The following is a 230686-nucleotide window of genomic DNA, read 5'->3' on the forward strand; positions in this document are numbered from 1 at the left end:
AAGGAAAAATATAGACTTGTCACGCCGGACAATATCTTTTAATTGCTGGAACGAGGTGCCTTCGTCTTTAAGTTTACGGATCAGGGTCCGTCTGGTCATATGCAGTTTATCTGCACATTGTTCAATGGTGCCGGTACCGTCCAGCATGGCTTTCCCCAGCATTAACTTTAGTTCAGTGGCCAGACTGTAATCGGCTTTATATTGCCGGAACAGCTCTAAGGGGCAGCGGGACATAAAGGCTTTCAGTGATGATTCACTTTGTTTCACCGGCCTTTCAAGGTAATGAGCAGGAAAAACCAGAGCCAGTTCTTTATGATTGAACTTGTGAACGCCGGGGAACAAATAATGATATTCACCAATATGGTTGGGAGGCGGATAAGGAAACCGTGTTTCAGTAAGCGGCAGAATATCTGAAATCAACCAGGATGCATACCGGTGCCATGCAAGCAAACACATCTCCGCAAACAGGTGTTGATAGTCTTTTTCCGGCGCCTCCTCGTTAACCTTTAATACAGCCTGATCTTTCACAATCTCCAGTGTGACGAAATCATGAAGGGTCACCAGATTATAAAACTTAGCCCCTGTACTCAGCGCTTTGTGCAGAACTGGTTGATGCACAGACACTTTGCCCATCATGGCATATGTGCCCCGTCTGAGCGGCCTGTAGCTCAAACCCATGGTCTCATCGTCGATTGCATCCCAGACAGCCGTTTGAAAGTCAGCGAGCTTTTCAGTGGGAACACGTTCTGTGGGATTATGAATCACATCTTCATGTAAACCGGCATCGGCGAGCATATCTGTAACGGGTAAACCGTGCCTTACTGCCACATCATACAATGATGAAATGTAGTGATTTGCACCGGTGCCGTAGTGAGCTCCGGGTTTAATCTGATTTAACATACACCACCGCCAGACCAGTGAAACCTAGATGATGGCACTGGAGTCAAGACCAGAGCCTGCGTAAAGTTCATGTTAACCTAATCAAAGTAAGCATCAATAGTTACCCGCCAGCGCGATGTGGTTACCAGTCCGCTGACCCCGTCTGTCTCGCCGGGCAACATCTCAGGAGCCATGTTAATCTGCGTTGCCACTGCGTATTCAGGCACACCCAGCCGTAACAATGAAGTCACAATAATATCTGCTCTGTCCTGTGCAATCTGTTCTTTCTCCCGAAACTCATGACCGGAAACCGTGATCCCGCGTGTATCAGCAAAACCGGTGATAACCACCCGCGATGGCATAGCCTGCAATATCCAGTAGGCAGCTTGGTCTAGCTGATAGTCACCAAACTGATAGGTCAGAAATGACTTGTTATAGTCGAAGAAAACGTGAAACTGTTTGTCTTCAAACGGGCCTTTGAGGGGCGCTCTGTCTACGCTGAGAGGCTTTACAATGTTTGCCGGACGCACGAAGGGATTACCCGGATAACGTTCCGCCGGTAACCGGTATTGAGGGCAAGGCTCAGAAAGAACAGACACCCGCACGGGGTTTAACACCTTCCCGCCACAGGCATCCGCATTATCCGTTATTTGTCCCTGCACCAGCACGGCGTAATTCCAGTCCGGTTTTACCGGCGAAGCGCTGATATCAAACCGGATCCCTGATTCAGGTGAGTCCGCCAGCCAGCAGCCGGACTTCTTACCGGCTCTTGCATCCCGATACACAGGACAACTGACAAACTCAACGATATCCGTCGCAGCCTGAACAACAGAAACCGTCATCAGAGCCAACAAACCGGATACGGCTATCTGAATCTTTCTCATAGCGAATTCATCAGGTTTATTAAGTCCTGACGCTCCTGTTCAGTGAAGTTTATCTGGTACCGGCGATCGTAGTAATCGACGAGGTCGCCCATGGTTTTTGCAGAACCGTTTGAAAAATAAGGCGCTCTGGCCGCCAGCCCACGCATAGACTGCAGAGTGATTTTACCCGTATCAGCACAACGCCCTGTTACGAGTCCGAAACCCGGATCCTGGGTCAGAAATGATCTGCCATAGTGGGGATGAGGTTCACCCTTGCAGGTAATGCGGAACAACGGCAATTCAGGCGCTGGTTCAGCAAAGGGTTTGGTGGTGGTGCCAATATCCACCTGACCCGGTGCCACGTCATTGCCCATCTGACTCATGTTGTGACAGAACACACAGCTGTTCAGCACCGGATTTCCAAACCCCATGGGTGAGTTAATACCGGCACTGTCACTGATTAAAAACATTTTTTCACGAAACAGCCGCGCGCCTCTGGCGATGGATGCCCGCTTGTCAGCCTGTTCCGGCGTGACACCGGTGCTTTTCTGATCTTCCCAGGGCTCAAACTCACTCCATACTGCCCGACCGATACTGCCCAGTTGTCCCGGCTTTGAGTCACGAAGAAGTTCAGGGCCACCAAATGCACCGTCATCCAGCTTTCCGGCATCCTTATCTTCTGCCTGAGCGGCATAAATGCTGAGTATGAACCCCTCAATTTTTTCCACCTGCTCATCCGTCAGTGCAGATAACATTTCCAGATGGGTACCCGATGCATCCTGCATCTGCGCTTTTAAATTCACACTGCGGTTATCTGACATGATGTTGCCGGATAAGAACTCACCACTAATTTCATCCCTCGGCAGCGCCACGCCCTGCTTGGGATCGTAGGCAAAACCGACGGCAGTAAGATACTTCAGATTCGCCACCGGACGGGGCCTGCGGTAAACAGAAATGGAGGGTTCAGCAGCATCGGGGCCGTATTTCTGCGAGCTGTTACAGCCCCAGGGATCCCGCACAACCTCAATGTCGAAATCCGGAGTGACTTCTTTGCCATAGCGGGGCGCCGGCGGCCAGGGCATCTGGATCCTGAAAAGCCCTCTTTCCAGCAACAGAGAGTGAGAAGCTTTCTCTTTTTGCGGCATATCCGGGCAATTAGAGCCATCCCATGCAGCAAAGATAGGGTCGCGGCCCTGCGTACCGCTCCAGACATCCTGTATGGTTTTCACCGACAGGCTCATACCGTCTGACGGTTGATGACAACTGATGCAGGCACGTCCGTTTTCACTGAGTGCCTGAAAAAAAGGATGCCCGCTCATTTCAACAGGCTGACCTTCTGCCAGCACTTTCACCTTACCACTGGCATTGCTGTGAGTTTGTGATTGTTTAAACGTGCCGCTTTCACCAGGCTTGATCCATCCTTCGGGGTAAGTCACTTCTGCCGCGACAGTCGATACAGATAACATGGTCAGAAGCGACGCTTGCATCAGGGCATTCAAACAGAAAACTTTCATTGATGATCTCCGTTTTTGGTCATTGACTGACAGGCCAGCTGATTCTCCGCGCACCAACGTGGCAGAGGCAGCACAACTGCATCTGTAAATGCAGTTTCCGGCGAACGGGCGGGCGATTGCCATTTTCCGCTTTCAAGCCGGTTTTCGAGTGTTTCCACACTCGATAGCAATTCTTCCGGCGTAAACGTGCAGTGGCCCGCTCTTTCCACCCAAAGCGCGGAAGATAATCCGGGATCTGACTGACTTTTGAGAAGTTGCAGATAGTTTGTTTGCAGTGACGGCGATGTCATACCATCGCCCGTAGTATGCATGGCAAGCATTGGTTTGGTGATGGCGCCGTCAGGCGTAAAGTTAGCAGCCATATAAGAAACAGCACCGGGCACTGAAGCAATCCGTTGTGCCTTTTCAAGTGTGTGCAGATCATCACTCAGCGACAAACCAGCTTTCTGGTATACCGCTTCCACCAATGATTTTCTGCCACTGGCATCGAGTAAAGTGCGGTAATCCACGCCGGTGTTGGAAGAAAATGAACCGCCGGCCCGGCGTTCCTGATCACCACGGGGTAAAAACAACCCCATTTTTACTGCCGCCATCATATGCTGTGCAATGGCATCCGGTGTTTCAGGTGCTTCAGAACCGGGAATGGTCCAGTCAGGTAATCCGCCAAGCACACCGGCAAGCACTGCGCGGGCCTGCCAGCGGGGATCCTGTTGATTATCTTCCATTGAGGTGATTAGTCGTTCAACGGTTTCGCGGTCGTCCCCTCTGCCTGTCAGCGGAATATCTTCACCGGGAAACAACAGGCGGGTGAACACAAACGCCCCGTCCAGCGCTGTATCCATCATAGGCAACGCACCGTAGCTGGATGCGCACAAGCTGATGGTTCCATCGACCTGGTCAGCGTGCCGTTGGGCAATGGCTGAGGTGATCAAGCCCCCCATTGATGATCCCCAGGCAATAATGCGTACGGGCGCACCAGCGTCATTCCGGAATTGCTGAAGGGCAAGCAACTGGCTGGGAATAGCCTTTTCGACACTCCATCCCGCTTCGGGGTATTGCGATGCGGCAAGCGCATAACCGTTCGCCAGCAGAAATGCTTCTGACTGTTTTGGCGCCACATCTGGCAATCTCGCTTTGCGACCATAGCCATGTCCGTAAAGCAATAACGTTCCATTCCAGTTATGAGGCACCTTCGCCTGCCACAAAGCGCCGTCTTCCAGCGTTCCACTGAATGTTCGCTCTGATTTTACCGGCGCGGATACGCATCCGACTGCGCCCACGCCAGCCAGCAGCGTAAGCAGGCAGTACAGAACTGATGGCTTAGCGATATTTTTCATAAATGCTTCCGCTGAACCTGCCAGTCCATGTCAATACACAACACGCAATCTTCGCCTGCAAACCACTGTTTAGCAGACTCGTCGCCTTTAAGTAGCCAGTCGAGCCAGGCGATGGCGACTTTACTGTAGGAGCCACCGTCAGGCACGCCAAAGGTACCGCCGTGTCCTACGCCATTTTCAGCGAAAAAGACGGGAACATGCTCTAAACGGTTAAAATCATCCAGAGCATTAAAATAGGCCACGTCATCCGGTCCGCCGTTCACATAGGCGATGGGCGTGTGCACTTTCTCCAGCATGGACTTTTGTACTCTAAGCGCAGTACTCTGCACTTTGAGCGGCTCATTAATGACACCGCTGTTAAACAGGATCACGCCATCAAGTCGCGCATCCGTTGCCACTTCCAGCGCCTGGAGTCCACCGCAACTATGCCCCATGACCACTACCTTTGACGGGTCGAAGCGCTGATAAAATTCGTCATTCTTATCTGCAGCAAATCCTTCCGCCAGATTAAGACTGTTGATGATCTGCTCGACGGTGGTTTTATCTGCAGAGCCCACCGGGGTTGAGCGAGCTTCAGGCTCATGCTTCGCGTTGGCTTTTGCCCTCGCCTCTTCCAGAAAAGTGGGCCGCTCTTCTCTCGCCGGACCTGCTGCGATAACAAAATAGCCATGGGAAGCTACTTCTTTCAAGAAGCGGGCATAACGCAGGCCATTGTCACGACAGCCGCCATTTGCCCAGAGCATTACTGGCACAGATTGCTGTGGCCAGGATTTCGGGTAATACAGGGTGGTGTCAGGCATGTCATCACGAACTGCAGCAACAGCCGGTTGCGAGCCGGAGCCGCCGGCCGGCGAGACAACACCGGCGGTGGCAAAAGTGGTAATCCCAGACAGACAAAGTAACGTTAACGCATTCACTATTTTGCTCATGGTTGCCCCTTAAAAGTTATAACGCACTTTTACACCCACCTGACGGGGTGCACCCAGGTTGTAAACGCCCACGCCGTCGGTATCACCGGTGGCACGGCTTATGTACGTTTCGTCAGTAAGATTCTGCACGTACAGATCAGCCCGCCAGCCCGAATCGCTCTCGTACGCCACGTTCGCTTCCCAAATTGTCCGGGACGGGGTCAACTGATGGTCGAGATGGAAAAATGAGGTGTAGAACTCAGACTGATAGCTCATTCTCAGCGATGGCAGAATAACGCCGGACTCCGTCTCCCATCCCAGATACTCAAGGCCCCAGCTCAATGAACGTTCAGGCAGGAAATCAATGCTCTCTCCACTGAGGTTTAGCGACAAATCGGTGGCAGGATTCTCACCGTCGTAAGCACCGGCAGGTAGTACATACTCAAGATCGCCGTACTCACCTTTGTTGAAAGCCATAGAAATATCCCAGCGGATATCTGCATGAATGCCGGACAACTGCGCTTCAATACCCGCAATCGTTGAACCATCAACATTGCGCGTTACTGATTCCTGCGGGCTGTCGGGTGGCGCGAAAGTACGCTGAAAATTGTCGTAATCCATGTGAAAAACAGATACCGACAGTTGGGTCTGGTCATCGAAAACTCCACCTTTCCAGCCAATCTCTTTGTTCAGTACATACTCTGAATCGTAATCGGGTCCAAATGGTGACGTACCGCCGGGCTTATACCCTCTGCCAATGGTGCCGTAAAGCATACTGTCGTCAGACAGATGCCAGTTAGCAACCACTCTTCCGGTGAGCGCACTGAAATCAAACAACTGATTTTGCGGGAACGGGCGGCCTGATGTTGCGTTATAAGAACCAGCGCCCGGAGTAATATAAGAGTCTCCGGCAAAACCTACTTCATCGCGGTTGTAACGCAGGCCGAATTTTACTTCCACATCAGGGGTAAACTGGTAAGCAACCTCACCAAAAACAGCTTTGTTTTTACGCACGTTGTGCAGATACATAAACAATCTGGTGTGGGACTCTAAATCCAGTGACGTACCGGGGTAGCTTTCATTGTTGTAACGCAGCAGATTCAGATTATTTTTCTGATCATAATCGATAATGCTCAGGCCGGTAGTCCACTGAAATGGTCCTTCCCCGGTTGAGACAAGGGTCATTTCACCGGTCCAGTATTCATCAAATATTCGGAAATCACGGCCGGTCTGCGGTTCGTCCGTTATTGTAAGGTACGAGCCATAATCACCGTCAGTGCGGATATCCTGAGTACTGTCAAAATAAGAGAAGTTAGTCAGTAATTTTACGCCTTCAGAAAACTGCCAGTCAGTGGTAAATGTGGTGCGGTTGTAACGCACACTGCGATGGCCATCCAAATCGTAATTCAAATCCCACACACCAGTTTCAGGCAGGCGGGTATTTCCTTTTTCAGGAAAACGTTGGGTCGCCACGCCATCAGATTCATTACGGCTTTCCTCATATATCAACCGCATTTCAAGATTATCATCCGGTGAATACAGCAACTGATACCGGCCCATAGATCGGTCGAGATTACCGGGTTGGTCTTTTACCAGTGAAGCATCAGTATCAGGATCAGGTCCGTGATTAGTAAAGAAGCTGTTGCGGCTTTCAACGTTACCGGAGATCCGCATTGCCAGACTATCAGACAATGGGAAAGTCAAACCGCCACTGTATTTAGTCAGGTTGTAGCTGCCTTTCTCAGCCGCCGCAAAACCTTCTGTTTCACCCAGAACCGGCTTTTTAGAATTGATAAAGATTGCGCCGCCACTGGCGTTCTGGCCTGAATAAGTCCCCTGTGGACCGCGTAAAACTTCAATACTGCCTAAATCAAAAAAGGCATCGCCATAAACAAACTCCCGGGCCACATAAGCACCGTCAAGATGCACAGCTACACCGTTTGTCTGATTCGGTGCGCTTTCAGAAATACCCACGCCACGAATGTTGATGTATTTGGTATTGCCGTTGTCGGTAAACACCAGGTTTGGAACCTGCGCCTGCAACCGCTCCATATCAGTAATGTTTTTATTTTCCAGCGCTTCACCGGAAAACCCGATGACAGACATAGGCATATCGGATTCACTGACGGAACGACGCTCAGCCGTGATGAGTACCTTCTCTATATCTTCATCCCGACTTTTTCGTTTTTCATCATTATTTTCCTGTGCGTAAACAGAAAAGCTGGTAGTCAGTGCGGCTAACACTGCGAGTGCATGTTTCGTTCTGAAAAATTGCGCCGTTTTGCAGGTCATTTTGGTTTGTCCTTTCCACAATTTGTAAAATAAACGAAATAGATGTTAATGAAATGTTCAAGATTCATTAATGGCAGAAAGTGACTAAATTTTTGATAAATAGTGTCAGCATGGATTTATTGCATACTGACACACGTTACGAAGCTAGTTGCCCGCGACCGGCAGCATCAGCACTGCTGTACCTGATGACGGGTTGGTTAATCTGATTGTTTGCGCATGACCAGCATCATCCCGCAGTCTTTCACGATAATCCGATCCCGTGAAGGTTACCTGGATTTTATGATTTGCGGCAAAAACCCAGGAAGTCGGCATCATCGCGAACGTCAGCTCCACTGGCTTATTGGCGGTCAGTAACTGCTGATCTTCCTTGTACCAGCGATGCCAGGGCGTGCCCTCCGGCATCAGCCACGGAGCGCTGTCTGTCTTGCGCATAGAGGCTTTCAGCCGGCCTTCTGTGATAACGGTAACAGACCCGTCAGGCGCAACATCCTCAAGATAAGCAAACAAGTTTGCATCCTTCTGGTTAGTCGAGAGATTCACTGTAACCTTGGGATGGCCAGTGACTTCTATGGCATGATCAAGTGGCTCAGACGTAATATGAATTCCCTCCTCATGGGTACTGCAGGGCTGGGAACGGGAACTGATTTTTTCACCGGGACAATTTTGTTCAAACTTCACATCAAAATGCTGATCCAAAGTGCCTCCAGCCTGACTCTCAGTTTTCAAACCAGAATCTGTCATGGCAAAAGCTTTAAAGTCGACGCCTTCCACCGGCCAGGTTGATGATGATGCCCAGTGACCATTTTCACTCCCCTCCATCACAAAATAGTGGAGAGGCGGCTCCTGATTTAGTCCGGTTTCCAAACCTTTTAAGTGGGTATCGAAAAAACGGTGGATCTCATCCAGCAGGGGAAAATCATCGTTCCGGCAGTGTTGCCACGGACCAACGATGGCTCTTGACCCCGGCACATTCAGCAGGGTAATCAGGCCCTGATCCCGCAGTTCATCAAACCAGCCGCCCATGATATAAAGCGGTATCCCTGAACGGGCTACCTGGTCTTTGTAATCGGCCACACTGCCCTCAGACCAGAAACGACTTCCCACGGTTTTTGACCAGCTGTCGCGAAATGGCAATTCAGACCACATCTGAAGTAACGGCGTTGCCAGTTGATGCTCTTCTGCTGCTTGCCGCTGCAGTTTCTTGTCTTCATCACCGTCAACAGGTGGAATAGCCATGTCATCTTCGATTGTTCTGGCGGGTCCGGTACCCCACTGTGCGAAGATTGCGCCTCGCCGGAATGCATCAAATTTATGCCATGAGAAGCAGCCGGCAAAAACGGCTTTCAAAGCAGGCGGTTGAACAGACATCGCATGCATAGCCGCATCTCCGGTGTTAGAACATCCGTAAACGCCCACATTGCCGTCAGACCAGGGTTGCTCTGCCAGCCATTGCGTCATTTCATACGCATCAAACGCCTCATTACGGTCGTGATAGCCACGCATCACCCCAAAGGATTGTCCGTTACCGCGTCGGGCCACCTGAACCACTACGTAACCATGTTTTGCCAATGTAGGAATGGCATGCAGCGCACTGATGAAGCCGCCGGTTCCGTCGCGGGCTTCCCTGGATATGGACAGCGTGTGGTGCCAGATAACCGGGAATTTTCCGTCAACCGGTTTACCGTTTTTCGCCGGTCTGACTACCGATATTGCCAGCTTCACACCATCCCGCATGGTCACATAAGATGAAGCCTCGGAGGTTTCTTCATAGGCCGGTGCCGGTTGATAATCGGCAAACCCGCTGGCTACGCTCAGTGTTGAGAACGCGATAAGTACCGGCGCTAAAATGTTAAGCCAGTTTTTACTCAAGTAATTCATGCTTATTCTCCTTTACCAGCAAAAGCGTCAGCTGCCAGATCCGCCATCTTGTTTTTCAACATTTTTGCATCGCTTTCTAACACCCAGCGTTCCCGCACCATGGCATCAAGGTAGTCGCCATACGCCTTAAGATACTTGTCTTTATTGCCATACATGGCGAGTAATTGCTGTGATGAAAAATTCTTTCTGAGCATGGCCGGACGGCCGTTTCGCTGACATTGAGGTTCTGCGTCTGTGGTATAGCTCGCCAGAGGAACAGCGAACTCTGCTACCGGCATTCCGCCCAACGGATTTTGATGATGATCCCGAAGCACCTTTCCGTTTTCATTTAACACCAGTTCCTGAGCGTGGGGCGGCAACTGGTCATTCACAATCCATTCACGGAGATTAGACAGCGCAGAACGGGCATAGGGGCCTTGAGGAATATCGCTGAGCGGGTACTGGCATTCAGCCAGTGCATCAGCTTCTTTTGGGTATCCTTTACGGTATAGCTGAATGAGCTGACTACGGTTAAACCGGTCACCTCCCTGATCCATTAATAATTGATCGCCATGAATGACTGCGCCCATTTCATATAACCGGTGAGCCCCCGGATTATTGTTGCTGTCAGCAACCTGCGGGCCATCCCCTGCCGCAACTTCGAATTCGGTGAGAAACTCGATAACCGGAACGTTAACCGGGCGTAGGTCCCGAACCGGATTGTCCATCCCATCCTTTTCTACATCTGAGTTAAGGGGTAAAACGCCGAGACCGTTCCAACGTGAAGAGATCCCTACCAGATAACCATCAAATAGTGGTTTATCCGCGCTGATAGCAAATTTTTCATGAAATCCGTAATTAACATAGGTACGCCAGAAACTGCCTGTAAATGACCATCCTCCGGCAATAGCGACTTCCGGCAACGCATCGTTAAACGGGTTTGCGTCGTGAGCAGTACGGAAATAGTGAACCGCGTCAGAAATGACCTGATAACGGATCCCGTCATCTTCTGGCCACTGTAATGCTTTATACCGCTCAGGGTCATACCATTTGGCGATATCGCTTTGCGCCGTAGGGAACTCACCTTGTGCAGTCAGTTCCCGTTGACGGGGATCGTTACCGCTGCCCACTGACACATATGCATCGCCACTGTCGATAATGAAGTGCTGCATAGCCACCCAGTGAGACGTATTTCCTTTAGACGGATGCTCGGGCTCTACGTGCAATACGCCTGAAAAAGTCGCCATATCCTCAGGCCGGCGGACAACAACACGGGTCACATAGGGCAAGTCTTTATTATGAACAACCAGGCTGCCATCTTTGTAATCAAAGGAACTGGCTGTGCCGCTGACAAAATACTCTTCTTCTACATAGCCATATTCAGCCAGGTTGACAGATACCGGCGAGCCTTTTACCTCCGCGGCATTATAAATTTCGCGCTTACCGGCCGGGATTTTCTTAACCTGCTCAATGTCTGCTACGGCCTCTTTCCCGCCAGCCAGTAGCAAAAACGCGCAAAACCATGCAATACGTGAATAAGTCATATTCATTCCTTGTTGATATAAGATGAAAGACAGGATGAAAAAACAGAGAGAAATCGTTGATATCCCTCCTGCCCTAGCAGGAACGGATGAGGCCCGTTCTTTTTCCGTCCGGATAGCTGCTTAGCACGTAACCCTGTCAAATCACTTGTTGGATGATTGCTAAGCGGTACAACAACCTCTTTATCTGCGGTAAGCGATTTGAACCGGTTTAAAGAGGAGAGGAAAACATCAAGAGGCGTGCCCGGGGCCGTAAAACCAGTGCCACCGAAAAAGCCGGCAAGATACGTTTTGTTGCTGTCAGTAACCGGTAAGATTGCTGAGAGCGTGCCGGCAGTATGTCCGGGCGTCAGGTAGAACAGGATGTCTCCGGCAATAGTGTAAAGCGAACTACCATCGCTGATTACACGATTTTTTTCTGGCACGGTTTGACCCGCAACCGGTACTTTTATCCGCACTCCGTCGATGATCACGTGCTCTTGATCCGGATACCGTTCTTTCAAAGTCCGGGTTACATCCATTAACTGCCAGTCTGCTTCACTGGCCATTACCTCAGCGTTGAATAATCGTTGTAGCAATGCAGCGCCACCAAAGTGATCACCGTGACCATGCATTATGACAACATGAGAAATTTTTGAAGGCTCCAGACCCAGCGATACAAGACCATCGATGATGTATTTCCGGGCTTCCTTTTCCGTTTCCATGGCATCGAAAATGATAATCTGCTCATTATTCAACAAGGCCCAACTGTTCCAACGCTCATAACCCAGGAAAATAAGATTATCGAACACGTAAAATGCATTTGCGGGCAGTTCCGGTTGAAACTGTCTTTCACCCGTTTTGCAATATTTATGGTAGAGCGGTACTAAATCATCCCCAGCGGCCCGCTCCGCTTCTGTCTGCCACCAGTCCTGTGTAGCCATAACCGGCAAACTGCAGAAGATAGTTAGTGCCGGCAGAAGCCGGCACCACTTACGCTTTTTCAGCGTTTTCATCAGAAGCTCTTAGACAGCGAGAGTGAGATGAGTCGTCCGACCGGGCTGCCTACCTGCGGGTCGAAACCACCACCACCATTATTTGACGGGGCGATATCGGCATAAGGCGGATCTTCATCGGTGATATTGTTGATAAAGAGTCCCACTTTGAGATCTTCGCCAATGCCGCTCAGTCCGCCACTGAAGATGTAAGACGCAGCAAAATCCAGCGTGGTCAGTGAGCTGATCTCCTCACCGGTAAGAGTATTGTTGTAACTGTTCGTGTAGTTTGCGAACAGGGTTAAATCCCAGTAATCCCGCTGCCAGTTAATGCTGCCACGCATACGCAGACTGACCGGATAATCCAGATTGTTTACCTGATCAATAGATTCAGCCGTAGCAGTTTGCGCAACACGGTAGTAATCAAACCAGGTACCCAGCAAGCCAAATTTAAAATCACCGCTGTCAGTTTCCATGGGTACCGACATGGAGAAATCCAGCCCCCGGGCTTCAGTGCTTCCCAGATTATTATTCCGGCCATCCACGAACACCATGGTATTTTCGGCTTCAGCAACACTGCCACTTCGCACATTGATACCACCAGCAAGGAGCTCAGCGGTTCTTGCCTGTGCTGCAGCGCCCCGCAGAATGATGGAAGAAAACACATCTTCCTGACGCAGAATATTCAGATTCGATAACTGCCCGCCAATTTGTCCTTCATAAGTGACATCGAACAGGTTAATTGAAAAACGGGCACCTTTGTAACTTGATGGCGTGTAATCAACACCCACTGACCAGGTTTCTGCTGTTTCCGGCACCAGTTCGTCGTTCCCCCCTGAGAGCGTGGCCCCCCGGATAGTCTGATTGATCGTCGGATCAAAGTAGTTCTGGATATAAAGATTACTGCCGCCAGCGCTGACTAACTGTGTTAATAGCGGAGCACGGAATGATTCGCCATAGCTTGCATGTATTGCCACATCTTCCACCGGCTGCCAGTCGATACCAATCTTGGGGTTTTCAGTTCTGCCAACATCACTGTAATCATCAATACGACCAGCGATGTCCAGCACCAGGCTGTAAATTCCGGGCACTGCATTATCATCACCGATAATTGGAATATATAACTCTGCAAAACCTGATGTGATGTCACGGCTTCTGGGGTCAAAATTGTATTCACGGGCGCCGTCAGCACCACGGACCTGACCAGTCCATAGTTCCATTTCGTAGTAGCCCAGGCCAGCTGCCAGCTTCACGTCTCCACCTGGCAGCGACATGAGCGGACCGTCTACCTTCATACCAAAATCTTTCACTTTGGTTTGTGCAACGGTGTCGATAGCGTAGTTAAAAATGCTGTCGATGACTGCCTGATTGTTTTCAGATGTGCCAAATGGATTGAATGCTGTCGAAGGATCCGGGCTGGCCAGGGCCGCCTGGAGAGCACCACTATTTACATTACCGCCACGATTAAACGCCTGATCATCATTCTGCCCCATGGTGGCATGTACATTGAGCAACCAGTCTGCCGGTAAGGTGATGTCGAGACCGGCCGTCAGTTGCCAGGTTTGCGTATCAAATGTCGTGACCGCCGGAGAGCCATAAGCCTCAGCAAAACTATAATCGATACTTTCACAACCTGTACCTGCAGGCAGGCCCAGACTGCCTGAACAAGGCTCAAGCGTTATCCCCGCAGGAGAAACAAAGTATGCATTTGTTTCCGGTACCGAAATTCGCGCATCGTAAGGTTCGGAGTAGCGTTTGCCATCACGTTGATAAACCAGTGCATCAACGAACATCGTAACGCGATCACTAAGATCCTGATTCAGCGTCATAACGGCACTATGGATGGTTTGCTCGGGCATTAAATCCGTTGTTGAAGATAAGTTATCACAGGTATTCTGTGTCCCCTCTACCAGATTGTCAGCCGTCGCACCGCCCTGAGGAATAGCATAACTGTTTCCGTTGAGGTAGATGTTACCCGGATTACAGCTGGTAACCCGATAATCAGCACCGCCCATGCCGGTTAAGTCAGCACGGTAATAATCACGGTCGCCGCCAAAAATATTGCTGCGATAAGAGCGCTGCGCAGATACGGTTACCTGCCCGGTATTCCAGGCCTTACCGGTGATCAGACTCAGTTGGTGTTCATCGTAGTCAGCTCCCACACCATACTGCCCCTCAACCTGCACACCTTCAAACCCACGACGTAATATCAGGTTAGCCACACCAGCAACCGCATCTGAGCCGTAAACGGCCGAAGCACCATCTGCAATAACTTCTATACGCTTTAAACCAATGGTCGGAATTGACGAAGGATCAACGGTGGCACCGAGGGTGCCCTGGGGCACAGCACGTCGCCCATTGATTAGAGTGAGTGTGGCGTAAGGGCCAATACCACGAATGTTGATGGCATTCCCGTACACGATATTACCTGCACCACCGCTACCGCTGCGGGATGTATCATTGACCCCCAAACTGAATATCTGCGGCGTTTCACGCAGCAGGTTCATGGTATTGATGGTAGCAGAACGATCGATATCATCACGCCCGACTTCGATAAGTGAAGAACCTACCGGTGCAGCACCGCGGATACTGGTTCCGGTAGATGTCACGACAATGACTTCGGGTTCTTCTTCGGCTGCATTGCTTTGAGCAGCTTGTTCTGATGTGGCCTGAACATTCTCCTGTGCGAATGCAGATGCACAACTTAGTGATCCCATTAACGCGATCATTGAAGAATACGTGGCTAAACGGTTAACAAACATTGACTTGCCTCCTGACAAATTGAGCATCGCCTAGTGCTAATTTGCGATTGGTCAACGGGTTCACCGCATGCGGAATCTTAAAATTAACATTATCTGATTCACGAATGGATACCGGCACGACCGCTGCGACCGCAATCTCTTTGTCTAGTAAACGGCAATTTAGTTTGAAAAGTCAACCATTATGTTAAATATTTTAAAACATTTTTGTAACCCAGCTATAACACCTCGTACATTCTGTCGAGTAATGCTTTCAGTAAACTAAGCTCACTGGGGCTCAGTTGCTTCAGTGCTGCCGATTCAGTTTTCGCCATAATTTCATACAGTTCATTTAGAAAAACCTGACCTTCATCCGTCACAAACAATGCATGTCTTCTACGGTCAGTTTTGGATTTTTCCCGTTTCGCCAAGCCCCGCTTCTCAAGCTCATCAATCACCTGAACAAATGTAGATTTATCGAGACCTACAGCTGCTGAAAGCTCATTTTGAGATATACCCGGATTGGATGAAATTAAAGACAATGAACTGAACAATCCGGAACGTAACTTATATTTCCGGGTAGCTGCAGCAAAGTCTTTTGACAGCAGGTTCTGAACACGCCGTAACCGGAAGCCAATGAACTCTCCCAACCGCCCCATTTCTATTTCTTTCTGATTGACCACGCTTTCTTTTCCCTCTAACTTATTGAAGAACAATTTATTAACATAATAGTTGATAAACCAAACTATTTAATTTATAAATTATCCAACTGGCGTAACTTTGATACTGTCGATGTTAGCATTTTTTATTCTCCGGAGAACCAACCGATGAAGTCAGCGCAGGAAAGGCATGCAGGGCCAAGGGTACTCTCCCCCGTCAGCTCCGTGATAGAAAAGATATTTGTACTGACAGGCTCAACCGGCCTCATTGTTATGATGTTTGCAGATACCATTGCTGTGGCAGGGCGACATATTGGTTTGCCCTTTTTAGGTGCCATTGAAATTGTACAGGCAGCCATTGTATTAATGGCAACCGGTGCGCTTGTCATGGCCACCATGAATAACGAACACGCCACTATCAAAATTCTGACCAGCAGACTGTCTTCGCCTGGTCAGCAACTTGCTGCACGTTTTTCCGCTCTGGTTTGTTTCTTATTTCTGGCGCTACTGGCCGTTGCCGGATTATGGATAGCCATTGAAACAATAGGCGAGTCTGAACGTTCAGAACTGTTGCATATTCCTTATTTCTGGTTACGTCTTATTGGCTTTACCGGCATTTGTGTAGCTTCAGCCTGTTTTCTGAAACAAGTCTTTAAAGGTCGCCATCATGAGTCCTGAGTTAACAGGTCTCCTTGGCCTGATATGTCTGTTCGTCGCCCTGACGGTGGGGATCCCCATTGGGGTGAGTCTGGGTATTGTCGGCTTTGGCGGATTGATGCTGTTACTGTCACCTGAAGCGGCAGTCATTAAAACTGGTGTCATTTTCTTCGAAGTCATATCTAAATACGAACTCGGCGTTCTCCCCCTGTTTCTGCTGCTGGCACATTTGTGTTTCAGCGCCGGAGCAAGCAGGGATTTCTTCGATGTCGCCGCAAGATTCATGGGGCACAGACGGGGTGGACTGGCTGTCGCATCCATTGCTGGCTGCGCCGGTTTCGGAGCGGTCAGCGGTTCAAGCCTGGCAACGGTTGCTACCGTTGGTTCAGCAGCCATGCCCGAAATGCGAAAAGCCGGATACCAGAATCAGCTTGCCACCGGTTCACTGGCTGCCGGCGGCACACTGGGCGCGCTGATCCCGCCATCAGGCGCCCTGATCGTGTTTGGCATTATTGCCGAGCAATCCATCGGCACTCTGTTCGCCGCTGCGATTATTCCGGGCATCACCCAGGCTATATTTTACATCGCAACGGTCATGATCCTTTGCACCCTGAATCCGTCATTGGGTCCACGAAGCCCAAGAGTGAGCTGGCCACACAGAATTGCTGGTCTGAAAAAAATCAGTGATATCGCTGTGCTCATCCTGTTTGTTATCGGCGGCATGATGATAGGTTTATTCACGCCATCGGAAGCCGCCTCGGTGGGCGTGGCGCTCACACTGGTGATGTGTTACTTCCGGGGCGTGCTGTCTCTGAGCCTGTTCAAAGAAGCCCTGCGTAAAACACTACTGACCTCGGGGATGATTTATCTCATTATCATTGGTGCGATTATTTTTGGCACGTTTATCAGTGTAACGGGCCTCGCCACCATGCTTGCCGAAGTCATCCGTTCAGTGGATGCCAGTCCGGTTGTCGCCATTATAGTCATGGCAATCATCCTGCTGGCTCTGGGGTCCTTTCTGGATGGTCTGGCGTTAATGCTCCTGACCACGCCTATATTTTTACCCATTATTCTTGAACTGGGTTACAGCCCCATCTGGTTTGGTATTTTCCTGGTCAGGGCGATGGAAACCGGTTTTATATTACCGCCACTGGGCCTGAACGCCTATGTGTTACAGGGGATAGTGAAAGATATCCCGATAACCACCATTTTCCGCGGTATCGTACCTTTTCTGGTTGCTGACGTCTGCCACCTCAGCCTGATCATCGCGTTGCCCGCACTGGCACTGTGGCTTCCATCGGTCACGGGGGTCTGAACATGAAGTACCTCCTTGTTTTCGTTTTGCTGCCACTTTGTTTTGCCTGCTCTGATGCACACAAGACTGATGTTCGCACACTGACTTACGCCAGCCCGTATCCTCCCGGTCACCCGTTCAGTCAGGCCGATATTGCATGGATGGAAAGCATTGAAGAAGCCTCGGAAGGAAGAATTGTTTTTGATGCCTTCTGGTCAGGTTCTTTGTTGTCGTCAGATATGAGCATGCTGGAGATCAGGCATGGCGTAGCGGATATCGGCCTGATTACACCGATTTATGCCAGAGGCGGTACCCATGTGCTGCGCACTCAGGCCGGCTTCTACGGCGGGATCAACAGCATAGATGACCAGGTCGCACTGTTTAAATGCCTGGCAGCGTCATTTCCGTCTTTCAGACATGAACTTGAAGGGTTAAAAGTGCTGGCGATTCAGGGGGGTAACTTTCCTGCTGTGATAACCAGGCACACACCGCTGAACAGTCTTGAAGACTTTAAGGGATTACGTCTGCGGGTTCAAAGTGAAGCGGTAGCCTTACTAAAAGAGCTTGGCGCTGATCCGGTCAATATGCCGATGGGAGAAGTTTACCCGGCACTGGCCAAAGGCATCATCGACGGCGTTGTAGCACCTGCTGACACCATCCATAGCATGCATTTTTCTGAAGTGGCAGAGCACATCACACTGGTGAAGTTTAGCCGGGGCGCTTATCCCGCCAGAGCCATGTCTGAAAAAGTCTGGCAAAGCCTGCCCGCAGACATACAGCGCATATTTGATGACGCGCAGGCTACGTGGGAGCAAAACCTGAAAGAACGCCTGCAGGAAGCGGAAAAGCGGGGACTGGATTTCGGGCGTGAAAACCAGATGACCTTCCACTCGTTCAGCCAGCAACAGCAATTCGACCAGCTATACAACCAGATGGCCCGGAAGGAGGCCGCTGGACTGAATGAATTTAATGTCGATGGTGAAGCCATTTTTCAAAAGGCTCAGGACCTTATTCAGGCCGAGTCGCCAATTCAATGTAATTCAGGAGCACCGCAATGACGTTACCTTTAAGAGATATAAAAATTGCTGATTTTTCCTGGGTGGGCGCTGGCCCGAGAGCCACGAAAGATCTGGCTGACCTGGGCGCGGAAGTGATCAAAATTGAGTCACGAAAAAGACTCGATTTAGGACGGATGAGCCCCCCGTTTGCCGGCGGCAAAAGAGATATCGATGCCTCGGCCTTCTTTGCCATTACCAATACCAGTAAACAGAGTGTTGCCATTAATCTTGCCGAACCGGCCGGGGTAGACTTGGCCAAAAAGCTGGTAGCCCGTGCCGACGTGGTTGTTGAAAATTTCAGTGCCGGATTCATGGAGCGGATTGGCCTGTCCTTTGAAGAACTTAAAGCTATTAAGCCGGATATTATTTTAATCAGCGTCAGTGTTGCCGGGCGTACCGGCCCGCTGGGTAAGATAAGAGGATACGGTAATTCTGCAGCGGCACTTTCAGGGCTGGCAAGTATGTCGGGCTGGCCAGACCGCGATCCACACATGCCTCCTTTTGCCTACGGTGATGTAGTTGCCCCGATGTTCGCAACCGTAGCGACACTGGCAGCACTGGAACACAAACGTAAAACCGGACGCGGTCAGCACATTGATATCAGTCAGGTTGAGCCGCTAATCCATACTCTGGCAGACAGCTTCGCCGCCATTCAAAAAGGTGAACCGGTAAAGCAGGCCAATGCTTCATCGTCAGCACTGCTTCAGGATGTATTTGCCTGTCGCGGCAAAGATCAATATGTGGCGGTTACCCTTTCTACGCAACAGCAACTGCTTGCTGCTGCAGGTCTGCTGGATATTGCGCAGACGAAAGACGTGTCCCCCGAAACAGTGAAAGACGCGCTGTCCTGCTACTGTCAAACCGCTGACAAACATGCCGTGGCTAAACGTTTAAAACAGGCAGGAATTGCCGCAGAAGCCGTTGCGGACGGCCGCGATGTCTATACCGACGAGGCCTTACAACACGGACACTACCGCTGGATCACACACAGCAAACTTGGATTATGTGATATGCCCGCGCCGCCTTTGCGCTTCTCTGTGTCCTCTGACTGCGTAACCGCTCCACCCTGCCTGGGTGAACATTTGCAGGACGTGTTTGTTTCCATGCTGGGAGAAGACCCGGCGCATATCAGTAAGCTGGTTGATGCCGGCATACTGGCATAAGGAGTGTGTCATGTTATCTCATGTCAAAATCATTGATCTTACTTCTCACCTTGGTGCTTTCAGTGGTCGCATGCTGGCGGAACTGGGCGCTACAGTGATTAAAGCGGAACCTGAGTCCGGCGATCCGCTCAGAGAAAATCCGGAGGCATTCACTGCATGGAATCACGGTAAACGCTCGGTTGTTGCCCCGCCTTACACATCTGCATTTTCTGCACTGATGGCAGAGGCTGACATTGTTATCCGTACCACAGGCATTCCCCATCGGTATTTGCAGGACCTCAGGCCGAATATCATTGATGTGGTTATCAGTGGGTTTATGCCCGGTAGCGAAACCCTCTCAGAGCCGGTTTCAGATTTCACACTGATGGCCCGTAGCGGCCTGATGACCATTGTCGGCGATCCGGACCGCCCGCCCCTGACATTGCCCGGCGAGCAGGCATATGCACTGGGCGCGATTCAGGCGGTAACCGGCGCACTGACAGCGTTGCATGAACGGGCTCTGACCGGCAAAGGTCAGTTAGTCGAAGTATCGGCTTTTCAGTCAGCCGTGTTGGCCAACTATCGTGAACCACTCACCTGGGCGTGGACCGGAAAAACAGGTAACCGCACCGGTAACCTTCTGGTTCGGGGTAAATCCGGTGTCAGGCAGGTATGGGCGTGTAAAGACGGCTTCGTTACCTGGGCACTGGTAGATAATCCGGCAATGATGAAAAGCTTTATCCGCGTCATGGGCGAGCATGCCGGCGAGCTGTCTGAAATCCGCTGGGAAGAGATTCTGGTTGCCGACATGCCACAGGCACAACTGGAAAACTGGGAAGCCCACATTGCCGGCTTTTTTATGCAGCATGATAAAGCTACGCTGGCCGCCTGGTCTGCTGAAAACGGGCTTGGTCTGTCGCAAATCGATACGCCCGATGACTGCTTAACCAGTAGTCAGCATGCCGCCCGCGAACTCTGGGTTGATATTAACGATGTTAAATACCCGGGGCCCCTCTGGGCGTCATCGGAAAGCACAACGCCACCGGTAAGACGGGCTCCCGCACTGGACGAAGGTCGTCAGGCGTTTCTGGGAGGCCGCATATGACCACGCCATTGAACGGCATTCGTGTAGTGGACTTCAGTAAATTCCTGCCCGGACCGTATTGCACCTGGATGCTGGCGGATCTTGGCGCAGAGGTCATCCGGATCGAAAATCCCCGGGAAGTAGCGAAACAAAAGAAGGTATTTGGCTGGGATAAATTAACTGATGATGAAAATGCTCAGTTAAGAGCTAAAGACATCCTCACCCGAGGCAAGCAGTCTGTTCTGCTGAATCCAGGTACCGCTTCAGCGAAAGAGGCCATCTTCAAATTAATTAAACAAGCGGACGTACTGGTCGAGGATTACCGTCCGGGTGTGATGGAATCCATGGGTTATGGCTACGATGCGCTAAAAGCCATTAACCCGAAACTCATATACTGCTCTGTCACCTTATGCGGACAAACCGGGCCTTATGCGAATAAGCCCGGGCATGATCCCATTGCCCTAGCCACAGCCGGTGCACTTTCAAGAATGGGCGGAAACGCAACAGCACCGGATTTTCCCGGCGTACCTGTGGCAGATCTGCTCAGCGGTTCCAACGCAGTCATTGGCGTACTGGCAGCATTGCTGGCAAGGCAGACTACCGGAAAAGGCCAGCAGGTAGATATTGCCATGAGCGACGCGTCTTTAGCGCTCATCATCAATGTGCTCTCCCGCGCGCCGGATCTGAACACCCTGCCCGCCAAAGGCATGCACCGGGCAGACAGCGGCATCTGGCGGACGGCAGATGATAAGTGGCTTGTCACGACCGACATGGAACCCCGCTACTGGAAACAATTCTGCGAAGCTATTGGCTTACAGGCTCTGGCAGATGAACAAATGAATAAAGCACGGTGGCCTGACATGAAAGCCGAAATTGCCAGCGTGATGGCCACCAGGACTCAGGCGCAGTGGTGCCGCATTTTCGAACAGGCCGGCACCCAGTTTTCGCCGGTACTGACCATCCCTGAAGCACTTGAAAATGAACACAACCTCGCAAGGGAAATGATTATCAACCAGTCAGCACCCGACGGTACGCCGGTTATTCACATAGGTGCGCCGGTAAAGCTGTCTGATACGCCGGCAAAGCCGGGCTTTCCCGGCCGCACTGCCGGTTCAGACACGCAACAGATTTTGAGGTCGCTGGGCTACAGCAAAAGCGACACCGACCAGATTATAAAGGAACAATTATGACAACCAGCACTGCACTGAAAGCGCGTCCTCTGGAAGGCTTACGCGTAATTGATTTAACCCGCGCTCTGGCAGGTCCGTACGCTACGCTACTGCTTGCAGGACTTGGCGCAGAAGTGATCAAAATTGAAGATCCCAAACATGGCGACCTCGCCCGTGAGAATAGCCCCTATGTGGGGAAGAACGGCGTTGTCATTGAAAAGCATCACGATGATGATGTATCGGTATCTCACCTTACCCGAGCACGGGGTAAATACGGCATTTCGCTGGATTTAAAGAAACCCGGTGCACAGGATGTATTTCTGGATCTGGTGAAAACCGCCGATATCGTGGTCGAGAACTTCACCTCCGGCACGGCAGACCGTCTTGGCGTTGGCTACGAAGCCTCTAAAGCAGTAAATCCCGGGGTGATTTACTGCTCGCTGAGCGGGTTTGGCGCCACCACCAAAGAGGGCGGTAAGGCCATGGATATTATTATTCAGGCCTTAAGTGGCGCTATGTACGCCAGTGGTGCTGTGAACGAACCGCCGGTACGCATTGGTATTCCCATTGCCGATATGCTGGCACCGGTGTTCTCGGTTATAGGTATTCTTTCAGCCCTTGAGCAACGACATAAAACCGGTGAAGGTCAACACATCGATGTATCTATGCTGGGTGCCCTTACCTCGTTTGTTGCCATTGAAAACTGGGCAGCCATGGAAGCGGCGGGCATGCAGGCCCGCACCGGCCTCACCGTTCAGCGACTGTCACCTTTTGGAGTATTTGAATGTGAGGATGGCTATATTGCACTGGTAGCCGTGCATGAAAAGCTGGCCCGCGGACTGTTCCGTGCCATGGAAAATGAAAAGCTGGGTGAAGACCCCCGCTACTGTAACCGTGATGCCAGAGTGGCCAATGCCAATACACTGGAAGCACTTATTACCGCATGGACATCACAATTGCCGGTAAGTGAAGTGGTCAGCAGGCTTGAGGCGCAGGGCGTGCCAGTTGCACCGGTACGCCATCCGGAAGAAGCCATGAATGATCCTCGTGTTGCTTCGCGCAACGAGACCAATCCTGTTGCCCACCCCAAATACGGCACGGTAGATAATTTCCACACCGCCGGTATTCCTATTCTGTTCTCCGGTGCCAGCACAGGCTTTGATGATGTGTTGCCGGTGCATATTGGTGAGCACAATGAAAAAGTACTGTCTGAAATGCTGGGCTATTCGCAGGAGCAAATGCAGTCTCTGATGGAAACAGGAGTGATTTAATGGCTAATTTGCAGGGCTTCCCGTTTGCCATCACTCCGGCATACGCCAGTGATGTTGCAAAACGCTATGTCAGCGAAGGCAGGAAGGTTATACGCGTGCTGGGTAGTGATGCTCCCTACGAACTGATCCGCGCTGCGGGCTTATGTCCGGTACGATTAGTTTCAGATGATAATTTGCCAACCCCCGATGCCGATGCACTGGTGGGCACGGCGAACATGTCGCAAAGTGGCCGGTCGTTATTGCAGCAAATATTTGATGACAAAGATGCCCTGCCGCTGCTGCTCACCCACAGCGATTATGAGACACCGCAGCTGTTTGCCACCTTGCGTCAGCTTTTTAACGATGAAGAGCTGCCGGCAAGACACATCCATTTCTATGATCATCTTCATCAGATGCGCGAAAGCTCTGCGAGATATAACCTCACGCGGGCTGCACAGCTACACACCTGGCTTGCAGATATGTCGGCAATTTCAGGTAACAAAGCTTCCGCAGAAGAGCTGACATTTGATATTGAGATTCAGGAGCGGCAGCGAACGCTGCTCGGTGAGCTGTTAAAAAAGCGCAACGATTTTAAACCCCGGATCAGTGGAAGCCAGTTCCACCATTGTGTTGCAGCCACCATGGTTTATACACCGCACGAGTGGTGTGAACGGGCGGCGTCATTACTGGCAGAGATTGAATCAGGCCGTGCAGCAGAACTGTCGGATAAAACTAAAAAGCGCATCATTATCGCCGGTTTACCCCAACTCAATGACCGGTGCTACCGCGAACTTGAAGCGACCGGCATTCATATTGTCGGAGACTGGCAGGATTGGGGCGACAAACGTGTTGCCGGACCAGTGGTGTCGGATGACTGGCAAAATGTGATTGCAGACCCCGCACGGGCCTGCCCGGACTATCTTATTCCTGCCCTCACCCGGGCGCAGTATATTGCCGGCCAGATTTCTGCGGTGAAAGCCAGAGGTGTGATTTATCTCACAGCGAAAGGTGATGAAGCATCCCAATGGGATGCCGGATTTATCAGCGGTTACTTATCTCAACACGGCATTGATACCGGTATCTGGGAGACTGGCAGCCCCTTTCCTGGCACTCTTGTATTATTTGCCGGTAAACATCAAAGCCGGGCAGTGTCAGCCGGGGAGGTTGCGACAAAAGCAATGTCCTCCCCCAGGAAACCCCGCCCTAAACCTGAACGAAGTAAAAAAGCACTGGCATCAGTGGCTGATTTTGGCACGTATCAGCGGGAATGGTTTCAGTCTGTCAGATCAAGCGCTGAAGAGGGTGCACAATTTGGCGTGGTGAATGCGAATTCTCCTCAGGAAATGCTCAGAGCCATGGGTTTGCCGTTTGTGGTGAATCAGTGGTGGGCGTCCATCGTGGCAGCCAAGCAACAGTCGAAACGGTACACATCTTTACTGAAAGCGAATAAGTATCCCGGCAATGTGGAAGCCTACAGTGCGCAGGGTATTGCCGCGTACTTTGACAAAGACCCGGAGCAGGCTCCCTGGGGAGGTCTGCCACAACCACAGTTTCTGCAGACTGTTCTTGGCAGTGACGCCACACCCAGAATTTTTGATCACTGGGCACGGGAGACCGGCGCCAATCTGTTTATGTTTGAGCGCACGGTGGAATGCCGGAATGACTTATATGAAGACTGGTGGAATAAGCTCCCGAATGACTGGAAAACGGAACTGGAACCGGAAAGGGTCGCGTTGCTGACGTCTGAGCTGAAAGACGCTATCGCGGCTCTGGAAGCGCATACCGGTGAGACCTTCGACATGCAGGCGTTTACCCGCATTATGACGCTGGTTAACGAACAGGAAGAGTACTACCGCAAAACCCGAGATCTGCTTGCCAGTACCTGTCCTGTGCCGGTAAGTGTGGTTGATACGATGCCCGCAACCATGGTGCCCCAGTGGCACCGGGGCACAGAATGGGCCCGTGATGCCGCCAAAGCATTTTACGAAGAAGTGAAAGCAAAAGTGGAACAGGGAGAATCTGTTTGCAGTAATGAAAAACTGCGGCTTATGTGGGTAGGCAGAGGCTTGTGGAGCAATATGCAGTTCTATCAGCGCTGGCAGGAAAGTCATGGTGCCGTGTTTGTATGGAGCATGTATCTTGCGCTGGCGGCAGACGGATATATTCGCGAGTTCTCCGGTGAAGATGATGCGCTGGAAGCACTGGCCGCCCGGTTTGTGACCATGGGCGACGAACTGAGAATGCCCACCTGGGCCGGCGCCTGGCACGTAAAAGAAGCCCGCACTCACCACATTAACGGTGCGGTGGCGTTATCTGATGCCGATCCTTTCGTATTGCGCGCGCTTCGCAAAGCCGGGATCCCGGTATTATCGTTGCCGCTGGATAACTTCGACAGCAATCACGGCCCAGATAGTTTTGACGATGAGATCAGTGCCTTTCTGGCCTCACTCTGAACCTGTTTTAATCAGGAGCAAAAAAACAGCGGCATCTGCCGCTGTTTCTTTCTAATCAGTCTCTCGCTCTCGCCCCTTCTTTTGTTGGTGCCGGCGGCGTCATCAATACCGGATTGTCTGCATAGAACGTCATGTCCTCAGCATTCGGCCAGGGCACGGTTTGGGAAATACTGTCCCCACTGCCCCACATCACCACGTCCGGCGAATCCGGAGTGAAAGGTGTCCAGCTTTTTCCATCAGGCAAGGCTGGCGTACCGGTGCGTGCAAATGAAACGATAGCCTGCTGCATGGCGTTGCTCAGCTCACGGTCGAAAGCCGTATAGGTGCGGGTTGCCCGGTAGATATTCAGGGCATCCAGCGTACCCAGCCAGTAAGGCACATCAGCGGTGTGATACACACCGGCCATCTTCGGGTCGTGATCGGCAAAGGTGATGCCTGCGGTATACGGATGCACGTGTGCAAACACATAAGGGAATACCGGCGATGTCAGATTTTCCGTTTGTGCCTGTGACCAACGCCACATACTCAACCCCAGCGTGCTATCTCTGGCCATATCTTTACCGGCACGAATTGCCTCAGCATCCGTGTTGACTGTAAAGCGGCTAAGCAATTCATCCGCCTTACCGGGATAAAGCTGATTCACCAGCGCGGCCAATTCAGCTTTCGATTTCACGCTGCCCAGCGGACTGAAACCTTCATCGCGGGTAAATCCAATCATTGCGGGTATATCGCTGCCTGCTTTATCTGCAAATAACATTGCAGGCTGGGCAGGCAGCACATAGCCGTCGACAACCGGCCCGGCCTTGAAGCTGCCGGAACATCCCAACTGACAATCCCGCTGTGCTTTTAATATCTGATCCGCAGAGATGTGCCTCAGTGCATTGATGTTTTCGGCTTTGAAATATGACTGAATGGCCACCCCGGTTTGCTCAGCGTCCCGGCGGGACGTCATGGGAAACATAAACGCCGAACCGCTCATCCCCACTACTTTGCTGATTAAACCTTTGCCAAGAGGGCTCACCTGCAGATAAGACACAGACGCTGAACCGGCGGACTGACCGGCAATAGTCACGTTCTCCGGATCACCACCAAACTGTCGGATATTCTGTTTTACCCAGCGCAGTGCAGCAAGCTGATCCATCAAACCGTAATTGCCCGATGCGCCGTCAGGCGACTGTGCGGTTAACTCAGGATGCGCCATAAATCCTAAGATCCCCAAGCGATAGGCAATACTGATGGTGATCACGCCTTTTTCTGCCAGCGGCTCGCCGCCATAAATGGCCATGGAAGGCGAACCGATGGTAAAGCCTCCGCCGTGGATCCATACCACCACAGGCAAACCGTCGCCGGCCTTCGCCGCTTCAGGCGCCCAGATATTCATGTACAAACAATCTTCACTGGTGGCTTCGTGGCTGAAGTAGTGATTAATATTGCTGTTACGCAACGGCTGAATGCACTGGGGTGCCATACGGTCGGCATGAAACAATCCCTGCCAGTTGACCGGCTGCGGTGCTTTCCAGCGCAGTTCTCTGAGCGGTGCCTGCGCGTAAGGCACACCAAACCAGGCCTGTATGCCTGAGGGCAGTACTTTACCCTGCAGTTTTCCGCTTTGCGTTGTAATGATGTCTGTGGCCTTTTGTACAGCAGGCACTTCTGCCAATGCTGCACCGCTTACCATGACAGCGGCCAGCGCCAGCCGCCCCACCCGGGAGAGAGCCCGGCCGGCGATCTGTGTTAACGGGAGAATTAAAAACATACCCTACTGCCCCAGATGCTTATCGAAGAAATCTGCAGCTATGCCATACCCTTCCTGAGATTCAGGAAAATCCGGATTGGTCATAAAACCGTGGTACAAACCATCATAAATAAGCAAATCGCTTTCTACACCGGTAGCGAGTAATTTGCGGTGGCTGTATGCCGCGCCGCTCATAAGAAAATCCCGGGTACCGGTAAAAAACAGTACCGGCGGAAATTGAGCCAGCTTAGTTGCGTCGTTCAGCGGGGCTGCAATGAATTGCGTGGTATCCACACCATCAAAGTAAGACATTCCGCTACGTGGGGCAGGCGCAGTAACCGGCTTCATATCCGCTTCGATATTGGTAATGCTCAGCTTACCGGTAAACACCGAATCGCCCGACGGCGTCATGCCTAATCCGGCGCAATACACGCCCAATGCGCCAGGAACAGCCCGTCCGGCGTCAATTAACATAGCTGTGGTTTGCGACACTAGCATGCCACCGGCAGAACATCCCACCATACCAATATTCTCAGGCGGCACTTCTTTGGACACCACATCCCAGACTTTCAGTAAGTCTTCACTGGCAGCAGGAAAACGGTGTTCCGGACCCTGCCGGTACAGAATAGATATCACCTTCACTTTCATTTGTGCCGCAACAGGAATACTGATCAGTAAACCGTTGGCTCTCACGCCGGTGCGAAAGCCTCCGCCCGGTCCGTTCAGAATAAGCCGGTTTGCATTCTTCTCAGACACGCCACCTTTCGGCGTAATAATAGCGGCAGAAATACCGTTAATGGTGGTTTCCTCAATGTCTACGGGAAACACCGACTTCATATGATCCACATAGGGTTGCAGATTGTTGTTGTACACTTTCCGGATTTCTTTGATATCGGTGATATCAGACGGCAGCGGCATGGGAGCCCCCGGCCCTTCGGTTGCGCCGCTGCGTTTCAGTACAGCCTGGCCACCTTCACTTAAGGCATCAGGTAGCGGAACAGAAGCGTTATGGATAGTAATAGTGCCTGATGTATCTAATTGCGTTGTCATCTCTGCGGCTTTTGCAGGTACTACGGTAGACAGAGCAAGCAGTACAGCTAAATGACGAATAACAGAAACTTTCATTTCGTTCTCCTTGTTATGAAAAAACACTACCGGAGAAGACACCGCTTCTGCCGGTAGTGGCACATCTGCGAGAACAACAATCCCAACCTCGCATAAAACAAAACCTGAAAAGCAAAAAGGCAGCGCTGATTAAACGCTGCCTTTTTCAGGGTCAGAAAGACATGGTGGCACCGACAAAGTAAGAACGGCCAACGATGTCGTAGCTCTCGTTATCAGTGATACCGGGCGTTCCGGCCACCACCAGCGGATCTTTATCGAACAGATTGCTGATACCGCCACGCAGATTGATACTGTCGGTGAGACGATAGCGTCCTACCAAATCAAACTTGTTGTAGCTTGGTACACCCGGTACCGTACTGGCGGTATTCGTCAGCGTGCTGCGGTCATCCATGCTGTCGGTGAATCGCCAGCGCAGAGTCAGGCTCATGGCATCTTTTTCATAACCGAAGCTGCTTTGCGCCCGCAGTTTAGGACGTGGTGTTGTCATAAACCCGATGGTACCCGCTTCATCCACACCTTCATCGCCCGGCAATGTCACCACTTCATAGGAATTCACATAGGTGATAACCGAGTGCACAGAGAAGTCACCGGCACCGGTAGACAATTTATAGTTCACCTGGAAGTCCATACCGTCAGTTGCCAGCTGACCAAGATTGAAGTAAGGCGTTCGTACCAGTTCCAGATAGCCGTCCTGATCCCGCGACAGCAACTGACAGTAAGCATTGTCTGTGGAATAAGTCGGGTTTGAGCCATCCAGGTTGTGGCATTTATTGATAGCTGTGAGCCCCGGTACTGCAGAAATCACATCTTCAATTTCGATGGAGTAATAGTCTGCGGACAGCACTAGTGTCTGATTTGAACCAAACTCTGTATTCCATACCGCGCCCAGGGTGTAGGTATCAGCGGTTTCCGGTTGCAGTTCAATGTTGCCCGAGCTCAACGTTGCCGTGGCTGTAGTCGGAAACAGATAGTTGTCTACGGTTTCAACCGGGATCCCCATGGCAACACACAGACCACGAAGCTCGCCGCTACTGTCTGCTGCGCGCGCAGCGGTGCGCACATCGCAAGGCTCACCACCGGAAGGTGGGTTACCAAACGTGACCTGGCTGCCGGTGGCGGCACTGAAAAGTTCGTTGATATTCGGCGCACGGATAGCACGCTGATAACCACCACGTACCATAATTTCATCCGTGGCATGCCACAGACCATCCAGCTTGTAGGCATTAACGGTACCTGAGTACTCGTAGTCAGACATACGGTAGGCCGTACCGATTTCAAACGAGTCTGTTACCGGAATGATAAACTCTGCTGCCAGCTCGGTCACATCGGAAGAACCGGCAGATGGCTGTGCCGCGATGACCGCCTGTACATCCTGTTCGGCCAGTGCCTTATCAGGACTGAAATAATACTCATCGTTGCGGTAGTTCGCCGATGCCGAGAACATCACGTCGCCGGCAGGCAGTTCAAATAAGCTACCCTGTATCACAACGTCAAAGGCGGTACGCTGTAATTCTTCAGTGCTGTGAGTATCACCACTAATGTATGACTGACAAGCGTCCGACATACTCAGCACATTTGCCAGGCCGAAGGGGTTATACCCACCGGCACAAATACTGTCGCCACCGTCAGCAGCGTTAAACAGGGTTTGTACACGGGAAAGAAACACGGCATTGTGCTGTACCTGGTTGTGACGGGAGTTATCCCATGACACCCAGGCATCAAACGTCCAGTCGCGGAATCCGGTATCCCCTTCAAGGCCCACAATGTATTGTTGAGTCACGTAGTTTTCATCCCAGCTTTTTGCCGGTGTCATCACGTAACGGGCATTGTAAGAAAACGGTGCCGCCGGGTCGGCACGGGATGCCAGTAACGTGGATAAATCGTCAGGAATAAACGGGTTAGTGACAGGAATCGTTGGCGTACCGAATTGGGTCAGTGTGCCACCTGAGTTGGTCACTGCCGTATGGTCAGTAAACAATGCCTGCGCATAACCGGTAACGGCAGGAGAAAACTCGTAATCGAAGCGGGCAAACAAGTTTTTACGATCGGTTTGCGGGCGCAACATGCCCTGAATTTGTACCGGCATACGCACGTTGCCATTGACAATGCGGTAGTCGCTCTCGTCGCTGCCCATGTAATTCACAGCGCCGGTCTTACTGAACAGCGAACCGTCATCATTAAAACCCAGGTTATTGTTATTAGGCACAGAACCATAGCCGTATCCGGCAAACATGGCATCCACCACGGCCTGGTCAGGCAGATTGGTGGCAGAAGGGACAAAGGTACCTGTGCCGATATATGAAGAAGGGATCCCCAGCTGGAAGAAATCAAAGCGATCTTTGCCGTACAGTGCATCCTGACGGGCAGAGCTGACAGAGATAAACAGGCTGCTCTTCTCTGTGACTGCACCGGCAGTTACCGAGGCATTGTAACTGGCATAGTCATTTTCCATGGAGTTGCCGTACTGCACATCCACGTTCAAGCCTTCAACACCCCGTTGCGTGACAAAATTCACAACACCTGAAACCGCGTCAGAACCGTACACCGCCGAAGCACCACCGGTGATCACTTCCACATCGCGCACAACAGAAGTTGGTAACACGTTGGTATCTACCACACCGGACGAGCTTGAAATAGGCAAACGGCGTCCATCCAGCAGAATAAGGTTACGGGTTGCGCCCAGACCACGTAAGTCCAGCAGCGCACGGCCGCCGGTCCCCTGGCCACCTGACGAATCGCGGGTGAACTGGGGCATTTCATTCATGGTGGCTTCAACATTCACCTGACCGGTATCTTCAATAAATTGCTCACCCACCGTCATAATCGGGCTTGGCGCACTTTCATCCCGGCGGGCTATACGGGAGCCGGTTACAACAATTTGTTCTACATCGGCAGATTGTTCTGCCTCATTGTCCTGTGCAGTAGCAACAGCGGGGCACATGGCCAGCATTACGGCTGATGCCAGAAATTTGCGGTTAAACCGGGTGACAGGCTGTTTTGTGTTATTTGTTTTTTTCACGGGTCTCTCTCCTGTTAAGAGATTGAGTGTTAACAGTAATGCGTGTGCAACGACCTGTTGACGACGACGAAGTAATTATTCAGGTGCTGTTACAAATTTAAAATTACCAATAGATAACCAAGGCATAACATTTTGTTAACCTTGTAAAGAACTTTCAGTTAATTCAAAACGTTGAGATCAGTGAAATAGCAGTTCAAAGACAGTGACAAAGAAAAACAGGAAGGTCAGAATGAGGAAATAAATGCTTATAAATCATAATCAAAAAACACCATATCATTCTCAAACTTAGACTTATGGCTAACAGCCCACGGTTCAGCCGCTCCCGGGCAATTAACCCATTGTTATAGTCATCACAACTTTAGATAATTTACAGAAGCCCGCAAAACGTAATTTAATAACAAAATCATAACAAGTTCAGTTTGTAACCAGCGTTACAGGATTGGTGAAACAATGACATCGAAGTTGGCATTAATGGGCGCACACATCAGCCGCTCAAAAATGGGAAAGTTGCAGGCGTATCTGGCGCAGCAAAATGGTCTCAGTATTGATTACGGTTTAATTGATGGCGAAATATTGCCTGATTTTAATCCTGAGGACTGTGTAAAACGTCTGATCGCTGAAGGCTACCACGGCATCAATGTGACCCACCCTTATAAGCAATCAGTGTATCCACTAGTAAAAAGCCCGCTGGCGGAGGGTCATGAAAAAATTGGCTCTTACAACACCCTGAGGTTCACAGAAGATGGCATCCTGGGGGCCAACACCGACTACAGCGGATTTAAGCAAGGCTATCTGTACCGCCGTGGCGACAAATCTCCGGGCAAAGTACTGGTTTGCGGTGCAGGCGGGGTGGGCAGAGCCATTATGTTTGCGCTTGCAGAACTTGGGGCAGATCATCTTTATATCAGTGATATTAATACCGTAGCCGCGCAGGCCATGGCTGATTTGCTGGTTAAGCACGGACATTCCGCCAGTGCGGTAACGCCGGATGAAGTTAAGGTGTTACAGAACAAGGTAGATGGTCTGGTGAACTGCACGGCGCTGGGCATGTACGGTAAGCCCGGTACACCGTTTGATTTAACCGCCCTGTCCTGCCCTGAATGGGCCTTTGATGCCGTGTATGTGCCATTGAAAACAGACTTCATCAAGGCGTGTGAAACCGCAGGCTTACAGTGTGTATCCGGTTTCGATTTATGGATTTTTCAGGGGATTGATGCGTACAACCTGTTCTTCGATGCCAGCGTAGCCGCCACACCAGCCCTCATTGACGAAGCATTAAGCTGGCTGGATTAGATTACCCCTGTCAGTCCCTTTCAAGCCGGTCTCTGCGCCGGCTTATTAATGAAGCGCTCATCCCCCTCTTCAAGCGTGCATCTTCCGTCTGTCCCGGTAAACCTGCCTTCTGACTGCTTTGTGTTCACAGGATGATTGCATGGCATGGTTGCCGCCTTTACACTCAATGACACTTTGCCTGAAAATTTACAAGGATTAACAATGACGGACTCTACCCGCAGACAATTTATGACCACCGCCGGCGCACTGGCTGCCGCCGCGGCCCTGCCCGCTTCTGCGCAGGCTGCATCATCAGACTGCTCACTGGATGCGCCTGTACTTCACATGGTGTATTTCTGGCTGGCAAATCCTGACTCAGCGGAAGATAAAGCGAAACTGATTAAAGGTCTGAAATCTCTTCAGGCAATTCCTCAGGTTCAGGCGCTGCACGTAGGTGTACCGGCCTCTACTCTGAAGCGGGATGTTATCGACAATAGTTTTCACGTGTCTGAATTGATGATGTTCAACTCTGTGGAAGATCAGGACGCGTATCAAACCCATCCTGTGCATCTGAAGTTCGTAGAAGAATGTGAGCACCTGTGGGAACGTGTTGTGGTGCGTGACTCCCTGTCAGCCTGATTTAAGCCGGTACGCAGCCGGCATCACTCATGCTGACGCTACCGCAGCATCCACTGCCAGGCGGTAACCCGCAGCCCCGAAACCGGCAATCACTCCGGTAGCCACATCAGATAAATAAGTGTGGTGACGGAAAGGTTCTCTGGCGTGGATATTAGTGAGGTGCACTTCGGTGAAGGGCACTTCGCAGCTCAGCAACGCATCCCGCAGCGCAATACTGGTATGCCCTAACGCTCCCGGGTTAATTATAATTCGCTGATATTGTTGTCTGGCAGCGTGAATAGTATCTATCAGTTTACCTTCACAATTCGACTGAAAATGTGACAGTGCCACGCCTTTCTCTTCTGCGTAAACAGTCAGCTCCGACACAATATCCTGCAGTGTGGCATTGCCATATTTTTCCGGCTCCCGCATACCTAACATATTCAGGTTGGGGCCGTTAAGCAGCAATATTTTCATAAGTTTCTCCTGTAGAAGACGCCGGAACACGAGTGCTCCGGCAACAGAAATGTCCGGTTTCGTCAGTTTGCGAAATCGCTGTCTTTGATCAGCAGTGTCAGCAACCCGGCCAGCACAACAGGAATAGTGAACACAATAAAGGTGGTAGAAAGTCCGGCACCGGATTGCAATAAGTAACCACCGGCGAAGGGCCCGATCACCGCACCGGCGCGCCCTGCCCCTACAGCCCAGCCCACACCGGTGGCCCGGATCTCAGTGGGATAGAGTCTGGCCGACGTTGGCCAGAAGCCGTTGAAGCCACCATTCAGTGTGACCCCGAGGATATAAGCAGTGAGCAGAATCATTGATACGCCCATAGAGACATTGCCGAATACCATCAGGGTGACGGCAGCCAGCACGAAGAATGTGAATATCATTTTCTGTAAGCCGAACCGTACGGAAATCCAGCCGAGCAAAATGCTGCCGGTGAAGGATCCCAGATTATAAGCGGCTCCGGCAAAAATACCCTGTTCCAGCGGCAAACCGGCATCCACGGCAATTTTAGGGATCCAGCTGATAATGAAATACAGTGTGAAGAAACCGAAGAACACGCCACCCCACAGCAATAAAGTGGGTCTGGCCCGCCCGTCAGTAAACAGCTTTTTCACCGATGTGCGTGCACTGTCTGCCGGCGCAGCAGGCAAAGTGACAAGGGGAGCCGCCTTGAGTTTCACCAGAATACGGTTGATGTTATCAAGCGCATTGCCCGGCTGACGTTTAAGCAGAAATTCCGGCGACTCAGGCATAAAGAAATACACCACCGGCACCATCAGCAAAGTGACAACACCCGAAATTTCAAACATTACCCGCCAGCCAAATTCAGGGATCAACCAGGCTGAGGCGAATCCTGTTGCCACCGCACCAATGGGATAGCCCGCCTGCAGAAAGGATACACAAAGATTCCGCCGTTCACGGGTGGCAAATTCACTGGTCATGGTAGCCATACTTGCCAGTATCGCGCCTACTCCAAGCCCGGTCACTACTCTGGCTGCCACCAGCTGGTGCAAAGACTGTGACCAGCCGGAAAACAACATGCCGGCACCAATAGTGGTCACGGCAAACAGAATCATCTTACGCCGGCCAATTACATCAGCATAAGGGGCAATGAATAAACATCCGAGGGTCATACCAATAAGGGCGGCACTGAACACGGCACCAAGTACAGCGGGCTCAATACTCCACTCCTGTGCCAGCACCGGCGCGGTGTAAGACATTAACACCACGTCCATGCCATCAATCATATTCAGGGTAAAACAAATCATGACAACAAGAATTTGAAGAGGCGCCATTTTGTTATTTTCGAGCACGCCGCGAAGATGCGTCACACTTTGCTCATAATCATTCGTAACTACAGACATAAGGACCGATTCCCAAATGTTTATTTTTGATTAATATTTCGTTAAACCGTGTTGATATCCTAAGTATTCAGCTCAGAGTTACAATTACTCTGACGTCGGTACACTATAACTTTAAGTTAACAGGCTGGTGTGGATCTCCGCGAGCTTGCTCTGCGCCGTCTCAAAACAATTGCGTAAGTGGTTAGACATAGACACTTCATTATGGCGAACAAAGTATATGGATTGCCTGACATCACCCAAGGGCACAGATACCAGGCCGGGATACCGTCCCGGAATAGCGGTATATTCCAGCGCAACGGTTAATCCCAGACGCTGCTCAGCCATGGCACAGGCATCGTCCGCATAGCGCACCATCACCGCGGTCTGTGGCTCTTTGCCAATTTCTTCAAAGCCATCGCGGATTGCCTGACCTAACAGGGTTTCAGGGAAATAATTGACGATGGGATGGCCGGCGATATCTTCAAATGTAAGCTGTTCGCGGGATGCCAGCGGATGATCTTCCGGCAGCACCACCTGCAGACGCAGATGGGTGGAAGGGTCGGCCTGAACCAGCGGATGGCTGACTTCCCCGAGAGCGATAGCAAAGTCAATGCGCCGCTGACTTACATATTCAGCCATGGCCTCGTTGGGCAGGGTCTCCAGTTTAAGCATGACATCCGGCATGACTTTTTTAATTTCAGCAAACAGCCAGGGGGCGACCACATTGGACAGGCTGGGCGTGCAGCCTATGTGAAATTGCAGATTATCCCCGCGGATAATACGTCCGATGGTATCCTCCAGCCCTTCAATACGCTGGTAGATTGGTTCGACTTCACGAAACAGTTCCAGCCCTTCCGGTGTGGGGATCAATCGCCCTTTACTTCGCTCGAACAGGGCTATGCCCATCTTGTATTCCATGTACTTAAGCAACCGGCTGATACCGGGTTGAGACACATTCAATATTTCCGCAGCACCGCTGATTGTCTTGGCAATCATCACAGCTCTGAATACTTCTAACTGACGAAAATTCAAATTCACTTCGTCACTCCTTACAGGTTACTTAAGCGACACAGATTAACATGAAGTTATACGGTACGGACAAGCAGATCTTTTACAAGCGCGAAAACCATTTTTAACATGAATGCTGAAAAATTGTCTCTGTCTATGAAGTGCCGGATTATTTATGAAACACTCTATCGCCTCAGTATGCCTGTCAGGTAACCTGAAACAGAAAATTGAAGCTGCTGCCGCTGCCGGATTCCGCGGCATCGAAATTTTTGAAAACGATTTGCTGCTGTACGATGCTTCTCCGGCCGTTGTCCGGCGAATAGCAGAAGACAACAATATCGATATTATTGCGCTGCAGCCTTTCAGGGATTTTGAGTGCATGCCCCGCCAGAACATGAAGAAAAACTACGACCGGGCGGAAAGAAAATTCGATACCATGGCAGAGTTAAACACCGACACGTTGCTGATTTGCTCAAACGTGTCGCCGGCCTGTGTTGATAACCCTGCACTGGCCGCAGAACAATTTAACCGTCTGGCCAACAGTGCCGCTTCCCGTGGCATCAGATTAGGCTACGAAGCGTTGGCCTGGGGCCGTTACACCGCCGATTTCACCGCGGCCTGGGATATTGTGAAACAGGCTGATCACCCTAACCTGGGCATTATTCTCGACAGTTTTCATATTTTTGCGCGGGGTCGTGACCTGTCTGCCATCGCAGAAATCCCCGGCGATAAAATCACGCTTGTGCAAATTGCCGATGCGCCCTGGCTCAAACTGGATGTACTGCAATGGAGCCGGCACTTCCGTTGCTTCCCGGGACAAGGCCAGTTTCCGGTGGTGGAGTTTATGCAGGAAGTGGCTAAGACCGGCTACGACGGCTATGTTTCTCATGAAATTTTTAACGATGAATTCCGCTCTACGCCCACCCAGGACACGGCGCTCGACGGCAAGCGTTCTTTGCTCTGGCTGGAAAATGAAATGGCCGGACGGGCACCGGATATCGTAGCGCCGGAGATAGCCGAAAAGGCCATCGCGCCACCTCAGGCTTCAGTGACTGATGTGGAGTTCATTGAATTTGCCACTGCCGGCAGTGCGCGGGACACCTTTTTAGAGTTGATCAGCGCGCTGGGTTTCCAGCAAACCCACCAGCATAAAAGCAAGGATGTTGCCCTGTTCCGCTGCCAGAATGTGAACTTCATCCTGAATCAGGAGCCGGACAGCTTTGCCCAGAACCACTTTCTGGTTCACGGCACTTCTGTGTGCGCCGTGGGATACCGCACAGACAATGCGCAGAATATGGTGTCACGGGCCAGCTACTTTAAATACCCCCGTTTTGAAACCGAAGCACGGCCGCAGGAAATGCAGATCCCGGGCATCCGGGGCATGAACGGCGAGCTGGTGTACTTTGTGGAATCCCCCGACAAACACCGCCGTTTCTACGACGTTGATTTTATGCCGCTGGAAACCAGCGCCCCGCCCTGCCAGGCCCCTATGCGGGTTGACCATATCACCAGTGGTATTTCTGAGTCAGAATTTTTATCTACATCGCTGTTTTACCGCGTACTGTTTGGCCTGAATGTTGATCAACCACAGGATCTTATCGACCCCTACGGCCTGATTGTCAGCCGCACAGCGACCAGCCAGAATAAGAAGATCCGCCTGCCCTTTAATATGTCGCGCAGCGGTAACTCTTCAACAGAACAATTCCGCCGCAGACACGGCGGCTCCGGCGTGCAGCACATCGCTATTCATTGTGATGACATACTCAGTTACACAGAGCATGTGGATCAGAAGTACATTCTGGATATTCCGGAAAACTACTACGATGATCTTGAGGCACGTTTCGACTTAACGCCGGAACTGTCACAAAAAATGCGTCAGTACAATTTGCTGTATGACGAAAGTCCCACAGGTTATTTCCTGCATTGCTACACCATTGACGTTAACGGATTATTTTTTGAAATTGTCCAGCGTCATCAGTATGGCAACTATGGCGAAGCCAATGCCCATGTGCGTATTGCCGCCCAGACCCGTGCCAGAATGAAACAGGCCGCACCGGAATGAGTAACGCATAACAGCTGTAAAGGGGCTGCCATCAGGCGACCCCTTTTTCATTTAACATAGCCATATTTCCGCACCTGAACTTGCTGACGCAATTTGCTGTAACATAGCGTTTATGACTTTCAAACCGGAAACCAGCTCCCCATGAAAACTGCTTTTCTCTTTTTAATCTTTTGTTTGTTCAGCCGGATGATTTGCGCCGGCGAATTCAGCGCCGCGAATATAGAAACCACCACGCCTTATCGCGCACCGGTAATGATTCAGGGGCCGATGCCCATTGAAGCTGAATATTTTGCCAGTCTTCTCACCGGCGTCACCATTGAGAAATCAGGCACCACCACCTTCTATAAAGGTTTACTGAATAACTACCCTGTTGTGGTCGCACAAACCGGCAAAGGTCTTGAGAATACCGCTGCGGCCACAGCGGTAGGCATCACCCGGTATCATCCTGTAGCCATTATTAATCAGGGCACTTCAGGCGGTCACGATCCGGCTTTGCAGGTCGGGGATATTGTGCTCGGCAAACGTGCACTGAACGCAGGGAATTTTAAAACCCCTTTCAGGGAAAAGGGTGAAGGCTCAGCGCCATTAAGCTGGAAGCCTATGGACCTACTGGCCTCGTCAGGCAGTGCCGGTGAAGGGGAGTCAGCAAAGAAATCAGAGAGGATCCGCTATTATGTGGGTGACAGTAAACTGCTGGCATCCGCCCATGCAGTAAGCGGTCAATACAAACGGGGAAAAGTGACGGAAGGCACTATCGCCAGCGCAAATTTCTGGAATAACGAGTTAGACAGAATTGCCTGGCTCCATGAAAATTTCGGTACCAGTACAGAGGAAATGGAAACCGTCGCAGCGGCACAGATTGCTCACGCGTATGATGTACCGTTTCTGGGAGTGCGGGTGTTATCAAACAACCTGACTAACGGCGGACACTACGATCCGTCAACGGCTAAGGACTGTCAGCAGTTTGTCCGTGACCTCGTTACCCATTACATCGCATCATTAGAGGCGAAATAAGCAGACTGTTTCTGAGCCGCAGGTTGTTGCGGCTCTTTTCAGTAATGCCGGATTATTTAAAAATCGATATCACTGCGCGAGGGCAACGCATCAAACGCACCGTACTTTGATACCGCATGGGCGCCGCAGCGGGTAGCAAAACGCAGAGAAGACATAATGCTTTCAAAGTTGCCTGCCCAGGCCACAAAAGACGCTTTATCCTGCACTTCTTCTGCTAACGTGAATAAGAACCCGCCCACAAAGGCATCACCGGCTGCTGTGGTATCTACTGCACTGACAGGTGGCGTAGGATAAATACCGTTGGTGTCGTGACTGTAAAAAGCCACCGGATTTGCCCCATCCGTAACCAATACCAGCGACACACCGCTGTCCATCCAGCTCTGAATCTGCCCGTCGATATTCGACTCGCCATACAGTTCAATGAGTTCCTCTTTACTGGCTTTTATCACATCCACCTGTTTAGCCGTTTCATCAATAAAATACGGTGCCAGGGAAGGCTCAGCCCAGAATGCAGGACGTAAATTAATATCCAGACACAGAATGCTGCCTGCCGCTTTGAATCCGTCAATGGCAGACAAGGTAACCTGGCGTAAATCCGGCGTGCTCACTGAACCCGAGCAGAAACTGACAATGCGGGGTTTCTCAAATAATGCAGGTACCAGATCCGCTTCTGAGATATCAGTATGGGCTGCATTGTCGATATAAAAATCGAAAGATCTTTCACCGTCGGCATCAAGGCCGACAAAAGCCAGAGCGGTTTTTCCTTTTTCAGAATACGTGGTAAAAGCGGTATTCACCTCCAGGGCTTCCAGTGTACGGTGCAGGTAATGACCAAACTGATCTTTCCCCAGCTTACCGAACAGATAGCTTTCGCCACCCAGTTTGGCAACTGCAACAGCCACATTCGCAGGTGCGCCACCGGCAAATTTTCTGAAGCTTTCCGTTGCGTCTGTAATTCCGGGCTGTCCCTTGTCAGACAGCATGTCGATTAAGGCTTCTCCCATGCATAACACTTGCATTTGCATTCTCCTCACTGATTGTGCAACAGATAAACCGGCTTACTGAAAAAGCAAACCTGCGAGATTGATATCAAAGCGCAGCCCCAGCACCACGGCATCACTTAAGTCTTCCTGTCTGGCTTTGTCGCCAAACTGATCGGGATTAACGATGTAATGGATGTTGGGCTGAATGCGGATGTTGTCGTTCACATGAATGCCGTAACTCAGCTCCATCATCGCCTGCATACTGGCGGGACGGCCTGAACCTTCGTTAAGGTTGCGCAAAATAAACTGGTCTTCAATGGCGTCATGGCTGTAATGTTGCTCTGTATACACAAAGGCGACCGTATCTTTATCGCGGCCCGGGAATGTCCCCCGCTTCACAAAACCGGCCTTAAAATAAAAATCTTCAATCAATTCACCGGAGGTGCCGGTCAGCACAGCACCAAACAAGGTGACGCTGCGCTGCGAGTTCAGATCGGGTCTCAACACGGTTTGTTCAAATCTTGCAAATACACCGGAACGACCATTGCGGGTGGCGTAATCATTTCCGCTCAATGCGGCATAATCACCGTTCTCGTCTTTTGACGGGTCGGTATAATCAGCACCGTCATACCAGCCACCCACTTCATAGCGGCGCGGATAGTCATCATTGTCCCATGTAGTCTGATACCCCAGCGTGACAGGTACCACCACCCCGGTAGAATCTTCAACTCCCCAGTCCAGGCCATGATCGTCTGACGCCTGGTGAGGAGTATTTTCTTCGTAAACACCGGCATGGAAATAGGTTTTGTCGTTCAGCCAGAATTTAGCATGACCGCCCCAGCTGGACACCGGCCACCAGGTAAAGTTACTGGTACGAAACACGAATGTGGGATTGCCGCACGCAGAGTTGGTCTGAAAATACTGACACAGTTCGGAACCCAGAAAACTGATGTTGGCGACAGTGCGGCCGGCTTCAACCTGAAGTTGCCCGTCAAGAAAGTGTTTTTCTACGGTAAAACGGGCCAGACGGCTGTTCTGTCCGCCATAAATTTCCTGCACCGATGTACTGTTACCAATGTATTTTGGTGCAAGGTTTTGTCCGTGACGGTTTGTCACTGCCACATGGATTGTGGTGTCTTTCCAGTCAGATGCCTTCTCCATGTCGAAATCTGCCCCCACAAAAAGCTGTCCTGCATAGGCGCTGCCCCGCTGTTCCCCGCCATTCACATTCGCAGCCGCTTCGCCGGTATAGCTGGCCTGAAAATTAACGTACTCAGGCATTTCCTGTGCATTTACCTGCCAGGAGGCAAGAAGCAGAGCAAGGGTTGCACCACAGGTTGAACCGGCCTGAGACACCTTTGTCATCAGCGGTTTACGGGAGGAAATTTCGGATATCAATGAAGGAAAAAAACGCATGCAGCATCCCCTGGCAAAGTGTGATTTCAATCCACAACACGATCACACCGTGTTAACAGTGACTTCAAGGAGACGCAATTTAATGCAGCCGAACCATTAAATCAACTATATTTATTTAATAATTATTGACGAATTGTTAAAGACTGTACTGCGCGAGTAAGGGCAAATTGGCGCTGCCAAAGGACTGGGCATCCGCCCCGACCGAGCCTCCGCGTAAGGTTAACGAAGATAATCCCCGGAAGTCAGCAGACTGTAACAGGTGCCCGCAGCGACTGAGCAATTCTGCTTTGATATTGTCCGGCAGAGCGCCTTCAATAATCACCGCATCAAGGTCAAGGAAGGCATGGGCACTCATGGCACTGTGCACAATGCCGGTAGCCACAGAGTCCAGCCATTCGCTGATCCCGGGCACATCTTCAGGCCATACTTGTTGCCTTCCATGCAGGAATGCCGTGTCCTGCCCCGCCTCTTTCAGGGTTTTCTCCAGCAAGTATATTGATGCCACATCAAGAAGCTGGCCGCCGGCAAGACTGCCGGGATAAGGCAGAGAGCCCACCGCACCGGCATTACCGTGACGACCGGTATGTAACTGCCGGTTCAGTACCATACCGCCACCGATGAAGGTGCCGACAAAGCAATACAGGTAATCATTGAGATCCCGGTGTTCGCCAAACCAGAGTTCGGCAGCACAGGCTGCGGTGTCATCGTTGCACAGATAAACTGGCAAATCGGTGATCTTCTGAATGGCAGCAGGAACATCAAAGTCCTGCCATTCTGACAATGCCTCTTCCGGCGCGCCGGCCTGCTCGCTCCAGCGCCAGATTTCAAATGGCATAGCAACACCCACCCCGCTCACACGCAGTTTTTCCCCGTCACCTAAGGTAGATAACATGGCCCGTATCCCCTTTTCTGCGAAGCGGATCATGGCATCCACGGCCGGATAGTCCCACTGCTCCCGAAGTGACGAACGTACTCTGCCGCAAAAATCGATAAGGGTGATCTGAATACTCCGGCGACCAATTTTGATACCGACCCCGAAAGCCCCGTCAGCCTTAAGGGAGAAGGGTACAGTAGGTTGTCCGCGCTTGCCTCTTTGGGGTTCTCCCCGCAACAAAAGCCCGTCTTCTTCCAGTTTATTGATTATCACAGTGGCGGCCTGGGCTGACAGGCCTGTTTCATTGGCAATACGGGCTTTGGGCAATTCCTGATGCTGACGGATCAGCGTCAGAATGCGACGTTCGTTCAGTGCCCGCAGACCAGACTGGCCTTTCAGCGGGGTGCTTTTTTGCCAGAATCCATGGGGTTCAACTTGCTGGCCGGAAGAATTTGCAGGCATATGAGACATCTTATTTTCATTAAATCAACAACGTATAGTAGTCCTTCCATTCCCTGCTGCCTAGTCCCCTGGCAAAATGCCTCCTGAAAGTCATTCCAAAGAAAGAAAAACAATTAAATAAATTATGTTGATTTATTGACACATAAAATTTTTGTTGTTTAAATCGCTTAACTAATTGTTTACATGCTGAGGAATGACCGTGCAAAAACGCGCGCCACTGGTTTCTAAAGAAACGCTTGTCCCATTCATTTTGCTCACCATCTGCTTTGCAGCCTGGGGCGTTGCCGCCAACATGACGGACCCGCTGGTAAAGGTATTCAGTAAAATATTTACCATGTCGTCATTACAGTCTGCACTGGTGCAGTTCGCCTATTACGGCGCTTACTTTTGTCTGGCAATTCCCGCAGCATTCATTAACAAACGATTTTCCTACAAAACAGGTGTGTTAACAGGCCTTGGCTGTGCTGCCACCGGTGCGTTCCTGTTCTACCCCGCCAGCCAGACCATGACTTACGGCTTCTTTCTGGCGGCTCTGTTTGTTCTTGCCGGCGGTCTGTCGATTCTGGAAACCTCTGCCAACCCTTATGTTATGGCCATGGGATGCGAAAAAAGCGCTACCCGCCGCTTAAACCTTGCCCAGGCGTTTAACCCCGTTGGCACAAACTTAGGGGTTTTCCTGGCAGCAACTCTTATCTTACCCAACCTTAATCAGGCTTCAGCGGAAGAGCGGGCGGCTATGTCGGTTGCAGAATTAAAATCGGTGATTGGCGCTGAGCTCGACGCCGTTATGTTGCCATACGTAGGCATGGCCTGCGTGCTGGTGCTGGTATGGATTGCCATTGCATGTATCAAAACACCGGTGAACGAGTCCACAGAATCCCGCAGTGAAAATGTGCAGCTGGGCGCATCACTGAAACGTTTGCTGGGTAACCGTCACTATCGTTTAGGTGTACTGGCTCAGTTCTTTAATGTCGGTGCGCAAACCTGCGTCTGGACTTTCACAATCCAGTACGCCATGAAAGCCGTGGGCGGTAATGAAGTAGATGGCGGACAAATTCTGCAGTACAGCATGATTGTGTTTCTGATTTCCCGTTTTGTGATGACCTGGCTGATGCAGTTCCTCTACCCTGCCCGCCTGCTGATGATCATGTCACTAGTCGCCGCAGGCCTGTGTATCATCATGACTCAGTCACCTGATTTCATCGGCGTCATTTCACTGGTATCAATCTCTGCCTGTTTATCTTTGATGTTCCCGACAATTTACGGCATCGCACTGGACGGACTGGGCGAAGACACCAAACTGGGCGCGGCTGGCCTGGTCATGGCTATCCTCGGCGGTGCAATTCTGCCGCTGTTCCAGGCCGCACTTATTGATTCATCCGGCATCGTTGTGTCATATATCGTTCCTGCTATCTGCTTCCTGTTGGTCGCCGGCTACGGATTGTTCGATATCAAGTCTCACCCTACACGGGTTGCCCATTCTGACGGTTCTGAAAAAGTCGCGTCAGAAGACCAGTTAATGGCGAAGTAACGGGCTCAGGTGATTGATAAAAGTATGTAGAAAGGCGACGGTTGTCGCCTTTTTTGCGGGCGATTTTCGATAGATAATGGATGTGTGGACTCTTTTTCACATGATGTACTACACTGTAATACAGTATCTTCGGAGTTAACTTATGAGTATTACGAGTGTCCGTCTCAATGACGATATAGAGAAACCACTGGATTCTCTTGCGAAAAAGCTGGATCGAAGTAAGAGCTACCTTATCAATCAGGCGGTGAGAGAGTTCATTGCCAGGCAAGCTGTTGATGACGCCCGATGGGAAGAAACTCTGGAAGCAATAGAGTCGGTCAACAGGGGGGAGCTGATTGATGATTCAGAAGTAAATGCATGGCTCAACAGCTGGGGGTCAGACAAACTGAAGAAAACGCCTTCAATATGAAACTTCAGTATACGCCGCAAGCGGTGGATGATTTGAAACGTTTACACGACTTTGTTGTATTAAAAAGCCCGTTAGCTGCAAGAAAAATTGCAATTGAAATTCAGGACGCAGCGGACCGGCTAAAGCACTTTCCGGAAATAGGCTTACCGGTTCTGGCAAGCCCTACGCCAGAATGTTTCAGAGATCTCTATATTGGCAATTACACGATTCGCTACCAAATAAAATCGTCCGGACTCATCTACATTCTGCGGATCTGGCATAACAAAGAAACCGAAAAAGATTCATAAGTAAGAAAGCGGACTGATGTTCTTCTTGTCCGCATCCCAACTACTTATGGCTTCATGTGCCGGCATCACATCAACCGGTTAACCCCTGACAACAGCGCTTTAATCGCGGCCGTGATGATATTGCTGTCGCTGGCACAGCCGAAGGTGGAATCAGCCCCTTCCAATTTTACTTCGATGTAGCACACGGCTTTTACGCCTGCGCCCTCACCCACTGCGTGCTCGTGGTAGTCTGCCACTTCTACTTTTTTATTCAGGAAAGTGCTGAGGGCATTGGCCGCCGCTTCAACCGGACCGTTACCGGTGCCCTCTATAGTGTAAACTTCGTTATTCAGGGCAAATTGAATACTCACCGATTGCTCCCCGCTTGCCACCGACGTAATGGTGCTGCCGGTATAGGCGAAAGGCGTTGTGACATCGAAATATTCCTGCTCAAAGACTTCTTTCATCCGTTTTGCCGACATTTCTTTACCGGTGCTGTCGTTTTCACGCTGCACGGTGCGGCTGAATTCGATTTGCAGTTTTCGCGGCAGTTGCAGATTCGCTTCCTGTTCCAGCAAGAAGGCCACGCCTCCTTTACCGGACTGGCTGTTTACGCGGACAACCGCTTCAAATCCGCGCCCCACATCTGCCGGATCGATGGGTAAATAAGGCACACGCCAGCGGCCGTCTTTATTCTGTACCGCCATCCCTTTTTTTATAGCGTCCTGATGTGAACCGGAAAAAGCGGTGTAAACCAGTTCGCCGGCATAAGGATGACGGGGATGCACAGGCAACTGATTACACTCTTCCACCAGCTTGCGAACCTGATCGATATCAGAGAAATCCAGTTCCGGTGACACGCCCTGGGAATACATGTTCATTGCCAGAGTCACAATATCCACATTGCCGGTGCGTTCGCCATTGCCGAACAGGCAGCCTTCGATACGGTCAGCTCCCGCCATTAATGCCAGTTCAGCTGCAGCCACAGCAGTCCCCCGATCGTTATGCGGGTGCACACTTAACACAATACAATCCCGCTGATTCAGGTTGCGGTGCATCCACTCAATCTGGTCGGCATAGGTATTCGGCGTATTCATTTCCACCGTCGCCGGTAAATTAATAATGATTTTGTTCTCAATGGTCGGCTGCCAGATATTCACCACCTCATCCACGACCTCTTTAACAAAGTCGATTTCGGTACTGGAAAACACCTCAGGAGAATACTGATAAGTCCAGTTTACTTCCGGTGCGCCGGCGGTGAGTTCCTTCACCCAGCGGGTACCGGTCAGAGCGATATCTTTCACCCCTGCTTTATCAGTGTTGTACACAATCTCACGAAAATCCGGCGCAAGGGGATTGTACATGTGCAAAATAGCATGGCGGGCGCCCCGTAAGCTTTCAACAGTACGCTCAATCAATTCATAGCGGGCCTGAGTCAGCACTTCTATGGTGACGTCATCTGGAATATGGTTGCCTTCAATCAGTTGCCTGACGAATTGAAAGTCGATATCTGATGCCGATGGAAAACCCACTTCGATTTGTTTAAAACCAATAGACACCAATTTTTTGAAGAAACGCAATTTGGTTTCAATCGACATCGGGTCGATAAGCGCCTGATTCCCATCGCGGAGGTCTGTACTCATCCAGACAGGTGCCTGTGTAATGGCTTTATTTGGCCACTGACGTTCAGGTAAAGATACGCCAATGAATCGCTGATATTTGGTGTGAGGATGAGTAAGCATGAAACGAAGACTCCGGGATGAATAACGGTTCACGTAGTGTACGCGATATCTGTTGGCAGAGGATTGCTATCACTTGCTTACTTCATACCACTAAAGCAATAATATAGCTCAAATTATAATTTCAATAACTTTTAATGCCAGGCAGGAGAGAGAAAGTGGAATTAGACAAGACTGACAGACAAATACTGGAAACGTTGCAAAAACACGGTCGTATCTCAAATCAGGAACTGGCTGAAGCCGTTAACCTTTCTCCTTCCCCCTGCCTGAGGCGGGTAAAGCAACTGGAAGACAGCGGCTTTATTGACGGCTATGTAGCGCTGGTTAATGCACGAAAATTGGGACTGACCCTGGTGTCGTTCATTCAGATCGTCATGGACAAGCACACCCCTGAGCGATTCGAGAAGTTCGATAATGCTATTGCCACCTTTCCTGAAGTACTCGAAAGCCATTTGATCACCGGTCAGTCTGCAGATTATCTGTTAAAAGTCATCGTAAAAGACATGGATGACTTCCAGCAGTTCCTGCTTAATAAACTCACCCGAGTTGAAGGTGTCAGCGGCGTGCATTCCTCTTTTGTGCTGAAATCCCCCAGGAAAAGTACAGCTGTGCCAGTGTAAGGGTGACTTTATCGTTTGAGCTGCCCTGGCGGTCAAAAGGCCGTTACCTATTCACTGATCCCGTAAACAAAAACGGCGCAGATTTCACACCTGCGCCGTTTTCAGTTATCGCCTTTTATCGCTTTAATTAAAAGCGGTAGCTCACGCTGAAGGTGGCGTTACGGGGTAAAATGTAACGGCCGTTAGGTGAAGACGGGTTGCGCGGGTCGCCCTCTGTAAGCCCCTCTTCGTCGGTGAGGTTTTGCACGTTCAGTTGCAGCTCCAGATCTTCAGACAGGAACACATTCCAGCCTAAATCAATTTGCTCATAACCTTCCAGCACAACGGTGTTACCGTTATCACCGAAGCGGTCATCAACAGCAAAGATAGTTGCGTAAACCGTGGATTCAACATCACCCAGCATGAAGTCGTAGCTTGGAGTCAAACGCACCTGCCAGCCCGGCTGACGTTGCGCTTCGTTACCCTGATTTGTCGGGCTCGCTGTGATTTCGGTTTCCTGCACAGTAGCATTAACTGTTACAGAGAAGCCGTTGTCAGCATAGTAAGCAACGTCTAATTCAACACCGTAAGCTTCGTTGGTCAGCACTTCTGCCGGCGCGCCGGGACGTGCAACAAAGGTATCCCCTTCAACTTCGTTGAAGAAACCTGTGGCATACAAGCTGAAGCTCTGGCTGGCCATTTTGTAACCCAGCTCATACTGAGTAACTTGCTGGATCAGATCTTCGCCTGATGTGTACGCGCCATAGTTATCACGAAAATCATCGAAGTAAGGCATTTTGAAGCCTTCACTTGCACGGAAGAATACGCCTTTGTTCTTTTCAAACTGCCAGTTTGCACCCGCAGTCCATGCGATATCACTTTTGCTGTAATCAACCGCTTTGCTGACAACGCCGGTCAGGCCTTCATCAACGGTGTACTGCACTTCGTGTTTTTCACTGCGCACACCCACATCAACGGTTAAGTCTTCTGTCAGTTTGTAATCTACTGCCGCGTAGAATGCATCGGATGAGCCGTCACCTGTTGCATTGATATCATAGTTCCAGCTACAGCTGTCGGCGTTGTCGTTACAATCGATACCGGTGAGCATTTCACCGCCATTACCCACTACGTAGTAAGACTGATTACCGATAGACCACCAGTCGTCAGAAGAGAATGAACTGGTGAAGTAACCGAAAGTAAATTTACCCTGGTCGAAAGCCTTACCAAACGTCAGATCGTTAGACAGACCTTCAATCTCTTTCAATACAACCCAGCTACCGAACATTTGTACATCAGTATCGCCTGCGTACTCTGTGCCGGTTACCACACCGGTTGCCGACTCACCGTTATCAGCAACAGTAGCCAGCTTCACTGCGCCACCTTCAGGCACCAGGCCGTACGTGTTTGCATCGCCTTTGGTGTAGCCGAATTTGTCAGCCAGGGTCCAGCCGTTGCCTAAATCCAGTTGCAGATTACCGCCGGTAACTGAGCCTTTCCAGCCACGACCTTTACCCAGGTCGACATTCATGACTTCGCCATCTGCGCCCACCTGAATTTGAGACTGACGGTTCAGCGTACCTAATTGTACGTAAGAGTTATCCACGCCCTGCGCATTCAAAGCACTTGGCAGATACCAGATACCGTGATCATCGGTCACGCGGGTAAACACTGAAAACTTACCGTTATCCAGTTCTTTTGTGATATTCAGGGTAAATTGCTTGCCGTCTTCAGTGTCGAAACCCGTGTCACGGATCCCCGGCGAGGTATACACATAGCCGCCCGCCATGAAATAAAGATCTTCAGCCAGTTCACCACTTACCAGGCCGTCTACACGCTTCAGGTTGTAATCTGAACCTGTGTATTTGATAAGACCTTCGGTTTCTTCTGAGCCTTCTTTCAGTAAGAAGTTAGATGTCAGGCCGGGCTGACCGTTTGACAACACCGAGTTAGGACCACCACGCAACGCATCCATAAACGAAATGGTTTCATCCATTCTAAAAAGCGAGGAGTTCTCAAGGAAACTCAATGTTGGCGGTGTAAAAACAGGCACACCTTGCAATTGAAGGGTAACGAATGGGGCATCACCACCTCCCGGAAATCCCCGGACGAAAATGTTCGCACCAGACTGACCGCCTGATGATTCCGCCCAAACACCCGGTACGGCTTTGAAAATATCAGCTGTACTCTTAGGGGCAAGTCGTTTGATATATTCTTCAGACATATTGGTGATTGCAAAACTGGTGTCTACTTTACGGGTAGGGGTGCCGCCGGGGACACCTGTTACAACAATACGTTCTACTTCGCTGTTACCGGTGTTTGTGTTTTCTGTCTCTTGCTGGGCAAACGCGGCTGAGGTAAAGCCGAGTGCGCCAACAACTGCTAAAAACAAAGGAGATAGAGAGGTTTTCATGCTCAGTGTCCTGTTAATTATCGTTATACGTACAGGGCGAATTTCGACACCCTGCCATCTTTCGGGAACAAAAATACGAAAAAATGCAATCGATTGCAAAGATAATTTTCAATAGTTGCGCATTTTTTTATCATTGCATTTACAAGAATCACATTTTGAGCGGTCTCCGGGGGTTTGCTGTGAGGTAGGCAATTTGCGTAAAAAAGGCTATAGTCCGGCCCATGTCCACCTGTTGTTAGTCGTGTTTTGAAATCTGAGCGTAACCTTACATTGTCTGATCTGGCCCGTATTGCAGGGGTTTCCACCTCCACCGCGTCGCGGGCACTGAACGATAACCCGGTGATTAAACAATCCACCCGGGAGCGCATTCAGGCGCTGGCAAAAGAGCATAATTTCAGCATCAACGCTGCCGCCAGCCGGTTACGCACCCAACGCACCAATGTGGTTGCCGTTATTCTCAACCTCATAGAACACACAGAACAAAGCATCAATGACCCTTTCCTGCTCAAGGTTGTGGGCGATCTGAATCAGGCTTTGAATGACAAAGGCTACGAGTTACTGTTATCGAACTCATTCATGGCGACAGACGACTGGTATAACTACTTTATCAACAGCCGCCGGGCTGACGGCCTGATTGTGGTAGGCCAGGGGAAAAGCGAACAGAAAGCCATAGATGCCGCTAAAGCCGGTGCGCCGCTGGTAGTCTGGGGCGACCCCAACAGCCAGTCAGGCTATCCCATCATTGGCAGTAATAACCGCCTGGGCGGTAAGTTAGCCACGCAGCATCTTATTGAAAGTGGTCACAAGCGCCTCGTGTTTTTAGGCGATACCGGTCACGCAGAGATGGGCGAACGCTACGCGGGTTATGTTGAAGCTCACAACGAAGCCGGTCTGGAGCACGATACAGCACTTATCTTTCCCATCGATCTCACCAGTCAGGCTGCCTACAACAAAATCAATGAAACCATCTTACAGCATGGCCTTAATTTTGACGGCATTGTGGCGTGTAGTGACATGGTTGCCCTTGGTGCACTCAAAGCACTGAAAGAGCGCTATATCGCTATCCCGGGCGAAGTAGGCATTGTTGGTTTTGATGATATTGCCATGGCAGAACTGCTTCATCCGGCGCTGACGACCATCCGCCAGAACACCCGTGAAGCCGCCAGTGTGATGGTGACACAACTGCTAAATCAGCTTAACGGTAAGCCGGCTTTTTCAGAAGTTATCGATATTGAACTGATTGTTCGCAAGTCCGCATCATAAATTCTCTTTTTAATTTAACCTTTTAGCGCTGTACACCTGCATCCCGGCTGACTGAACTTTGGTTTAATATTGCCTTCAGCGCAAATGCAAACGATTGCAAACAAAAAATTCACAAGCTAGACTATAATCGGTTTTATTAACGAGAATTAAGCAAATGCCACGCCTGCTAACGATAACCGCTATTGCAGCAAGTTACTTTGTCTTCGCTATTCTGCTTAACAGCGTGGGTACTGTGATCTTGCAATCTATCAATACCTTCGGGATTTCCAAGCCTGAAGCAGCGACCCTGGAAGGGTTTAAAGATTTAACCATCGCATTTGTTTCCTTCCTTGTGGCTTCATTTATTCCCCGGATTGGTTACAAACTGGCAATGATGGCCGGATTGTTACTGGTGTCTGTTGCCTGCCTGCTGACCCCGGTCACCGGTGAATTTATTGCTGTCAAACTGCTGTTTGCCAGTATCGGCGCAGCGTTTGCACTGGTAAAAGTGTCGGTTTACGCCCTGGTAGGTTTGCTCTCTCACGATACCCGCTCCCACTCTTCTCTGCTGAATACTATCGAAGGCATATTTATGGTGGGCGTGCTGAGCGGATACTGGATTTTCAGTGCCTTTGTTGATCCGCTTACCCCCTCATCCGCAAGCTGGATGGAAGTTTACTACTGGCTGACCGGGTTACTTGTCATCACATTTTTACTGGTGCTGTTTTCGCCCCTGCCGGCGCCGGATGCCGCTCATAAAGAGCAATCTGCAGCGGCGGCTTTCACCGGTATGATTAAACTTGCCTGGCAGCCCCTGGTTATCATTTTCGTATTTTCGATTTTCCTGTATGTATTGATTGAACAGGGGATCGGCAGCTGGTTACCTACCTTCAACAATGAAGTGCTGCACCTTCCTGTAGATATCAGCGTGCAGATCACCAGCTTATTCGCTTTGTCTATTGCACTGGGCCGACTGTTAGCAGGCCAGGCGCTGCGTTTCATCAACTGGTTTCCCTTTTTACTTGGCTGTGCGGTATTGATGGCAGGTCTGATTTTGATCACATTGCCGCTGGCTCAGGGTCATCAGAATGATGCAGTTTCATCACTGTTCGATGCGCCGGTTGCCGCTTTCATGCTTCCTCTCATCGGCTTACTGATGGCCCCCCTCTACCCCATTTTAAATTCAGTGATGCTGAGCGCGTTGGACACCCATAAACAAGCCGCCATGACCGGCCTTATTGTTGTCTTTTCTGCACTGGGCGGTACAACCGGCTCTCTGATCACCGGCTATCTGTTTGAACATGCCGGCGGTCAGCAGGCGTTCTATATGCTGCTTGTGCCTATTGCCGGCATCATTGCTTCAATTTTTCTGTTTCGTCAGATCTCATCAAAAGATCAGACGGCCATCGCGTCGTGTTAAAGGATACCTATGGAAGTTTCAGCGTATCTTGCAAAAAGCCACCAGCTTTTCTCAAGTCAATTATTTCATCGTGTGCAAATGGCAGGACTGTTTGCTGACAGCAAAACCTTTGCCGATGCAGTGCCCAAACAATCTGTAGAGGCTGTGCTGGCAGCATTTGATGCACAGCAGCCGGCAGATGATGACGCGCTGCGTGCATTTATAGATGCACATTTTGATTTACCGGAGCAGGCAAAAGAACCGGATGTTCAGTCGGATGATGTAAATACCTACATTGAAAAGCTGTGGCCACAGCTTACAAGACCCGGTGGCGGGGTAACGGAAGGCTCTTTGCTGCCCCTTCCCTGCCCGTACCTGGTCCCGGGAGGCCGCTTCCGTGAAATCTATTATTGGGACAGTTACTTTACTGCATTGGGACTGATGGAATCCGGCCATGTGGAACTGGTGCGTAATATGGTGAATAACTTTATCGCCTTGCAGCAAAACGTGGGATTAATCCCCAACGGCAGCCGCACCTATTACAACAGCCGCTCTCAACCGCCAGTGCTGGCTCTGATGGTCAGGCAGCTGGCAGGAGTAGCCGGTGACGATGCCGATTTGAATGCATTTTATTTGCAGGCATTGAAACGGGAACACGCTTTCTGGATGAACGGGTACGAGGACATCAGCGACGCTACCACTGCCATCCAGCGGGTGGTTCGCATGCCTGACGGCGAATTGCTGAACCGTTTCTGGGACGACAGTGCCACGCCCCGGCCGGAATCCTACCGTGAAGATGTTGAAGCGGCAGCCAATATGGACGATGAAGAAGCCTGCGCATTCTATCGTAATATCCGCGCAGCCTGTGAGTCGGGCTGGGATTTCAGTTCCCGCTGGCTGGCCGATCCACAGCACCTGCTCACCATTCAGACCACCGACATTGTGCCGGTAGATTTGAATTGTCTGATGGTCATCCTCGAACAGAGCATTGCCTCACTCAGCCGGCAGGTTAACGGCGGGCAATGTCAGGAAGCGCAGTTATGGGAAGAGGTTGCAGAGGCACGGGCAACGGCGGTCAACAAGTATTGCTGGCAGCAGGACGCCGGTGTGTATGTTGATTTCAATCACAAACTCAGTGTGCAATCAACGGTGCACGCTTTATCAACCGTTTTACCTTTGTTTGCCGGTATTGCAGACAAATATCAGGCGGCTGCAGTAGCCGGTGCACTGGAGACGCGGTTTCTTAGAAATGGCGGACTGGTCACCTCTTTATGTGAAACCCGTCAGCAGTGGGATGCACCGAACGGCTGGGCGCCACTGCAGTGGTTTGCGGTACAGGGATTACAGTCATATGAACATGATAAGTTAGCCGCTGAAGTGATGTCCCGCTGGTTAAATACGGTGGATACCTATTACAAAGCCAACCATACGCTGATGGAGAAATACAATGTGGAAGACATTGCCACCTCTGCCAGCGGCGGCGAATACGAAGTACAACATGGCTTCGGCTGGACCAATGGTGTAACGCAGGTTTTTGCCAAAGCGCTGCGCACCGGCACGCCTGCCAGCTCTGCTTTGTAAAAGCATTTGCATTACCCCGCATTGCCCGTTAAGGTTGCCACAACAATCAACGGGCAATGCTTCAGTGTTAACGTGATCCCTCATTAGTTAGCGTCTCTGAAGCCGGACCATGTGTCTGTCCCCTGCTCCTGTCATACTTTTCACTATTACACCCTCACAGGGTGATTCCGGAGTTTTTATGAAAGTACAATCTGTTGCCGCTCTGGCTGCACTGGGATTTATATTATCGGCCCCTGTAAATGCTGCATCATCATTGCAGGATTTAAAGAAGGCGCTTACTAAGACGGAAACTACAGAATCCGCAACGGCCAGCGCATCTGAATCAGTAGATTTATCAGGTTTAATCAGCTCAGTCAGCAGCAATTTAGGTGTAACTGAAGCGCAATCGGAAGGCGGACTGGCTTCTCTGTTTAATTATGTGAAAGGGAACCTTTCTGGTACGGATTACAGTGAACTTGCCGGCAACATTCCCGGCCTGGAAGGCTTATTATCCAGCGTACCGGAAACATCCGGTTCTTCATCTTCAAAGTCTGATGCCTTGTCCGGCTTGCTGAATAAGGCGTCTGAATACAGCAGTACGGCGAAATCTATCAACGATCTGAAGCAGCAGTTTGAAGCACTGGGCCTGACGCCGGAAATGATCAGCAGCTTTGTCTCTCAGGCCAGCAGCTATTTCAAGAGTGAAAATAACACCGAAACCCAGTCTATTTTCCAATCAGGACTGGATAATTTGCTCTCCGCCCTTTAGGGTAAAACCTCTCATTCATGCAGAGCAGACCGGCAACATCATGGTTGCGGTTCTGCCTGCCGGCTTCTCATTTAATAGTTAATCATGCATTCACAGAACCGGATCTCTTCTTTCAGCCGTAAACCCCTGTGGCTTCGTCTCTCCGTTTACTTTCTGTTAATTTATCTCATTTACGCGCTGCTGGCGGGCGTTGTATTACCTGCGGTACTGAAGGCCACCGTGCCGGATAAACTCACTGACATGCTGGGGCGGGAAGTCACCGTTAAAGACATCTCAGTGAACCCGTTTTTATTGCGGGCTGAAGTCAGTGACTTCAGCATAAAAGAAGCTGAGCGCAACGAAAACTTCTTTGCCTTTCAGGCGCTGACCGTCGATCTGGGTTTCTGGCAAACGCTGACCAGCTTTACGCCCACTGTTGAAAATATTGCCTTGCATGCACCCTATGTGCAATTGCATCGCTTAACTGGCGGAGAAAATACACGGCTGAACGTCTCTGACATCATGGACACGCTGGCAAAGAATGCGCAACCGGAAGAGCCTGAAACCGCCCCGGAGGAACAGGCTGGTATTCCACACATCAGGCTGAATCATTTTACACTGCAAAATGGCCACATTTTACTTAGCGACGCAGTCACCGGTGCCCGGCTGGATTACCCTGAGCTGGATATCACGCTTACCGGACTGGACACGCTGGCCACTATCACTGAACAGTCCGGCAAATCAGCAGACAGCCCCGAAGCAAAAAGCAGCGAAACCGGAAGCAGTGAAACTGACAACGCTTACGCCTTTCAGCTAAACACGGCAGAGGGCGGCAAAGTCAATCTTAAGGGTGACTTTCAGCTTTCACCGCTGGTGTTTAACAGTGATATCCGTTTGTCGGACATTGCACTGGCCCCCCTGTGGCCACTTTCGAACGACATAATAGATGTTGAACTGACAGACGGCCGTGTTGACCTGGCGCTGGCGTTTTCCTTATTTGAGGACAACGCGTCACTGAATGTGACCGTGAAAGACGGCAGCTTCGGATTACACTCTCTTACCCTTGCCCGTCAGGACGAGCCGAAGATTACCGTACCGGCACTTGCCGTTGACGGCATAGAGGCAAGCCTTGCGGATAAATCTATCAGCGTTGATAAGATTGCTGTAGCAGACATGCAGGTAAATGCCCTGTTCGACGATGATGGCCTGGATTTACAGCGCTATCTTTTACCAAATACGGCGCCTTCTACGGGTAGCACACCGCCGGCAACGTCAACGCAGGCATCCGGCTCCGCCGGCAGTAGCTCTGCCCACACGCCGGCCAGCGAGGAAGAATCAGGCTGGCATGTTGTATTAAATGCCTTTGAATTTACCGGCGGTGAAGTCGCACTGAACGAGAAAGCCATTGCTGACAATATGTTCTGGCGGATTTTCAATATAAACCTGACAACAGGTCCGGTTGATAGTCAATTTACCTCACCGGTTCATTACAACTTAGCGTTGTCCACCAGCGGCAACCCAGAGGGTTTTGCTACTGAAGCCACCGGCACGTTACGATCTGAAGGCGACATCGATGTGACGGCACAGCAGGTAAAAGGTGCACTGACGCTGGAAGATTTTCTTCTTTCGCCGCTGCAACAATATATCTCAACTTATGCGAATGTGGTAATGGAAAGCGGACGCCTCAGCACGCAGTCCAGTTTCACTGCTGACGCATCAGGCACAGCAGACGTAAACGCTTCTGTCAGTCTTGCTGACCTTGCCATTCTGGACAACCAAAAGAAAGCACCATTGCTTAAATGGCAGGCCCTTGATGTCGCCAATCTTGCGTTCAATACAACGGCGAATACATTGAGCATTGATAATGTGATGCTGCGTGAGCCGTTTGCAAAGCTGGTTATTGACGAAAACAAACACACCAATATCAGCGATATTATTGTGAGCCGCCCTCCGGCTACAGAAGACTCCGGCGCTGTAAGCGTACAGGCTGCGCAGGAAGAGTCTGCGCAGGTAGAGGGTGCAGAAAATGAGGAAAGCGATACGCCGGAGAAGACAGCAGATGAAAAATCACAGCTGGCTATAACGGTTAATCAGATCAGCATTAAGAACGGTAACGCTTACTTTGCCGATAACTCACTGACGCCCCGCTTTGCTTCAGGAATAGAATCGTTAAACGGTACTGTCAGCCAGCTGGACTCTATATCAGGGAAAGCGGCTGCCGTAGATATAGCGGGCAAAATCGATAACTATGCGCCGGTATCCCTCAAAGGCAATATAGACCCGTTCAGCGACGCCCTGAATCTTGATTTAATGTTCTCGGTAAGCGGTGCTGAGCTGACTTCGGTGAACCCTTATTCCGGCACCTACATGGGCTATTACATTGATAAAGGGCTGCTGTCGCTGGATGTACAATATAAGCTTCAGGGTGATGCGCTGGAAGGCGATAACCACGTAGTCATCGACCAGCTCACTCTTGGTCAGAAAAGTGACTCTGAGCAAGCCTTAAGTCTTCCTCTCGGGCTGGCCGTCGCGCTGTTACAGGATCGCAACGGTGTGATTGATTTAGGCCTGGAAGTCTCCGGTGATGTTGACAGCCCGGACTTCAGCTTTGGCTCGATTATCCTGAACGCCATTGGCAACCTCATCACCAAAGCCGTTACCGCGCCCTTCTCTTTCCTTGCCAGCTTAGTGGGCAGTGACGATACCCTTAACGAGGTGACTTTTGCTGCCGGTATCAGCGAGCTTGATGATGAAGCCACAGCCACGTTAACTACTCTGGCAAAAGCGCTGAAAAAGCGTCCCGGCCTGCGACTGAATATAGAAGGGACAGTGAATGCGGTAACCGACGCTGGTGTTCTGGCAGAAAAAACCTTACAGGACAGACTGCTGACGTTGTCCGGTGCCCGCGCACTGCCAGCGAACCTGACGGCCAGCAGTTATCCCGTCGAAGGCCCGCTATCTGATGCACTCAAACAGGCGTTTACGGAGACGTTGGGGATCTCTGTGGAAGAAGAACGGGCTAAAATCATCGCTCAGCTTACGCCGTCAACGAACGAAAAAGGTGACTCTGAGCAAACGAAGCAGACACCTCCGGAAATCGACGAAACACGGGTTCAACGGGCATTGCATATTGCCATGTACAACTCTTTGCGCAGCAATATCGACATTCCCCCGGGCCAGTTGGCAGCACTGGCAGACAGGCGCGCAAAAGCAGTAAAACGTTACCTGAGTAACGATGCCGCCATAGATGCCAACCGCCTGTTCCAGTTAAACAGCCGGCACCATCTGCAGGAAGATGTGAGTGGCGCAACGCTTACGCTGGAAGCGGATTAAAGGCGTCGCACTAATGCATGCCCGGGCCTCCCGTCGCTTTGTACACGCTAAGCTGGCTTAAGGTCACATTCAACTGAGATTGAATGTGACCAACCTTCGCATCTAACCATTGTTGTTGCGCCATCAGAACAGGCAATTCACTGGTCAGGCCGGCTTCAGCGTCTGTTTCTGTCAGCGCAAGTCTTTGGGTTATGTTAGACAGTGCTTGCTGACTTTGCTGCAGTTGTCTTCCGGCGCTGTTAGCCTGCTCAATGGCACTGTCTACTTCTGTCCATGCCGATAACACTTGCTGTTGGTATTGCACAATGGTTTGCTGTTGCGTAATTGATTTGATCTCAACCTGACGATGAAGCTGGTTCCGGTTGAACAGCGGTAAGTAAAAGCCCGGGCCAATTTGCCAGGTTCGCGAGGACCAGTCGGATACCGCACTGCTGCTTAGCGCTTCAATGCCCACATTACCTGTTAACTGGAATTGTGGGTACAGCGCCGCTTCTGCAATACCAATTTCTGCGGTCGCCGCTCTTACTTTGGCTTCTGCGGCGCGAATGTCCGGGCGCTGGCTTAATACTCCGGAAGGTACGTTGAGCGTAGAGAGCACATATTCATGAAACGCATCGTGTGGCGCTTCCAATAAAGATGTCAAAGCACCCGGTTGTACGCCCACCAGCAGCGAAAGCTGATTGGCTAACACGTGTACTTCACTGCGCTGACCGTCCAGCGTACCGTTTAATTGATGAGTTTGTGCTTCTAACGCTAAACGTTCTGATTCATCGCCCAGCCCTGCAGCAATCAGGGCCTCCTGTATAGATAATTGAGTATGCAGGTTTGCCAGTTTTTGCTGTTGTAATGCCAGTACTGCTTGCTGTGCGCGGTATTGTACATACCGGCGCATTAATTCTGTCGTTAACGACAAACGTAAATCAGCCTGCTCACTTTCTGCCAGTGTCTGCTGAGCATCTGCGGCATCAATTTGATTAGCTACTTTTCCCCACAGGTCAGGTTCCCAACTGGCATCAAAGCCCGTTGAGTAAACGGTAAAAGGTGATGCCAAAGCATCTATCAGGGCATCCTGTTGCTCACCAGAGGACGACAACTTTATAAACCGGGTCATACTGCCGTCTTCACTCAACCGCTGCCTTTTCACACTGCCTGAAAAGCCAGCCTCAGGCTCGCCACCGCTTCCGGCTACCTGCCGGTAAACTCGACTGCTGGCAAAATTCAGCGCAGCCACCTGTAAGCTCTGGTTATGCTTTTCTAACATGCTGTGAAGCGTCATCAGCGTCTTATCGTCTTTTAGCCAACGCGACACCGTGTGGTTTTGTGTTTGACCATCAATGCCGTGCAAAGACGGCCAGGTCAACGGTACTGCCACCTCAGGTTTTTCATATTCAGGACCCAATTTTGTGCATCCCGACATGGCCAGTGCAGTGATGAGCGTAAAAGAAATAAGCGAAACTTTCATATGATGGATGTCCTTATGAAGTCCTGTGTCTGAAAAGCCAGCTGGCTACCGGCAGAGTAATGGTGGCGATAATAATCAGCGGGATCATCTCCTGATAAACGTCAGCAAACGTTGCCCCTTCAAGATAAACACGCCTGACAATATTGACCGAAAAACGCAGTGGATTAACGTAGGTAATATCCTGCATTAATTCAGGCATGTTGGTCAGCGGCGTGGCAAAACCCGACAACAGCATGAGCGGCATGAGTAAAACAAAGGTATACAGCATGGCTTGCTGCATATTCAGAGAAACAGCAGAGATAGACAGACCGATCCCCACACTTGCCAGCGTAAATAAAAATAACCCTGTATAGAGCGTCGGTAACGCCCCCTGAAAGGGGATCTCAAACCAGTACCGGCTGATAAGCAGCACCAGCGAAGATTGAATAAGCCCTATACACACCGACGGCAGCGCCTTGCTGATTAAGATTTGCGAAGGCAGGCTGGGTGTCACAAGTAACTGGTCAAATGTGCCCTGCTCACGCTCTCTGGCAACGGAAAGTGCTGTAAGCATCATTGTTTGAATCATGCTCAGCGCGGCAATCATTCCCGGTAAAATAAGCCAGCGCGTTTCCATATTCGGGTTAAACCAGGCGCGGGTTTTCACCTGCACAGGAAGCTGCCTCCCAAGATCCTTTTCCGCATTGTAAGACATGGTAATGGCGTTAAAGCTGCCAAGGGCCGCGTTAGCTGTCGCTGAATTCCGGCCGTCGACAATAAGCTGTATCTGGCTACTTTCCCCGCGGGATAATTTGTCTTCAAAGTCAGCGGGAAAATACACCACCATCAGCGCTTTTTGATTACCGACAATGTCAGCAATTTCCGTACTTCCCGACAGCGTGGCCACCTGGTTAAAAAGACCGGCACCCTGCAGTTTCTGCAGGACCTCATGGCTGGCCTGACTGTCACTTTGATCGAGCACGGCATAAGGCACCTCTTTCAAGTCAAATGTGGCGGCATAGCCAAACAGCAGTGTTTGCATAATGATTGGCATGATCAAAATGACACGGCTTGAGGGATCTTTTAAAACAGAAAGAAATTCTTTCTGACACAAATTGAAGATAAGAAAAAAATAGCGACGGACACTTCCCATAGTTTAATCCAGTGTCTTTTTAGTGAGAAAACGGGCAAGACTGAGTAACAACACGGCGTAAACTGTGAGCAGCCCCAAATCTTTAAGAATTACGGGCCAGAAATTACCGGCCAGAAACACCGTTCGCAGCAGTTCGATAAAGTACGTGGCAGGAAGCAAACTACCAATAACATGAACGCCGGCGGGTAAATTACCTAAATCGAAAATAAAGCCGGAAAGCATCATCGCAGGCAGGAAGCTGGCCAGGATAGCAATCTGGCTTGCCAGAAACTGGTTGCGCGTCAGTGCCGAAATAAGTAGCCCGATTGCTAATGCCACCAGCATGTATATCACTGACCCCAATACCAATACCCAAAACGCGCCCTGAATGGGCACATGGAAAAGAAAAGTCGACGCCAGCACACACAACACCAGGCCTATGATGCCGACACCAAAATAGGGAATTATTTTAGCCAGAATGATTTCAGCAGGCCGGACCGGGGTAACAAAAAGTGCTTCCAGTGTGCCCCGCTCCCACTCCCGGGCCATGACGAGCGCGGTGAGAAACGTGCCCACCAATGTCATGATAAGTACGATAAGCCCGGGCACAATAAACCATGTGCTGGTGTTGGCATCGTTAAACCAAAGCCTTGGAACAACAGTCACGCCTCCGGATTGATGCGCGTTTGCACCAAAGCGGTCTTGCTGCTTTGACGCCCACACACCGGTGAGCGTTGAGAAATAGCTACTTATCGAAGAGGCCCGCGTTGCATCGCTACCCAGCACGATAAGCTGAATGTCTGCATTTCCAGTTTTTAATTTGCTGGCGAAAGTGTCATCGAGAATGGCAATGGCTTCGACGTCCCGCGCGCGCAACGCCTTTTCAGCCTGTTGCAACGAAGTCATCTCACTGGGTACGAAATAAGGCGACAGCCTTAGCGTTGAAACGAAATCATTAGTCTCTGGCGCAGGCCGGGTAGTCACCACCGCTAAACGAATATCTTTCACATCCAGCGTAACGCCAAAGCCAAAGATAAAAATGAGTGCGATGGGTAAGCCAATACCAATCAGTAGATTACTTTTATCACGTAGTAATTGCCGGGTTTCCTTTTTTACCAATGCCCGCAAGCGGACCGCAAAGGCGCGAACAGGACGGGACTTAGTTGACATCAGCGGCCTCCCTGTCTCGTTTTTGTCGACTTTGCGCAATGATACTGATGAATGTCTCTTCCATACTCATTGCCGAATCGCCGTCTATGCCAGCGCGTATCTCCTCAGGCGAGCCCATGGCAAGCTTTTTACCTGCATCCTGAATCAAAATCTTGTCGCAGTATTCAGCTTCTTCCATAAAGTGGGTGGTAATGATGATGGCCGTGCCGGTTTTTGACAGTGCCGTGATACGTCGCCAAAAAGCCCGCCGGGCTAACGGGTCCGCCCCGCTGGTTGGCTCATCGAGAAACAATATATCGGGCTGGTGCATAAGGCTGGCCGCCATGGCTAACCGCTGTTTGTAGCCTCCGGGTAATGATGCACTTTTTTGCTGTACGTGAGAGGCTAAATCAAATTGAGAAATCACCCGGTCAATGGCTTGTTTTCGCTGCTTTCCCCACAGCCCGTATGCACCAGCGAAAAAGCGCAGGTTTTCATACACGGTTAAATTGCCATACAACGCGAATTTCTGTGACACATAACCAATGCGGGAACGTGCGCCAGCGGCGGCGGTTCGTAAGTTTTTCCCGGCTACGTCCAGCGTGCCTGATGTGGCGGGTAACAATCCGCAGAGCATCCGGAAAGTCGTTGTTTTCCCCGCACCGTTTGGTCCTAATAAGCCAAAGATATCACCGGGATAAACTTCAAAAGACGTTTTGGCAACTGCCGTAAAGTCACCAAACTGTTTAACCAGCTCATTAACAGACACGACAGGCTTATCGTGTCGCTGAGATTGCCCGGTATGTTGGTTTTGCTGCGCCAATGAGGATACATCTACTGCGGCGGGTTTGATATGGGTCTTCAAATGCATCATAAACGCATCTTCCAGGCGGGGAGGCACAGATTCAGACTGCGCGGCCTTTACCTGATGCGCGATGGCTTTCATATCTTTGCCTTGATGTAACACGCAGCGTACCCGCCCCCCTTGAGGGACCGCATCGATTACGTCCTCTTCGTTATCAAGCAGTGCACTTTGTAAATCCCGCGGCTTTTGGCTTGATGAAGGAGTTACCACGAAACACCGCCCCGCTGCGTCCTGCTTTAATTTCTCAGGGGTACCTTTCGCGAGAATAGTCCCTTCATTGAGCAAGTACACCTGATGGCACCGTTCTGCTTCATCTAAGTAAGAGGTACTGACCATCACGGTGAGCGACTCATCTTCCACCAGTTGGCTGATAATTTTCCACAATTCTTGCCGTGACAGAGGGTCAACGCCAACAGTGGGCTCGTCAAGCAGTAGAAGTGCAGGCGAGCGCACCAGCGTGCAGGCCAGACCGAGCTTTTGTTTCATGCCGCCCGACAAGTTTCCCGCCGGTCTTGAGGTAAAAGCAGAGAGATTCGTCATAGTCAGCAGGCGCTCATACCGCGCCTCACGGGTTACTTTATCCACGCCGTGTAAGTCTGCGTACAAATCCAGATTTTCCTGTACGCTTAAATCTTCATACAAACCGAATCGCTGGGGCATGTAGCTAATTAAATTTTGTACCTGCTGTGCGTCTGTCGTCGTGTTATAGCCAAGTACACGTAAGCTGCCATCAGAAGGAACCATCAACCCTGCGACCAGGCGCAGCAGCGTGGTTTTTCCTGCACCATCGGGCCCCACCAGAGCGGTGAGTTCCCCTTTCTTTGCTTCGAAATCTATCTGTTTGAGGGCTACGGTTTGCTGACCGTCTCCGTTGAATTGTTTAACCAGCGCGCTGGCACTCACCACCGGTTCACTCATGATTAGCGTCCGTTGTTAACGAGCATCACAGTGGCAGGCATCCCCAACTTAAGGGTATTGTCAGCATCATCAACCCTGACCCGAACCTCATAAACCAGTGAGGTGCGCAAATCCTCTGTTTGCACATTTTTCGGCGTAAATTCAGCGACAGAAGAAATAAAGCTGATAGTGCCTTTAATAGTTTTATTCAACCCGTCAACATGAACATCAACGGCTTCACCTACCCTGGTGGTCGCCAGTTGGGTTTCATTAATATAAACCCGTATCCACTTGGGTGACGTTAACGCCAACGTGATAACAGGACGCTGAGGGGTGGCGAGGTCGCCGGGCTCCATCAGTCTTGCCCGCACTTCACCATCACTGGGGGCGAGTAACACAGTGCGGCTAACCTGTTCAGCCAGTAAGGCTCTTTGTGAAGCCAGCACTTGTAACTGTGCTCTGGCCTGATCGATGTCTTCTTTTCTCGGTCCCTCTTCAACCAGTGCTAAACTGGCCTTCGCCTGTGCAAGTGCTGCCTGCAGGGCAACTACCTGATCCCTCGCCTCATCAATATCCTGTTGGCTTACGCCTTTACCCTGTGTTTTGCTGTCAACTGATTGCAGTCTTTTAAGCCGGGCGGATGCAATATCCACATTCGCTTGTTGCTGCGCCACCACCGCTTTTGCCTGTGCAATCTCCTGGGGTCTTGAACCCGCCTGCAACTTTGCCACTAACGCTTCCTGGGCGGCAATTTGCGCATTGGCCTGCGCCAGCTCAAGGTTTGCTACGGTATCATCGAGCCGGGCAATAATCTGACCTGCTTTAACCACATCCCCTTCTTCCACATTCACAGCTGTTACCCGCTCGGACTGAGTGAACGATAAAGACACCTGGCGGATATCGACATTCCCGAACAGTTTTGTTTGTTCAGCCCCGCGTTCAGGCCAAAACGTATAGACGGAAGCTGCCGCCGCTACCGCGACGACAATGAGTACAGCGAGCTTTTTATTCATAGAAGAATTCACTTGTGTAAGCATCAACGCATAACACAATATGAAATTCAAATTTGAATTTCAACTAGTTCAGCGGTAAAGTGCCTGATAATTTACATAAGCGACCTGGTGATGAAATAAATGCAAAACCGAAAGGGCCGTGCCGATGGTGAAGAAACGAAAAAGCGCATCTTCGCTGCTGCCGCCGAATTATTCGCTCAACGGGGTTATCACAACACGTCAGCCAAGGATATTTGCAGTGCAGCAGGCGTGAATGCCGCTGCAATCAATTATCATTTTAATGGTAAAGATGGTCTGTATGAGCAGGTATTTTCTGCGGCGATAGAACACTTCCTGCACCTGGATTTTTTGCGGGCATTAGATGAAAGTCACGCAACAGCGCAAGACAAGCTGGACGAACTCATTGAGCATGTGGTGGCCAATATACTGGAAGAGCGAAGCTGGCACGGAAAAGTGTGGGCGCGGGAAATTGTCACGCCATCGCCGATGATTAATACGGTGTTAGTAAACGAAGCTCACACAAGGGCGAGTATCATCAAGAAGATGGTGATGGAGGCCAGCGATTTTAACGCTACCGACGATGACGTTACTCCTGTCTACGCCTTATTCACATTATTGGCGCCTTGCATGATGCTGATGATAGTTAACCCGGAGCTGCCTACTCCGATCCAGCCCATTTTTTCACGGCCGCAAAGCGAACTTGTCGCTTACATTAAAAGCCTGGTGAGAAATCAGTATCCTGCTAAATAGCACACAGGCCCGCCGGGGTTGGCCACATCAATCGTGGCCACCACAGCAGCTGTCGTTATGCTCAGCCCAGTTTTTCAGTTTAGTAGTTTTACCGATCCCCGGGTTGAAGCTATTGGTCGGGTCGAGCTTGCGATAGAACGACTTCAGCGCATCTTTGGCAAAATACTCATGTCCCACGTTATGCTCTGCGGGGTACTCAGCATTCCGCGCATCGAAGGTTTGCAGTATTTTGTTTTTCAGCACTTTCGCATCCGCGCCTTTCTTCAACACGTAGTTCTGGTGCATTACGTGGCAGAACAGGTGGCCATAGTAGAGTTTGGTATCAACCTGCTCATCGATTTCTGCCGGCAGCTCTTCAAACCAGTCAGGATCGTTACGGCGTAATGCCACATCGATAGTCATCATCGCCCCCACATTTTTACTGTTCATAATGTGGTAGCGGCCGATAGCACCACCGGCAACAAACCGGTGCAGTATCGCTTTATCTGCTTCATCTTCCGTACATTCGAAGTAGCTGCCTTCATGGGTTTTAAAGAAATTATCCAGATACGCACGGGCTTCATCTACACCGTCGTTACTCATTTCTAAAATCCAGTGATGCTGGTACTTATCACGATACACTTCCATGCGGGCCGGTAAATGGCCGGGGAACAGATAACTTAAGTACTGCATGGTGCGGTCTGACATTTTGTTTGGCAAAAAGCCCAGCTTGTCAGTGAAGGCATCAAACTTACGTTTAAAGGCAAACAGCTTAGGGATGAATTTCGCCCCCAGCTTGCTGATGACGATAAACATATCTTTACCGTACTTCTTCGATACGTCGTAGCAGTCGCGGTGCAGATATTCACCGGAGTCCGGTAAGTTTTTAAAGGTAGAAAGAATGTCCCGGCGAATTTGGGTGAACATAGCGGCATCATTAGAGCCCACATAGAACACCTGCTTTTTGTCCGGAATCGGAAAGGTATCAAGGCGTACAGCGAATACCGCCAGTTTACCCGCACAGCCACTGGCTTCATGTAAGCGGCGGCCGTCATTATTAAAACGTGAAGGCGTGTCAGAATCGACATCCCGCACACGCTCATCGTATTCGTTATCTGATGCTCTCAGTTCAGGGAAAGCCACGTCGTCTGCTGCGTAGTTCTGCTGTTGCAGATTGGTCAGGATTTCTTCCGGAGAGTCACCCAGGTGAATGCCCAGATTATTCACCAGCGACAGCTTGCCACTCTCATCAATTTGGGCAAACAGTGACATTTCTGTGTACGCCGGGCCACGTTTAACCAGCGCACCGCCGGAGTTATTGCAAATCCCGCCGACAATAGATGCGCCGATACAGGATGAGCCAATCACTGAGTGAGGCTCACGGCCATATGGCGCGAGTTTCTCTTCCAGACCAAACAGTGTGCTGCCCGCCAGACCGACAATTTGCTTACCTTCGTCAATCAGCTGTATATCATCAATACGCATGGTGCTGATGATCACCAGCGGACGGTCGTAATCTTTACCATCCGGCGTTGAACCGCCGGTTAAACCGGTGTTGGCTGCCTGCATGATAACGGCCACATCCGCTTCCACACATAACGTCAGTACCCGCCAGATTTCCACTAATGTTGCCGGGCGGACCACGGCCAGTGCTTCACCGGAACCGAAACGGAATCCTTTACAATAAGGCTGCTTCTTTTCTTTATCGGTAAGTAAGTGGGCTTGTCCAACGACGTCGCCTAACGAGGAAATCAAAGACTGTGTATCGGTTTGTCCGCTCATAGGTCTCTCTGGCAGGTTGTACTGACGAAATTTCAGGCCACGCACTATACACTAAATTAAGAAGCGTGCGAACCCGTTGACGCCCTCGCAGGCTTTCTGCGGGCTGGCCTGCGGCGGGATGGCGAAGCCTTTGTCTGCGGCTTTTTATCTCCTGCATTTGCCTCTTTTTGCTGTTTAGGCTTCTTCGGCTTCTTAGGTTTTTTGGGCGCTGACAGGGTAGTCTCTGCTAACTTAAGATCCGGCTCAAATCCGCTTAATGTTTCCCGTGGCAGCAACTTCTGGATAAGGGTTTCAATATCCTTAAGTTGTTGTAATTCATCAGCACTAACCAGTGACCATGCCTGACCGCTGGCACCGGCACGACCTGTCCGGCCAATACGGTGCACATAATCTGCTGCGGTATTGGGTAAATCCAGGTTCACCACCACCGGTAACTGGGCAATATCGATTCCACGTGCAGCGATATCTGTTGCCACCAGCACATTAACCGTACCGTCTTTAAACTCGCTTAGTGCACGGGTACGGGCGCCCTGGCTTTTGTTACCGTGAATGGCAGCGCTGGGAATACCGGAATTGGTCAGTCGGGTAGCAATCCGGTTAGCACCATGCTTGGTACGGGAAAATACCAGTGTCTGGCGCCATTTCTGCTGCTTAATCAACGCTGTCAGCGCACCAACCTTCTTCGATTTATCCACATTGACCAGGATCTGCTGAACCTCTTCTACTGTGGTGTTCGGTGGCGCAACGGAAATCTTAACCGCTGATTGAGTAATCGATTCTGCCAGGGCTGTTACGGTAGGTGAAAAGGTAGCAGAGAAAAGCAGATTCTGACGTTTAGCCGGCAACAGCTTCAGCACACGTTTGATGTCGTGAATAAACCCCATATCCAGCATGCGGTCGGCTTCATCAAGCACAAGTACTTCAAGCTGATCAAATTTCACCGCGTTTTGCTGGTACAAATCTAACAGACGTCCCGGCGTGGCCACCAGAATATCAGTACCGCCACGCAAGCGTTTCATTTGCGGGTTGATACCGACTCCGCCAAATACCACGGTGGTTTTTAAATTCAAAAATTCATTGAAGCCACGGATATTGTCTTCTACCTGTGCGGCTAATTCCCGCGTAGGTGTCAGAATCAACGCTCTGACATTGTTACCCCGTGGCTTTTGTCCTGAAGACAGTTTTTCCATTATCGGCAGAGCAAAGCCTGCTGTTTTACCTGTACCGGTTTGCGCGGCAGCCAGTACATCTTTACCGGACAGAATGACCGGAATAGCCTGACTTTGAATAGGAGACGGAGACGCAAACCCAAGTGCGGAAACCGCTTTTAATAACGGTGCACTTAAGCCCAGTTCAGAAAACTGCATGAAAACCTCAAAGAATGGAAAAAATGACTTACAGAAAAAACGGGCGCTACCAGTGAGCGCCCGTTATAAATAGGATAAGCGTTTGCTTACAGTACTACTACGTCAGCAGCCTGTGGGCCTTTGTTGCCTTGTTCGATAGTGAACTGAACGTTTTGACCTTCGCTTAAAGAACGGAAACCGTCAGATTTGATCGCACGGAAGTGTACGAAAACGTCTTTGCCGCCTTCCTGAGAAATAAAACCGAAACCTTTAGCTTCGTCGAACCATTTTACTGTACCAGTTACCTGAGACATAAATTACTCCAAAAAATAATAAGTTAAATTAAATACGCCTATTTACGTATGAGGTCTTTCAGGTTTGGAACAGGCGTAGATCAGTAGTTTTCCGGAAGTAATTCTGTGAAGACTTACAAAGAATATAAAGAAATAGCATTAACAAGTTTGAATAGGACCTTCAAAAGGCGCGGCGATGTTACCAGTTGTTTATCAGAATAGCCAGCTTATTTTTTAACCGGTTTTCAATGACAGAATTTTAATCTTTACCGGCCCGTTATTTTCTATATTTATGATTATAAAATCGCCATGCAGGAAATTGCACGAGCAACACCAATGCGCTTTATAAATCCGTGACTATACTCTGAATAGACCAAGCATATAAAAGTCACGCCATCCGGGGTTAATGTTTGAAAAGCCTTCGCACAGAAATTGCGGCAATAACGCTTATTTCTATTACCGTCATCAGCGCGCTGGTGATGTGGGTGTCGTTGCGTGTTTACGAAGGTCTTTATGAAGAGTTCGTCTCTCAGGAGCTGCAGGCTTTGTCTGAGAACCTCGCCAACGATCTGCTGCCACACATGGCCGCAGATGATGAGTTCCCGCTCATCAGTGTACTTTTGCGTTTAGATGAATATGACAATGTAGAATTTGCCCGCGTCTATAACACCCAAAACGAGATAGTTAGTGCTTACATCGGCTCTGCACTTGTTAAACACAGGCAGCATTCAGGAAATGAAAGCTCTACCGAAGATGTGAGGCTACACGAACTGGACTACGGACTGCATATTGAAGACAGCCATATCCGCGTAGTTAAAATAATTGGTGACCCGGCCCTGCCTCAGGGCAAACTGGTCATTTCCTATCTTATTGAGCAGTCACTTGCAGACAGCCAGAGAAAGTTCATCGTTGCCATAGTGCCCTTTGTTATTTTCATTCTGCTTACCGCTGTTTTTCTTGTACTGGAGTTACAACGCCGCTCCCTGCAACCATTGTTTAAACTCATTGAGAAAATGCGCCGCGTAGAAGAAACCAAAGATTACGCCATAGAAGTAAGCATTGAAGGTAAGTCGGAAATCAAAGCCCTCACCCACGGCTTTAACAGCATGATGTCAGACATCAACAAACAAACCGAACTTAACCGGCAGAAAAATAAACTACTCACCCGTCAGCAGGAGCAAATGGAAAAGCTGGCGAACTTCGACCCCCTTACCGGATTGCTGAACCGGCAGTTTTTAATGAAGTGCCTGAACATCGAGCTGGCCAGAGCCAAGCGGGAAGAAAAAGATGTCGCTCTGCTGTTTCTTGATCTCGACGGGTTCAAAATGGTGAACGATTCCTTCGGTCATGACGTGGGTGACAAATTGCTTTGTAAAATTGCTGATGTGATCAGTGACAGCCTGAGGCTGGATGATATTGTCGGCCGGCATGGCGGCGACGAATTTGTCATCATTCTTGGGGAATGCAGTTCGGTGGAACAGGTTGAAGAAGTAGCGGCACGGCTGGTTGAGGCTATTGGCAGTGATCAACTGGTGGATCAATGGAAACTGGAAACAGGCGCAAGCATCGGTATTGCGCTGGCAAAGGACTGCGACTTCAGCCTGACCACCTTAATGAGCAATGCGGATATTGCCATGTATCATTCCAAGCGAAACGGTCGGGGTCAGTTCACCCTGTTCACCCGCATGATGCAGGACGACAACCACCGTATGATCCGCATCTCTACCAGTATTCACACGGCGATTGAGAACAATGAATTCTTCCTTGTCTATCAACCTAAAGTGGACCAGAGCAGTAAGGTGGTGGGTTTTGAAGCACTGATCCGCTGGTATAACCCCACCTTGGCATGGTGTCACCGGCGGAATTTATCCCCATCGCTGAGCAGAGCAATAAAATATCAGTCATCACACTCTGGGTCATGGCGCAGGTATGCAAGGACGTAAAACACATTCTCAGACAATACGGAGAAACCACAACGATTTCCCTGAACCTGTCAGCCAATGATTTAAAGGACGAAACGGTCACAGCTTTTGTTCTGGAAAAAATACGAGAGCTTGGCGGACTGGCCGGTGCCATTGAGTTCGAAATTACGGAATCTGCCTACCTCAAAAGTTTTCAGGCGGGGAATGCGTTTTTTGACGATCTTCGCGCACTGGGATGCAAAATAGCACTTGATGACTTCGGTACAGGGTATTCCTCTTTAAGCTACCTCACCGAATTCAGCATTGATACGCTGAAAATCGACCGTCAGTTTGTCAGTCAGATTGGTGTATCACAACGTTCAGAACTTATCACCGTCACTATTCTTGAGATGGCACGCCACCTGAAACTGAAAGTGTGCGCCGAAGGCGTTGAAACCCTGGACCAGGCAACGTTTCTGATAGATCACGGGTGTCACCTTTTACAAGGCTATTATTACGGCCGGCCAGAGCCGATTTGTGAAAATGATGAAGAGGACGGGTTAATTCCCGCCCTCGAAAGCCAGCATAGTATGTAGCAAACCCACTTTTCAGCCCGAGGTGTACAGCACTGTCAGTGTTTCCGGCAGCGTCACATCTGCAGGGAGATAGCCCACACTGCCCTGATTTTCCAGCAAATATTCCATCATGGCATCCACAGACTGCACCTGAACCGGTGCCTTATTTCTGCCGCTGAACCGCATTTGCGCCCAGTAAGACTGAATACGGGACTCTGTCAGGCCCACTATCCGTGCATTGAAGATAAGCCTGGTTTGCGCGCCGGGGACAAGTGTTACCGGTTCAAGCCCGGACGAAGCTCCGCCCATAAACAGATTGCGCACTTCATGCTTTTGCATGGTGCCTGCCGGCTCTGCAAGATTTGCTACCACAATAATCTCATCACTGGCTTTTGCAGGCTGTGACGACATTAACAGCGCAAGGGTGAGAGTAAGATTCATCAACTTCATCAGAATACCCACTCCAGTCCGAACTGGTACAACACGGCCTGACGGTCAAAGTTTTCGGAGCCCGCTTTTAACTTGAACAAAGAGGTTTTGCCGGGCTCACCGTCTAAAAACGTTACTTCCGCTTTCAGTGCCATGCCCGGGCGGAAGTCCCATCGCCCGGCCAGAGTGACAGAATCCAGCACATCGGTGGGAAATCTGGCCTGCAATTGCTCCACGCCGTAGTAGAGCATATCAAGCTGAGGATCCAGACCAACGGGGATAGTGTTGTTCAGTTCCCCGAGGATCTGATTGGATTTGGCGTAGGTCACAAGTAACTGGTAATCACCGAAATAGCGTCCCAGCGTGACATAATAGTTTTCAATACCGGCCAGAATATTAATGGTGGATTCCACGTCTACATATTCTGCAGACATAAACCAGTCCAGGCTGTCGTAGCTTATTCCTACGAGGTAGGCATCCACCCGTCCCGTTAATGAAAAATAATCAGCTAAATCATCAAATCCGGCGGCTTTCAGTCCGCCGGTCAGCTCTCCCAGACCGTCAATGTCAGCTTCCACGTCGGCAGAAATAAACGTGGCACCGCGCAGTTGCCAGCCCCGGTAACTGATTTCGGCGATGCCGCCGTACATCTCCTTCACCTCAAGGTGAAAGCTCTCACCGCTGGCTTCAATGTCATCCGAAAAAGAGCCGTAATATCCTTCCAGTCCAAAATAGACATCGTCAATGTTGAACTGATAGCGGGCGTTCCCTCCTTCGTAGCGGGGAAAGAACAGATAGCTGCCGTACAACTGTCGGGGAGGAGATATCCATGGGTAGGCGTATCCCACGTCAAAAACGTCAGAATACTGGAGATACGGTGTACGCAACCGGCCTGCCTTAAATTGCCAGTTTGCGTTGGGTTCATAGCTTAAGTAGAGCCATTCCAGCCCGGAGCCGCGACTTTCATCACTGTGCAGAAGCACCTGTCCGGAGACCGATACCGTGCCGGTCAGGGCATAATCAGCCTGTAAGCCCAGCAATGACTTCTCTGAGAAACTGACTTTATTCTCATAGCCTTCAAAGTAAGCCTGATCAGTATCCAGATACCCCGCCACCACGCGGGCGAACCCTGAAAATTCCACGGGGAAGTCGTCACTGGCATTATTGCAGGGTGAGAACAACAATGCGGCAGTGAAGACACCTGTTAAACCTGACTGTTTCAACCTGTGAGATCACTTTATCCAAACTCATACCTGTTTTGAGTATTGTTCAAAGTGTCATTTTTGCCAGCCGGTTTATGCAAATTTTTGCAACTGCTCAGTGTAAACGCTGATGTCCCCGAACATTTTCTCTACCCATTGCAGATTGTGGTAAGTATCAAGATAACGCTCACCACTGTCACACATCAACGTAACGATAGACCCCTGCTCTCCCCGGGATTGCATTCCTGCAGCCACCTGCAATGCGCCCCACAAATTAGTACCGGTAGAGGCGCCGGCGCGGATCCCGGCAATATCTGCCAGCCAGTGAATGGTGGCAATACTGGCTTTGTCTTCCACCTTCAGCATTTTGTCGATGACATCCGGCTGAAAGGACGCTTCTACTTTGGGCCTTCCTATACCTTCAACGGCACTCCCCCGCTGACTGGTTAACGTGCGGTCTCCTGACTGATAGCTGTCGTAAAACACAGAATGCTCAGGATCCACAACAACCAGCTCTGTCGCCAGCCCCTTGTAACGGATATAACGGCCAATCGTCGCTGAGGTACCGCCCGTACCGGCGCTCATGACCACGGTGTGGGGCACACTGTGAGGTTCAGCGGACATCTGACCAAAAATACTTTCAGCAATGTTGTTATTACCCCGCCAGTCAGTGGCCCGCTCAGCGAACATGAACTGATCCATAAAATAGCCGTTACACTCCTGCGCCAGCCGGACGGCTTCATCGTGCATATGGGTGGGACATTCCACAAAATGGCAGCGTCCACCGAAACGGGTGATCAGGTTAATTTTGCTTTGTGCCGTGCTGCGGGGCATCACTGCAATAAACGGAATACCCAGCATACGGGCAAAATACGCTTCAGACACAGCTGTGCTGCCGGAGGATGCTTCAACGATAGTCGTGTTTTCACCAATTTTGCCGTTGCACAGGGCATAGAGAAATAAGGAACGGGCCAGACGATGCTTTAAGCTGCCGGTGGGATGGGTACTCTCATCTTTCAGATAGATATCAATACCCTTCAGATTGAGTCCTTCAAGCTTAATAAGGTGCGTATCAGCGGAGCGCTGAAAATCCGCATTAATTTTTCTGATCGCCTCTGCAACCCAGTTTTTCATAGTGAGGTCCGTTTGTGTTTGTATGAAGTCAGTATAAAAGCATCAGCAGGGAATCTTCCCGCATTTTTTGGCTGCAGGCCCGGTGCAAGAGAAAAATAATTGCAGACCATGAACTTAAAAGAGAATAAAAATGCAAAGAGACACGCTTACCGCTGAGCCAGACATTAAATATCATTAAACCATACCGCAGACTTGTTCTGTACTGTCTGATATCCGCTATGCTACCTGCCCGTAAAAGAGGAGCTTGTATGACACCGGCAGAATTGTCCCGCGTAGTAGAAATGGCCTGGGAAGACAGAACACCGTTTGAAGCAATAGAGAAACTCTACGGACTCAATGAGTCTGCAGTAATAAAGCTCATGCGAAAGGAGATGAAACCGTCATCCTTTCGCATGTGGCGGAAACGTATGCATGGAAGACAAACTAAACATCTGAAGTTACGTCATTCCGGCATTGAGCGCGCCTATTGCCCGACACAGTACAAACGCTGACGGCTCTCAAAGCGTTACGGGCTTTAAACAGGTTGCCGCCTGAGCGCAGGAAGCCCTTTTCTCCGCTTCGTTGTAGCCAGCTTACAACTCTTTTATTTTGATATTCCGGAAAGCAACCGGTGAGGTCCATTCCTGCAGCACGATGTGCCCTTTGGTAGCCTTGCCGAAATCAGCAAAGCTTTTAAAATTGGACTGAGATACCCAGTCTTTCCACTCTTGACTACCAAGGTCAACTTTCGCGGTTAAATTGCCATTCAGGTAAAAGGCCACTTCACCGTTATTTTGCCTGATAACCGACTGATTCCACTGCCCCTGCTCATGCACTGAAGTTTGTGTAAGCTGTGCGGAATAACCGTACAGGCAACCCGGATTTTTCGCCGGCTTTTTATTATCGATATGTTCAGGACCCAGAAGCTGATATTCAGGTCCGGTTTGCCAGGCAAGCTGATTTTCCGGGTTTTCCTGCACATTAATAAATACACCGCTGTTACCATCTACGGTTGTTTTCCATTCGAAAGCCAGTTCATAGTTTTCAAATTCAGCATCTGATGTCAGGTCGCCATGCTGAACACCGCTGGTACGCAGATCGACAGTGATAGTGCCGTCCTGCACTATCCATGAAGGCTTAGCATCAGGATGTTGAAATAAGTGCCATCCATCCAGTGTCTTGCCGTCAAACAGCAACTTCCAGCCCTCTTTGACTTCAGTTGCGGTCAGCACATTTTGCTGAGATGAAGATGTTGCAGCCATCGAACCGGCACTAAAGGCTGACAATGCACACACTGCCAGCAGCAATTTTTTATGTTGATTGATTTTCACAGACCATCCTTAACAATATTCCCGGGGTTTACAGATAAGTGTGTCCCTAATCTGCTGAATGACACATTACAGTAACATCTTTGTTACTTCCATCGGCTCCCGGCCTTTTTCTTCCGGTGTCATACTCAGTGCGGCAGACTTCCGCACATGCCTGGCATAATCGGCTCTTCCTATTTACTTTCCTTTGTCCCCGGGCGTATAAATGGCAGTACATAAAGTGTTCAAACAAAAGGATTATTGTGATGAAGAATGCCTGTTGCCTGTGCTTTGCATTCCTGTTTATCAGTTTGCTGAGTTACGCCGGAGAAGCCGGTGTACCGGAAGTTTTCAGAGGCCATGCGCAAGACAACAAGCTTTATCTGCAATATGATGATCTGGATACGTTCTTAAAAACATTTGTTTCTGTGACCGGCTGGTCTGAAAGGCAAAAAGCGGAGAACATAGATTCCAGAGTGGGTACGCGCCTGAAAGTGCGCATTAATCCGTTGACGGTACTGGAGGGTAATAAATTCTACTTTACCGCCTTTGACAATGAACAGGTGGTTTCCACATTGGCAGATATGCAGGCCAGTCTGATGTCCCTGCCCGATGAGATTCCTTTGCCTCTTCTCAGTACAGATGAGCAACTGGCATACTGGCTGAATCTCTATAACTTCACCATGCTCAATGAGATTGCTAAACGCTATCCGGTCTACAGCATGAGTCGCTACCTCGATCCCGAAGAAGACAAGTATTTCCTTGATGACAAAGTCATGACAGTAGCAGGGATCCCTCTCAGCCTGAATGACATTAAAGATAAAATCCTGAAGGAAAAATATGACAGCAATCCGCTTATCCTTTATGGCCTGTTTCAGGGCAATATTGGCGGCCCCGGCATCCAGAAACGGGCATTTCGTAGTCGCGGAATATGGCGGACGCTGAAAAAGTCTGCCACTGAATTTATTAATTCAAATCGTGGCACCTACTACGACGGCAAGGTTTCAGTGTTCTATGAGCGCAACCTGAACTGGTTTCATAACGATGAGGCGGCATTGAAAGCGCATATCCTGACGTATCTCGGCGGTGAAATGACTGAGGAGATCGATAAGGCAAAATCGCTGGATTTCGCCATGAAAGACTGGCAACTGGCAAGTGTAATGGGTGACCAGCGTAGTTACGGCGGGTCTGGTGCGACCAACAGTGCAGCTATGTTAGATTCAGTTGTAGTGAGCGGCAGCGCATTAGTTCCCACTCATATGATGGAGGAATGGGTTTCTAAGACACCAACGAGCACCCGTTTATCGCCGTCTCAACTGGCAGTACTTGATGATCTACGTACCCGGTTCGCTGTGGCCCGGGGCTCGGTATCTGTCACCGATCTCAGCGAAGAAGAGGCGAAGTCAGACAAAGAACAGTAGCCGCTGGTAAAAGTAACTCCGGACCAGACAAAAAAGGGCGATGTTTTCACATCGCCCTTCCGTTTTATGCTTTTTTAACGTTTTATGCGTCCAGGATAATCCGCAGCATGCGACGCAGCGGTTCAGCCGCGCCCCACAATAACTGATCACCGACAGTGAAGGCAGAAATGTATTCCGGCCCCATTGTCAGTTTACGGATACGACCGACAGGAATCGATAAAGTACCGGTTACTTTTGCCGGCGTCAGTTCCTGCATGGTGATCTCACGGTCATTCGGGATCACTTTCACCCAGTCATTGTGCTTCGCCAGTAAACCTTCGATTTCTTCAACACTCAGGTCTTTTTTCAGCTTCAGAGTAATAGCCTGGCTGTGACAGCGCATTGCACCAACACGAACACATAATCCGTCTACCGGTACCGGTGAGTCCTGAGTACCCAGGATCTTGTTCGCTTCAGCCTGCGCTTTCCATTCTTCACGGCTTTGACCTGACGGCAGTTGTGTATCGATATACGGGATAAGGCTGCCGGCCAGTGGCACACCGAACTGATCTGTCGGGTTTTCATCAGAGCGGATAAATTCAGCAACCTGACGGTCGATGTCGAGAATAGCTGTCGACGGGTCGTCTACCAACGCTTTCACATCACCGTACACTGCGCCCATCTGACTGAGCAATTCACGCATGTGCTTTGCACCGGAACCGGAGGCTGCCTGATAAGTCATAGGCGATGCCCACTCAACCAGATCTGCTTCAAACAAACCACCCAGCGCCATCAGCATGAGCGATACTGTACAGTTACCACCTACATAGGTTTTTACGCCGCCCTGCAGACCTTTATCAATTTCACCACGGTTTACCGGATCTAAAATGATCACAGCATCATCTTTCATCCGCAGAGCTGAGGCAGCATCGATCCAGTAGCCATTCCAGCCGCTTTCGCGCAGTGCCGGATAGACTTCTTTAGTGTAATCACCACCCTGACAGGTAATAATAATATCCTGCTTTGCCAGTGCTTCGATGTCATTGGCATCTTCCAGTACACCGCAATCTTTACCGGCGAAATCCGGCGCAGGTAACCCTTTTTGAGAGGTCGTGAAAAAGGTTGGCTCAATGAATGAGAAATCGTTTTCTTCCTGCATTCTTTGCATTAATACAGAGCCGACCATACCGCGCCAGCCAACTAAACCAACTTTATTTTGAGACATTCTCTGAACCCTTCTTGTGTCCTTCCCGGCGCCTGTCTGACGGCAAAACCTCTTGCGGGCTCTTTATCTTTTGCCGTTGTTCACCGGAAACCTGTTGTAAAGGCCGCAGTCTATAAAGAAAGTCACGGCTTTGCCAGCAGCATTTGTTATCAGCAATAGCTGTTTTTCATACAAGACGGGTAATTTCCGTTGAACAGTCAGTATTGCGCGATGTTGCGATTGCGCTGTGTCGTTGATTCCGATAGGGTAGAAATTAGCCAGAAGAATAATAAGCTATTGATTTAGATTAACTTACCTGCCCTCTCCGGCCACTAAGATAATAAAAGAGCCCGCTTTTATCAGCAGGAACGGGACATATACAAGGATGCAGAATCATGCAAACAGTCAGACAACCTTCTCTGCTCCAGGTCGGATTACTCGCCGGCGTAATTATTCTGATGATAATTGTTATGACCCAATATACTCCGCTTCCTATTCAGCTGGCGCTTCTGGGCGCCTGGTTTGCCACCCTCGGGCTGGGGAAATGGCTCGGTCGCAGTTATGAATCCATGCAAAACGGACTGCTTACCGGCATCTCTCAGGGTATGGAAGCCATTCTCGTACTCATCGCAGTGGGTGCACTGATTGGCAGCTGGATGGCCGGCGGCATTGTGCCTTCTATTATTTATTACGGCCTGTCTGTGATGACACCTCAGATATTCCTGTTCGCCGCATTTTTTATCTGTGCGGTAACTTCCCTGGCGACCGGTACATCCTTCGGTACTATCGGTACCGCAGGCATCGCCATGATGGGGATTGGTGAAGGCTTTGGTCTGCCCGCCCCTCTTGTCGCCGGTGCTGCCATCTCAGGGGCTTATGTGGGAGATAAATTATCCCCGCTGTCTGACACCACCGTGATGACGGCCTCATTGTGCAGAGTCGATCTCATCGAACATATTAAATCCATGCTTTATATCAGTGTACCCGCCATAGTGATTGCCAGTGCCCTGTTTTTGTTCACCGGCATTCTCACAGGCCATCAGGGAAGTACCGGACGGGCAACAGAAGTTATGGCTGTTATAGATGCCTGGTTTACGGTCAGTCCGTTTATGATCTTGCCCGCACTGGCGGTCATCACCCTGCTCATTCTTCGTCAGCCGGCGGTTCCGGTTATCTTCTTTGGTGCTTTACTTGGGGTTGTCTGGGCCGTCTTATTTCAGCAGCAGGATGTCATACCGGCATTGGAAACGCTGTATGACGGTAGCCACATCGAATCTGATGACAATGTTATCGCCGTGCTGCTGAACCGCGGCGGTATGATGTCTATGCTGCCAAATATTCTGCTTATCATTCTGGCTCTGGGCATCGGCGGCCTGATGGAAGCCACCGGTGTACTGGCTACCATCACCACCTCACTGCAACGCTGGGCTGATAACGTAACAAAACTGGGTTTATCCACACTACTGGCAGGGATCATTGGCAATATATTGGGTGGCGCGGCCTATGTATCACTGATTACCGCCAGCACGATTACCGGTAAAAACTATGATGCGACGGGTACGGACCGGCGGGTACTGTCCCGTAATGCAGAATCCGGCGGAACGGTGGTGACACCGATGATTCCGTGGTCAGACGGAGGGGTATTCATGGCTACTACCCTGGGTGTGACCACAGCAGCTTACCTGCCATATTTATGGTATCACCTGCTGGTACTTGGTATTGCTGTTCTCTACAGTTTTACCGGCTGGTTTCATTTCAACAACGCCATCCGGCCCGCAAAAACCTTTACTAACGAACAAAAAACAACCGAATCGTAGTCGCAAAAATCGCAGGTTCACGCTCCTTATCTGAATATTTCCACTATTTAACTATTGTTGCGCGATTGTTAAATCCACAACAAAATCAGGGACTATTGGTAAGGGTAAAAGGAAAAAACTACGACTTTGGTCATGCGTCCATAAGACCTTAGGAGCGATCAGGTCGGATATTGACTCATATTGTCTTAAATTGATATGGATCAACCCCGCCCCAAATGAAAACAAAATGTTAACAGCGATCACAAGACGTTTTCACGCCTGCCGGAAATCTGTTCTTAGTCTCTTTTACTTCACTTGAGTCCCCGGTGATTTTTCTCTACTCTCTGACGCCCGAAGACTAATTTCCTGTTGAAAAGTCGTTTCGAGACAATTCAGCATGACCGGTACACACGAGGACAGATAGTCAGCATGATTACCTCATTGCTCACCAACAATGCTTATGCGGTTTCCTTAAACCGTATGGCAATTGACAGCACCACGCGTGTTGGGGTGGTGCTTTGGCTGGCGACCCTCGTACTGGTATTCAACGTGTCTTTAATTATCAGCGGTATCATGGCGGACTCATCGGAGTTTGTCGGTGCCCTGCATGACAACCTTGTTGTCGAACCTCATTCCCTGGCAGTGATGCACGAAGCATTATCTGTGTTCTTCTTTTCAGCAGTCCTGCTCATCTGTTTATTGGGTATTCAGCTACAGCCCGCCCCGTTAGCGCGCGCCGGTGTTGCTGCCTCCCCGAAACCAGTTTTAATCGTTAACGACGATTACCGACAGCCGTTTGTACAACAATCCGGCAGTCGCGCACCACCTTCTGACAAGTGATTTTCTGTTGATTACAGACGTGCCTCAGGTACGTCTGTAATCAAGAGCGCGTCGCGGGTCACTCCTCTGCTGGTTCACGCCGTGTTCACTTGTTCGAAAACCTTCGATAGTCACTATCGGAATATTACGCGTGTCGTCTCTGACGGCAATAACGTTGAACCCGGGTTATAGGAAAATGCTTTTGTCTATTCGTAACCTTTCTAAATTAGCTTTTGCGTCAATCGTGCTGTTACTGGCCGGTTGTAGCGGTGGCGTACTTGATCCGAAAGGACAGGTAGGTATTGAAGAAAAGAACCTGATCATTCTGTGTACGATTCTGATGCTTATCGTTGTTATTCCGGTGATTGTACTGACGCTGTATTTCGCCTGGAAATACCGCGCGAGCCGCGACTTTGAAGTCTACACACCGAAATGGGCTCACTCTACCAAGATTGAAGCCACGGTTTGGTCTATTCCAATTCTGATCATCATTGCACTGGGCATCATTACGTGGCAATCAACCCACGCATTAGACCCTTATGCACCGCTTGAAGATAAAGGCGAGCACATGACTGTTGAAGTGGTTTCACTCAACTGGAAATGGCTGTTCATTTATCCTGAGCAAGGCATTGCAACGGTTAACGAACTGGTGATTCCGGCTGACAAGCCAGTTTCATTCAAAATCACTTCTGAAGGCACAATGAACTCGTTCTTCATTCCTCAGTTGGGTAGCCAAATCTACTCAATGGCAGGCATGGAAACTCAGTTACACCTGATTGCTGATGAGCCGGGTACCTACAAAGGTATTTCTGCGAACTACAGCGGTGCGGGTTTCACTGGTATGAAGTTCGACACCATTGCTACGCCAACTGAAGCCGACTTTGATGCCTGGGTTCAGAAAGTAAAATCAGAAGGCGGTTCCCTGACTTCTGAGAACTTTAAGCAATTAGCTGAAGATAGTGAAAACCACCCTGTCACTTATTACAGCACGGTCAGCGACGGTCTGTTCCACGAAATCATCATGAAGTACATGAAAGATCATGGCTCTATGGATTTCTATGGTAAGCCAGCTAATGCTGCTACAGGCGTAAAAGCCGAGGCGATGCAGCACAAAGGCCATCACATGGGGGTTGAAGAGTAAGTATGTCTTTTTTAGGTAAATTATCTATTGAGGCTGTACCGTACCACGAGCCAATCGTAATGGTTACGCTTGCGGTAGTTGCAGTACTTGGTCTGGTGATCGCAGGTCTGATCACCAAATACAAAGCATGGGGCCCGCTGTGGCGTGACTGGATCACGTCCATCGACCACAAACGCCTGGGTATCATGTATATCCTGCTTGCACTTATCATGCTTATGCGTGGCTTTGCCGACGCTATCATGATGCGTACGCAGCTCGCTGCGGCAACAAACGGCGCAGAAGGCTATCTGCCGCCGGAACACTACGACCAAATCTTCACCGCGCACGGTGTTATCATGATCATCTTTATGGCAATGCCATTTATGGTGGGCCTGATGAACATCATCGTTCCGCTGCAGATTGGTGCTCGTGACGTTGCCTTCCCGTTCCTGAACAACCTGAGCTTCTGGCTGACCGCTGGTGGTGCAATTCTTATCAACCTGTCTTTAGGTGTAGGTGAGTTTGCGAAAACCGGTTGGGTTGCTTATCCGCCACTGGCGGGTCTGGAGTACTCTCCGGGTGTCGGGGTTGATTACTACATATGGGCCTTGCAGATATCCGGGCTCGGGACGCTCTTGACCGGGGTTAACTTCCTGGTAACTGTATTCAAGATGCGTGCGCCGGGCATGAAACTGATGCAAATGCCTATCTTCACCTGGACTTGTACCTGGGGTAACATCCTGATTGCTGCGTCATTCCCTATTCTGACTGCAGTACTGGCGATGCTTACGCTTGACCGTTATCTTGATTTCCACTTCTTCACCAATGATTTAGGTGGAAACTCGATGATGTACATCAACCTGTTCTGGGCGTGGGGTCACCCTGAAGTATACATTCTGGTTCTGCCAGCATTCGGTATCTTCTCGGAAATCATTTCTACCTTCACTGCGAAGCGTCTGTTTGGCTATAAGTCAATGGTGTACGCGTCGGGTGCAATTGCAATCCTGGGCTTCATTGTTTGGTTACACCACTTCTTCACAATGGGTTCCAGCGCAAACGTTAACGCCTTCTTCGGTATCATGACGATGGTTATCGCCGTACCGACCGGGGTTAAACTGTTTAACTGGCTGTTCACTATGTACCGTGGCCGTCTGACTATCACAACACCTGTGCTGTGGACGTTAGGCTTCATGGTTACTTTCACCATTGGTGGTATGACAGGCGTACTGCTTGCTATCCCGGGTGCTGACTACGTACTGCACAACAGCTTGTTCCTGATTGCTCACTTCCATAACACTATCATCGGTGGTGCGGTATTCGGTTACCTGGCAGGTTTTGCTTACTGGTTCCCGAAAGCGATGGGCTTCAAACTGGATGAGAAAACCGGTAAAGCGGCATTCTGGTGCTGGCAGATTGGTTTCATGGTTGCGTTCATGCCATTGTACGTTCTGGGCTTCTTAGGAATGACCCGTCGTCTGAACCACACTGACAATCCAGACTGGAACATCTGGCTGTACATTGCTGCGGGTGGTGCATTCATCATCGCTGCAGGTATCTTCTTCCAGTTGCTGCAACTGTTCATCAGCTTTAAGAACAAAGAAGCACTTAAAGATACTACGGGTGATCCGTGGAATGGTCACACGCTGGAGTGGTCAACTGCGTCTCCGCCTCAGTACTACAACTTCGCTGTTATTCCTCACATCAAAGACATTGATGCATGGACTGACATGAAAGAGCGTGGCGAAGCGTATCAGAAGCCTGAGAAATATGCCCCGATTCACATGCCTAAGAACACCTCTGCTGGTTTCTTCATGAGCATGAGCTTCACGGTAATGTGTTTTGCACTTATCTGGCACATCTGGTGGCTGGCCGCTGTTGGTTTCATCGCCGGTATCGCAGTATTCATCAAGCGCTGTTACACCAGCGACGTAGATTACTACGTACAGGTTGATGAAGTAGAGAAAATCGAAGCAGAGCATTTATCTGCTAATGCTAAAGGAGTGAACGCATGAGCTCAGTAGCTACTGATATGCATCACGATCACGACCACGAGCATCACGAGAGTAATAGCGTTTTCGGCTTCTGGGTTTACCTGATGACCGACTGTCTGTTATTTGCCTCGTTCTTCGCAACCTACGCAGTGTTGTTCATGAACACTGCCGGTGGCGTGTCTGGTAAAGACATCTTTGAACTGGACTTCGTTGCAGTTGAAACCGCGGCACTACTGTTAAGTAGTATCACCTTCGGCTTCGCAATGATTGCAGCGCACAAGCAAAACAAAGGCGGCACACTGTTATGGTTGGCTGTGACGTGGGTTTTTGGTGCCGTGTTCATCGGTATGGAAATCTATGAATTCCATCACCTGATCGTTCACGGTAACGGCCCTGATACCAGTGCCTTCCTCACCGCGTTCTTCTCGCTGGTAGGACTGCACGGTCTGCACGTAACTTCAGGTCTGATTTGGATGACCATCATGATCATCGAAGTGATGCGTCGTGGTCTGAAAGATCAAACTGTTACGCGCTTGAGCTGCTTAAGCCTGTTCTGGCACTTCCTGGACATCGTCTGGATTTGCGTATTCACCGTTGTTTATCTAATGGGAGCACTGTAATGAGTCAGCACGATTCTCACGCTGTTAGCCATGCAAACGACCATGGTGATGTGAAATCCTATGTGATTGGGTTTGTACTGTCGGTCATCCTGACAGTCATCCCTTTCTGGATGGTTATGGAAGGCGACTTCTCTAAAGGCACCACTATCTGGAGTATCGTTACGTTAGGTCTGGTACAGATTTGGGTTCACCTCAAATACTTCCTGCACCTGAACTTCGTTACCGAAGATGGCCGTGCAAGCACGTTCTCGTTCCTGTTCAGTGCCCTGATTATCTTCATGGTAGTCGGTCTGTCTGTCTGGATCATTTACGAGTCTAACGCGATGATGATGTACTAGCCTCCCGGCTGGTACATTTTCTGAGCGTACGCGAGGTAAACTGGAAATATGAAACCTGTATTTCGTCGATATTTAACCGTGACTAAGCCCGGCATTATTATGGGCAACCTGATCTCTGTCGCCGGTGGTTTTCTGCTGGCATCACGGGGGGACGTTGACTTTATGCTGATGGCGGCAACGCTGATTGGCTTATCACTGGTTGTTGCATCCGGATGTGCAATTAATAACTGCATTGACAGGGATATTGATGCCAAGATGCAACGTACCCGCTCCCGGGTTACCGTGACCGGGGAAATGTCGCTGAAAGCCGCATTCTGGCATGGCATTGTGCTGGGTGTGATGGGTTTTACCCTGCTAGTGGCGTACACCAACGCCACTGCGGTGTTTTTCGCTGCACTGGGTTATGTGGTGTATGTAGGCGTTTATAGCCTGTATATGAAACGTAACTCTGTGTACGGCACACTGGTTGGTAGCTTGTCTGGTGCGGTTCCCCCGGTTGTGGGTTACTGTGCGGTAAGCGGCCAGTTCGATGCTGCCGCTGCCATTCTGCTGGTGATGTTTAGTTTGTGGCAAATGCCCCACTCTTACGCCATCGCTATTTTCCGTTTCAAAGATTATGAAGCGGCGAATATTCCGGTACTGCCGGTTGCAGAAGGTATCGAAAAGGCCAAACTGCATATCGTGCTTTACATTGCGGTATACGCGATTGTGACCATGATGCTGTCGATTGCAGGATACACAGGTATTGGTTTCCTGGCCGTCGCCTGTACCACCAGCTTCTGGTGGCTGCTGATGGCACTGCGCGGCTATCGCCCTGATATCGACATGACACGCTGGGCGCGTCAGGTGTTCGGCTTCTCCATACTGAACATCACGATCCTCAGTATTGCCATGGCGGTAGACTACCACGATGTAGCACCTAAACTGTTCGCCTTAGCGCTATAGACTAGTAAATACGAAAAAGGGCCGCTCAATTGAGCGGCCCTTTTGTTTTGGTAATTCACTAATCGCTATATCTCATCGATAAACATCATAGCGCCGTTACCGTTATCACAGGCTTACTGCCATCTGGCCCTGATACCGTGAAGCAGTAGGTGCCGGCTTCAGCGTTGATCATCAGGTTGTTATTACTGACCCCCAGCACTTTGGGAACATCTACCATCACTTCGTTTGAGGCTTCGCCATCTGGATTACCGAAGTTCACCGTGCTCCAGTCCTCCGAGGCGACCTTAAACTCCGTTGCACCACCGCTAAGCACGATATCCGCCGTATAGGTGCCATCGCCCTGCCACGTCAGTGTGTTGTCTGTACCCCATGAATTCATGCCGCCACGAATAAATACTGGTGTTGCCCCAAAGAATTGCTCTTCGAAAACACCAATGGTAGGTATTTCACCATTTCGCGCTGACAGCACAAACACGTAGCTGTTGCTCGCTTCAATGGTCAGCACCAGGTTTTCGTTAGTCGCGGCAAGGAACTGGGTTGCACCCACGTTAACGGCAGTATCTGACTCGTTATTTGTCATTCCGCCCAGGTTAACCGTAGACCAGTCTTCCGACGCAATCTTGAACTGATAAGTGCCCGGCTCCAACGTAGTAGCAAAGGCGTATACCTTATCGCCCTGGTAGCTAAAGGCATCGTCCGTTCCCCAGCCATTCATATCGCCACGCAGATAAACGGTGGTGGGTGCAAATGGCTCGTCATAGTTAACTGTCAGGATTGGGGCGCTGGTATCTGAAGCATCCACACGGAATTCATACAGTGCCGTTTCTGCTGGCGTAAAGCTCAAATTGGTATTACTGACGCCCAGTACCATGTCGTTACCCAGGGTAACAATACCGTCAGAACCGTCTGCCGCTCCCAGGTTGACGGTAGCCCAGTCTTCCGACGCCATCTTAAACCCATACGTGGTGCCGGCGTTAAGTGTTGCCGTCACGGTGTACACGCCGTCGCCCTGATAGGTAAATGGTGTATCCGTGCCCCAGCCGTTCATGTCACCGCGCAGATAAGCAACGGTATCACCAAACGGCACAACATCCGGCGCACCGGCTGTGGCGTAAGCCGACAAGCCATAGCCTTGCGCGCCCATTTGCGGTTTTACGAATACTGCAGTGGTCAGTGCGGGCACGGTAAAGGTACCGTTGCCTTCGTCATCGCCGGTCCCTTCCGTGAACATGGCCGTACGTACCGTATTGTCTACTGAGTTGATCAGCACGTTGTGTAATTCAAAACCGGTTGCCGTAGCGACAGTAATGGATTTTTCTTCGTAGCCGGTGTTTACCACCACCATAATGGCATCGACGGCGGGATCGATGTCCGCCAGTGGTGTTTCACTCGTTTCGTTATACCCATCATCAATGCTCATAGCCACCAGCCCCACTTGCTGACGGGCACCGATGTTATGGAAACCCACGCGCTGAATGATGTCGTCCATGGTGGTCAGGCGGAATAACTTGCTGCCAGAGCGGATCATCAGGTATTCATCGAACACCGTGGAAGCAAATTCAATTTCGCCCATGCTGGCAGCACGCTCGGCATCATAGATAAATGCACTCATTTCATCCCAGCGCGCGGAATTATCTACTGCCAGCGGCAGGCCAATATTCCAGTTATTGGTATTGAAGGTGAAGTCCACATAGTTGAACCAGTCCCCGGCATCGTAACTGTTGCGATCCATCGACTTAGAACGCAGGAAGTCGCCGCCCATTTGGAGGAACGGAATACCCTGAGACATCAGCGGCAGAGTGATACCGATATTCTGTGCACGAACACGTTCTTCGAGGGTGAGATCCATGGGCAATGAGTAGTTAAACTGATCCCACAGGGTTTCGTTGTCGTGTTTGGATACATAATTGATCACATCGGCAGGATCCTGTGCGTAACCACCCAGACTACTGGTTGTGGTCGCAGAGCCGCCGGAGGTTTCCAGCACATAGTCGGTGAGTGTACCGGCCATGCCCATTTTCAGGCGATCCTGCGCACTCAGCGCTTCATCACTTTCAGGGTTAAACAGATGACCGTAACGAATAGCATCACGAATGCGGTCGTTATAGGTACCGATTTGGGTGCCGCCCATATTGATCTGGTTGGCCTGCTCGTAACCTCTGTCTTCCTTCAGCCACCCTTCACCGTAGAAATAGTTATCTTCGTCAATGGCCTGAACGGCATCGCGCAGACGCACCATGGTATCGACCGTGGCCTGACTCATGATGTCAAAGCGGAAGGAATCAAACTTATACTGCTCAGTCCACAACAGCAGCGAATCCAGCATCAGTTTTTCCATCATCGCCTGTCGGGGTTCGGTATCTTCACAGCAGGTTTCCTGCACCATCGCGCCGGTTTCTACGTCGTAACGGTGATAATAGCCCGGTACCACTTTATCCAGCACTGAACGCGGATACACGCCTGAAGCATTGGTGTGGTTGTACACCACATCCAGCACAACCCGCAGACCGATTTCATGCAAGGCCATATTCATTGCGCGCATTTCAACGATACGCTGAACACCCTCGGCATCAGAGGCATAGCTGCCTTCCGGCACATTGAAGTGATACGGATCGTAACCCCAGTTGAAAGAATCATAGCCACGCATTTGATCTACAAGCGCCTGGGCTTTACCGCCTTCAGAGGCCGGATCGTAGCTTTCCAGCAGATCTTTGATAACCGTGCCTTCCGGTTCCTCATCGCAGATTGCGGCATTACGATTCAGACGACACAAATCACCTACGGTATCGTTGATATTCACTACATTTGCAGGATTTTCGTCCACGCTGGCAATGTCGTTAGCAGGTAGCATATGGAAGTGGGTCAGACCGGCATCTGCCAGCTTTTGCAGGTGTGCAACCGGTGCGGTGCCTTCTTCCGTGAACGCCAGATATTTACCCCGGTTTGCCTCTGAGGTGGATTCATCAAGGATACTGAAGTCACGGATATGACCTTCGTAAATCACCGCATCTTCCGGATCGGCAATGGTCGGGATGGTCTGGGTATCCCAGCCGTCTGGCTTAAGATCGTCATCAGACAGATTCACGAAGCGTGAGAAACGGCTGTTGGTCGATAACGATACTGAGTACGGGTCGGTGACTTGCAGGGTTTCCAGCTCACCGGTGACGGGGTGATAAACTGTAACCTCAAAGCGGTACAGAGTACGATCCAGTGACATATCGCCGTCGTAGCGCCAGATCCCGGTATTCTCATCCAGTGTCATCGGATAAGTATTCTGCAGCGACTTGCTGTCTGAATAGCTTAGCAGGCTGACCTGCTGTGCAGTAGGCGCCCACACCACGGCAGAAATGCCAGTGTCGGTATAAACCGGTCCCAGCGTCGCTTCGTTGGCATCGTCATCGCCGCTGGTGTAAAGCACATCCAGCACGTTAGCCAGCTGAATGCCGGTTGCAGCAACCAGTTTGCCTTCACCGTTATAGCCGCCAATTGCAGTCTGGGTTTTCAATACCGCTTTCGCCGCGGCTTCATCCCAGTCGCCCTGCCACGCCTGCATGGATTGCAGATGAGGTGCCAGCGCAATTTGCTCGTCGGTGAGGGTGGTTTCGGTAAGTGTCAGTACGGTGCCGTTGAGGCCATCTTCCAGAGTGGATTCCAGACCGGCGGTTTCACTGTAGTGCAGTTCCACAACATCCACACCTTCCGGTGCGTTCCACAGAATCGTATTCACATCCAGCCAGTGTGCACTAAGACCTTCAACATCGACGGGTTGTTCACCTAAAGAAATAATCGGAAATTCGAAAATGATTGCTTCACCAGACAGTGTGAAGTTCATCCGTGTATAGGTTTCGTCATCCTGAACCAGCGAGCCGGCAAAGTCGCCGCCGCCCATTTCCTTACCGGCATCGTCAGTACCTTTGTGGATAATGAAGTTATGGCAGGTACCATAGTTTTCTTTCAGCTCCAGCACCCAGTAGGCCCCGAAATTCGGATCGATACCGGTTGGCTGACGACCGTTAGCCCAGTCTGTATCCGCATCGGCGTAAGCATCACAGGTATCATTGTTCCAGGTATGCAGACGCCAGCCTTCGTAGGCAGGATCGTTAGGTACATTATCGGCATCCACTGAACCGCGGTTGTAATAAAGCACCGCCTGATATTCTCCCGGGAAGAACACCGGATCAGGTAATGTCGGATCGGCCCCCACTACGCAAGCATTGTTGGCTTCATTCGGTACGGTTGGCGGATCGCACTCGATGGGAGGCGGCGCGACACACTGTGTGCCCGTTGAATCCGGGATCAGCGGCGAGTCGCAGGTAAGCAGGTTATTGCTACCCGATTCGATATCCGGGCCGCCACAACCGGTTAATACAAAAAGTGTCAGTATGCAGGCCAGCAGCCCGCAAGTCTGTTTGGTAAGTCTGGTCATATCTGATGTCCATTTACGTCCATTCGCTTTGGCGCTATTCAGTTTGTTCATGATTATTGTTCTCACAGTGAATAGGTCAGACCGAGGTAATACTGGGTACCGAAGAATTGCAGTGTGCCTGTTTGCTCCGGTGTCGAGAAATAGCTTCGGGTTGGTTCGTCGGTGAGGTTGTTCACCTGGAACAGCATGCTCAGGTTGTCGTTAATTTCGTATGAGGCCTGATAGTCAATCACCAGCTCATCGTCGAAGTTTACGGTCTGATCATTTACCGCTACCTGCTGGGATACGAAGGCATCACGATAGCGGGCAGACACCCGGGTTTCGAAACCTTCGTACTCCCAGAACAGTGTCGCCGTTACCACATTCTCGGACAGACCCGGTAACTGGCTGGCAAACACGCCTTCACTTAATGTTCGCTGGATTTCACTTTCGGTGAACGAATAGCTGGCGCTCATACCTAAACCAGACCACATGCCTGGCAGCATGCTGTAAATCTCGGTGTAAGCGATTTCGATACCGCGAATGTAACCGCCCTCGGCATTATTAATCGCCGTTTCGTACCGGCCATTTTCGGTAGGCACTGTCACGAACAGCGGATCGCCGGCGGCATCCAGAGCGAATTCAGGCTCCTGGCCGCTGAACTCACTTTCCAGATACACCGGCACCTGAACAGATTCCGGCACGGTGAAACCGTTACCTTCAAAGTCATAAGGCTCTACAGCAATATTCTCGATGAAGGATTCAATGTTCTTGTAGAAGCCCGCTACAACCAGCGCGCCGTCGGTTTCGTCGAAATAATATTCGTAAGACAGGTCGTATTGCGTTGCATAGAAAGGTTCCAGATACGGGCTGTTGCGTGCCGACCCATTTACCCGCGCAGTGGGTTGAGACAGGGTGATTTCGCCGGAGTCTCTGTCCATGGTAGCGGTAATCGTTTCAACATTGGTCGAGGCGTTTGCCGCAAAGCGGTTGATTGGCGCCCGGCCCATGACTTTGGCTGCAGCAACCCTTAGCTGTGAATTATCGGTCAGTTTAAAGTTCAGGTTGATGGACGGCAGCACATCGGTAAATTCGTGAGTCAGTACTGTCGGGCGATAGAAGTTGTTGATCAGGCCCACTTCGTCTGTGATGTTCTGCGCACCGGCGATAGGATCGCTCACTTCCACACTGGCACCGGTCTCGGGATCGGTAATCATCTGCGTGGCGCGCTGCAGCGTGGTGGATGCCTGTTTGGTACGCACATAACGCACGCCCACATTACCGGTCATGGGTATGCCAAACAATTCTGTGTCCAGATTCGCCATCAGATATGCTGCGTTTACTGTTTCAAATACTTCACCACTTTCCTGTATCGTCCAGGCCGACGCGGCGCTTGTACCATCGCCATTGATCACACCCGCGGCACCAGGCCCCCAGGTTTGCACCGGTTGCGGAATGCCGTCGGGAAACCACGCGTTCAGTGCGGTGTTCAGGTCGATAGAAAGATAACTGGGGAAATAGGCAAAATCCCCGGACCAGTCCACCACTTCAGACATCCCTTCAGTGATATTCAGCGGCGGCTGACTGACTGAGAAGCCGCCGTCGTTACCGTATTCGAAGACTGAACGGTCATTACTGTATTCACGGTCAGAATAGCGGTAGCCGAACTCAATGCCAGATACTACCGGCATATCGAGGAAATACTGGAAATCTGCCCGGTAAGCATCGAGGTCATCTTTGTTTTCGTATGGATAAATACCGTATTTGCTGATCATGGCGCGATTCAGATCGGTAAACGCGTCAGTCTGATTAAACGCCAGATCCGGCAAGTCGAGGCCATTCAGCAGATAACTGATTTGCACGTTTTCATCAAAGGTCGGATTTGCAGCACTGGCATCTTCCGCCACCAGCGACCACAGCAATCCGTTGCGGAAATCACTTTCTGCCGTGGATTTTGAAATATCAAACTGTGCAGCCAAATTATCGGTTATCTGCCAGTCGGCTTTGATCCCGAAGCTGGCCACCTGATCGAAATCCTGGTTATCATCATTCACCAGTTCTACACGGGTGAAGCTATTATCAGATCGGGCGAAGGTACCGCCAATGACACTGTTATTTACCACCACCGGATTAATGATATTGGCGTTAATGCCACCCAGCTTGACCCGGAAGCCGCGGGCAAAAGCTTCGGAATCAAACTTAGACAGAAACGCATCGGCTTTCAGTTTGAAGTTATCCGTTGGCGCCCATTCCACCGAGGCCATGTAGCCATTGCGGGTCTCTTCACCGCCCTTGTGCTGCATTTCAAATCCTTCGGAAATGTATTCGCACTCAGGGCAATCAGTTCCGGCAGCATCGTTGTCGCCTTCAATACCATCCACATCTACCGCACCGTTATAGGCCAGGCCAATGAACTGAGTAGACACACTGGGCTGAAACAGGCGCGCATAACCCAAAGACAAACCCACCGTGTCATCCATAAACTTGCCCTGATAGGAGAAGCTAAGGCGATGACCATATTCCTCGGCATCAGGGATTTCGTCAGCTCTGTCATTGAACATGCCGCGAACATTGGCATTGAACGTGTGCGTTTGTTCGTTACTCAATGCGCTGGCGGTTTGTAGTTCAACGGTTCCGGCAACACCCCCCTCAATCAGTGACGCTTTGGGGGATTTATAAACGGCGGCGGAATTAATCAGCTCGGAAGGATACTGATCGAACTCAATAGCGCGGCTACCGCTCGTAGATACCTGTTCCCTGCCATTCAGGGTTGAAAAAACGAAATCACCAGACAGACCTCGAATATTGATTTCTGCCGCCTGACCACCGGTTCTCACTGCCGAAATACCCGGCAGACGCGTTAATGCATCGGCCATGGAGACGTCGGGCAAGCCACCAAGATCGTCAGCAGAGATCTGCTCGGTAACCGTGTCACTGAAGCGCTTCTGGTTAAGCGACTGGATTAGGCTCGAACTGAAACCGCGTACTTCAATACGCTCAATGGATTCGTCGTCACTGGTTGTTACGGACTCTTCAGCCTGCTGAGCGTGCAACGCAGAACTGGAGAGGATGAGACCGCTGGCCAACAGGCCTAGGGTAATAATGTTAGGTTTAAATATTTTCATGCTGGGCGTTCCAATAGTTATTTTTTACCCGAAAACCAGCGAACATTTTCGGGCACTATTTTTTATTCCAGCTTAAATCTTATCCTTCTGGTTATTTTTGAAGCAATCTCATGCATACGTATTCATTACAAATAAATTACAAATATTTTACCTACACCTCGCTCAGAATAATTTTAATTTGCTCCCGTATCCATTTTCGCAGGCCGTCTTCATGGGTACGGGGATGCCAGACCTGCTCTATGTTCACATCGGGTAACGACACCGGCGGCTCCCGGCTGGAAAGGTGCTGACAGGTAGCGGTTGCATAGTCAGCGATGGGCTTCAGACAGGTGAGAAAGACCTCCCGGCCGGTCACCAGACGCGGTAACACCATGAAACCTGATGCACCGGCTACCACCCGCCGGGTTAACCCCGCTTCCGCTAAGGCAGTGTCCACATCACTGTTGAGGTTGCCGGTCAGCGTTGACACTACATGGGGCTTGCTGGCATAAGTTTGCACATCCAGTGGCTTACCGGCGGGGATAAGGGCTTTGTCATGCACCACCCGGTACGGTGTGACCATGAGTGACTGACGATAAAAATGTTCGGGAAGATCCCTGAAAAAGCCGGCAATGGCTATGTCACAATCACCTTGCTCCAGCGCCTGCACCGGCAAGCGTCCGGACGTATTGTGCATGACAATAGTTACGCCCGGCGCTTCCGCCTGTACTTTATCCAGTAAACGGGGAAGGAGTAAGAAATCCACCAGATCGGTACCATAAATGTGGATTGCCTCTTCCCGCTGTCCGATGGCATCACCCTCTGCATTAACATAGAACTCTTCCAGACACTTCACCACACAGCATACCTGTTTAGCCATCTGATGCGCTTTGGGCGTTGGTGTAAAGCCGCGTCCGGTGCGGATAAACAACGGGTCATCAAACTCACCACGCAGCTTGTTGAGTTTGTGACTCATTGCAGGCTGACTCAGGTTCATGCGAAGGGCTGCCTTGTTCAGGCTGCGCTCTTCGTAAAGCACTGTAAACAAATACAACAGGTTAAAGTCTTTTGATGCGATATTCATAAATTGGAATTATATTTTCGAAAACATTCACTTTTTAAAATCATAAACCGCCCCTATTACTGATAGCAAGTCAGGGGAGCATTTTGTTCCCGGCCAACTCATTACCATAAAGGAAACGTTATGCCCGATTTATTCAGCCCTTATTCGCTAAAGTCAGTGGAACTCAGAAACCGCATTGCTGTGCCGCCCATGTGTCAGTACAGCGCAGAGGATGGTCTTCCCAACGACTGGCATCAGGTTCACTATGCGTCATTGTCACGGGGTGGTGCCGGGCTTGTGATCGTAGAGGCAACCGGTGTTGCCCCTGAAGGGCGGATAAGCCCGGGATGCCTCGGTTTCTGGAGCGATGAGCATACTCCGGGGCACGCTGCCATTGTTAAGCGCATCAATGAGGGTGGTGCAGTGCCGGGTATTCAGCTTGCTCATGCCGGCAGAAAAGCGTCTGCGAACAAACCCTGGGAAGGTGACGACCACATTGCAGAAGATGATCCCCGCGGATGGCAACCCATCGGCCCGTCAGCGGTACCGTTTGGCGCGAACTTACCCCGTACACCCACGGAAATGACAAAAGATGATATCGAGCGGGTAAAGGCAGACTTTGTTGCTGCCACGAAACGCTCTGTCGAAGCCGGTTATAAGTGGTTAGAACTGCACTTTGCCCATGGCTATCTGGCGCAAAGCTTCTGGTCGCCGGTTGCAAATAAACGTGATGACGAATATGGCGGCAGCCCTGAAAACCGCGCCCGTTTTCTGCTGGAAACCATCGATGCAGTTAAAGCCGTGTGGCCGGAAGATTTACCATTAACAGTACGTTTAGGCGTCATAGAATATGATGGTAACGACGACAAGCTGGTTCCTGAATCCATAGAGCTGATCAAAAAGATGAAAGACCACGGCGTCGATTTTGTCAGTGTATCGGTTGGCTTCAATACACCTGAAGCAAATATTCCCTGGGGCCCTGCCTTCCTGGCGCCGGTATCACAACAAATTCGCGAAGAAGCAGATATTCCGGTCGCTACAGCATGGGGTGTTGATGATCCGGTACTGGCCAATAAAACCATTGAAGACGGACAGCTGGATTTGGTGATGGTAGGCCGTGCTCACCTGGCGAACCCGCACTGGAGCTACGATGTGGCTAAAAAGCTGGGTAAGGACTCACCGTCATGGGTACTGCCCACACAGTATGCACACTGGTTAGCCCGTTACGCACCGGCAGATTATAAATAACGGTCTGAACAGATAATTCTTTGAAACGTTGTCCGCAGGGCAACCATGGCGCAGGTAAGTACCTGCGCCACATCATGCTCAATGATTTGTCGCCTGAGCAGCAATAACCCCGTAGTTTTCCATCCATTCCAGCATATTGCTGAACCAGTCAGTGGGGTGATTCATCCCGAATCCGTGCCCGCCGTCAGGCAGCAGTAACATCTGTACAGGCACCCGCTTTTCCACAAGCGCTGCGTGGTATTGCAACGCATTCCCTACAGGGACGGCTTTATCATCATTAGCGTGAACTATGAAAGCCTGCGGTGTATTGGTGGTGACATTGTCCTGTGCGGAGAAAGTTGAAATTAATCTGTTGTCCGGCGATTCGCCCAGTAAATTCAACCGTGATCCCTGATGCGTTACATCTTCTTTCATTGAGATTACCGGATAGATAAGCACCTGGAAATCCGGACGAAGGATTTTCTTCGTATACGCTTTATTCACCGGTTGTTTGAACTGAGTTGCCAGTGTGGCAGCCAGATGTCCTCCGGCGGAGAATCCCATTACGCCCACCCGGTCAGAATCGATTCCCCACTCTTTTGCATGCTGACGCACCAGACTGATAGCCTGCTGCGCATCCTGAAGAGGACCATAGGACGGATTATCCATAATGTCTTTCAGTGGCATACGGTATTTCAGCACAAATGCGATAACACCTGCCCCGGCGAAACGGCGGGCGACATTAAAGCCTTCTTTATCGATGGCCAGCCTTTCATAACCACCACCGGGCAAAATGATAACAGCGGTACCGTTTCGCTCATCCTCAGGAGGCGCGACCATAGTCAGCTCAGGAGAATCCACTGCGACAACCGAGCGGTCATTTATCACCACCCGTCCCTGAAACTCTGTGGGTGTGTGGGCTATTTCCCCGGGGATCCCTTCAGGATAAAGTGTTAATCCGGTTATCTGAACCTGCTCTGCTGACACCGCAACTCCGCTGTTAATCAAAACAATCAGTATCATACCGGATAAACCGGCCTTGCGGCGCCGCAGTGATAATCTTTGCGACAAACATTGAAAGAGAAAGGCTCTCATACTTTACCCGCCCGGTGAGTCAGGATCTCTCCGGCATGCCGCCCGGTCATGCCTTGCGGTGTTTTTACAATAACCCCGTTCACCAGGATATATTCTATGCCGGTGGGATACTGATGCGGTGAGGTAAAAGTTGCATTATCAATCACTGTCTGCGGATCAAAAATCACAATATCGGCACGGTACTGCTCTGCCAGCGTACCGCGATCAGTCAGATCCATGCGTTGTGCCGGCAGTGCTGTCATTTTATGAATTGCCTCAGGCAACGTCAGTGTTCCCTGCTCTCTGACGTAACGACCCAGTACCCGGGGATAGGAGCCGTAACTGCGGGGATGAGGATTTCCTTCACCGGGTATTGCACCGGCTGTGTCTGTGGCTACGGAGGTAAACGGATATGCCATGATTTGTGTCACATCCTGCTCGTCAATAGCATGGAAAATACCTTGCGCGCCCCCCTGCTCTTCAATTTCCATCGCCAGTTCCGCTGCATTTGCCAACGTCTGCGCTCTGCCCTGCTGAGCCAGTACCTGACCAAACGTCAACCCGTCCCATTCCGGATTTGCAGCAAAATGGGCTATCTGCAGCCTTTCCGGATCGCCGCCACCGCGGTCTTCGCGAATGTTCTTTTCAATGCCGGCTTTCACTTTTGCCCGTGTTGCCGGGTCACCGAGACGTTTTAACACTTCACCGTGACCACCGGCCAGCGACCAGGGCGGAAACAAAATACTGAAGCGGGTTGATGAAGCGGTATAAGGATACTGGTCCAGTGTCACGTCCATACCCTTTTCACGGGCGGCGGTAATCATACCCAGCGTTGTTTCGCTGTGGCCCCAGTTTGGCAATCCCACCAGCTTATGATGACTCACATGCACGGGGATGCCGGTATCTTCAGAAATCGCAATAACTTCTTCCAGCGCTTCAGTGATGAGCGCCCCTTCATCCCGCATGTGCGAAGTAAAAATACCGCCGTACTGGTGCGCGGTTCCGGCCAGAGCCTTTACTTCAGCGTAATCAGAGTAGACACCCGGCACATACTTTAAGCCGGTCGACAAGCCGAATGCCCCTTCTTCCATCGCTTTGGCAACAAGCGCCTGCATAGCCTTAACTTCATCTTCTGTGGCCGGACTGCCAGCTTCACCCATTACTTCACGGCGAACATCATTGTGACCCACCAGCAACGCCAGATTCGGACCAAGAGGTGTCGAGGCAGCCTCCCCGAGAAACTCGCCGGTATGAACCGGTGAAAATCCGCAATTACCGCCAAGAATCGTAGTGATCCCTTGCTGAACCAGATTTTCCAACCCCGGCTGAGTAGCGGCAGAGCGCTCGGCATGAGAATGCAGATCGATAAACCCCGGGCTGACCACCAGTCCGTCTGCTTGTATCACTTGTGCAGCATCACTGGCTGACAGCTTTCCCATAGCGACTATGATGCCGTCTTTAATACCAACATCAGCAGACACTGCCGGTTTGCCGGTACCGTCTATGACCTCTCCCCCGCGGATCAGAATATCGTACTGCGCTGCCGCCAACGGGAAACACAGTGACAATAATCCCGTCCCCAGAACTGCTTTTATTAATCTGCCTGACATCGACGCTCCCTCTTTGTGATCATTTTTTACTGATTGTCATTGTTGTCCGTTATTTATACCCCGGAGAAAGAGCACATGCTTGTGTTGCATGATGAAGTAACCGCAGAACGGGACTGTATTCCTTACAAAGAGTTTTGAACAGGTTTCATGGGCACCCGTTGAAATGGCCAATATTTCACCGGATTTCACCTCTGCGCCCCGTTTATTGGTCAGTTTACATACAAACGTGTATGGCATGCTCTTTGAAACAGACTAATCAGCGGGCGGCACTCTCTTCAGGTGTTCTCACCTTACCGGTCTCTTTTACCGGTTTACAAGTGCAGCCCATACGCTAAACAAAGTAAGAGGAATTTTCTGATGAAAAAATCAATCACAGCATTCGCGGGTATTGCAGCGCTCACTTCTTTAACAGCTTTCAGTGCTTCCGCACAGTCTCTGGACACGCCCTGGCAGGACCAGCCAGGTTTTTACGTAGGTGGTAACTACGGTTATCTGAAAGTAGACGGGCAGGACGATTTTGATGATGATAATGACGTCATTCAGGGCTTGGTCGGGTATCGTTTTAACCGCTATCTGGCCATAGAGGGATCGGTCATCGACTTCGGTGATTACGGCAATAACCTGTCACGGGCCGATACTGATGGCTGGACAGCGGGCGTAAAAGGTATTTTACCAATTACTAATCAGTTCTCTGTTTATGCCAAAGCCGGACAACTATGGTGGGATACAGATTATTCAGTGAATGGTGTATCCGGCAGCTACGACGACGAGAGTTTATTCATCGGTGCCGGCGTTGCTTACAATATCACTGAGAACTTCCTCGTGAATGCAGAGTACACAGTTTACGATGCAGACCTCGATGCCAATGACCTGGCAGACGATCCCGGTGATGTGGACTTTAATACCGATCTGAAACAAGCCAGTGTGGGTGTTGAATACCGCTTCTGATTTGTAAAGCTCTCTCAAAGCCTCCGGTATTCCGGAGGCTTTTTTGATTCTGACAACCGGCCGGTTACCTTTGTGTACTGACTTCAGGAAAATTCTACAAACCGGCGGACAAACTTACCTGAAGGCAGGAAGCAGGTTCACACCCTCACCTTAAAACCTGACAAACTTTCTAAGTTAAAACAGCAAGATAACCTTGTCATACGGACATCAGGTCCTATGGAATAGTTTCTGCATTTCATATTGCATTTGTCACTTAATATGCTCATTCCGGGTTGGCATGAGGAGGAACGATGTCAGCAGAACAATCTATTTTCAAACAGGGAGAAAATTGCTGGGCGACCAGTCAGGCCAGCTTCGCCACTCCACTTATTGATTGCGGTAATTACTACAAAGCTTTGCATTCGGCGATCCTTAAAGCGAAGCACAGTATATTTATCGTCGGATGGGATATCGACAGCCGGATCAGGCTGTTGCGCGGTGAGGACGAGGCGAACTCCGAAGCCCCCTCAGTGGTCAGTGATTTGCTGGCATGGAAAGCTGAGCAAAACCCTGACATGAAAATTTATCTGCTGCGCTGGGATTCTTCTCTGGCCTTTTTTGCTCAACGGGAAATGTGGGCAAAAGAAGTATGGGATGAGAAAACACCTGACAACGTACTCACGGAACTCGATGACACGATTCCCATGGGCGGCAGTCAGCATCAGAAGATTATTGTTATTGACGATGAACTGGTGTTTTCGGGCGGTATGGATATTTCAACCAACCGCTGGGATACCCGTGACCACCCCATTGAAAGTGAAGAACGCAACGGTCCTGACGGTCCTTACACGCCACTACATGACGTCCAGATTGTCTCTGCCGGCCCGGTAGTGGAAAGGTTCGCTGAACTGGTGCGCTGGCGCTGGTTGCGCGTAGCCGAAGAAAAGCCCATCGCCATCCGTGAAGAAGCTGAGACAGACCTGGACAGTCCTGTTCCCGCTTCATGGCCGGACGGCTTTGAGCCCTGGTTTGAGAAGGTCGATTGCGCCCTTGCCCGCACTATTCCGTTTATGGACGAAGTGGAGCCTGTTCAGGAAGTCCGTCACATGCTGCTGGACCTCATCAGTGAAGCAGAACGGGTTATCTACATTGAAAATCAATTCACTTCCCGTCAGGAAATCGCAGAAGCGCTGAACCGCCGTCTGAAAGAGAAGCCTGAACTGCATGTCATTATTGTCAGCTCCTATGAACCCAAAGGTAAATTCGAGTGTGAGGCATTCTGGGCAGGTCGTATTGAATTTAAGAAAATTCTTGAAAAAGACATCGAGCCTGAGCGCATCATTATGTCGTATTCGTCCATTACCGACGAGCACGGACAACATGCGACAAAACGTATCCACTCTAAAGTAATGACCATCGATGACCGCTACGCCGTTATCGGTTCGTCGAATATCAGTAACCGTTCAATGAGTCTGGATACTGAAATCGACCTTGTTCTGTTTGGTAATAATGATACCAACCGCCGTCAGATAGCCCGTATCCGTGACGATTTACTGGCAGAGCACACCGGCCGCACCGTTGATCAGGTTAGCGCAATCATGCAGGAACCTAATCCTGCACGGGCATTAATGGAAGGCCAGCTGGCTCATGGCTACGTGCTTACCCAGGTGCGTGACGAAATATTTACCAGTCAGGAATCAGGCAAAAATTTCTTTTCATCCTTATCCGATCCGGAAGAGCCATTGATCCCGCCAATTCCGGGCCTTAACGGCGAAGCAACACCGGTACGCAATCCACGCCGCCGCACGATCATGGTTGGTATCGGCGTTCTGGTGATTGCAGCGCTGGCGGCCACCTTACTGCTTGCCAGTCATTTTATTCCGTGGTTATCGACAGACAATATCAATGCCTTCCTGGAGGAAAGCCGGGGTACCTATTTCGCACTTCCGACGGTTTTGCTTGTCTATGTTGTGGGCGGCTTCTTCTTCTTTCCGGTCACCGTAATGTCACTGGCAGTCTCTGCCATCTTCGGGCCGGTTTGGGGGCCATTGTACGGAATTATGGGCGCCCTGCTGAGTTCTGCGAGCATGTTTGGTGTAGGTAAGCTGGCCGGTAACGCGGGGCTGCGTAAAATTGGCGGGCCGAAAGTTGCTGCTGTTGATGAGAAGCTGAAAACCAGTGGTATTGTTGGTGTCGCCGCTATCCGGATGTTGCCCATCGCACCATTCAGTCTGGTTAATCTGGTTGCCGGCATTTCATCAATTGGTCTGATGCAATTTTTGACCGGAACATTCCTCGGCATGTTCCCGCCGATGATAGCGAAAGGTCTGGTAGGCGATTCTATTACCCAGATTTTCCGCAATCCGTCACCGGAGACGATTTCCTATCTGGTAGGCGGCATCGTGCTGTGGGGTCTGATGATTTGGGGCTCACAAAAAATTGCCAAGCGTTATCAGGAAAGTAAGCAGTTAGAAAAAACAAAGGGTGAAGAATGTGTCGCATAGTCAGTTATAATATCCACAGCGGTATTGGGCGCGACAACAAACATGATTATCGCCGCATTGGCAGTTATCTTGCCGAACTGGGTGCAGATATTGTGTTGTTGCAGGAAATGGATACGCGGCCTGAGCACAGAGATATTGAAACGGACATCAGAGATATTTGCGCCAGTCAGGTGTTTCAACTGGTACCTTCACCGGCTATTACAGAAGCCGGCGGGGGCTGGTACGGGAATGCGGTACTGACCCGTTTTCCTGTGCTGAAAAATGAAACCCTTGATGTGAGTCAGGATGGTTTTCAGCCGAGAAACATTCAGGCTGTAGATTTACTCACGCCGTCAGGACCACTGACGGTAATTAATACTCACAAGGGATTGAAGAAAAGCGAACGCCGCTCTCAGTTCGCAAAGCTTCATGAATACATTGCCGGCAGAATGAAAGAAAACAAAACGCCGATTGTGCTCGGCGGTGATTTCAATGAATGGCAGTTTTTTACCCGTGCATTCCGCGCTCTGGACAGCGTGCTGAACCAGCACAAAGCGGGGGCTACGTTCCCCAGTCAGTTTCCGTTATTTTCTCTGGACCGGATCTGGACTTCACCGGACATTAAACTACGCCGGATCCGCCGTCTGAAAAATGCCCGCACGAAAATTCTCTCTGATCATCTGCCCGTTCAGGTAGACATTCGCCTCCCCGAACAGGACGTCAGTGATTTACCGGAACCGTTTCAGGCACAGGCGATGCTTGGCTGACGATACTTTAGATCGCCACGCCAGTGATTTAACTCCTGCTCACAGGCAGTCACCCTGCGGATAACATCCCGCATTTTTATGCTTGCATCCGTGAGTGACCCGCTGCGGTTGGTGGCCATTAATACCTGTCGGCGCATTTCCGGCTGTTCTATTTTCAGCGCTTTTACCAGGCCACTTTCTTCAAGATGGAAAATGGCTGATGAAGGTAAAATCATCGCCCCCTCGCCCTGCAGCAATTGCCTTAGCCCTGTCATCAGCTGGCCCGAATACGCCGTATTGTGCCTCAACGCAACACCGGTCACTTTTTCGTAATGGGCGATGAGCATGCCCAGCGCATCCCGGCTTCCAGGCGTAAGTAACTCAAACTGGCTAAGTTCCCAGAATTTGATTGTGTTGCGATCCTGATATTTCTGATACACCTCTGACTGGTCGTTCACGCCGAGCACCAGGTACATGTATTCCTCTATCAGCGGCTCACAGACCATTGAAACAGCATCTACATCCTGCTCATAGGTGATGGCGATATCAATCTGATTGGTCTCCAGCCAGCCCCGGACGGAATACGACGGGCCGGTGCTGATATCCAGTTTCAGCTTGCTGGCCGATTTTTTTACTTCCGACAATAACGACATGGACAGCACGTTACCGATAGACGGCAACATGCCAACTTTCACAGTACCTGATTGTTCTGCAACGAGGTGCTGTAAATCGGCTTTAGCCGCATTGATATCGTCAACCAGCCGTCTTGCATGCTTCGCAAAAACCTCTCCGGCTTCGGTTAAAGAAACCCCTTTGAAACTCCGTTGAAACAGCGGTGTGCCCATTTCTCTTTCAAGATTGGCCAGTTGCTGGCTGATTGCCGGTTGTGCAATGTCTAACTCTCTTGCGGCTGCGGCAATACTTCCTTTTCTCAACGTGGTGAGGAAGTACTGTAACTGTTTTGAATTCATGGCATGTCTCCTGACGCCTCCATCAAAGTTTTTCTGCCGGTGCCCGCACGCGCCTTGTCGTTTTAATTTCTTGTTAATACCTGAACGGTATTCTTTTTTATATTCCAGAACAGCAACTTATATGCCATTGCAGCGAACATTTACAGATATCAATTGTTAACGAAAGGTGAGCATCCTTTGGATGAAAAAAAACATTTCTGGTCTGATATCCCTGCCCGGCCCGCAATTTGCGGTGCTCCCCGATTGCCCTCAATATATTTTTTATACCCTTCCATATTCTTTTTTCTTCCGCGACGCCGCTCTCATTTTTTAGTCTTTATGAACACAGTTTACAGCCATGCAGCATCGCTGTTCAAAGCTTGTGCATCTTATTGGTGCCGCTGTGAGCCATAGTTGGGCGCGGTCACCGGATCCTCCATGAGCTGCGCCCGCAAAAAGAGCAATCAGGCAACAAACCGGGAACACACACTCATGAAAATAAAAAAATTAAGTGCGTCTATTTATGCCGGATTAACCGGCATGACCATGGCATTAGCGCTGACTCCTTCTGTATATGCACAGGAAACTGACACTCCTGATGCCGAATCGGATCCTTCCCTGGAACGGATTGCCGTTGTTGGTGCGCGGGGTGCGCCGCGTTCAGTGACCAGCTCTCCCGTGCCTGTTGATGTATTGACGGCTGAAGACATGGAAGGTGTAGCATTCTCAGATATGAACGATGTAATGATGACCCTGGTGCCGTCTTACACCCTGTCACGCCAGCCAATTTCTGATGGCGGTACGTTTGTACGCCCTGCACAGATGCGTGGTCTGCCCACTGACAAAACACTGGTTTTAGTTAACTCCAAACGCCGTCACCGCTCTCCGCTGGTGCAAATTGGTGGCTCAGGTACGCAAGGGCCTGATCTCGCAACCATCCCGACTGCGGCTATCGGTTCTGTTGAAGTACTGCGCGACGGTGCGGCCGCACAGTATGGCTCAGACGCCATCGCAGGGGTCATTAACTTCCAGTTAAAAAATAACAGTGAAGGAGGCTCACTGTCAGCCGAGCTGGGCCAGTATTACGAAGGCGACGGCGATCAGATGGTGATCAGCGGTAACAAAGGTTTTGCGTTAGGTGAAGACGGATTCTTAAGTATTTCTGCTGAAATTACTGACTCAGAAGCGACCTATCGTGGTGAACAGTATTGTGAAAGCTGGTTCTGTGTGACCGACCAGTCTGAAGAATATATCGCTGCTGCTATTGCAAGTGCTAATGCCGTTCACGGTTCGGATGAAGTACAACCCTGGGGCCAGCCAAACTCTAAAGGCACCCGTGTATTTTTTAACTCCGGTTATACGATTTCTGACGAAGTAGAATTATACGCATTCGGTAACTATTCAGAGACCGAGGGCGATGGTTCCTTCTTCTATCGTTATCCGGGCAACGGCACCATTGAAGACATCCGTCTGCAGGATGGTTCCGTCTGGAGCCCGCTGGAGTTCTTCCCCGGTGGTTTTACGCCGCGCTTCGCAGGTGAGGTTACCGACTACTCACTGGCAGCCGGTGTGAAAGGAATAAGTGGTAAGTGGACGTATGACATCAGTGGCCGCTTCGGTTCCAGTGAAATTGATTACACCCTGAGCAACACCATCAACCCGTCGATGGGTAACGAATCCCCGACTTCATTCAAGCCGGGCTCTCTGACCAACGAAGAGAAACAACTTCAGGCTGATTTCACCTATGATCTGGACGAATATATTTTCGCTTTCGGCCTGAGCTACATGGACGAGTCTTACGACATCTCCGGCGGTGAAGAAGATTCCTATACTGCAGGTCCATATGCCTCAGCGGATCCATGGGGTTTCTGTAACGATGACGGCACAGCGACGGCGGCAGGCTCAGCCATTGCAGACCTGGACTGTGCAGATGACTCCGACCCGGTTTACACTGTAGTAGGCGTAGGTTCCAACGGCTTCCCGGGGTACTCTCCCGAATTCTCCGGCGAATATAACCGTGACTCTTATGCTGTTTACACCGACATTTCCGGTGACGTAACAGACAAACTGTTTGCTCAGGCAGCTTTACGTTACGAAGACTACTCTGACTTCGGTTCTGAACTCGTTTATAAAGTGGCCGGTATTTACCAGCTTACCGATGAAATCGCACTGCGTTCTTCATACGGTACGGGTTTCCGTGCTCCGACTCCGGGACAGCAAGGTACAACAAACGTGTCCACCCGGCTGCCTAACGGCTTCCCGGTTGCTACCGGTCTGTTCCCTGCCAGCAGCGCAGTTGCTCAGGCGCTTGGAGCCAGTGCACTTGCACCGGAAAAATCCACCAACATTACCTTTGGTATGACGGCGGATTACGGCGACTTCACCCTTACTGTGGATTACTACAATATCGAGCTTGAAGATCGTCTGAATGCCATTTCAACGCTGGATGTCAGTTCCGATCCTGATGCAGAAGACCCGGAAGATTATCAGCGATACCTGAGCCTGGCGAATGCCGGTGTTTCCGGTGCGGAATCAATCGGTGGTGTGTTCTACTTCCAGAATGCTTTCGACACCACAACCGAAGGTGTAGATGTTGTAGCAACGTACAATATGCAGTCAGATATGGGTGACACTACCTTCACTGCATCATTTAACTACAACAAAACCACACTGGACAACGATCCTGAAAACTTCTACAACGAAGAAGATGAGTTTGACCTGGAAAACGGTACGCCGGATTTCCGTGGTACTGCTTCAGTTAAACACAGCATTGAAGACTGGATGATTGTTGCCCGTATGAACTACTACGGCGAATATGAAAATGCCGCGAGCAGTTCTCTGGATGTGATTCAAACCTTTGGTACAGAAATCCTGTTCGACCTTGAGCTGACTTATCACATCAGTGAAAGTCTGTCTCTCAGTGCCGGTGCCCGTAACCTCTTTGACGAGTATCCGGACGCTGGTACTGACGAAATGGGTGAAACCTGCTGTGGTCGTATTTACCGCTCAGACTCTATTGTTGACTGGCAGGGTGGCTATTACTATACCAAGTTAAACTATACCTTCTAAGAGCACACAGCCTCTTTAAACAGCAATCAGGGCCGGCTTTCTTGCCGGCCTTTCTTTTTTCCTGCAAGCACACGGTTTGTGCCTGCGCTTATATCCGCGTCCTTGCAGTTAAATTCTCCGCAGGCGAAGGTAGTCTCCCCTTCTGTTACTCCCGAATAAGAAGCCACTGATGTGTATTCACTCTCAGATAGAAGAATAATTTGACGGTATTTCAACCGGCAACTAACTTCATATGTACAGAGCGTGTTTCTGACAGGTAACCCCATAGCCTTATATGGGGCGATCGCCGGGTACTAATTTTGGCTTTGGTTATCCCCTTGTAACCAACCTTAACAATACCATAAGAAAAACTAAATAATAAAAATGAGCCGTTTCAAAACAAACCAATAATAAACAATGACTTAAAACTTCTTTCCGGAAATTATTAATTTATTGTGACGGCTACATAAAACTTAAAAAACACTTTATATTCAATAAATTAAGATAAGACGTATAAATACCGGCCGGCGATTAATTGTTAAAAATTCGTTTACAGGACACTGAAATTAAAAAAAATTTCTGCCTGATTTAGTCATTACCCCATGATTTTTATACTTTTTGTCACCCCCTCCATATTTTTCCTATAGCCCTACATATTCTTTTTTCTTCCGCGATACAGGTCTGTTTTCTTAGTCTCGATTACACACAGCACGCCACCGGTACAACGTTGTATCAAATATTCTGACCGCCAGGGGGCGGCTGTGAATTATTGTTGGGTGCAGTGTCGAGATTTCTCCCTGGCCTGTATCCAAAGAAAAAAAGCAATCAGGCAAATTTTGGGAACACACATTAATGAAAATAAAAAGACTCAGTGCGTCAATCTATGCCGGATTAACCGGTGTGACTCTGGCTTTCGCTCTTTCTCCTTCTGTTTACGCACAAGAAACTGATACCCCCGATGCTGAATCCGATCCGTCTCTGGAACGTATAGCTGTTGTCGGTGCCCGTGGTGCCCCCCGTTCCGTAACCAGCTCTCCGGTTCCTGTTGATGTATTCAATGAGGAAGATCTGGAAGCGGTTTCTTTTACCGATATGAACGACGTTGTCCGCACCCTTGTGCCTTCCTATACCGTTTCACGTGAACCTATTTCAGATGGTGGTACGTTTATTCGTCCGGCTTCTCTTCGCGGACTGCCAACTGATAAGACGCTGGTACTGGTTAACTCTAAGCGCCGCCATCGTGCAGCTCTGGTGCAAACCAGCGGCTCAGGTACCCAGGGACCAGACCTTGCAACAATTCCTACAGCCGCAATCGGTTCGGTTGAAGTGCTTCGCGACGGTGCTGCTGCACAGTACGGTTCAGATGCGATTGCAGGGGTAATGAACTTCAACCTGAAAAACAATTCTGAAGGTGGCAGTTTTTCTGCAGAATGGGGCCAGTACTATGAAGGTGACGGCGACCAGCTCACGCTGACTGGAAACAAAGGCTTTGCCCTTGGAGATGATGGTTTCCTGAGTATTTCTGCAGAGTACACCGATAACGAAGCCACCAGCCGTGGCGAGCAATATTGTGTATCGTCATTCTGTCTGGATAAATCCAACCCGAACTACGATCCCGACGCATCTTATAACGCTTATCTGACAGATGACTTCCTTGCAGCCGCAGAAGCCATGGGGCAGGAATCGCAGGGCGCGAACGTCGTACAGCCCTGGGGCCAGCCAAATTATGAATCAGCAAAGGTCTTCTTCAATGCCGGCTATGTTTTTTCTGAAGCCGCTGAACTCTATGCGTTCGGTAACTATTCTGAAAGCTCCGGTGACGGTGCGTTCAACTACCGTAACCCAACCAACAGTGTAAATGCGGATATTCGCCTGCCTTCAGGTGAAACCTGGAATGCACTTGAGTTCTTCCCGGGCGGCTTTACTCCCCGCTTCGCCGGTGACATTACCGATTATTCACTGGCTGGTGGTGTGAAAGGTGCTTCAGGCGATCTGAGCTATGATTTTTCTGCCCGTTACGGTTCAAACGAAATTTCTTACTCTATCTGGAATACATTCAACCCGTCATTAGGCAACGAATCACAAACTTCATTTGATCCGGGCGATCTGGTGAACGAAGAAATGCAGTTACAAGCTGATTTTGTTTATGACTTTGACGGTTACGCCTTTGCATTCGGTCTGAGCTACCTGGACGAATCTTACGAAATTCAGGAAGGAGAGGAAGCATCATACACTGCCGGTGCTTATTCTCAGGCAGATCCATGGGGATTCTGTAACGATGACGGCACAGCCACTGAAGCAGGTTCTGCTATTGCAGACCTGGACTGTGCAGACAGCTCTGACCCTGTGTATACCGTGATGGCTGTTGGCTCAAACGGTTTCCCCGGTTACTCCCCTGAGTTCTCCGGCGAATACAACCGTGATTCCTATGCAGCTTATGTAGATATTTCCGGTGATATCACCGACAGTATTTTTGCTCAGGCAGCGCTGCGTTACGAAGACTACTCAGACTTTGGTTCTGAGTTAGTTTACAAAGTAGCCGGTATTTATCAGGCAACGGATGAAATTGCATTGCGTGCCTCCTACGGTACAGGCTTCCGGGCTCCGACGCCGGGCCAGCAGGGTACAACAAACGTTGCGACGACGTTTATCAACTCTGAGCCTGTTGCGGTAGGTTTATTCCCCGCCAGCAGTGATGTTGCCCAGGCCCTGGGTGCCAGCACACTGGATCCGGAAACCTCCACCAACATTACGTTTGGTTTAACTGCGGATTACGGTGACTTCACTTTCACTGCTGACTTCTATCACATTGAAATTGAAGACCGCTTCAACGCCATTTCAACACTGGAAGTGTCTACAGATCCTACTGCCGGAGACGAGTATGACAACTATCTGGCATTGGTGGCAGCCGGTGTTTCAGGCGCTGAATCCATCGGTGGCGTACGTTACTTCCAGAATGCGTTTGACACCACTACTCAGGGTGTTGATCTGGTAGCAACTTACCGCCTGTCTTCGCAATACGGTGATACCACGTTCTCAGCCTCATACAACTACAACGATGTAGAGTTTGATTCTGACCCCAGCGAGGTGTTTAACCCGGAGAATACTTATGACTTCCTGAACAATACGCCGAATTCCCGCGCGATTTTGTCAGCAAGGCATAACTATGACGCATGGCAGGTTGTTGCCCGCCTTAATTACTATGGCGAAAACTCAAACTCTGATTACAACACCAATACTGAAGTACTGACTATTCAGGACTTCGACAGTGAAATGCTGCTTGACCTGGAAGGTTCTTACCTTGCAACAGAAAGTCTGCGCATCACAGTGGGTGTTCGTAACCTGTTTGATACCTATCCCCAGTATGACGAAATCGAAGCGTCGAATGGTCGTCTGTACCGTTCAGATTCTATCGTCGACTGGCAGGGGGGTTATTACTACACCAAGTTGGAATACACATTCTGACCTGTACTGGCGGGTAGCTGTTTTACGGCAAGTCGACCTCGTGTCGACTTTGCTGTGAAAGGGCCGGGGGAGTTCCCGTTCGCTGCTTACAGCTGAAATGGACCCTGAGGACATACCCACTTTAATTAATGTTTAGCGGAGTTTTGTAGTTATGGAAATCGAGTTGGTCTGGTTTGTTGTTACGTTATGTGCTGCAGGTGCCATTGCAGGCATAACGTCAGGCCTGTTTGGCAACGGTGGCGGCTTTGTTGTCGTGCCTGCCCTGTCTATTGTCTTTCCCTTTTTTGTTCCCGATTCTGATGAAATCGTGAAAGTGGCTATCGGCACGTCTTTAGCCTCTATTGTTGTTTCCAGCCTGCGTTCTGTGATTGCCCACAAAGCGAAAGGTGCTGTGGACTTTGCCGTACTGAAATCCTGGTCAGTATGGATAGTCCTTGGCGTCATCGGCGGATTACTCATTGCAGATAACACCAGTGCAGGCGGACTTAAAATTGTCTTTGCAGCCGGTGTACTGCTTTACTCAATTTACTTCCTGTTCCCCGATTTTGTCGTGCGTCCGGGAATGTATTTCTCTATGCCCAAAGGTATCGGTAAAGCCACCCTCGCATTTGTGCTGGGTGGTTTTTCTGCCTTACTGGGTATTGGCGGTGGAACGCCCACCGTTATCACCATGGTCATGTGCCGCCGCACAATTCAGCAGGCAGTTGCCACTGCTGCCGGTGTCGGCTTTCTCATCGGCCTGCCCGGCGCGCTGGGCTTTTTGTTCATGCGCCACTCTGAAACTGCCGCCCTGCCGGTGGGTACCGTGGGATATGTCAATATTCCCGCCCTTATTGCCATCAGTATCGGTTCGATTATGACGGCCCCTATCGGTGCCAACATGGCGCATAACTTCAGTGAAAAAATGCTCAAAAGACTGTTTGGCATTTACTTAATCATCGTGTCACTCGGCATGTTTTATAAAGCCCTTTAGTCTTTTCACTTTCAAAGGAACTTATTTATGACTTACAACCCTGCACGACGTTTATTCTTAGGCGGCAGCCTGGCTGCTACAGCAGCCGGCGCAACCGGTATTATTACTCCTGCTGCGCTGGCAGCAGGTTCTTCAGTGGCGGCGCCTCACGTAATGTACGGCCCTCAGGCCGGCATCGCCAAGCTGAATGCGAATGAAAACCCCTATGGTCCGAGCCCTGCTGCTCTTAAAGCCATTGCAGAAGCCTCGTCCACCGGCGGTGCCTATTATGCTTACCAGGCGGGCATGTACTTGACTGACATGATTGCAGAAGAGTATGGCCTGAAAAAAGAAAATGTGGCAATTACCGCCGGTTCCAGTTTGATTCTGGCCTTCGCCGCTTATGCCGCCACCTCAAAGGGAAAAATACTGGGTCCGGATCTTTTCTGGGACACCACATCCAAGGCGCCAATCAGTCAGGGCGGACCGGATATTGTGCGGGTACCCAACACAGCGGATCTGGATATTGACCTCGATGCACTGTACAACGCTATCGATGACAACATTGCCATGGTCCATATTTGTAACCCGAATAACCCGACCGGCAAAGTGCTCGACACGAAAAAGCTGCAGGACTTCTGTATAAAAGCATCGAAGAAAACGCTGGTGCTGGTTGATGAAGCGTATAACGAATTGATTAGTGACGGCCCTGCACACTCAATGATCCCGCTGATCAATCAGGGCCACAATATTATCGTGGCGCGTACTTTCTCAAAAATTTATGGCCTGGCCGGCATGCGTGTGGGTTACATGCTTGGCTCAGAAGAAAATATCAGCTTTATCAATCAATATGGTCTCGGCGGCTATTCCATTAACCAGGCCGGCTTAGCAGCAGCAATTGCGAGCTTTAAAGATGAAGCCTTCAAAGACTTCTCACGGGATAAAGTGATGGAAGCCAAAGACATGATTATGACGGCAGTTAAAGCGAATGGTTTGACGGCACTGCCATCAGCGACTAACTTTGTTTTTGTGAATCTGGGTGATAATGGCGATGCCAATGCCTTCCGTGCTGCCATGGAAAAAGAAAATGTACTGATCCGTGGACAGTACCGGACTTACAAGCCCTGGTCGCGGGTGAGCACCGGTAAAATCGAAGATGTGAAAATGTACGTCGACGCAATGCCAAAAGCGCTGGAAGCCATGTACAAGGCGTAATTGTACGTTAAACACAATGTAATCTGGTCCATGAGTGGTGCCGTAAGGCGCCTCTCATTCTGCTGTTTATCTGATAATCCCCTCCTCTGAATCCGGTTCGCAATTGCGACAATCACGACATTCCTGACGATTGAGAATTTTTTTTCTGCATTCCTTTCATTACTGAAATTCTTGTCTATAACTTAAATTAACGTGCGCCTGATAACGCATCAGGCAAATCCTTTTGGTCAGTAAGTTTCTAAAATTTCACACAGTCTGGACCCAAAGAGACAGAAAAAGCCGACAACGTGCAGGCAGTAACAATCCCGGAATGTATTATGATGAGTGACAATCAAATTATGGGCGGAATAAAAAATACACCACCAATTGCAATGATTGGTGCAGGCGTGAGCCTTGTTGTGGGCTTTGGTTTAGTGTCAATGGGTCTTGCTTATCCGGCAATAGTCGTTTCTTCCATCGGCGTTTTTCTGGCAGCAAAAATGCAATCAGGAGATACAGAACCACAGGCCGAAACACAGGCTGTACACGCAGAGCCCGTATTCGAACAACAGGAAGTCACCGGCGATATGATGTCGGTAACTCAGGATATGGCTAAAATTCTCGGTGACTGTGAGAAAAACCTGTCTGACATTTTCAATACACAAACCGATGCCGTAACCACACTAAGTGAAGCTTTCCTCAATTTGCAACGCCTTGTAGGCGAGCAAAACACCTGTATTACCCGACTGATTCAGGCAGATTCTGACAGCGGTGAAATGTACTCAAACCGCATGCGTACCTTTGCTGATGAAACAGAGAAATCACTGGATAAATTCCTTGAGTCTACTGAACAGATTTCAGAAGGCACCACCACCATTCTGGAAAAAGTAAACCGCATCTACGACACCATGCCTACAGTGCTTAAAGCCCTTGGCGATATCGATGATATTTCTGCCCAGACTAACCTGCTGGCACTGAATGCGGCTATTGAAGCGGCACGTGCCGGTGAAGCGGGCCGCGGATTTGCAGTAGTTGCCGATGAAGTTCGTGCTCTGTCCAACCGCTCCACTCAGTTCAGCGGCGTTATCAAGAAACAGATGGAAAACATTGGCGTGCAAATTGATGAACTCACGCAGGATGTCCGCACACTCGCCGCCCAGGATACCAGCTATATCATTACAGCAAAGCGGGACATTCAGGGAGAGCTGGACGCGATTATCGTAAAAGCTGAGAGCGACGCGAACACTACCAATGAACTTGAAGGGATCTCCGGTCAGCTGGACAGTGCTATCGGCTCTGCTATCCGCGGAATGCAATTTGGCGACATTAACGGTCAGAACCTCACCTATACCCAGGAAATGCTCACAATCGTTAATGAGCAACTGCCTCTGCTGGGTACGAATGATATTGCCACGGTTAAGAAGAACCTGGAAGAGTTGCAGAGCAGCATGAAAAATCGGGCTAACCTCGATCATAACCCGGTATCTGCCAGCAGCATCGATGCCGGAGAAATTGAATTATTTTAGCAACCACCAGCGCGGCTCGCTTGTTAGCCGGGATGACATGGAATCGCCGGATTCGGCACAACACGTGAAAAAATTGTCGGGAGTATTATGAGTAAGAATATCCTCATTGTTGATGACTCACCATCAATCCGCCAGATGGTAGAAGTGACTTTAAAGTCAGCCAGTTACCCTGTAACTACCGCCGTAGACGGACAGGATGCGTTAGATCAATGCAAAGTGAAACGCTTCGACTTCGTTTTAACTGACCAGAATATGCCAAGAATGGACGGTTTGACGCTGATTAAAAACCTTCGCGGTATGTCAGCCTATGCCCGTACGCCCATTATCGTACTCACCACGGAAGCGGGTGATGACATGAAGGCAAAAGGAAAAGCTGCCGGTGCCACAGGCTGGATGGTTAAGCCTTTCGACCCTGCCAAATTACTTGCGGTTGTTGGTAAGGTTCTCGGTTAGTTGTAACAGGAAGCGTCACTATGTCTATCGATATCGAACAATTCCACGCGGTCTTCTTCGACGAAAGTCAGGAACACCTGGATGACATGGAACAGCTCCTCATGGAACTGGATGTCGAAGATCCCGATCTTGAGCAACTTAACAGTATTTTCAGGGCCGCCCACTCAATCAAAGGCGGTAGTGGAATCTTCGGTTTTGATGCGCTTACCGGGCTCACCCATGTCATGGAGAATTTGCTCGACAAAGCCCGCAAACAAACCATTTCGCTGGACGTGCCTACCGTTGATTTGTTTCTTGAAACGGTAGACTTACTCAAGGTCATTCTGGATGCATATCGAACCAGCAGTGAGCTTCCTCAATCTGACATAGACTCCGGTGTAGCAGCCCTTGAAAAAGCGCTGGCTGCAGCCGACGGACAGGCAACAGATGCTCCGCAACCCGCTGCAGAAAGCGCTGCGGCAGATGACGATGATATCGATGGTTTCGGCTTTTTCGATGATGATGACGAGCCCGCAGCAGAAACAGCGGAAGTCGCAGAAAACACAGAAAATGAAGCGGCAAAAGCAGAAACAAAAGATGAAGATATAGACGGGTTTGGCTTCTTTGATGATGAGCCTCAACCTGCTGCATCACCGGAAGAAAAGCAAGGTTACGGTTTCTTCAAACCGGTTGAAGCCGTTGCAGAAGACGCCAAAGCCGCATCGGCAGAGGCGGCAAAAGCAGCCGCTAAACCTGCGGCGAAGAAAGCTGCAGCGAAATCTGCGGCTAACAAAGAAGCGTCTTCTATTCGTGTTGACACCCTGAAAATTGATCAGATGGTAAACCTGGTGGGTGAACTGGTTATTACCCAGTCCATGCTGTCGATGATTGGTGATGAAGTCACCGGAGCCATAGGTCAGAAGCTGCAAACAGCCATTGCAGAACTGCAGCGCAACACCCGCGAGATTCAGGAATCGGCAATGTCTATGCGTATGCTGCCGGTAAATATGACATTTAACCGCTTCCCCCGTGTTGTGCGGGATCTGTCTTCTAAACTCGGTAAAAAAGTTGACCTCGTTATTGAAGGCGGCGCAACTGAAATCGATAAAAGCATGATTGAAAAACTGGTCGACCCTCTGACTCACCTGGTACGAAACAGTATCGATCATGGTGTAGAGAAGCCGGCAGACCGGGTCGCATCAGGCAAAACTGAAAATGGTACCGTGATTTTACGGGCTGCACAGCGTGGCAGTTCGATTGTCATCAGCATTATTGATGACGGGGCAGGACTCAGCCGTGAGCGCATTCTCGCCAAAGCAACAGAAAATGGCCTGCCTGTAACACCGGATATGCCTGACAGCGAGGTCTGGTTACTGATCTTCCAGCCCGGATTTTCCACGGCAGCGGAAGTAACTGACGTGTCCGGTCGTGGTGTTGGTATGGACGTTGTCCGCCGTAACATTGAAGCTATTGGCGGCCGGATTGAAATTGATTCACATAAAGGACTCGGGTCAGCTTTTCATATCCATCTGCCCCTGACACTGGCTATTGTGGACGGTATTTGTGCTGCCGTGGGCGACCAGATTTTTGTCATCCCGCTGGTAAATATTATCGAATCGCTGCAACCGGTAAAAGAACAGCTCAAACTGATTAAGAACGAACACCTGCTGTGGATAAGAGAGCAGTACTGGCCTCTGGTACCGATTCACCAGATGATGCATGTGGATCATGCTGTTACGAACCCCACGAAAGGGATTGTTGTACTGCTGGAAAGCAGCAAACGTCGATTTGCCATTCAGGTCGATTCTCTGCTCGGCCAGCAACAGGTGGTGATCAAGAGTCTCGAACAGCACTACCGTAAAGTACCCGGCATATCCGGTGCCACCATCATGGGAGATGGCCGTGTAGCCATGATCCTGGATGCAGATGCCATCGCAGACTTGTGCAAACCTGTTCATGAAGAGGAAAAAGTATCATGAGTGCCCATGCCAGAGATCATCTCGCATCTAAAGATGTTCAGGAATACTTAAGCTTCATTTTAAGTTCTGAGCAATATGCCCTCGATATTACCTCAGTAAAAGAAATTCGCGGTTACGAGAAAGTCACGCCTATCGCCAATGCGCCCAAATTTATCAAAGGCGTGCTGAATCTTCGCGGTGACATCGTCCCCATCGTCGACTTGCGGATTAAATTCAATATTCCGGATCCGACCTACAATGAATTCACCATCGTCATCATGTTGCATGTTCACAATCGTGTTGTGGGCATAGTCGTTGATGGCGTCTCGGATGTTGTACGCCTTACGGAAGATGAAGTCAGGCCACCACCTGATTTCGGGGTGATATTCGACAGCCGGTTCCTGAAGGGGCTGGCAACTGTGGATGACCATATGGTCATTCTGGTTAACATTGAACAACTAATTTCCAGCGAAGAAATCGGTCTTGTTGCAGAGCAACTGACCGGTGAGGGAGAGTAATTATGGGTATGTTTGACTGGATCAACAGCGAAGCCTCGCGTGATCAGAAAATTCAGATGCTGCGTAAATCGCAGGCTGTCGATGCTTCTACCTGCTGCATCATGATGGCTGACGCAGACAGAAATATTGTATACGCCAACAAAGCTGTCGTTAAGTTGTTAAAGGATAACGAAGCGGAATTGCAAAAAGTATTACCGCATTTTTCAGCAGACAATCTGATTGGCGAGAACATCGATCAGTTCCATAAGAATCCTTCTCATCAAAAAGGCATGCTGGCAGAGCTCAAGCGTCCGATGTCTTCGAATATCATTGTGGGCAAAGTTAATTTTAAACTCACCCTCACCCCGCTGAAGGACGAAGAAGGCCACTCAGTGGGCACCATGGTGGAATGGGTGGATCAAACAGAACTTCTGCTGAAAAGCGGTATGCTGGAGGCCCTGCACAGGGTTCAGGCACTGGCCGAATACACAGCAGAGGGTGAACTCATCGACGTGAATGATAATTTTCTTAAACTCACCGGCTATAGCCGGGCAGAAGCTCTGGGAAAACATCAAAGCGCTTTCGTCAAACAAGAACTGGTTCACAATCAGGCATATAAAGACTTCTGGGATAAATTACGGCGCGGCGAAATTGACTCCGGGGAATATCAACGCTTTGGCAAAGATGACAAAGAGTTCTGGGTGCAGGCGTCGTATAACCCGATTTTCGACACTGCCGGCAAAGTCACCAAGGTGGTCGAGTTTGCTATCGATATAACAAAAGAAAAACTGAAAAATGCCGATTATTCAGGCCAGATTGAAGCAATCGGTAAAGCTCAGGCCGTTATTGAATTTGATACTTCCGGCAACATTCAGTGGGCCAATGACAATTTCTTAAGTGCCACCGGCTACAACCTGGATGAAATAAAGGGCCAGCACCACAGCATGTTTGTTGATCCGTCTGAAAAAATCAGTGCTGCTTACAGCAATTTCTGGAATGAATTACGGGGCGGCAACTTTAAATCAGGGGAATATAAACGGGTTGCCAAAGGCGGCAACGAGATCTGGATTCAGGCATCTTACAACCCGATTATCGATATGAACGGCAAGGTTTTCAAAGTCGTTAAATACGCCACGTTGATCACTGAACAAAAGCTGAAAAATGCCTACTTTGAAGGGCAAATTAACGCCATCGGGAAATCTCAGGCGGTCATTGAATTCAATGTGGACGGTATTATCCAGTGGGCTAATGATAACTTCCTGAATACAGTGGGTTACACCCTGGATGAAATAAAAGACAAGCATCACAGGATGTTTGTAGATAAAGAAACCCGGGGCTCAGAGGAATATTCTCAGTTCTGGGCTGACCTGAAGAAAGGCAAATTCTTCTCCGGTGAGTTTAAGCGAATTAATAAAGCCGGTGAGGAAATCTGGATTCAGGCCTCCTACAACCCTATTCTGGATATGGACGGCAATGTTTTCAAAGTAGTGAAATACGCGACCAACATTACCGAAGAAAAGTTACGTACCGCTTATTTCGAAGGTCAGATTTCGGCTATTGGTAAATCTCAGGCTGTGATTGAGTTTGATATGGATGGCATGATCCTGAATGCCAACGATAACTTCCTGAACACAGTGGGCTATACCCTTGATGAAATTAAAGGTAAACATCACAGCATGTTTGTGGATCAGGAAACCCGCAACAGTAATGATTACCGTTCGTTCTGGGATCAATTGAATCACGGTGTCTACCAGTCCGGCGAGTACAAACGTTTTGGCAAGGGTAACAAAGAAATCTGGATTCAGGCTTCTTATAACCCCATTCTGAACCAGAATGGCAAACCTTTCCGCGTGGTGAAATACGCAACCGATGTCACCGCCCGTACCACTGCAGTTTACGATATTAAACAAGTTATGACCCAACTGGCGAAGGGCGACCTGACTTGCGAGATTGAACACGAGTTTGAAGGCGAGTTCAAAGTGCTGGGCGAGTCTATCAACCAGTTTATCCGTGATATGCGGGTCACCATTTCACGCATCAACCACGCTGTTGAAACGATCAGCAGTGCGTCCAGTGAGATCGCCAGCGGAAATGCAGACTTATCCAGCCGGACAGAGCAGCAGGCGTCCAGTCTGGAAGAAACGGCGTCCTCAATGGAAGAACTCACCGGTACTGTGCGTCTGAATGCAGAGAATGCCGAGCAGGCCAACAGCCTTGCATCACAAGCTTCATCTATCGCCGTAAACGGCGGCAATATGATTCAGCGCGTGGTTGAAACTATGGGCAGCATCAACGAGTCAGCCCAGAAAATTTCAGACATCATCGGTGTAATAGACGGCATCGCCTTCCAGACCAATATTCTGGCACTGAATGCCGCCGTAGAAGCCGCCCGTGCCGGTGAACAGGGACGCGGATTTGCGGTAGTCGCCTCAGAAGTAAGAACGCTGGCACAGCGCTCTGCAGAAGCTGCAAAAGACATCAAAGAGCTGATTTCAGACTCTGTGGATAAGATTGGCAGCGGCAACACGCTGGTGAAACAGAGCGGCGACACCATGGGCGAAGTGGTTACCTCGATTAAGCGGGTTAACGACATTATGTCAGAAATTGCTGCGGCGTCTTCTGAACAGTCCAACGGCATAAACGAAATCAGTAAAGCCGTTACTCAAATGGATGAAATGACGCAGCAGAACGCGGCGCTGGTCGAAGAAGCCGCAGCAGCAGCGGAAAGTATGCGTCAGCAGGCAGCACAACTGTCAGAGCGTGTGGCCACATTTAAATTAAGTGATAAAGACCGCTCAGCAGACCCAATGGAAGACCTGCCTGCCATTAGTGCAAGACCGAAATCTCAGTCCCGCAAGCCGGCAGCAGCAATCGGATCAAACGGGAAAAGCAGCAAACCTGCAGTAAAGGCTGCGGCTCCTGAAGATACGGAAGAATGGGAAAGTTTTTAAAGGAGATGGGCCGGTATGAGCCAGAGCGCCCGGCAAGAATTTGCGTTTAATAAAGAGGATTTTGAGAGAGTCAGACGAACCTTATATCAAAAGGCAGGGATCAATCTTACAGATACGAAAGATTCACTGGTTTACAGCAGACTCGCCCGCAGACTGCGGGCGTTGTCGCTGAACAGCTTCGATGACTACCTCACATACCTGAAACGTACGCCTGAAGAAGACGAGAACTTCATCAATGCCCTGACGACAAACCTGACTTCATTTTTCCGTGAGGCCCACCACTTTGATGCGCTGGCAAATTACCTGCGGACGCATCCGGGCCAGCGGACAATATGGTGTTCAGCCAGCAGTACCGGCGAAGAGCCCTACTCCATCGCAATGACAGTGGCAGAGGTGTTCGACAGTTTTGATAATCCGGTATCAATCATTGCGTCAGACATTGACAGCCAGGTACTGGCGAAAGCCAGCGCAGGCATATACAGCAGCGAGGCAACAACCAAACTGACACCGCACCAGTGCAAGAAGTTTTTGCACAAAGGAAAAGGCAGCCAGAAAGGTAAAGTGCGGGTAGTACCGGAACTGCGAAAAAATGTCAGTTTCAGACGCATCAACCTGATGGATGTGACCTGGCCAATACGGGGACCCATTGATGTCATATTCTGCCGTAACGTGATGATTTATTTTGATAAGCCCACCCAGTTGAATATTTTGAAACGCATGGTGGCACTGTTACCGGATGACGGTTTATACATCGCCGGACATTCAGAGAACTTCAATAAGGATTCACAGATCGTTACGCCAGTGGGGAAAACCATTTACAAACCGGCCCGTGAAGGCAGACGCTATGGCTGAAACCTTCATGGACGGCGTGGGGCACGAAGCCAACACATATTATGATCCCCGCTTTGTCCGGCAGGCTGTAAAAATTCTGCCGGGAGAGTATTTTTCTACCGGCAATGACACACTGATGGTCACAGTTCTCGGCTCTTGTGTGTCTGCTTGTCTGATGGATTTGCACAACGGCGTGTGCGGCATGAATCACTTTTTGCTGCCCTCAGACAGAGGCTCTGAAGGGGAATTTTGTGAAGCCTCCCGATATGGCATGTATGCCATGGAGTTGTTGATTAATCAGATGATGAATTTAGGTGCCGATAAGCGGCATCTGCAAGCCAAAGTATTTGGCGGCGGAAATGTGGTTGCGGGTATATCCGTCACCAATGTTGGCCAGATGAACTCAGAGTTTGTAACTGCTTACTTACGAAGAGAGCGCATTCCAATCGTTGCCAGCGATTTAATGGAAGACTACGCCCGCAAAATATATTTCTTCCCTGACTCAGGACAGGTACTCGTGAAACGGATACGGAAATTCAATAATTCAACGATCATGGACCGGGAAAGTGCTTACCGCATTAAGTTGAAACAAGGGCCTGAACAGAGTGAATTTGAACAGTTTGATTAGGTGAGCCATGACGATAAAAGTACTTGTTGTAGACGACTCCGCGTTAATCAGAAATCTGCTTGGCGAAATCGTAAAAAGCGAAAGCGATATGCAGCTGGTTGGTGCCGCACCCGATGCCTATGTCGCTAAAAAGATGGTGCAGGAACACAATCCGGATGTCATCACTCTGGATATAGAAATGCCCAAGGTCGACGGCCTGCGTTTCCTCGATGTACTGATGAAAGCACGTCCCACGCCGGTGGTAATGATATCCACACTCACGGAAGCAGGCGCTGATGCCACCATCCGTTCACTGGAGCTTGGCGCTGTTGATTTTATCCCCAAACCCAAACTGGGAGTTGTGCAGGGAATAGAAGAATACCGCGAATTGATTTTATCAAAGATACGTATGGCAGCCCGCTCGCGGGTGCGTCAGCAAAAGCCGGCCACAGTTAAAACAACGACTGCCCTCACCTATTCAAGTACTGAGAAAATCATCGCCATCGGCGCTTCTACCGGCGGCACGGAAGCGATTAAAACCATAGTCAGTGCGTTACCGGCCAATGCTCCGGCAACGGTTATCACCCAGCATATGCCGCCGGGTTATACCAGCACCTTTGCAAAGCGGCTGGATGCCTGCAGCCAGTTAAAAATTGTGGAAGCCCGGGGTGATGAGCGTTTACTTCCCGGCCACGGCTACCTGGCTCCCGGCGATAAACATATGGAGATCATCCGCAGTGGTGCCGATTACCGGATCAGATTAAATGACGGGCCCCGTGTCAGTGGTCACAAGCCCTCAGTGGATATGATGTTTACCTCGCTGGTTGAATCTGCCGGCAGTAACGTGGTGGCCAGTTTGCTGACAGGTATGGGTAAAGACGGCGCAGACGGGTTGCTGGCACTGAAAGAGAAAGGTGCTTTCACTATTTGTCAAAATGAAGATACCTGTGTGGTATACGGTATGCCTAAAGTTGCCGTCTCCCTGGGGGCGGCGGAAAAGATTTTGCCACTTGAGAATATCGCTCAGGCAATGGTTTCTCAACTGGAGAAAATGAAGGCAGGCAGCCGTTTGTAACATTCTTAAGTATGACGGCTTATATCAGATTATGGCGTTGCATCCGGTAGCACAGGTGAGAAGTTAGCTACACTGGATTCGGGAAGCTTTTAGTGACATTTGTGCAGAAAATTTCACCTAAAGAATAACACACAAATGTCACAAAAGACCTATACTCAAAATGACGTGATATTAGCAAATAGTCGAAATTGAAAGATTTTTTTTCAGGTGGACTTGCAGGAATGAAAATATCGCAAATACTCATGATAGGTTCGAAATTGTCTGGAGGTAAGAATGACAGTTCCGCTACTTGTGGCCGATGACTCGCGTCTGTCACGAAGAAGTGTACTAAAAGCGCTTCCGCCTGAAATCGAGTTTACTGTCACAGAAGCTGCGAATGGCAGGGAAGCAATTGATCTGCTCGAAAAGAACGGGTTCAGATTACTATTACTCGACCTGACTATGCCCGAGGTGGACGGTGTTGGTGTGCTTGAATACCTCGCGGACAAAGAAGAAAGACCAGATGTGATTGTGATCAGTGCTGACTTCCAGCCTGAAAAACAACGCATTGTTATGGATCTGGGGGCGCACAAATTCATCAGAAAGCCTCTCGATAAAGAAGAATTAGCCATGACATTGTTTGAGCTGGGGTATCTATGAGCAGTGTTATTTCCCTCACAGAAGATCAACGTGACGCCCTTCAGGAGCTAATGAATATCTCTATGGGGCAAGCTGCTAATTCGCTGGCGCACCTGATAGAAACTAAAATAGGTATCTCCATACCTAAAATATCAGCCGTTACGCCAGCCGAATTATTTACACTTATTAATCGCAGTGAAAATGCGTTTTACACCAGACAATCTTTCCTTGGAGATATCCAGGGTGAAGTGATGGCGGTAGTATCAGAGCAGGGTTTAACCGAAGTGGCCAGCCTGCTCGAATACGAGGCTCCGCTCAGCCAGAGTGATATTGAAGAAACCATACTGGAGCTGTCAAATATTCTGGCCGGCGCTTGTCTGGCCGGTTTATCGAACCAGCTTGAACTGGCAACTAATCTGAATATGCCAACATTGTTTTCTCCGAATAAGGCATCATTCACCGAACTTAACTGGCAGCATAGCCTGGTAATGGAAGTGCAGTTCGATATTGAGCTCTCTTCATTCTCCATGCGGGTAGTCTTTTGTCTCGACCGTGCGTCACTGGTACGGCTAACCGAAACTATTGATGAATTGCTGGGTTAATGTTCGAGCAACTTTTTGGCAAATTACCGGTTGGGATCTGCATTGTAAATGAAGATTACCAGGTCATTTTCCTCAACGACTTTTTTATCGACCGCATGGAAACCGGACTCCGTGCTGACTACATGGAAAAGCCGGTAGCAGAGCTCTTTCCAGAGCAGGAAAAGTTTCTGCGCCGCAGAATTAAATCTGTCTTCGTTCTTCAACATCCCAGTTTCAGCTACTGGGAACAACGCCCGCATATTTTTCCGTTTAAAAGTAGCCGCCCCATTACCGGTGAAGAGACACAGATGTACCAGAATATGGAAATCGTGCCCTTATCTTCTCCGGAGCATGGCAAGCTGGCGTGTATTTTCCTTCAGGACGTTACCGCCCAGGCCAGTTACTTCATTGCCCAGCAGGAATTATCCAAAGCGCTGAAACGTGAGCATGAAGAACAACTTAAACTCATCAAGAAACTCGACTCAGCGCAAAGCCAGCTTATCCAGGCAGAAAAAATGGCTTCTACGGGACAACTGGCAGCCGGCATTGCCCACGAAATCAATAATCCCATTGGCTTTGTCTCAGCCAATCTGGACACTTTAAAGCAATACGGTGAACACCTGATAACCTTGTGCGACACGCTGGCAGACAATATTGAAAATACCGATGAAAAAACACGCACGCTAATCACGGGCCTTCTGGAAGAGCATCATTACGACTTATTAAAAGACGATATGACTCCGCTGATTGATGAGTCCAGAGACGGCCTTATCCGTGTGCGGGACATTGTCGAGAACCTTAAGCGGTTTGCACTGGAAGATTCGGCCGGATGGCAACTGATGGATTTGGATGAAGCGGTAAAGCAGATGGCAGAGCTGGTATCAGTCCAATACAAAAAGCCCACGTTTAAAGTCACCTGTGAACCCGCCGGCCTGAAAATCTATTGCGAGCCGGGCAGCCTTAAACAGGCTTTGATGAATATGGTGATCAATGCGGCCCAGTCCATCAATCATAAAGGGTTTGTAAAAGTAGATGTGCATGGTGATGACACAACGGTCCGCATCAAGATCATCGACAGTGGTGAAGGCATTGAAGAAAAGCACGTTAAGAAGATATTTGATCCGTTCTTCACAACCAAACCGGAAGGGCTGGGTCAGGGGCTCGGGTTATCAGTGGCTTATACAGCCATAGAACAACATGAAGGCAAAATTTCAGTCAGTAGTAAGGTGGGTAAAGGTACCGTATTTGAAGTCACTTTACCGGTACTGACCCCGGACGACGAAGCACATTAATATTCCCGGGCTGAACTGTTGCAGGTTATGTTTGGCCTCCCGCCCGCATCAGGCTATGATACACCGTCTTTTTCTTATGCTGACAGGAACAGTGATGTATCCGGCTTACCGGTTTAAAAGATACCTGGCAGGCCTGCTTGCTTTCAGTATTCTCAGTTTCAACGTATTCGCAGACTTGTGGACAGGTGATGCCGCCGTGCATCTTGCCGGTGTAAGAAACTCTCCGCAGGACGTACTCGACGCATTACCGGCCAGCAATGATGAACTGTCTTCAGAACAGCGAGCCCTGCATTTTTACCTCATCAGCCGTGCAAATGGCGCGCTTGCTTTGCATGAAAAAGCGGAAGAAGCCGCTTTAGCAGGTCTGGCACTGGCACCGCCTCCCCCTTTACATGACTATCTGACGCTGGCGCTGGCAGAAGCCAGAGACGGACTGGGTCTTGCTCAATCCATGATCTCTGCTGCGGCAGAATCGCTGGCCCGGGCCCGTGACGGTGATGACGAAGCCCTGTTGTTTTATGCAATCAGTGTGAACGGTTATATCAATGTAACTTTAAACCAGTACAGCGAAGCCCTTGCGTTATTTCAGGAAGGTTACCGCCGGCTTGAATCTCCGGGTGCTTTTTTCAGCCGGGCTGATTTTGCCAGCATGATTGCCCTTGTATACGAATACCGGCAGGAACCTGAAATGGCATTGCGTTTCTATCGCGAAGCTGAAACCTGGTACCGGCAAAATAATGTGCGCCTTGAACTGGCGAATACCCTGTTTGGATTAGGCAAAGCCACTATCCAAACCGGCGATGGTGATGAAGGCATGACCCTGCTTCTTGAATCTGCAGATATTGCCCTTAACATCCGCGATTTACAGGGTGCTGCATTCAGTTATGAAGCTATTGCATCTGAGCTGATTGACCGGGGGATGACCGCCGATGCATCGCCGTTTTTAGATGATGCCCTCAGTCTGTTTATGCAGGCTGGCAATCCGTTTATGCAAATTAAAGTCTTAATTGAAAAGGCACAAATTGCCGTTGATCAGGGTCAGCCGGAAGAGGCTTTACGCAGACTGGCCAGAGCTGAGGAAATGGCCACGGGTGAATCCTTTTTGTCACAACGAATTGCCATTGCAGATACAAAAGCCCGCGCTTTTGCCGCCAAAGGTGAGCACCAGTCTGCCTATCTGGTATTACTGCAAAACAGGCAGAACCGCGCTTTGTTACAGAAAGAAATTAACTCCAGGCGAATTCTGGAATTACAGACCCGTTTCGATGTGGAAAAGCAGCGGGCGCAAAATGCCCTGCTGGAAGAGCAAAATTTACGTCAGCAAAACCAGTTAAAGAATGAACAGCGCCTTCAGCGCTATACAATTGCACTTATCGGATTGCTTATTGTGGTATGTGGCCTGCTGAGCTGGCTGTATTTTAATGGGAAACGTCATCAGAAACGCCTTGAACAACTGGCAAACTATGACGGCCTGACTGGTTTAATGACACGCCGGAAAACCATGGAAGATGCTGAGTTACAGTATCAGATGGCCCAAAGACACAAAACGCCTTTGACAGCAGCGGTTATTGACCTCGATCATTTTAAACAAATTAACGACAAGTACGGCCATCAAACCGGGGATGATGTGCTCAGGGCCTTTGGCAGAAAGGCGCAAAAGCATTTCAGGAAAACGGATATTCTGGGCCGTATTGGTGGAGAGGAATTTCTTTTCCTGTTTCCCCATACCGGGACGGACGACGCGCTGGACATGCTTGAGCGTTTTGCCGGCAGCGTCCGGAAAATTCCTGATGAACTGAAAATCAAAACGATGCAGGTCACGTTATCCGTCGGCCTTGTCGATGCCACTTCGTTTTCCAATATGACCAGAGTAGTTGCTGTCGCAGACGAAGCGTTGTACGAGGCAAAGGAAACTGGCAGAGATAAAATAGTGACCGGTCAGCCCTCTGCTACGGACGGACAATCTCAATAGTGACAGGCAAAGGCTTCATTTTATCCCGCCGGACCATTCGCAGGGATAGCCGCGAATGCGTTGAATTGTGGATTTCCACTGAGAATGGTCCGGTGCGGCTTATCTCTGAGCCACAAACCAGCGTTTGCTTCATCAGAACATCTCATCTGGAACAGGTTCAAAATCTGATCCGGGCGAAAGGCCTGGATATCACCCCGGAAGCGGTCAATTTCAAAACCCTGGAACAGGAAGAAGTCATACTACTGCGGTGTGCTGACGACTTCACAAGGCACAAATTACGTCGCGGGATGCAGAGCGCAGGGCTGCCACTGTACGAGGGAGATATTAAGTCTGAAGACCGTTTTCTGATGGAGCGTTTTGCGTACGGAGCTGTAAGTTTTTACGGGACGCAGGTTCATAATGAGGTTGTGAACGCCAAAGTGAAAGGGGCACAGTTTCGTCCGCAACTGACCAGCGTATCTGTTGATATTGAGTGTGATGAAAAGGAAAACCTGTATTCCATCGCTGTTGCTTCTGAGACCATGAACCGTGTATGGCTGAATACTGCAGGAACCACACCGGTCACTGACGAATTTGCGACCTTTGATGTCATTAATCTGCCCGGTGAAAAAGAAGTCCTTACCGCTTTCTGCAGGGCTGTCGCAAAGCTGGATCCTGATGTCATACTGGGCTGGAACATCAAGCAGTTTGACCTCGCTGTGCTTAACAGAATGGCACGGCGACAAGGCATTCCGCTGACATTGGGCCGCCAGGGAGAAACCCTTACCGTACGGGAGTGGGAAGACGGCTCACAGGTAATAGCAGAGATCCCCGGCCGCTGTATCATTGATGGCATTGATGCGCTTAAAACCATGACCTGGCAGTTTGAAAGCTTCGCCCTGGACTTTGTTGCAAATGCCTTGCTGAAGAAAGGAAAGCTGATTACCGGCGGGGATAAGCTTGAAGAAATTAAAGCCTTATACCGGGACAATCCTTCTCATTTGGTCGCCTACAATTATCAGGACTGTGTACTGGTAAACGACATCGCGGAACATACACGTTTCATTGATTTTCTCATATTACGCAGCACCCTTACCGGACTGGACATGACCCGGCCCGGAGGCTCAGTTGCAGCGTTTATTAATGTATATCTGCCAAAGCTGCACAGACAGGGTTATGTATGTGGTATCCGCCCGGAGAATGGCGGTCTTGCGAGCCCCGGAGGCTACGTGATGACGTCCAGACCCGGGCTGTATAACAATGTACTGGTACTGGATTTTAAGAGTCTGTATCCCTCTATCATAAGAACTTTTCTTATTGACCCCCTTGGTCTGGCTGAAGGGTTACTGCACCCTGAAAACGCCATAGAAGGTTACAGAGGAGCCATGTTCTCCCGCACCGAGCATTTCCTGCCCGATATCATTGCCGGACTTTGGCAACAACGTGATGAAGCTAAAAAGCAGCAGGATGCGCCCCGCTCTCAGGCGATAAAAATTCTGATGAATTCATTTTACGGTGTGCTCGGTAGTGGCGGTTGCCCTTTCTACGATCCCCGTCTTGCCAGCTCGATTACCATGCGGGGACACGACATCATGCAAACCACTGCCGGCTGGATAGAAGACGCCGGCTACGAAGTGATTTACGGCGATACGGACTCTACATTTGTATTCACAGGTGATGACTGCACACCCCGGCAAGCTGAATTAATTGGTACGCAGTTACAGGACATGATCAACCGCCGCTGGCGTGAGACGCTAAAACAGGACTTCAATTTACACTGTCATCTTGAAATTGAATTTGAAACCCACTTCCGCCGCTTTTTTATGCCCACAATCCGTGGTTCAGAAGAAGGTAGCAAGAAGCGTTATGCCGGCGTGGTGGTAAAAGAGGGTAAGGAACAACTGATTTTCAAAGGGCTGGAAAATGTCAGATCAGACTGGACTGCACTGGCACGACAATTTCAGGAAAAACTTTACGCCCTTGTTTTCGCTGAACGGTCTCCGGAGGATTACATCAGATCATTACTCAGTGATATCCGCGCCGGTAAACTGGATGACTTTCTGGTGTACGCAAGACGCCTCAGAAAGCCTCTGAATGCTTATACACGTACGCAACCGCCTCATGTTAAAGCTGCACGTCAGGCTGATGAGATGAATCTTGCAACAGGCAAACCTCTGCAATACCAGCACAAAACTACAGTGCGTTATGTTGTCACTATAGCAGGGCCGCAGGCTGTCGGGTATGTCACTCAACCACCTGACTATGAACACTATATTGAAAAACAAATCAGACCCATTGCTGAAAGCATCCTGCCGGCAACAGGGATCAACTATGATGATATAGACAACCAGCAACTGGGTTTATTTTAACCCGTTAGCCGCCCCTTCCGGTAATTCAACGCAGAGCCATTTCACTGGCACACTTTATCCGATATAACGTTTACATCCCTTGCAGGACGGTCTTCAGGCGCTGACAGGGAGCTTCGACTTAGTCACCGGATAGGAGGAACAGTGTTTAACTGGAAAGCCATACTGAAGCCCGCGGACAGGGCCTCAATTCTTAAGCATACCGGCCTGCTCGCTTATGCATTTATTGCCAGTATCTTATTCAAATCTCTGGGATTCATTCCGTCACATCAGGTGCCGGTAACCATGCTCATCGCATTTGTGTCTCTGGAATGGATGTTTTTCCAGCGCACTAAGTTCACTTCTCAGTAAGTCTTCTTTTTTATGATCCCTCCGGATACTCACAATCAGTGTCCGGTTTGGCTGTCTATTCCTCTCTGCTCCGCACTTTTATCAACTTTTCAATGATCATCTCTCTTCTGAAATCCGTCAGTATGCAGACAATTACACTTTAAATAACTGAGTAGCTGGCTCCGGCCAAAAGTGATTCAACCTGAATGTTATGGCTTTTGACTAGCAGAGATTCTGACCAGAGAAAAGAAACGAAAAAAGCCCGCTCAGATTGAGCGGGCTTCTTCGAATTGGGAGCCTGACGGTGTGCTACTCTCACATGGGGAGACCCCACACTACCATCGCCGCTAACGCGTTTCACTTCTGAGTTCGGAATGGATTCAGGTGGTACCACGTCGCTATTGCCGTCAGGCATAAACTTTTTATAACAATTTCAGAAAGCTTGATATCTTCATCAATCAGAGTAACGCTACTCTAACTGTTTAATTAGTCAGTCTATAACTTACAACGTCTAAGTAAAAAGCTACTTAGGCGTTGTATGGTTAAGCCTCACGGGCAATTAGTACAGGTTAGCTTAATGCCTTGCAACACTTCCACATCCTGCCTATCAACGTTGTAGTCTTCAACAACCCTTCAGAGAGGTTAAACCTCAGGGATGACTCATCTCGGGGCTCGCTTCCCGCTTAGATGCTTTCAGCGGTTATCGATTCCGAACGTAGCTACCGGGCAATGCCTTTGGCAAAACAACCCGAACACCAGCGGTTCGTCCACTCCGGTCCTCTCGTACTAGGAGCAGCTCCCCTCAATCATCCAACGCCCACACCAGATAGGGACCGAACTGTCTCACGACGTTCTAAACCCAGCTCGCGTACCACTTTAAATGGCGAACAGCCATACCCTTGGGACCGACTTCAGCCCCAGGATGTGATGAGCCGACATCGAGGTGCCAAACACCGCCGTCGATATGAACTCTTGGGCGGTATCAGCCTGTTATCCCCGGAGTACCTTTTATCCGTTGAGCGATGGCCCTTCCATACAGAACCACCGGATCACTATGACCTACTTTCGTACCTGCTCGACGTGTCTGTCTCGCAGTTAAGCTAGCTTATGCCATTGCACTAACCTCACGATGTCCGACCGTGATTAGCTAACCTTCGTGCTCCTCCGTTACTATTTGGGAGGAGACCGCCCCAGTCAAACTACCCACCAGACACTGTCCGCATTCCCGATAAGGGAACAACGTTAGAACATCAAACATACCAGGGTGGTATTTCAAGGACGGCTCCGTATGAACTGGCGTCCATACTTCAAAGCCTCCCACCTATCCTACACAAGTAGGTTCAATGTTCAGTGCCAAGCTGTAGTAAAGGTTCACGGGGTCTTTCCGTCTAGGTGCGGGTACACAGCATCTTCACTGCGATTTCAATTTCACTGAGTCTCGGGTGGAGACAGCGTGGCCATGGTTACACCATTCGTGCAGGTCGGAACTTACCCGACAAGGAATTTCGCTACCTTAGGACCGTTATAGTTACGGCCGCCGTTTACCGGGGCTTCGATCAAGAGCTTCGCTTACGCTAACCCCATCAATTAACCTTCCGGCACCGGGCAGGTGTCACACCCTATACGTCATCTTACGATTTAGCAGAGTGCTGTGTTTTTAATAAACAGTCCCAGCCACCTGGTCACTGCGGCCCCCGTGTGCTCAAAGAGCAAGTCTCATCACACGCAGGGGCGTACCTTCTCCCGAAGTTACGGTACAATTTTGCCGAGTTCCTTCACCCGAGTTCTCTCAAGCGCCTTAGTATTCTCTACCTGACCACCTGTGTCGGTTTGGGGTACGGTTCACATAATCATAAGTTTAGAAGCTTTTCCTGGAAGCAGGGCATCAACAACTTCACTCCCTTGGGAGCTCGTCTCGTGTCTCAGAATTATAAAACCGGATTTACCTAATCTTACTTCCTACACACTTTCACCTGGGCAACCAACGCCAGGATTGTCTAGCCTTCTCCGTCCCTCCGTCACTGATTATATAAGTACGGGAATATTAACCCGTTTCCCATCGACTACGCATTTCTGCCTCGCCTTAGGGGCCGACTTACCCTGCCCTGATTAGCATGGGACAGGAAACCTTGGTCTTCCGGCGTGGGGGTTTTTCACCCCCATTATCGTTACTCATGTCAGCATTCGCACTTCTGATACCTCCAGCAAACTTCACAGTTCACCTTCAGCGGCTTACAGAACGCTCCCCTACCCAAAGTACAAGTACTTTGCCGCAGCTTCGGTATATTGCTTAGCCCCGTTACATCTTCCGCGCAGGCCGACTCGACTAGTGAGCTATTACGCTTTCTTTAAAGGGTGGCTGCTTCTAAGCCAACCTCCTAGCTGTCTTAGCCTTCCCACATCGTTTCCCACTTAGCAATATTTTGGGACCTTAGCTGGCGGTCTGGGTTGTTTCCCTCTTCACGACGGACGTTAGCACCCGCCGTGTGTCTCCCGGATAGTTCTCTTTGGTATTCGGAGTTTGCAAAGGGTTGGTAAGTCGGGATGACCCCCTAGCCTTAACAGTGCTCTACCCCCAAAGGAATTCGTCCGAGGCTCTACCTAAATAGATTTCGGGGAGAACCAGCTATCTCCCGGTTTGATTGGCCTTTCACCCCCAGCCACAAGTCATCCCCGCCTTTTTCAACAGGCGTGGGTTCGGTCCTCCAGTTGATGTTACTCAACCTTCAACCTGCCCATGGCTAGATCACCGGGTTTCGGGTCTATACCTGGCAACTCAACGCGCAGTTAACACTCGCTTTCGCTACGGCTCCCCTAGACGGTTAACCTTGCTACCAAATATAAGTCGCTGACCCATTATACAAAAGGTACGCAGTCACCCCGAAGGGCTCCCACTGCTTGTACGTATACGGTTTCAGGTTCTGTTTCACTCCCCTCACAGGGGTTCTTTTCGCCTTTCCCTCACGGTACTGGTTCACTATCGGTCAGTAAGGAGTATTTAGCCTTGGAGGATGGTCCCCCCATCTTCAGTCAGGATAACACGTGTCCCGACCTACTTAATATGTGCTAACTGTCACTTCGTGTACGGGACTATCACCCTGTTCCGTTAAACTTTCCAGAATATTCCACTATGACAACTAACATCGGCTGGTCCCCTTTCGCTCGCCGCTACTAAGGGAATCTCGGTTGATTTCTTTTCCTCCGGGTACTTAGATGTTTCAGTTCCCCGGGTTTGCCTCGTTAACCTATGTATTCAGTTAACGATACCCGCAAGCGGGTGGGTTTCCCCATTCGGACATCGATGGCTCAAATGCGTTTTGTCAGCTCGCCACCGCTTTTCGCAGACTTACACGTCCTTCATCGCCTCTTACTGCCAAGGCATCCACCGTATACGCTTAGTCACTTAACCATACAACCCTAAATAGCTTCCGCTTAAGAACCTGTGCTGCGCGACTCTTCCTCGCTCGCTCGGTTATATACTACTTGTATACGCCCTCGCTCACTCGTCGTATTCGCTTGCCCAGAACCTTAATCGTCGCTATTTCCTCTTTTCAACATGAGTAGTGAGAGAGTAAATAGCCGTTACTTTATCTTCCAAAAGATGCGACATCCTAAAAGGATGGAAGATAAAGCGCCTAACCTCCGCCTTTTTATCCGGAGTCAGGTGTGCATCTAAGCACTGTTGTATGCATGACTGTCTAATCAATGTTCGTGCAAAATCGACGTTGTTTGTCGACTTTTGCGCAAGGAGGACGAACAGTACACTCAGTTGTGTATGTCAACCTTCTTACTACACGTTTGTCAGATAGAGTAGCTTTTGAAAGAACATCTTTCGATATTCTCAGTTACTCAATTTGATTGATTACTAATATCAGCTTTCCAAATTGTTAAAGAACAGGTTTAGAGTAAAAAACCCTAATCAATACTTACTCAACCGAGTAAAAATTCATTAGGATTTGCATCTTTCTGACCAAGTGATTACTTAATACATCCAATCTTTTTCAGGCAAGGAAGATGAAACCGTCGTGTGCCCCGGCACATGAGGTTTTATCTGACGCCGCATGAGAAAGATTTGGTAGGCTTGGGCAGACTTGAACTGCCGACCTCACCCTTATCAGGGGTGCGCTCTAACCAGCTGAGCTACAAGCCTATTGGTGGAGCTAAGCAGGATCGAACTGCTGACCTCCTGAATGCAAATCAGGCGCTCTCCCAGCTGAGCTATAGCCCCATAAGACTTGGTCGTTCTTCATTAATAACAAAACAATCTGTGTGAACACTGCGCTAAAAGGCAATAAACGATTTTTAAGGTAAGGAGGTGATCCAACCCCAGGTTCCCCTAGGGTTACCTTGTTACGACTTCACCCCAGTCATGAAACACAAAGTGGTAATCGTCCTCCCGAAGGTTAGACTAACTACTTCTTTTGCATCCCACTCCCATGGTGTGACGGGCGGTGTGTACAAGGCCCGGGAACGTATTCACCGCAGTATGCTGACCTGCGATTACTAGCGATTCCGACTTCATGGAGTCGAGTTGCAGACTCCAATCCGGACTACGACAAGCTTTAAGGGGTCCGCTCCACATCACTGTCTTGCTTCCCTCTGTACTTGCCATTGTAGCACGTGTGTAGCCCTACACGTAAGGGCCATGATGACTTGACGTCGTCCCCACCTTCCTCCGGTTTGTCACCGGCAGTCTCCTTAGAGTGCCCAACCAAATGCTGGCAACTAAGGACAAGGGTTGCGCTCGTTGCGGGACTTAACCCAACATCTCACGACACGAGCTGACGACAGCCATGCAGCACCTGTGTCAGAGTTCCCGAAGGCACTAATCCATCTCTGGAAAATTCTCTGCATGTCAAGTGTAGGTAAGGTTCTTCGCGTTGCTTCGAATTAAACCACATGCTCCACCGCTTGTGCGGGCCCCCGTCAATTCATTTGAGTTTTAACCTTGCGGCCGTACTCCCCAGGCGGTCTACTTAGCGCGTTAGCTTCGCTACGCACGAATTAAATTCACACACAGCTAGTAGACAGCGTTTACGGTGTGGACTACCAGGGTATCTAATCCTGTTCGCTACCCACACTTTCGGACATGAGCGTCAGTCTTTGGCCAGGGAGTCGCCTTCGCCACTGATGTTCCTCCAGATATCTACGCATTTCACCGCTACACCTGGAATTCCACTCCCCTCTCCAAGACTCTAGTCTGCCAGTTCTAAATGACCATCCCAGGTTGAGCCCGGGGCTTTCACATCTAGCTTAACAAACCGCCTGCGTCCGCTTTACGCCCAGTAATTCCGATTAACGCTCGCACCCTCCGTATTACCGCGGCTGCTGGCACGGAGTTAGCCGGTGCTTCTTCTGTTGTTAACGTCACAGCTGGCAGGTATTAACTACCAACCTTTCCTCACAACTGAAAGTGCTTTACAACCCGAAGGCCTTCTTCACACACGCGGCATGGCTGCATCAGGGTTTCCCCCATTGTGCAATATTCCCCACTGCTGCCTCCCGTAGGAGTCTGGGCCGTGTCTCAGTCCCAGTGTGGCTGATCTTCCTCTCAGAACAGCTAGAGATCGTCGCCTTGGTGAGCCTTTACCTCACCAACTAGCTAATCTCACTTGGGCCTCTCTTCAGGTAGGAGCCGAAGCCCCCTTTGGTCCGTAGACGTTATGCGGTATTAGCAGTCGTTTCCAACTGTTATCCCCCTCCCAAAGGCAAGTTCCCAAGCATTACTCACCCGTCCGCCACTCGTCAGCAAATAGCAAGCTATTTCTGTTACCGTTCGACTTGCATGTGTTAGGCCTGCCGCCAGCGTTCAATCTGAGCCATGATCAAACTCTTCAATTAAATACATCGAAAAACTTTTATGAATCGTCGGTTGACACTCTTAACGAGTGCCCACACAGATTGTCTTGTTATAAATTTTTAAAGAACAATTGCTAACCTCGGCTAGCTGCTTCAGCGTTTCTCCCTGAAGCGGGACGCGCATTCTACGCGCTTCGTTTTCAGTGTCAACATCTTTTTGAAATTTAATTTCTCAGGTGTTTTCAGTGAAAACCGTTATAAATAACCATTATTAAGTTCTTATAACGACTTCTTCGTGGACCGTCTGACGTTCCCCGTCGAAGTGGTGCGCATTCTACGCATCAGAGATTTTTCGTCAACCCCTTTTTTATCCTTTTTGACCTTTTTCTTCGAATTCGAACTCAAACGCCTGGTTTTCCAACAAAAGTCTATTTTTTATTGGTCTTTCGTCTACTATTTCATCAGACCATTGTTCAATTTGTTACAAATGAGTAAACTATGAACAGCCTCCAACGTTTCACTAAAATAATTAAAGGTAGGTTTATGAAAGTAGGCTTTATTCAATGCGCAGTAATTAGCGCGGTATTCGCAATCGCAGGTTATCTCATCGTTTCTTCCGCTAGTCTGGAAGCGAGTCTTCCTGTCACCGTTGCAGTGTCTTTGCTTATTAGCGGTATCGTTACACCCTGGCTTGCATCTCTGCTGAGTTCGTCTTCAACGTCCTCTTCAGTGAATGCTGATGTGACTTCTGATACTTCCGGAGAAACAGCCACTTTATATGTAGGTAATCTTCCATATAAAGCGAACGAAGATGCAGTGAAAGAATATTTCAAGGATTACATCGAAGTTCAGAGTGTTCGTCTTATGAAGGACCGTCGTACTGGAAAACGTAAAGGGTATGGATTTATCGAAGTCATTACCCGCGACGTAGATTCAGCTATTACGGAACTAAACGATAAAGTATTTCTGGAAAGAACATTGAAAGTACGTGCTGCAAGGGAGAAAGGAGAAACCGAGTAGTCGTACTACACAAACATTAAAGAACCCCGGCATGCCGGGGTTCTTTTTTATCCGAATATTGAATTGGGCATCACTTTTAATAGTCCGCCCGTATCTTTCAGCTTTCGCTTGCCGGAGGCTCTACAGGCTGAGTTTTCTGCTGCTCGCCCGGCATAGCGTCAAGTAAACGCTGATTGAAACTATGGAAACGATTTATAGCTGTGACTAAATCCGGTACCTGTACATCCTTCATTTCGTTGATCAGGCCATTTATCAGAGTGTTGAAGTCTTCACCTGAAGCCAGTTGTTGTCTCGCCGAATCAAAGACGTTAAGCATCTTATTCAGATATTGTGCAACAGGCTTCGCTTCATCGCCGTGGGAACCGGACTCGCTGCCGTCACGATAATGCTGAATAGCACCGTAAGTTTTCACAACTTCCGTTTGCTGCGTTCTGTTCAGTTGCAATGCGTAACCCGTAAGTTCCTGATCATCAAAACCCAGTTCCAGCGCTTTCTCAAACGCCTTATCCAGATCGCCACCAAAGAACGTGTCAGCCAGATCGTTAACGGATTCCACTAAATCAGCAATGGCCGTTAATTCACCTTCATCCAGCTCGCCTTTCAGAGAGAAACTTATCCCCTGACGATCAAAGTACGAGTAAGAGGTGTTGTCTGTAGCAACAACATTCTGATAGCCATTACCGTCACCACCCTGCCCCTGCCCAGTCGTATAAGCGACGGTTTGCTGGCTGGCATATTGATAAGCCCTCAGACTCTCAAAGCTCAACTGCACTTCATCACCATCTCTTGTACGAATTGTCAGACTGGCAGATTCTGAGTTGCTGCTATTAACGTTCAAAGCTGATGCAACACCACCTGCAGCAAGTTGATCTTCATTCTGAATACCGAGCAGATCAGACTCCAGTGCATTAATGCGATTTTCGATGAGACTGCGGCTCCTGTCGATGCCTGTTGAGATATCATCATTCATCAGGCCTCCCAGATCTTTTTCTGCCATGGCAATTCCCTGGGAAACCCCTTCTCTCGCCTGCGAAAAAAGATTACCGAGTTTCTCTTCATCCGCACCACCTCTTGCAGCGCCCTGAATGACACCACCGACAAAACGCATAACGTTTTTTGCCACTTCCTCAAAATCAAATAAAGAGGTTTCCTTCTCTTTATCTGACGTATCATCTTTTGCAAACTTACCACGCTGTCCGTCAACGGTAACCTGTTGCTCCATTGACGAACTGTAGACTTTCAGGCCAATGGTCGTCTGCGAACTACTGACGCTTACCATTGCGGTTTGCCGCTGCTGAAATTCAGCAGCCTGACGAAGTCCATCCTGCTGTAACTGCTTTTTGATTGCTTTATTAGGGTCTTCAGGTGCCTTCTGTTCTGCAACAGCCGGCTTCTGCTCACTAACAAATGCCTTAATTTCACCCACGTTCATAATGTTGTCCTCACTAACCTCACATTAGTTATCGGCAGACTTAACGAATTGTTTAATTTTAATGCAATCTCAGAACAGTGTTTGCACAAATAATTTAAGACACTACAATGCGCAGCCCGGCAAACAAGATGAAGCTATTACAATGACAACTCAGACACACAGTCAGCAATATACCGCGCAGTTAGACGAGAAGATCTCGCGACTGTCACAACTACTTGATCAATATGGTCAAACTGAGATGTCTGTGTTTGCCTCTGAAGAAACCGGCTACCGCATGCGGGCAGAATTTCGGGTATGGCATGATGGCGATGACTTGTATCACATCATGTTCAACAGCGAGACGAAAGAAAAGTATCGCGTTGACACCTTCCCGCCGGCAAGCGATACCATCAATGCCGCTATGCAAACTTTAATGACAGAACTTCGTCCAAGCCAGGTACTGAGAAAGAAGTTATTTCAGATTGATTATCTGAGCGGGTTGTCAGGTGAGCTGGTGATAAGCCTTTTGTATCACCGTCAGCTGGATGATGAATGGGAAACGGCTGCGCGGGCGCTGCAAGATACGTTGTCTGACACCTTCGGTACAGTGAATGTTATCGGCCGTGCACGTAAGCAGAAGAAAATTCTGGGCAATGACTTTATCATCGAATCGCTGCCGGTAAATGGACGACACTATCAATTCAGGCATATCGAAAACAGCTTTACCCAGCCGAATGCAAAAGTGAACTGCCGCATGATCGAATGGGCATTGTCTGTGTGTGAAAACACCAGCGGCGATCTTCTTGAAATGTACTGCGGAGCCGGTAATTTCTCACTGCCTATGGCCAGCCAGTTTCGCAAGGTCATCGGCACTGAAATCGCCAAACCTTCGGTTAACGCTGCGCAATTTAACATTGAAGTGAACAACATAGACAATGTGGAGATTGTTCGTCTGTCTGCTGAAGAGTTTACGGAAGCATTAAGAACAGGACGTCAGTTTTCCCGCCTCAACGGCATTGATTTATCAGGCTACAACTTTACGACTGTGCTGGTTGACCCGCCAAGAGCCGGTCTTGATGAAGAATCACTGAAGATGATTCAGGACTATCCGGAAATTATTTATATTTCCTGTAATCCCGATACGCTGGCAGCGAATCTGGCGACATTGTCGCAAACCCACGATCTGGTGGCGTCTGCCTTGTTCGATCAATTCCCTTTTACGCACCACATTGAGGCCGGCGTAAAACTGGTGAAGAAAAACCGTTAATTACTCACTTTTGACTTTCCGGGGGCGATAGACTTTTGCCCCCAACTGTACAAAACGCAATTGCGCTTTTACCCTGTGGCCAATTTCCTGCCTCAACGGCACATCCACTTCTAAGGCTTCAGCTCCGGCACTGAATACAAGCCGGACCATGGCTTCTGCCTGAAGACTTGCCAGTTGATGCTCTGCGCCCTGACTTTCCACAATATAATCAGCCAGTTCTTCAATAAAATGCTGAATTTCCCTCAGTACTGCCATCCGGTAGGCAGTTGAGGTGCCGGTGTGTTCACGGAGCAGTAATCTGAACACGTTAGTATTGGCGGTAATAAATTCCATGAAGGTATCTACCGAGGTATCGATAACCCCGCCGCCACTGGCGATACGGCGTCTTGCCTGACGCATCAGTTGACGGAGTGCAAGACCCGCCTCGTCCACCAGCGTCAGACCGAGTTCGTCCATATCTTTGAAGTGACGGTAAAAAGAAGTCGGCGCAATACCGGCTGCACGGGAGACTTCACGTAAACTGATAGCAGACAGACTGCGCTGCTCATCGAGCAAACCAAAAGCAGCATTGATAATATTCTGGCGGGTTTTTAATTTTTGCTCCTGACGACTCACCGCCAACTCCTTCTTTTCATTCCGGATACCTGTTAAACGGTAACGATTGTACCTTACCCCGGCGATGACGGCACATCAGTTTCACAAAATCTGCACTATACTTAAAGCTGAAATTGTCGCTTTTCCCTTGCCTGCGCCCGGTGAAAACGATAAATTAGCGTACAGTTGTAAGCCGAGTTGTTATCATGAAAAAACCACCAATTATCCTGACCAATGTTCTGGTATTTATTATTACCGGTGCAATTGCGTTACTGGCAGTGCCCCTTTGGGCGGTCACCATGGGATTCGACACCACGGAAGTGGTGACGGCTGTCGTATTATTTTATTTCACCGGTATGTCTATTACTGCCGGCTATCACCGTCTGTGGTCTCATAAAACCTATGACGCCAATATTGTTGTACGGGTCATTCTCGCCATCGGCGGTGCAATGGCATTGCAAAACAGTATCCTGCACTGGTCTTCTGATCACCGTATCCATCACCGTCATGTTGATCAAAACGACAAAGACCCGTACTCAGCTAAAAAGGGCCTGTGGTTCGCCCATATTGGCTGGATGCTGAGAGAATATCAGTCTCATCGCTATGACGATTACAGCAACTGCCGGGACTTACAAAAAGATCCGGTGGTTATGTGGCAACACAAGTATTACCTGCCTATCGTGCTTGTCGCAAACTTCGGGATCACAGGTTTGCTTGGCTGGTTGAACGGCGATGTACTGAGTATGATTCTTTTTGCCGGTGTATTCCGTTTATTCATGGTCCACCATGTCACTTTCTTTATTAACTCGCTGGCTCATTTCTGGGGCAGTCAGCCTTATACCGATAAAAACACAGCCCGTGATAACGGTATCCTGGCATTTTTCACTTTCGGCGAGGGGTATCATAACTACCATCATATTTTTGAATATGATTACCGTAACGGTATTTACTGGTGGCAATTCGATCCTACCAAGTGGCTTATCCGCGGCCTGTCTTATGCCGGATTGACTACAAATCTGCGCCGGGTTCCGGAAGAGCGTATTGAAAAAGCCCGCGCAGCCATGCAACTTCAGCAAGCCAATGCCAGACTTGCCGCTCTGCCGGATGCCGATGAGTTATTACAAAAAGTGCAGGCCGAGTACGAGTTGTTAGTACAGAAGATGTCTGCCTATTATGCCGCGAAAAAACGTCTTATGAATGTACGTAAACGGTGCCTGAAGCGCTCGGTTGAGCGACTGGAAATTGACTTCCATTATAAAGAACTCAAACACGCACTGGCCCTTCAGAAAGAAAAGTGGCTCCAGTTACAGACACTTTCACCACAGCTGGTCTGAACTCAGCCCGAAACGCCGCTATTTAGCGGCGTTTCTGTTTCTCCTTCTTGCAAAATCAATAATATAGGCAACACTTAGGTGATGGATTGCTCTTGCTGTTTTCTCTGCATTTTTTGAAATAAGAGTCCTCGCTTTTCCTTTATCAGTACGGACGGATGCATGAGTGATGAACAGCTTTTTACCTTTTCCCCGGAGCCTGAACCGGACGACAGTAATACTCAGTCAGGAGAATGGTTAGTTCTTAGTGTTGAAGACGATTTGGGCTATCAACAATCCCTTAAACTGGGCTTAAGCGGCCTTAAAGTGCGGGGCAAACCGCTTAAGTTTCTGACCGCAAACTCTGCGGCTCAGGCCTCCACCATTCTGGCAGAAACCGACGATATTGCGGTGATCCTGCTGGATGTTGTGATGGAGCAGGATAACGCCGGCCTGTTCCTGGTAAACACCATCAGAACCGTGTTAGGTAATTCCCGCGTGCGGATTATCCTGCTCACCGGTCAGCCCGGTATGGCTCCCCGTCAGGACACATTTAAAGAATACGATATTGATGAGTACTGGAACAAAGTTGAACTGACAGAAGAAAAGCTGAGAGGCATTGTTTCCAGTAACATTAAAACCTGGTCCAATCTGAATGAATTGTACGTGGCCAAACGCGGACTGCAGATGATTGTGGATGCCTCCAGGGCCCTGACGTCAAAGCAGGATGTGGGCGAGTTTACCTACACCGTGCTCAATGAAGTATCCCGGGTCATCGGCATTCCTGAAACCGGTGGTGTGGTGTGCGCCTACCGTCCGACCATGGCGTCTATGGAACAATGCGAAGTGGTAGCATCAAGTGGTGACTTCAGCCGTTCTGATGCCACTATGCTGTCAGAATTATTGGGAGAATATCAGGCTTACGCGAGCTCCGGATTGCTGAAGGCCATCGACACTGCTCTGCACACCCATGAGCATCAGTTTTATGAAAGCTGGTCAATTCTCTACTTCAATACGGCAGATGTAGACAACAATCACTATCTTGTCATCGTCCAATCTCCCAAACCTCTGGAGCAAAGCCACATTACACTGCTGATGGTGTACAGCGAAAACATCGGCAATGGTTTCGTTAACCTGGCATTGCTCAATAAACTGTCCATGCTGGCTTATTTTGACGAAACTCTGCAAATTCCGAACAAAAACTGGCTACACCGCGAAATCGTCAATATGTCACTGTCTGATTTGAATTCAACCTCGCTGGTATTGGTGAATATGACGGATTTCTCAACCAGTGAAATCACACTGGGCACAGATTTCAGCCACGCCCTGCTTGCCGGTTGCCTGAACGAAATGAAAAAGCGCTGTCAGAAAGCAATGACGATTTGTTATCTGGGAGATGGCTTTTTTGCGCTGCTTTATAAAACGGAAAAAGTGTCTCAGGAACCATCATTGAGCCAGTTAGCCGAACTGTCGGTGTATGTCGATAATGTTGAGCAACGGGTCACGAACCGTATCAGCCATCTGGCAGTGAAAGATTTAGAGCTGGATGATTTACGTAAGTCGTTGAAGACGGCGCAACTGGTGCATAACTCACGGAAACGGCGGGATCATTCCGTACAGACCATCACACGACAGTTGCTTGACGAAATGGGCACCCGCCACAAGCTGCTGAAATCTTTGTCTGATGCCATTGCCGACTCTCACCCGTTCTTTCTGGTTTTCCAGCCGAAAGTGGATCTGAAAACCGGTGTGACAACCGGACTGGAAGCGCTTATCCGCTGGCGCACCGGAAGTAACGAAATCATTCCGCCCAATGTGTTCATCCCTCTTGCTGAAGCATCCGGGTTAATCACCCGTCTGGACAGCCTGGTGATGGAGCTTGCTGTCTACGCTGCAAAAGTGCTGAAAGAGTCAGGGCATAACTTCTCCGTGGCGTTTAATGTAACCCATGCCGATGTGATAGCACCCAACTTCATTCCTGCACTGGAAAACGCGCTGGCTACCCATAATGTGCAGCCGGAGCAGGTAGAGATAGAAATCACTGAAACTCAGGCCATGGAAGATTATGAGGATATCAACCCGATACTCAATACGTTGATGAAAATGGGGATCAAAGTCAGTATTGATGACTTTGGTACCGGCTATTCTTCACTGGCTCACCTCAGTACATTGTCGGCCTCAGCACTGAAAGTGGATAAGAGCTTTGTCGATACATTAAATACCGCGACCCCGAACTCTCCTGATCATATTCTGGACATGGTGCACAGGCTATCTGAACAATGTCATTTTCAGGTTGTTGCTGAGGGCATTGAAACTGAAGGACAACGGGAAGCATTGTTGAGCAAAGGGTATGAAACCGGACAAGGTTTTCTGTTTGCCCGTCCCATGGCATTACCCGACCTTATCGACTGGCTTAACGGACAGCAGCGATGAGTGAGAAAAAACACTGGCAAAGGGCCTGCTGGTTATATCTGTGCAACTTTATTTTGTCTGTACTGACTGGCTCACTGGTCTATCAATGGTTCTATAACCAGTCGATGCAGTCACTGAGTGTTGAGCATACGTCCGTCATATCATCGGTCAACACCGCTTTCAGTCAGGAACTGGGTGACATTACCAATGTCGCCAGGCTGGCAAACGAGCACCTGGTAGACATTATGTCTGCCGGGCTACGGGATGAAACAGAAGCTCAATTGTTTCTGCGCATTGGCCGTGTGCTTAATAATGTATCCCAAATGCGATGGCTGAACCCCGAAGGGGTTGAAACGGTACGGGTTAATTTTCTTGCCGACGGCGTTCAGATTGTCCCGCCGGAACAGCTCCAGGATAAATCCACCCGATATTACTTTAAGCAGGCACAGCAAAAGCCGGCCGGGATCATGACACTTTCTTCCATCGATCTGAATATGGAAAATGGTGTGCTGGTCACGCCCTTCCAGCCAACTGTGCGGGCAATCCTGCACACGTTTCCTTCTCATCCTCTGGGGGAAGGCTTCCTGGTGATTAATTTTGACCTGACGTCTTTATTCGATCACCTGAAAACCTTTGAAGAAACGCAAACGCAGCTTCTGATTTCCGAAGGTGCCATTCAATGGATGCTGCACCCTGATGCAGAAAAAGAATGGACCGCCAGCCGCGGGATCACGCCTGCGAACATTAAGCTGGCTCAACCTGATATTCTCGAGAAACTAAAAAACAACAAAGCTGTTTCCCTGGTCTCCGGAGAAGAAGATGCGTTGTTCAGCGGTGCAGCCTTGCAGTTAAGAATGAAGCATACGCACACGGTTGACCCGTACTTCATTCTCACCCGCACCCCCGCCGAGTACCACGGTTTGCTGGTAAAAGACGCGCTGTTACCGGGATTAATCTCCTTCGTTTGTTGCTTTTTTATTGCCGGCTTACTGATTACCCGGGACCTGAAACAGCTGTCCCATGTTACCCATCTGACAGATCAGCTGTTAACGGAGAAACAGGATTTGAAATCCGCTCTGGATAAGCAAACCCGTCTCCGTGACGAACTGGTCGAGTCAGAGAAAATGGCGTCTCTGGGCATGCTGGTAGCCGGTGTTGCCCATGAACTGAGCACCCCCATTGGCGGAACAACCATGTGCGTATCGGCTATTGATAACCAGCTCGACGCACTGGAAAAGAAAATCAGTACCGGACTGACCCGCTCAGATCTCGATGCTTACGTGGCATATACCAGGGAAAGTGTGACCCTGTCTAAGCATAACCTTGAACGTGTAACCGAGCTTATCAAGCGTTTTAAACGGCTGGCGGTGGACCGCGGAAGCGAAACGCCGGTGAAGTTTTCTCTGCACAGAGTAGTGGGTGATCTGGTCCGCACGCTGGAAGCTCAGGCCAGCGCCAAACGGGTAAAACTAACAGCAGACATACCGGAAACGCTGGAAATTGTGAGCTTCCCCGGCCTTTACTCTCAAATTTTACAGAACCTTATCACCAATGCCTTTGAGCATGCCTTTGCGAATAAACGTAACGGGGAAGTATGCATCACAGCCCGTGAGAAGGGGAACAGTTTTGAAGTTAGAGTCAGAGACGATGGCTGCGGTATTCTGGACGAAATTCAGCACACTATATTCGAGCCTTTTGTGACTTCAGCCCGCAACAAGGGCAATACCGGTCTTGGTATGCACCTCGTTCACCAGTGGGTTACTAATTTGCTCGGCGGCAGGATTGTGTTTACGTCGAAAGAAGGCAACGGCACAGAATTTATCATGACGTTTCCGATGGCGCTGCCCGACGCTAAAAAAGCATGATGAAACCGGAAATGGGCAACGGAAACTTTGTCTTTCTTATCAGAATGTTGCTAGACTTTGCATGACACTATTCCAGTCCAGCAACGTATCTACCGGTTCCCGCCGGTACAGCAACCATTGAGTATTTTCGACCATGACAAAGAAAACAGCGAAAGTCGCAGAACCTTCTTATCAGTTTGACGCCATTGTGATCGGCACCGGACCCGGTGGTGAAGGTGTGGCCATGCAGCTGGCCAAGGCCGGTCAGAAAGTCGCCGTTATTGAGCGCTACGAAGCCGTCGGCGGTGGCTGTACTCACTGGGGCACAATTCCGTCAAAAGCTCTTCGTCACTCAGTCAGCCGTTTGATTGAATACAATACCACTTCACTGTTTTCGGAAAATCAGGTTGCCCGCCACGTTACTTTTCAGGACATCATGAGTCATGCAAGCGGCGTGATTAAGAAGCAATCCCGTTTGCGTACATCATTTTATGACAGAAACCGGGTAAGCCTGATCCACGGTGAGGCCAGCTTTGTTGATAAAAATACAATACAAATTGTGCGTCCCGACGGCTCAAAGGATCTCATCACTGCACGTCAGATTGCCCTGGCAACCGGTTCACGCCCTTACTCACCTAAGGATATAGATTTTAATCACCCCCGTATTTATAACTCAGACACCATTTTGTCGCTTAAGCATGAGCCGCAGAACATCATTATTTACGGTGCCGGGGTAATCGGTTCTGAATACGCCAGTATTTTCCGGGGTATGGGTGTGAAAGTGGATCTGGTGAATATGCGGGATCGTCTGCTGTCGTTCCTTGATGCAGAAATCTCAGACGCCCTGAGCTATCACCTGTGGAACAACGGTGTGGTTATCCGTCACACTGAAACCTATAAGAGCGTACAAGGTCATGACGACTGTGTGATCATGGAACTGGAGTCGGGCAAACGCATGAAAGCAGACTGTCTGCTGTTTGCTAACGGCCGTACCGGTAATACTGACATGCTCAATCTCGATGCGGTGGGGCTCAAAGCCGACTCACGGGGACAACTGCGGGTAGATGAGAATTACCGTACCGAAATCGATAATATCTTCGCGGTCGGTGATGTGATTGGTTACCCGAGTCTGGCCTCGGCAGCCTACAATCAGGGCCGCTCTGCCGCAGAAGCCATGATTTCCGGTAAAGCAAACTCTGGCTTGGTTGAAGACATCCCCACCGGTATTTATACAATTCCTGAAATCAGCTCTGTGGGTAAAAATGAGCAGGAACTGACCGCTTTGAAAGTGCCTTATGAAGTAGGCCGCGCCCAGTTTAAGCACCTTGCCCGCGCGCAAATTGCATCCACCACTGTGGGCAGCCTAAAAATACTCTTCCACCGTGAAACCAAAGAAGTATTGGGTATTCACTGCTTCGGAGAGCGGGCTTCTGAAATCGTGCACATCGGCCAGGCAATCATGCAGCAAAAAGATGGCGGGAATACGATTGATTACTTTGTAAATACCACCTTCAATTACCCTACCATGGCAGAAGCATACCGGGTGGCAGCATTAAACGGGCTCAACCGGATCTTCTGAATCCGGTTTCTTAACACATCTGCCCGCTTTTGCGGGCACAAAAAAACCGGCTTCAAAAAGCCGGTTTTTCAGTTCAGAACAAATTAGCGGTTCATTGCTAAGCTATTTTTAGCCTGAAGCGCGTCTCTGTGAGCTACGATATCGATTTGCATTTTTTCAGCATCGAAAGTCATTGTAGCAATGGCGTAGTCGCCAAAATTTTCGCTCGCCTGCTCTGTTACTTGTTGTTGTGCATCGCGGTAACGAATGTTGTTGCTGATTTGATCAGTCATACATTGGTTATTCATTTCGAATGTTTTCGCATCCATACAATCGAAAAGCTGGCTTTCACCAGACTCCGCATGCGCAACACCAAACGACGTTAAGAGCGCGAGGCCAATAATTGTTTTACGCATGTGATTACTCCTGTGATACAGTGGATACTGTTATGGCAAAGCATACTGTATAAACGGTGATCAGTCAAATTCAGATCACATCAATATGACAGTAATGTGACACAGTGAAATATTTCCGTATTTAATTAGAAGTATCAGGGGAATCCCCCGGTGAAACTGCGTTCAGCTATCGCCTGAGAAGCCCGAAGAGCAGCAAAAACAGGCACCTGATAACATTTTAGTCACAATGTGATAAACCCGTATAAACGAAGATTAGCCGGCCCCTATCTTTTCAGAAGTGACAACCAGCTATTTCCCCTCATTATTTAGTATTAATCTGAATACCAAAAATAGCGAAAATATACGTAATTAATAGCGTCACGCCTGAACGATGCTATTCATCGTCACTCTCCTTATTTTTAGCAATCAGAAATGCTTTCAGATCATCAAAGGGCATAGGTTTGGCAAACAAAAAGCCCTGAGCCTCGTCGCAACCGAGCTTAATCATAAAGCTGGCCTGCTCACGCTTCTCCACGCCCTCGGCAATAGTCACCAGACCAAGCTTGTTACCCAGTGTCACTATAGTCTCTGCAATGACTGCATTTTCGCCGGGCTTTATGTCCTTCACGAATGAGCGGTCGACTTTGAGCCGGTCCAGCGGCAGTTTCTGCAGATAACTCATGGAGGAGAAGCCGGTACCGAAATCGTCAATTGCAATGGCAACGCCAAACTCTTTAAGCAGGGTCAGTGCGTCTATGACAATTTGCGGTTCATCCATCACCACGCTTTCAGTGATCTCCAGTTCCAGTCGTTTAGGTGAACAGCCATAGCGTGTCAGTGCACTTTTCACCTTCTCCACAAACAAACGGTCTCTGAACTGCGGAATAGATACATTGACCGCTACGCGGATATCATCGAAGCCACTGTCTGTCAGCTCTTTTATGCGCCGGCATGACTCTTCTACCACCCAGTGACCGATATCGACAATTAAACCGGAATACTCAGCCATGGGCACGAACTCGGCCGGCGAAATATATCCGCCCTTACCGTCAGGCCAGCGTAGCAGGCCTTCAACTCCGATAACCTTTTCACTGACCAGGTCCACCTGAGGCTGAAACCACAATTGCAACACCCGATCCTGAAAATCGGTACGTAATTGCCTGATCATATTTAACTGGCGGGTTGTCCGCTGTTCAAACTCAGGCTGATAATACTCAAAGTTATCAGCCAACTTTTTCTTCGCCCGGTTGAGGGCAATATTGGTTCTCTTCAGCGTATCGATACCAATGCTCTTGTCAGAGCCAATCCGGTAGAGACCGATGGTCACATTGACAGGTAAAGTATGGTCGCCGGCGGTGAAGCTTTCAGAGAACACAGCGTTTATCGCCTGCGGTGTGACCTGCAACTCAGAACCAATTAAACCGAAAACATCTCCCCCGATCCGGCTTTTAATCACCCGCTCGTCAAAACCCGCTTCCAGTCTTTCACCAATGGCCTTCAGCAACATATTGCCCGCTTCCTGACCCAATCCGTCATTGATGTCTGAAAAGTGATTCACATCCACCAGTGCCACGCACAGATCGGTGGCACCGGAAACAGAGGGCCGGTCCAGCATATTGATAAATTCATTCCGGTTGGGCAACCGGGTCAGCCAGTCACGGAAGGCTGCATTTCTTAATTCGTGGAAAAGGTTTACGTTCTCATAGCCCACCGAGATACTGGAAAGAAACACCTCGAGCAGTTGCCGGTCGACCTGAGTCAGCTCTTTATTCATATTCATGTAAACAGCCGCTTCAAAACCGGAGCTGTTCAGATACAAAATAGAACTGTGATTTTCAAGAATGTGTTTTTTAAGGCGTAAACTGCGATTGATATTCTCAACAATGGCAGGGTCTTCAATGGTTTCTACAGGCTCATTGATAAAGCTGGCAAAGTTACCCGCTGCACCGAGTATGTAGACACCATTGTCGTCTCTGTCGAGGACTGAGCCTGCCCGCGCGCACACCACACCTTCAGCTTCCAATCCGAGCAAGGAACTGATTTGGGTCACGATTCCCTCACAGAATCCCTTCACCGAGTGTTCTTCAAGCAAGTTGGAAGCAGAGGCGATGATTTTCTGCAGGCCCAGACGGCTTTGGTTGATGGTCAGAATTTGCTGGTACGAGCGCACTGACGACAAAACGGTAGTCAGCAGCTTACTGCGGGTCAGCTCTGTTTTCGTTTTATAATCGTTGATGTCATAGGTGCGGATCACGTGCTCTTCCGGGGCGTACCCGGGCTGTCCGGTGCGGAGAATTATGCGGGGCTCAGGAAGATCAAGATTTTCACGGAGATATTGCACAACTTGCAAACCGGCATCATCGGTTTCCATCACTACATCCAGCAGGATAATAGCCACGTCCCTGCCATGTTCTTCAAGTAACGCTTTAGCCTGCTCACCGGAATAGGCGTGCATAAAATTCAGCTTTCTGTCACTGACGATTAAATCTGCCAGCGCCAGTCTTGTAACTGTATGAATTTCCTCATCGTCATCGACAATAAGTACATTCCACACCTTGTGGATCTGAGGCTCTAATTCCGGATGTGCTTCTTCATCTAAGAAAATAAGCTCATCATTTTCATAACCAGCCGATGACATCGAATATCTATCCTTATATACCGCCTTATTTAATCGTACTCGCTGGTTGTCTTTTTGCAAGTTATTCGACAAGTTGCTTAACCTTTGCGGCGGGCGTACAGTACCAGCAGACTTTACAAGAACACTATCTCTATGAAAGTAACGGATTCCGGTCAGTCCCCTCCGGTTCAGCCGGCTGTCACGGTGAAAACGGAAAAGTCCTCCGCGACACAGGCAGATCCCCGTAAAAGCAGCACGGCTTCACGCTCTGCCAGTGACAATGCGCAACGTATACAGTCGTTGTTTGCCCGTGCCGGCATAGGTCATAACATGATTCTGCCGGACGAAGCAGCCCGTCAGCAGGCGATAAAACGCAGAAATGATATTCTGGCGTTGTCTCGCATAAAAAATCTGCAGGCCATCATGGATGTAGCATTGAGTGTCAGCTTAACGGAGACCAGCAATGAACCGGTTGACCCCGACTGGTTTTATGCATTTTCCCGTCTGGCAGAGAATATTCACTCCCCCGCGATGCAGGGACTATGGGGAAAAATTTTTGCTGTTGAAGTCAGTAAGCCCGGCGCTTTTTCCCTGCGTACACTGGAAACACTAAAAGTGCTGACCCAACGGGATGCAGCGATGTTTTCCAAAGCAGCCTCTTTGTCCTGCTTGCGTCAGGGAGATACCGTGCCCCGCCTGATCACCGGCTATCACCGTAAGCCAGGTTTCTGGCGTTTATTTGGTCACCGTCAACCCGAGGGTGTAAACCTGGCTGCCTATGGTCTGAGTTATCCGGACCTGCTTGCCCTTATCGACATGAAACTCATATTCGCCAGCGAAATTGAAAGTGGTGAATTACCGGTGTCTGAAAGTATCAAATGGCGTTGCGGGAGTGACACATTCACAGTAACACCATCAGGTCAGGGGCTTGCCTTTGTATACTATAAATTTACCAGTACCGGTGCTGAGCTTGCCAGGCTCATAACCAGACATAGTGCATCGGCATATGTGGATGCACTTAAGCAACGCCTCAGCCAGGCCTTTATTATTGAATAAACGGGTAAATAAAAAAGGGCGGCATACCTGCTGGCAGCCGCCCTTCCTGATCAACTGTAAACAATCAGATACCGTCACCGAATTCGTGCAGACCACACTCCCGCTTTAATCCGAAGAAGCGTGTATCCTGCTCACTCATGCCCTCTTGCAGAGACTGAGTAGTATGCCAGTCACCAATGGAGACGTAGCCTTCTTCCCATAACGGGTGATACGGCAAATCGTTATCTTTCAGATAGTAGTGCAAATCTTTATTCGACCAGTCGATGATCGGATAAACCTTGAACTGATTGCCAACTTTCTGCAGTACGGGCAACTTTTCCCGGGTATCAGACTGACTTCTGCGTAAACCGGCAAACCATGTACCCGCACCGAGCTCTTTCAGCGCCCGTTGCATCGGTTCAACTTTGTTCATCCGGTTGTATTTCTCAATGCCTTCGACACCCTGTTCCCACAAACGGCCAAATCGGGCTTCCTGCCAGGCGGAGGTCATATCAGAACGATATACCTTAAGGTTCAGATTGAGCTTCTCTGTAAGCTCATCAATAAACTTATAGGTTTCCGGAAAAAGATAACCGGTATCCGTCAGAACCACGGGAATATCCGGCATTGCTTTAGTCAGCAAATGCAGCATCACCGCAGACTGTGCGCCAAAACTGGAAGACAAAATCGCGTTGCCGGGCAGCATTTTCAGTGCCCGGGCAATACGGCCAGCCGCATCCATGCCTTCCAGCTCTGCATTAATTGCTGCAATCTCCGCTGCACTGGTATCCAGTGACAGCGGTGATGTGGTGTCGATTAAGGTATCAGTCATAGAAATCTCTTGCTGAGTCAACAACAGGCGCAATGATGCCTGCTCTGACGACGTAGTCACCGAACGCTTCACCGCTTTCACGTTCTTTCGCCCAGCGACCAATCAATGTATCAAGTTCTGAGAAGATCTCATCTTCACTGATGTTCTCCTGATACATTTTCGGAATACGCGTACCTTCGCGGTTACCGCCCAGGTGCAGGTTATATTTACCCGGACCTTTACCCACCAGGCCAATTTCGGCCAGCATGGCGCGGCCACACCCGTTGGGACAACCTGTAATACGGAAGATAATGCTGTCATCTGCAACGCCATGTTGTGATAACAGTCCTTCCATGCGGTCAACCGCTTCCGGCAGATAACGCTCAGCTTCAGCCATCGCCAGCGGACAGGTTGGCAACGACACACAAGCCATGGAATCCAGCTTCTGGTTAGATGTGTCGTCTTCGATCAGCTTGTGATCGCGGGCGATTTTTTCAATCACAGCTTTCTGATCCGCCGGTACACCTGCAACAATCAGGTTCTGATTTGCGGTCATCCGGAAGTCGCCTTTGTGGATCTTCGCGATTTCCTTACAGCCGGTTTTCAGCGGACGACCCGGGAAGTCCAGAATACGGCCATTCTCAATGAACAGAGTCAGGTGGTATTTGCCATCGATACCTTCAACCCAGCCAAAGCTGTCACCACGGGTAGTAAATTCATACGGGCGGCTGTCAGCAAAGCTCACACCTGCACGTTTTTCCACTTCCGCTTTGAAGTTTTCAACGCCTACACGCTCAAGGGTATATTTGGTTTTCGCGTTCTTACGGTTAACACGGTTACCCCAGTCACGCTGAGTCGTTACCACTGCTGCCGCTACATCCAGCGTATTCTCCAGCGGGATGAAACCAAAATCAGTCGCTTTACGGGGATACGTTGACTTATCACCGTGGGTCATAGCCAGACCACCGCCAACCAGAACATTAAAGCCCACCAGCTTGCCGTTTTCAGCAATAGCGACAAAGTTCAGATCGTTAGCGTGAACATCCACATCGTTTTGCGGGGGGATCACAACGGTAGTTTTGAACTTACGTGGCAGATAGTTATCACCTAAAATCGGCTCAACCGGCTTCTCAGTAGATTCAACTTTTTCACCATCCAGCCAGATCTCGGCATAAGCACGGGTTTTCGGTAACAGGTGCTCGGAAATCTTTTTCGCCCACTCATAAGCTTCTACGTGAAGCTGAGACTCTACCGGATTGGAAGTACACAGTACGTTACGGTTCACATCACCGGCAGTAGCAATAGAGTCAATACCGGTACTGTTCAGCGTCTGGTGCATCAGCTTGATATGCGGCTTCAGTACACCGTGAAACTGGAACGTCTGACGGGTAGTAAGGCGAATACTGCCGTACATGGTGTGCTCTTCAGCAAACTTGTCGATAACCAGCCACTGCTCAGGAGAAATAATACCGCCGGGTAAACGGGCACGCAGCATCACGTTATGCAGCGGCTCAAGCTTCTGTTTTGCGCGCTCAGAACGAATATCGCGGTCATCCTGCTGGTACATACCGTGGAAGCGGATCAGCTGAAAGTTATCAGCCGTGAAGCCACCGGTGAGATCGTCTTTCAGATCCTGCTCTATGGTGCCACGTAAATTATTACTTTCACGCTTCAAACGTTCGTTGTCGGCCAGTTTGCCTTCAACAATAAAAGGAGACTTTTCGTTACTCATTAATAAACATCCTTCTGATAACGTTTCGCTTTGCGCATGGCAACTAAATACTCTTTGGCATCGTCTTCAGACTTGCCGCCGTGCTGCTGAATAATTGATAACAATGCAGCTTCAACATCTTTTGCCATGTGGGTTGCATCACCACACACATAGAAATGTGCGCCGGCTTCTAACCATTCGAATACGTCTTTACCGTTTTCGATCAGACGGTGTTGCACATAAATCTTTTCTTTCTGGTCACGGGAGAATGCCAGTGTGATCTTGTCAACCAGACCCGATTTCACGTAGCCCTGCCACTCAACCTGATACAAGAAATCCTGAGTAAAATTAGGATTGCCGAAGAACAACCAGTTCTTACCGTCTGCACCTTGTGCGTCACGCTCTTGCATAAAGGCGCGGAACGGCGCAATACCGGTGCCCGGCCCAACCATAATAACTGGCGTATCTGGGTTTTCTGGCAAACGGAAGTTGTCATTTTTCTCAATGTACACTTCCACTTCTGCGCCTTCTTCCAGACCTTCACAGAGGAAGCCGGATGCGCCGCCCTGATGGCGTTTGCCAAAGGCTTCATAATCAACATGAGCGATAGTCAGATGCACTTCGTCTTCCACTTCATCCTGACTGGAAGCAATGGAATATAAACGGGGCGTCAGCGGACGCAATGCATCAGCCAGTACCTGCGCATCAACCTTTGCAGGGTGTTCCCGTACGATATCGATGATCTGACGCTCAGCCAGATAAGTCCGTAACTGAGCAGGATCTTCAATCAGCGCAGCCAGAGCATCAGAGCCGGTAGCCTGCTGATAAGCCTTGACGAAAGTCGGATAACTCAGCGTCAGTTCCAGCTTCCCGGCGAGGGCATCTGCGATAGTCGTTGTAGCATCTGCCACTTTAACTTCTTCACTGCCGCTTAAGCCGGTGAGCGATAACATCTCTTCAACCAGCGCCGGAGCGTTTTTAAACCACACACCAAGCGCGTCACCAGCACGGTACTGAATACCGGAATCTTCCAGGCTGATTTCAACATGACGGATGTCTTTAACAGAATCGCGGCCGGTAATTTTTTGCGACTCGATAAGCGTTGCCGCAAACGGTGCCTTCTTGGTATAGGTCTGCTCCGCACTACCAGCTACTGCCGAACCTGACTGAACAGCAACCGCAGCGCCTGCCGGTACACCGGCGAAGTCGTCTTTCAACGCAGCAATTAATTGCTCACCCCAGCTCTTTGCTGACTCTTCGTAATCTACATCACAGTCCTGACGTGCAACAACAGCCGAACCACCAAGCTTGCCTAATCGCTCATCAAAGTCTTTGCCTGTCTGACAGAAGAACTCGTAGCTGCTGTCACCCAGACCCAATACCGCATATTTCAGACCATCCAGCTTAGGTGCCTTTTTGCCACCCAGAAATTCGTGGAATTCCACTGCATCATCAGGGGCATCACCTTCACCATGTGTGCTGACAAAAACAGCCACGTGGGTTTCAGCTTTAATCTGACGGGGCTTGTAATCAGCCATGCTAATCAGTTTACTGGTATACCCTGCCGCTTCGGCCTGCGCCTGAAACTGCTGGGCAACACCTTTTGCGTTACCCGTTTGTGAGCCATAGAGAATGGTGAGCACAGGGGCATTGCCCGCTGCCGCCGCCGGCGCTGCTAACTGAGGTGCAACACCACCACCCTGCGCGGCTGCCATTCCTGCTGCGTAACCACTTACCCAAGTAAGCTGATCACGGTTTAAGCCTGCAATGGCCTGCGTAATCGCATTCCATTGTTGCTCATTGAGCACCGCACCGGGTGCCTGATTTTGATTCGAATTCGCTGACATAACTCATAAGCCTTATTGAGATAGCGTAAAGGTATCGACTTTTTTTGAGAAGAGAAAAGAATAAATCACACTTTTTTATGCTCTAAAGTTTTTAAAAAGCACTCTTGAAATGTGATCACCCTCTAAAAGACAACTGCCGCAAGCAATGCTTACGGCAGTTTTACAATCGCAGATTAGTCCGGCGGTTTTATCTGACCAGCCGGTCAGCGGGATTAGAAGTGGATTTCAATACCCGCAAACGGACCATCCCAGCTCATATCAGCATAGGCACCGTCAAGATCATCCAGATCCACTTCCACATTCCGGTAACCAGCCTGAATCGTCATGTCTACTGCCAGGCTTTCAATAAAGGAATACGTCAGCGCAATCTGATAGTCACTGAAGGTATGATCGCCAACCGACAGATAATTCCCTTCGGCATAAGCGCCCAGACCGGTAAACGGCAGGCCTACAGCAACCCGTGAATAAGCCATGGGGATAACACCGGAAAAAGGCAGCTCGCCGCTGGTCTGTGTATCAGCATCATTGACAAACAATGTACCGTCGATGTATTTGCCTGTCAGACCCAAATCAAAACTGACCAGGTCGTTGTCAAACAGCTCGTAATACAATGTCAGATCGGTGGTGGACATTTCTACCTGCGTATAAATATCGCTACCGGTGGTATACAAGTCGCCATCAAAGGTGAAACTGGTTTGCAGCGCCGTGGTGCCATCCGAGTCCAGCGTAGTGTAGTTCACCTTAACGTTTGGCAAAAACGGCACCGGATGTTCAACAGCGATATATAAGGAAGAGTTCGCCTGACTGTCAAAGTTGAAGTCAGCCATGGTGCTGTCATTGGAAAATGTGCCGTCGTCAGCGAAGCCGCCTGACGTACTTGTGCGCCATCCCTGACCACCGAGATAAAGACCGGCCAGTGTGTCTGCCATTACAGGCGATGCAGATAAAGCTGCAGCGGTTGCTACTGCCATAATGCATTTTTTCATGAATTATCCTTGATTGAGAAGTTCAGTCAGTTCGATTAGTGCTGCATTAGCACGGGAAATATAATTCGCCATTACCAGAGAATGGTTCGCCATCATACCGAAACCATCCCCGTTTAAAATCATCGGACTCCACACTGTTTGTTGTGTAGCTTCCAGTTCACGGATGATTTGACGCAAACTGACCAGCGCGTTTTTGTCTTCCAGTACATCCGCAAACTCAATTTCCACCGCTTTTAAGAAGTGTAGCATTGCCCAGGTAGCACCACGGGCCTCATAAAAATTATCGTCCAGCTTCCACCAGCTGGTTTTCACCACTTTTTCATTCACAGTCGGTGTAGATTGTCTGGCATTTTTATCACCGGCAAGGTCTGTATTCATCCGCGATGAACCTACACTGGCGCTCAGACGCTGTGAGTAAGAACCCAGACGTTTTTCAACTTGTTTCAACCAGTCCCGCAGGTTATCGGCGCGGGTATAGAACTGACCGTCGCCGCGGGTCGGGTCTACCAGTTCTGCTCTGTAGGCTTTTAATGCCTTAATACCGTTGCGGTAAGATGACTCTGCAGATGGCAACGCCCAGCTCCGGCTGTTTACGTTAAATTCCGGCTGTGCTTTTGTCAGATTCGGGCTTTCAATAGACTGGGACTGAGAACGGCTGAAATCCTTACGCATGGACAACGACAAATCACGGATCATTTCCAGCGCCCCATATTCCCAGGCAGGCATATTGTCTAAAAAGAGGCCGGGGGGCATAACATCATTTGACAGATATCCGCCCGGCTTATCCAGCATATGTTCAGTTACCAGAATCAACGTGGTTGTTACAGTGTATCCGGGCACTTCAGTTTGAGTAGGGTTTTCTGCCGTTGCAGCGACAGACTGTCTTACATCAAATGTGTCAGGCTCGACACTCCAATACACGCCAATTAACCAAAAGAGTAAAAACAGGATCAGCACGGCTGCTGAGATCGTTTTGGTGTTTAAGTATTGTTTAATGCTCAACGTTAATATCCTTTTCTAATGACAAAATGGGCGTTGTAAACGCCCATTTATTACCATGTACCTGCACTTTAGCATCATGACGGCGAATTTTCGCCTTAATTTACTTCGCTTTTCCATCACTCAATGATTCGGATACACCGTTCGGGATTGACGGGGACGGCGGAACAGCCAGATGACAGCTGCCACTACTAACACCGGCCAAAGTGCACTCAGCCCCATCACCAGCAGTGCTGCTACACAGGCAAAGACTGCCAGTGCCAGCGTTCCGAACACACTCAGTGCGACAATGAACCCGATTGCAACAAACACCAGACCCACCGCCGATGCTGCGGCAAAATTTTCTAACGGCGACAACATATCATCCCCCATCATCAAATGAATACCCCACCAGTCGTTAAACAGATTGCCAAAGGCGTAAACTAGGATCAGTGCAATGATGACAGCCATAAATGCATTTTTCATTACGCCCACCTTGGTAACAGAAATGTTGCTGCGATATAAGCTATTAATACCGGCACATGAAACAGGATCAATCCGGCAACAGCGGCGACTCTTACCCAGGTCGCATCCACATCAAGGTATTTTGCCAGGCCTGCACAGACGCCACTTATCACGCCGTTGCTGGTATCGCGGTAGATTCGTTTATCAGTTTGCGGAAATTTCATCATATTCTCCTGTATGGCCGGTACGCGCCACCCGGCGCGTAGCCGTATCAATTTCAGTTATCGTTCAGGCAGCGCGTTTTTTCTTCATGGCCGCCAGTTCAGCATCTATGGCATCGCTGGTTTCCAGCGCTTTAAACTGAGCTTCCAGAGACTGCCCGCTGCCATCGGTGACATCATAGGCATCAACCTGCGCTTCCAGGTGCTCAATACGCTGCTCGTAGCTGTCGAAACGCGCCATTGCCGATTCAATTTGCTCGCTGTGAGTCACACTGCGGGCTTTCAGACGCACGCCGGCATTCTGTTTTCTTGCCACCAGACTCTTTTGCTTCTGACGGGCTTCAGCCAGTTTTGCGTGCAGACGACCGGTGTCCTCCTGAATACCGCTTAACATCTCTGTTAACTGCACTTTTTGAGATTCAATGGCTGCCAGTTTGTCGCTGAAAGCGTTTTTCTGTACCAACGCAGCCCGCGCTAGCTCATCCTTGCCTTTATCCATCGCCAGCTCAGCTTTTGCCATCCAGCCGTCAACATCCTTCTGAAGCTTTTCAGCCTGACGATCAAGATACTTTTCTTCAGCCAGATACTTCGCAGCCACGGAGCGCATTTCCACCAGCGTTTCTTCCATTTCCTGAATGATCAGGCGAATGACCTTCTCAGGATCTTCCGCCTTATCTAACATGGCATTGATGTTCGCCTGCACGATATCTGACATTCTTGAAAACATACCCATTGTGTTTCTCCTTTAACTGTCTTGTTTGTTCGGTAACACAATAGTTATTACAATGCCCGTGCCAGATATTTAAGATGTTGTTTTAAATGATATTTTATTATTCCGCGAGGGATTAAAGAGGTGCTCAGCGGGGTCGTATATAAATATTTAGTCATTTTGACCAGCCAGATTGGTTAAAATGACAACCTTCAAATTTCGATTTTCAATTGCACATAAAAAAACAGGCAACCGTTTAAGATTGCCTGCAACTTCGCACTGATAATGTTTGATGCTGAATTCGCATCTTACAGCAAGCCATAAGCTTACTCTTCTTCAGATTCAGTGTGTTCAGATTTTGATTGTGTCCCGCTTGCAGCAAGATCAGTCACACTCACTGACCCCGTTTTTGTTTCATCCGACAAACTGAAGTTATACGTTGCGTTAGCAACAGACTGACGTACGCCGTTACTGATTTCTTCGCCCGCCATAGACACGGCCTGATCAATCATGCGGCCAAGGAACGATTCAACTGCACTTTCCTGCGCCATCGCCTGTGAACTTAACATCGCAGCAGTTAATACAAGGCTGGTTAATAGTGTTTTCGCTTTCATGGTGTTTCCCTCTGGTAATGTTTTAAATAAAGCCGTACTTACTGCGACGACAAGTTACCTGAGAGATAGCGAGAGACGTGCCAACCTCCAAAAAAATTCTATACCATTGATTTATTTACTATTTAAACTCCCGACCTGGAAAACCCGGAAAGTTCAAAAAACGAACAACACTACAAGTTAGCGAAATAAACCACCCACGTTGGTCTATTCCGCTACCCGGGAATCGTTAAAGGCTTTCGCGTTGGCCTGCGCCTGTTCTACCTGCTCCAGCGCATTCATAAGAAGGTTTGGATCACGCTCTTTTCCCGTGCCATTCTGGCTTAAATATCGACGCCAGATGCGCCCGCCGGCCTGTCCCTGGTATAGGCCCAGCATATGACGGGCAACGTGCCAGGGTTTAAACCACTCATCGGTTTGACGTTCAATGTACTGCTGCATAATGTGAACAATTTCGCTGCGGGATTTCACCTGTGCATCATCGCCAAAAACCAGCTTATCAACCGACGAAAGCAAATAGGGATTCGAATAGGCTTCCCGCCCCATCATCACGCCATCCACTTTATTCAAGTGCTCCAGGGTATCGTCCAGGGTTTTCACACCGCCGTTAATGCTGATATTCAGATTGGGGTGTGTTTCTTTAAGCTGGTAAACACGGGGGTAATTCAGCGGCGGAATTTCACGGTTTTCCTTAGGGCTCAACCCCTGTAGCCAGGCTTTACGGGCATGCACAATAAAGGTATCGCAGCCCGCATCTGCCACAATATCAACAAACCGGGCAAACCCTTCGTATTCGTCCATATCGTCTATGCCAATACGGCATTTAACCGTTACCGGAATATCCACTGCCGCCTGCATGGCTTTCACACAATCCGCCACCACTTCAGGTTGCGCCATCAGGCATGCGCCGAAAGCACCGTTTTTAACCCGGTCAGACGGACACCCTACGTTGATATTGACCTCATCATAGCCACGTGCCTGCGCCATTTCAGAACACCGCGCCATATCGGAGGGATCACACCCGCCCAGTTGCAGCGCCACAGGATGCTCTTCTTCGTTGAAAGCCAGATAATCGCCTTTACCGTAAATCAATGCGCCGGTAGTGACCATCTCGGTGTACAACAAGCTGTGTTTTGAGATCTGACGCAGGAAGTAGCGGCAATGTTGATCGGTCCAGTCCAACATAGGTGCAATTGAAAACCGGCGGTGGGTAGATAGCATAGAAAAACCTGTAATCTTTTAACGAATATAGAACTGGTTTTTCAGCGGTCCTGCACTCCAAACCATCAATAAGCCCTTCGCAAACCTCACAGGTTCTCACGGAGAACCGTCGAACGGGCCGGATGGCTGTGATTTTAACACAGAATTACGCCCCGTGAACAAAACGGATATGATGACAATCCGGAGAAGCCTACGATTCAAACGCCCGTTCAGCCGGCATAACCGTTTTCTTTCTGCGTTTAGATTGCCCCAGCACCACACCACTGAGAATAAGGCCACAGGCCATTAGTTGGGTTTGCGTGAGAGTTTCGTCCAGCAACCAGTAAGCAAAGCCAATGGTATAAACGGGAATGAGGTTACTGAAAATGGTGGCCTTGCTTAAATCCATTTTGGTAATAGCGATGTTGTAAAGCAGATAGGCGCCTAGGGTTACGCATACGCCGAGGAAGACGATAGCGTAAAGCGCAGGGCCGGCGTGTAATGGCGGCACATCCTGACTGAATGCCAGCGGCATAAAGAATATCGCACCGGAAAACGCCTGTAAGGACGTCAGTACCAGCGGAGAGTAGCGGGTGGACAGTTTCTTCACACAAACACAGTACACCGCAGAACATGCCATTGCAGCCAGCTCAAGGGTATTGCCCAGCACCGGATTACTGGCATGAGCATTTTCTTCAGCCGCCCAGCTTAGCCAGACTAAACCGGCAAAAGCGACAACAAAACCTGCCTGAGCCGTGATAGTCATACGCTCTTTTAAAAAGATAAACGCCAGTGCTGCCGCCATAGGCGGTAAAACCGCTGTGACCATCCCGGCCTGTGCAGCCGAGGTGTACTGTAATGCCATAGCTTCAAAAACGAAGTACAAACAAGGCTCTGCGGCAGACATCAGCAGCAGTAACTTCCAGTCGCCTTTCTGATAAGTGAATCGGCTCAGACCCTTCCACATCAGCAGAAAACAAATACTTGCCACCACCATACGCAGAAAAATTACCCACATAGGCGAGTATTCGGCAAACGCGATTTTCAGCGCAATGAAAGAGCTACCCCACAACATGGTAGCAATGAGCAGCAGAATAAAAGGAAGCATAGAGAAACGGTCCGGTAAAAACAGCGGCAAGTTTAACAGAGGACGGAGATAAAACCTCTACCCGGACCGCAAATATTAGCAGTAAAAAGCTATGGTTTCTGTGTCAGCCGGAACTGCATATTCACCTGCAAACCACCTTTCTCTGACAAACTGAATGACATATCGCCGTCGTTCAGACGAACAGCTTCTGCCGCAATGGCGAGGCCAAGGCCGAGGCCGCCGGTGTCGCTGTTACGGGCGCTGTCAGTGCGGTAGAACGCATTGGTTAGTTTTGATAAATCTGCCGGTTCCACACCCGGCCCGTCATCTTCAATTACGATGGTCAGTTGACTACCGGCGACAGTACATGCCAGGGAAACGGAAGTGTTTGCGTATTTAAATGCGTTTCGCACCACATTCTCGATGGCGGTGAGGAATGGCTCTTCGTAAATACTGAGCGTGCCGTCTGCAAGAGCATGCTGCCAGCTAATCCCCAGTTGTTGCGCCTCGAATGCGGCATCTTCGCACAAGTCATCCAGTAATGCTTTTACAGTAATGTCTGCTTTGCCCTGCGAGATAGCACGGGATTCCATGGTGGTGAGATCGGATAAGCGCTGAATGTGCAGGTTAAGCAACTCATTTTCTTTTTCTGCCCGTTCCAGCAGCGGGATCAACGAGGGGTCCGCGCATTTTCGGCGTACCAGTGCCAGTGTCATTTGCAGGCGGGTAAGCGGCGTGCGCAATTCATGAGAAATGTCGGCGCTCTGACGTTTCTGATTCTGAATGAGCGCTGCTATTTTACCGGTCATATCATTGAACTGGGCAAACAATCGGGTAAAAGGTGATTCCCCGCTGCGACGGCCACCTTTGTCTGCAGACTGACTGTATTCGATGCGGTGATTCAACTGTCCCTGCCCCACCGCGGTGAATGCGTCACCCAGCCGGTTCAACGGGCGGGCAATAGAACGTACCAGTAACCAGCTCATCAAACTGGTCACGACCATAAAAATACCCAGCATCAGCCACCACGGTACGGCTCTGAAAACATCCAGAGGCCGTGGTCGCTCCGGGCGCCACAACACCAGTTTCCAATCCGGTCTGGCGGTCAGAGAAACCGGCCCTACAAGCCGTGTCCACTCCAGATTAATTTCCCTTTGCTGTTCTTTTTGTATGAAATACCAGAAGCGCTTACTGTTGAATTCTTCGGTGAGGGAGCGCCGCAAGGGCATACTGCTTTGCACCACGTTAAGCTCTTTATCAACAATGAGCCATTGATAAGATGTGCGGGTTTCCAGTTGCTCCAGTTGCCGGGGGATACCATGAGGATCAGCCGGGCGGCTGAGAAGAATGTTATCAATTCTCTGTGCCACATTATTCAGCAAACGACTATCCCTGCCGGAAAGCGGCTCGTTTTCATTGATTTCCTGCAGGATAAACGCCGGTATTGCAATGGACAGAATACACACCAGCAAAGTGAGCCAGAACCAGCCCAGTACTTTCAGATTAAAATTGCGGACAGCACCGGTCATCAGGCAAAAATTCCGTAACCGCGCCCGCGCTGACTTTTAATGTCTACCAGTGAATTTGCGGCAGTGAGCTTTTTACGCAGGTTACTGATGTGGGTGTCGATACTGCGATCGAAAGCTTGCAGGCGTCGTCCCAGGCACGCCTCGGATAGCTCTTCTTTGGTGATAAGTTCTCCGGGCTGCAAGCACAGATGCTTCAGTAATGCATATTCGCTGCCGGTGAGATCCAACACTTGCGACTGACAGGTCACCACCATTTTCTGCACATCAATGCTGATATCGCCAATCGGGATAACAGACTTTTTCGACAAACTGGCCGGTTCGTCTGTTGCGGCTTTATCACCGGTACGACGGATAATTGCCCGGATACGTGCCAGTAATTCGCGGTCGTTAAACGGTTTCGCCAGATAATCGTCAGCACCCAGTTCCAGCCCGAGTACTTTATCAAGGTCGTCTCCCCGGGCTGTCAGCATGAGCACCGGTAATTCACTTTTCTGGCGGATGGCTTTAAGCACGTCCAGCCCGTTGAGACCGGGCAGCATTACATCCAGCAATACCAGCTCGATATCGCTGCGGGCCAGAGCTTCCGCAAGACCAGACTCGCCATCGGCACAGTGAGTCACGTCGTAGCCGGACATGCCGAGAAACTCAGTGAGTAACTCTGCCAGCCCTTTATCGTCTTCGATTAATAGAATGCTCATGTCAATACGTCATCTGTCAATGCTATGTCAACTTGCTTGATACAGGGTCAATAATGCCTGACTTTTCATATGTTCACACCAGATTTGCACTTCTTAACGTTACGTGACATTCAGCGCGATAGTATGTATTCGTCCTCATTGTGAGGTAGCAGATTTTCAGGAGAACTTTATGAAACGTTCGATTAAAAAATTAAGCATTGTAAGCGTTGCCGCTCTTTTCATTGGTGCGGGTGTAACAGGCTTCGCGTTAGCAGCAACCGACGCAGCAGCGAAAACTGAGCGAATGGAGAAAATGGACTCCCCGCTGGTACCGCCGCAAATGCACAGAATGATGAAAGATGTTGAGTTAACGGCTGATCAGGAAGCAAAACTTGAAGCGCTGAAAGAAAAGCAGAAAGCATTGCGTGATGAATTCTGGGCTGTATTCACAGAAGAACAGAAAACACAGATGCTGCAGGATATGATGCACAGACCGCATAAAGACATGCGCGGACCCCGCGGCGACAAACGAGGTGGGGACAAGTTTGACAGAGGCGACCGTAAAAAACGTGGCGATGGTAAAGAGGTTGAAGCACCGGCAGAGCCGCAATAAATCCCCCTTTTATCATGTATTGAGAGGTCGCGGTTGCGACCTCTTTCATTTCAACTTCTTAAATAAGAATTATTCTCAACCTTTCACTTCATGCCCGGTGCAGGTAAACTGCACGTTCTTCATTTACAGAGTCCCGCCACTGACATGGAAAAAATCTTTATTATCGCAGCGCGCATTGAAGCATTTACCTGGTTCGGTCTGATCACCGGTATGTACTTCAAATACAATCTTGAAGTCACCGACCTGGGTGTCTGGTTATTCGGCCGTCTTCACGGTATCGCCTTTCTGATTTATTTTGTGGTTGCCATTGTTGCAGCGGTCCGCCTTCGCTGGAGCGCGTTGCACAGTATCCTGGCCATTCTTGCTGCTATTCCGCCACTGGCCACTTTGCCGCTGGAAGTCTGGTTTACAAAAAAGGGGATTCTGTCCGCACCAGCAGCGAAACAATCTGAAACCGTCTGAATTTTAAAAACCGGGGTTCAAAAACAAAAACGCGCCGGAGCATTGCTGCACGGCGCGCCTGAAATGCGGTGAAGTGCTTTACATCAGCCTCTAGCCACCCGCTCAGCGTCGAAAATTTCAATCCAGTATCCGTCCGGATCTTTAATGAACGCGATATTGTTCATCTTTCCGTCAGACAACCGCTTCTGAAACGCAACACCCAGTGACTCAAAACGCTCGCAGGCAGCCTCCAGATCCGGTACGTGAAAGCCTATATGACCAAAACCGCGGGGATCGCTGTTACCATTGTGATAGGTGGTTTCTCCGGCGGTGTCGCCCCAGTTGTGTGTCAATTCGAGCATGGCCGGACGACCGAAAGTTTGTGCTGTGCGTCTGGCGTCATCCTCGCTGATATCGGAGAAGTCTTCCCCGTGGGTCAGGAAGTACAGACTGAACTCCATATCGGGAAAATCGAGCTTTTTGAGTAAAGTCATACCCATAACACGGGTATAAAAGTCCAGCGAACGTGCCGGATCCGCGATGCGCAACATGGTCTGATTAAATACAAATCCGTCAGTTGCGGGATCTTTACGTTCACACAATCCGTCTGCCTGTTCGAAATGTCGGCTCATAGCAGTATCCTTTATTTACCGGTAATTGAAGTATTCAAAAATGGGGCTGCGACACGGTTTACCAAGGGGCAGTCACCGCAATTTCAAGTGCATTCAGCATCACCACCACTTACTGATTTACGGGATAACTGGCCAACAGTTCACCTACGAGTTCGGTCAGGGATTGCTGAATAGAAATACTGTCACTTTTCTCCAGTTCGGCGCTGCCGGTGGCGCTGTAAATAAACTGCCCGTCTTTAATCACATCAATCTGCAAATTCTGATAAACAGACACCTGTTCACCTACAGGCACAGTAAAAATACTGCCCAGGGATATTCCCCCTGAACGGCCAAACGAACCGGTTCCCAATCCGAAACTCACAGACTTACCGTCCTCCTTTCTGGCTGTGGAAGGCAGAAACGCGACTTTGACGTCAGCTTCATCCGGGCTTGCCGGTGTCAGCCCTTTTGCGGTCATCACATCAGTAATAGTGGTACGCAGATAATTCTCTATAGTGGGATTCACAGTGTTCAGCGGCGGTTCAACAGAAAAAGTGCGGATAGCAGAAAAGTTCTGTGCTTCGTCCATGTTGATTTGCGGTTTATTGGATGCACAACCCGACACCATAAATACAAAAGCGGCACAAAGTAGAAAACGAAGTGCCGGATAACGACTTATTAAGGATTTATCCATAAGGACTCTGCCAGTTAACCATTTCAAATTTTAACGTGTGCGGTATAAAAACCGATCGCTTTTACGACCCTGCTTGCCGGCAGCTGACTTAACACCGCCAGACGAAATCAAACAGAAACAAGATGAACGGTATCCGCTGACCGGCGTGATGCTGTATGTTTTCATTAGCCCGGCAGACAACGAGCTTAAGGCTTGTACAGTTGCCGGTATAATCATAAGAACGACAAGGAACTCACTATGCTCATTCGTCCACTCGCCCTCGCAGGCGGTCTGGTTTCGGCGTTGACCTTTACTGCACATGCAGCGCAACTGCCCGACACACTGCAATATAAAGACACCTTCAATCTTGAATACGCCGCGTCGCCGTTTTTCAGTAAAGACGGTAAATCAGTTTACTACGAACGCCGTGCTATGGATATTATGAAGGACCGCACACACAGCACACTGTGGCAGGTCAGCACTGACGGTAAAAAGCATCGTCCGGTGATTGCCGGCAGCGCGAATGTGCGTCAGGTTACATTGTCCCCTGACGGCACCATGCTGGCCTATCTTTCGGATGAAGATGGCAGCAATCAGCTTTATGTGCGCTATCTCGACTCCGGCCAGCAGGCCAGACTCACAGAAGTATCAAAGGCCCCCGGAAACCTTACCTGGTCCCATGACAGCAAACATCTGGCGTTTACTATGTTCACACCGGTAAAAAACAAACCGCTGTTTACTGCTATGCCGGAAAAACCCAAAGGTGCAGACTGGGCGCCCGCCGCCAGCATCATACAGAAAACAGGATACCGTGCTGACGGCAAGGGGTATTTACCGGACGGATTCAATCAGATTTATATTCTGCCGGTATCCGGCGGTACGCCCCGCCAGCTGACTACGGGCAATTACCCTAATGATGGTCGCCTGGCATTTACCCCTGACGACTCGGGGATTTATTTTTCTGCCAACCGTTCAGAAGACTATGAATTGTCTCCTTTTGACAGCGACATATACCGCGTTGATATTCAGTCTGCTGACGTCACAGCGGTTACAGATATGGCCGGGCCGGAAGAGTCACCCATGCTCAGCCCCGACGGCAAATATCTGGCCTTCAAACAAATTAATGATAATAAAAAAGCTTACCAGTTCAGCGACATTGTAGTTTTGAATCTGGAAAGCGGAAAACTGAGCCGTCTGACGGGTTCTCTTGATCGCTCAGTACAACAGGTCGAATGGGCAGACAACAGCAAGTCACTGTATTTCTCTTACCTTGATCACGGCGAAACCCGCCTGGCCAGTGTCAGCCTGAAAGGTGATGTGAGCCGTTTCGATGCCACCACCGGCGGTCAGTCTCTTGGCAGACCCTACACGTCGGGGGAATTCGCCGTTTCTGCCAACGGAGAGCTGGCGTTTACTCAGGATGACCCGCTAAAACCGGCGGATCTGGCACTGCTTAAGAAGAAAAAAATCACCCCCCTGACTAATCTGAACGATGATGCGCTGGGACATCTGAAGCTGGCGCAGGTAGAGGCATTACCGGTGAAGTCATCTGCTGATGGCCGTGATATTGATGCCTGGATAGCGTTGCCTCCGGATTTCGATGCAACCAAATCTTATCCACTGATCCTGGAAATTCACGGTGGCCCCCACGCTGCTTACGGCCCGCACTTCTCAATGGAAATCCAGCTCATGGCAGCACAGGGTTACGTTGTTGTGTGGTCGAATCCCCGTGGAAGTTCGTCTTACGGTGCAGAGTTCGGCAACCTGATTCATCACGACTACCCGTCTGACGACTTTACTGATCTGATGGATGTCACTGATGCTGCAATTGCAAAAGGTTTTATTGATGAAAAGAACCTGTTCATCACCGGTGGCTCCGGCGGCGGTGTACTTACGGCGTGGTCAGTAGGAAAAACCGATCGCTTTGCTGCAGCCGTGGTAGCTAAGCCGGTGATCAACTGGATCAGTTTCGGCCTGACTGCTGACGCGTATCCGTATTTCACTCAGTACTGGATGCCGGGCAAACCCTGGGAAGCATTTGACCATTTATGGGCACATTCACCGCTTTCTCTGGTGGGCAACGTGAAAACCCCCACTATGCTGCTCACCGGCGAATCAGACTACCGTACGCCTATCAGTGAATCAGAGCAGTTCTATCAGGCACTGCGCCTGCAAGGTGTAGACTCGGCGATGGTCAGGTTACCGGGGGCGTCTCACGGTATCGCTTCCCGTCCTTCACGCCTGATCCAGAAAGTGGGTAACATTCTGGCCTGGTTCGACAAATACCGTAGCGGCAAACCTCAGGAATAAACGCCTGCGGTTTCCTGTCAATCACGCCCGGCTCGCCGGGCTTTTTTGTCTTTTTTTAGCCGCTTTTAAAGAACAATTTAACGGGAAATCACGTATTGTTATGTCTGATAGTCATAATGATGATTTATAAAGACTTATTACATTGATATGAAACATAGATTTAGTTAAATTCTGTGACACCCGACGTTTTCCTTTTTAGCCTCTGAGAGCACCATGGCAGCAACAAAAGACTTACGCCGCACCAAAACACTTCTGTTTGATATTTTAAAGCCGGAAGCAGGCTTTTTTTACCTGGCTATCGCATATGGCCTGATGATTGGTTTACTGACCCTCGCCGTACCGTTTGCAGTACAAACCCTTATCAACACCGTGGTTTATACCGCTTCAGTCAGCGCGGTTCTGGTGATCAGTACAATCCTGTTCTGTACCCTGCTGCTGTACGGATTATTCAGTGCCCTGAGAACACGGGTTATGGAATATTATGAGCGCCGGATCTATAGCCGGCTGACTGCCGATCTTGTACTGAAAACCATTCAGGCCCCTCATCAGTTTTTTGAAGGCCGGAAAAACAGCACGATAACTCATCGTTTTTTTGAGGTAATGACCTTTCAGAAAAATATGCCATCACTGATGGTAGACGGTTTCGCACTTCTGCTTCAGATGCTGGTAGGTATTACACTGGTTTCTTTCTATCACCCGTTCCTGTTTGTCTTTAACGTAGTAATCATCATTTCTATGTATTTTATCTGGCGGATGTTAAGTACACCTGCGAAAAATACAGCTATCGATTTGTCTGATTCTAAATATGCCACCGCAAAATGGCTCAGTGAAATTTCCTCTGCTCACGTATTTTTCAAATCCAGCCGGCATCTTGACCATGCTGCTGAGAAAACGGAGGCTATCATCAGTCGTTATGTGAATTGTCACGCCGGACATTTCACTTTTACCTTTTCCCAGACCGTACTCTTCCTGATCGTCTATGCGCTGGCCAGCTCCGCCCTTCTGGGACTGGGTGGTGTGCTGGTTGTACAGGAGCAATTATCTGTTGGTCAGCTTGTTGCAGCCGAACTGATCATGTCTGCGGTATTTCTTGGTATTTCACGGTTCAGTGTATATCTGAACCTGTATTATGAATTGTATGGTGCGGCAGAGAAGCTTAATGCCGCACTGAATATTCCTCAGGAAGATGTACAGTCTTCCGATAACGAAACCTTTACCCGTAACGATCTCCACTTCCGTCAGACTGTGCTGGTTCAGCAAAACGAGTCTGTGGAAATTGATATGGCCTTGCGGGAAAACGGTAAATACTACGTCGTTACCGGGCAGGCATGGCAACAACGTAAACTGATGACGGTTCTGAAACGTTATGAAACGCCGGAGTCTGGCTGGGTAGAACTGGGAGGCCTTGCATTAGCGGATTACCAGACCAGCGAGCTGCGTCAGGCCATTGCCATTGTTGACCGCTCTCTCATTATTGAATGTTCAATTCTTGAATATTTGCGCATGGATGCCCCGGATGCTTCCGAAAAAGCGATTCAGGAAATCTTTCGCGAACTGCAACTGGAACCGACACTGGCGAGACTGGAAGACGGCTTGCAAACCAGTCTGTCACAGTTGGGCCATCCCCTACAGCCGATGGAGTTTTTGTTATTGAAACTGGCTGCCGCCCTGTTGTCGAAACCGGGAGTAATTGTGCTGAACCAGCACTTTGATGCCATTCCCGAAGCATACAGATATAAAATTCTGAAATACCTCGATACCCAACCGGTCACGGTGATGTACTTCACCAGCAGTCCGATTCAGGAAGTCTTTGATGCCACCATTGTGTTAAATGGTGACTCACAACTGCTTTCCCATGATGTGCTCGCTGACAAGGAGGAATTGTGATGAATTACTCTGATCAGCAGGAATTCATGAGCAAAATGAAGACGCTTTCGCAGCAGACTGTGCCGACCTGGTACAGAAAAGTGGCGTATATGCTCTTTCTTCTTATCGCAGTCACCGCCGCAATATTGTACTTCGCGCCCTGGCAGCAAACGGCTTACGGCACGGGAACAGTAAGCACGCTTAATCCGGCTGACCGCGCTCAGCCCATCTCCGCACTGGTCCCCGGGCAAATAAAAACCTGGCATGTGCGGGAAGGACAAAAAGTAAAAGAAGGCGATCCCATTGTAACCCTGGTCGACACCGATAAAGCGCTGGTTGAACGCCTTCAGGCCCAGGTAAAAGCCGCGGAGCTGAAACTGGATGCTGACCTGATGGCAGTGGAAAATGCCCGCATAAACCTGGAGCGTCAGAAACGGCTAAATAAAGAAGGTCTGGTCTCGGTCCGCGACATTGAAGTGGCGGAAAACACGTTACAGGAAAGGCTGGCGACAGCCGCTCAGTCTGAGCAAAGCCGGAACTCGCTGAACTCGTCGCTGGCAAGGCAATCTACTCAGACCAAGTACGCACCTCAGGATGGTACTGTGACCCAGTTGCACTCCGGTGGTTTATCCACGCTGGTCAGTGCGGGCGCAGTACTCGGGTATTTTATTCCTGACGGTGTCGAGCGCATGGTAAGGGTGAAAGTAAACGGACTGAATGCACCGCTGGTCACAACAGGCCGGAAGGTGCGGCTGCAATTTGAAGGCTGGCCAATCTTCCAGTTCAGCGGCTGGCCGGGCACATCCATAGGTACATTCGGTGGCAGAGTGGCGATTGTTGAACCGGTAGCAGACCGCAACGGACTGTTTAATGTATGGATTGAACAGGATCCGCTGGAAAAGCCCTGGCCGGAAGAAAACTTTGCCCGTCTGGACAGCCGGGTCAATGCCTGGATCTTGCTGGAAGAAGTCAGTATTGGCTACGAACTCTGGCGACAGCTGAATAACTTCCCGCCTGAAAATGTCAGGTCAGATACAGAACAAACACCACGGTAAGTATGCATGTTGAGGTATTTTTCTTTTTTTACTGCCATTTTTCTGCTGCTGTGCCTGAACGCTCAGGCGCAACAACAACCACCGACTGCAGAAACAGTACTGCAGTCTATTCTGCACAATCATCCTAAGCTGCTTGAGCTTGAAGCCAAAGGTGGTCAGCGCCGGCAGGTACTGGCTTACGCTGAAGCTGCATTTGATGTGCAACTTGAGCAGGATACAGCCCTGCGCACCAGTGGTTACTACAGCGGTGACTATCTGTCTCAGCGTGTTGTCAATCCGCTGGGAACCGCCAATGCTAAGGTGAAAGCCGAATACCGTATCGGTAACGGTACTTTCCCCTATTACGAGCGTTACTATGAAACGCTGACCGGTGGTGAAGCCAGTATCGGTTTTGCCATGTCGTTGCTGCAAAACCGGGAGACGGATAAAAAACGGATGGCCATTGAAGATGCCAGAGTGAGTATGTCTCAATGGGATGCAGAAGCCGCCCTGGCCCTGAACGAACTGGTTTACAAAGGCTTATCGGCTTATCTGGACTGGTACGAAAGTCATCTGAATGAGCAGATATACGCAGCACTGGTGAAGACCACCGAGACCCGTGGAAACGCCATTAATACCAGGGTTGAAGAAGGGGATCTTGCGCGCATCACCCAGACAGAATTTGAGGTCACAGTGATGCAGCGTAATCTGGCTTTACAGGATGCCAGAAGGAAGGCCGCACAGGCGAGAGAGAAGTTGGCTTACTATTACCGCGATGAGCAATTCCGGCCGGTCAGCACAGCAACCCTGAATACTGTCCCCGGTGATATTCAATGGCCCTGGATGAGTGCTGCGGTTAAACCCGCGTTGCTGCAGAGCCTGATTGCACAGCACCCTGCTCTCACCAGTTTGCAGGCAGAAATGCAACTGGCGAAAAACAAGCTGCGACTGGCAAAGAACGCGCTCTTACCCACGCTGGATATTGAAGCAAAGCTGGCGCGGGATATCGGCAGCGGGCCGGAGAACCTGAACGGTACAGAAACAAAAGTCGGCCTGCAATTTTCCATGCCGCTGGGCCGTCGCCAGGCGAAGGCTGATGAGGCAAAGGCTTCGTTAAAGTTGCGTGAAATTGAAGCCGTGGTTCAGACCACACAGGATGCACTTGAACGGGATATGGCAGTGGGTTTACAGGCACTGCAGTACGGCAAGACCATGGCTGAACTGCAACAGCAGCAGGCGGTATTAACGGAAAAGCTGTTCAGTCAGGAGCAGAAACGGTTTGAGATGGGGGACAGTGACCTGTTCTTACTAAACAGCCGTGAATCACAGGCAATATCAGCGCGTCTTAACGCGGTGAAAGCAGAAATAGAAATTAAGCGGATTGTACTGGGAATCTACTACCAGACCGGTTTGCTCGCCCAAACGCCTGATACATCGCTGTAAAAAAGAAAAGCCACCCCGCAGGGTGGCTTTGAGGTTGCAGGAAGAAGGGCATCACTTCCTGCAAGAGGTTACTGTACAGACAGCTCCCTCAACCGTGGTGCAGGATTCATCGCTACACTCACTTTTTCAGCCACTACAGGCGAGTCAAGGGAATAACTGGCACCAGACTGAATATTGTCAGAGGCAGCGCCAACGTGGATATTGTATTCACCCGCATCGGCCACCCATGCCCGCTGTACTTCATTAAATGAAGCCAACAGCTTAGGTGTTACCGCAAACTCAAGGGTTTGCGACTGTCCCGGTGCAAGCTCGTTTGTTTTCTCAAATCCCTTGAGCTCTTTGACCGGTTTTTCACTGCCCGGCGCAGAGATATAAAGCTGAACCGCTTCCTTCCCTGCTACTTTTCCTGAATTAGTGATGGTCACCGAAACGGTGAACTCACCAGCGTTCTTTCCGGCCTTCACAACGGCATCGCCATAGTCAAAACCGGTGTATGATAAGCCGTAACCGAAGGCATAAGCCGGTTTCACATTGAATGCATCGTAATAGCGGTAGCCGACATAAATGCCGTCGTTATAGTCGAGTTGTGACTCTTTACCCACGAACAGACCAATGTAAGGGTCTTTCACGTCGTCTTCAGATGTGGGGGAGCCCGGAAATGTGCTGGCTGATGCCAGGTCGGCATATTTAACCGGAAAGGTCGTTGCCAGTTTACCTGACGGATTGACTTTACCGGTGAGCACATCAGCCAGTGCATTACCGGCTTCCTGACCGCCCTGCCAGGGCAACACAATCGCGTCGGCCTTGTCACGCCAGCTGGCCGTTTCAATAACGTTTCCGATATTCAGCGCGACAATCACTTTCTTGCCTTTAGCATGAAACGCAGCGGAAACACGGTTTATCAAATCCTGTTCGGTAGCATTCAGGTCAAAATCATTATCAACAATACGGTCCTGGAACTCACCGGAATTCCGGCCAATGGTGATAAGCGCCACGTCGTTTGACTCTGCCATGCTGGCAATCTGTGCATCAGACGGCGTGTATTCCGGTAACGGAGGTTGCAACTCGAAGAAATTCTTCTTCGGCGGACGTTTGGCGTCTTCCGCTTTCATGAACGCTTCGTAGTCTGCCTGTAATGCTGCATCTACTTTCAGGGAGCTGTTTGCCAGCCCTTCCACCAGCGATACGGTATACGCTTCGTTCACGTCGCCACTACCCGTGCCGCCGGCGATAAAGGCATAAGACGTGTTACCGAATGCGGCCACATTCTGAGCACCGGTAAGCGGTAAGGTTGCCTGCTCATTTTTAAGCAGAATAACCCCTTCTGCAGCAGCACGGCGGGCCACTTCTGCATGGGCTTTCAGATCAGGCTTATTGCTGTACTCATATTCATTAAAGGTGGGAGACGACAGCATTACAGTAAAAATTTTGCTGAGGTTGCGATCAAGCACGGCTTCTTCAAGCTGACCGCTTTCCACCGCCTGTTTAATGTTTTCACGCTGATCCGGCATGCCGGGCATAATCAAATCATTGCCTGCCTGCATTTGCTCTGCAGCGTTATCACCGGCGAACCAGTCTGTCATAACCAGGCCTTGGAAGCCCCACTCTCCGCGCAGAATATCTGTCAGCAGCTTTTCGTCCTGAGAGGTATAGACGCCATTCAACTTGTTATAGGACGTCATGATCGCCCACGGCTGCGCCTGTTCAACGGCGATCTCAAATCCACGCAGATAAATTTCGCGTAATGCACGTTCATTGACGTGGGAGTCCATCCACATCCGGCTGGTTTCACCGCTGTTCGCCACAAAGTGCTTGATGGTTGCACCTACACCATTCGACTCAATTCCGTTAACAATAGACGCGGCCATATTGCCGCTCAGATACGGATCTTCAGAATAATATTCAAAGTTCCGGCCACCCAGCGGGTTATAGTGAATGTTCATTCCCGGTGCGAGAAACAGGTCAATACCATATTCTTTAACTTCCTCCCCCATGGCCGTGCCAACGGCGTTCAGCAGCTCTTTGTCCCAGCTGGAAGCCAGCAGAGTTGCAATAGGAAAGGCAGTGGCGTAGTACTTATTTTCATCCCCTTCACGCTCAGGAGAAATACGTACACCGGCAGGTCCGTCAGCCAGTACCAGTGCGGGAATACCTAGTTCATCGATGGCGAACGTTGAACCGGCAGCGCCCGGCACTTTTTCCGATCCGCCAATATTGTCTACTCTGAAGCCCGTGCCGGTAACCAGCTTGATTTTCTGATCCAGCGTCAGCCTGCTGATTAAATCAGCCACACGCTGTTCAACGGGCAGACTGGTATTTTCATAGACGTCCTTCTGACCGTTACCATTTAGATCACGGAATGCTGCCGTTGTTGATGCAGAATCTGCAGGTTGCTCATTTGCACAACCTGCTAAAGCCGCAATTGCACATGCCAGCACAGTTTTCTTCAGATTTATCTTCATTTCACTCACTCATGGTTAAAAAAGGGAGCTGCGGAACAGCCCCCGGTTAGCCATTACTGAAACTTGTACCCGAAGCGGACACCAACAAGACGGGGATCAGCAAAGGTTGCTGTTCCTGTGTTGAAATCGCCGCTCGGGCCAACGTTTGACAAAGTAATGTTGTTTTCAAGATTCTTAACAAAAGCCTGTGCATACCAGTCTCTGTCAGGACTGTTGTACGTCATGGTCAGGTCTGTTTTGGTAAAGCCGGGCTGACGGAAATTCGCGCGCAGTGCACTGCTTAAGATTTCATACTCTGCACTCCAGCGGGTGTTCAGAGCGAGACTCAGCTCACCACCGCTTTGCATTTCCATGGTGTACTGATAACCGGCAGTAACGGTCCATTCAGGAGAGCGCGACAAACGTTCGCCGGCGAAGCTCACACCGGCTTCCTCATCTAAAATCCACTCATCATAAGAAGCATCCAGTAATGTCACTGCTGCATTAAAACGGTGATTTACATTTGGACGATAGAAAGTATCCAGTTCAGCACCGTTGATGGTGGCTTCTGCCGCGTTAGTGGTTACCTGACAAGGGCCGCCACATACATAACTTAACTGCGAAAGCTGCAGATCCTGATAGTCGTAACTGAACACGTTGGCGTTAATAGTCATCTTGTTGTTCAGTACGCGGGTTTTGATACCCAGCTCTGTAGACGTCAGCGTTTCCGGGTCATAGTAGACTGCGGCTTCAGGCAGCGGACTGTTACAACCTGTTGCGCCTTCCACACAGCCGTCATTAAATCCGCCGGCTTTGTAGCCTGTGGCAATACTGCCGTAGAGCATGGTGGCATCACTGATGTCGTAATCTACGCCAAGCTTCCAGGTAGTTTTTGAATACTCACGGTCTGCGTAATTAAGCGAATCAGGTAGCGGATTGTCGTCGCTGGCCTGGAAGTTCAGCTCTTCGCCTAGGTTTTTGTGGAAAATCGTGGCACCGGCACGGGACTTTTGATCCTTCGTTGTGCGGATACCGGCAGTCAGGCGTAAGTCATCAGACACGTTGTAAGTCGCCTGACTGAAAAAGCCCAGCGAATCAGCTTTGGTAGGGTTTTGCGGAAAGCCGAAAATATAGCCGTCTTCACCCGGTGTCGGGTTGATCAGACCGATAATGTCGAGGCGTATTCCGGACTGTTCCTCAAAATAGTACAAACCCGCCTGCGCCAGCCACTTGTCGCTGTTATACGCTATACGAAATTCGTGAGACTGCTGCTCATAAGTACCTGAGAAAGGCCCGTCAACCCAGTAATCGGTTTTGCTTGCCGCATCGCCACCCAGCAATAGAGGTAACATTTCGGCCCGGTCAAACTCGCGGTAGCTGCCAAGGTAGTTAAAGGTCAGCGCATCGTTTAACAGCCAGGTGAAATCCCCCATCACACCCCAGGTAGAGTTATCTGCATACACATCAGGGAAGTATCCGGCTGCCAGTGTTTGCTGATTATCTGTGCCGCGGTTTACATAGACAGGCGATACGCCCTCGCCGTTTTCTGTCGTCGACGGGTTGGTGAAGGGTGTTTCAAAAAAATTGTGTACCGGTACAGATGCCATGTTGTTGCCTTTCATCTGCGAGTAATCACCGCGAACCAGCAAGGTCATATCTTCGGTGAAGTTGAACAACCCTGACAGACGGATTGACCGGTTATCTTTGAAATCGGAGATATCGACAGCCTCAGTACCATCAAATGCTTCGTATTCGACATAGTTGTCGCGTTGATCGATATTCACTGCAGCACGGAAAGACACGCTGTCGTTTACCGGCATATTCACAATGCCGGTGAACTGGCGGGTATTGTAATTACCCAGTGTCATATCTGCAGAGGCCTCAAAAAACTCATGAGGTTTGGCCGAAATAACATTTACCAGACCAGCAGTGGTGTTCCGTCCGTAAAGCGTGCCCTGCGGACCACGCAGTACTTCTACGCGGTCTATATCGAAGAATGAAACCTCCTGAGCCTGAGGTCTGGCAATGTAAATGCCGTCAAGCATAAATGCTGCAGAAGGATCTCCCTTCTCGGTGTTATCGGTACTGGTAACACCACGAATAGTAATTTGAAGTCCGTTGGTCCGGTCAATAGAAACGTTCGGAACCGTTTCTGCGAGCTGTGTAGGGTTGGTTATCCCCTGGTCACGCAGTTGTTGCGTGCCTAATACCGACAACGCCACCGGCGTTTTCTCTGCGGCAGTGGCGGTACGGTTCGCAGTAACCATGATTTGTTCGTATTCAGGCTCTTCCTCAGCGGTTGCCGGCGCTTGCTGTGCAAACACCTGGGAATGGAATAAGCCGCCGGCTATAACTAGGCCAAGTGTTATTTTGTTTAATTGTTGTGGTTTCATTGTGTGTCCCTCAATCCTGCAACGGTTGTTTGATTGAGCAACGGCAGGAACGCTGACCGGCAGTTTGACTACCCATAACACTTTGCCGGATGAAATCACTGCTTTTCTGCACCCGATATCCGCAGACAGTGAACATTTCCCGAGTCGTTGCCCTGAATAAAATACCACCAAAAGAGACATCGATGTCAACATTAAAAATAACATTTTTTTAACTAAAAACGATTGAATTAAACATTATTTATGTGCAATAAATAGCAGCATATCGCGTGAAAACGCTTATACATCGCAGATGTATGCAGTATTTTACATTCACATTCATTCTTTAAAAAATACGATTGTAAATTTTTTTAAAGAATTATGACATCGATAGACATTCAACTTCCGGCTAATACCGGAAGTAAGAAATAGGGAGAGTTCATGTTAAACTGCATCTTATTGCTGGCATGTTTGCTGGTCATTCCCGCCGCACAGGCTGATGTACCTGAAGCCCTTAAGCAGGATGCTGGTATGACTCCCTTTGTCAACCCCGAACGAGCGCTTCCCTGACACTCTTTCAGTCCATAAGCAGTTGTATTTCTCATTAAAATTAAATGAGCTAACGCACCGGATGAGGCAGTAAATTCGTCGGTTGGTATGCTGGTATTCGTAGGTTACTTATTCGAGGAATAAGCAGAGCTGACCTTACTCAATCCGCCGTGGCACCTTCTCATCAGTCTATGCGCGTGGGTCAATCACGGCTAAGTGATTGCCATCATAACACCCTCGTAGGTTGTGCCACTTTCCGCGGCCCGATCCGAATGCGTTAGCTCAAACTCGTTTATCATGTGGGTACTCTGCTTAATCTGAGTTTTGGATTAACCGGTGTGAGTACCACTTCTTTTGCGATTGCCCAGATGTAGGCAGCCATTTCTCTGGCTATCGCGGTAATAATCAGATTGTAGTGTTTGCCTCTTTTAATCATGCGCTGGTAGCGTTTGCACAGGCGAAGCTGGGCCTTCCAGGCAATATCAACGATGTCTTTGGGTAAGCCTTCCTGCCTTAATTGTAATTCGGTGGAGATGTTCGCTGGGTATCGGTAACTGTGTGCACCTTCAATCAACAGGCGTCTGGCCCTGCCATTCCCGGCTTTCGTAATGGCCCCCAGGCGACGCTTGCCCCCGGAGGATTGTTCACCGGGGACTAACCCCAAATACGCCATGAGTTTTCTGGGATGATCGAAGCGTTGTAAATCGCCAAGTTCTGCTACCACGCCCACCGCCACCAACAACCTGACACCCCGCATGGCCTGAATAGCTTTCACTACCGGATAGTAACGCCACTGGTGAACGTGATGGGTCAATTCATTATCCAGCCTTTCTAACCGTCGAATGCGTTCGTCAATGGTCTGAAGTTGTTCCTGCAAAACTATCTGCTGGGCCGGATGGGGTAATATCAGTTCGGTCAGCCAGCGTAAGTGTTTCTTAGACCAGTTGGCCGTTCCTTCATAACGAATATTGTTGCGAAGTAGCAAGGCTTTCAGCTGATATTTAGCTTCTTTTAAATCTTTCATTGCTGCTTCGCGGGCGCGGGCTAAATCACGAATTGCTTCATCTTCCGGTTCAGGCACATAGACAGGGGTGAGATCTTCAGACTTTAGTGACCTGACAAGTTTAAGCGCATCCCGACGGTCAGTTTTAATATGCTCACCGGGTTTCTTAGGAATGAGGGAAGGGGCGACAACATAGCAGCAATGACCCAGACTGGTGATGAGACGGTAAATCCAGTAACCACAGGGACCGGCTTCATAAACAACGTGAAGTGTGGCACCGGGGTATTTCGATTCGAACTGACGGAGCAGCTTCTTAACGCTAACTTTGGAAGAGGGTATGCGGCCAAAGTGAACAGGACTCGCCCCGCGTTGTTCTTCACAATAAGCTACTTCATGGAATTCTTTGTGCGTATCCAAGCCGATAAAAATCATGCTATGTTTATTCATGCTAGCCTCCAAATGAATTAGTCTTAAGCAAACTAATTATGGCACTGGCTTTCAGCTAACCCACGAAAATGCGGAGGCTAGCATTTCACAGGGAGTCATTGTGTCTATCTGGTACGGGGTAGCATATTACGATGAGTACATGCCCTACGATCGTCTCGATAAAGACATTGCCATGATGAAAGCGGCCGGGATAAATATGGTGCGCATCGGCGAGTCGACCTGGGGCACCATGGAGCCAGGGGAGGGAGAATTTGATTTCAGTCATCTCGACAGGGTGCTCGATGCTATGCACAAAGCCGGTATCAGGGTGATTATCGGTACACCGACTTATGCCATTCCCGCATGGATGGCAAAGCAATACCCTGATGTGCTTGCAACCACCGCAGCCGGTAAGAATAAGTATGGCGCACGGCAGAATATGGATATAACCCATCCTGATTTTCGCCGGCTGGCTGAGAGAATGATAAGGGCCATGCTGACCCATGTAAGCGATCATCCCGCGATTATTGGCTATCAGGTCGATAATCAGACCAAGCATTATAATACCAGCGGAAAACATGTTCAGGCGGCATTCGTTGAGCACCTGAAACAAAAGTTCGGCACCCTTGAAGCAATGAATGACGCCTTTGGCCTGAACTACTGGAGCAACCGCGTAAACAGCTGGGATGAATTCCCTGAGGTTCACGAATCGGTATACACCGCACCGGTAACATCAATCAACGGCAGTGTGACTGCCGCATTTGCTGCTTTTCAGCGCTCTCTGGTAACAGAGTATCTGGCCTGGCAGGCCGGTATCGTGAATGAATTTAAGAAACCTGGGCAATTCGTTACACAGAACTTCGATCTCGACTGGCGCGGCTATTCTTATGGTATTCAGTCTTCTGTCGATCATTTTGAGGCAGCAGCAGCGATGGACATTGCCGGTGTGGATATTTACCACCCCGGTCAGCATCAGCTCACGGGCAACGAAATTGCTCTCGGGGGTGATCTTGCCCGCAGCATGAAAGACGGACAAAACTACTTTGTCATCGAAACCCAGGCGCAGGGCTTCCCGCAGTGGACGCCCTATCCGGGGCAGCTAACTTTGCAGGCTTTCAGTCACATTGCCAGCGGTGCCAATATGGTGGCTTACTGGCACTGGGCTTCGACCCACAATGCCATTGAAACCTACTGGAAAGGTCTGCTAAGCCAGGACTATGCAGAAAACGCCACTTACAACGAAGCCCGCACCGTGGGCAACACACTGGCAAAACTGGGCGACAAAATAACCTCACTGAATAAGCAAAACGAGGTTGCCGTCTTGTTCAGCAACGAAGCTCTCATCGCATTCAATGAGTTTTCCTTCGGCTGGGGCGCACCGCAAAAATACAATGACGTACTGCGCCCTTTCTATGACAGCCTTTACCGGGCCAATATCGAAACAGATTTTATTGATCCGTCAAACTTCGCAGACAAAGCCGCGAACTACAAAATGATTGTGATCCCCGCCCTGTATTCTGCCAGCGATACGCTGCTGGAAGCCATTTCGGACTACGTTAAAAATGGCGGTCATATTGTGGCGACGTTCAAACATGGCTTCACCGATGAAAATGTGAAAGTGCGTGCTTCGGTCCAGCCCGGCAACATGACTGATATTTTCGGCATCCGTTACTCGCAGTTTGTTCACCCTGAGTGCGCTTCGCTGAACACCGCCATCATGCCGGAAAGCATTGCCGCTGAACCACTGAAATGGTGGATGGAGCTGGTTACCGCTGACACAGCTGACGTACTGGCAACTTATGAACACCCTGTTTGGGGCGACTATGCGGCTGTCACACGTAATCAGGCGGGAAAAGGAACGGCAACTTACATAGCAACGATGCCGTCAGACAACCAGATTGACGCTCTGTTACGCCAGGCGGCAAACGATGCCGGCGTCACTTTGTCAGACAACCAGTTCCCGGTTATCGAGAAAAAAGCAGTAAATTTGGCAGGCAACACGCTCCACTTTGTTTTTAATTATTCTGAAAACGAAAGGGAAGTGAAGATTGATAATCTGAAGGGTACGGATCTGCTGACCGGCTCTTCTGTGTCAGGTCAAAGCCCCGTTACCCTGCCCCCCTGGGGAGTTGTGATAATCGAAGAAAAACGTTAAATTTTGCCCTGAATGCGCTTACAATTGCTCAGAACAATAAGAAAAGTGGTCGGGCGCATTGTTTACCGGGGCATCCCGTACCCTACACGCGGAAGTGCAAAAGATGAGTAAAGCAACAATTGGTGATGTGGCAAAAGCCGCCGGTGTTTCAAAGAAAACGGTCTCCCGGGTGTTAAATAACGAACCCGGAGTGCGCAAAGAAACCCGTGATGCCGTTACCACCGCGATCAAAAAATTAGATTATATTCCTAACCTGAATGCCCGCAGGTTAAGAACCAATCAATCTTATCTGATTGGTGTACTGTATATCGATTATCCTACCAACTTTTACGGCAGTCTTATCCTGAACGGCGCGATAAAAGCTTGCGATAAACTGGGCTACGATTTATTGATTCGTCCCTTTGCATCAGAAAATCCCGCAGGTGAAATTGCCACTACCTTGCGGCACATGGTTGAACGTTCCAACGTTGACGGATTCATTGTCGTACCGCCTTTGTGCGAAGATCAGGCTGTTATCGCAGCACTGGAAGAAACGGGCACGCCTATTGTCAAAATTGCATCTCTGGATGACACATCCTCGTATTGCCTGCACAGTGATGAGGTAGAGGGCGCGCAACTGGCTGTGGAACACCTGATTAATCTGGGTCACAGCAAAATCGGCTTTCTCAACTACCTGGTAGGTCACGCAGCCGGTAAATGGCGTTACGAGGGCTATCAGCAGGCGCTGACAAAATACGGCATCGAAGAAAATCCGGACTGGGTTGCACAGTTTGTATACGGTGAGAACACGTTGGAACAGGCCTGCCGGAAATTACTGTGTCAGGAAAACCGCCCCACCGCTATTTTTACCGCCAACGACGCTTCTGCAGCCGTGGTGTACAGGATTGCCTCCCAACTGAAATTGCGTATCCCGTATGATTTGAGTGTGGTGGGTTTCGATGACGACCCTGCAGCCCTTAACCTGTGGCCACCGCTTACCACTATTAAGCAACCTGTTGCCGAACTTGGCTACAATGCGGCGACCATACTGATTGAACAGATCATCCGTCACCAGGCGAAACGGGAATTACCCCTTTCACCTTCTGAACTGGTCGTCCGTAACTCAACCGGTCCGTTGCTGGAGTAAGCACAATCAGACAACAACCTTCGGAACTGGAAAATGCATTAAGCCGCAAGTCCCGCTGTCAGTACCGGCTGATATGGATTCTGCTATTCACGTTACTGACTCTGGCGGTAGTGTTCGGTTACACCTGGCTGAATTTTGATGATTTGTATGTGCCTTACCGCAGCGCCTACCCCAATCTCAGCACGCTTTTTTCACCACTTAACATGGTGGTAATTACCCTGCTGGTTGTAGTAAACGGATTTGCTATCTATCAAATCCGCCATGCCCGTGAGCAACTGGCGATCAGCGCTTATGTTTTACTTAATAAAATGGATGAACCGCAGCAATCGTCTCATCCCGACTGGCTGAATGCTTTTCTTGCCGCTGCAGGACTTCCCGCTGATTATTCCTTTGTTCTGCTCAAGAAAATGAAAATGCGGCATTTCATGACGATGTCCGGCGCTATCAATAAAGCGGTCAGCGAACACAAAGCCGCCTGGATTGCACTCAGCCGCCAATATTGACGTCGCCTGACCGTCTCAAACTTATCCATTAGACCAATATATTGCTACCCGTGGGCGATGCTGCTGGATCAGGTTTTTCTTTCAGGGTACATTTGTACCAGGTAAGGACGCCGCACTGTCAGGAGGAGCGGACAAATGGCGAAAGATAAGAATAATGATGCACCTCAGGCATCAACAGCTGACAAATCAGAATTAGGTCAGCTACGTGAAATTTTGTTCGGCCAGTCCAGCCGGGATTTTCAGCAGCAACTCGCCTCTCTGGATGAAAAACTGGAAAGTAATTTTTCAGCATTGAATCAAAAGCTGGAAAATCATGTGGCTGCGCTGAATAAAACCATTGAAACACAGTTTGCTGCACTGTCTGAACAACTCTCAGCCGACAATACACAACACCAGCAAGCCCAGGAAAATCTGAAAGGCCTTCACGATACACTGAAATCTGAGCTGGAAATGGCTGAAGCCGCCGCGCAGGATGACACCAGCAAACTGGAAAGCAAGCTATCCAAAGAAATGGATGCCATGGAAACCTTGTTCAACAAACGTCACGAAGCGCTGTTAGAGCGTTTGCAGCAAGTGACAGAAGAACTGTCTTCCAGCAAAACCGACCGCAAAACCCTGGCAAGCCTGCTGTCTACTATGGCCTCGAATCTTGCCACTGATCAACCCTGACGCCCATGAGCAATTTTGTGCCGCCAACGGATGAGGATGCGCACACAATGGACGACGTCAGGTCGTTAATCATTGGTGGGGATGAAAAATTCGTAGAAAATATTGTCAGACGCAATGCAAAAGGCATGGTGTCTGATGTGGTATCTGAAGCACTGAATGAGCGTGAGAGTCAGGATGGCTCAGTGAACAAAGTGCTGGTCCCCCTGATCGAAAAATCACTGCACCGCTCAGTGGAAGCCAACAGTGATAAGATTGTCGGCGCACTCTACCCTCTTGTCGGCTCGCTGATCAGAAAAGCCGTATCAGCGTTTCTCATCGAATTCATTGAGCGTACAAACACCCTTATTGAACACAGCTTTTCAGCTAAAAGTGTGAAGTGGCGCTTTAAAGCCTGGCGCTCAGGTGTCACCTATTCTGATTATGTTGCTTCGCAAATTTATCAATATCAGGTGCATCAGGTGCTGGCTATTCACCGTGAAACCGGCACCCTGTTAAATAGTGTCACCAGTCATCCGGGAAATGCGAAAGACGGTGACCTGATTTCTTCCATGCTGGTTGCTATCAGCGATTTTGTCGCTGATGCATTCAGTCAGGATATTCAGGCAGAAGAAACCGAACTGGGAGAAATTAAAACCGACGATTTTACCCTGCTTATCAAGGTCGGTCCCCAGGTGATCCTTGTCGCTGCCGTCAGCGGTCATGTGTCGCCACGCATGCGACATAAACTGCAGGACACTCTGGAAGAGTTTCATCACTTTTATCAGTCGCCTCTGCAAAAATATCAGGGCGACAACGGGCCGTTCGCCACCAGCGATGCCATGCTGCAGGAATGCCTGATCAGTGAGCAAAAAACGACGCAGGAAAAGAAAAAACGGGCCGGTGCCGGTGTATTTATTCTCGCCGGACTATTGGTTGTTGCCGGCTATCTGGCATTTTTACGCATCGACCTTGCCATCACGTCATCCACCATCGCTAAGAGTGAGCCTCCGGCCGGCATTGTGATGCTGAACACACAAACAGACGGCAATCAGATTATTCTCTCGGTATTAAGAGATCCGGCTGCCACCGGTGTAGCGCAATGGCTTGCGGGGCTCGACATTGACTCATCCGTTGTCGACATTAAAGAAACGCCGTTTGAGTCAAAGGATGACCGTCTTATCCCGGCAAAGATACAACAGCTGACCGCTCGTTTTCCTGCTCTGACGTTCACCAACGATGAACAGCCGGCCCTGTCCGGCACAATCAGCACTGGTGAATGGCAACGATTCCTCCGTGCTCTGCACAGCATTGCGGGCATTGAAACCGTATTCCCGGATACCACCAAAGTAGTTCTGGAAGAAAGCACTCCTGTTAACGATGCATTAGCACTTAATGCTCTGGCCGGGTCTCTGGCAACTACACTGTCAGGTTACACGTTGTTCTTTGATATGAACCAGTCCCGGTGGTCGAAAGCGAATGATGCGACTATTGGCGATATTGCCCAAACCATCATTAACCTGCAAAATATCGCTGAACAATCAGGGCAAACCCTCAGTGTATTTATTCTCGGTGGCAGCGATAATTCGGGTACATCAGTCAAAAATATGCTATTGAGTGAATCACGCGCCCAGTCAGTGAAACAAGCTCTGACTAAAGCAGGCGTGGAACACGCTGTGCTGCACACCAAAGGTTTGGGACAACTGGATTTAGCCCGCGGCAGTAATAGCCGGATGGTATTCTTTCATGCTCTGTTAACACCTGCAGAGGCTGGTAAAGGGAAGAAAACAGGATCAGAAGAAGGTAACCGTCAGTGATACAAAAAAAGATCTGTCTGCTAGGCCCGACCGGAGTGGGTAAAACCAGCCTGGTAAGACAGTTCGTCGATGGCATTTTTTCAGAGAAATATCTCACTACTATCGGCGTAAAAATCGACAAAAAAGAAGTCACCGCGGGCGATAAAACGGCCCAGCTGCTTATCTGGGATATTGAAGGGGTTGACCGCTATTGTGGTTTTAATCCACGCTACCTGCGTGGTGCCGCAGCCTTTGTCATTGTGGTTGACCAGACCCGCTCCCAGTCGTTGCTTGAAGGTATGGATATTTATGAGTCGGCGCGGGCAGAATTTCCTGATACGCCGGCCTTTTTTGTCGTCAATAAAGCAGACCTTCCCAGTGAATGGTACTGGAGTGAAGACGAAGTCGCTGAACGTGAAAATCTGTTCAGTGCCGCCATTAAAACCAGCGCCAAAACCGGCGAAAATGTTGAGCGACTCTTTCAGGAGTTAGCGGAACTTACGGTGTAAATATGGACATTTTCCACCTCAATGCACTTGGCATCACGGACTGTGCATTATTTGAGCTGAATGAGCGTGATGAGCTGAATTGCCTCACACCAACGGTGCATTGGGTAACCGACCTTGTGAAGGTCAACGAACTGTCACTGGATATTGAATCCGTTCGCAGTCTGTTTCTCGAAGATTTTCTTATTGATGCCGGTGATTGCTGGGCGACTTCTCTCCCTGCAAACCTGACTTCAGGCTTCTGGACCGAAACCACAGAACATGAATCCCTGCGTCTTGAGGCTATCGCTATCAACGATGGAAAAGGCGGACGATTCCTGGCCATCAAGAACGTCAATAAAGAATTTGCCTACCGCCAGCAATCCCTGCAATCTGCCAGAGAATTACTGCTAACCCACCATGCGGTGATCAGCCAGCAGGATTACCTTACTGAAAAATTACAGAAAGCGCTGAAAGAAGCGCGGGAATGTAAGGGCCAGCAGCAGGCCATACGCCAGACTATCCACCACCTCAGTACAGGCGTGGTGATACTGGACGCCAACAAACAACTGTTTCTGGATAATGGCGTGGCACGGCAGTTTTTCCGTGCACAGAATGCAGATGTCTGCGTTCACCGTTTGTTGCAACTGATAAAAGATGTTCAGCTGGATGAGATGTTTTTATCGACGCTGGAAGAAAGACAAACCGCCTGGCGCGGCGAAGTATTCTGGATGAACTCTCCTGATGGTGGCCGGTGGCTGCAACTTACCATCGCACCGGTGATGCAGCATATTCATGTTTCTCACTGGGTATTTTTGCTGACCGACATGTCACATATCCAGCACACCAGTCAGTACAGTCCGGTGCAGCTGGACAAAGATTCACTCACTCAAACCCTTTCCCGTCAGGCATTGAAAAAAGAAATGACAGCCTGGGTCGAGAAGGACGAAAACTTTGGCCTGTTTGTGATTGATATCTGTGAATTCAGAAAGGTCAATGAAAGCCTGGGCTACCGCTCCGGCGACGATATTTTAAAGAGTGTGGCAAAGCGTTTACACGGCTTTGTTGGTGAAGAAGGGCGTCTGGCCAGAATTGGCGGAAACGAATTTGCGGTGATGACACCGGTGAGTGCAGGTAATGAGACTGCATTGTACGATATCGCCAGAGGTATAACCGGTGTTCTCGAACACACCTACCTGTCTTTAGGCAGTATTCAAACCACCTTATCCACCAACATTGGCATGGCGACGTTCCCTGAACATGCCAAATCGCCTGAAGGTTTGATGCAGAACGCCGGCTACGCCCTGCAATTCGCCAAATACGCAGGTAAGAATAAAGTCACACTGTTCCACCCCATGCACAAGCAGAAACAGGTTGAATTGGCCGAAATGGAAGCCGCGTTTGCCAGAGCGATTGCGGAAGATACGCTGGATATTTACCTTCAGCCTATTGTCGACTTATCTTCCGGCAAGCTGCTTAAATATGAAGCCCTCGCCCGCTGGAAGAGAAACGATGAGTATGTGCCTCCGGATGTATTCATTTCGCTGGCGGAACGTTCTGAGCTTATTTTCCCCTTTGGTGAATGGTTGCTGGATAAAGTGTGCAGCACGGCCAGACGAATGATTCGCTATGTGCCTGATGTGCGAATTGCCATGAACATTTCCGGCCGCCAGATCATATCGCAGGATTTTACCGGCAATATTCAGGCAGCGATTAAAAGACACGGTATTTCAGCATCTAACCTGGCCATTGAAATTACTGAAACCTCGTTCATCAACAATTTAAATACTGTTGCGGCGGTGCTGAAAACGTTACGGAATATGGGTGTTACCATATCGATTGACGATTTTGGTACAGGATTCAGTTCGCTAGTTTACTTAAAACAGTTGCCTCTGGATGAGCTGAAAATTGACCGCTCATTTATTCAGGATGCTATGACCAGTGAAGGCGACCGGGCGATAATCAAAGCCATTTTAGGGCTTGCCGGCAATCTGAATTTGCAGGTGGTGGCTGAAGGTGTGGAAACCGGCGAACAGCAACACTTCCTGATTGATGAACAGTGCGTGTCCGGTCAGGGTTATTTATTCGACCATCCCTTACCGGTAGAAGAGATTGAAAAGCGCTTCGCAGCCGGCTGATCTGCCTGCTGCGAAGAACTGACTTTAGCGCCTTATAACCCGCCTATGCCCAAATGGCTGGCATGAAATTGCAGGTGTTCTTCGATAAAAGAGGCAATGAAGAAATAGCTGTGGTCATAGCCTTCATGCATATTCAGCGTCAGTTGCGTATCACTCTTCTGAGCTGCATTAATCAGAGCCTGAGGCTTTAATTGTTCTTCAAGAAACTGATCGGCACGTCCCTGCTCCACCAGTAACGGAATGTAGTGTTGCTTCTCAGCGAGCAGAATGGCTGCATCATAAGCTTGCCATGCTGATTTATCGTCACCCAGATAGCCGCCCAGCGCCTTTTCACCCCATGGGCAATCTGACGGATTCGCAATCGGACTGAACGCTGATACTGACACATACTGCTGCGGATTACGCAAGCCGATAACCAGTGCGCCATGTCCGCCCATGGAATGCCCGCTGATGGCCTTCTCACGGGTCACCGGCAGGTTTGCTTCAATCAGAGCGGGTAACTCCTGCGTGACATAGTCATACATGTGATAATGTTCATTCCAGGGTGCCTGTGTCGCATTAACATAAAAGCCGGCCCCTTTACCCATGTCATAGGCTTTGTCTGCATCGTCAGGCACATCATCTCCCCTGGGGCTTGTGTCCGGTGCCACGATCGCCATACCCAGCTCGGCAGCCATCTTCATTGCGCCGGCTTTCTGCATGAAGTTTTCATCAGTACAGGTTAATCCTGACAGCCAGTATAAAACCGGAACGGGATTTTCTGCGCTGGCAAAAGGCGGCAGATAAACCGCAAAGGTCATTTCACAATTTGTTGTTTTTGCTGCATGGCGGTAGCGGCAATGACGTCCACCAAATGCACGATTTTCACTGATTAATTCCATATTTTTCTCTATTGTGCTGCCAAATTACGTGTAAATCCTTATTTCCCGGTATAGGGTGTATCGGATTTTAGATCAACATCGTTTACACTAAGCACCAAAATTCAGAGGTGAATGACGATGCTTAAAGCTGTTGGCTATCATTTGCGTGGCACTGTGTCAGTGCTGGGCTATTTTTTCAATACGGTTTTCTGGTTTATCCCTATTTTTATACTATCCCTGTTAAAACTGCCACCGGTGCAGTGGTGGCGGCGAATTGTGTCTTATCCTCTGGATGCCTGTGCGACAGCATGGATAACCGTGAATAATCTCAACCAGCGTCTGCTCAGCCGCACCCGCTGGTCTGTTAACGGCATCAGCAGCCTGGCCCCTGACGACTGGTATCTGGTGATCGCCAATCATCAGTCCTGGGTCGACATTCTGGTGTTACAGCGTATTTTCAACCGTAAAATACCGTTTCTCAAATTCTTTCTGAAACAGGAACTTATCTGGGTACCAGTGCTTGGTCTGGCCTGGTGGGCGCTGGATTTTCCGTTTATGCGCCGCTACAGCAAATCGTTTCTGGCGAAAAACCCGCATCTTAAAGGCAAAGATATGGAAACCACCCGTAAAGCCTGCGAGAAGTTTAAGTCGAAGCCGGTAAGCATCATGAATTTTGTAGAAGGCACCCGTTTTACAAAAAGTAAGCATGACAGACAAGCCTCGCCCTTTACCCACCTGCTCAAGCCGAAAGCCGGCGGTGTTGCCTTCGTACTCAGCGCCATGGGCGAACAACTGCACAAGCTGATCGATGTCACTATCGACTACCCTGCAGGCGTACCAAGTTACTGGGATTTCGTGTGCGGTAAAGTAAAAGAAATTCGCGTAAATGTGTCGGTAATGCCTATCAAAGATATTGTGCAGGGCGGATTTTTCAACGACACCTACTTCACTGATCCCGCGCAAAAAGCCCGTTTTCAGCAATGGCTGAATGAACGCTGGCAACAGAAAGACCAGCACCTGGCTGCATTAAACTCAACACAGGCTCCGCTATGAGAAAGTTACTGGCGCCCCTGATATTTGTTATTCACACGCCGTTGCAAATTATCAATCTGGGGTTCTGGGCGTCGATTATTATCAGTTGCGGACTGCTTAAGCTGGTGCTTCCGGTACCGGCCATCCGTCATTTGCTGATGGGCTTTATGCATTTTGCTATGCAGTGTTTTGGTTGCATCAGTGTATTACTGATCAAATTGTTTAATCCGGTAAAAGTGATTTATCGCATCGACGGCTCATTATCTGTGGAGAACTGGTATCTGCTGATTGCTAATCACTTAAGTTACCTCGATATCATTCTGCTTATCGACTTTTCCCGCAAACGTATTCCGCCGCCCAAGTTCTTTCTTAAACAGGAACTGATTTGGCTGCCTTTCGTCGGTCTGGGCGCATGGGCGCTGGATATGCCGTTTATGAAACGGTATTCGCGGTCTTATCTGGAGAAATATCCTCACAAAAAGGGGCAGGATATTGAAACCACCCGCCGCTCCTGTGAGAAGTATAAAACCTCGCCCACAACGGTCATCAATTTCGTCGAGGGCACACGCTTCACCCGCGCGAAACACCAGCTCAGAAAAAGCCAGTTTGCCCATTTACTGCCACCAAAAGCAGGGGGAATTGCCTTTACACTTGCTACCATGGGCGATCTTTTTACCAATCTGCTGGATATATCGTTATTGTACCCTGATAACGAAGCCCATCCGATGATGTCCATGCTGAGCGGCCAGATGACCCGCATCATTATAGACGTCAACGTACTGACCGTACCGGTGGAAGCGCAGGGAGATTACTTTGCCGACGATTCATTCCGGAGCCGGTTCCAGCACTGGCTGAATGAATTGTGGACAAATAAAGACAGCAGGATTAATCAGTTACTGGAGCCCTGAACGTGCAGATTGCATCTTCAATCAGAGACACCTTTGTACACACTGTAAAAGACATATTTCCGGACCTCACCACAGATACCCTTTTATACAACACCCTTGCGATCTCCGGCATTCTGCTGGTCGCAGCGGTGTTTTATATTGTCAGTCGTATACTGCTGAAAGTGCAGATCGCCATGCTGGTGAAACGCAGTAAAAACAGCTGGGACGACGCATTACTGAATCACGGTTTCTTCCGGCGGTTAACGCACCTTGTTCCGGCCATTGTGATTTTTCTGCTGACGCCGGTACTTATCAATGAAGAAAACCTGTTACACGGGTTCATGATAAAAACCTCCATGCTGTACATGATGATTACAGCGCTTATCGGCTTATTTGCCTTGCTGAACACGATTCAGGATGTGTATAACGCATCTTATCTGGCCAAACGGGCATCAATAACCGGCTTCATTCAGGTCGCCAAACTCTTCTTCTCAGTCATCGTATTGTTGCTGTGTGTTTCACTGATTGTCGACAAGAACCCGCTGCTGATCATGTCAGGCCTGACTGCACTGGCCGCGGTACTGTTACTCATTTTCCGTGACACCATTTTAGGCTTTGTGGCAGGTATTCAGATTGCAGCGAACCGGATGTTTAACACCGGAGACTGGATCCAAATCACCAAATTTGAGGTGGACGGAGAAATACTGGAAATCGGTCTGACAAACGTGAAAGTGCAGAACTGGGACAAGACCATTTCTACGCTGCCCAGCTATTCACTGACAACAGAAGCGGTCAAGAACTGGCGGGGTATGCAGGAGTCAGGAGGGCGTCGGATCAAGCGCTCGGTTTACATCGATATTCATTCCATCAAACTTTGCGACAGTAAGATGATGGCCCGCTTCAGTAAGATTCGCTATATCTCAGAGTATATCGATAAGAAAGTAAAAGAACTGCAGGCGTACCACAAAGACTATTCCATTGATGAGTCCGATCTGCTGAACAGTCGCCGACTTACCAACATTGGCACTTTCCGCGCATATCTGGAAGCCTATTTACAGAAACACCCCAATATTAATCAGTCACTGACTTTGATGGTAAGACAAATGCCCCCTAACGAGCTGGGGTTACCACTGGAAGTTTACTGTTTCAGTGCGAAGAAAGAATGGGTTGCCTATGAGAAAGTTCAGGCAGATATCTTCGATCATATTATGGCAATGCTGCCCATGTTCGATTTACGGGCTTACCAGCGGGACAGCCATTTAATGCTGGCCAGTCACTATGACGATGCCCCGGAAGCCGTGTATGAAGGCAAAAGGGAATCAAAGGATAACGCGGACGGAGAAGAAAGTTCAGCGGGAGACCGTCCGCAATAGCAGAGACAGTTAAGGCTTGCCGTCACCGGCAAGCCTTAATCAATGGGAATATCTGAAAGGATTTTCCGGCGCAGAGTAAATCTGCCGGAAACATCAGGAAAGGGCGTATGCCATCAGTACGCAAACTACCAGGCCCGACACGCCGAAGAAACCATATTCAATTTTCTCCTGCATACCTTCCGCCCCGGCTTTAGCACTCATGAATCCCATGATAATACTGGACATACCCAGTACGAAAGCAATCAGGCCGGCGCCAAAACCAACAGCACTTATCCACTCACTCATCACATTACCCTTCACTGTTCTTTTCATTTTTAAACCTGCCTGTCGTACAGAGGACAAAGAGCAGGCTTTCAGTCTGCTTGTATTATGCAACAAAATCCTGAAAATGCGTAATTAATCATCACTCTGTGCAAGGTCTGTTTGATCCTGGTCAATTGCGCCACTTTATCGGAATTTACACTAATCCACAGAGTAAAAATGCGATCTCACTCTATTCAAAATATAAGCAAACCATTGATAAATAATAATTTTTAAAGTTGGCCTCAGGGTTGCTATATCAGCACAAACGTTACTGAATAATTCAGGCTGTTTACCGGAACATCACCCGCCGGACGAACAGCCGCAACCGACAGATTTAAAAAGGAAGAGACATGAAAACTTTAGCTGCCCTGACAATGACCGCTGCCCTCTGTGCATCACCCGCCTTCGCAGGCATGGACTCTGAGCACTGCGATATGAACCTGCAGGGCGATGTTAACTGGCAAAAAGGCGTACTGACGCTCTTTACGGCCAACGACGAGCATGTGGTAATTAATGGTTCAGGCCAGATGACTGTAAACAACCGCTCAGTGTCACTGACCAGCGAGCAGCAACAATGGGTGAATGACTATTACCACAACATTGAAACGGCAATTCCAATGACGCTGGAAATTACCTACGACGCACTGGAACTTGCCGGCAACTCCATCAATGAAGCCTTCGGTGAACTGCTGGGAGAGGACAACGGCATCGTGACGGATTTAAATGAAATGTTTGCCGGTTTGCGTACTGAAATGGACAGCCATTTTTATGATGCTGACGGTGAAGTGCGTATGAACAGTGAAGATTTCGAAGAAGATGGCTGGATTTCAGAACGCTGGGAAAACAAATTTGAAGATCAGGTAGAAAACATCATTGCCAATTCCACCGGTCGCCTGCTGATTGCTATCGGCAAGGCCATGCTAAGCGGTGACGAAGACTTTGATAACTTTGAACAACACATGGAGAACTGGGAAGAAGATTTCGAACAGCGTGTTGAGGCAAAATCTGCGGCTATCGAAAAACGCGCTGACGCCCTGTGTGAAGTGCTGAAAAAAGCCGATTACGCCGAGCTTAAAATGCAAAAACATATTCCGGGCCTGGAAAACCTGAATGTGCTGACCATCAACAGTGACTCTGATTTAAAGATGTAAAAAAACGTATCGTGCTACACTGCCGGAAACTTGTTTTCCGGCTTTTTTATGTCTGATATATCTGCAAACTCAATTCACTCCCTTAACCTCACACTGTGTGGTTGTGGCTGGCTGGGTCAGTTCCTGGTTGATGCATTGCCTGAAGCAACCATTACCGGTACCACCCGTTCACAGGAAAAGGCAGACGCGCTGCGCGAAAAAGGCGTGACCCCGGTGTTGTTCACGCTGGGTGATGATGCCACATCACTGATAAAACAGAGTGCTGACAACGCAGTAATACTGAATATTCCGCCGGGACGAAAAAAAGCGGTGGGTGATGACTTTACCCGCGCCATGACGGCTCTGGCGACTGACTTCCTGAACGCAGGGGCAAAGAAGCTTATTTTCATCAGCACCACTTCTGTGTTCGGGAATGCTGAAGGAGATCTGACAGTCAACGCCCCTGTAGCGCCGGCTACAGATTCAGGCAAAGTGCATTGTGATATCGAAAGGTTCTTACTGGCCGGGCAGGATCCCCGCGTTCATGTGGTTCGTCTGGCCGGACTGGTGGGAGGTTCCCGACATCCGGCAAAATTTCTGGCCGGAAAAGCACTGGATAAAGGCGAGCAGGCGGTTAACCTGGTGCATGTGTCTGATGTGGTTAACGCCCTGATTTGTATTCTGAAGGAAGATGACAGTACCTCAACCTTTCCCCCGTTGATGCAACTCTGCAGTCTGGTGCATCCCCGCAGGGATGACTACTACCGTTGGGCAGCAGAGGCTCTGGCGTTGCCTGCACCGCAATTCAGTGCTGAACATAATAATGCTGCAGACGGGAAGAAAATCTTCAGCAAGGACTGCTGGGAAGCTCTGGGACTGACGCCGGAATACGCCAGCCCCTTTGATATGCTTTGAACCGTTAGCCGAACAGGCTGTGACCGAAATACTTCACAGCCACGGTATTGATAAATACCAGCAACAAGATGACCGGAATGAAAGTGCCCACTGACACATCAACATACTTCTCGAAGAAGCTGCCTTTGTAATTCTCTGCACCTTCATCCAACGCTTTGTTGAAGTTATGTTTCTTCCAGCGATAGATAACGAAGATACAAATTAAGAAGCCGTTCAGCGGCAGAATGGTGTCGTAAAACACGTCATACACCACATCAAAGAACGATTTCTTCGCACCGGCATAGCTGACGAACTCAGTCAGAAACGCGTTGTAACCGAACGACAGTGCACACAGCACCGCAAGCACAACCATCAAAACACCCAGTACAAACAGTGCAGGCTTCCGCCCCATGTCTTTCTCGTCCATCAGCGCTGCCACAGGCACTTCAAAAATCGATACCAGTGAGGTGATAGCCGCAAAAAACACCTGCAGGAAGAAAATCGCTGCCACAATGCTGGCGCCAACGTAGCCAATGGAGTCCTGCAAAGCGAGGAATATCTTAGGCAAGAACGTGAAAATCATACCGATTGACGATTCGCTGAGTTCGTCCGGATTGGTATTCGGATCGAATGAGAAAATCGCCGGCAAAATCATCAGGCCTGCCGTAAACGCCACTGCCGTATCAGTCAGGGCCACCAGCTTGGCAGACCCGGGCACATCAGCACGCTTATCGATATAGCTGCCGTAGGTGATCATGATCCCCATACCCAGTGACAGGGAGAAGAATGCCTGAGACAGCGCTCCGTTAATCACCGATGCATTGATTTTAGAAAAATCTGGCACCAGGTAGAACTCTACGCCTTTCATGGCGTTGTCCTGCATAAGTACGAAGCCCACCAGCAACAGCAGCATGATAAACAATGTTGGCATCAGCAGCTTAGCAGCTTTCTCGATACCTTCTTTGACACCACCCTGCAAAATCAGATAAACCACAGCCACAACACCGGCCATGTAGACAAAGATTTTTTCGCTGTTTATAAAAGTGCCGAAGGTATCCGGGTTAGCCAGAATATCTAAATCACCGGTGATGATTTCGTACAGATAGCCGAATATCCACACCGTGATCACCAGATAAAACACAGCAATCATAAACGGCGTAATAATCGATAACCAGCCGGCCAGCTTCCAGTGCGTGGCGTTATTACTCAAATCCCGGTATGCACCTAAGGGGTCTTTTCTGGCATGACGGCCCACTGACATTTCTGCCAGCATTACCGGCAAACAGATAGCCACAACGAAAATGGCGTACATCAGCAAGAAAGCACCACCGCCATTTTTTGCAGCGCCCACCGGGAACCCTACCAGGTTACCGATACCTACCGCAGACCCGGCTGCGGCTAGAATGAATCCGATGCGCGATCCGAACTGTTCTCTCGCCCCGCTCATATCATCTTTCCTCTTCACTTATTGTTATAATCGGGTGGTGATGATTTTATATTCTTCCAACGAAGATTATTGTCGTTCACACGTGCGACAACCGGATTACCCTAAGTCATTCCGGCTGTCACCTTCCCCACACTACCTGCACTTTTAGCTGTGCCTGGGCAGTTATATCGTTGTCATTTTCACGCGGATATAAGGGCGAATAGTATCAGCGTCCCTGCCGAATGTCCCGTATTTGAGCGCTGGAATGGCCTGTTCCGGCCCGGTTCAGTGTAGTGATCTCTTACCAGGGAACGGGTTTGTGCGCCCAGTCGATGAAATGCGGATTATTTTCCGGCGTCGCTTTGTCAATGAAATCAAGTAACTGTGAAGCAGTAAAGGCAGGCGTAAAGAGTTTTCCCTCAGGTACGTTGCCCTGAAATGGTTCTGACAGCGCACTGTCCACTGTGCCCGGATGATAGCTGATAAGTACCGTATTCTTACTCCGGCGGGAAAATTCTGCGGCGGCGGTTTTCAGCATCATATTCAGTGCCGCCTTTGAGGCCCGGTAGCCATACCAGCCGCCCAGTCTGTTATCACTGATGCTTCCAACCCGGGCGCTTAAGCATGCAATGGTACTTCTCTCTTTATCCAGCACATTCACCAGTGCTTTCAGCCAGATTGCCGGTACCACAGTATTCACCGAAAAGTATGCCAGCAGTTTGTCCGCACTGATGTCTTCGATTTTCTTTTCAGGACTCACCGCTGTCCCGCATGCGTCGCCATGCAAGACCCCGGCGGTACAAATGACTGTCGAAAATACGATGCCACAAGTTTTCTGTTCAGCCGTCCATTGCAATACAGCTTCTTCATTTGCAGACTCCAGCGTGATTGCTGTCACGTTGTCGGCTTCAAAACTCTGCTGGTGTTGCCTTGCAACGGCAAATATACGGCTTTTAGGCTCCCTGGTGGCCAGTGCTTCTGTCACTGCCCGCCCGATAGCACCACCGGCGCCAACAATGAGGTGAGTATGTGCCATATTATTTGTCCGTCCTGTAACCGCACAGTCCATCATCACAGGTCCGGCGGCGGCCGGTGAGCAGATAGGAAATGGTATAACGGTTTCTGGCGAAAAGGTTGTAGGCCATGTCAGCAACAATGCGGATCACCGGCCAGCGAAGAGGCGCGTAAAGCCAGCCCCGCCCCACAGCCTGCCAGGCTGCGTGGGTAGCGTCCAGTCCGGTAACCATTTCACCGTTATCCAGTTCTACGTGAATTCTGGCATCCAGTTGTGCTTTGTCCAGCCCTGGATAATGCTCACTGAAGGCAGGATCCTGAATATCTACCAGTTGGATCCTGTCATGCTGATCACGCTTTTTGATATGAGACATTTCAGCACAACATAATGGGCAGTAACTGTCATAGAAGATTTTCATGATTTCTCCGTTTAACGGGGCCTGAACCACCGCCGGCCCGATGTACCACTTTACTTGTATAATAGTACGCGGTTGCACATCATTCAGAGATTAAAAAAGCGTAACATGAGGTTGAAGTCAGCGACTAACGTAACCACATTACAGGAAATCTGATAACAGGAGCTTTAATAATGGCAACGACAGAAACTGCGACACTCGGCGGAGGATGCTTCTGGTGTATTGAATCGGCATTCAACAGTGTGGAAGGCGTAATAAGCGCTATTTCCGGATATGCCGGCGGACACGTTGAAAATCCTTCCTATGAGGCCGTTTGTAAAAAAGATACCGGGCATGCTGAAGTCGTGCGGGTTGAATTTGATCCGGCCAGCATTTCTTACCGTGAAATCCTCGAAATATTCTTTGCTTTGCATAATCCCACGCAAGTTGACCGTCAGGGGAACGACACTGGCCCGCAATATCGCAGCGCAATCTTTTATCATTCCGAAAGCCAGCGGGATGAGGCACAGAAAATTATTCAGGAAATTAATGACGATCAGATCTGGCCGGACCCCGTCGTCACTGAGGTAACGGAAGTTAATAATTACTATCCGGCAGAAGACTACCACCAGAATTACTTTAAAAATAATCCGCAGAATCAATACTGCGCCATGGTAGTGGCACCTAAGCTGGCTAAGTTTAAAAAGACGTTTGCTGCCAGATTGCGTTAACTCTGCATCCCGGCACATTCATTTATCAGGCAGCCTTCAGGGCTGCTTTTTTTTGCACAATTTACAGATGTCTGCATGTTTTTCTTACCCGCCTGCCGTTTTGCCTCTGTCACGATCCGTTAAAAATCCTCTGCAGCCCGCTTTCTAAAAGGCGAAAAGAGAAAAATGTTACAGCCGGTACGTGGTTTGCAGCTGTTAATTCACTAACTTAAAGGCTGCCCGCTCAGAGAGTCTGCAGCCGTAAACGACTAAAGCAGGAGAAATCATGAGTAAGAGTAATGTTGCTGCATTTACTGCACCGGGTATGAAAAAAGACGCTGCTAAAAAAGCTGTTGCTGTGCTTGAACAACGTCTGGTGGCACTGCTGGATTTACAGCTTACACTGAAGCATATTCACTGGAACGTGGTTGGCCCGAATTTTATCGGTGTGCATGAAATGCTGGACCCGCAGGTCGATGCCGTGCGCGATATGACAGATACCATTGCAGAACGGATTGCTACCCTTGGCGGAGTACCTCACGGTACGCCTAAAGCGATTGTTGAAGGTCGTTCATGGGACGATTACAAGATTGGCAAAGCACTGGTCACTGATCACCTGGTAGCGCTGGATGCCGTGTACAATGGCGTAAATGGCGACCACCGTAAGGCTATTGAAGAACTGGAAGAGCTGGATCCTGTATCAGAAGATATGATTACCGGCCAGCTGGCTGACCTTGAACAATTCCAGTGGTTCGTAAGAGCGCACATTGAATCTGCCAGTGGTGAACTGAAAAGTTAAAAAGCTTAAACACGTTGGACTTATTAATCAGGGTAGTGCCGCAGGACGCGGTACTGCTTTTTTATTTGTTACTCAGTTAAACCATGCCGGATCTAACGGTAACGAAAACAGCAAAGGTGCCATCGCTTCATAACGGGCTTTGTTACTATCACACTGAATGTTCTTCAGATAGTTTTCCTTCCAGGGATCGTTAACCAGATAAAGTGTGTCTCCCAGAACCGTTAAACCTTCTATGGATGCATTGTCCATCCGCTCTTCCGAACTGCAGTTATCACCTGATGCCGGAGCGGTGAAATGTAACGGGATGCGTTTTGTTTCTTTTTCAGGATCAGTACTGATCACCCACAATTCATTATCATTACGCGCAGAAGCCAGCAAGTAACCCTGTTCACCTTCCCCGGTATACCATGCCAGACCATTCAGGGGATGATTTCCGCTATCAAAAACAGGTACAGCGAGTCCGGGATCCTCCACCGGCGCAAAATCTGTGGTATCCCAGAAGTCGTCATTCAGGGTTAATGAAAAGATACGGGGCTGTCCCGCTGCGTCCTTTTCCAGTCCGAGATACAGAGTGTTATCTGCGCTCATCGCCAGTCCCTCAATGCCGTCGTTGGGATAGTCCCCCACTTTCAGAGACAGCGGAAATTGCAGCGGCCTGACACCTGTCATTGTGGTGCCGAACTCATGGCGCTCAAGCCGCACCAGCAATGACGGATAATCTGTCGAACCGGTATTCTGATAACGCTGCTGGCATCGTACCGACAATGCGCCGGTGCGGGTGGCATCTTCGGTTACGGTATAGAAAACGCCTGGCTGAGCGGGATCAGCGACCAGCGCCTCAAGATCAGGCGCATCTGCAAGATAACCTGAAAAACAACTGCGTCTGACAGTAGTGCCAATACGCATTTTTTCTTCATCACTGGTTACCGTGGCTGTTTGAGGGTCAATAAAATGCAACCGGCGCTGCATATCAGTGCCGGCACTGGCATCAGACAAGGACACCAATTTTCCTTCCCACACGGTAAGGGCAGATGTTTGCGGATCGGCCATTACATTCCCGCTTTCATCTTTTATCCACGTGCCCTTAGCCTCCATCGAGGTGACTTTAGTAGCCGTGGTGACTTCAACTTGCTCCGGCGCTTCGCTGCATGCACCCAGTGCAAATACCGCCACACCGGCCAGGCCAATAATTTGTTTCATTCTTTTCCTTTAACCCGTTGAAGAATTGCGAAATAATTTAAAACGTTTATGAGTATATCACTGTAAGAAACTCACCCGCGAATCTCATCAAAACACAGGAGCTTTACATCGTCATGTCATCTTTACCACTGGTAGTGGCGGGGCCGGTTCTCAGGCACACCCACTCACAGGGCTTCACACTTTGGCTTGTTACCAGTGAACGGGTTGATGCACAACTGATATGTAATCAGCAGCAGACAGAATGCGCTCAGCATACTGTACAGGCCGGTGAACGGGCCTTCGTGACTTTGCTGGAAGCCAACCTGGCTTCACCACTCACCGCCGGCAGTTTAAACGAATACGAACTGCGGTTTGCATCGCAGGACCAGCAAAGTCAGTGGGATAATGAAAAGCAAACAGTGCTGTTTGAAGGGCAATCAGCCCTGTCTTTTTACTGGCAACCGGCACTGACAAACGTATTACACGGCTCCTGCCGGAAACCACATCATGATGAAAAAGATGCCCTTACCCGTGTTCACGGATTAATTGAAGAGGAATTCAAAGGCGGTGTCTGCCGGCCGGACATGCTGCTGCTGACAGGGGATCAGGTATACAGCGACGATGTCGCCGGTCCAATGCTTCAGGCGATACAACAAGTCATTACTGCGCTGGGGCTTTTCGGTGAATCCCTTGAAGGCGCAGTGGTGGACCACAGTGATGCACTGGCCTCTCACTCACTGAATTACTATCAGCGGGACGAAATCCTCCCCAAAATAGCCATGAACACGGCACTGTCGAAGCTATTTTTCGGCGCCAAGAAAAAACCGGTGTTTACTTCAGTGAATGCAAAAAACCATTTGATTTCATTTTCAGAAATCATGGCCATGTATATCCTGGTGTGGTCGCCGGCGATGTGGCGCGACATCAAATTTTCAGACAGTGACATCCCTGAACCCTACAAAGCTCAGTTTAATCAGGAACTTACAGTGATTCAGGCTTTCGCAGCCACCTTGCCGGAAGTACGCCGTTCCCTGGCACACCTGCCGGTCTATATGATATTCGATGATCACGACGTGACCGATGACTGGAATCTGACCCGTGGATGGGAGCAGGAAGTGTATGGTCACCCCCTGTCAAAACGTATGGTGGGCAATGCACTGATGGGTTACTGGCTTTGCCAGGGCTGGGGTAACCAGCCGGATAAGTTTACAGACATTCTGGAAACTGCTGCCGGCGTTTTCACTCCCGCCGGCCTGAATGAACATGATGCTTTCATTGATACGCTGCTGGATTTTGAAGAATGGCACTACACCCTGGAGACGTCACCGCCGGTGTATGTGATGGATACCCGAACCCGCCGGTGGCGCTCTGAGTCCAGTCTGAATAAGCCATCCGGTTTGATGGACTGGGAAGCACTTTGCGAATTCCAGCAGGCATTAATTGGAAAGGAAGCGGTGATTGTGGTGTCTGCCGCACCCATTTACGGCGTAAAGATGATTGAAGCCATCCAGAAAGTATTTACGTTTTTTGGCAAAGCCCTCACCGTAGATGCGGAAAACTGGATGGCCCACCGTGGCACGGCAAATGTCATTCTGAATATTTTCCGCCATTATAAAACGCCGCCGGAATTTATTATTTTGTCCGGCGATGTGCACTACTCTTTCGTGTATGATGTGCGCCTGCGGTTCCGCCGGAACAGCCCCCATATCACCCAGTTTACCTGCAGCGGTATTAAAAATGCGTTTCCTGAAGGACTATTGCGCTGGCTGGAAAGATTAAACCGGTGGTTTTATGGTCATAAATCGCCGCTTAACGTGTTTACACGGCGCCGGAATATGTCGGTGAGATCGCGCTCTCCCGGTGGCATCGACGGTAAAACCTTGTTGAACCGCTCTGCAATCGGCCAGCTTGTTTTACACAAGAATGACACCACTGTAATTTGCAAAGCGTTGTGCAGTAACGGGGATACGGTAGAATTCCCGCCCCGGAAAGAAGAATAGAGGTAAAAGAATGAGCGATGAAGCCCTGTCCATCGGTTTGTTTTATGGTTCCACCACCTGTTATACCGAAATGGCAGCCGAAAAAATTCAGGCTCAGCTGAACAGTATTTTTGATGCGCAGGTCGTCAGCGTTTTTAATATCAAAGATACTGCGCTGCAACAGGCAGAAGCTTTCGACATTCTTATATTCGGCATCTCCACCTGGGACTTTGGTGAGCTGCAGGAAGACTGGGAGTCCAGTTGGGAAGACGTGCACAAGCTGAACCTGGCCGGTAAAACTGTTGCCCTGTTCGGACTGGGTGATCAGTTCGGCTATGCCGACTGGTTCCAGGATGCGCTGGGCATGCTGCACGAAGCCCTTGAGCCGTCAGGTTGCCGCTTTATCGGTTTCTGGCCCAATCAGGGCTATGAGTTTGCCGAATCAAAGGGACTGACGGAAGATAAGTCACAATTCGTCGGCCTTAGCCTCGACGATGAAAATCAATTTGATCAAACCGATGAGCGCATCAACACCTGGTGCCTTCAGCTGTTAGATGAACTCGCCGGCTAACGCCTCTTCAGGCAGACTCCACCGCGAGTTCTACCGCAACGGTCCATCCCACCGCGACGGTGCGGACGTCAGCTTTAATGACATCCGCAAGTTATTTAATTTCTCTGCAATTACCATTGGCAAATGGGTCACGGCTGAAGAACAGCAGCTTGCTGCCAATTTGTTCTTCGATGCCCTGTACGATCTGATCGAAATATTACAAATAAACGAACAGGTGATCTCGCTGAACGGCACATTATCACTGGCGTTTGGCAGTGGCGGCCAGAAACACGCCAGCGCCCACTATAACAGTGCTAAGCGGCAACTGGCTCTGGCAAAGAACGCCGGTGGCGGCGCACTTGCGCACGAATGGTTTCATGCCTTCGATCACTACATTGCATCCCGCGTTTTTAGCGATCTGCCGCCGGGATCATTTGCTTCCAAAGCCTGGCTGGACAGCGCGCCAATGCGTGCTCACCCCTTGAATGATAAGCTCTGCGAGTGTTTTCAGGTTATGTTTCTGAACGATCAAAAAGCCCCGAATGATTATCTTTTGCGATCAATAGAGGCTGATCGCGCGTTAAAAATGTATTACTATGCTATGCCACAAGAGATGGCGGCGCGGGCATTCGAAGCTTGTATTCAGGATCATCCCGTGAAGAATGCGTTTCTTGTGCAGGGAACAAAAAAGTCTGCTGAGGCTAGACTTGGTATTTATCCTCATGGTAATTTGCGTAAACAGCTTAATGATGCATTAATGTTGTATTTTTACCAGTTGGGTAAGGCCCTGACTAAAAAATCATCGTAATAATATAACTCACCGGTGATTTTGGCTAAAAAGCCAGCAACAAGTGTTAAGAATGGTGTCTGTTTATTACAAAATGCTACCAGTTTTGATAACAAACAGTATACTAGGGTGCTCGAACTTAAAGAGAAGAATGACTACGAGATGAAAAGAAAAAAGCATACCAGTGCCGATGACGAGGCTCAGATTGACATGACCCCCATGTTGGACATCGTGTTCATCATGTTGATCTTCTTCATTGTTACCACCTCTTTCGTGAAAGAGAAAGGTCTGGACGTAAACCGTCCTGATGACAGCCAGGCAAACAACAACAAGCCTTCTAAATCATTGTCTATCCGTATTGACGCGAATGGCGTGATCACAATGGGTGGCCGTGAAGTTGATATCCGTCGTGTTGTTGCGAACGCGCAAACGTTCCTTGCAGAAAACAACACTGACTCTGCAGCGATTCAGGCAGAAGAAAATACTGAACACGGTATCGTTGTTGAAGTAATGAACCAGGTTAAAATTGCAGGTATCGAAAAAGTATCTGTTCTGGTGAAAGAATCCTGATCATCAGTATTTCTTTTCTATCAAATTAAAAACGCGGCTTATGCCGCGTTTTTTGCATCAGTATTGTTCAACATACCTTCCTTTGCTGGTGTTGACCGGCCAATTAACATACAATCTTTACGTTATCTTTATTCATGCCTGAAATCATAAAAGGGAAGTATTCGGGCAAGCTTAGCGGAGCGTTTATGCGTCATTTACGTTTAAAACATCTTTTCATCGGATTGTTATTCGGCAGCCAACTGGCCAGTGCCGCGCCTGTGTATCTGAATGAAGCTTTTGATTTCAACGCGTACATCATGGAAAACATGACAGGCACTCAGTCTGATGTAGAGGGTACGCTGGCTGTAGGTGGCGACTTAAACCTGCAGCACTATGGTATTGGTCTCGAACTGCCGGAAAATGGTCAACAAAACACCCTTACAGTGGGCGGCAACGTCACAATGCGGGATGCCCGTATTTACAATGGTGATGCCGTAGCCGGTGGCACCATTGATATCGACAGTTCTGTTGGCCTGTATGGCGTTAATGCAACCAATAATACGCACAGTTTTTATAATGACAGCTCCTTTGATTTCACCAGTATCAATCAGGATCTGCTGACCACGTCATCATTGTGGGGCGCTTTGTCAGACAATGCTACCACCACGGTAACCGGTAACGGCACAGACGTGTGGAGTATCAGCTTTGATGGCAACAGCGATTTTAACGTGTTCTCTATTGATGCCTCGACCCTGTCTGCAGCAAACAAAAGCATTTATCTGAACGTTGATACAGACAGCTACAACATTATCAATGTGACCGGTACAGATGTATCTCTGTTTAATACCGGTTTTTATGGCGCAGACGGCAGTAAGATTGCAGATAATCAGCCGGGGGTTTACCGTCACGACGGTACGTACGCGAATAATGTGTTATTTAACTTTGTTGATGCCACATCACTGACCCTGAACGCCATTGGTTTTAAAGGCAGTATTCTGGCTCCGTTGGCAGACACCGTGTTCTATGACGGGCATATTGATGGCAACTTTATTGTGAAAAGCCTGACATCGCCTGTGGGCACGCTGACAGGCCAGATCAATAACTACCAGTTCGGTAACTTTACAGTCAGCGAGCCTGGTGGCGCGTTGTTTTTCGTCATCCTAATGGCATTTGGTCTCCGTCAGTATTTATTAAAAAGCAAAGCCTTTTAATTCCACAGACGACCCTATCAGTGTTTCGCTGGTTACGCCCTTTCGCGGGGCGGCATACCAGCGAAGCTCAATACCAGCATACGTTGCCTGATACGCCACAGCATGTGAGCGGCTGACATAACCCGCCAGCGACCAGTGATTCCCAAACAGATACTGACCTTCAAGCAGCAACTCACCGTTGACGCCTGACACATTGGTTGACGGTAACACCGTGACTGAGTCCTCAGTTAACGGAAAACGCGGCCCGCCATCCTGTTTGATAGAAGACCAGCCAAGACTGAAACGGCCTCTTAACTGCCACAATTTACCTTCAGCGGTCAGAAGGTCAGTGCTGACCCCGGTACTGAAGAATCCCTGCGGACTGAAATAGCCGCCATGTCCGGCCGTAAAACCGCTTAAATCGTGATCGTACTGCTGCCAGCCGAGATACGGTGCCACGCGGAAATAGTCCAGCCAGTCTTTCTTATCGCCGGATAATTCTCTGCTAACTTCAACCCGCAGGCTCTGCATGGTGTTATCCTTCACCTGCTCCCCGTCAAGCATAGCGGTTTCTGCTGACAAAGATGCTGACCACACATCGTTCAAGGCCACTACACCCAGTCCACGCAGACCTGATTGCATAACACCGCCCCACGCTGCGCTACTGTCACGTGATGAGGTATCAAACCAGGTGCCGGTTTGACTGAGAACACTGTCTTTTCTGCGTTCTCTGTAAGCCAGACCTGATACTAAGAAATCAGCCTGATACCAGGTAGCCCCTAAGGCACCGGTCAGACGGGTAGAGACAGGTTGATCAAGCAGCAAGTACCCGGCCTGACCGTACCAGGTCCAGTCCTGCTCCTGACGGGCTAAGAAAACATCGATGCCCTGCCCGGCCTGCTTTGCCTCACCGGCAAAGTCAGCATCAGACAAGCCAGTCCCAAACCAGCTGCCGGCATCCGGTGTCCCGCTGAACACCTGTTCATGACGCACGCTGACATCGACACGGGTATCTTTATAGACATCAGTGAAGCCGGTATAACCGGCATGCTCGTCAAGATGACCAAGCCCCCTTTCACCGCTACGGTGACGGGCTGATAAGCCGGCATAAACCTGCACATCGCCGGCGGTGGATTCTTTTGCCGGATTTGCATTGTAACGGTCAGCCAGGTCGAACTGTTTTCTCCCGAATGCTTGTCCGCCTTCCTGACTGCTGATAAACGTGGCAATAAAGGGATACTTTGCTGACAGCGGCATCAGCGCTTCGGCATCGTAATCAAAACTATGAATAACGGCAGACTGAACCTCTTCGTCAGCCGGGGAGTCTGCCAGCACAGACAGAAACACCTTCGAAGCGGCCGCTTTATTACCGCTTTCATCCAGTGCCCAGCCGTACAGCATTTCCTGGTCACGGCTGAGAAGGTTACGCTCTTTGAGGGATTCTGCAGCACGGATGCTGGCTGCATAATCTTTCGCTTCCCATGCAGCAGTTTGCTGTGAAGACAATCCGTCACGGCACCATGTTGTTAATTCAGTCGTGGCAGGAGTAGTACAAGCCAGTGCAAGTGCGTCTTCACTGTGTCCCTGCCCGTCCAGGCTCAATACCTCACCGTAACGGTTACCGGTTATCCTGAATAAAGATCCCGAGCGGGTAAACTCACCGGCATCAAAAGCCTGCCAGGCAGCACCGTTTATCAGTGCGGCAACTTGCTGCGGCCATGCATCATAAAGCGCTTGCAACCCGTTAAGATCGTCTGCAGCCATGGCCTGAAAGCTGAGTGCATCCACAGCCGCACCAATGGCATCTTTTTTCTGTCCGGCACTGCCTTCACTGACCAGAGAGAACAGAGTCATGGCTTCGTTATATTGCTGCCTGGCCATGTAAATCCAACCGGTCAGTAACAAGTCCGCGTCATTGCGTTTGCTGTTAGCGATGGTTGCAGCACGGGACACTGCAACGACAGAAAGCCTCTGCCACTGCTTTTCTTTCATCGCTGCCAGCCGGCCCATAAATACCGCATCGGGGTCTTCTTTAACGGTCTCTTTTTTCCTTTCGACAGGGACCACCGGCTTTACCGGTTTATTCAGCAAGCTGATAGCCTGCTTAAGAGATTCTTCCGGCTGCCAGTCAGGATAACGGTTTTGTAAACGCTGATATTCGGCGTTTGCCAGCGCCACCTGCTTATGTTTAATGTGATACCACACGCCGGTCAGATCCGGCGCTTCAGCCGCTTGAAGGGGCGCATTCAGGCCCAGAGTCGTCAGTACTGCTACGGTTAAAAGTGACAACCGCTTAACTGCCATGCCGGTTTCCTTCTTGAATTGCCAGACGGCTCAGCATAATGAGACTTGCTGAATAGTAATCAAGCTCATCGTTAAGGGTAAATACACCGGCGGCGTTATCCCCCTTCACAGACTCATCATAAAGCTGTGCCGTCGCGGCACTTGCCGCTTTCATGCCCGGTGTCAGGGGATATTCTGCCACCGCACCGGTAAGTAAGTTTTTGGTTGCCGGTGCAGCGGGATCTGACCAGTAATCCAGAAAAGGTTTCGCTACCTGCTTATCGATATTTTGCCAGCCAAGTTGCAACGGAATGCGACAGGCATTGAACCCGAACTCAGGGTTTACTACACCGTCAAGACTGATGCCGTCGTCTGTCACTCTTAACCAGTCCGGGGTTAATGACCACTGGTTATTACTCTGCTGTATCAGTGAAATGCCGGATACGGCCAGATCGTCCCAGGTTTCATCGCCGGTAGCATCAGCGGCAGCATTCAGCGCCGGAAATACCCAGTAGGATAAATTCACCTGCACGTCGCCGTTGGGGTAAATAAAACCATTTTCCCCCGGCAGCAACAGCACGTAAGGATGCTTAGCCACGACCATAGTGGCCCTTACAGCCTCCAGAATCGCCATGGCTGATTTACGGTACACCGGTTCCTGCCATTTATCTGCCGCTTTAATTAACGCCCAGGCGATAAGTAAATCCCCGTCCGAGGCGTTATTGGGATCATCCACACAGGTTCTGTCCTGTTGAGGACACGGCGTATACCGCCAGCTGAACAGCTTATCGGCCCGCTGTAAGGTAGTGGCTGTCCACTGCCATAATTCGTCAAACCGTGCCTTGTCGTCAGCCGCTACGGCGAACAACATACCGTACCCCTGCCCTTCACTATGAGACACATTGTTGTTACCGGTGTCGATAATACGACCCTGGTCGTAAAATCTGGCCGCGTAGGTGTCCCAGGCGAGGGCGAACTCACTTTTGCGGGCAGGTGAGCAAGCAGTCATCAGCACCACCACAGAGAATAAAACAAAGCCAAACCGTCTCATCACCATTGGTCCTGCATCTTGTTATTCCGGCGGCGCAGCAACCAGTAAGCAATGAATGAACAGAACAGCACCAGCACAATAAACGCAATTAGCCAATACCAGGGATGGTTCGACAACCACATGCGGGTTTGCAGCCAGCTATCTTCAAATTCTCCGACCACGTAAACATCGGCAACCTGCATCACCAGCGCCGGCTGGTCAGGGTTTTCCCAGGCAAAGAAGTCTCCCCCCAGTTGCCCCCAGATGGACGGTGAAATCAGATCCTGCACACGGTCATTGAGTTGTGAGGGCGTATCAGCGGCCATCATAAATATTGTGCCGGTACCGTCACTCTGCGGGTTCTTTTGAGCAATCAGGACTGCCAGATCGCCCAGCCCGCTTTGCTGCACCGTCACACCATGCATAATCAGATTCTTATGCTGTTTGTCTTCTGCCGCTTCCCGCAGACGGTTGTGCAGCATGTTTTGCAGGCGGTAGGGCCACTTTTTGACATTCTCCAGCGACGCACCAAACGCAGTGGCATAACCCTCCGGTACAGAGTCCGGTGTGGTCATCAAAAATGCAGTATCAGTAGTCGTGCCGGGCACGCCTTCAATAACGTGAATATCGGGAAGCAGCGTACCCGCTGTCTGCGCCAGTTTACCGGCCAGTGTCAGTGCACCACCGGTCATGTCCGGCCGGGTCACGTAAATATCCGCAGACTTGCGCACAACAGATGCCATGGGGTAAGCGGTTTCTCCAAACAAGCGCAGATCAGGCTGCTTGGCAACATGCCCCGCTTCCGGCAGCTCGATACGACTGTCAGGTAACAACTGGAAGTAAAGATGACGCCCTGCCACATCATCACACACCACATCAGTAATAGGTGCACGCATCGCCACGTCGAAATCGAGACGGTTGCGGCCTCCTTTCAGGTGCCTTGCAGGCACATTTAACTGATACTTGCGGAAGGAATCACCATTGGGATTTGATAACGGCAATCCATGCACCAGTTTGCCGTTTATCAGCACATTCATCATTGAACCCTGACCAAACTCAGCACCGTAGGCAAAATCCAGCAACAAGGTTACCGTGGCATTTTCAGGCACATAGAAATCCGCCGGTAAATTGAATTCAACACGCTTGGTAGTAGCAGTTTCTCCGCGGTATTCCGCACCACCGTCGCCCATATCCTGAAATGAGTAACTTTCCCCGGGCGTCAGGGTGTCGGCCACCAGCGGTACCTGATTGCTGGCAGTCTGGAAGCCGTCAATAAGAATAAAGGGATCCGGATTCAGTGCATCATCCATCAGAGCCAGTGTGGTTGCAGCACGCTGCACCTGCCCCTCATTTGTACCGGACACAATCAGGCGCTGCCGCGCCGGCACCAGCACCTTGTCATCCACCACAATGGCGGGTGTGGACTCGATACCTAAATATGCATCTCCGATTTGATTGAAGGTTTGCTCAGATAAAAACGGACGCAAAGAAGACGCCGTTCCCACTACCACATGTAAAGCTTCCTTCGACCTGTTATCAAGATAAAAACTGCTGATGCGATAGCGTTCCGCCTGTTCATCACTCCACGGCGTCAGATCATCTCTGGCCGGCAGCGCACGGGTATTGTCCAGCACGCCATGGCGGATTGCCAGATTCTGATAATCTGCACGTAGCGCCAGCGCCTGAGCAACCAATGGCAATGCAGTGGTGAGAGTAGATTGTTCAGCTCCGGACGCAGTAAACAATGTGACGCCCTGTTGCCGGCCGATACCGGGATTAAACCGGTTCTTTAAATCAGCCAGCACGGCCGGGCCATTAACTGCCGAAGTTTCTACAGACAGCACCGAACGGTATAAATCGATTTCACTCCACAGTTCCGGCGCGGCGTTATCAACACACTGATTGGCATAATGCTGACTCACAGCAAACGTCAGGGTATTGAATCCTTCACGCCAGAGCTCAGCAGGAATATCAATTTCAGGACGGAAATTCGGCGCATTAGGATCCAGCGCAATCTGACTGATGGTGGCATTGTTAAACCGGACCGCCAGAACCGAACGCTGCCGGATGAGAGCGATAGAATTCACCGCCCGCATGTCCAGTGTGGCTTTCTCCACCTTCAGACCACCGGACAATGGCACAGATAATTCAAATTCCGCCACTGCCCCTTCCATTCTCAATGTACTGTCACCTGCATACAAATCAGACAGTCGCACTTTGTGGGTTTCTGCTGCTATTGCCTGACTCAGCAGACTCAGGCCAAATAACAGGACGAAAACCATTTTTTTCATTATGTGCTTCCTTTAGCTGTGCGCATCTTTTGCCAGTAGCGGCGGCTGTTCAGATACAAATGCTGAAATGCCGGTCTGACACTTACCCTCAGTACATGTTTAACACCGAACCAGTAGGACACCGGACGGGTTCTGCGACGCTGGAAACTCTGCCAGCGCCGGCTGTCGCCCAGAACAAAACGGACGATCTGGTCAATATTACCTTCGTCCTGAACAAACTGAAATCGTACAAATTTATTGTCAGGAGATACAGACAGCACCTGACACGGCAGGCGGATCTTGCCTAAGTCCCCTTCTCTGTCTGTGATCAGCGTCACTTTTTCCGGCAATCCGGCAGTGTCGCCGCTCAGCCTGAGCTTTGCGCCCCCCAGAGACAAATCTATCAGGTGACCGGTCCAGGCATTTCCATCAGAGCCGATAAGGCTGATGTAATCATTGGCCGGCAACCGGGCCTGTTCCCGCACTTGCTTACGCTCTACCAGCACACCCATTACACTGACAAGCAACAACAGATTAAATGCGTTCCAACCCAACACCACGGCGGTGAGTTCACGGGTAAGGGGTTCATTTACCATTTTCACCACACCGGCTACCATGGCAACGCCCACCAGCAACAGCAATGCATAAAATACACCGGAAAGAGGTGAAATAAAGGTTTGAGTCAGGTTCTCCCCTTTCGGAGTCACAACAAAGGACGGCGCCCGGGGATTCCTGAACACTTTAGTAAGTGCCCTGAGAGTAAAAATGCACTGCAGGATCTCGTAAAGCTCTGATACCAGCGGCCACCGGGTCTTACCGAACAACATGGTGGAAAGCATGTAAGTCGTAATGACGTGGGGCATGGTGTAAGCCATGATCTCAGTCATGGAGGCGTGATAAACCTGCATGCCGAAAACCAGATAGGCCAGCGGCATTAAAAGAAAAATAATACGTGCGAAGGGAAACAGCCAGAACAGAATTGAGCTCATATAGCCCATACGCTGATGCCAGCTCAGCTTCTTTTCCTTAAACGGCTTTTTCAGCAACAGGATCTGTGTCATACCCTGCGCCCAGCGCATACGCTGCGTCACAAAAGCGTCGAAAGTTTCCGGCGCCAGACCGCTGACCATCGGGCGGTCTACATAAACGGACTCGTAACCCATGGCGTGCAAATCGAAAGCGGTCTCAGCATCCTCTGTGATCGACTCTCCGGACAACCCTCCGACCATTTCAAGGTGACTACGCCGGAGTACCGCCGCAGAGCCACAGAAGAAGGAGGCTGACCAGAAATCCAGCCCCCGCTGAATGGTGCCGTAAAACATGTCGTTTTCTGAAGGCATTCTGCTGAATGCAGAGAAATAGTTCCGCTCCACCGGGTCGGGGTTCGCCATAAAGTGTGGCGTTTGTACCAGAAAAACTTTTTCGTTTTCCACCAGCCAGGGCACGGTATGATCAAGAAAATCCATGGTCGGCACATGGTCAGCATCCAGCACAACGATGAGTTCACCATTGGTTTCCAGCAGAGCATCGTTGATGTTTCCGGCTTTAGCATGATGATTCAGTTTGCGGGCATGATAATGTACGCCAAGCCGTTCACACATGGCCGACAGTTCAGCTTTGCGTGCCCCGGCGCGGTTTGCCGCCGCGACATCCTGCTGCGTGATTTTCTGCTCTGTACTGCCATCGTCAAGGAGATGCACAGCCAGTTTTTCCTGCGGATACTTCAACATCAGCGCCGCGCGCAGGGTCACCTCCAGCAGTTCCGCAGGCTCATTGTAAGTGGGAATAAGCACATCAACGGTGGGTAACTTTTCTTCAGGAATATTGCGGATGGTTTTGAGAGGACGGCTCAATGGCAACGAATTCACAATACATCCCATTACATGGGTAATGCCGGCGTAAATTTCAGCCAGATAAAGCAACCATACAGCCACCAGCGACAAAACGTCTGTTGCCGTAAGGGTATACAGCCCGCGCCAGATCAGGTACCGGACAGTAAGCGCCAGGCCGAGGAAAATAGCCACCATGCGAAAAAACTGCTGATACTTGTGATAGGCCCGTGACTCCTGGGAACAGAGATGCACGGCAATAAGGAGTACGACGGAAACCAGTAACTGAGACCAGGCATCCATAGGCACCAGTAACAGCAAACCCAGCAGGCTTAAACCGGCAATAAAAACAATCACCAGCCCCCCGGAACGGGAACCGGAAACAGAATTTGAAAACAAATCAGCGCTCCAAAATGGGAACGCGGGTAACTGCTGAATAATTCCCGCGGTTAATCAGTACGAGGTGACTGTCAGTGACTTCAACTTCATGATTACTCTGGTAAAAACGTTTTGATAAAGCATCTCTGTGACGACGTTGCTCTTTAACCAGCAGATAGCATACCGGCTGCACCACACAACCACTGAAGAAAGCAATAAACTCCAGCGTAAACAGCCATACCGTTGATACGGGCGAGATAAACAGTGAAAAACACAGCATACAAAAGCTGATCACCATGACGACCAGCCAGATTGCCATCATACGTTTTGCCCGTTGCAGGGCTTTCTCTGCTGCACAGAACTGCCGTAAACGGTTCTGCCACAAGTTCTCCAGTTGATAAACCGTGTTATCACCGAAGTGTTCTGTGCCGGAGAAACTCTCAGACTCACTGCTAAAAGCTTCGCCTTCACTGACCTGCAGCGGAAAATTATCAAACGACATTACACAAGGCTCCCGGAAATGTAGCGCCTTTCCGGATAACCGGAAAACGTGCTGATTTCTTAGATCATAGTTTAAAGCCGTGCCTTGGCAGGATAAATTCAACTTATGGCTGATACTTATATGAAGTTATAACACCAGAAAAATGGATTCAATGATGCGCTAAAATTTTAAGTAGAATTCACGACATAAGCGGCGAAATTCTGACGTGTACTCTCCGTTACCGTCCCGAATTGCCAGTTGCTTACTACCTAAGCAATTTCTTTGCCGTTTAAAACGCCAGGCGATCAGATAAGGCTGTTTATCCACCACCGCACTGACGTACAGCCTTTGACTGGCGTACAGTCCGGCCTTTTCTGCAGTTTCAGTAATCAATGTTTCCCGGGAGGCCGGATATACGCAGTAGAAGATGCCGTCGTCAGTCAATTGACGGGAAACAACATCAAAAAGTGTAGCGGGCGACAAACTGTCGTCAATTCTGGCGGTTGCCCGCTCTGTGGTCAGCGTTGTGTATGCCCGCGAGTCCCCGGACACTGATTCAAAATAAGGCGGATTCGTTATAATCACATCAAAACGGCCGGACAATGTAAGGGAAGTGATGTCACCGGTTAATGCCTGTAACTGAGTTGACCAGGGGGATGCGGCAAAATTCTGTGCAGCCTGTGCCGCCGCCAGCCCGTCAATATCCACCGCAGTTATTTGTGCAGCAGAACTGGCCTTTTGCGCCATCATCAGAGCAAGTATGCCGCTGCCCGTACCAATATCCAGCACCCGCTTTGCATTGCCGGGCTGCGCCCAGCTTCCCAGCAACATACTGTCAGTATTTACTTTCATGGCGCAGTTATCCTGGACCACCCCGAACTGCTTACAGCGAAATCCCCTTCCCATTACTGGCTGTCAAACTCCTGCAGAGTAATCATTTTATGGGCCACTTCCGTGGCAGACACGGGCCGGTATTTCTTCAGTGGCCCGGCCATAAACGCACCCAGAGCAGGTGCTATCATCTGCCCGAAAGCTTCCAGCGGACGGCTTTCATTTCGCTCACCAAGCAGTAATGAAGGTCTGACCGCAGATGCGTTTGGTAGTTGGGGCATCCGCATTAACGCATCTTCCAGTTCTCCTTTTACGCGCAGGTAAAAGTTGCTGCTTTTCGCGTTTGCTCCCACTGAGGATATCCACACAAAACTGTCGGCGCGCTGCGCCCTGGTGAGCTGCGCGGCAACGTGGATATACTCGAAATCGACTTTACGGAAAGCCGCCTTTGAACCGGCCTGTTTAAGAGTTGTACCTAAACAACAATAAACATGGTTAACACTGAAATAGCCCTGATAATCCTGTAGCTGCTCAAAATCAATGACCAGCGGTGTCAGCTTACCCAGCGGATCGCTGAACAAGCTCGCCGGTACAGGCCGCCGGACCAGAATGGTAATAGAGTCATATCTGGGATCGAGCAATAGCTGGCGAACCAACGCCTTTCCCACCAATCCTGTCGCACCCAGCACTAAAGCGGTTTTATTGCTATTCACCTTGTGTCATCCTTTAAATATCCGACAGACTTTTATAACTAACGATTGCCAAAGATAATAATGAAAAAAACGTTACTACTCGGAGCCCTTATGCTCAGTTCACTCGTTCACGCCAAAGATCTATCCATCGAACGTATATTTGAATCACCGTCACTGGACGGAAACGCCCCGCGGAATTTACAGGTCTCCCCTGACGGACAGCGGGTCACCTTCCTGCGCGGAAAGCAGGAAGATTATGATCAGCTGGATTTGTGGGAATACCACATCCAGTCCGGCGAAACCCGCATGTTATTCGACTCAGCCACCCTTGCACAAGGCGACGGTGAACTGTCTGACGAAGAAAAGGCCCGCCGTGAACGTATGCGCTTATCCGGCAGCGGTATTGTCAGCTACCAGTGGTCAGCCGACGGCAAAGCCTTACTGTTTCCTTTAGGTGGTGACGTGTTTTATCACGAACTGGGAAAAGCGGGCGCCAGACAACTGCTTGATACGGACGCATTTGAAACAGATATCACTTTGTCTCCGAAAGGCAATTTCATTGCTTACATCCGTGATCAGAACCTCTATGTAAAAAACATCGCCAGTGGCAAAGAAACCGCGATTACCCAGGGCGGTGGCGGCAACATCAAATATGGTATGGCCGAGTTTGTTGCACAGGAAGAAATGGGTCGTATGACCGGTTACTGGTGGTCACCCGATGAAAAATACATAGCTTTTACCCGTGTAGATGAAAAGCCGGTAGACATTATTACCCGCTCTGAAATTTATGCGGACAGCATAAAAATGATTGAGCAGAAATATCCCGCCGCCGGCACCCCGAATGTGGAAGTGACGCTGGCAATTCAGGAAATTGGCAGCGGTGCCCGTCAATGGGTGGATTTGGGCAAAGATAAAGACATCTATCTGGCCCGCGGTGCCTGGATGCCATCCTCCGGCGTTTTCACCTATCAATGGCAAAACCGTACCCAGCAGGCGCTGGAGTTACGTGCTTATGATCTGAGCAGTAAAAAACAGACCGTACTGATAGAAGAAAACAGTAATACCTGGGTGAACCTGAACGATGATTTGACCTTCCTGCCAGAGCGCAATCAGTTCATCTGGGCATCGGAGCGCGACGGCTACAAACATCTTTACCTGTATAACAATGATGGTTCTCTGGTAAAGCAGCTGACTAAAGGCAAATGGGTCGTGGATGAGCTTGAAGCCATCGATCCTGAAACGGGCAACATTTACTTTACCGGCAGGAAAGACACGCCTCTTGAGCGTCACTTATACAGTGTTTCAATTGATGATGGTGACATTCAGCGTATCTCAGAGAAAGACGGCTACCACAGCATCACTTTCTCTTCCGACGCCTCGATTTATGTAGACAGCATGTCAACGGTGAATCACCCTGCACAGGTGAGTCTGCACAAAGCCGGTGGCGAACAAATTACCTGGCTTGAAGAGAATGCTGTAGACGAAAATCATCCTCTCAGTGCCTACATGGACAGCTGGACAAAACCCGAATTCGGCACCATTACCACTGACGATGGCGCAGAGCTTTACTATCGTCTGTACAAGCCGGAAAACCTGGAAAAGAAGCACCCTGTCATTGTTTATCTTTACGGCGGACCACATGCACAGGTTGTGACTAACAGCTGGGGCGGAAACCGCGGTCTGCTGATGCAATATTGGGTAGACCAGGGCTATGTGGTTTTCAGCATCGATAACCGTGGCTCAAACTACCGAGGTAAAGCCTTCGAAGATCCTATTTTCAAGAAAATGGGAACGGTAGAAGTGGATGACCAGGTGGCGGGTGTGAAATTCCTGCGTACACTGCCGTATGTTGATGCAGACCGCATCGGTGTTCATGGCCACAGCTATGGCGGCTACATGACACTGATGTCGATGTTCAAAGCCGGTGACTACTTCGCTGCCGGTGTCTCCGGTGCGCCTGTCACCGACTGGCGCTTGTACGACACGCATTACACTGAACGCTACATGGGTAATCCGAAAACTGATGATGATGCTTACACAGCCTCCAGCGTCTTTCCTTACGCGAAAGACTTAAAAGGCGATTTGCTGATTTACCACGGTATGGCAGACGACAACGTACTGTTTACCCACAGCACTAAACTGTACAAGCATCTTCAGGATATGGCTATCCCATTTGAAACCATGGATTACCCGGGTAAGAAACACAGTATCCGCGGCAAAGAAACCGGTATTCACCTGTACAAGACCATCACCAACTTCTTTAACCGTAATCTGCATCCTTCGAAAGCGGATTAAACGAAAAACGGGCTGCGATTGCAGCCCGTTTTGATTTCCATGCAGTCCGGATTTAACCGAACATCTGATTAGCCAGTGCGTTCTGTACGCCCTGTGCGGCATTTTTGCTCAGCTCAATTTCAACTGGTGCATCCTGACCCGACACCCAGATTTTCAATTCAGAATCCGTATCGAAGTGTCCCGCCGTTTCCACTACAAACTGGGTAATGGATTTGTAGGGAATTGAATGGTAATTCACTTTGCGGCCTGTCAGCCCTTGCTTATCAATAAGGATCATACGCCCTGATGTGAAGACGATTAAGTCTCTGACAAGTTTGTAAGCACTTACAACAGATTCACCTGCGCCCAGTACCGGTGCTAATTCTTCAGCCACAGCCTGCGCATCAGTTTCACTGGCATTACCTAACAACGCATCAAACAATCCCATGGGTTCTCCTTAAAATGACGTTTATGCCCGAAGCAGATTAACATTATCACGGGTATGCAGACGATTCATCAATGGTAGTGGTTTACCCAGAGCAAAACCCTGACCGTAATCGACGTTCAGTTCCCGTAATGCATCACAGGTAGCCTGGTCAGTAACGAACTCAGCGATGGTTTTCTTGCCCATACTTTGCGCGATAGCACTGATCGCCTTCACCGTTTCATGATCGATACTGTCTCTGGCCATATTTTTCACGAAAGAGCCGTCAATTTTCACAAAATCGACTTCCAGATTTTTCAGATAGGTAAACGATGACATCCCTGCACCGAAATCATCCAGTGCAAACAGGCAACCTTTACTACGTAAAGTCTCAATGAAATGTCTGGCTGCATTAATATTGGTTACTGCGGCAGTTTCCGTTATTTCAAAGCAGATTTTGTGTGCAGGTACGGATGAACATGTCACCCGGTCAACAATATTTGCCAGCCTTGAGGGATCACCTAGTGTTAACCCTGATAAGTTAATCGCTACTTTCCCGAGTTTTTCGAGATGGGACGGATGCGCTTCGAGTATCGATAAAGTACGGTCAACCACCCAGCCGTCAACCTGATTCATCAGGCCATGTCTTTCAGCCAGCGGAATGAACAATGCGGGACTTATCAGCCCGCCTTTGCCATCCGGCAGCCTGAGCAATATTTCGTAGTGTTCAGCGCCTGCTCTTCTTTGTGCATTGGCACTATGGACTGACTGTGCAATTCAAACAGCCCGTGCTGGATTGCCCGTTGCAGTGCATGCAACACACTGCTTTCTTTATTCAGCCCGCTTCCGCAGCCATCAGGTTGATGCATCACATAGCGGTTACGGCCCTGATATTTTGCCTGATAGCAGGCGTTGTCTGCCGCTGTAGCATCTGTATCGACTTTTACGTAGGTCTCGTAAGGCACTCCCGAGTCAGACACTTTCTTTGCTGCGGTTGTCAGCTCAGGATGACCAAGAAATGCCATCAGGTAGTGCAGTGTGTGTGGCAATTGCCGGTTTTTCAGAGAGGGAAACAGTTCATAGCTAACGGTATTAGCTTCAAGCAGTACAAAGCCGCCGGACGCGGGCTGGTAAATCATCAGTGCATCCAGACCGGCTTCGCTGGCTATCTGATACCGTTTCTGGCTGACAGATAACCTGACTGCACCTTTTAACTGTTTATGGAAAATCCAGCTGACCAGTAAGGACATCAGCACACCCGCCGCGCCCAGCAACCATCCGGCGTCAAACCTGGCGGGCCTGCTCTGTATCTGCAGTGACCAGTTGCGGCCCAGAAAAGCAATATTGCCGGTTTCGACAATTGAACCGTCATCAGCAAAGTCACCGGCTTCCAGTAAGTGTGCATCGATATCGCGGATCATGAAATTAAACTGAGGCCCCACCAGCTCGCCGACCATGGCGTCAAGAATTTCACTGACATCGAAAGTGGCTACCAGGAAACCCAGTTCAGGCTCCTGCGTACTGATGGCGCGGGCGTATACTAAGAAATAATGGCCACTTGTCTGCGACCGCACCAGCATACTATGAAAATCATCAGACAGGCGAAGTGAAGGGAGCCTTAGCGGCAACTCTTTCCTTTCAGGCTTTGAAAAGCCGGCAGCTTCTGCCCCCTGCCCTTCCGGAATAGTCATCCAGCTGATCTTTCCGTTTCTGTCTGTCACAGACAATGACGTATAGCCGTGCTGAATATTCATCAGCGACACAGCCTGAACGTTGAACCAGTCAATTTCATTGGGAGAGAAAGCAGGCCAGGTCTGCATCAGACTGATCATTGCCTGACGACGCTCTGCAGAAAACAGCTCAAAACTGTTTTTCAGTTGACTGGCATCACATCACTACCCGGCTATGTTGAAACCGGGAAAAATACTACAAAAGTATGAAGTTTTTATTAAGTCGCAGCATCACAGAAACAGTGATAGTGTAGAAGGTTGAAATAGCGAAGACTATCAAGGAACAAAAGTGACAGATATCCGCCTTCCCACCTTTGATGACGTGCATGCAGCGTCATTACGGCTTAAGGGAAAAGTAAGCCGCACACCTCTGCTGGAATCCTCATTATTAAACCGCTGGCTGGGTCAGCGTATTTTGTTTAAAGCAGAATGCCTGCAAACTACCGGCGCATTTAAAATGCGCGGTGCAACAAACTTTATCAGCAAGCTGGCAGAGCAAAATGCTCTCCCTTCAGGCATTGTGGCAAACAGTTCAGGTAACCATGCCCAGGCCGTGGCTTATGCTGCTGCACAACTAAATATTCCGGCAACGATTTACTCCACCGAAAATATCTCTGCGGTAAAAGCCGCTGCGACTAAAAGCTATGGCGCGACACTGGCGTTGTACCCCACCCGGCCTGAAGCCGATGCAGCGGTGGCCGAAGCGGCAAAAGAAGAAGGAACTGTGTGGATCCCGCCCTTTGATCATCCGGATATTATCGCCGGTCAGGGCACAGCATGTATGGAAGCGCTGGAAGATGCCGGTAAAGTGGATGCCGTATTTGCGCCTTGCGGCGGCGGTGGCCTTATCAGCGGCACCTTGCTTGCTGCCAGAGCCCTGCAACCGGATGCCAAAGTCATCGGCGCTGAACCTCAGGCAGCCAACGATGCATCACGTTCTCTGCAAAGCGGTATTATTGAGTCACTACCGGGGCCGGCAAATACACTGGCAGACGGTGCGGCCACACCTTCAGTTGGCTTGCATACCTTCCCCCTTTTACAGCAACTGGATGACTTTTACGAAGTTGATGAAATCCAGATTGCCTACTGGACCCAGTGGTTACAACATTTGCTGAAACTACATGTAGAACCCACCAGTGCCATGAGCATGGCAGCGGTAACCTCTTGGGCACTGGAAGCGCCAAAAGGCCAGACCGCCCTGGTAATACTCACCGGCGGGAATATCAGCCAGCAGAGCATGCAAAAAATCTGGGCGACAGACTATTTACTTCAGCCACCTAATCTAACTGAACAGGAGCAGGACTAAGCCATGTCATTGTTTAAACGTTCATTACGGTGGAGTGCCGCCGTATTGCTTACTGCCTCATTTAACTCCCTTGCCGGCACGACATTAATCAATAATATCAGCGGCTATACCCTGAATAAAAAAGGCGAGCTGATCGCCTTTTCTTCTGTGCTGATAGAAAACGGCAAAGTGAAAAAACTGGACCCGGAATCTCCCCGCGCCGACGCAGTAGTAGATGGTCACAACAATGTCTTACTGCCCGGTCTTATTGATGCCCACGGTCACCTGCTTGGCCTTGGCAGCAGTTTACTGGAAGTGGATGTACGTGAGAGTAAAAGTGCGCAGGATGCGGCTAAGCTGGCTGCTGCCTACGCATTTGCCAATCCGGAACAGCACTGGATCACTGGCAGTGGCTGGAATCAGGAAATGTGGCCGGATCGCAGCTTCCCGGACGCAGGCATTCTGGATAAAGCGATCCCTCGTCGTCCGGTGTGGCTGACCAGAGTTGATGCCCATGCAGGCTGGGCCAATTCAGCCGCATTAAAACTGGCCGGTATTACCCGTGATACGCCAGACCCGGTGGGCGGAAAAATTATGCGTGATGCCGATGGTAATCCCTCTGGCGTGCTGATTGATAATGCCATGGGACTGATGGAAAAGGTGATGCCAGCCCCGGGCGCAGAACTTTACCATCAGCAGCTAAATGCCGCCGGTCAGCATTTGCTGTCCGTGGGTGTTACCGCCATGCATGACGCCGGTGTTCCTCATCAGGTTTACGATTTTTATCTGGCCCGTGCAGCAGAACAATCGTTGCCGGTACGTATTTACGCCATGGTCAGTGCTACAGACAAGGACCTGGACGCCATGCTGGATAACGGACCGGTGCGCAGCAGTGATGATTTTCTGTTTATCCGCAGTGTAAAGGCTTATGGTGACGGCGCACTTGGAAGCCGTGGTGCAGCTCTGCTGGCCCCTTATACCGACGATCCGCATCAGACAGGTTTACTGCTTACCCAGCCTGAAGAAATGGCTCCCCTGTTCAGTAAAGTCATGAACGCCGGATTTCAGCTCAACTTTCACGCTATCGGCGACCGCGCAAACCGTATGGCGCTGGATCAATTTGAAAAGGAAATGAAAAAACATCCTGATGCTGACTTCAGAAACCGTATTGAACATGCTCAGGTGATTCATCCCGACGATCTGCCCCGGTTTGCGGAGCTGGGTGTACTGCCTTCCATGCAGCCCACCCACGCCACCAGCGATAAGAACATGGCAGAAGACCGCCTCGGAAAGGATCGCATGGCCGGTGCATATGCGTGGAAGACTTTGCTGGATTCAGGGATCCCCATTCCGCTGGGTTCAGACTTTCCTGTAGAGCTGGCCAATCCGTTTTACGGTATTCATGCTGCCGTTACCCGTCAGGACAGAAACAACCAGCCGGTAAAGGGCTGGTATGCTCACGAAGCGATGACCGTTCAGCAGGCTTTCAGAGGCTTTACGCTGGATGCTGCCTACGCCGCACATATGGAAGACAGTCTGGGTACGCTGACCCCGGGGAAATGGGCTGACTTTATTCTTGTGGATCAGGACATCTTCGATGTAGATCCGAAAGATATCTGGCGCACCCGGGTGCTGCAGACCTGGACAGCGGGAATTAAGGTATTTGATGCTGAGCGCAACCAGTAACGGCAAAACAGCGGATACGAGTAATTTAAAAGGGGCGCTTTGCGCCCCTTTTATGATTTTATTCTACCGGATGATTAATCCCGGTCCTGCTCTTCAATATGTCTGAAACGGGGAACCGTTTCTCCGTTCACTTCCACCTGCTCAGTGAACATGGTCAGCGGACGCACCCAAAGCCCTTTTTCACCATATTCCGGCCGGTACACCACCAGTTCCGATTCATCTTCTGAGTGCTTAGCCACACCGATGACAGTATAAAAGTTGCCTTTGTAATGTTGATACGTTCCGGGCACAACCGACTTTGACATATTATTCATCCTCCAGTGGCAATAGCAGCTGCTCTGCCGGCAAACCGCCGGCTAATCCAATGTGAATGCCCACCAGCCTGACACCCCTGCCTCTGGACCGTTGCCACGCTTCATCCAGCAATTCATAAAAAAACGCTTCTTGGATATCGTGATGACGGTGCTCAACGGTGGTTTGCTGGAAGTCCTGAAACTTGAGCTTCACGCCCTGAGATTTTATCAGACATTTCCGCTCACCGGTCTTTTTTAAATGCCCTTCAATGCGTTGCTGCATCTTCTCCCACAGTACAGGCAGTACCGCCTTGCATTCATCAAGCGTATGCAAATCGCTGCTGAAGGTACGTTCCACTCCGATTGATTTTCTTACCCGGCTGACATTAACATCCCGCTCATCCACACCGTGAGCACGGTTCCACAGCACTGAACCGAATTTCCCCAGCTCTTTCTGCAGACGTTCAAAGGGATATTGCCGGACATCATTACAGGTAGTCAGGCCCAGACGCTGCAACTTCTGCTGTGTGACTTTGCCCACGCCGGGAATTTTTGACAGCGACATATTTCTGACAAATGCATCCAGCTTATCCGGTGTGATCACACATAACCCGTCCGGTTTATTTTCGTCACTGGCTACCTTAGCCACGAATTTGCATGATGCCACACCAGCCGAGGCAGTCAGATTCAGTTCTTCTTTAATTCGCCGGCGGATATCCTGTGCTATGAGTGTGGCGCTGCCGTTAAACAAAGTGGTGTGAGTGACATCCAGATAGGCTTCATCCAGAGATAAAGGCTCGATGAGGTCGGTATAATCATTGAAAATTTCACGGATACGCTGACTCTCGCGGACGTACATATCCATTCTGCCGGGAACCAGAATAAGCTCAGGGCACAAACGCTTTGCGTATGCTGTTGCCATGGCAGAGCGCACGCCAAATTTTCTTGCCGGATAGTTACACGTTGATATCACGCCACGGCGATCGGCGCTGCCGCCAATCGCTATGGGCTTATTGATCAATGACGGATTGTCGCGCATTTCAACTGCAGCGTAAAAGCAATCCATATCAACGTGAATAATCTTTCGCACTCTGCCACCACACTGTATATATGAACAGCATTTTAGCGGATTATGTCAACTATGCCAGTGCAAAGTTCAACACTGAATAAAAGGTCAAAATATTGCAAAAAGTTAATACAACAGGATTGTAAAACCTTATTGAAAAGATAAACTGGTAATAAGCGTAAAATTTAACCATTCATCAGGGAGGATGTCATGGCTGCTTTTTTACCCGCCTTTGAAAAAATGATTGATAACGAAGGGGGCTATACACTTCATCGTGTGGAGGGTGACCGCGGTGGTGCTACCTACGCCGGCATAGCCCGCAATTTTCATCCTGACTGGGAAGGCTGGCCGCTACTTGATGCCGGCGTTCCCGACAGTCAACTGATGCCCCATGTCGCAGCGTTCTATCAACAGCACTTTTGGGAACGGATCCGCGGAGACTTTATTGATTCTCAACGTGTAGCTGAAACCCTCTTTGACTTCGCTGTTAATGCCGGTCTGTCTGCAGCGTCGAAACTGGCTCAGGAAGTTGCTGATGTGTACGTTGACGGGATCATCGGTACAAAATCCTTAAAGGCCATCAACAACATGCCACCGGAAGTATTTCTGCATGGCTATGCACTCAAGAAAGTCGCCCGTTATGCGGAAATTGTTAATCATAATCCCTCGCAGGCAAAGTTCCTTCTTGGCTGGATAAACCGGACACTGAAAGGTATTGCATAGCAAACCTTTCCGGCTCCGCCCCCGGATACGCTATCGCCCCTTTTCCTGATTACATCTTTACACAAAATTTAAGTTGGATTTCGGGATAAATCTGTTTTTATTTATCTTTTCCTTAACTTAAATTTTAGTCAGTTTTTGTTTCTCCGCTGCCCGTCATGCCTGGCCGGCATACCAATACCCCCGTTTTTTATACGTATTAAATGCCATTCATAGTTATACGGCTATATGCGTAACTCCCGATAGACTTAAGTAGTATGGATTTCGAGCTGCAGAAAAAAGCAGCGTTTACAACGTTTGTGCATAGCCGGTTTATTTCTCCTGAATGACAAGCTGACGGAACAGTTTTTGTCATCACTAAAGCAGATAAACCGATGTGTACAGACCCGGTAAAAATACCCCGTAGTAACACGCCACAGAGCGGGAGGGGATAACAACAAGACAGGAAAAAAATAATGTCCATATTACGCACATTACCATCCAAATCGTTACTCGCTACATCGTTAAGTTTAATTACATTAACCGCTACTGCAGCGTCTGCCGGCAACGGGCCGGTCAGTGTTTCCCCTGAACCACTTACCTTTGAGCAGTTAAAGAACCTGCGCCAGGATCTGCGTTTACAGGAAAGCAATGAACGCTACATTGTCACCTTTAAAAATGGTAAAGGCGCAATGGCGGGCAAAGGCAGCATTAATGCCAGTGACAAGGCGCTGGATGTGGCATCAGTGAAATCTGCCATACAACAGGCAGGTGGCAAGACACTTAAAGTGATGGAACGCCATGGCATGGCTGTCGTCACATTAAATAAGAAAGCACTCAACGCCCTGCGCAAGAGTAAGGACGTTGATATCGCCCCTGATCCGGTGCGGGAGTTAATGGCCCAGTCCACGCCATATGGTTACACCATGGTACAGGCGAATCAGCTGATCCAGTCTGATACCAGCGCCCGCAAAGTCTGTATTATTGATACCGGTTATAATCTGGGTCATCCGGATTTACCGGGCACCAATGACGGGGTTACCGGAATTGGCAATAACAGTGCAGTGGGTAACTGGTATAACGATGGCAACGGCCACGGAACGCATGTTGCCGGTACGATTGCCGCCTATGACAATTCAGAGGGTGTGATCGGTGTCTATCCCGGTGCCAGCCTGCATATTGTGAAAATATTCAACGACAACGGTGACTGGACTTACGCCTCTGACATCATTACTGCTATCGACCAGTGTCAGGATGCCGGCGCTGATGTGGTTAACATGAGTTTAGGGGGCTCAGGCTCGTCTTCGGCAGAAGCGTCTGCCATGCAGGGTTTCACAGACGATAACATGCTGCTGGTCGCCGCAGCCGGTAACGCCGGCAACAGTTCACTGTCTTACCCTGCCTCCTACGATGCCGTAGTATCTGTTGCAGCCGTTGATTCCGGTAAAAACCGCGCCAGCTATTCACAGTACAACTCGCAGGTGGAAATTGCCGGCCCCGGCAGTTCAGTCTACTCCACCTATCCGGACAGCACCTACGCCACCCTCAGCGGCACATCTATGGCCACGCCACACGTTGTCGGTGCAGCGGCCCTGGTCTGGAGCTTTCATCCCCAGTGCAGCGCTACGCAGATTAGAAACGCGTTAAATGCCACCGCAGAAGATCGTGGCAGTTCAGGCAGAGATAACCAGTACGGTTACGGCATTGTGCGGGTAGCGGAAGCAAACAGCTACCTGAACAACAACGGTTGTGATGGCAGCGGTAACGGCGGTGGAGACCCGACCGATCCGGGTGTGGAACCGGTATCAGGACAATTAACAGGATTATCAGGTTCACGGTCATCCTGGGATCGCTACACCTGGGATATCCCGGCTGGCGTTTCCACGATGACAATTCAAATCTCCGGCGGCAGTGGTGATGCCGATCTGTATGTGAGATACGGCAGCCAGCCTTCCACATCGGCCTATGATTGTCGTCCTTACAAGAACGGCAACAGTGAGGTGTGCACGTTTACTGCACCGGCTGACGGCACCTGGCATATCGGCCTGAGAGCTTACAGCACTTACAGCAACGTAACGTTAAGTTACAGCTACGAGTAGAAACAAAAATGGCCGGACATTCGTCCGGCCATTTTCATCATCACAGAGTGTATGCTGATAAACATGAGTATTTACAGGATCTGGTTATCCTTCCACTCAGCAATTTTCTTCTGTCTGGCTTCTTCACGTTCCAGGCGCATTTTCTTACGGTCACACGGCTCAGGACAATCACAGGCTTTCTCAATACCCAGTGCGCCTAAACCGCCACAACTGCCGGAAATGGACTTCTTCTGGATCAGATAACCCACAGCCATTGCCAGTACCATGGCAAGAAAAAACACAAACGCGAGGATAAATGTAGACATCATCGTCTCCTAATTCTTAACTTCAACCATAGTATCAAACTCAGGAGATGCATACTCCTCAAAGCCATCTGCTGTGCGACGAATTAAGAAAACGGCAAGATGTTCTTTCTCCGCCAGCGCTTTGGCTTCATCCCACCCCATCACATTAAACGCAGTGGCAAGGCCATCTGCAGTCATAGACGACGGGTCCACCACCGTTACCGACACCAGATTATGAGTAATGGGTTTACCGGTACGGGGATCAATCAGATGCGAATAACGCTTACCGTCCATTTCATAGTAATTACGGTAATCCCCTGAGGTGGCAATGGCATTCGTACCAATAGAGACAATTTTCTGCACCGAGCGTTCCGTTGAGACCGGCTTCTCAATGGCTATTAACCATTCCTCACCATTCCCCCGCTCGCCTTTAACACGCATTTCACCGCCGATTTCCACCAGGTAGTTGTGCAGATCATGCTTTTCCATAATCGCAGCAACCTGGTCTACACCGTAGCCTTTGGCAATAGTCGACAGGTCGACATAAACCATTGGATGCGTTTTCTTCAGACCCTGTTCTGAAATACTGATTTTATCCAGCCCGACATACTCACGGACTTCAGAAATCTGCTCTTCAGATGGCACCTTTTCAGGACGTTTGTTCGGACCAAAGCCCCACAAATTCACCAGCGGTCCCACTGTTACGTCCAGCACGTTATGACTCAGCTTACCGAGCCTGATAGCTTCAGTCACCACCAGTGAAGTTTCGTCACTTAACGGAAATGGCGTGGTGTAACGATTCTGGTTAAAACGGGATAATTCTGATGTGGGGTCATAGGTCGACATCAGTTTATTAATTTCTACTAACCGGGCATCAATAGCCTCTTGCAGACCATCAACCTGACCACGATCATCCACCACATACTTAACATTGTATGTGGTGCCCATGGTATTTCCGTGTAAATGCACAACCTGTTTGGCTTCCTCACCACAGGCACTAAGAAAGAGTACAACGAAAGCAAGTACACTAAAACGCAGATACTGATTAATCACTTCTTATCCTTATCTATTAAAAAAGGGGGCGATGCCCCCTTTTTCAATTATACCGTTTGCTGATTAACCACCAAAGTCATCAAGCAGGATATTTTCGTCTTCTACCCCAAGATCTTTCAGCATGTTGATAACAGCTGCGTTCATCATGGGAGGACCACACATGTAGAATTCACAATCTTCCGGAGCAGGGTGATCTTTCAGATAGTTCTCAAGCAAGACATTGTGGATGAAACCGGTATAGCCATCCCAGTTGTCTTCAGGTTGAGGGTCAGAAAGTGCAACATGCCATTCGAAGTTGTCATTCTCGGCAGCCAGCTCATCGAAATCTTCAACATAGAACATTTCGCGCAGTGAACGGGCACCGTACCAGAATGTGATCTTACGATCGGTTTTCAGACGACGAAGCTGGTCGAAGATGTGTGAACGCATAGGTGCCATACCTGCACCACCGCCAACAAACACCATTTCTGCGTCAGTTTCTTTCGCGAAGAATTCACCGAACGGACCAGAAATCGTTGCTTTATCACCTTCTTTCAGGCTCCAGATGTACGAAGACATTTTACCGGCAGGCAGAGTCAGGTTATTAGGCGGCGGCGTAGCAATACGCACGTTCAGCATAATAATACCTTCTTCTTCCGGGTAGTTCGCCATGGAGTAAGCACGGATAGTTTCTTCGTCGACTTTAGACTCGATGTCAAAGAAACCAAAGCGCTCCCAGTCACCACGGAACTTCTCAGGAATGTCGTAATCTTTGTATTTCACGTGATGGGGTGGCGCCTCAATCTGAATGTAACCACCGGCACGGAAAGGTACGCTTTCACCGTTAGGAATTTTAAGCTTAAGCTCTTTGATGAACGTGGCTTTGTTGTCGTTAGAAATAACTTCACAATCCCACTTTTTAACACCGAAGATTTCTTCTTCCAGTTCAATTTTCATGTCCTGCTTAATAGCAACCTGACATGATAAACGACAACCTTCACGGGCTTCACGCTTAGTGATGTGATCAAGCTCAGTTGGCAGAATTTCACCGCCACCTTCTTTGATGTCTACACGGCACTGACCACAAGAACCACCACCACCACATGCTGATGATACGAAAATACCCGCTTCAGCAAGTGCGCCCAGCAGTTTACCGCCTGGCTGTGTAGTAATCGCTTTCTCAGGATCATCGTTGATCATGATAGTCACGTCACCGCTTGGTACTAACTTAGATTTGGCAAACATGATAATAAATACCAGTGCCAGAACGATGACAATGAACATGCCAACGCCAAGTAACATTTCTATACTCATTTATATGCTCCTTTGCGTTATTACAGTGCGATACCAGTGAAAGACTGGAAGCCTAACGCCATCAGACCTGCGATCATGAACACAGAGCCCAGACCACGTACACCATCTGGCATATCAGCATATTTCAGTTTTTCACGAACAGCGGCCAGCAGAACGATAGCTAACGCCCAGCCCATACCACTACCTACACCGTAGACAATACTTTCAGTGAAGTTATATTCACGTTGAACCGCGAATGCCACACCACCGAAGATTGCACAGTTAACTGTGATTAGCGGAAGGAAGATACCCAGAGCGTTATATAACGCAGGGAAAAACTTATCTAACGCCATTTCCAGAATCTGTACTAACGCAGCAATAACGCCGATAAACGTCAGGAAGTTCAGGAAGCTTAAGTCTGCATCAGGGAAACCGGCCCATGCCAGCGCACCCGGAGCAAGAATGTTTACATAGATAACCTGGTTTACCGGTACAGAGATACCCAGTACCACAATAACGGCTACACCCAGACCCATCGCTGTTTTTACTTTCTTAGATACGGCCAGAAACGTACACATACCCAGGAACAACGACAGCGCCATGTTCTCGATAAAAATCGAGCGAACGAATAAAGACAGATAATGTTCCACGAATTACTCCTTAGGCTCGACTTGTTCCGGACGGAAAGTACGGATAATCCATACCATGCCACCGATCAGGAAGAATGAGCTGAATGGCAGGATCAACAGGCCATTGCCCTGATACCAGCCACCGTTTTGTACCAGCGGCAGAATTTCGAAACCAAGGATGGTGCCGAAGCCGAACAGCTCTTTAACTGTACCGATACAAATCAGAATGAAAGAGTAACCCAGACCATTACCAATACCGTCCAGGAAGCTCATCAGCGGAGGACTCTTCATCGCATACGCTTCTGCACGACCCATTACGATACAGTTGGTGATGATCAGACCAACGAATACTGAGAGCTGTTTGGATACCTCGTAAGAGTAAGCCTTCAGGATTTGGTCTACCACGATTACCAGAGAAGCGATGATGGTCATCTGAATGATGATACGTACGCTTGACGGAATCTGGTTACGGATTGCCGAGATAAACAGGTTAGAGAACGCCACAACGCTTGTCAGCGCCAGCGACATAACCAAAGCTGTTTCCAGCTTAGTTGTAATCGCCAGTGCAGAACAGATACCCAGTACCTGCAGGGCGATCGGGTTGTTGTCTAAAATCGGTCCAAAGAGGACCTTTTTCATTTCTTTAGTGTCAGCCACGATAAGACCCCTTTATGAACGCCATGCTTGTTTCTTAAGGAACGGACCGAAGCCCTGCTCGCCTACCCAGTACTGAATTGTGTTTTCAACACCATTACTGGTCAGGGTTGCGCCGGAAAGTGCATCTACAGAGTAAGGATTATCAGGGTTAGCATTTTTCTTAACCTCGATAGCAACATCACCGTTTTCGTACAGCTTCTTGCCATCCCACTTTGCCTGCCATGCAGGGTTTTGCACTTCACCGCCAAGTCCCGGCGTTTCTTTCTGCTGGTAGTAAATCAGTTCTTTCACAGTTTCACCGTCGGCATCAACTGCCAGGAAACCGTACATCAGATCCCACAGACCGCTACCGTGTACCGGCAGGATCACGCGGGTAACTTCACCGGCGTCATTGTGAACCAGATAGACACTGGCAACATTAGGACGACGTTGGAAGCCAACATTGCTGTTTACCACTTTGGTGCTTGTCTCAGTTACTTTTGCAGCTTTGTACATGTCGAAATCAGGTGAAGGCATTTCAGTGAATTCACCAGAGTCTAAGTCGACAAAACGGCGCTCAACAAACTCATCAAATTTTGCATTGATGGTGTCGTTGCTCATGCCAGTCTCATACAGACCTGCAGCAGTAAGAATGTTTGTTTGCTTAT

Annotated in this window: 180 protein-coding genes, 2 tRNA genes and 3 rRNA genes (2 of these 185 running past the window's edge); 93 read left to right on the forward strand and 92 right to left on the reverse strand. The window is 49.7% G+C overall.

Going from position 1 to position 230686, the window contains the following annotated elements:
• From DS731_RS16785 to DS731_RS16835, 11 genes are all read right to left on the reverse strand, one after another.
• Positions 1-900, reverse strand: the 5' portion of a protein-coding gene (locus DS731_RS16785) for an AraC family transcriptional regulator (RefSeq protein WP_119502414.1). 147 nt of this gene lie to the left of the window's left edge; only the first 900 of its 1047 coding nucleotides appear in the window; the start codon lies at positions 898-900; its stop codon lies beyond the left edge, outside the window.
• A 77-nt stretch (positions 901-977) separates the two neighbouring features.
• Positions 978-1763 carry an OmpA family protein gene (locus tag DS731_RS16790; protein ID WP_119502415.1) on the reverse strand — a complete coding sequence of 262 codons (786 nt, stop codon included), beginning with the start codon at positions 1761-1763 and terminating at the stop codon, positions 978-980.
• On the reverse strand, positions 1760-3256 hold the full coding sequence (locus tag DS731_RS16795; protein WP_202980668.1) for a hypothetical protein: 1497 nt from the start codon (positions 3254-3256) through the stop codon (positions 1760-1762). Before DS731_RS16795 ends, DS731_RS16790 begins: the two co-directional genes overlap by 4 nt.
• On the reverse strand, positions 3253-4593 hold the full coding sequence (locus DS731_RS16800) for an alpha/beta hydrolase (protein ID WP_119502416.1): 1341 nt from the start codon (positions 4591-4593) through the stop codon (positions 3253-3255). Before DS731_RS16800 ends, DS731_RS16795 begins: the two co-directional genes overlap by 4 nt.
• Positions 4590-5522 (reverse strand): dienelactone hydrolase family protein, encoded by a 933-nt coding sequence (locus DS731_RS16805; protein ID WP_119502417.1) that lies wholly within the window; start codon positions 5520-5522, stop codon positions 4590-4592. The genes DS731_RS16800 and DS731_RS16805 overlap by 4 nt, the downstream gene beginning before the upstream one ends.
• 9 nt (positions 5523-5531) lie before the next feature.
• On the reverse strand, positions 5532-7793 hold the full coding sequence (locus DS731_RS16810) for a TonB-dependent receptor (protein WP_119502418.1): 2262 nt from the start codon (positions 7791-7793) through the stop codon (positions 5532-5534).
• 144 nt (positions 7794-7937) lie between these two features.
• Positions 7938-9671, reverse strand: a complete 1734-nt coding sequence (locus tag DS731_RS16815) for a CocE/NonD family hydrolase (protein WP_119502419.1) — start codon at positions 9669-9671, stop codon at positions 7938-7940.
• 2 nt (positions 9672-9673) lie between these two features.
• Positions 9674-11194 (reverse strand): alpha/beta hydrolase domain-containing protein, encoded by a 1521-nt coding sequence (locus tag DS731_RS16820; RefSeq protein WP_119502420.1) that lies wholly within the window; start codon positions 11192-11194, stop codon positions 9674-9676.
• A 2-nt stretch (positions 11195-11196) separates the two neighbouring features.
• On the reverse strand, positions 11197-12186 hold the full coding sequence (locus DS731_RS16825; RefSeq protein WP_119502421.1) for an MBL fold metallo-hydrolase: 990 nt from the start codon (positions 12184-12186) through the stop codon (positions 11197-11199).
• Positions 12186-14927 (reverse strand): TonB-dependent receptor plug domain-containing protein, encoded by a 2742-nt coding sequence (locus DS731_RS16830; protein ID WP_161599173.1) that lies wholly within the window; start codon positions 14925-14927, stop codon positions 12186-12188. The genes DS731_RS16825 and DS731_RS16830 overlap by 1 nt, the downstream gene beginning before the upstream one ends.
• 215 nt (positions 14928-15142) lie before the next feature.
• Complete coding sequence (locus tag DS731_RS16835) at positions 15143-15586, reverse strand: MarR family winged helix-turn-helix transcriptional regulator (RefSeq protein ID WP_119502423.1); 444 nt, start codon at positions 15584-15586, stop codon at positions 15143-15145.
• A gap of 144 nt (positions 15587-15730) precedes the next feature.
• On the opposite strand from DS731_RS16835, the gene DS731_RS16840 reads away from it, so the two are divergent.
• From DS731_RS16840 to DS731_RS16875, 8 genes are read left to right on the forward strand one after another with little or no spacing between them, the layout of a single operon-like run.
• Positions 15731-16240 (forward strand): TRAP transporter small permease, encoded by a 510-nt coding sequence (locus DS731_RS16840; protein ID WP_119502424.1) that lies wholly within the window; start codon positions 15731-15733, stop codon positions 16238-16240.
• Positions 16230-17534 carry a TRAP transporter large permease gene (locus tag DS731_RS16845; RefSeq protein ID WP_119502425.1) on the forward strand — a complete coding sequence of 435 codons (1305 nt, stop codon included), beginning with the start codon at positions 16230-16232 and terminating at the stop codon, positions 17532-17534. Before DS731_RS16840 ends, DS731_RS16845 begins: the two co-directional genes overlap by 11 nt.
• A 2-nt stretch (positions 17535-17536) precedes the next feature.
• A complete protein-coding gene (gene dctP / locus DS731_RS16850) occupies positions 17537-18571 on the forward strand; it encodes a TRAP transporter substrate-binding protein DctP (RefSeq protein WP_119502426.1) in 1035 nt (344 codons plus the stop codon).
• A complete protein-coding gene (locus tag DS731_RS16855) occupies positions 18568-19734 on the forward strand; it encodes a CaiB/BaiF CoA transferase family protein (protein WP_119502427.1) in 1167 nt (388 codons plus the stop codon). Before dctP ends, DS731_RS16855 begins: the two co-directional genes overlap by 4 nt.
• A 10-nt stretch (positions 19735-19744) precedes the next feature.
• Positions 19745-20818 carry a CoA transferase gene (locus tag DS731_RS16860; protein ID WP_119502428.1) on the forward strand — a complete coding sequence of 358 codons (1074 nt, stop codon included), beginning with the start codon at positions 19745-19747 and terminating at the stop codon, positions 20816-20818.
• Positions 20815-21987, forward strand: a complete 1173-nt coding sequence (locus DS731_RS16865) for a CaiB/BaiF CoA transferase family protein (protein ID WP_119502429.1) — start codon at positions 20815-20817, stop codon at positions 21985-21987. The genes DS731_RS16860 and DS731_RS16865 overlap by 4 nt, the downstream gene beginning before the upstream one ends.
• Positions 21984-23237, forward strand: a complete 1254-nt coding sequence (locus DS731_RS16870) for a CaiB/BaiF CoA transferase family protein (protein ID WP_119502430.1) — start codon at positions 21984-21986, stop codon at positions 23235-23237. Before DS731_RS16865 ends, DS731_RS16870 begins: the two co-directional genes overlap by 4 nt.
• A complete protein-coding gene (locus DS731_RS16875; protein ID WP_119502431.1) occupies positions 23237-25669 on the forward strand; it encodes a 2-hydroxyacyl-CoA dehydratase family protein in 2433 nt (810 codons plus the stop codon). The genes DS731_RS16870 and DS731_RS16875 overlap by 1 nt, the downstream gene beginning before the upstream one ends.
• A 55-nt stretch (positions 25670-25724) precedes the next feature.
• On the opposite strand, the gene DS731_RS16880 is transcribed toward DS731_RS16875, so the two are convergent.
• From DS731_RS16880 to DS731_RS16890, 3 genes are all read right to left on the reverse strand, one after another.
• Entirely contained in the window at positions 25725-27425 is a 1701-nt protein-coding gene (locus DS731_RS16880) for a carboxylesterase/lipase family protein (RefSeq protein ID WP_119502432.1), read from the reverse strand.
• Between the two features lie 3 nt (positions 27426-27428).
• The gene (locus DS731_RS16885) at positions 27429-28529 is read right to left on the reverse strand and encodes an alpha/beta hydrolase fold domain-containing protein (RefSeq protein ID WP_119502433.1); all 1101 of its coding nucleotides are present in this window, start codon (positions 28527-28529) and stop codon (positions 27429-27431) included.
• Between the two features lie 151 nt (positions 28530-28680).
• Complete coding sequence (locus tag DS731_RS16890; protein ID WP_119502434.1) at positions 28681-31548, reverse strand: TonB-dependent receptor domain-containing protein; 2868 nt, start codon at positions 31546-31548, stop codon at positions 28681-28683.
• A 450-nt stretch (positions 31549-31998) separates the two neighbouring features.
• Between DS731_RS16890 and DS731_RS16895 the strand changes: the two genes are divergently transcribed.
• Complete coding sequence (locus tag DS731_RS16895) at positions 31999-32841, forward strand: shikimate dehydrogenase family protein (protein ID WP_119502435.1); 843 nt, start codon at positions 31999-32001, stop codon at positions 32839-32841.
• Positions 32842-33042: 201 nt separating this feature from the next.
• Positions 33043-33459, forward strand: a complete 417-nt coding sequence (locus DS731_RS16900; RefSeq protein WP_119503470.1) for a Dabb family protein — start codon at positions 33043-33045, stop codon at positions 33457-33459.
• Positions 33460-33486: 27 nt separating this feature from the next.
• Here DS731_RS16900 and aroQ read toward each other — a convergent pair whose 3' ends face one another.
• The 3 genes from aroQ to DS731_RS16915 all read right to left on the reverse strand — a co-directional run bounded on the left by aroQ (position 33487) and on the right by DS731_RS16915 (position 36329).
• Complete coding sequence (gene aroQ, locus DS731_RS16905) at positions 33487-33915, reverse strand: type II 3-dehydroquinate dehydratase (protein ID WP_119502436.1); 429 nt, start codon at positions 33913-33915, stop codon at positions 33487-33489.
• Between the two features lie 62 nt (positions 33916-33977).
• Complete coding sequence (locus DS731_RS16910) at positions 33978-35312, reverse strand: MFS transporter (protein ID WP_119502437.1); 1335 nt, start codon at positions 35310-35312, stop codon at positions 33978-33980.
• Between the two features lie 111 nt (positions 35313-35423).
• Positions 35424-36329, reverse strand: coding sequence for a LysR family transcriptional regulator (locus tag DS731_RS16915; protein ID WP_070124774.1), 906 nt, complete (start codon positions 36327-36329; stop codon positions 35424-35426).
• A gap of 145 nt (positions 36330-36474) precedes the next feature.
• On the opposite strand from DS731_RS16915, the gene DS731_RS16920 reads away from it, so the two are divergent.
• Together DS731_RS16920 and DS731_RS16925 are read left to right on the forward strand one after the other, a co-directional pair.
• Entirely contained in the window at positions 36475-38361 is a 1887-nt protein-coding gene (locus tag DS731_RS16920; RefSeq protein WP_119502438.1) for a bifunctional sugar phosphate isomerase/epimerase/4-hydroxyphenylpyruvate dioxygenase family protein, read from the forward strand.
• A gap of 141 nt (positions 38362-38502) precedes the next feature.
• A complete protein-coding gene (locus DS731_RS16925) occupies positions 38503-39375 on the forward strand; it encodes a 5'-methylthioadenosine/S-adenosylhomocysteine nucleosidase (protein WP_119502439.1) in 873 nt (290 codons plus the stop codon).
• 56 nt (positions 39376-39431) lie between these two features.
• On the opposite strand, the gene DS731_RS16930 is transcribed toward DS731_RS16925, so the two are convergent.
• The 3 genes from DS731_RS16930 to DS731_RS16940 form a co-directional block, all read right to left on the reverse strand.
• Positions 39432-40394: a carbohydrate kinase family protein gene (locus DS731_RS16930; protein ID WP_119502440.1), complete on the reverse strand. Its 963-nt coding sequence runs from the start codon at positions 40392-40394 to the stop codon at positions 39432-39434.
• Between the two features lie 39 nt (positions 40395-40433).
• Positions 40434-41774 carry a carbohydrate porin gene (locus tag DS731_RS16935; protein WP_232373399.1) on the reverse strand — a complete coding sequence of 447 codons (1341 nt, stop codon included), beginning with the start codon at positions 41772-41774 and terminating at the stop codon, positions 40434-40436.
• A gap of 136 nt (positions 41775-41910) precedes the next feature.
• The gene (locus DS731_RS16940; protein WP_232373400.1) at positions 41911-43119 is read right to left on the reverse strand and encodes an ROK family transcriptional regulator; all 1209 of its coding nucleotides are present in this window, start codon (positions 43117-43119) and stop codon (positions 41911-41913) included.
• A gap of 190 nt (positions 43120-43309) precedes the next feature.
• On the opposite strand from DS731_RS16940, the gene fucP reads away from it, so the two are divergent.
• From fucP to DS731_RS16955, 3 genes are all read left to right on the forward strand, one after another.
• A complete protein-coding gene (gene fucP, locus DS731_RS16945) occupies positions 43310-44641 on the forward strand; it encodes an L-fucose:H+ symporter permease (RefSeq protein ID WP_119502441.1) in 1332 nt (443 codons plus the stop codon).
• Between the two features lie 142 nt (positions 44642-44783).
• Positions 44784-45050, forward strand: coding sequence for a CopG family ribbon-helix-helix protein (locus DS731_RS16950; RefSeq protein WP_119502442.1), 267 nt, complete (start codon positions 44784-44786; stop codon positions 45048-45050).
• Complete coding sequence (locus tag DS731_RS16955) at positions 44999-45337, forward strand: type II toxin-antitoxin system RelE/ParE family toxin (RefSeq protein ID WP_119502443.1); 339 nt, start codon at positions 44999-45001, stop codon at positions 45335-45337. The genes DS731_RS16950 and DS731_RS16955 overlap by 52 nt, the downstream gene beginning before the upstream one ends.
• 65 nt (positions 45338-45402) lie before the next feature.
• Here DS731_RS16955 and leuA read toward each other — a convergent pair whose 3' ends face one another.
• Positions 45403-47058, reverse strand: a complete 1656-nt coding sequence (leuA, locus tag DS731_RS16960; protein ID WP_119502444.1) for a 2-isopropylmalate synthase — start codon at positions 47056-47058, stop codon at positions 45403-45405.
• A 155-nt stretch (positions 47059-47213) separates the two neighbouring features.
• On the opposite strand from leuA, the gene DS731_RS16965 reads away from it, so the two are divergent.
• Positions 47214-47675, forward strand: coding sequence for an Lrp/AsnC family transcriptional regulator (locus DS731_RS16965; RefSeq protein ID WP_119502445.1), 462 nt, complete (start codon positions 47214-47216; stop codon positions 47673-47675).
• A gap of 127 nt (positions 47676-47802) precedes the next feature.
• Here DS731_RS16965 and DS731_RS16970 read toward each other — a convergent pair whose 3' ends face one another.
• Positions 47803-50064, reverse strand: coding sequence for a TonB-dependent receptor (locus DS731_RS16970; protein ID WP_119502446.1), 2262 nt, complete (start codon positions 50062-50064; stop codon positions 47803-47805).
• Between the two features lie 246 nt (positions 50065-50310).
• Here DS731_RS16970 and DS731_RS16975 point away from each other — a divergent pair, with 246 nt between their 5' ends.
• The 5 genes from DS731_RS16975 to DS731_RS16995 all read left to right on the forward strand — a co-directional run bounded on the left by DS731_RS16975 (position 50311) and on the right by DS731_RS16995 (position 58346).
• Positions 50311-51327, forward strand: coding sequence for a LacI family DNA-binding transcriptional regulator (locus DS731_RS16975; RefSeq protein WP_119502447.1), 1017 nt, complete (start codon positions 50311-50313; stop codon positions 51325-51327).
• A 154-nt stretch (positions 51328-51481) separates the two neighbouring features.
• Positions 51482-52726, forward strand: a complete 1245-nt coding sequence (locus tag DS731_RS16980) for an MFS transporter (protein WP_119502448.1) — start codon at positions 51482-51484, stop codon at positions 52724-52726.
• Between the two features lie 9 nt (positions 52727-52735).
• Complete coding sequence (gene treF, locus DS731_RS16985; protein WP_119502449.1) at positions 52736-54286, forward strand: alpha,alpha-trehalase TreF; 1551 nt, start codon at positions 52736-52738, stop codon at positions 54284-54286.
• 178 nt (positions 54287-54464) lie between these two features.
• On the forward strand, positions 54465-55034 hold the full coding sequence (locus tag DS731_RS16990) for a DUF2780 domain-containing protein (protein ID WP_119502450.1): 570 nt from the start codon (positions 54465-54467) through the stop codon (positions 55032-55034).
• An 84-nt stretch (positions 55035-55118) separates the two neighbouring features.
• The gene (locus DS731_RS16995) at positions 55119-58346 is read left to right on the forward strand and encodes a DUF748 domain-containing protein (RefSeq protein WP_119502451.1); all 3228 of its coding nucleotides are present in this window, start codon (positions 55119-55121) and stop codon (positions 58344-58346) included.
• A 10-nt stretch (positions 58347-58356) separates the two neighbouring features.
• Here the strand turns inward: DS731_RS16995 and DS731_RS17000 are convergent, their stop codons facing one another.
• Genes DS731_RS17000 through DS731_RS17020 form a run of 5 tightly spaced genes read right to left on the reverse strand, consistent with a single transcriptional unit; the run spans position 58357 to position 64843 of the window.
• Positions 58357-59808, reverse strand: coding sequence for an efflux transporter outer membrane subunit (locus tag DS731_RS17000; RefSeq protein ID WP_119502452.1), 1452 nt, complete (start codon positions 59806-59808; stop codon positions 58357-58359).
• Positions 59809-59821: 13 nt separating this feature from the next.
• Positions 59822-60940 (reverse strand): ABC transporter permease, encoded by a 1119-nt coding sequence (locus tag DS731_RS17005; RefSeq protein WP_119502453.1) that lies wholly within the window; start codon positions 60938-60940, stop codon positions 59822-59824.
• Positions 60941-60943: 3 nt separating this feature from the next.
• Positions 60944-62089, reverse strand: coding sequence for an ABC transporter permease (locus tag DS731_RS17010; RefSeq protein WP_119502454.1), 1146 nt, complete (start codon positions 62087-62089; stop codon positions 60944-60946).
• Positions 62079-63851 carry an ATP-binding cassette domain-containing protein gene (locus DS731_RS17015; protein WP_119502455.1) on the reverse strand — a complete coding sequence of 591 codons (1773 nt, stop codon included), beginning with the start codon at positions 63849-63851 and terminating at the stop codon, positions 62079-62081. The genes DS731_RS17010 and DS731_RS17015 overlap by 11 nt, the downstream gene beginning before the upstream one ends.
• Positions 63852-63853: 2 nt before the next feature.
• Positions 63854-64843 carry an HlyD family efflux transporter periplasmic adaptor subunit gene (locus tag DS731_RS17020; protein ID WP_119503473.1) on the reverse strand — a complete coding sequence of 330 codons (990 nt, stop codon included), beginning with the start codon at positions 64841-64843 and terminating at the stop codon, positions 63854-63856.
• 120 nt (positions 64844-64963) lie between these two features.
• On the opposite strand from DS731_RS17020, the gene DS731_RS17025 reads away from it, so the two are divergent.
• The gene (locus DS731_RS17025; protein WP_119502456.1) at positions 64964-65593 is read left to right on the forward strand and encodes a CerR family C-terminal domain-containing protein; all 630 of its coding nucleotides are present in this window, start codon (positions 64964-64966) and stop codon (positions 65591-65593) included.
• Positions 65594-65620: 27 nt separating this feature from the next.
• Here DS731_RS17025 and dld read toward each other — a convergent pair whose 3' ends face one another.
• From dld to cspE, 3 genes are all read right to left on the reverse strand, one after another.
• Positions 65621-67354: a D-lactate dehydrogenase gene (dld, locus tag DS731_RS17030; protein ID WP_119502457.1), complete on the reverse strand. Its 1734-nt coding sequence runs from the start codon at positions 67352-67354 to the stop codon at positions 65621-65623.
• Between the two features lie 56 nt (positions 67355-67410).
• The gene (locus tag DS731_RS17035) at positions 67411-68721 is read right to left on the reverse strand and encodes a DEAD/DEAH box helicase (protein ID WP_119502458.1); all 1311 of its coding nucleotides are present in this window, start codon (positions 68719-68721) and stop codon (positions 67411-67413) included.
• Between the two features lie 86 nt (positions 68722-68807).
• Positions 68808-69014 carry a transcription antiterminator/RNA stability regulator CspE gene (gene cspE, locus DS731_RS17040; RefSeq protein ID WP_119502459.1) on the reverse strand — a complete coding sequence of 69 codons (207 nt, stop codon included), beginning with the start codon at positions 69012-69014 and terminating at the stop codon, positions 68808-68810.
• Between the two features lie 389 nt (positions 69015-69403).
• Here cspE and DS731_RS22430 point away from each other — a divergent pair, with 389 nt between their 5' ends.
• Both DS731_RS22430 and DS731_RS22435 read left to right on the forward strand, forming a co-directional pair.
• The gene (locus DS731_RS22430) at positions 69404-70936 is read left to right on the forward strand and encodes a diguanylate cyclase domain-containing protein (protein WP_119502460.1); all 1533 of its coding nucleotides are present in this window, start codon (positions 69404-69406) and stop codon (positions 70934-70936) included.
• Complete coding sequence (locus tag DS731_RS22435; RefSeq protein WP_119502461.1) at positions 70840-71490, forward strand: EAL domain-containing protein; 651 nt, start codon at positions 70840-70842, stop codon at positions 71488-71490. Before DS731_RS22430 ends, DS731_RS22435 begins: the two co-directional genes overlap by 97 nt.
• Before the next feature lie 12 nt (positions 71491-71502).
• Here the strand turns inward: DS731_RS22435 and DS731_RS17055 are convergent, their stop codons facing one another.
• From DS731_RS17055 to DS731_RS17065, 3 genes are all read right to left on the reverse strand, one after another.
• Positions 71503-71919: a hypothetical protein gene (locus tag DS731_RS17055; protein ID WP_181013635.1), complete on the reverse strand. Its 417-nt coding sequence runs from the start codon at positions 71917-71919 to the stop codon at positions 71503-71505.
• Complete coding sequence (locus DS731_RS17060) at positions 71919-73121, reverse strand: hypothetical protein (RefSeq protein ID WP_119502462.1); 1203 nt, start codon at positions 73119-73121, stop codon at positions 71919-71921. Before DS731_RS17060 ends, DS731_RS17055 begins: the two co-directional genes overlap by 1 nt.
• A gap of 72 nt (positions 73122-73193) precedes the next feature.
• Complete coding sequence (locus DS731_RS17065; protein WP_119502463.1) at positions 73194-74234, reverse strand: PLP-dependent cysteine synthase family protein; 1041 nt, start codon at positions 74232-74234, stop codon at positions 73194-73196.
• 248 nt (positions 74235-74482) lie between these two features.
• Between DS731_RS17065 and DS731_RS17070 the strand changes: the two genes are divergently transcribed.
• Positions 74483-74725, forward strand: a complete 243-nt coding sequence (locus tag DS731_RS17070; protein ID WP_119502464.1) for a TIGR03643 family protein — start codon at positions 74483-74485, stop codon at positions 74723-74725.
• An 81-nt stretch (positions 74726-74806) separates the two neighbouring features.
• On the opposite strand, the gene DS731_RS17075 is transcribed toward DS731_RS17070, so the two are convergent.
• Positions 74807-75544, reverse strand: coding sequence for a 3-keto-disaccharide hydrolase (locus DS731_RS17075; RefSeq protein ID WP_202980669.1), 738 nt, complete (start codon positions 75542-75544; stop codon positions 74807-74809).
• A 242-nt stretch (positions 75545-75786) separates the two neighbouring features.
• Here DS731_RS17075 and DS731_RS17080 point away from each other — a divergent pair, with 242 nt between their 5' ends.
• A complete protein-coding gene (locus DS731_RS17080) occupies positions 75787-76941 on the forward strand; it encodes a DUF547 domain-containing protein (protein ID WP_119502465.1) in 1155 nt (384 codons plus the stop codon).
• An 82-nt stretch (positions 76942-77023) separates the two neighbouring features.
• Here DS731_RS17080 and asd read toward each other — a convergent pair whose 3' ends face one another.
• Positions 77024-78145, reverse strand: a complete 1122-nt coding sequence (asd, locus tag DS731_RS17085) for an aspartate-semialdehyde dehydrogenase (RefSeq protein WP_119502466.1) — start codon at positions 78143-78145, stop codon at positions 77024-77026.
• Positions 78146-78519: 374 nt separating this feature from the next.
• Here asd and nhaC point away from each other — a divergent pair, with 374 nt between their 5' ends.
• The 7 genes from nhaC to cyoE all read left to right on the forward strand — a co-directional run bounded on the left by nhaC (position 78520) and on the right by cyoE (position 85753).
• Positions 78520-79941, forward strand: a complete 1422-nt coding sequence (gene nhaC, locus DS731_RS17090) for a Na+/H+ antiporter NhaC (RefSeq protein WP_119502467.1) — start codon at positions 78520-78522, stop codon at positions 79939-79941.
• 408 nt (positions 79942-80349) lie between these two features.
• Positions 80350-80760 carry a hypothetical protein gene (locus DS731_RS17095; RefSeq protein WP_119502468.1) on the forward strand — a complete coding sequence of 137 codons (411 nt, stop codon included), beginning with the start codon at positions 80350-80352 and terminating at the stop codon, positions 80758-80760.
• A 181-nt stretch (positions 80761-80941) separates the two neighbouring features.
• Positions 80942-81880 (forward strand): ubiquinol oxidase subunit II, encoded by a 939-nt coding sequence (gene cyoA, locus DS731_RS17100; RefSeq protein ID WP_119503476.1) that lies wholly within the window; start codon positions 80942-80944, stop codon positions 81878-81880.
• A 2-nt stretch (positions 81881-81882) separates the two neighbouring features.
• Complete coding sequence (gene cyoB, locus DS731_RS17105) at positions 81883-83871, forward strand: cytochrome o ubiquinol oxidase subunit I (protein ID WP_119502469.1); 1989 nt, start codon at positions 81883-81885, stop codon at positions 83869-83871.
• Complete coding sequence (cyoC, locus tag DS731_RS17110) at positions 83868-84470, forward strand: cytochrome o ubiquinol oxidase subunit III (RefSeq protein WP_119502470.1); 603 nt, start codon at positions 83868-83870, stop codon at positions 84468-84470. The genes cyoB and cyoC overlap by 4 nt, the downstream gene beginning before the upstream one ends.
• Positions 84470-84808, forward strand: a complete 339-nt coding sequence (cyoD, locus tag DS731_RS17115; RefSeq protein ID WP_070126334.1) for a cytochrome o ubiquinol oxidase subunit IV — start codon at positions 84470-84472, stop codon at positions 84806-84808. The genes cyoC and cyoD overlap by 1 nt, the downstream gene beginning before the upstream one ends.
• A gap of 48 nt (positions 84809-84856) precedes the next feature.
• A complete protein-coding gene (cyoE, locus tag DS731_RS17120; RefSeq protein ID WP_119502471.1) occupies positions 84857-85753 on the forward strand; it encodes a heme o synthase in 897 nt (298 codons plus the stop codon).
• 85 nt (positions 85754-85838) lie between these two features.
• Here cyoE and DS731_RS17125 read toward each other — a convergent pair whose 3' ends face one another.
• The 3 genes from DS731_RS17125 to DS731_RS17135 all read right to left on the reverse strand — a co-directional run bounded on the left by DS731_RS17125 (position 85839) and on the right by DS731_RS17135 (position 94346).
• A complete protein-coding gene (locus tag DS731_RS17125; RefSeq protein ID WP_119503477.1) occupies positions 85839-90179 on the reverse strand; it encodes an alpha-1,6-glucosidase domain-containing protein in 4341 nt (1446 codons plus the stop codon).
• Between the two features lie 62 nt (positions 90180-90241).
• Complete coding sequence (locus tag DS731_RS17130) at positions 90242-93283, reverse strand: TonB-dependent receptor (RefSeq protein ID WP_119502472.1); 3042 nt, start codon at positions 93281-93283, stop codon at positions 90242-90244.
• Between the two features lie 151 nt (positions 93284-93434).
• Positions 93435-94346 carry a LysR family transcriptional regulator gene (locus DS731_RS17135; protein WP_119502473.1) on the reverse strand — a complete coding sequence of 304 codons (912 nt, stop codon included), beginning with the start codon at positions 94344-94346 and terminating at the stop codon, positions 93435-93437.
• A gap of 120 nt (positions 94347-94466) precedes the next feature.
• On the opposite strand from DS731_RS17135, the gene DS731_RS17140 reads away from it, so the two are divergent.
• Positions 94467-95573, forward strand: a complete 1107-nt coding sequence (locus DS731_RS17140) for an NADH:flavin oxidoreductase/NADH oxidase (protein WP_119502474.1) — start codon at positions 94467-94469, stop codon at positions 95571-95573.
• Between the two features lie 78 nt (positions 95574-95651).
• On the opposite strand, the gene DS731_RS17145 is transcribed toward DS731_RS17140, so the two are convergent.
• Together DS731_RS17145 and DS731_RS17150 are read right to left on the reverse strand one after the other, a co-directional pair.
• Positions 95652-96575 carry an alpha/beta hydrolase gene (locus DS731_RS17145; protein ID WP_161599174.1) on the reverse strand — a complete coding sequence of 308 codons (924 nt, stop codon included), beginning with the start codon at positions 96573-96575 and terminating at the stop codon, positions 95652-95654.
• 68 nt (positions 96576-96643) lie between these two features.
• Complete coding sequence (locus DS731_RS17150) at positions 96644-98236, reverse strand: N-acyl-D-amino-acid deacylase family protein (protein ID WP_119502476.1); 1593 nt, start codon at positions 98234-98236, stop codon at positions 96644-96646.
• 357 nt (positions 98237-98593) lie between these two features.
• Between DS731_RS17150 and DS731_RS17155 the strand changes: the two genes are divergently transcribed.
• The 3 genes from DS731_RS17155 (at position 98594) to DS731_RS17165 (ending at position 102413) form a co-directional block, all read left to right on the forward strand.
• Positions 98594-99184, forward strand: a complete 591-nt coding sequence (locus tag DS731_RS17155) for a porin family protein (protein WP_119502477.1) — start codon at positions 98594-98596, stop codon at positions 99182-99184.
• Between the two features lie 290 nt (positions 99185-99474).
• The gene (locus tag DS731_RS17160; RefSeq protein ID WP_119502478.1) at positions 99475-101667 is read left to right on the forward strand and encodes a VTT domain-containing protein; all 2193 of its coding nucleotides are present in this window, start codon (positions 99475-99477) and stop codon (positions 101665-101667) included.
• Complete coding sequence (locus DS731_RS17165; RefSeq protein WP_119502479.1) at positions 101655-102413, forward strand: endonuclease/exonuclease/phosphatase family protein; 759 nt, start codon at positions 101655-101657, stop codon at positions 102411-102413. The genes DS731_RS17160 and DS731_RS17165 overlap by 13 nt, the downstream gene beginning before the upstream one ends.
• Here the strand turns inward: DS731_RS17165 and DS731_RS17170 are convergent.
• Positions 102389-103363 carry a LysR family transcriptional regulator gene (locus tag DS731_RS17170; RefSeq protein WP_119502480.1) on the reverse strand — a complete coding sequence of 325 codons (975 nt, stop codon included), beginning with the start codon at positions 103361-103363 and terminating at the stop codon, positions 102389-102391. The genes DS731_RS17165 and DS731_RS17170 overlap by 25 nt on opposite strands.
• A 471-nt stretch (positions 103364-103834) precedes the next feature.
• Here DS731_RS17170 and DS731_RS17175 point away from each other — a divergent pair, with 471 nt between their 5' ends.
• The 18 genes from DS731_RS17175 to DS731_RS17260 all read left to right on the forward strand — a co-directional run bounded on the left by DS731_RS17175 (position 103835) and on the right by DS731_RS17260 (position 129037).
• Positions 103835-106411 carry a TonB-dependent receptor plug domain-containing protein gene (locus DS731_RS17175; RefSeq protein WP_119503478.1) on the forward strand — a complete coding sequence of 859 codons (2577 nt, stop codon included), beginning with the start codon at positions 103835-103837 and terminating at the stop codon, positions 106409-106411.
• 831 nt (positions 106412-107242) lie between these two features.
• Positions 107243-109855, forward strand: a complete 2613-nt coding sequence (locus DS731_RS17180) for a TonB-dependent receptor plug domain-containing protein (protein WP_119502481.1) — start codon at positions 107243-107245, stop codon at positions 109853-109855.
• Between the two features lie 151 nt (positions 109856-110006).
• Positions 110007-110828, forward strand: coding sequence for a sulfite exporter TauE/SafE family protein (locus tag DS731_RS17185; RefSeq protein ID WP_119502482.1), 822 nt, complete (start codon positions 110007-110009; stop codon positions 110826-110828).
• A 27-nt stretch (positions 110829-110855) separates the two neighbouring features.
• Positions 110856-112022, forward strand: coding sequence for a pyridoxal phosphate-dependent aminotransferase (locus DS731_RS17190; RefSeq protein ID WP_119502483.1), 1167 nt, complete (start codon positions 110856-110858; stop codon positions 112020-112022).
• 317 nt (positions 112023-112339) lie between these two features.
• Positions 112340-113527 (forward strand): methyl-accepting chemotaxis protein, encoded by a 1188-nt coding sequence (locus DS731_RS22280; protein ID WP_119502484.1) that lies wholly within the window; start codon positions 112340-112342, stop codon positions 113525-113527.
• Positions 113528-113614: 87 nt separating this feature from the next.
• Positions 113615-113980: a response regulator gene (locus DS731_RS17200; RefSeq protein WP_119502485.1), complete on the forward strand. Its 366-nt coding sequence runs from the start codon at positions 113615-113617 to the stop codon at positions 113978-113980.
• Positions 113981-114000: 20 nt separating this feature from the next.
• Positions 114001-115938 (forward strand): chemotaxis protein CheA, encoded by a 1938-nt coding sequence (locus tag DS731_RS17205; protein ID WP_119502486.1) that lies wholly within the window; start codon positions 114001-114003, stop codon positions 115936-115938.
• A complete protein-coding gene (locus tag DS731_RS17210; protein ID WP_119502487.1) occupies positions 115935-116435 on the forward strand; it encodes a chemotaxis protein CheW in 501 nt (166 codons plus the stop codon). The genes DS731_RS17205 and DS731_RS17210 overlap by 4 nt, the downstream gene beginning before the upstream one ends.
• 2 nt (positions 116436-116437) lie before the next feature.
• On the forward strand, positions 116438-119365 hold the full coding sequence (locus DS731_RS22380; RefSeq protein ID WP_119502488.1) for a methyl-accepting chemotaxis protein: 2928 nt from the start codon (positions 116438-116440) through the stop codon (positions 119363-119365).
• Between the two features lie 15 nt (positions 119366-119380).
• Entirely contained in the window at positions 119381-120217 is an 837-nt protein-coding gene (locus tag DS731_RS17220) for a CheR family methyltransferase (RefSeq protein WP_119502489.1), read from the forward strand.
• Positions 120210-120824: a chemoreceptor glutamine deamidase CheD gene (cheD, locus tag DS731_RS17225; protein WP_119502490.1), complete on the forward strand. Its 615-nt coding sequence runs from the start codon at positions 120210-120212 to the stop codon at positions 120822-120824. Before DS731_RS17220 ends, cheD begins: the two co-directional genes overlap by 8 nt.
• A 7-nt stretch (positions 120825-120831) precedes the next feature.
• Complete coding sequence (locus DS731_RS17230) at positions 120832-121878, forward strand: protein-glutamate methylesterase/protein-glutamine glutaminase (RefSeq protein WP_119502491.1); 1047 nt, start codon at positions 120832-120834, stop codon at positions 121876-121878.
• Between the two features lie 273 nt (positions 121879-122151).
• A complete protein-coding gene (locus DS731_RS17235; protein WP_119502492.1) occupies positions 122152-122517 on the forward strand; it encodes a response regulator in 366 nt (121 codons plus the stop codon).
• On the forward strand, positions 122514-123098 hold the full coding sequence (locus DS731_RS17240; RefSeq protein ID WP_119502493.1) for a chemotaxis protein CheX: 585 nt from the start codon (positions 122514-122516) through the stop codon (positions 123096-123098). Before DS731_RS17235 ends, DS731_RS17240 begins: the two co-directional genes overlap by 4 nt.
• Complete coding sequence (locus DS731_RS17245; protein ID WP_119502494.1) at positions 123098-124369, forward strand: sensor histidine kinase; 1272 nt, start codon at positions 123098-123100, stop codon at positions 124367-124369. Before DS731_RS17240 ends, DS731_RS17245 begins: the two co-directional genes overlap by 1 nt.
• A 55-nt stretch (positions 124370-124424) precedes the next feature.
• Positions 124425-126341, forward strand: coding sequence for a GGDEF domain-containing protein (locus DS731_RS17250; protein WP_119502495.1), 1917 nt, complete (start codon positions 124425-124427; stop codon positions 126339-126341).
• Positions 126341-128689 carry a DNA polymerase II gene (locus tag DS731_RS17255; RefSeq protein WP_119502496.1) on the forward strand — a complete coding sequence of 783 codons (2349 nt, stop codon included), beginning with the start codon at positions 126341-126343 and terminating at the stop codon, positions 128687-128689. Before DS731_RS17250 ends, DS731_RS17255 begins: the two co-directional genes overlap by 1 nt.
• A 141-nt stretch (positions 128690-128830) precedes the next feature.
• Positions 128831-129037 carry a hypothetical protein gene (locus tag DS731_RS17260; protein WP_119502497.1) on the forward strand — a complete coding sequence of 69 codons (207 nt, stop codon included), beginning with the start codon at positions 128831-128833 and terminating at the stop codon, positions 129035-129037.
• A 275-nt stretch (positions 129038-129312) separates the two neighbouring features.
• Here DS731_RS17260 and rrf read toward each other — a convergent pair.
• The 5 genes from rrf to DS731_RS17285 form a co-directional block, all read right to left on the reverse strand.
• A 5S ribosomal RNA gene (rrf, locus tag DS731_RS17265) occupies positions 129313-129428 on the reverse strand.
• Between the two features lie 126 nt (positions 129429-129554).
• Positions 129555-132425, reverse strand: a 23S ribosomal RNA gene (locus tag DS731_RS17270).
• Positions 132426-133089: 664 nt separating this feature from the next.
• A tRNA-Ile gene (locus DS731_RS17275) sits at positions 133090-133166 on the reverse strand.
• Positions 133167-133168: 2 nt separating this feature from the next.
• Positions 133169-133244, reverse strand: a tRNA-Ala gene (locus DS731_RS17280).
• 80 nt (positions 133245-133324) lie between these two features.
• Positions 133325-134857: ribosomal RNA gene (locus DS731_RS17285) — 16S ribosomal RNA — on the reverse strand.
• Together the 16S, 23S and 5S rRNA genes with 2 tRNA genes alongside form the textbook arrangement of a ribosomal RNA operon.
• A 501-nt stretch (positions 134858-135358) precedes the next feature.
• Here DS731_RS17285 and DS731_RS17290 point away from each other — a divergent pair.
• Positions 135359-135835 carry an RNA recognition motif domain-containing protein gene (locus DS731_RS17290; RefSeq protein ID WP_119502498.1) on the forward strand — a complete coding sequence of 159 codons (477 nt, stop codon included), beginning with the start codon at positions 135359-135361 and terminating at the stop codon, positions 135833-135835.
• Positions 135836-135932: 97 nt separating this feature from the next.
• On the opposite strand, the gene DS731_RS17295 is transcribed toward DS731_RS17290, so the two are convergent.
• The gene (locus DS731_RS17295; RefSeq protein WP_119502499.1) at positions 135933-137267 is read right to left on the reverse strand and encodes a DUF5610 domain-containing protein; all 1335 of its coding nucleotides are present in this window, start codon (positions 137265-137267) and stop codon (positions 135933-135935) included.
• A gap of 142 nt (positions 137268-137409) precedes the next feature.
• Between DS731_RS17295 and trmA the strand changes: the two genes are divergently transcribed.
• Positions 137410-138513, forward strand: coding sequence for a tRNA (uridine(54)-C5)-methyltransferase TrmA (gene trmA / locus DS731_RS17300; protein WP_119503479.1), 1104 nt, complete (start codon positions 137410-137412; stop codon positions 138511-138513).
• Here trmA and fabR read toward each other — a convergent pair whose 3' ends face one another.
• Complete coding sequence (fabR, locus tag DS731_RS17305) at positions 138514-139128, reverse strand: HTH-type transcriptional repressor FabR (RefSeq protein ID WP_119502500.1); 615 nt, start codon at positions 139126-139128, stop codon at positions 138514-138516. It lies immediately after the preceding gene.
• Positions 139129-139313: 185 nt separating this feature from the next.
• Between fabR and DS731_RS17310 the strand changes: the two genes are divergently transcribed.
• The 4 genes from DS731_RS17310 (at position 139314) to sthA (ending at position 146252) form a co-directional block, all read left to right on the forward strand.
• The gene (locus DS731_RS17310; RefSeq protein WP_119502501.1) at positions 139314-140441 is read left to right on the forward strand and encodes an acyl-CoA desaturase; all 1128 of its coding nucleotides are present in this window, start codon (positions 139314-139316) and stop codon (positions 140439-140441) included.
• A gap of 159 nt (positions 140442-140600) precedes the next feature.
• On the forward strand, positions 140601-142850 hold the full coding sequence (locus DS731_RS17315; RefSeq protein WP_119502502.1) for an EAL domain-containing protein: 2250 nt from the start codon (positions 140601-140603) through the stop codon (positions 142848-142850).
• Positions 142847-144694 carry a sensor histidine kinase gene (locus tag DS731_RS17320; RefSeq protein ID WP_119502503.1) on the forward strand — a complete coding sequence of 616 codons (1848 nt, stop codon included), beginning with the start codon at positions 142847-142849 and terminating at the stop codon, positions 144692-144694. Before DS731_RS17315 ends, DS731_RS17320 begins: the two co-directional genes overlap by 4 nt.
• 133 nt (positions 144695-144827) lie before the next feature.
• Entirely contained in the window at positions 144828-146252 is a 1425-nt protein-coding gene (gene sthA, locus DS731_RS17325; RefSeq protein ID WP_119502504.1) for a Si-specific NAD(P)(+) transhydrogenase, read from the forward strand.
• 83 nt (positions 146253-146335) lie between these two features.
• Here the strand turns inward: sthA and DS731_RS17330 are convergent, their stop codons facing one another.
• Together DS731_RS17330 and DS731_RS17335 are read right to left on the reverse strand one after the other, a co-directional pair.
• Positions 146336-146647 carry a pyridine nucleotide transhydrogenase gene (locus DS731_RS17330; RefSeq protein WP_119502505.1) on the reverse strand — a complete coding sequence of 104 codons (312 nt, stop codon included), beginning with the start codon at positions 146645-146647 and terminating at the stop codon, positions 146336-146338.
• A 373-nt stretch (positions 146648-147020) separates the two neighbouring features.
• Positions 147021-149264, reverse strand: coding sequence for an EAL domain-containing protein (locus DS731_RS17335; protein ID WP_119502506.1), 2244 nt, complete (start codon positions 149262-149264; stop codon positions 147021-147023).
• Positions 149265-149396: 132 nt separating this feature from the next.
• On the opposite strand from DS731_RS17335, the gene DS731_RS17340 reads away from it, so the two are divergent.
• A complete protein-coding gene (locus DS731_RS17340; RefSeq protein ID WP_119502507.1) occupies positions 149397-150299 on the forward strand; it encodes a TIGR03899 family protein in 903 nt (300 codons plus the stop codon).
• Between the two features lie 64 nt (positions 150300-150363).
• Here DS731_RS17340 and DS731_RS17345 read toward each other — a convergent pair whose 3' ends face one another.
• The 13 genes from DS731_RS17345 to DS731_RS17405 all read right to left on the reverse strand — a co-directional run bounded on the left by DS731_RS17345 (position 150364) and on the right by DS731_RS17405 (position 163131).
• The gene (locus DS731_RS17345; protein ID WP_119502508.1) at positions 150364-151110 is read right to left on the reverse strand and encodes a phosphoadenylyl-sulfate reductase; all 747 of its coding nucleotides are present in this window, start codon (positions 151108-151110) and stop codon (positions 150364-150366) included.
• A complete protein-coding gene (gene cysI / locus DS731_RS17350; RefSeq protein ID WP_119502509.1) occupies positions 151103-152821 on the reverse strand; it encodes an assimilatory sulfite reductase (NADPH) hemoprotein subunit in 1719 nt (572 codons plus the stop codon). Before cysI ends, DS731_RS17345 begins: the two co-directional genes overlap by 8 nt.
• Complete coding sequence (locus tag DS731_RS17355) at positions 152821-154647, reverse strand: assimilatory sulfite reductase (NADPH) flavoprotein subunit (RefSeq protein WP_119502510.1); 1827 nt, start codon at positions 154645-154647, stop codon at positions 152821-152823. Before DS731_RS17355 ends, cysI begins: the two co-directional genes overlap by 1 nt.
• Positions 154648-154859: 212 nt before the next feature.
• A complete protein-coding gene (locus tag DS731_RS17360; RefSeq protein ID WP_119502511.1) occupies positions 154860-155633 on the reverse strand; it encodes a TIGR04219 family outer membrane beta-barrel protein in 774 nt (257 codons plus the stop codon).
• Between the two features lie 3 nt (positions 155634-155636).
• Positions 155637-156629 carry a DUF2333 family protein gene (locus DS731_RS17365; RefSeq protein ID WP_119503480.1) on the reverse strand — a complete coding sequence of 331 codons (993 nt, stop codon included), beginning with the start codon at positions 156627-156629 and terminating at the stop codon, positions 155637-155639.
• 126 nt (positions 156630-156755) lie between these two features.
• Positions 156756-157097 carry a hypothetical protein gene (locus DS731_RS17370; protein ID WP_119502512.1) on the reverse strand — a complete coding sequence of 114 codons (342 nt, stop codon included), beginning with the start codon at positions 157095-157097 and terminating at the stop codon, positions 156756-156758.
• The gene (locus tag DS731_RS17375; RefSeq protein WP_119502513.1) at positions 157097-157300 is read right to left on the reverse strand and encodes a PspC domain-containing protein; all 204 of its coding nucleotides are present in this window, start codon (positions 157298-157300) and stop codon (positions 157097-157099) included. The genes DS731_RS17370 and DS731_RS17375 overlap by 1 nt, the downstream gene beginning before the upstream one ends.
• A 64-nt stretch (positions 157301-157364) precedes the next feature.
• Positions 157365-158030, reverse strand: a complete 666-nt coding sequence (gene pspA / locus DS731_RS17380; protein WP_119502514.1) for a phage shock protein PspA — start codon at positions 158028-158030, stop codon at positions 157365-157367.
• 302 nt (positions 158031-158332) lie between these two features.
• Complete coding sequence (locus tag DS731_RS17385) at positions 158333-158620, reverse strand: hypothetical protein (protein ID WP_119502515.1); 288 nt, start codon at positions 158618-158620, stop codon at positions 158333-158335.
• A gap of 204 nt (positions 158621-158824) precedes the next feature.
• Positions 158825-159838: a tRNA dihydrouridine(20/20a) synthase DusA gene (gene dusA, locus DS731_RS17390; protein ID WP_119502516.1), complete on the reverse strand. Its 1014-nt coding sequence runs from the start codon at positions 159836-159838 to the stop codon at positions 158825-158827.
• A gap of 190 nt (positions 159839-160028) precedes the next feature.
• Complete coding sequence (locus tag DS731_RS17395; RefSeq protein WP_119502517.1) at positions 160029-160925, reverse strand: DMT family transporter; 897 nt, start codon at positions 160923-160925, stop codon at positions 160029-160031.
• Between the two features lie 89 nt (positions 160926-161014).
• Positions 161015-162433 (reverse strand): ATP-binding protein, encoded by a 1419-nt coding sequence (locus tag DS731_RS17400; RefSeq protein ID WP_119502518.1) that lies wholly within the window; start codon positions 162431-162433, stop codon positions 161015-161017.
• Positions 162433-163131, reverse strand: coding sequence for a response regulator transcription factor (locus tag DS731_RS17405; protein ID WP_119502519.1), 699 nt, complete (start codon positions 163129-163131; stop codon positions 162433-162435). Before DS731_RS17405 ends, DS731_RS17400 begins: the two co-directional genes overlap by 1 nt.
• 169 nt (positions 163132-163300) lie before the next feature.
• Between DS731_RS17405 and DS731_RS17410 the strand changes: the two genes are divergently transcribed.
• Both DS731_RS17410 and DS731_RS17415 read left to right on the forward strand, forming a co-directional pair.
• On the forward strand, positions 163301-163723 hold the full coding sequence (locus DS731_RS17410; RefSeq protein ID WP_119502520.1) for a hypothetical protein: 423 nt from the start codon (positions 163301-163303) through the stop codon (positions 163721-163723).
• A gap of 144 nt (positions 163724-163867) precedes the next feature.
• Positions 163868-164185: a DUF3817 domain-containing protein gene (locus DS731_RS17415; RefSeq protein WP_202980670.1), complete on the forward strand. Its 318-nt coding sequence runs from the start codon at positions 163868-163870 to the stop codon at positions 164183-164185.
• Positions 164186-164268: 83 nt separating this feature from the next.
• Here DS731_RS17415 and gloA read toward each other — a convergent pair whose 3' ends face one another.
• Both gloA and DS731_RS17425 read right to left on the reverse strand, forming a co-directional pair.
• On the reverse strand, positions 164269-164796 hold the full coding sequence (gene gloA, locus DS731_RS17420) for a lactoylglutathione lyase (RefSeq protein WP_119502522.1): 528 nt from the start codon (positions 164794-164796) through the stop codon (positions 164269-164271).
• Between the two features lie 109 nt (positions 164797-164905).
• Positions 164906-165469 (reverse strand): DUF4136 domain-containing protein, encoded by a 564-nt coding sequence (locus DS731_RS17425; RefSeq protein WP_119502523.1) that lies wholly within the window; start codon positions 165467-165469, stop codon positions 164906-164908.
• Between the two features lie 237 nt (positions 165470-165706).
• On the opposite strand from DS731_RS17425, the gene DS731_RS17430 reads away from it, so the two are divergent.
• The 4 genes from DS731_RS17430 (at position 165707) to DS731_RS17445 (ending at position 172101) form a co-directional block, all read left to right on the forward strand.
• Positions 165707-167758, forward strand: a complete 2052-nt coding sequence (locus DS731_RS17430; protein ID WP_119502524.1) for a S9 family peptidase — start codon at positions 165707-165709, stop codon at positions 167756-167758.
• 213 nt (positions 167759-167971) lie between these two features.
• Complete coding sequence (locus tag DS731_RS17435; protein ID WP_119502525.1) at positions 167972-169645, forward strand: ABC transporter transmembrane domain-containing protein; 1674 nt, start codon at positions 167972-167974, stop codon at positions 169643-169645.
• A complete protein-coding gene (locus DS731_RS17440; protein ID WP_119502526.1) occupies positions 169645-170679 on the forward strand; it encodes an efflux RND transporter periplasmic adaptor subunit in 1035 nt (344 codons plus the stop codon). Before DS731_RS17435 ends, DS731_RS17440 begins: the two co-directional genes overlap by 1 nt.
• 6 nt (positions 170680-170685) lie before the next feature.
• On the forward strand, positions 170686-172101 hold the full coding sequence (locus DS731_RS17445; RefSeq protein WP_119502527.1) for a TolC family protein: 1416 nt from the start codon (positions 170686-170688) through the stop codon (positions 172099-172101).
• A 68-nt stretch (positions 172102-172169) separates the two neighbouring features.
• On the opposite strand, the gene DS731_RS17450 is transcribed toward DS731_RS17445, so the two are convergent.
• Both DS731_RS17450 and DS731_RS17455 read right to left on the reverse strand, forming a co-directional pair.
• Positions 172170-174563 carry a glycoside hydrolase family 3 N-terminal domain-containing protein gene (locus DS731_RS17450; RefSeq protein ID WP_150154311.1) on the reverse strand — a complete coding sequence of 798 codons (2394 nt, stop codon included), beginning with the start codon at positions 174561-174563 and terminating at the stop codon, positions 172170-172172.
• A gap of 53 nt (positions 174564-174616) precedes the next feature.
• On the reverse strand, positions 174617-176935 hold the full coding sequence (locus DS731_RS17455) for a TonB-dependent receptor (protein WP_161599175.1): 2319 nt from the start codon (positions 176933-176935) through the stop codon (positions 174617-174619).
• 417 nt (positions 176936-177352) lie between these two features.
• Between DS731_RS17455 and DS731_RS22385 the strand changes: the two genes are divergently transcribed.
• Positions 177353-177481: a hypothetical protein gene (locus tag DS731_RS22385; protein WP_269748646.1), complete on the forward strand. Its 129-nt coding sequence runs from the start codon at positions 177353-177355 to the stop codon at positions 177479-177481.
• Between the two features lie 274 nt (positions 177482-177755).
• Here DS731_RS22385 and DS731_RS17460 read toward each other — a convergent pair whose 3' ends face one another.
• Complete coding sequence (locus DS731_RS17460) at positions 177756-178910, reverse strand: IS110 family transposase (RefSeq protein ID WP_119501319.1); 1155 nt, start codon at positions 178908-178910, stop codon at positions 177756-177758.
• 100 nt (positions 178911-179010) lie between these two features.
• Here DS731_RS17460 and DS731_RS17465 point away from each other — a divergent pair, with 100 nt between their 5' ends.
• From DS731_RS17465 to DS731_RS17495, 7 genes are all read left to right on the forward strand, one after another.
• Entirely contained in the window at positions 179011-181044 is a 2034-nt protein-coding gene (locus DS731_RS17465; RefSeq protein ID WP_202980671.1) for a beta-galactosidase, read from the forward strand.
• A 103-nt stretch (positions 181045-181147) separates the two neighbouring features.
• On the forward strand, positions 181148-182170 hold the full coding sequence (locus tag DS731_RS17470) for a LacI family DNA-binding transcriptional regulator (protein ID WP_119502530.1): 1023 nt from the start codon (positions 181148-181150) through the stop codon (positions 182168-182170).
• A gap of 110 nt (positions 182171-182280) precedes the next feature.
• Positions 182281-182673: a hypothetical protein gene (locus tag DS731_RS17475; protein ID WP_119502531.1), complete on the forward strand. Its 393-nt coding sequence runs from the start codon at positions 182281-182283 to the stop codon at positions 182671-182673.
• Between the two features lie 135 nt (positions 182674-182808).
• Positions 182809-183342, forward strand: coding sequence for a hypothetical protein (locus DS731_RS17480; protein WP_119502532.1), 534 nt, complete (start codon positions 182809-182811; stop codon positions 183340-183342).
• A 5-nt stretch (positions 183343-183347) separates the two neighbouring features.
• The gene (locus tag DS731_RS17485; protein ID WP_119502533.1) at positions 183348-185135 is read left to right on the forward strand and encodes an OmpA family protein; all 1788 of its coding nucleotides are present in this window, start codon (positions 183348-183350) and stop codon (positions 185133-185135) included.
• Positions 185132-185623, forward strand: coding sequence for a Rab family GTPase (locus tag DS731_RS17490; protein ID WP_119502534.1), 492 nt, complete (start codon positions 185132-185134; stop codon positions 185621-185623). Before DS731_RS17485 ends, DS731_RS17490 begins: the two co-directional genes overlap by 4 nt.
• Before the next feature lie 2 nt (positions 185624-185625).
• Entirely contained in the window at positions 185626-187737 is a 2112-nt protein-coding gene (locus DS731_RS17495; protein WP_119502535.1) for a putative bifunctional diguanylate cyclase/phosphodiesterase, read from the forward strand.
• Between the two features lie 32 nt (positions 187738-187769).
• On the opposite strand, the gene fghA is transcribed toward DS731_RS17495, so the two are convergent.
• Positions 187770-188618, reverse strand: coding sequence for an S-formylglutathione hydrolase (gene fghA / locus DS731_RS17500; protein WP_119502536.1), 849 nt, complete (start codon positions 188616-188618; stop codon positions 187770-187772).
• Between the two features lie 117 nt (positions 188619-188735).
• Between fghA and DS731_RS17505 the strand changes: the two genes are divergently transcribed.
• Genes DS731_RS17505 through DS731_RS17515 form a run of 3 tightly spaced genes read left to right on the forward strand, consistent with a single transcriptional unit; the run spans position 188736 to position 191889 of the window.
• Positions 188736-189650: an acyltransferase gene (locus DS731_RS17505; RefSeq protein WP_119502537.1), complete on the forward strand. Its 915-nt coding sequence runs from the start codon at positions 188736-188738 to the stop codon at positions 189648-189650.
• Positions 189647-190537, forward strand: coding sequence for an acyltransferase (locus DS731_RS17510; protein WP_119502538.1), 891 nt, complete (start codon positions 189647-189649; stop codon positions 190535-190537). Before DS731_RS17505 ends, DS731_RS17510 begins: the two co-directional genes overlap by 4 nt.
• A gap of 2 nt (positions 190538-190539) precedes the next feature.
• Positions 190540-191889, forward strand: a complete 1350-nt coding sequence (locus DS731_RS17515; RefSeq protein ID WP_119502539.1) for a mechanosensitive ion channel family protein — start codon at positions 190540-190542, stop codon at positions 191887-191889.
• A 93-nt stretch (positions 191890-191982) separates the two neighbouring features.
• Here DS731_RS17515 and DS731_RS17520 read toward each other — a convergent pair whose 3' ends face one another.
• Positions 191983-192174 (reverse strand): hypothetical protein, encoded by a 192-nt coding sequence (locus DS731_RS17520; protein ID WP_119503482.1) that lies wholly within the window; start codon positions 192172-192174, stop codon positions 191983-191985.
• Positions 192175-192542: 368 nt separating this feature from the next.
• Between DS731_RS17520 and DS731_RS17525 the strand changes: the two genes are divergently transcribed.
• Both DS731_RS17525 and DS731_RS17530 read left to right on the forward strand, forming a co-directional pair.
• Positions 192543-193343, forward strand: coding sequence for a DUF2884 family protein (locus tag DS731_RS17525; protein ID WP_119502540.1), 801 nt, complete (start codon positions 192543-192545; stop codon positions 193341-193343).
• 48 nt (positions 193344-193391) lie between these two features.
• The gene (locus tag DS731_RS17530; RefSeq protein WP_119502541.1) at positions 193392-194237 is read left to right on the forward strand and encodes an NAD-dependent epimerase/dehydratase family protein; all 846 of its coding nucleotides are present in this window, start codon (positions 193392-193394) and stop codon (positions 194235-194237) included.
• A 4-nt stretch (positions 194238-194241) separates the two neighbouring features.
• Here DS731_RS17530 and DS731_RS17535 read toward each other — a convergent pair whose 3' ends face one another.
• The 3 genes from DS731_RS17535 to DS731_RS17545 form a co-directional block, all read right to left on the reverse strand.
• On the reverse strand, positions 194242-195663 hold the full coding sequence (locus DS731_RS17535) for a sodium-dependent transporter (RefSeq protein ID WP_119502542.1): 1422 nt from the start codon (positions 195661-195663) through the stop codon (positions 194242-194244).
• Between the two features lie 280 nt (positions 195664-195943).
• On the reverse strand, positions 195944-196678 hold the full coding sequence (locus DS731_RS17540) for an SDR family NAD(P)-dependent oxidoreductase (protein WP_119502543.1): 735 nt from the start codon (positions 196676-196678) through the stop codon (positions 195944-195946).
• A gap of 1 nt (position 196679) precedes the next feature.
• The gene (locus tag DS731_RS17545; RefSeq protein WP_119502544.1) at positions 196680-197075 is read right to left on the reverse strand and encodes a thiol-disulfide oxidoreductase DCC family protein; all 396 of its coding nucleotides are present in this window, start codon (positions 197073-197075) and stop codon (positions 196680-196682) included.
• Positions 197076-197245: 170 nt separating this feature from the next.
• Between DS731_RS17545 and msrA the strand changes: the two genes are divergently transcribed.
• Together msrA and dps are read left to right on the forward strand one after the other, a co-directional pair.
• Positions 197246-197782, forward strand: coding sequence for a peptide-methionine (S)-S-oxide reductase MsrA (msrA, locus tag DS731_RS17550; RefSeq protein ID WP_119502545.1), 537 nt, complete (start codon positions 197246-197248; stop codon positions 197780-197782).
• Between the two features lie 265 nt (positions 197783-198047).
• Complete coding sequence (gene dps, locus DS731_RS17555; RefSeq protein WP_119502546.1) at positions 198048-198560, forward strand: DNA starvation/stationary phase protection protein Dps; 513 nt, start codon at positions 198048-198050, stop codon at positions 198558-198560.
• A gap of 72 nt (positions 198561-198632) precedes the next feature.
• Here dps and DS731_RS17560 read toward each other — a convergent pair whose 3' ends face one another.
• A complete protein-coding gene (locus DS731_RS17560; RefSeq protein WP_119502547.1) occupies positions 198633-199760 on the reverse strand; it encodes a hypothetical protein in 1128 nt (375 codons plus the stop codon).
• Between the two features lie 113 nt (positions 199761-199873).
• Here DS731_RS17560 and DS731_RS17565 point away from each other — a divergent pair, with 113 nt between their 5' ends.
• From DS731_RS17565 to DS731_RS17585, 5 genes are all read left to right on the forward strand, one after another.
• A complete protein-coding gene (locus DS731_RS17565; RefSeq protein ID WP_119502548.1) occupies positions 199874-201739 on the forward strand; it encodes an alkaline phosphatase family protein in 1866 nt (621 codons plus the stop codon).
• 10 nt (positions 201740-201749) lie between these two features.
• Positions 201750-202289: a flavodoxin FldB gene (gene fldB, locus DS731_RS17570; RefSeq protein ID WP_119502549.1), complete on the forward strand. Its 540-nt coding sequence runs from the start codon at positions 201750-201752 to the stop codon at positions 202287-202289.
• A complete protein-coding gene (locus tag DS731_RS17575) occupies positions 202273-203076 on the forward strand; it encodes a CLCA_X family protein (RefSeq protein WP_119502550.1) in 804 nt (267 codons plus the stop codon). Before fldB ends, DS731_RS17575 begins: the two co-directional genes overlap by 17 nt.
• 141 nt (positions 203077-203217) lie before the next feature.
• On the forward strand, positions 203218-203625 hold the full coding sequence (locus DS731_RS17580; RefSeq protein ID WP_119503483.1) for an ExbD/TolR family protein: 408 nt from the start codon (positions 203218-203220) through the stop codon (positions 203623-203625).
• Positions 203626-203810: 185 nt separating this feature from the next.
• A complete protein-coding gene (locus DS731_RS17585; protein WP_161599176.1) occupies positions 203811-204815 on the forward strand; it encodes a choice-of-anchor A family protein in 1005 nt (334 codons plus the stop codon).
• Here DS731_RS17585 and DS731_RS17590 read toward each other — a convergent pair.
• The 7 genes from DS731_RS17590 to DS731_RS17620 form a co-directional block, all read right to left on the reverse strand.
• Positions 204795-207098, reverse strand: coding sequence for a cellulose synthase subunit BcsC-related outer membrane protein (locus tag DS731_RS17590; RefSeq protein ID WP_119502552.1), 2304 nt, complete (start codon positions 207096-207098; stop codon positions 204795-204797). The genes DS731_RS17585 and DS731_RS17590 overlap by 21 nt on opposite strands.
• Positions 207088-208128, reverse strand: coding sequence for a glycosyl hydrolase family 8 (locus DS731_RS17595; protein WP_161599177.1), 1041 nt, complete (start codon positions 208126-208128; stop codon positions 207088-207090). The genes DS731_RS17590 and DS731_RS17595 overlap by 11 nt, the downstream gene beginning before the upstream one ends.
• Positions 208128-210398, reverse strand: coding sequence for a cellulose biosynthesis cyclic di-GMP-binding regulatory protein BcsB (locus DS731_RS17600; RefSeq protein WP_119502554.1), 2271 nt, complete (start codon positions 210396-210398; stop codon positions 208128-208130). Before DS731_RS17600 ends, DS731_RS17595 begins: the two co-directional genes overlap by 1 nt.
• Entirely contained in the window at positions 210398-212605 is a 2208-nt protein-coding gene (bcsA, locus tag DS731_RS17605; protein ID WP_119502555.1) for a UDP-forming cellulose synthase catalytic subunit, read from the reverse strand. Before bcsA ends, DS731_RS17600 begins: the two co-directional genes overlap by 1 nt.
• Before the next feature lies 1 nt (position 212606).
• Positions 212607-213086, reverse strand: a complete 480-nt coding sequence (locus DS731_RS17610) for a hypothetical protein (RefSeq protein WP_119502556.1) — start codon at positions 213084-213086, stop codon at positions 212607-212609.
• A 159-nt stretch (positions 213087-213245) separates the two neighbouring features.
• Positions 213246-213917, reverse strand: coding sequence for a tRNA1(Val) (adenine(37)-N6)-methyltransferase (locus tag DS731_RS17615; protein WP_119503484.1), 672 nt, complete (start codon positions 213915-213917; stop codon positions 213246-213248).
• Between the two features lie 53 nt (positions 213918-213970).
• The gene (locus DS731_RS17620) at positions 213971-214609 is read right to left on the reverse strand and encodes an NAD(P)H-binding protein (RefSeq protein WP_119502557.1); all 639 of its coding nucleotides are present in this window, start codon (positions 214607-214609) and stop codon (positions 213971-213973) included.
• 60 nt (positions 214610-214669) lie between these two features.
• Here DS731_RS17620 and DS731_RS17625 point away from each other — a divergent pair, with 60 nt between their 5' ends.
• Positions 214670-216883 carry a S9 family peptidase gene (locus DS731_RS17625; RefSeq protein WP_119502558.1) on the forward strand — a complete coding sequence of 738 codons (2214 nt, stop codon included), beginning with the start codon at positions 214670-214672 and terminating at the stop codon, positions 216881-216883.
• Between the two features lie 52 nt (positions 216884-216935).
• Here DS731_RS17625 and DS731_RS17630 read toward each other — a convergent pair whose 3' ends face one another.
• From DS731_RS17630 to DS731_RS17640, 3 genes are read right to left on the reverse strand one after another with little or no spacing between them, the layout of a single operon-like run.
• Positions 216936-217310, reverse strand: coding sequence for a PH domain-containing protein (locus tag DS731_RS17630; protein WP_119502559.1), 375 nt, complete (start codon positions 217308-217310; stop codon positions 216936-216938).
• Positions 217311-217331: 21 nt separating this feature from the next.
• Positions 217332-218000, reverse strand: a complete 669-nt coding sequence (locus DS731_RS17635) for an EAL domain-containing protein (protein ID WP_161599178.1) — start codon at positions 217998-218000, stop codon at positions 217332-217334.
• Positions 217967-219106, reverse strand: a complete 1140-nt coding sequence (locus DS731_RS17640) for a hypothetical protein (RefSeq protein ID WP_150154313.1) — start codon at positions 219104-219106, stop codon at positions 217967-217969. The genes DS731_RS17635 and DS731_RS17640 overlap by 34 nt, the downstream gene beginning before the upstream one ends.
• 208 nt (positions 219107-219314) lie before the next feature.
• On the opposite strand from DS731_RS17640, the gene DS731_RS17645 reads away from it, so the two are divergent.
• Positions 219315-220322, forward strand: a complete 1008-nt coding sequence (locus DS731_RS17645; RefSeq protein WP_119503485.1) for a serine/threonine dehydratase — start codon at positions 219315-219317, stop codon at positions 220320-220322.
• Between the two features lie 3 nt (positions 220323-220325).
• Positions 220326-221987 carry an amidohydrolase gene (locus DS731_RS17650; protein ID WP_119502562.1) on the forward strand — a complete coding sequence of 554 codons (1662 nt, stop codon included), beginning with the start codon at positions 220326-220328 and terminating at the stop codon, positions 221985-221987.
• Positions 221988-222061: 74 nt separating this feature from the next.
• Here DS731_RS17650 and DS731_RS17655 read toward each other — a convergent pair whose 3' ends face one another.
• Complete coding sequence (locus DS731_RS17655; protein ID WP_119502563.1) at positions 222062-222292, reverse strand: DUF1653 domain-containing protein; 231 nt, start codon at positions 222290-222292, stop codon at positions 222062-222064.
• A 1-nt stretch (position 222293) separates the two neighbouring features.
• Positions 222294-223370 carry a DNA polymerase IV gene (gene dinB / locus DS731_RS17660; protein ID WP_119502564.1) on the reverse strand — a complete coding sequence of 359 codons (1077 nt, stop codon included), beginning with the start codon at positions 223368-223370 and terminating at the stop codon, positions 222294-222296.
• A 186-nt stretch (positions 223371-223556) separates the two neighbouring features.
• Between dinB and DS731_RS17665 the strand changes: the two genes are divergently transcribed.
• Positions 223557-224069: a glycoside hydrolase family 108 protein gene (locus DS731_RS17665; RefSeq protein ID WP_119502565.1), complete on the forward strand. Its 513-nt coding sequence runs from the start codon at positions 223557-223559 to the stop codon at positions 224067-224069.
• 452 nt (positions 224070-224521) lie between these two features.
• Positions 224522-226144 (forward strand): S8 family serine peptidase, encoded by a 1623-nt coding sequence (locus DS731_RS17670; RefSeq protein WP_119502566.1) that lies wholly within the window; start codon positions 224522-224524, stop codon positions 226142-226144.
• 71 nt (positions 226145-226215) lie between these two features.
• Here the strand turns inward: DS731_RS17670 and nqrM are convergent, their stop codons facing one another.
• The 6 genes from nqrM to DS731_RS17700 all read right to left on the reverse strand — a co-directional run.
• The gene (nqrM, locus tag DS731_RS17675) at positions 226216-226449 is read right to left on the reverse strand and encodes a (Na+)-NQR maturation NqrM (protein ID WP_119502567.1); all 234 of its coding nucleotides are present in this window, start codon (positions 226447-226449) and stop codon (positions 226216-226218) included.
• Between the two features lie 9 nt (positions 226450-226458).
• Complete coding sequence (locus tag DS731_RS17680; protein WP_442858467.1) at positions 226459-227478, reverse strand: FAD:protein FMN transferase; 1020 nt, start codon at positions 227476-227478, stop codon at positions 226459-226461.
• 66 nt (positions 227479-227544) lie between these two features.
• On the reverse strand, positions 227545-228774 hold the full coding sequence (gene nqrF, locus DS731_RS17685) for an NADH:ubiquinone reductase (Na(+)-transporting) subunit F (protein WP_119502568.1): 1230 nt from the start codon (positions 228772-228774) through the stop codon (positions 227545-227547).
• A 20-nt stretch (positions 228775-228794) separates the two neighbouring features.
• Positions 228795-229403 (reverse strand): NADH:ubiquinone reductase (Na(+)-transporting) subunit E, encoded by a 609-nt coding sequence (gene nqrE, locus DS731_RS17690; protein ID WP_119502569.1) that lies wholly within the window; start codon positions 229401-229403, stop codon positions 228795-228797.
• Positions 229404-229406: 3 nt separating this feature from the next.
• Complete coding sequence (locus DS731_RS17695) at positions 229407-230039, reverse strand: NADH:ubiquinone reductase (Na(+)-transporting) subunit D (RefSeq protein ID WP_119502570.1); 633 nt, start codon at positions 230037-230039, stop codon at positions 229407-229409.
• 12 nt (positions 230040-230051) lie between these two features.
• Positions 230052-230686, reverse strand: partial view of a Na(+)-translocating NADH-quinone reductase subunit C gene (locus DS731_RS17700; RefSeq protein ID WP_119502571.1) — the 3' portion only. 130 nt of this gene lie beyond the right edge of the window; only the last 635 of its 765 coding nucleotides appear in the window; the start codon falls outside the window, past its right edge; its stop codon occupies positions 230052-230054.

The sequence above is a fragment of the Alteromonas sp. RKMC-009 genome, from assembly GCF_003584565.2.
Classification (GTDB): Bacteria; Pseudomonadota; Gammaproteobacteria; order Enterobacterales; family Alteromonadaceae; genus Alteromonas.

Coding starts and splice junctions, on each gene's coding strand:
- DS731_RS16790 (WP_119502415.1), bottom strand. CDS start 1,763: ATGAGAAAGATTCAGATAGCCGTATCCGGTTTGTTGGCTCTGATGACG.
- DS731_RS16795 (WP_202980668.1), bottom strand. CDS start 3,256: ATGAAAGTTTTCTGTTTGAATGCCCTGATGCAAGCGTCGCTTCTGACC.
- DS731_RS16800 (WP_119502416.1), bottom strand. CDS start 4,593: ATGAAAAATATCGCTAAGCCATCAGTTCTGTACTGCCTGCTTACGCTG.
- DS731_RS16805 (WP_119502417.1), bottom strand. CDS start 5,522: ATGAGCAAAATAGTGAATGCGTTAACGTTACTTTGTCTGTCTGGGATT.
- DS731_RS16810 (WP_119502418.1), bottom strand. CDS start 7,793: ATGACCTGCAAAACGGCGCAATTTTTCAGAACGAAACATGCACTCGCA.
- DS731_RS16815 (WP_119502419.1), bottom strand. CDS start 9,671: ATGAATTACTTGAGTAAAAACTGGCTTAACATTTTAGCGCCGGTACTT.
- DS731_RS16820 (WP_119502420.1), bottom strand. CDS start 11,194: ATGACTTATTCACGTATTGCATGGTTTTGCGCGTTTTTGCTACTGGCT.
- DS731_RS16825 (WP_119502421.1), bottom strand. CDS start 12,186: ATGAAAACGCTGAAAAAGCGTAAGTGGTGCCGGCTTCTGCCGGCACTA.
- DS731_RS16830 (WP_161599173.1), bottom strand. CDS start 14,927: ATGTTTGTTAACCGTTTAGCCACGTATTCTTCAATGATCGCGTTAATG.
- DS731_RS16840 (WP_119502424.1), top strand. CDS start 15,731: ATGAAGTCAGCGCAGGAAAGGCATGCAGGGCCAAGGGTACTCTCCCCC.
- DS731_RS16845 (WP_119502425.1), top strand. CDS start 16,230: ATGAGTCCTGAGTTAACAGGTCTCCTTGGCCTGATATGTCTGTTCGTC.
- dctP (WP_119502426.1), top strand. CDS start 17,537: ATGAAGTACCTCCTTGTTTTCGTTTTGCTGCCACTTTGTTTTGCCTGC.
- DS731_RS16855 (WP_119502427.1), top strand. CDS start 18,568: ATGACGTTACCTTTAAGAGATATAAAAATTGCTGATTTTTCCTGGGTG.
- DS731_RS16860 (WP_119502428.1), top strand. CDS start 19,745: ATGTTATCTCATGTCAAAATCATTGATCTTACTTCTCACCTTGGTGCT.
- DS731_RS16865 (WP_119502429.1), top strand. CDS start 20,815: ATGACCACGCCATTGAACGGCATTCGTGTAGTGGACTTCAGTAAATTC.
- DS731_RS16870 (WP_119502430.1), top strand. CDS start 21,984: ATGACAACCAGCACTGCACTGAAAGCGCGTCCTCTGGAAGGCTTACGC.
- DS731_RS16875 (WP_119502431.1), top strand. CDS start 23,237: ATGGCTAATTTGCAGGGCTTCCCGTTTGCCATCACTCCGGCATACGCC.
- DS731_RS16880 (WP_119502432.1), bottom strand. CDS start 27,425: ATGTTTTTAATTCTCCCGTTAACACAGATCGCCGGCCGGGCTCTCTCC.
- DS731_RS16885 (WP_119502433.1), bottom strand. CDS start 28,529: ATGAAAGTTTCTGTTATTCGTCATTTAGCTGTACTGCTTGCTCTGTCT.
- DS731_RS16895 (WP_119502435.1), top strand. CDS start 31,999: ATGACATCGAAGTTGGCATTAATGGGCGCACACATCAGCCGCTCAAAA.
- DS731_RS16900 (WP_119503470.1), top strand. CDS start 33,043: ATGACGGACTCTACCCGCAGACAATTTATGACCACCGCCGGCGCACTG.
- aroQ (WP_119502436.1), bottom strand. CDS start 33,915: ATGAAAATATTGCTGCTTAACGGCCCCAACCTGAATATGTTAGGTATG.
- DS731_RS16910 (WP_119502437.1), bottom strand. CDS start 35,312: ATGTCTGTAGTTACGAATGATTATGAGCAAAGTGTGACGCATCTTCGC.
- DS731_RS16920 (WP_119502438.1), top strand. CDS start 36,475: ATGAAACACTCTATCGCCTCAGTATGCCTGTCAGGTAACCTGAAACAG.
- DS731_RS16925 (WP_119502439.1), top strand. CDS start 38,503: ATGAAAACTGCTTTTCTCTTTTTAATCTTTTGTTTGTTCAGCCGGATG.
- DS731_RS16930 (WP_119502440.1), bottom strand. CDS start 40,394: ATGCAAGTGTTATGCATGGGAGAAGCCTTAATCGACATGCTGTCTGAC.
- DS731_RS16935 (WP_232373399.1), bottom strand. CDS start 41,774: ATGCGTTTTTTTCCTTCATTGATATCCGAAATTTCCTCCCGTAAACCG.
- DS731_RS16940 (WP_232373400.1), bottom strand. CDS start 43,119: ATGTCTCATATGCCTGCAAATTCTTCCGGCCAGCAAGTTGAACCCCAT.
- DS731_RS16950 (WP_119502442.1), top strand. CDS start 44,784: ATGAGTATTACGAGTGTCCGTCTCAATGACGATATAGAGAAACCACTG.
- DS731_RS16955 (WP_119502443.1), top strand. CDS start 44,999: ATGGCTCAACAGCTGGGGGTCAGACAAACTGAAGAAAACGCCTTCAAT.
- leuA (WP_119502444.1), bottom strand. CDS start 47,058: ATGCTTACTCATCCTCACACCAAATATCAGCGATTCATTGGCGTATCT.
- DS731_RS16970 (WP_119502446.1), bottom strand. CDS start 50,064: ATGAAAACCTCTCTATCTCCTTTGTTTTTAGCAGTTGTTGGCGCACTC.
- DS731_RS16980 (WP_119502448.1), top strand. CDS start 51,482: ATGCCACGCCTGCTAACGATAACCGCTATTGCAGCAAGTTACTTTGTC.
- treF (WP_119502449.1), top strand. CDS start 52,736: ATGGAAGTTTCAGCGTATCTTGCAAAAAGCCACCAGCTTTTCTCAAGT.
- DS731_RS16990 (WP_119502450.1), top strand. CDS start 54,465: ATGAAAGTACAATCTGTTGCCGCTCTGGCTGCACTGGGATTTATATTA.
- DS731_RS16995 (WP_119502451.1), top strand. CDS start 55,119: ATGCATTCACAGAACCGGATCTCTTCTTTCAGCCGTAAACCCCTGTGG.
- DS731_RS17000 (WP_119502452.1), bottom strand. CDS start 59,808: ATGAAAGTTTCGCTTATTTCTTTTACGCTCATCACTGCACTGGCCATG.
- DS731_RS17005 (WP_119502453.1), bottom strand. CDS start 60,940: ATGGGAAGTGTCCGTCGCTATTTTTTTCTTATCTTCAATTTGTGTCAG.
- DS731_RS17010 (WP_119502454.1), bottom strand. CDS start 62,089: ATGTCAACTAAGTCCCGTCCTGTTCGCGCCTTTGCGGTCCGCTTGCGG.
- DS731_RS17015 (WP_119502455.1), bottom strand. CDS start 63,851: ATGAGTGAACCGGTGGTGAGTGCCAGCGCGCTGGTTAAACAATTCAAC.
- DS731_RS17020 (WP_119503473.1), bottom strand. CDS start 64,843: ATGAATAAAAAGCTCGCTGTACTCATTGTCGTCGCGGTAGCGGCGGCA.
- DS731_RS17025 (WP_119502456.1), top strand. CDS start 64,964: ATGCAAAACCGAAAGGGCCGTGCCGATGGTGAAGAAACGAAAAAGCGC.
- dld (WP_119502457.1), bottom strand. CDS start 67,354: ATGAGCGGACAAACCGATACACAGTCTTTGATTTCCTCGTTAGGCGAC.
- DS731_RS17035 (WP_119502458.1), bottom strand. CDS start 68,721: ATGCAGTTTTCTGAACTGGGCTTAAGTGCACCGTTATTAAAAGCGGTT.
- cspE (WP_119502459.1), bottom strand. CDS start 69,014: ATGTCTCAGGTAACTGGTACAGTAAAATGGTTCGACGAAGCTAAAGGT.
- DS731_RS22435 (WP_119502461.1), top strand. CDS start 70,840: ATGGTGTCACCGGCGGAATTTATCCCCATCGCTGAGCAGAGCAATAAA.
- DS731_RS17055 (WP_181013635.1), bottom strand. CDS start 71,919: ATGAAGTTGATGAATCTTACTCTCACCCTTGCGCTGTTAATGTCGTCA.
- DS731_RS17065 (WP_119502463.1), bottom strand. CDS start 74,234: ATGAAAAACTGGGTTGCAGAGGCGATCAGAAAAATTAATGCGGATTTT.
- DS731_RS17070 (WP_119502464.1), top strand. CDS start 74,483: ATGACACCGGCAGAATTGTCCCGCGTAGTAGAAATGGCCTGGGAAGAC.
- DS731_RS17080 (WP_119502465.1), top strand. CDS start 75,787: ATGAAGAATGCCTGTTGCCTGTGCTTTGCATTCCTGTTTATCAGTTTG.
- asd (WP_119502466.1), bottom strand. CDS start 78,145: ATGTCTCAAAATAAAGTTGGTTTAGTTGGCTGGCGCGGTATGGTCGGC.
- nhaC (WP_119502467.1), top strand. CDS start 78,520: ATGCAAACAGTCAGACAACCTTCTCTGCTCCAGGTCGGATTACTCGCC.
- DS731_RS17095 (WP_119502468.1), top strand. CDS start 80,350: ATGATTACCTCATTGCTCACCAACAATGCTTATGCGGTTTCCTTAAAC.
- cyoB (WP_119502469.1), top strand. CDS start 81,883: ATGTCTTTTTTAGGTAAATTATCTATTGAGGCTGTACCGTACCACGAG.
- cyoC (WP_119502470.1), top strand. CDS start 83,868: ATGAGCTCAGTAGCTACTGATATGCATCACGATCACGACCACGAGCAT.
- cyoD (WP_070126334.1), top strand. CDS start 84,470: ATGAGTCAGCACGATTCTCACGCTGTTAGCCATGCAAACGACCATGGT.
- cyoE (WP_119502471.1), top strand. CDS start 84,857: ATGAAACCTGTATTTCGTCGATATTTAACCGTGACTAAGCCCGGCATT.
- DS731_RS17125 (WP_119503477.1), bottom strand. CDS start 90,179: ATGACCAGACTTACCAAACAGACTTGCGGGCTGCTGGCCTGCATACTG.
- DS731_RS17130 (WP_119502472.1), bottom strand. CDS start 93,283: ATGAAAATATTTAAACCTAACATTATTACCCTAGGCCTGTTGGCCAGC.
- DS731_RS17135 (WP_119502473.1), bottom strand. CDS start 94,346: ATGAATATCGCATCAAAAGACTTTAACCTGTTGTATTTGTTTACAGTG.
- DS731_RS17140 (WP_119502474.1), top strand. CDS start 94,467: ATGCCCGATTTATTCAGCCCTTATTCGCTAAAGTCAGTGGAACTCAGA.
- DS731_RS17145 (WP_161599174.1), bottom strand. CDS start 96,575: ATGATACTGATTGTTTTGATTAACAGCGGAGTTGCGGTGTCAGCAGAG.
- DS731_RS17150 (WP_119502476.1), bottom strand. CDS start 98,236: ATGTCAGGCAGATTAATAAAAGCAGTTCTGGGGACGGGATTATTGTCA.
- DS731_RS17155 (WP_119502477.1), top strand. CDS start 98,594: ATGAAAAAATCAATCACAGCATTCGCGGGTATTGCAGCGCTCACTTCT.
- DS731_RS17160 (WP_119502478.1), top strand. CDS start 99,475: ATGTCAGCAGAACAATCTATTTTCAAACAGGGAGAAAATTGCTGGGCG.
- DS731_RS17165 (WP_119502479.1), top strand. CDS start 101,655: ATGTGTCGCATAGTCAGTTATAATATCCACAGCGGTATTGGGCGCGAC.
- DS731_RS17170 (WP_119502480.1), bottom strand. CDS start 103,363: ATGAATTCAAAACAGTTACAGTACTTCCTCACCACGTTGAGAAAAGGA.
- DS731_RS17175 (WP_119503478.1), top strand. CDS start 103,835: ATGAAAATAAAAAAATTAAGTGCGTCTATTTATGCCGGATTAACCGGC.
- DS731_RS17180 (WP_119502481.1), top strand. CDS start 107,243: ATGAAAATAAAAAGACTCAGTGCGTCAATCTATGCCGGATTAACCGGT.
- DS731_RS17185 (WP_119502482.1), top strand. CDS start 110,007: ATGGAAATCGAGTTGGTCTGGTTTGTTGTTACGTTATGTGCTGCAGGT.
- DS731_RS17190 (WP_119502483.1), top strand. CDS start 110,856: ATGACTTACAACCCTGCACGACGTTTATTCTTAGGCGGCAGCCTGGCT.
- DS731_RS22280 (WP_119502484.1), top strand. CDS start 112,340: ATGATGAGTGACAATCAAATTATGGGCGGAATAAAAAATACACCACCA.
- DS731_RS17200 (WP_119502485.1), top strand. CDS start 113,615: ATGAGTAAGAATATCCTCATTGTTGATGACTCACCATCAATCCGCCAG.
- DS731_RS17205 (WP_119502486.1), top strand. CDS start 114,001: ATGTCTATCGATATCGAACAATTCCACGCGGTCTTCTTCGACGAAAGT.
- DS731_RS17210 (WP_119502487.1), top strand. CDS start 115,935: ATGAGTGCCCATGCCAGAGATCATCTCGCATCTAAAGATGTTCAGGAA.
- DS731_RS22380 (WP_119502488.1), top strand. CDS start 116,438: ATGGGTATGTTTGACTGGATCAACAGCGAAGCCTCGCGTGATCAGAAA.
- DS731_RS17220 (WP_119502489.1), top strand. CDS start 119,381: ATGAGCCAGAGCGCCCGGCAAGAATTTGCGTTTAATAAAGAGGATTTT.
- cheD (WP_119502490.1), top strand. CDS start 120,210: ATGGCTGAAACCTTCATGGACGGCGTGGGGCACGAAGCCAACACATAT.
- DS731_RS17230 (WP_119502491.1), top strand. CDS start 120,832: ATGACGATAAAAGTACTTGTTGTAGACGACTCCGCGTTAATCAGAAAT.
- DS731_RS17235 (WP_119502492.1), top strand. CDS start 122,152: ATGACAGTTCCGCTACTTGTGGCCGATGACTCGCGTCTGTCACGAAGA.
- DS731_RS17240 (WP_119502493.1), top strand. CDS start 122,514: ATGAGCAGTGTTATTTCCCTCACAGAAGATCAACGTGACGCCCTTCAG.
- DS731_RS17245 (WP_119502494.1), top strand. CDS start 123,098: ATGTTCGAGCAACTTTTTGGCAAATTACCGGTTGGGATCTGCATTGTA.
- DS731_RS17250 (WP_119502495.1), top strand. CDS start 124,425: ATGATACACCGTCTTTTTCTTATGCTGACAGGAACAGTGATGTATCCG.
- DS731_RS17290 (WP_119502498.1), top strand. CDS start 135,359: ATGAAAGTAGGCTTTATTCAATGCGCAGTAATTAGCGCGGTATTCGCA.
- DS731_RS17295 (WP_119502499.1), bottom strand. CDS start 137,267: ATGAACGTGGGTGAAATTAAGGCATTTGTTAGTGAGCAGAAGCCGGCT.
- trmA (WP_119503479.1), top strand. CDS start 137,410: ATGACAACTCAGACACACAGTCAGCAATATACCGCGCAGTTAGACGAG.
- DS731_RS17310 (WP_119502501.1), top strand. CDS start 139,314: ATGAAAAAACCACCAATTATCCTGACCAATGTTCTGGTATTTATTATT.
- DS731_RS17315 (WP_119502502.1), top strand. CDS start 140,601: ATGAGTGATGAACAGCTTTTTACCTTTTCCCCGGAGCCTGAACCGGAC.
- DS731_RS17320 (WP_119502503.1), top strand. CDS start 142,847: ATGAGTGAGAAAAAACACTGGCAAAGGGCCTGCTGGTTATATCTGTGC.
- sthA (WP_119502504.1), top strand. CDS start 144,828: ATGACAAAGAAAACAGCGAAAGTCGCAGAACCTTCTTATCAGTTTGAC.
- DS731_RS17330 (WP_119502505.1), bottom strand. CDS start 146,647: ATGCGTAAAACAATTATTGGCCTCGCGCTCTTAACGTCGTTTGGTGTT.
- DS731_RS17335 (WP_119502506.1), bottom strand. CDS start 149,264: ATGTCATCGGCTGGTTATGAAAATGATGAGCTTATTTTCTTAGATGAA.
- DS731_RS17340 (WP_119502507.1), top strand. CDS start 149,397: ATGAAAGTAACGGATTCCGGTCAGTCCCCTCCGGTTCAGCCGGCTGTC.
- DS731_RS17345 (WP_119502508.1), bottom strand. CDS start 151,110: ATGACTGATACCTTAATCGACACCACATCACCGCTGTCACTGGATACC.
- cysI (WP_119502509.1), bottom strand. CDS start 152,821: ATGAGTAACGAAAAGTCTCCTTTTATTGTTGAAGGCAAACTGGCCGAC.
- DS731_RS17355 (WP_119502510.1), bottom strand. CDS start 154,647: ATGTCAGCGAATTCGAATCAAAATCAGGCACCCGGTGCGGTGCTCAAT.
- DS731_RS17360 (WP_119502511.1), bottom strand. CDS start 155,633: ATGAAAAAATGCATTATGGCAGTAGCAACCGCTGCAGCTTTATCTGCA.
- DS731_RS17370 (WP_119502512.1), bottom strand. CDS start 157,097: ATGAAAAATGCATTTATGGCTGTCATCATTGCACTGATCCTAGTTTAC.
- DS731_RS17375 (WP_119502513.1), bottom strand. CDS start 157,300: ATGAAATTTCCGCAAACTGATAAACGAATCTACCGCGATACCAGCAAC.
- pspA (WP_119502514.1), bottom strand. CDS start 158,030: ATGGGTATGTTTTCAAGAATGTCAGATATCGTGCAGGCGAACATCAAT.
- DS731_RS17385 (WP_119502515.1), bottom strand. CDS start 158,620: ATGAAAGCGAAAACACTATTAACCAGCCTTGTATTAACTGCTGCGATG.
- dusA (WP_119502516.1), bottom strand. CDS start 159,838: ATGCTATCTACCCACCGCCGGTTTTCAATTGCACCTATGTTGGACTGG.
- DS731_RS17395 (WP_119502517.1), bottom strand. CDS start 160,925: ATGCTTCCTTTTATTCTGCTGCTCATTGCTACCATGTTGTGGGGTAGC.
- DS731_RS17400 (WP_119502518.1), bottom strand. CDS start 162,433: ATGACCGGTGCTGTCCGCAATTTTAATCTGAAAGTACTGGGCTGGTTC.
- DS731_RS17405 (WP_119502519.1), bottom strand. CDS start 163,131: ATGAGCATTCTATTAATCGAAGACGATAAAGGGCTGGCAGAGTTACTC.
- DS731_RS17410 (WP_119502520.1), top strand. CDS start 163,301: ATGAAACGTTCGATTAAAAAATTAAGCATTGTAAGCGTTGCCGCTCTT.
- DS731_RS17415 (WP_202980670.1), top strand. CDS start 163,868: ATGGAAAAAATCTTTATTATCGCAGCGCGCATTGAAGCATTTACCTGG.
- gloA (WP_119502522.1), bottom strand. CDS start 164,796: ATGAGCCGACATTTCGAACAGGCAGACGGATTGTGTGAACGTAAAGAT.
- DS731_RS17425 (WP_119502523.1), bottom strand. CDS start 165,469: ATGGATAAATCCTTAATAAGTCGTTATCCGGCACTTCGTTTTCTACTT.
- DS731_RS17430 (WP_119502524.1), top strand. CDS start 165,707: ATGCTCATTCGTCCACTCGCCCTCGCAGGCGGTCTGGTTTCGGCGTTG.
- DS731_RS17435 (WP_119502525.1), top strand. CDS start 167,972: ATGGCAGCAACAAAAGACTTACGCCGCACCAAAACACTTCTGTTTGAT.
- DS731_RS17440 (WP_119502526.1), top strand. CDS start 169,645: ATGAATTACTCTGATCAGCAGGAATTCATGAGCAAAATGAAGACGCTT.
- DS731_RS17445 (WP_119502527.1), top strand. CDS start 170,686: ATGTTGAGGTATTTTTCTTTTTTTACTGCCATTTTTCTGCTGCTGTGC.
- DS731_RS17450 (WP_150154311.1), bottom strand. CDS start 174,563: ATGAAGATAAATCTGAAGAAAACTGTGCTGGCATGTGCAATTGCGGCT.
- DS731_RS17455 (WP_161599175.1), bottom strand. CDS start 176,935: ATGAAACCACAACAATTAAACAAAATAACACTTGGCCTAGTTATAGCC.
- DS731_RS22385 (WP_269748646.1), top strand. CDS start 177,353: ATGTTAAACTGCATCTTATTGCTGGCATGTTTGCTGGTCATTCCCGCC.
- DS731_RS17460 (WP_119501319.1), bottom strand. CDS start 178,910: ATGAATAAACATAGCATGATTTTTATCGGCTTGGATACGCACAAAGAA.
- DS731_RS17470 (WP_119502530.1), top strand. CDS start 181,148: ATGAGTAAAGCAACAATTGGTGATGTGGCAAAAGCCGCCGGTGTTTCA.
- DS731_RS17480 (WP_119502532.1), top strand. CDS start 182,809: ATGGCGAAAGATAAGAATAATGATGCACCTCAGGCATCAACAGCTGAC.
- DS731_RS17485 (WP_119502533.1), top strand. CDS start 183,348: ATGAGCAATTTTGTGCCGCCAACGGATGAGGATGCGCACACAATGGAC.
- DS731_RS17495 (WP_119502535.1), top strand. CDS start 185,626: ATGGACATTTTCCACCTCAATGCACTTGGCATCACGGACTGTGCATTA.
- fghA (WP_119502536.1), bottom strand. CDS start 188,618: ATGGAATTAATCAGTGAAAATCGTGCATTTGGTGGACGTCATTGCCGC.
- DS731_RS17505 (WP_119502537.1), top strand. CDS start 188,736: ATGCTTAAAGCTGTTGGCTATCATTTGCGTGGCACTGTGTCAGTGCTG.
- DS731_RS17510 (WP_119502538.1), top strand. CDS start 189,647: ATGAGAAAGTTACTGGCGCCCCTGATATTTGTTATTCACACGCCGTTG.
- DS731_RS17520 (WP_119503482.1), bottom strand. CDS start 192,174: ATGAGTGAGTGGATAAGTGCTGTTGGTTTTGGCGCCGGCCTGATTGCT.
- DS731_RS17525 (WP_119502540.1), top strand. CDS start 192,543: ATGAAAACTTTAGCTGCCCTGACAATGACCGCTGCCCTCTGTGCATCA.
- DS731_RS17530 (WP_119502541.1), top strand. CDS start 193,392: ATGTCTGATATATCTGCAAACTCAATTCACTCCCTTAACCTCACACTG.
- DS731_RS17535 (WP_119502542.1), bottom strand. CDS start 195,663: ATGAGCGGGGCGAGAGAACAGTTCGGATCGCGCATCGGATTCATTCTA.
- DS731_RS17540 (WP_119502543.1), bottom strand. CDS start 196,678: ATGGCACATACTCACCTCATTGTTGGCGCCGGTGGTGCTATCGGGCGG.
- DS731_RS17545 (WP_119502544.1), bottom strand. CDS start 197,075: ATGAAAATCTTCTATGACAGTTACTGCCCATTATGTTGTGCTGAAATG.
- msrA (WP_119502545.1), top strand. CDS start 197,246: ATGGCAACGACAGAAACTGCGACACTCGGCGGAGGATGCTTCTGGTGT.
- dps (WP_119502546.1), top strand. CDS start 198,048: ATGAGTAAGAGTAATGTTGCTGCATTTACTGCACCGGGTATGAAAAAA.
- DS731_RS17560 (WP_119502547.1), bottom strand. CDS start 199,760: ATGAAACAAATTATTGGCCTGGCCGGTGTGGCGGTATTTGCACTGGGT.
- DS731_RS17565 (WP_119502548.1), top strand. CDS start 199,874: ATGTCATCTTTACCACTGGTAGTGGCGGGGCCGGTTCTCAGGCACACC.
- fldB (WP_119502549.1), top strand. CDS start 201,750: ATGAGCGATGAAGCCCTGTCCATCGGTTTGTTTTATGGTTCCACCACC.
- DS731_RS17575 (WP_119502550.1), top strand. CDS start 202,273: ATGAACTCGCCGGCTAACGCCTCTTCAGGCAGACTCCACCGCGAGTTC.
- DS731_RS17580 (WP_119503483.1), top strand. CDS start 203,218: ATGAAAAGAAAAAAGCATACCAGTGCCGATGACGAGGCTCAGATTGAC.
- DS731_RS17585 (WP_161599176.1), top strand. CDS start 203,811: ATGCGTCATTTACGTTTAAAACATCTTTTCATCGGATTGTTATTCGGC.
- DS731_RS17590 (WP_119502552.1), bottom strand. CDS start 207,098: ATGGCAGTTAAGCGGTTGTCACTTTTAACCGTAGCAGTACTGACGACT.
- DS731_RS17595 (WP_161599177.1), bottom strand. CDS start 208,128: ATGAGACGGTTTGGCTTTGTTTTATTCTCTGTGGTGGTGCTGATGACT.
- DS731_RS17600 (WP_119502554.1), bottom strand. CDS start 210,398: ATGAAAAAAATGGTTTTCGTCCTGTTATTTGGCCTGAGTCTGCTGAGT.
- DS731_RS17610 (WP_119502556.1), bottom strand. CDS start 213,086: ATGTCGTTTGATAATTTTCCGCTGCAGGTCAGTGAAGGCGAAGCTTTT.
- DS731_RS17615 (WP_119503484.1), bottom strand. CDS start 213,917: ATGAAAGTAAATACTGACAGTATGTTGCTGGGAAGCTGGGCGCAGCCC.
- DS731_RS17625 (WP_119502558.1), top strand. CDS start 214,670: ATGAAAAAAACGTTACTACTCGGAGCCCTTATGCTCAGTTCACTCGTT.
- DS731_RS17630 (WP_119502559.1), bottom strand. CDS start 217,310: ATGGGATTGTTTGATGCGTTGTTAGGTAATGCCAGTGAAACTGATGCG.
- DS731_RS17640 (WP_150154313.1), bottom strand. CDS start 219,106: ATGCAGACCTGGCCTGCTTTCTCTCCCAATGAAATTGACTGGTTCAAC.
- DS731_RS17650 (WP_119502562.1), top strand. CDS start 220,326: ATGTCATTGTTTAAACGTTCATTACGGTGGAGTGCCGCCGTATTGCTT.
- DS731_RS17655 (WP_119502563.1), bottom strand. CDS start 222,292: ATGTCAAAGTCGGTTGTGCCCGGAACGTATCAACATTACAAAGGCAAC.
- DS731_RS17665 (WP_119502565.1), top strand. CDS start 223,557: ATGGCTGCTTTTTTACCCGCCTTTGAAAAAATGATTGATAACGAAGGG.
- DS731_RS17670 (WP_119502566.1), top strand. CDS start 224,522: ATGTCCATATTACGCACATTACCATCCAAATCGTTACTCGCTACATCG.
- nqrM (WP_119502567.1), bottom strand. CDS start 226,449: ATGTCTACATTTATCCTCGCGTTTGTGTTTTTTCTTGCCATGGTACTG.
- nqrF (WP_119502568.1), bottom strand. CDS start 228,774: ATGAGTATAGAAATGTTACTTGGCGTTGGCATGTTCATTGTCATCGTT.